205 protein-coding genes, 1 tRNA gene and 13 pseudogenes (2 of these 219 only partly in view) are annotated in these 225,581 nt (G+C 72.0%); 131 read left to right on the forward strand and 88 right to left on the reverse strand.

What is annotated here, in order from left to right:
• Positions 1–471 carry the start of an oxidoreductase gene (locus AB0L21_RS00515; protein ID WP_365698692.1) on the reverse strand. It extends 1,107 nt beyond the left edge of the window, so only the first 471 of its 1,578 coding nucleotides appear in the window; its start codon is at positions 469–471; the stop codon falls past the left edge of the window.
• A 186-nt stretch (positions 472–657) separates the two neighbouring features.
• On the opposite strand from AB0L21_RS00515, the gene hisD reads away from it, so the two are divergent.
• The 10 genes from hisD to AB0L21_RS00565 all read left to right on the forward strand — a co-directional run bounded on the left by hisD (position 658) and on the right by AB0L21_RS00565 (position 8,804).
• Positions 658–1,983 carry a histidinol dehydrogenase gene (gene hisD / locus AB0L21_RS00520; RefSeq protein ID WP_365781372.1) on the forward strand — a complete coding sequence of 442 codons (1,326 nt, stop codon included), beginning with the start codon at positions 658–660 and terminating at the stop codon, positions 1,981–1,983.
• A complete protein-coding gene (locus tag AB0L21_RS00525; protein ID WP_365698694.1) occupies positions 1,980–3,092 on the forward strand; it encodes a histidinol-phosphate transaminase in 1,113 nt (370 codons plus the stop codon). Before hisD ends, AB0L21_RS00525 begins: the two co-directional genes overlap by 4 nt.
• Positions 3,089–3,682 carry an imidazoleglycerol-phosphate dehydratase HisB gene (gene hisB, locus AB0L21_RS00530; protein WP_100825690.1) on the forward strand — a complete coding sequence of 198 codons (594 nt, stop codon included), beginning with the start codon at positions 3,089–3,091 and terminating at the stop codon, positions 3,680–3,682. Before AB0L21_RS00525 ends, hisB begins: the two co-directional genes overlap by 4 nt.
• Before the next feature lie 3 nt (positions 3,683–3,685).
• Entirely contained in the window at positions 3,686–3,850 is a 165-nt protein-coding gene (locus tag AB0L21_RS00535) for a hypothetical protein (protein WP_014672133.1), read from the forward strand.
• Complete coding sequence (hisH, locus tag AB0L21_RS00540; RefSeq protein WP_365698696.1) at positions 3,841–4,485, forward strand: imidazole glycerol phosphate synthase subunit HisH; 645 nt, start codon at positions 3,841–3,843, stop codon at positions 4,483–4,485. The genes AB0L21_RS00535 and hisH overlap by 10 nt, the downstream gene beginning before the upstream one ends.
• Before the next feature lie 3 nt (positions 4,486–4,488).
• Entirely contained in the window at positions 4,489–5,214 is a 726-nt protein-coding gene (gene priA, locus AB0L21_RS00545; protein ID WP_132783906.1) for a bifunctional 1-(5-phosphoribosyl)-5-((5-phosphoribosylamino)methylideneamino)imidazole-4-carboxamide isomerase/phosphoribosylanthranilate isomerase PriA, read from the forward strand.
• Positions 5,211–5,600, forward strand: coding sequence for a RidA family protein (locus tag AB0L21_RS00550; protein WP_365698697.1), 390 nt, complete (start codon positions 5,211–5,213; stop codon positions 5,598–5,600). Before priA ends, AB0L21_RS00550 begins: the two co-directional genes overlap by 4 nt.
• Before the next feature lie 24 nt (positions 5,601–5,624).
• Complete coding sequence (gene hisF / locus AB0L21_RS00555; RefSeq protein ID WP_365698698.1) at positions 5,625–6,380, forward strand: imidazole glycerol phosphate synthase subunit HisF; 756 nt, start codon at positions 5,625–5,627, stop codon at positions 6,378–6,380.
• 134 nt (positions 6,381–6,514) lie between these two features.
• Positions 6,515–7,102, forward strand: a complete 588-nt coding sequence (locus AB0L21_RS00560) for a helix-turn-helix domain-containing protein (protein ID WP_365781374.1) — start codon at positions 6,515–6,517, stop codon at positions 7,100–7,102.
• Between the two features lie 31 nt (positions 7,103–7,133).
• Positions 7,134–8,804 carry an MFS transporter gene (locus AB0L21_RS00565; protein WP_365781376.1) on the forward strand — a complete coding sequence of 557 codons (1,671 nt, stop codon included), beginning with the start codon at positions 7,134–7,136 and terminating at the stop codon, positions 8,802–8,804.
• 7 nt (positions 8,805–8,811) lie between these two features.
• Here the strand turns inward: AB0L21_RS00565 and AB0L21_RS00570 are convergent, their stop codons facing one another.
• Together AB0L21_RS00570 and AB0L21_RS00575 are read right to left on the reverse strand one after the other, a co-directional pair.
• Positions 8,812–9,210, reverse strand: a complete 399-nt coding sequence (locus AB0L21_RS00570) for a VOC family protein (protein ID WP_365698701.1) — start codon at positions 9,208–9,210, stop codon at positions 8,812–8,814.
• Positions 9,211–9,222: 12 nt separating this feature from the next.
• Positions 9,223–9,858, reverse strand: a complete 636-nt coding sequence (locus AB0L21_RS00575) for a TIGR03085 family metal-binding protein (protein ID WP_365698702.1) — start codon at positions 9,856–9,858, stop codon at positions 9,223–9,225.
• 140 nt (positions 9,859–9,998) lie between these two features.
• Here AB0L21_RS00575 and hisI point away from each other — a divergent pair, with 140 nt between their 5' ends.
• The 11 genes from hisI to lgt all read left to right on the forward strand — a co-directional run bounded on the left by hisI (position 9,999) and on the right by lgt (position 18,779).
• Positions 9,999–10,400 (forward strand): phosphoribosyl-AMP cyclohydrolase, encoded by a 402-nt coding sequence (hisI, locus tag AB0L21_RS00580; protein ID WP_365698703.1) that lies wholly within the window; start codon positions 9,999–10,001, stop codon positions 10,398–10,400.
• Between the two features lie 11 nt (positions 10,401–10,411).
• Positions 10,412–11,890, forward strand: a complete 1,479-nt coding sequence (locus AB0L21_RS00585) for an anthranilate synthase component I (protein WP_365781378.1) — start codon at positions 10,412–10,414, stop codon at positions 11,888–11,890.
• Positions 11,891–11,962: 72 nt separating this feature from the next.
• The gene (locus tag AB0L21_RS00590) at positions 11,963–12,601 is read left to right on the forward strand and encodes a TIGR02234 family membrane protein (protein WP_365698705.1); all 639 of its coding nucleotides are present in this window, start codon (positions 11,963–11,965) and stop codon (positions 12,599–12,601) included.
• Positions 12,602–12,747: 146 nt separating this feature from the next.
• The gene (locus AB0L21_RS00595; RefSeq protein WP_365781380.1) at positions 12,748–13,005 is read left to right on the forward strand and encodes an HGxxPAAW family protein; all 258 of its coding nucleotides are present in this window, start codon (positions 12,748–12,750) and stop codon (positions 13,003–13,005) included.
• Between the two features lie 129 nt (positions 13,006–13,134).
• Complete coding sequence (locus AB0L21_RS00600; RefSeq protein ID WP_365781382.1) at positions 13,135–13,566, forward strand: DUF2752 domain-containing protein; 432 nt, start codon at positions 13,135–13,137, stop codon at positions 13,564–13,566.
• 134 nt (positions 13,567–13,700) lie between these two features.
• Positions 13,701–14,510 carry an indole-3-glycerol phosphate synthase TrpC gene (gene trpC, locus AB0L21_RS00605; protein ID WP_365698708.1) on the forward strand — a complete coding sequence of 270 codons (810 nt, stop codon included), beginning with the start codon at positions 13,701–13,703 and terminating at the stop codon, positions 14,508–14,510.
• Between the two features lie 20 nt (positions 14,511–14,530).
• Positions 14,531–14,737, forward strand: a complete 207-nt coding sequence (locus AB0L21_RS00610; protein ID WP_365698709.1) for a hypothetical protein — start codon at positions 14,531–14,533, stop codon at positions 14,735–14,737.
• A 67-nt stretch (positions 14,738–14,804) separates the two neighbouring features.
• The gene (gene trpB / locus AB0L21_RS00615; protein ID WP_365698710.1) at positions 14,805–16,088 is read left to right on the forward strand and encodes a tryptophan synthase subunit beta; all 1,284 of its coding nucleotides are present in this window, start codon (positions 14,805–14,807) and stop codon (positions 16,086–16,088) included.
• A complete protein-coding gene (gene trpA, locus AB0L21_RS00620) occupies positions 16,085–16,903 on the forward strand; it encodes a tryptophan synthase subunit alpha (protein WP_365781384.1) in 819 nt (272 codons plus the stop codon). The genes trpB and trpA overlap by 4 nt, the downstream gene beginning before the upstream one ends.
• 111 nt (positions 16,904–17,014) lie before the next feature.
• A complete protein-coding gene (locus AB0L21_RS00625) occupies positions 17,015–17,788 on the forward strand; it encodes a thioredoxin domain-containing protein (RefSeq protein WP_365781387.1) in 774 nt (257 codons plus the stop codon).
• A gap of 82 nt (positions 17,789–17,870) precedes the next feature.
• The gene (gene lgt, locus AB0L21_RS00630; RefSeq protein ID WP_365781389.1) at positions 17,871–18,779 is read left to right on the forward strand and encodes a prolipoprotein diacylglyceryl transferase; all 909 of its coding nucleotides are present in this window, start codon (positions 17,871–17,873) and stop codon (positions 18,777–18,779) included.
• A 65-nt stretch (positions 18,780–18,844) separates the two neighbouring features.
• Here lgt and AB0L21_RS00635 read toward each other — a convergent pair whose 3' ends face one another.
• Genes AB0L21_RS00635 through AB0L21_RS00665 form a run of 7 tightly spaced genes read right to left on the reverse strand, consistent with a single transcriptional unit; the run spans position 18,845 to position 26,857 of the window.
• Positions 18,845–19,657, reverse strand: coding sequence for a CoA ester lyase (locus AB0L21_RS00635; RefSeq protein ID WP_365781392.1), 813 nt, complete (start codon positions 19,655–19,657; stop codon positions 18,845–18,847).
• Positions 19,654–20,841 (reverse strand): CoA transferase, encoded by a 1,188-nt coding sequence (locus AB0L21_RS00640; protein ID WP_365781646.1) that lies wholly within the window; start codon positions 20,839–20,841, stop codon positions 19,654–19,656. The genes AB0L21_RS00635 and AB0L21_RS00640 overlap by 4 nt, the downstream gene beginning before the upstream one ends.
• A gap of 41 nt (positions 20,842–20,882) precedes the next feature.
• Positions 20,883–21,776 (reverse strand): ribokinase, encoded by an 894-nt coding sequence (gene rbsK, locus AB0L21_RS00645; protein ID WP_365698715.1) that lies wholly within the window; start codon positions 21,774–21,776, stop codon positions 20,883–20,885.
• A complete protein-coding gene (locus tag AB0L21_RS00650) occupies positions 21,773–23,134 on the reverse strand; it encodes an ADP-ribosylglycohydrolase family protein (RefSeq protein WP_365781394.1) in 1,362 nt (453 codons plus the stop codon). Before AB0L21_RS00650 ends, rbsK begins: the two co-directional genes overlap by 4 nt.
• The gene (locus AB0L21_RS00655; protein WP_365698717.1) at positions 23,122–24,306 is read right to left on the reverse strand and encodes an ADP-ribosylglycohydrolase family protein; all 1,185 of its coding nucleotides are present in this window, start codon (positions 24,304–24,306) and stop codon (positions 23,122–23,124) included. Before AB0L21_RS00655 ends, AB0L21_RS00650 begins: the two co-directional genes overlap by 13 nt.
• An 8-nt stretch (positions 24,307–24,314) precedes the next feature.
• Entirely contained in the window at positions 24,315–25,433 is a 1,119-nt protein-coding gene (locus tag AB0L21_RS00660; protein WP_365781396.1) for an ADP-ribosylglycohydrolase family protein, read from the reverse strand.
• Positions 25,430–26,857: an ADP-ribosylglycohydrolase family protein gene (locus AB0L21_RS00665; RefSeq protein ID WP_365781398.1), complete on the reverse strand. Its 1,428-nt coding sequence runs from the start codon at positions 26,855–26,857 to the stop codon at positions 25,430–25,432. Before AB0L21_RS00665 ends, AB0L21_RS00660 begins: the two co-directional genes overlap by 4 nt.
• Before the next feature lie 262 nt (positions 26,858–27,119).
• Here AB0L21_RS00665 and AB0L21_RS00670 point away from each other — a divergent pair, with 262 nt between their 5' ends.
• From AB0L21_RS00670 to AB0L21_RS00685, 4 genes are all read left to right on the forward strand, one after another.
• Positions 27,120–27,851, forward strand: coding sequence for a VIT1/CCC1 transporter family protein (locus AB0L21_RS00670; RefSeq protein ID WP_365698720.1), 732 nt, complete (start codon positions 27,120–27,122; stop codon positions 27,849–27,851).
• 454 nt (positions 27,852–28,305) lie between these two features.
• Positions 28,306–32,904, forward strand: coding sequence for a glutamate synthase large subunit (gene gltB, locus AB0L21_RS00675; RefSeq protein ID WP_365781400.1), 4,599 nt, complete (start codon positions 28,306–28,308; stop codon positions 32,902–32,904).
• Positions 32,897–34,360 (forward strand): glutamate synthase subunit beta, encoded by a 1,464-nt coding sequence (locus AB0L21_RS00680; protein ID WP_365781402.1) that lies wholly within the window; start codon positions 32,897–32,899, stop codon positions 34,358–34,360. Before gltB ends, AB0L21_RS00680 begins: the two co-directional genes overlap by 8 nt.
• Positions 34,361–34,510: 150 nt before the next feature.
• The gene (locus tag AB0L21_RS00685; protein ID WP_365781404.1) at positions 34,511–35,236 is read left to right on the forward strand and encodes a VWA domain-containing protein; all 726 of its coding nucleotides are present in this window, start codon (positions 34,511–34,513) and stop codon (positions 35,234–35,236) included.
• A gap of 32 nt (positions 35,237–35,268) precedes the next feature.
• On the opposite strand, the gene AB0L21_RS00690 is transcribed toward AB0L21_RS00685, so the two are convergent.
• Both AB0L21_RS00690 and AB0L21_RS00695 read right to left on the reverse strand, forming a co-directional pair.
• On the reverse strand, positions 35,269–36,222 hold the full coding sequence (locus tag AB0L21_RS00690) for an acyl-CoA dehydrogenase family protein (protein ID WP_365781406.1): 954 nt from the start codon (positions 36,220–36,222) through the stop codon (positions 35,269–35,271).
• Complete coding sequence (locus tag AB0L21_RS00695; protein WP_365781408.1) at positions 36,222–37,361, reverse strand: acyl-CoA dehydrogenase family protein; 1,140 nt, start codon at positions 37,359–37,361, stop codon at positions 36,222–36,224. The genes AB0L21_RS00690 and AB0L21_RS00695 overlap by 1 nt, the downstream gene beginning before the upstream one ends.
• A 67-nt stretch (positions 37,362–37,428) precedes the next feature.
• Between AB0L21_RS00695 and AB0L21_RS00700 the strand changes: the two genes are divergently transcribed.
• From AB0L21_RS00700 to AB0L21_RS00710, 3 genes are read left to right on the forward strand one after another with little or no spacing between them, the layout of a single operon-like run.
• Positions 37,429–38,214 (forward strand): SDR family oxidoreductase, encoded by a 786-nt coding sequence (locus AB0L21_RS00700; RefSeq protein WP_365698725.1) that lies wholly within the window; start codon positions 37,429–37,431, stop codon positions 38,212–38,214.
• Positions 38,215–38,239: 25 nt separating this feature from the next.
• Positions 38,240–38,851 (forward strand): TetR/AcrR family transcriptional regulator, encoded by a 612-nt coding sequence (locus AB0L21_RS00705; protein WP_365781410.1) that lies wholly within the window; start codon positions 38,240–38,242, stop codon positions 38,849–38,851.
• A 25-nt stretch (positions 38,852–38,876) separates the two neighbouring features.
• Positions 38,877–40,034 (forward strand): acetyl-CoA C-acetyltransferase, encoded by a 1,158-nt coding sequence (locus tag AB0L21_RS00710; protein WP_365698726.1) that lies wholly within the window; start codon positions 38,877–38,879, stop codon positions 40,032–40,034.
• A gap of 363 nt (positions 40,035–40,397) precedes the next feature.
• Here the strand turns inward: AB0L21_RS00710 and AB0L21_RS00715 are convergent, their stop codons facing one another.
• Genes AB0L21_RS00715 through AB0L21_RS00730 form a run of 4 tightly spaced genes read right to left on the reverse strand, consistent with a single transcriptional unit; the run spans position 40,398 to position 43,833 of the window.
• Positions 40,398–41,456, reverse strand: coding sequence for a nitronate monooxygenase (locus tag AB0L21_RS00715; RefSeq protein WP_365781412.1), 1,059 nt, complete (start codon positions 41,454–41,456; stop codon positions 40,398–40,400).
• Positions 41,456–42,196, reverse strand: coding sequence for a CoA-transferase (locus AB0L21_RS00720; protein WP_365781414.1), 741 nt, complete (start codon positions 42,194–42,196; stop codon positions 41,456–41,458). Before AB0L21_RS00720 ends, AB0L21_RS00715 begins: the two co-directional genes overlap by 1 nt.
• A complete protein-coding gene (locus tag AB0L21_RS00725; protein WP_365698729.1) occupies positions 42,193–43,044 on the reverse strand; it encodes a CoA-transferase in 852 nt (283 codons plus the stop codon). Before AB0L21_RS00725 ends, AB0L21_RS00720 begins: the two co-directional genes overlap by 4 nt.
• Positions 43,045–43,833, reverse strand: coding sequence for an enoyl-CoA hydratase family protein (locus tag AB0L21_RS00730; protein WP_365781416.1), 789 nt, complete (start codon positions 43,831–43,833; stop codon positions 43,045–43,047).
• A 130-nt stretch (positions 43,834–43,963) separates the two neighbouring features.
• On the opposite strand from AB0L21_RS00730, the gene AB0L21_RS00735 reads away from it, so the two are divergent.
• The 3 genes from AB0L21_RS00735 (at position 43,964) to AB0L21_RS00745 (ending at position 46,613) form a co-directional block, all read left to right on the forward strand.
• A complete protein-coding gene (locus tag AB0L21_RS00735) occupies positions 43,964–44,734 on the forward strand; it encodes an SDR family oxidoreductase (RefSeq protein ID WP_365781418.1) in 771 nt (256 codons plus the stop codon).
• 1 nt (position 44,735) lies between these two features.
• A complete protein-coding gene (locus AB0L21_RS00740) occupies positions 44,736–45,641 on the forward strand; it encodes an SDR family oxidoreductase (protein ID WP_365698732.1) in 906 nt (301 codons plus the stop codon).
• 90 nt (positions 45,642–45,731) lie between these two features.
• A complete protein-coding gene (locus AB0L21_RS00745; protein ID WP_365781420.1) occupies positions 45,732–46,613 on the forward strand; it encodes a hypothetical protein in 882 nt (293 codons plus the stop codon).
• On the opposite strand, the gene AB0L21_RS00750 is transcribed toward AB0L21_RS00745, so the two are convergent.
• Together AB0L21_RS00750 and AB0L21_RS00755 are read right to left on the reverse strand one after the other, a co-directional pair.
• The gene (locus tag AB0L21_RS00750) at positions 46,540–47,421 is read right to left on the reverse strand and encodes a hypothetical protein (RefSeq protein ID WP_365698735.1); all 882 of its coding nucleotides are present in this window, start codon (positions 47,419–47,421) and stop codon (positions 46,540–46,542) included. The genes AB0L21_RS00745 and AB0L21_RS00750 overlap by 74 nt on opposite strands.
• 364 nt (positions 47,422–47,785) lie before the next feature.
• Positions 47,786–48,205, reverse strand: a pseudogene (locus AB0L21_RS00755) (hypothetical protein); the annotation flags it as partial.
• 103 nt (positions 48,206–48,308) lie between these two features.
• On the opposite strand from AB0L21_RS00755, the pseudogene AB0L21_RS00760 reads away from it, so the two are divergent.
• From AB0L21_RS00760 to AB0L21_RS00790, 7 genes and pseudogenes are all read left to right on the forward strand, one after another.
• A pseudogene (locus tag AB0L21_RS00760) lies at positions 48,309–48,422 on the forward strand (AraC family transcriptional regulator); the annotation flags it as partial.
• 34 nt (positions 48,423–48,456) lie between these two features.
• The gene (locus AB0L21_RS00765) at positions 48,457–48,807 is read left to right on the forward strand and encodes a chorismate mutase (protein ID WP_365698736.1); all 351 of its coding nucleotides are present in this window, start codon (positions 48,457–48,459) and stop codon (positions 48,805–48,807) included.
• A gap of 116 nt (positions 48,808–48,923) precedes the next feature.
• Positions 48,924–51,416 (forward strand): aminopeptidase N, encoded by a 2,493-nt coding sequence (pepN, locus tag AB0L21_RS00770; protein ID WP_365781422.1) that lies wholly within the window; start codon positions 48,924–48,926, stop codon positions 51,414–51,416.
• Positions 51,417–51,453: 37 nt separating this feature from the next.
• Positions 51,454–52,311: an NmrA family NAD(P)-binding protein gene (locus AB0L21_RS00775; RefSeq protein WP_365781648.1), complete on the forward strand. Its 858-nt coding sequence runs from the start codon at positions 51,454–51,456 to the stop codon at positions 52,309–52,311.
• On the forward strand, positions 52,308–53,675 hold the full coding sequence (locus AB0L21_RS00780; protein ID WP_365781424.1) for an aminotransferase class V-fold PLP-dependent enzyme: 1,368 nt from the start codon (positions 52,308–52,310) through the stop codon (positions 53,673–53,675). Before AB0L21_RS00775 ends, AB0L21_RS00780 begins: the two co-directional genes overlap by 4 nt.
• Positions 53,672–55,084 carry a SidA/IucD/PvdA family monooxygenase gene (locus AB0L21_RS00785; RefSeq protein ID WP_365781426.1) on the forward strand — a complete coding sequence of 471 codons (1,413 nt, stop codon included), beginning with the start codon at positions 53,672–53,674 and terminating at the stop codon, positions 55,082–55,084. Before AB0L21_RS00780 ends, AB0L21_RS00785 begins: the two co-directional genes overlap by 4 nt.
• 894 nt (positions 55,085–55,978) lie before the next feature.
• On the forward strand, positions 55,979–56,158 hold the full coding sequence (locus tag AB0L21_RS00790) for a hypothetical protein (RefSeq protein WP_365698739.1): 180 nt from the start codon (positions 55,979–55,981) through the stop codon (positions 56,156–56,158).
• Here AB0L21_RS00790 and AB0L21_RS00795 read toward each other — a convergent pair.
• Entirely contained in the window at positions 56,155–57,960 is a 1,806-nt protein-coding gene (locus tag AB0L21_RS00795) for a 5'-nucleotidase C-terminal domain-containing protein (protein WP_365698740.1), read from the reverse strand. The two genes, AB0L21_RS00790 and AB0L21_RS00795, sit on opposite strands and share 4 nt — an antisense overlap.
• A 232-nt stretch (positions 57,961–58,192) precedes the next feature.
• Here AB0L21_RS00795 and pyk point away from each other — a divergent pair, with 232 nt between their 5' ends.
• Positions 58,193–59,629 (forward strand): pyruvate kinase, encoded by a 1,437-nt coding sequence (pyk, locus tag AB0L21_RS00800; RefSeq protein ID WP_365781428.1) that lies wholly within the window; start codon positions 58,193–58,195, stop codon positions 59,627–59,629.
• Positions 59,630–59,642: 13 nt separating this feature from the next.
• Here pyk and AB0L21_RS00805 read toward each other — a convergent pair.
• A pseudogene (locus tag AB0L21_RS00805) lies at positions 59,643–60,102 on the reverse strand (hypothetical protein).
• Positions 60,103–60,307: 205 nt separating this feature from the next.
• Positions 60,308–60,394: transfer RNA gene (locus AB0L21_RS00810), tRNA-Leu, on the reverse strand.
• A gap of 99 nt (positions 60,395–60,493) precedes the next feature.
• Between AB0L21_RS00810 and AB0L21_RS00815 the strand changes: the two genes are divergently transcribed.
• On the forward strand, positions 60,494–61,153 hold the full coding sequence (locus AB0L21_RS00815; RefSeq protein WP_365698742.1) for a response regulator: 660 nt from the start codon (positions 60,494–60,496) through the stop codon (positions 61,151–61,153).
• A gap of 68 nt (positions 61,154–61,221) precedes the next feature.
• Here AB0L21_RS00815 and AB0L21_RS00820 read toward each other — a convergent pair whose 3' ends face one another.
• The 9 genes from AB0L21_RS00820 to AB0L21_RS00860 all read right to left on the reverse strand — a co-directional run bounded on the left by AB0L21_RS00820 (position 61,222) and on the right by AB0L21_RS00860 (position 71,253).
• A complete protein-coding gene (locus AB0L21_RS00820) occupies positions 61,222–61,938 on the reverse strand; it encodes an ABC transporter ATP-binding protein (RefSeq protein WP_208031676.1) in 717 nt (238 codons plus the stop codon).
• Positions 61,935–62,891 carry an ABC transporter ATP-binding protein gene (locus tag AB0L21_RS00825; protein WP_365781430.1) on the reverse strand — a complete coding sequence of 319 codons (957 nt, stop codon included), beginning with the start codon at positions 62,889–62,891 and terminating at the stop codon, positions 61,935–61,937. Before AB0L21_RS00825 ends, AB0L21_RS00820 begins: the two co-directional genes overlap by 4 nt.
• Before the next feature lie 5 nt (positions 62,892–62,896).
• Positions 62,897–64,723, reverse strand: a complete 1,827-nt coding sequence (locus AB0L21_RS00830) for a branched-chain amino acid ABC transporter permease (protein WP_365781432.1) — start codon at positions 64,721–64,723, stop codon at positions 62,897–62,899.
• A 5-nt stretch (positions 64,724–64,728) separates the two neighbouring features.
• Complete coding sequence (locus AB0L21_RS00835; RefSeq protein ID WP_365698745.1) at positions 64,729–65,658, reverse strand: branched-chain amino acid ABC transporter permease; 930 nt, start codon at positions 65,656–65,658, stop codon at positions 64,729–64,731.
• Positions 65,659–65,768: 110 nt separating this feature from the next.
• Positions 65,769–67,001 carry a branched-chain amino acid ABC transporter substrate-binding protein gene (locus AB0L21_RS00840; RefSeq protein WP_365781434.1) on the reverse strand — a complete coding sequence of 411 codons (1,233 nt, stop codon included), beginning with the start codon at positions 66,999–67,001 and terminating at the stop codon, positions 65,769–65,771.
• A gap of 290 nt (positions 67,002–67,291) precedes the next feature.
• Positions 67,292–67,927, reverse strand: a complete 636-nt coding sequence (locus AB0L21_RS00845; protein ID WP_365781436.1) for a Tat pathway signal sequence domain protein — start codon at positions 67,925–67,927, stop codon at positions 67,292–67,294.
• A complete protein-coding gene (locus AB0L21_RS00850; protein WP_365781438.1) occupies positions 67,924–68,334 on the reverse strand; it encodes a hypothetical protein in 411 nt (136 codons plus the stop codon). The genes AB0L21_RS00845 and AB0L21_RS00850 overlap by 4 nt, the downstream gene beginning before the upstream one ends.
• Before the next feature lie 66 nt (positions 68,335–68,400).
• Positions 68,401–68,892, reverse strand: coding sequence for a hotdog fold thioesterase (locus AB0L21_RS00855; RefSeq protein ID WP_365698749.1), 492 nt, complete (start codon positions 68,890–68,892; stop codon positions 68,401–68,403).
• A 48-nt stretch (positions 68,893–68,940) separates the two neighbouring features.
• Positions 68,941–71,253, reverse strand: a complete 2,313-nt coding sequence (locus AB0L21_RS00860) for an FdhF/YdeP family oxidoreductase (RefSeq protein ID WP_365781440.1) — start codon at positions 71,251–71,253, stop codon at positions 68,941–68,943.
• A gap of 279 nt (positions 71,254–71,532) precedes the next feature.
• Between AB0L21_RS00860 and polA the strand changes: the two genes are divergently transcribed.
• Positions 71,533–74,259, forward strand: coding sequence for a DNA polymerase I (polA, locus tag AB0L21_RS00865; protein WP_365698751.1), 2,727 nt, complete (start codon positions 71,533–71,535; stop codon positions 74,257–74,259).
• Positions 74,260–74,795: 536 nt separating this feature from the next.
• Positions 74,796–75,197, forward strand: coding sequence for a hypothetical protein (locus tag AB0L21_RS00870; protein WP_365698752.1), 402 nt, complete (start codon positions 74,796–74,798; stop codon positions 75,195–75,197).
• On the opposite strand, the gene AB0L21_RS00875 is transcribed toward AB0L21_RS00870, so the two are convergent.
• Entirely contained in the window at positions 75,115–75,975 is an 861-nt protein-coding gene (locus AB0L21_RS00875; protein WP_365781442.1) for a DUF4184 family protein, read from the reverse strand. The two genes, AB0L21_RS00870 and AB0L21_RS00875, sit on opposite strands and share 83 nt — an antisense overlap.
• Positions 75,976–76,291: 316 nt before the next feature.
• Between AB0L21_RS00875 and AB0L21_RS00880 the strand changes: the two genes are divergently transcribed.
• The 3 genes from AB0L21_RS00880 to AB0L21_RS00890 all read left to right on the forward strand — a co-directional run bounded on the left by AB0L21_RS00880 (position 76,292) and on the right by AB0L21_RS00890 (position 79,363).
• Positions 76,292–78,040 carry a lytic transglycosylase domain-containing protein gene (locus AB0L21_RS00880; protein ID WP_365781444.1) on the forward strand — a complete coding sequence of 583 codons (1,749 nt, stop codon included), beginning with the start codon at positions 76,292–76,294 and terminating at the stop codon, positions 78,038–78,040.
• Positions 78,041–78,208: 168 nt separating this feature from the next.
• On the forward strand, positions 78,209–78,343 hold the full coding sequence (locus AB0L21_RS00885; protein WP_365781446.1) for an SPW_0924 family protein: 135 nt from the start codon (positions 78,209–78,211) through the stop codon (positions 78,341–78,343).
• Between the two features lie 27 nt (positions 78,344–78,370).
• Entirely contained in the window at positions 78,371–79,363 is a 993-nt protein-coding gene (locus AB0L21_RS00890) for a DUF3068 domain-containing protein (protein WP_365781448.1), read from the forward strand.
• Here the strand turns inward: AB0L21_RS00890 and hrpB are convergent.
• Positions 79,353–81,878 carry an ATP-dependent helicase HrpB gene (gene hrpB, locus AB0L21_RS00895; RefSeq protein WP_365781450.1) on the reverse strand — a complete coding sequence of 842 codons (2,526 nt, stop codon included), beginning with the start codon at positions 81,876–81,878 and terminating at the stop codon, positions 79,353–79,355. The genes AB0L21_RS00890 and hrpB overlap by 11 nt on opposite strands.
• Before the next feature lie 93 nt (positions 81,879–81,971).
• Complete coding sequence (locus tag AB0L21_RS00900) at positions 81,972–82,856, reverse strand: class I SAM-dependent methyltransferase (RefSeq protein WP_365698758.1); 885 nt, start codon at positions 82,854–82,856, stop codon at positions 81,972–81,974.
• A gap of 321 nt (positions 82,857–83,177) precedes the next feature.
• Here AB0L21_RS00900 and rpsA point away from each other — a divergent pair, with 321 nt between their 5' ends.
• Positions 83,178–84,668 carry a 30S ribosomal protein S1 gene (rpsA, locus tag AB0L21_RS00905; RefSeq protein WP_014672073.1) on the forward strand — a complete coding sequence of 497 codons (1,491 nt, stop codon included), beginning with the start codon at positions 83,178–83,180 and terminating at the stop codon, positions 84,666–84,668.
• 271 nt (positions 84,669–84,939) lie between these two features.
• Here rpsA and AB0L21_RS00910 read toward each other — a convergent pair.
• Positions 84,940–85,184, reverse strand: a pseudogene (locus AB0L21_RS00910) (sheath polysaccharide-degrading enzyme); the annotation flags it as partial.
• Positions 85,185–85,319: 135 nt separating this feature from the next.
• On the opposite strand from AB0L21_RS00910, the gene AB0L21_RS00915 reads away from it, so the two are divergent.
• The 3 genes from AB0L21_RS00915 (at position 85,320) to AB0L21_RS00925 (ending at position 87,428) form a co-directional block, all read left to right on the forward strand.
• The gene (locus AB0L21_RS00915; RefSeq protein ID WP_365698759.1) at positions 85,320–86,258 is read left to right on the forward strand and encodes a PAC2 family protein; all 939 of its coding nucleotides are present in this window, start codon (positions 85,320–85,322) and stop codon (positions 86,256–86,258) included.
• 45 nt (positions 86,259–86,303) lie between these two features.
• On the forward strand, positions 86,304–86,957 hold the full coding sequence (gene coaE, locus AB0L21_RS00920; protein WP_365698760.1) for a dephospho-CoA kinase: 654 nt from the start codon (positions 86,304–86,306) through the stop codon (positions 86,955–86,957).
• A 90-nt stretch (positions 86,958–87,047) separates the two neighbouring features.
• Positions 87,048–87,428 (forward strand): tetratricopeptide repeat protein, encoded by a 381-nt coding sequence (locus tag AB0L21_RS00925; RefSeq protein ID WP_030642231.1) that lies wholly within the window; start codon positions 87,048–87,050, stop codon positions 87,426–87,428.
• A 139-nt stretch (positions 87,429–87,567) separates the two neighbouring features.
• On the opposite strand, the gene AB0L21_RS00930 is transcribed toward AB0L21_RS00925, so the two are convergent.
• The gene (locus AB0L21_RS00930) at positions 87,568–87,894 is read right to left on the reverse strand and encodes a DUF6343 family protein (RefSeq protein ID WP_365781452.1); all 327 of its coding nucleotides are present in this window, start codon (positions 87,892–87,894) and stop codon (positions 87,568–87,570) included.
• A 127-nt stretch (positions 87,895–88,021) separates the two neighbouring features.
• On the opposite strand from AB0L21_RS00930, the gene AB0L21_RS00935 reads away from it, so the two are divergent.
• The 3 genes and pseudogenes from AB0L21_RS00935 to AB0L21_RS00945 all read left to right on the forward strand — a co-directional run bounded on the left by AB0L21_RS00935 (position 88,022) and on the right by AB0L21_RS00945 (position 90,305).
• Complete coding sequence (locus tag AB0L21_RS00935; protein ID WP_365781650.1) at positions 88,022–88,933, forward strand: acyltransferase domain-containing protein; 912 nt, start codon at positions 88,022–88,024, stop codon at positions 88,931–88,933.
• Between the two features lie 74 nt (positions 88,934–89,007).
• Positions 89,008–89,688 (forward strand): class I SAM-dependent methyltransferase, encoded by a 681-nt coding sequence (locus AB0L21_RS00940; protein ID WP_365781653.1) that lies wholly within the window; start codon positions 89,008–89,010, stop codon positions 89,686–89,688.
• A gap of 159 nt (positions 89,689–89,847) precedes the next feature.
• Positions 89,848–90,305: pseudogene (locus AB0L21_RS00945) on the forward strand (DoxX family protein).
• A gap of 78 nt (positions 90,306–90,383) precedes the next feature.
• Here the strand turns inward: AB0L21_RS00945 and AB0L21_RS00950 are convergent.
• Complete coding sequence (locus AB0L21_RS00950; RefSeq protein WP_365698764.1) at positions 90,384–91,082, reverse strand: RNA-binding S4 domain-containing protein; 699 nt, start codon at positions 91,080–91,082, stop codon at positions 90,384–90,386.
• Positions 91,083–91,303: 221 nt separating this feature from the next.
• On the opposite strand from AB0L21_RS00950, the gene AB0L21_RS00955 reads away from it, so the two are divergent.
• Positions 91,304–91,999 carry a uracil-DNA glycosylase gene (locus AB0L21_RS00955; RefSeq protein WP_365698765.1) on the forward strand — a complete coding sequence of 232 codons (696 nt, stop codon included), beginning with the start codon at positions 91,304–91,306 and terminating at the stop codon, positions 91,997–91,999.
• Positions 92,000–92,021: 22 nt separating this feature from the next.
• Here the strand turns inward: AB0L21_RS00955 and AB0L21_RS00960 are convergent.
• Positions 92,022–92,180: pseudogene (locus AB0L21_RS00960) on the reverse strand (GntR family transcriptional regulator); the annotation flags it as partial.
• A gap of 14 nt (positions 92,181–92,194) precedes the next feature.
• Between AB0L21_RS00960 and AB0L21_RS00965 the strand changes: the two are divergent.
• Positions 92,195–92,653 (forward strand): annotated as a pseudogene (locus AB0L21_RS00965) (aspartate/glutamate racemase family protein); the annotation flags it as partial.
• Between the two features lie 61 nt (positions 92,654–92,714).
• Here AB0L21_RS00965 and AB0L21_RS00970 read toward each other — a convergent pair.
• Positions 92,715–93,170: a GNAT family N-acetyltransferase gene (locus AB0L21_RS00970; protein WP_365698766.1), complete on the reverse strand. Its 456-nt coding sequence runs from the start codon at positions 93,168–93,170 to the stop codon at positions 92,715–92,717.
• Positions 93,167–93,586, reverse strand: a complete 420-nt coding sequence (locus AB0L21_RS00975; RefSeq protein WP_365781454.1) for a RidA family protein — start codon at positions 93,584–93,586, stop codon at positions 93,167–93,169. Before AB0L21_RS00975 ends, AB0L21_RS00970 begins: the two co-directional genes overlap by 4 nt.
• A 163-nt stretch (positions 93,587–93,749) precedes the next feature.
• Between AB0L21_RS00975 and AB0L21_RS00980 the strand changes: the two genes are divergently transcribed.
• From AB0L21_RS00980 to AB0L21_RS01000, 5 genes and pseudogenes are all read left to right on the forward strand, one after another.
• Positions 93,750–94,517 carry a nucleotidyltransferase domain-containing protein gene (locus AB0L21_RS00980; protein ID WP_365698768.1) on the forward strand — a complete coding sequence of 256 codons (768 nt, stop codon included), beginning with the start codon at positions 93,750–93,752 and terminating at the stop codon, positions 94,515–94,517.
• A gap of 126 nt (positions 94,518–94,643) precedes the next feature.
• Complete coding sequence (locus AB0L21_RS00985) at positions 94,644–96,503, forward strand: FUSC family protein (protein WP_365781456.1); 1,860 nt, start codon at positions 94,644–94,646, stop codon at positions 96,501–96,503.
• Between the two features lie 254 nt (positions 96,504–96,757).
• Positions 96,758–97,260, forward strand: a pseudogene (locus AB0L21_RS00990) (amidohydrolase family protein); the annotation flags it as partial.
• A gap of 118 nt (positions 97,261–97,378) precedes the next feature.
• Positions 97,379–98,065 carry a DUF899 domain-containing protein gene (locus AB0L21_RS00995; RefSeq protein WP_365698770.1) on the forward strand — a complete coding sequence of 229 codons (687 nt, stop codon included), beginning with the start codon at positions 97,379–97,381 and terminating at the stop codon, positions 98,063–98,065.
• 194 nt (positions 98,066–98,259) lie between these two features.
• Positions 98,260–98,436 carry a hypothetical protein gene (locus AB0L21_RS01000; RefSeq protein WP_014672054.1) on the forward strand — a complete coding sequence of 59 codons (177 nt, stop codon included), beginning with the start codon at positions 98,260–98,262 and terminating at the stop codon, positions 98,434–98,436.
• A gap of 15 nt (positions 98,437–98,451) precedes the next feature.
• Here AB0L21_RS01000 and AB0L21_RS01005 read toward each other — a convergent pair whose 3' ends face one another.
• The 3 genes and pseudogenes from AB0L21_RS01005 to AB0L21_RS01015 form a co-directional block, all read right to left on the reverse strand.
• Entirely contained in the window at positions 98,452–100,512 is a 2,061-nt protein-coding gene (locus tag AB0L21_RS01005; protein ID WP_365781458.1) for an ABC transporter ATP-binding protein, read from the reverse strand.
• A gap of 245 nt (positions 100,513–100,757) precedes the next feature.
• The gene (locus AB0L21_RS01010; protein WP_365781460.1) at positions 100,758–101,207 is read right to left on the reverse strand and encodes a hypothetical protein; all 450 of its coding nucleotides are present in this window, start codon (positions 101,205–101,207) and stop codon (positions 100,758–100,760) included.
• A gap of 386 nt (positions 101,208–101,593) precedes the next feature.
• Positions 101,594–102,202 (reverse strand): annotated as a pseudogene (locus tag AB0L21_RS01015) (ATP-binding protein); the annotation flags it as partial.
• Positions 102,203–102,405: 203 nt separating this feature from the next.
• Here AB0L21_RS01015 and AB0L21_RS01020 point away from each other — a divergent pair.
• The 3 genes from AB0L21_RS01020 to AB0L21_RS01030 all read left to right on the forward strand — a co-directional run bounded on the left by AB0L21_RS01020 (position 102,406) and on the right by AB0L21_RS01030 (position 104,417).
• Positions 102,406–103,266 carry a helix-turn-helix transcriptional regulator gene (locus AB0L21_RS01020; RefSeq protein WP_365781462.1) on the forward strand — a complete coding sequence of 287 codons (861 nt, stop codon included), beginning with the start codon at positions 102,406–102,408 and terminating at the stop codon, positions 103,264–103,266.
• On the forward strand, positions 103,267–103,521 hold the full coding sequence (locus tag AB0L21_RS01025; RefSeq protein ID WP_030642274.1) for a DUF397 domain-containing protein: 255 nt from the start codon (positions 103,267–103,269) through the stop codon (positions 103,519–103,521). It begins immediately after the preceding gene.
• An 86-nt stretch (positions 103,522–103,607) separates the two neighbouring features.
• Positions 103,608–104,417, forward strand: coding sequence for an SAM-dependent methyltransferase (locus tag AB0L21_RS01030; protein WP_365698774.1), 810 nt, complete (start codon positions 103,608–103,610; stop codon positions 104,415–104,417).
• A 37-nt stretch (positions 104,418–104,454) separates the two neighbouring features.
• Here AB0L21_RS01030 and AB0L21_RS01035 read toward each other — a convergent pair whose 3' ends face one another.
• Positions 104,455–105,894 carry a PLP-dependent aminotransferase family protein gene (locus AB0L21_RS01035; RefSeq protein WP_365781464.1) on the reverse strand — a complete coding sequence of 480 codons (1,440 nt, stop codon included), beginning with the start codon at positions 105,892–105,894 and terminating at the stop codon, positions 104,455–104,457.
• Positions 105,895–105,940: 46 nt separating this feature from the next.
• On the opposite strand from AB0L21_RS01035, the gene AB0L21_RS01040 reads away from it, so the two are divergent.
• Entirely contained in the window at positions 105,941–106,471 is a 531-nt protein-coding gene (locus AB0L21_RS01040) for a carboxymuconolactone decarboxylase family protein (protein ID WP_365698775.1), read from the forward strand.
• Between the two features lie 82 nt (positions 106,472–106,553).
• Here the strand turns inward: AB0L21_RS01040 and AB0L21_RS01045 are convergent, their stop codons facing one another.
• The 4 genes from AB0L21_RS01045 to AB0L21_RS01060 form a co-directional block, all read right to left on the reverse strand.
• Entirely contained in the window at positions 106,554–108,041 is a 1,488-nt protein-coding gene (locus AB0L21_RS01045) for a glutamate synthase subunit beta (RefSeq protein ID WP_365698776.1), read from the reverse strand.
• 154 nt (positions 108,042–108,195) lie between these two features.
• A complete protein-coding gene (locus tag AB0L21_RS01050; protein ID WP_365698777.1) occupies positions 108,196–108,675 on the reverse strand; it encodes an anthrone oxygenase family protein in 480 nt (159 codons plus the stop codon).
• A gap of 495 nt (positions 108,676–109,170) precedes the next feature.
• A complete protein-coding gene (locus AB0L21_RS01055; protein WP_365781466.1) occupies positions 109,171–109,869 on the reverse strand; it encodes a DUF2293 domain-containing protein in 699 nt (232 codons plus the stop codon).
• 147 nt (positions 109,870–110,016) lie between these two features.
• On the reverse strand, positions 110,017–110,211 hold the full coding sequence (locus AB0L21_RS01060) for a hypothetical protein (protein WP_365781468.1): 195 nt from the start codon (positions 110,209–110,211) through the stop codon (positions 110,017–110,019).
• 111 nt (positions 110,212–110,322) lie between these two features.
• Between AB0L21_RS01060 and AB0L21_RS01065 the strand changes: the two genes are divergently transcribed.
• Positions 110,323–110,955 carry a uridine kinase gene (locus AB0L21_RS01065; RefSeq protein WP_365781470.1) on the forward strand — a complete coding sequence of 211 codons (633 nt, stop codon included), beginning with the start codon at positions 110,323–110,325 and terminating at the stop codon, positions 110,953–110,955.
• 81 nt (positions 110,956–111,036) lie between these two features.
• Positions 111,037–111,450 carry a PPOX class F420-dependent oxidoreductase gene (locus AB0L21_RS01070; protein ID WP_365781472.1) on the forward strand — a complete coding sequence of 138 codons (414 nt, stop codon included), beginning with the start codon at positions 111,037–111,039 and terminating at the stop codon, positions 111,448–111,450.
• 88 nt (positions 111,451–111,538) lie between these two features.
• Here the strand turns inward: AB0L21_RS01070 and AB0L21_RS01075 are convergent, their stop codons facing one another.
• Positions 111,539–112,666: a magnesium and cobalt transport protein CorA gene (locus AB0L21_RS01075; protein ID WP_365698781.1), complete on the reverse strand. Its 1,128-nt coding sequence runs from the start codon at positions 112,664–112,666 to the stop codon at positions 111,539–111,541.
• 177 nt (positions 112,667–112,843) lie between these two features.
• Here AB0L21_RS01075 and AB0L21_RS01080 point away from each other — a divergent pair, with 177 nt between their 5' ends.
• On the forward strand, positions 112,844–113,638 hold the full coding sequence (locus AB0L21_RS01080) for a methyltransferase (RefSeq protein ID WP_365781474.1): 795 nt from the start codon (positions 112,844–112,846) through the stop codon (positions 113,636–113,638).
• Positions 113,639–113,809: 171 nt separating this feature from the next.
• On the opposite strand, the gene AB0L21_RS01085 is transcribed toward AB0L21_RS01080, so the two are convergent.
• Together AB0L21_RS01085 and AB0L21_RS01090 are read right to left on the reverse strand one after the other, a co-directional pair.
• Positions 113,810–114,745 (reverse strand): PfkB family carbohydrate kinase, encoded by a 936-nt coding sequence (locus tag AB0L21_RS01085; protein ID WP_365781476.1) that lies wholly within the window; start codon positions 114,743–114,745, stop codon positions 113,810–113,812.
• Positions 114,730–115,638: a pseudouridine-5'-phosphate glycosidase gene (locus AB0L21_RS01090; RefSeq protein WP_365781478.1), complete on the reverse strand. Its 909-nt coding sequence runs from the start codon at positions 115,636–115,638 to the stop codon at positions 114,730–114,732. The genes AB0L21_RS01085 and AB0L21_RS01090 overlap by 16 nt, the downstream gene beginning before the upstream one ends.
• 99 nt (positions 115,639–115,737) lie before the next feature.
• On the opposite strand from AB0L21_RS01090, the gene AB0L21_RS01095 reads away from it, so the two are divergent.
• Complete coding sequence (locus AB0L21_RS01095; protein WP_365781479.1) at positions 115,738–116,169, forward strand: VOC family protein; 432 nt, start codon at positions 115,738–115,740, stop codon at positions 116,167–116,169.
• Positions 116,170–116,184: 15 nt separating this feature from the next.
• Here AB0L21_RS01095 and AB0L21_RS01100 read toward each other — a convergent pair whose 3' ends face one another.
• Both AB0L21_RS01100 and AB0L21_RS01105 read right to left on the reverse strand, forming a co-directional pair.
• Entirely contained in the window at positions 116,185–116,739 is a 555-nt protein-coding gene (locus AB0L21_RS01100) for a methylated-DNA--[protein]-cysteine S-methyltransferase (RefSeq protein WP_365698786.1), read from the reverse strand.
• A 41-nt stretch (positions 116,740–116,780) separates the two neighbouring features.
• Positions 116,781–117,653 carry a glycerophosphodiester phosphodiesterase family protein gene (locus AB0L21_RS01105; protein ID WP_365781481.1) on the reverse strand — a complete coding sequence of 291 codons (873 nt, stop codon included), beginning with the start codon at positions 117,651–117,653 and terminating at the stop codon, positions 116,781–116,783.
• A 277-nt stretch (positions 117,654–117,930) separates the two neighbouring features.
• On the opposite strand from AB0L21_RS01105, the gene AB0L21_RS01110 reads away from it, so the two are divergent.
• The 6 genes from AB0L21_RS01110 (at position 117,931) to AB0L21_RS01135 (ending at position 126,409) form a co-directional block, all read left to right on the forward strand.
• Positions 117,931–118,809 carry an MHYT domain-containing protein gene (locus AB0L21_RS01110; RefSeq protein ID WP_365698788.1) on the forward strand — a complete coding sequence of 293 codons (879 nt, stop codon included), beginning with the start codon at positions 117,931–117,933 and terminating at the stop codon, positions 118,807–118,809.
• Between the two features lie 40 nt (positions 118,810–118,849).
• Entirely contained in the window at positions 118,850–120,997 is a 2,148-nt protein-coding gene (uvrB, locus tag AB0L21_RS01115) for an excinuclease ABC subunit UvrB (protein ID WP_365698789.1), read from the forward strand.
• 172 nt (positions 120,998–121,169) lie between these two features.
• The gene (locus AB0L21_RS01120; RefSeq protein ID WP_365781483.1) at positions 121,170–121,748 is read left to right on the forward strand and encodes a TerD family protein; all 579 of its coding nucleotides are present in this window, start codon (positions 121,170–121,172) and stop codon (positions 121,746–121,748) included.
• Positions 121,749–121,811: 63 nt separating this feature from the next.
• Positions 121,812–123,839 (forward strand): TerD family protein, encoded by a 2,028-nt coding sequence (locus AB0L21_RS01125; RefSeq protein WP_365781485.1) that lies wholly within the window; start codon positions 121,812–121,814, stop codon positions 123,837–123,839.
• A gap of 225 nt (positions 123,840–124,064) precedes the next feature.
• On the forward strand, positions 124,065–125,066 hold the full coding sequence (locus AB0L21_RS01130) for a TerC family protein (protein ID WP_365698791.1): 1,002 nt from the start codon (positions 124,065–124,067) through the stop codon (positions 125,064–125,066).
• Positions 125,067–125,308: 242 nt separating this feature from the next.
• The gene (locus AB0L21_RS01135) at positions 125,309–126,409 is read left to right on the forward strand and encodes an ionic transporter y4hA (RefSeq protein ID WP_365781487.1); all 1,101 of its coding nucleotides are present in this window, start codon (positions 125,309–125,311) and stop codon (positions 126,407–126,409) included.
• A 27-nt stretch (positions 126,410–126,436) separates the two neighbouring features.
• On the opposite strand, the gene AB0L21_RS01140 is transcribed toward AB0L21_RS01135, so the two are convergent.
• The gene (locus AB0L21_RS01140) at positions 126,437–127,708 is read right to left on the reverse strand and encodes an MFS transporter (protein ID WP_365781656.1); all 1,272 of its coding nucleotides are present in this window, start codon (positions 127,706–127,708) and stop codon (positions 126,437–126,439) included.
• Positions 127,709–127,917: 209 nt separating this feature from the next.
• Here AB0L21_RS01140 and aroQ point away from each other — a divergent pair, with 209 nt between their 5' ends.
• Positions 127,918–128,391, forward strand: coding sequence for a type II 3-dehydroquinate dehydratase (gene aroQ / locus AB0L21_RS01145; RefSeq protein ID WP_365698794.1), 474 nt, complete (start codon positions 127,918–127,920; stop codon positions 128,389–128,391).
• 14 nt (positions 128,392–128,405) lie between these two features.
• Here the strand turns inward: aroQ and AB0L21_RS01150 are convergent, their stop codons facing one another.
• The 5 genes from AB0L21_RS01150 to AB0L21_RS01170 form a co-directional block, all read right to left on the reverse strand.
• On the reverse strand, positions 128,406–129,134 hold the full coding sequence (locus AB0L21_RS01150; protein WP_365698961.1) for an amino acid ABC transporter ATP-binding protein: 729 nt from the start codon (positions 129,132–129,134) through the stop codon (positions 128,406–128,408).
• Between the two features lie 68 nt (positions 129,135–129,202).
• The gene (locus AB0L21_RS01155) at positions 129,203–130,138 is read right to left on the reverse strand and encodes an amino acid ABC transporter permease (RefSeq protein WP_365781489.1); all 936 of its coding nucleotides are present in this window, start codon (positions 130,136–130,138) and stop codon (positions 129,203–129,205) included.
• A complete protein-coding gene (locus AB0L21_RS01160) occupies positions 130,135–131,019 on the reverse strand; it encodes an ABC transporter substrate-binding protein (protein WP_365781491.1) in 885 nt (294 codons plus the stop codon). The genes AB0L21_RS01155 and AB0L21_RS01160 overlap by 4 nt, the downstream gene beginning before the upstream one ends.
• 410 nt (positions 131,020–131,429) lie before the next feature.
• Positions 131,430–132,086, reverse strand: a complete 657-nt coding sequence (locus tag AB0L21_RS01165) for an MBL fold metallo-hydrolase (protein WP_365781493.1) — start codon at positions 132,084–132,086, stop codon at positions 131,430–131,432.
• Positions 132,087–132,153: 67 nt separating this feature from the next.
• Positions 132,154–132,840 carry a maleylpyruvate isomerase family mycothiol-dependent enzyme gene (locus AB0L21_RS01170; protein WP_365781495.1) on the reverse strand — a complete coding sequence of 229 codons (687 nt, stop codon included), beginning with the start codon at positions 132,838–132,840 and terminating at the stop codon, positions 132,154–132,156.
• A gap of 224 nt (positions 132,841–133,064) precedes the next feature.
• On the opposite strand from AB0L21_RS01170, the gene uvrA reads away from it, so the two are divergent.
• The gene (gene uvrA / locus AB0L21_RS01175) at positions 133,065–136,091 is read left to right on the forward strand and encodes an excinuclease ABC subunit UvrA (RefSeq protein ID WP_365698800.1); all 3,027 of its coding nucleotides are present in this window, start codon (positions 133,065–133,067) and stop codon (positions 136,089–136,091) included.
• Positions 136,092–136,247: 156 nt separating this feature from the next.
• Here uvrA and AB0L21_RS01180 read toward each other — a convergent pair whose 3' ends face one another.
• Together AB0L21_RS01180 and AB0L21_RS01185 are read right to left on the reverse strand one after the other, a co-directional pair.
• Entirely contained in the window at positions 136,248–137,168 is a 921-nt protein-coding gene (locus AB0L21_RS01180) for a carbohydrate kinase (RefSeq protein ID WP_365698801.1), read from the reverse strand.
• Positions 137,165–138,292: a LacI family DNA-binding transcriptional regulator gene (locus tag AB0L21_RS01185; protein ID WP_365781497.1), complete on the reverse strand. Its 1,128-nt coding sequence runs from the start codon at positions 138,290–138,292 to the stop codon at positions 137,165–137,167. Before AB0L21_RS01185 ends, AB0L21_RS01180 begins: the two co-directional genes overlap by 4 nt.
• Before the next feature lie 274 nt (positions 138,293–138,566).
• Here AB0L21_RS01185 and AB0L21_RS01190 point away from each other — a divergent pair, with 274 nt between their 5' ends.
• Complete coding sequence (locus tag AB0L21_RS01190; protein WP_365781499.1) at positions 138,567–138,995, forward strand: Rieske 2Fe-2S domain-containing protein; 429 nt, start codon at positions 138,567–138,569, stop codon at positions 138,993–138,995.
• A gap of 70 nt (positions 138,996–139,065) precedes the next feature.
• Here the strand turns inward: AB0L21_RS01190 and AB0L21_RS01195 are convergent, their stop codons facing one another.
• Complete coding sequence (locus AB0L21_RS01195; RefSeq protein ID WP_365781501.1) at positions 139,066–140,013, reverse strand: hypothetical protein; 948 nt, start codon at positions 140,011–140,013, stop codon at positions 139,066–139,068.
• A 642-nt stretch (positions 140,014–140,655) separates the two neighbouring features.
• Here AB0L21_RS01195 and uvrC point away from each other — a divergent pair.
• The 13 genes from uvrC (at position 140,656) to AB0L21_RS01260 (ending at position 157,252) form a co-directional block, all read left to right on the forward strand.
• Positions 140,656–142,809 carry an excinuclease ABC subunit UvrC gene (uvrC, locus tag AB0L21_RS01200; protein WP_365698805.1) on the forward strand — a complete coding sequence of 718 codons (2,154 nt, stop codon included), beginning with the start codon at positions 140,656–140,658 and terminating at the stop codon, positions 142,807–142,809.
• Complete coding sequence (gene rapZ, locus AB0L21_RS01205) at positions 142,806–143,888, forward strand: RNase adapter RapZ (protein ID WP_365698806.1); 1,083 nt, start codon at positions 142,806–142,808, stop codon at positions 143,886–143,888. Before uvrC ends, rapZ begins: the two co-directional genes overlap by 4 nt.
• Positions 143,885–144,952 carry a uridine diphosphate-N-acetylglucosamine-binding protein YvcK gene (yvcK, locus tag AB0L21_RS01210; protein ID WP_365781503.1) on the forward strand — a complete coding sequence of 356 codons (1,068 nt, stop codon included), beginning with the start codon at positions 143,885–143,887 and terminating at the stop codon, positions 144,950–144,952. Before rapZ ends, yvcK begins: the two co-directional genes overlap by 4 nt.
• Entirely contained in the window at positions 144,943–145,932 is a 990-nt protein-coding gene (gene whiA / locus AB0L21_RS01215) for a DNA-binding protein WhiA (RefSeq protein ID WP_030583311.1), read from the forward strand. The genes yvcK and whiA overlap by 10 nt, the downstream gene beginning before the upstream one ends.
• Before the next feature lie 152 nt (positions 145,933–146,084).
• Positions 146,085–149,039 carry a M14 family zinc carboxypeptidase gene (locus AB0L21_RS01220; RefSeq protein WP_365781505.1) on the forward strand — a complete coding sequence of 985 codons (2,955 nt, stop codon included), beginning with the start codon at positions 146,085–146,087 and terminating at the stop codon, positions 149,037–149,039.
• A gap of 298 nt (positions 149,040–149,337) precedes the next feature.
• Positions 149,338–150,345 carry a type I glyceraldehyde-3-phosphate dehydrogenase gene (gap, locus tag AB0L21_RS01225; protein WP_014672009.1) on the forward strand — a complete coding sequence of 336 codons (1,008 nt, stop codon included), beginning with the start codon at positions 149,338–149,340 and terminating at the stop codon, positions 150,343–150,345.
• A 136-nt stretch (positions 150,346–150,481) separates the two neighbouring features.
• Positions 150,482–151,693, forward strand: a complete 1,212-nt coding sequence (locus tag AB0L21_RS01230) for a phosphoglycerate kinase (protein ID WP_365698809.1) — start codon at positions 150,482–150,484, stop codon at positions 151,691–151,693.
• Between the two features lie 3 nt (positions 151,694–151,696).
• The gene (tpiA, locus tag AB0L21_RS01235; RefSeq protein WP_365698810.1) at positions 151,697–152,473 is read left to right on the forward strand and encodes a triose-phosphate isomerase; all 777 of its coding nucleotides are present in this window, start codon (positions 151,697–151,699) and stop codon (positions 152,471–152,473) included.
• A gap of 113 nt (positions 152,474–152,586) precedes the next feature.
• The gene (gene secG / locus AB0L21_RS01240; RefSeq protein ID WP_365698962.1) at positions 152,587–152,817 is read left to right on the forward strand and encodes a preprotein translocase subunit SecG; all 231 of its coding nucleotides are present in this window, start codon (positions 152,587–152,589) and stop codon (positions 152,815–152,817) included.
• A gap of 203 nt (positions 152,818–153,020) precedes the next feature.
• On the forward strand, positions 153,021–153,356 hold the full coding sequence (locus tag AB0L21_RS01245) for an RNA polymerase-binding protein RbpA (protein WP_003976875.1): 336 nt from the start codon (positions 153,021–153,023) through the stop codon (positions 153,354–153,356).
• A gap of 198 nt (positions 153,357–153,554) precedes the next feature.
• Positions 153,555–154,748, forward strand: a complete 1,194-nt coding sequence (locus AB0L21_RS01250; RefSeq protein WP_365781658.1) for an MFS transporter — start codon at positions 153,555–153,557, stop codon at positions 154,746–154,748.
• A gap of 52 nt (positions 154,749–154,800) precedes the next feature.
• Positions 154,801–156,453 (forward strand): glucose-6-phosphate isomerase, encoded by a 1,653-nt coding sequence (gene pgi / locus AB0L21_RS01255; RefSeq protein WP_365698811.1) that lies wholly within the window; start codon positions 154,801–154,803, stop codon positions 156,451–156,453.
• Between the two features lie 91 nt (positions 156,454–156,544).
• Positions 156,545–157,252, forward strand: a complete 708-nt coding sequence (locus tag AB0L21_RS01260) for a thioredoxin domain-containing protein (protein ID WP_365781660.1) — start codon at positions 156,545–156,547, stop codon at positions 157,250–157,252.
• 53 nt (positions 157,253–157,305) lie between these two features.
• Here AB0L21_RS01260 and AB0L21_RS01265 read toward each other — a convergent pair whose 3' ends face one another.
• From AB0L21_RS01265 to AB0L21_RS01275, 3 genes are read right to left on the reverse strand one after another with little or no spacing between them, the layout of a single operon-like run.
• Positions 157,306–159,588 (reverse strand): FtsX-like permease family protein, encoded by a 2,283-nt coding sequence (locus AB0L21_RS01265; protein WP_365781662.1) that lies wholly within the window; start codon positions 159,586–159,588, stop codon positions 157,306–157,308.
• A 20-nt stretch (positions 159,589–159,608) separates the two neighbouring features.
• Positions 159,609–160,361, reverse strand: a complete 753-nt coding sequence (locus tag AB0L21_RS01270; RefSeq protein WP_365698812.1) for an ABC transporter ATP-binding protein — start codon at positions 160,359–160,361, stop codon at positions 159,609–159,611.
• Entirely contained in the window at positions 160,358–160,873 is a 516-nt protein-coding gene (locus AB0L21_RS01275; RefSeq protein ID WP_132784004.1) for a PadR family transcriptional regulator, read from the reverse strand. Before AB0L21_RS01275 ends, AB0L21_RS01270 begins: the two co-directional genes overlap by 4 nt.
• Before the next feature lie 123 nt (positions 160,874–160,996).
• Here AB0L21_RS01275 and AB0L21_RS01280 point away from each other — a divergent pair, with 123 nt between their 5' ends.
• The 5 genes from AB0L21_RS01280 (at position 160,997) to AB0L21_RS01300 (ending at position 167,607) form a co-directional block, all read left to right on the forward strand.
• On the forward strand, positions 160,997–162,268 hold the full coding sequence (locus tag AB0L21_RS01280) for an ABC transporter substrate-binding protein (RefSeq protein ID WP_365781507.1): 1,272 nt from the start codon (positions 160,997–160,999) through the stop codon (positions 162,266–162,268).
• Positions 162,269–162,426: 158 nt separating this feature from the next.
• Positions 162,427–164,037 (forward strand): glycoside hydrolase family 13 protein, encoded by a 1,611-nt coding sequence (locus AB0L21_RS01285; RefSeq protein WP_365781509.1) that lies wholly within the window; start codon positions 162,427–162,429, stop codon positions 164,035–164,037.
• A 31-nt stretch (positions 164,038–164,068) separates the two neighbouring features.
• On the forward strand, positions 164,069–165,391 hold the full coding sequence (locus AB0L21_RS01290) for an ABC transporter substrate-binding protein (RefSeq protein ID WP_365781511.1): 1,323 nt from the start codon (positions 164,069–164,071) through the stop codon (positions 165,389–165,391).
• A gap of 10 nt (positions 165,392–165,401) precedes the next feature.
• Positions 165,402–166,757, forward strand: a complete 1,356-nt coding sequence (locus tag AB0L21_RS01295) for an ABC transporter permease subunit (protein ID WP_365781513.1) — start codon at positions 165,402–165,404, stop codon at positions 166,755–166,757.
• A 10-nt stretch (positions 166,758–166,767) separates the two neighbouring features.
• Positions 166,768–167,607, forward strand: a complete 840-nt coding sequence (locus tag AB0L21_RS01300) for a carbohydrate ABC transporter permease (RefSeq protein ID WP_365698817.1) — start codon at positions 166,768–166,770, stop codon at positions 167,605–167,607.
• Between the two features lie 47 nt (positions 167,608–167,654).
• On the opposite strand, the gene pgl is transcribed toward AB0L21_RS01300, so the two are convergent.
• The 5 genes from pgl to tkt are packed head-to-tail and all read right to left on the reverse strand — an operon-like array spanning position 167,655 to position 174,286.
• The gene (gene pgl, locus AB0L21_RS01305) at positions 167,655–168,437 is read right to left on the reverse strand and encodes a 6-phosphogluconolactonase (RefSeq protein WP_365698818.1); all 783 of its coding nucleotides are present in this window, start codon (positions 168,435–168,437) and stop codon (positions 167,655–167,657) included.
• Positions 168,434–169,510 carry a glucose-6-phosphate dehydrogenase assembly protein OpcA gene (opcA, locus tag AB0L21_RS01310; protein ID WP_365698819.1) on the reverse strand — a complete coding sequence of 359 codons (1,077 nt, stop codon included), beginning with the start codon at positions 169,508–169,510 and terminating at the stop codon, positions 168,434–168,436. Before opcA ends, pgl begins: the two co-directional genes overlap by 4 nt.
• Positions 169,507–171,045, reverse strand: a complete 1,539-nt coding sequence (gene zwf / locus AB0L21_RS01315; protein WP_365698820.1) for a glucose-6-phosphate dehydrogenase — start codon at positions 171,043–171,045, stop codon at positions 169,507–169,509. The genes opcA and zwf overlap by 4 nt, the downstream gene beginning before the upstream one ends.
• A 1-nt stretch (position 171,046) precedes the next feature.
• The gene (gene tal / locus AB0L21_RS01320; RefSeq protein WP_365698821.1) at positions 171,047–172,165 is read right to left on the reverse strand and encodes a transaldolase; all 1,119 of its coding nucleotides are present in this window, start codon (positions 172,163–172,165) and stop codon (positions 171,047–171,049) included.
• 33 nt (positions 172,166–172,198) lie between these two features.
• Entirely contained in the window at positions 172,199–174,286 is a 2,088-nt protein-coding gene (tkt, locus tag AB0L21_RS01325) for a transketolase (protein ID WP_365698822.1), read from the reverse strand.
• A 364-nt stretch (positions 174,287–174,650) separates the two neighbouring features.
• On the opposite strand from tkt, the gene AB0L21_RS01330 reads away from it, so the two are divergent.
• The 4 genes from AB0L21_RS01330 (at position 174,651) to AB0L21_RS01345 (ending at position 178,082) form a co-directional block, all read left to right on the forward strand.
• Positions 174,651–175,655 (forward strand): heme o synthase, encoded by a 1,005-nt coding sequence (locus tag AB0L21_RS01330; RefSeq protein WP_365698823.1) that lies wholly within the window; start codon positions 174,651–174,653, stop codon positions 175,653–175,655.
• Positions 175,656–175,724: 69 nt separating this feature from the next.
• Complete coding sequence (locus tag AB0L21_RS01335; protein WP_365698824.1) at positions 175,725–176,045, forward strand: hypothetical protein; 321 nt, start codon at positions 175,725–175,727, stop codon at positions 176,043–176,045.
• 174 nt (positions 176,046–176,219) lie between these two features.
• Positions 176,220–177,326, forward strand: coding sequence for an amidohydrolase family protein (locus AB0L21_RS01340; protein WP_365698825.1), 1,107 nt, complete (start codon positions 176,220–176,222; stop codon positions 177,324–177,326).
• A gap of 18 nt (positions 177,327–177,344) precedes the next feature.
• Entirely contained in the window at positions 177,345–178,082 is a 738-nt protein-coding gene (locus AB0L21_RS01345; RefSeq protein ID WP_365698826.1) for a nucleotidyltransferase, read from the forward strand.
• A gap of 1 nt (position 178,083) precedes the next feature.
• Here AB0L21_RS01345 and AB0L21_RS01350 read toward each other — a convergent pair whose 3' ends face one another.
• Genes AB0L21_RS01350 through AB0L21_RS01365 form a run of 4 tightly spaced genes read right to left on the reverse strand, consistent with a single transcriptional unit; the run spans position 178,084 to position 181,691 of the window.
• Positions 178,084–179,094, reverse strand: coding sequence for a COX15/CtaA family protein (locus AB0L21_RS01350; protein WP_365781515.1), 1,011 nt, complete (start codon positions 179,092–179,094; stop codon positions 178,084–178,086).
• 59 nt (positions 179,095–179,153) lie between these two features.
• Positions 179,154–179,870, reverse strand: a complete 717-nt coding sequence (locus tag AB0L21_RS01355) for an ABC transporter permease (RefSeq protein WP_365698966.1) — start codon at positions 179,868–179,870, stop codon at positions 179,154–179,156.
• Positions 179,871–179,920: 50 nt separating this feature from the next.
• Positions 179,921–180,844 (reverse strand): ABC transporter ATP-binding protein, encoded by a 924-nt coding sequence (locus AB0L21_RS01360; RefSeq protein WP_365698828.1) that lies wholly within the window; start codon positions 180,842–180,844, stop codon positions 179,921–179,923.
• 31 nt (positions 180,845–180,875) lie between these two features.
• Positions 180,876–181,691, reverse strand: a complete 816-nt coding sequence (locus AB0L21_RS01365; RefSeq protein WP_365698829.1) for an AAC(3) family N-acetyltransferase — start codon at positions 181,689–181,691, stop codon at positions 180,876–180,878.
• A 183-nt stretch (positions 181,692–181,874) separates the two neighbouring features.
• Between AB0L21_RS01365 and AB0L21_RS01370 the strand changes: the two genes are divergently transcribed.
• Genes AB0L21_RS01370 through AB0L21_RS01405 form a run of 8 tightly spaced genes read left to right on the forward strand, consistent with a single transcriptional unit; the run spans position 181,875 to position 188,427 of the window.
• A complete protein-coding gene (locus AB0L21_RS01370) occupies positions 181,875–182,609 on the forward strand; it encodes an ArsR family transcriptional regulator (RefSeq protein WP_365698830.1) in 735 nt (244 codons plus the stop codon).
• Positions 182,606–184,027, forward strand: a complete 1,422-nt coding sequence (gene sufB / locus AB0L21_RS01375; protein WP_208031589.1) for a Fe-S cluster assembly protein SufB — start codon at positions 182,606–182,608, stop codon at positions 184,025–184,027. Before AB0L21_RS01370 ends, sufB begins: the two co-directional genes overlap by 4 nt.
• Before the next feature lie 58 nt (positions 184,028–184,085).
• Positions 184,086–185,270, forward strand: coding sequence for a Fe-S cluster assembly protein SufD (gene sufD / locus AB0L21_RS01380; RefSeq protein WP_365698832.1), 1,185 nt, complete (start codon positions 184,086–184,088; stop codon positions 185,268–185,270).
• Complete coding sequence (locus tag AB0L21_RS01385) at positions 185,267–185,587, forward strand: Rieske 2Fe-2S domain-containing protein (RefSeq protein WP_199210104.1); 321 nt, start codon at positions 185,267–185,269, stop codon at positions 185,585–185,587. Before sufD ends, AB0L21_RS01385 begins: the two co-directional genes overlap by 4 nt.
• A 7-nt stretch (positions 185,588–185,594) precedes the next feature.
• Positions 185,595–186,359 (forward strand): Fe-S cluster assembly ATPase SufC, encoded by a 765-nt coding sequence (gene sufC, locus AB0L21_RS01390; protein WP_356116133.1) that lies wholly within the window; start codon positions 185,595–185,597, stop codon positions 186,357–186,359.
• Entirely contained in the window at positions 186,356–187,612 is a 1,257-nt protein-coding gene (locus tag AB0L21_RS01395; RefSeq protein ID WP_365698833.1) for a cysteine desulfurase, read from the forward strand. Before sufC ends, AB0L21_RS01395 begins: the two co-directional genes overlap by 4 nt.
• An 18-nt stretch (positions 187,613–187,630) precedes the next feature.
• Complete coding sequence (gene sufU, locus AB0L21_RS01400) at positions 187,631–188,098, forward strand: Fe-S cluster assembly sulfur transfer protein SufU (protein ID WP_365698834.1); 468 nt, start codon at positions 187,631–187,633, stop codon at positions 188,096–188,098.
• A complete protein-coding gene (locus AB0L21_RS01405) occupies positions 188,095–188,427 on the forward strand; it encodes a metal-sulfur cluster assembly factor (RefSeq protein ID WP_103812962.1) in 333 nt (110 codons plus the stop codon). The genes sufU and AB0L21_RS01405 overlap by 4 nt, the downstream gene beginning before the upstream one ends.
• A 68-nt stretch (positions 188,428–188,495) precedes the next feature.
• On the opposite strand, the gene AB0L21_RS01410 is transcribed toward AB0L21_RS01405, so the two are convergent.
• Positions 188,496–189,239, reverse strand: a complete 744-nt coding sequence (locus tag AB0L21_RS01410; RefSeq protein WP_365781518.1) for an AbfB domain-containing protein — start codon at positions 189,237–189,239, stop codon at positions 188,496–188,498.
• Between the two features lie 120 nt (positions 189,240–189,359).
• On the opposite strand from AB0L21_RS01410, the gene AB0L21_RS01415 reads away from it, so the two are divergent.
• The 3 genes from AB0L21_RS01415 (at position 189,360) to dapD (ending at position 191,270) form a co-directional block, all read left to right on the forward strand.
• Positions 189,360–189,683, forward strand: a complete 324-nt coding sequence (locus tag AB0L21_RS01415; RefSeq protein ID WP_365698836.1) for a multidrug efflux SMR transporter — start codon at positions 189,360–189,362, stop codon at positions 189,681–189,683.
• Entirely contained in the window at positions 189,683–190,219 is a 537-nt protein-coding gene (locus AB0L21_RS01420; RefSeq protein ID WP_365698837.1) for a TetR family transcriptional regulator, read from the forward strand. Before AB0L21_RS01415 ends, AB0L21_RS01420 begins: the two co-directional genes overlap by 1 nt.
• 64 nt (positions 190,220–190,283) lie before the next feature.
• Entirely contained in the window at positions 190,284–191,270 is a 987-nt protein-coding gene (gene dapD / locus AB0L21_RS01425) for a 2,3,4,5-tetrahydropyridine-2,6-dicarboxylate N-succinyltransferase (RefSeq protein WP_365781520.1), read from the forward strand.
• Positions 191,271–191,366: 96 nt separating this feature from the next.
• On the opposite strand, the gene dapA is transcribed toward dapD, so the two are convergent.
• Complete coding sequence (gene dapA, locus AB0L21_RS01430) at positions 191,367–192,266, reverse strand: 4-hydroxy-tetrahydrodipicolinate synthase (RefSeq protein ID WP_365698839.1); 900 nt, start codon at positions 192,264–192,266, stop codon at positions 191,367–191,369.
• Between the two features lie 168 nt (positions 192,267–192,434).
• Between dapA and AB0L21_RS01435 the strand changes: the two genes are divergently transcribed.
• Genes AB0L21_RS01435 through AB0L21_RS01450 form a run of 4 tightly spaced genes read left to right on the forward strand, consistent with a single transcriptional unit; the run spans position 192,435 to position 194,312 of the window.
• Positions 192,435–192,584, forward strand: coding sequence for a hypothetical protein (locus AB0L21_RS01435; RefSeq protein ID WP_365781522.1), 150 nt, complete (start codon positions 192,435–192,437; stop codon positions 192,582–192,584).
• The gene (locus AB0L21_RS01440; protein WP_365781524.1) at positions 192,581–193,276 is read left to right on the forward strand and encodes a hypothetical protein; all 696 of its coding nucleotides are present in this window, start codon (positions 192,581–192,583) and stop codon (positions 193,274–193,276) included. The genes AB0L21_RS01435 and AB0L21_RS01440 overlap by 4 nt, the downstream gene beginning before the upstream one ends.
• 53 nt (positions 193,277–193,329) lie before the next feature.
• Positions 193,330–193,749 carry a phage holin family protein gene (locus tag AB0L21_RS01445; RefSeq protein WP_365698842.1) on the forward strand — a complete coding sequence of 140 codons (420 nt, stop codon included), beginning with the start codon at positions 193,330–193,332 and terminating at the stop codon, positions 193,747–193,749.
• Entirely contained in the window at positions 193,746–194,312 is a 567-nt protein-coding gene (locus tag AB0L21_RS01450) for a DUF3618 domain-containing protein (RefSeq protein ID WP_365781526.1), read from the forward strand. The genes AB0L21_RS01445 and AB0L21_RS01450 overlap by 4 nt, the downstream gene beginning before the upstream one ends.
• Before the next feature lie 82 nt (positions 194,313–194,394).
• Here the strand turns inward: AB0L21_RS01450 and AB0L21_RS01455 are convergent, their stop codons facing one another.
• Positions 194,395–196,221: an endonuclease/exonuclease/phosphatase family protein gene (locus tag AB0L21_RS01455; protein ID WP_365781528.1), complete on the reverse strand. Its 1,827-nt coding sequence runs from the start codon at positions 196,219–196,221 to the stop codon at positions 194,395–194,397.
• A gap of 265 nt (positions 196,222–196,486) precedes the next feature.
• On the opposite strand from AB0L21_RS01455, the gene AB0L21_RS01460 reads away from it, so the two are divergent.
• From AB0L21_RS01460 to AB0L21_RS01470, 3 genes are all read left to right on the forward strand, one after another.
• Positions 196,487–197,914: a hypothetical protein gene (locus AB0L21_RS01460; RefSeq protein ID WP_365781530.1), complete on the forward strand. Its 1,428-nt coding sequence runs from the start codon at positions 196,487–196,489 to the stop codon at positions 197,912–197,914.
• A gap of 186 nt (positions 197,915–198,100) precedes the next feature.
• Positions 198,101–199,555: an alkaline phosphatase PhoX gene (locus AB0L21_RS01465; protein ID WP_365781533.1), complete on the forward strand. Its 1,455-nt coding sequence runs from the start codon at positions 198,101–198,103 to the stop codon at positions 199,553–199,555.
• A 336-nt stretch (positions 199,556–199,891) separates the two neighbouring features.
• Positions 199,892–200,464, forward strand: a complete 573-nt coding sequence (locus AB0L21_RS01470; RefSeq protein ID WP_365781535.1) for a helix-turn-helix domain-containing protein — start codon at positions 199,892–199,894, stop codon at positions 200,462–200,464.
• Positions 200,465–200,552: 88 nt separating this feature from the next.
• On the opposite strand, the gene AB0L21_RS01475 is transcribed toward AB0L21_RS01470, so the two are convergent.
• The 7 genes from AB0L21_RS01475 to AB0L21_RS01505 all read right to left on the reverse strand — a co-directional run bounded on the left by AB0L21_RS01475 (position 200,553) and on the right by AB0L21_RS01505 (position 207,910).
• Entirely contained in the window at positions 200,553–201,755 is a 1,203-nt protein-coding gene (locus tag AB0L21_RS01475; protein WP_365781537.1) for a TerD family protein, read from the reverse strand.
• Positions 201,756–201,843: 88 nt separating this feature from the next.
• Positions 201,844–202,833, reverse strand: a complete 990-nt coding sequence (locus tag AB0L21_RS01480) for a zinc-dependent alcohol dehydrogenase family protein (protein WP_365698849.1) — start codon at positions 202,831–202,833, stop codon at positions 201,844–201,846.
• Positions 202,830–203,657, reverse strand: coding sequence for a carbohydrate ABC transporter permease (locus AB0L21_RS01485; protein ID WP_365698850.1), 828 nt, complete (start codon positions 203,655–203,657; stop codon positions 202,830–202,832). Before AB0L21_RS01485 ends, AB0L21_RS01480 begins: the two co-directional genes overlap by 4 nt.
• On the reverse strand, positions 203,654–204,592 hold the full coding sequence (locus tag AB0L21_RS01490; RefSeq protein ID WP_365781539.1) for a sugar ABC transporter permease: 939 nt from the start codon (positions 204,590–204,592) through the stop codon (positions 203,654–203,656). The genes AB0L21_RS01485 and AB0L21_RS01490 overlap by 4 nt, the downstream gene beginning before the upstream one ends.
• Positions 204,589–205,959 carry a sugar ABC transporter substrate-binding protein gene (locus tag AB0L21_RS01495; protein WP_365781541.1) on the reverse strand — a complete coding sequence of 457 codons (1,371 nt, stop codon included), beginning with the start codon at positions 205,957–205,959 and terminating at the stop codon, positions 204,589–204,591. The genes AB0L21_RS01490 and AB0L21_RS01495 overlap by 4 nt, the downstream gene beginning before the upstream one ends.
• 86 nt (positions 205,960–206,045) lie before the next feature.
• Complete coding sequence (locus tag AB0L21_RS01500; protein ID WP_365698853.1) at positions 206,046–206,816, reverse strand: DeoR/GlpR family DNA-binding transcription regulator; 771 nt, start codon at positions 206,814–206,816, stop codon at positions 206,046–206,048.
• Between the two features lie 284 nt (positions 206,817–207,100).
• Positions 207,101–207,910, reverse strand: coding sequence for an NAD(P)-dependent oxidoreductase (locus AB0L21_RS01505; RefSeq protein ID WP_365698854.1), 810 nt, complete (start codon positions 207,908–207,910; stop codon positions 207,101–207,103).
• A gap of 212 nt (positions 207,911–208,122) precedes the next feature.
• Between AB0L21_RS01505 and AB0L21_RS01510 the strand changes: the two genes are divergently transcribed.
• Complete coding sequence (locus tag AB0L21_RS01510; protein ID WP_365698855.1) at positions 208,123–209,064, forward strand: 5-dehydro-4-deoxyglucarate dehydratase; 942 nt, start codon at positions 208,123–208,125, stop codon at positions 209,062–209,064.
• A gap of 64 nt (positions 209,065–209,128) precedes the next feature.
• Positions 209,129–210,292, forward strand: coding sequence for a hypothetical protein (locus AB0L21_RS01515; RefSeq protein WP_365781543.1), 1,164 nt, complete (start codon positions 209,129–209,131; stop codon positions 210,290–210,292).
• Here AB0L21_RS01515 and AB0L21_RS01520 read toward each other — a convergent pair.
• A complete protein-coding gene (locus AB0L21_RS01520; protein WP_365781545.1) occupies positions 210,229–211,461 on the reverse strand; it encodes an MFS transporter in 1,233 nt (410 codons plus the stop codon). The genes AB0L21_RS01515 and AB0L21_RS01520 overlap by 64 nt on opposite strands.
• 184 nt (positions 211,462–211,645) lie before the next feature.
• Between AB0L21_RS01520 and AB0L21_RS01525 the strand changes: the two are divergent.
• The 8 genes and pseudogenes from AB0L21_RS01525 to AB0L21_RS01560 form a co-directional block, all read left to right on the forward strand.
• Positions 211,646–211,828, forward strand: a pseudogene (locus tag AB0L21_RS01525) (hypothetical protein); the annotation flags it as partial.
• A gap of 2 nt (positions 211,829–211,830) precedes the next feature.
• On the forward strand, positions 211,831–212,418 hold the full coding sequence (locus AB0L21_RS01530; RefSeq protein WP_365698858.1) for a TIGR03086 family metal-binding protein: 588 nt from the start codon (positions 211,831–211,833) through the stop codon (positions 212,416–212,418).
• 114 nt (positions 212,419–212,532) lie between these two features.
• Positions 212,533–212,838 (forward strand): hypothetical protein, encoded by a 306-nt coding sequence (locus AB0L21_RS01535; RefSeq protein ID WP_365698859.1) that lies wholly within the window; start codon positions 212,533–212,535, stop codon positions 212,836–212,838.
• Between the two features lie 96 nt (positions 212,839–212,934).
• Complete coding sequence (locus AB0L21_RS01540) at positions 212,935–213,216, forward strand: hypothetical protein (protein WP_365698860.1); 282 nt, start codon at positions 212,935–212,937, stop codon at positions 213,214–213,216.
• A 47-nt stretch (positions 213,217–213,263) separates the two neighbouring features.
• Entirely contained in the window at positions 213,264–214,016 is a 753-nt protein-coding gene (locus AB0L21_RS01545) for an MBL fold metallo-hydrolase (RefSeq protein ID WP_365781547.1), read from the forward strand.
• 5 nt (positions 214,017–214,021) lie between these two features.
• Positions 214,022–214,498 (forward strand): annotated as a pseudogene (locus AB0L21_RS01550) (GntR family transcriptional regulator); the annotation flags it as partial.
• Between the two features lie 8 nt (positions 214,499–214,506).
• Positions 214,507–215,064, forward strand: a pseudogene (locus AB0L21_RS01555) (dihydrodipicolinate synthase family protein); the annotation flags it as partial.
• Between the two features lie 259 nt (positions 215,065–215,323).
• A complete protein-coding gene (locus AB0L21_RS01560; protein ID WP_365698862.1) occupies positions 215,324–216,121 on the forward strand; it encodes an HAD family acid phosphatase in 798 nt (265 codons plus the stop codon).
• A gap of 18 nt (positions 216,122–216,139) precedes the next feature.
• Here AB0L21_RS01560 and AB0L21_RS01565 read toward each other — a convergent pair.
• A pseudogene (locus AB0L21_RS01565) lies at positions 216,140–217,168 on the reverse strand (glycoside hydrolase family 43 protein); the annotation flags it as partial.
• Between the two features lie 307 nt (positions 217,169–217,475).
• Here AB0L21_RS01565 and AB0L21_RS01570 point away from each other — a divergent pair.
• Complete coding sequence (locus AB0L21_RS01570) at positions 217,476–218,873, forward strand: NCS2 family permease (protein ID WP_365698863.1); 1,398 nt, start codon at positions 217,476–217,478, stop codon at positions 218,871–218,873.
• Between the two features lie 4 nt (positions 218,874–218,877).
• On the opposite strand, the gene AB0L21_RS01575 is transcribed toward AB0L21_RS01570, so the two are convergent.
• The 3 genes from AB0L21_RS01575 to AB0L21_RS01585 form a co-directional block, all read right to left on the reverse strand.
• Positions 218,878–220,332 carry a penicillin-binding transpeptidase domain-containing protein gene (locus AB0L21_RS01575; RefSeq protein ID WP_365781549.1) on the reverse strand — a complete coding sequence of 485 codons (1,455 nt, stop codon included), beginning with the start codon at positions 220,330–220,332 and terminating at the stop codon, positions 218,878–218,880.
• A 97-nt stretch (positions 220,333–220,429) separates the two neighbouring features.
• Positions 220,430–220,903 carry a GNAT family N-acetyltransferase gene (locus AB0L21_RS01580; protein ID WP_365698865.1) on the reverse strand — a complete coding sequence of 158 codons (474 nt, stop codon included), beginning with the start codon at positions 220,901–220,903 and terminating at the stop codon, positions 220,430–220,432.
• Positions 220,904–220,948: 45 nt separating this feature from the next.
• Positions 220,949–221,722, reverse strand: a complete 774-nt coding sequence (locus AB0L21_RS01585; protein ID WP_365781551.1) for an IclR family transcriptional regulator — start codon at positions 221,720–221,722, stop codon at positions 220,949–220,951.
• 152 nt (positions 221,723–221,874) lie between these two features.
• Here AB0L21_RS01585 and AB0L21_RS01590 point away from each other — a divergent pair, with 152 nt between their 5' ends.
• The 4 genes from AB0L21_RS01590 to AB0L21_RS01605 form a co-directional block, all read left to right on the forward strand.
• Positions 221,875–223,404 (forward strand): aldehyde dehydrogenase (NADP(+)), encoded by a 1,530-nt coding sequence (locus AB0L21_RS01590; protein WP_365781553.1) that lies wholly within the window; start codon positions 221,875–221,877, stop codon positions 223,402–223,404.
• Between the two features lie 98 nt (positions 223,405–223,502).
• On the forward strand, positions 223,503–224,117 hold the full coding sequence (locus AB0L21_RS01595) for a DUF1349 domain-containing protein (protein WP_365781664.1): 615 nt from the start codon (positions 223,503–223,505) through the stop codon (positions 224,115–224,117).
• Positions 224,118–224,213: 96 nt separating this feature from the next.
• Entirely contained in the window at positions 224,214–224,933 is a 720-nt protein-coding gene (locus AB0L21_RS01600) for a DsbA family oxidoreductase (protein ID WP_365781555.1), read from the forward strand.
• 95 nt (positions 224,934–225,028) lie between these two features.
• Positions 225,029–225,581: the 5' portion of an aminotransferase class V-fold PLP-dependent enzyme gene (locus AB0L21_RS01605; RefSeq protein WP_365781557.1), read on the forward strand. It continues 509 nt past the right edge of the window; only the first 553 of its 1,062 coding nucleotides appear in the window; the start codon lies at positions 225,029–225,031; its stop codon lies off the right edge, out of view.

Here is a 225,581-nt window from a genome sequence, read left to right on the forward strand (position 1 = left end):
CAGCCGGACGCCGTTCTGGAACCGGCAGCGCGGCAGATGCAGATCGCCCTCCGTGTGCACCCGGGCGGCCTCCAGGCGCGGCACCGCGCAGTCCACCAGGCGCAGGGTCGTGAACCGGGCCTCCGGCAGCCGGACCTCCTCGTCGAAGCGGCAGCCGCGCAGCTCCACGTACGGCGTGACCTGGCCGCCCGCCAGATCCAGCGGGTCGGTGACGCGCACGCCGACGAGCTTCAGCGCGGACACCCGGCCGGCGAGCGCCGGCGGGCCGTCGAGAAGCAGCCAGCAGACGATGCGGGCCCGTACGGTCCGCTCCGGACCCCAGGGATGCCCGCCGTGCGGATCGTCCACCGCGAAGTCGCCGCTGCTCAGGTCGTACACGCTGCCGTTGCGGAAGGCCTGCCACATGCCCGCCTCGGTCGCGGTCAGGTCGTCCGGCAGGTCCCCCGTGCGGATGCCGGCCCCCTCGCTCACGTTCTCCTCTTCCGGTTCGCTGGTTTTCGTACAGCCGTTCATGCCCTCTGTGACCGCCGGGACACCACCCGTGAAGGTGATCTTCCGGGTTCCGGCCAGCCTATGTACCAGCCATTGGCCCACGGTCTGTATCAGCCATTGATACGCGCGGACGGCTCCCGACGGCGGTCTGAGAGAATTGGGACTGTGATTTCCCGAATCGATCTGCGCGGCGACGCCCTTCCCGAGGGCCCCGCCCTGCGCGACCTGCTGCCCCGAGCCGACTTCGACGTTCAGGCCGCCCTGGAGAAGGTGCGCCCGATCTGCGAGGCCGTGCATCATCGTGGCGACGCGGCGCTGATCGACTTCGCCGAGAAGTTCGACGGAGTACGGCTGGAAACCGTCCGTGTCCCGGCCCGGGCGCTCACCGACGCGCTCGCCGGTCTCGACCCGGCCGTGCGCGCCGCCCTGGAGGAGTCCATCCGCCGCGCCCGGCTGGTCCACCGCGAGCAGCGCCGTACGACCCGCACCACGCAGGTCGTGCCCGGCGGCTCGGTGACCGAGAAATGGGTTCCGGTCGAGCGCGTCGGGCTGTACGCGCCCGGAGGCCGCTCGGTCTACCCGTCCTCCGTGGTGATGAACGTGGTGCCCGCCCAGGAGGCCGGCGTCGAGTCCGTCGCGCTCGCCTCACCGGCCCAGGCCGAGTTCGGCGGCCTGCCGCACCCGACGATCCTCGCCGCCTGCGCCCTGCTCGGCGTGGACGAGGTGTACGCGGCCGGCGGCGCCACCGCCGTCGCGATGTTCGCGTACGGCACGGAGTCCTGCCCGCCCGCCAACATGGTCACCGGCCCGGGCAACATCTGGGTCGCCGCCGCCAAGCGCTACTTCACCGGCAAGATCGGCATCGACGCCGAGGCCGGCCCGACCGAGATCGCGATCCTCGCGGACGCCGGCGCCGACCCGGTGCACGTCGCCGCCGACCTGATCAGCCAGGCCGAGCACGACCCGCTGGCGGCGGCCGTCCTGGTCACCGACTCCGTCGAGCTGGCGGACGCGGTCGAGAAGGAGCTGGAGCCGCAGGTCGCGGCCACCAAGCACATCGAGGACCGGATCGTGCCCGCGCTGAAGGGCAAGCAGTCCGCCATCGTGCTGGTCGACGGCATCGACGAGGGCCTGCGGGTGGTCGACGCGTACGGCGCCGAGCACCTGGAGATCCAGACCGCCGACGCCGCGGCGGTGGCCGGCCGGGTCCGCAACGCCGGCGCGATCTTCATCGGCCCCTGGGCCCCCGTCTCGCTCGGCGACTACGCGGCGGGCTCCAACCACGTCCTGCCCACCGGCGGCTGCGCCTGCCACTCCTCGGGCCTGTCCGTCCAGTCCTTCCTGCGCGGCATCCACATCGTGGACTACACGAAGGACGCGCTCGCCGACGTCGCCCACCACGTGGTGACGCTGGCGGAGGCGGAGGACCTGCCGGCGCACGGCGCGGCGATCAAGGCCCGGTTCGGATGGAAGGTGCCTGAGAGCAAGTGAGCGACGTGCGGATCGACGATCTCCCCGTACGGGACGAGCTGCGCGGCAAGTCCCCCTACGGCGCGCCCCAGTTGGACGTCCCCGTACGGCTGAACACCAACGAGAACCCCTACCCGCTGCCCGAGCCGCTGGTCGAGCGGATCGCGGAGCGGGTGCGGGAGGCCGCTCGCGGCCTGAACCGCTACCCCGACCGGGACGCCGTTCAGCTGCGCACCGAGCTGGCCAAGTACCTCACCAGGACCGGCAAGTACCCCCTCGGCGTCGAGAACGTGTGGGCCGCCAACGGCTCCAACGAGGTCATCCAGCAGCTGCTGCAGACCTTCGGCGGACCGGGCCGTACGGCGATCGGCTTCGAGCCGTCGTACTCGATGCACGCGCTCATCGCGCGCGGGACCGGCACCGGCTGGATCTCCGGCCCGCGCGGCGAGGACTTCACCATCGACCTCGACGCGGCCCGGCGGGCCGTCGCCGAACACAAGCCGGACGTCGTCTTCATCACCACCCCCAACAACCCCACGGGCAACGCGGTCCCGCCGGAGACGGTCCTCGCGCTGTACGAGGCGGCGCAGGCGGCCAAGCCGTCCATGGTGATCGTGGACGAGGCGTACATCGAGTTCAGCCACGGCGACTCGCTGCTGCCGCTGCTTCAGGGCCGCCCGCACCTGGTGGTCTCCCGGACGATGTCCAAGGCGTTCGGCGCGGCCGGCCTGCGCCTCGGCTACCTGGCCGCACACCCGGCGGTCGTGGACGCCGTCCAGCTCGTCCGGCTGCCGTACCACCTGTCGGCGATCACCCAGGCGACCGCCCTGGCCGCGCTGGAGCACACCGACACGCTGCTCGGGTACGTCGAGCAGCTGAAGGCGGAGCGGGACCGGCTGGTCGCCGAACTGCGCGCGATCGGCTACGAGGTCACCGAGTCCGACGCGAACTTCGTGCAGTTCGGCCGGTTCGCCAGCGCCCACGAGGCCTGGCGGAAGATCCTCGACCGGGGCGTACTCGTCCGGGACAACGGCGTACCGGGATGGCTGCGGGTGTCCGCCGGCACCCCGGAGGAGAACGACGCGTTCCTCGACGCGGTCCGTGAGTTGAAGAAGGAGCAGGGTTCATGAGCCGCGTTGGACGCGTGGAGCGCACCACCAAGGAGACCTCGGTGCTGGTCGAGATCGACCTCGACGGCACCGGGAAGACCGACATCGCCACCGGCGTCGGCTTCTACGACCACATGCTCGACCAGCTCGGCCGGCACGGTCTGTTCGACCTGACCGTCAAGACCGACGGCGACCTGCACATCGACTCCCACCACACCATCGAGGACACCGCCCTCGCGCTCGGCGCCGCCTTCAAGCAGGCGCTCGGCGACAAGGTGGGCATCTACCGCTTCGGCAACTGCACGGTCCCGCTGGACGAGTCCCTCGCCCAGGTCACCGTCGATCTGTCCGGCCGCCCCTACCTCGTGCACACCGAGCCCGAGAACATGGCGCCGATGATCGGCGAGTACGACACGACGATGACCCGGCACATCCTGGAGTCCTTCGTCGCCCAGGCGCAGATCGCGCTGCACGTGCACGTGCCGTACGGGCGCAACGCGCACCACATCGTGGAGTGCCAGTTCAAGGCGCTGGCCCGGGCACTGCGTTACGCCTCCGAGCGCGACCCGCGCGCGGCCGGCATCCTCCCGTCGACGAAGGGCGCGCTGTAACCCATGACCGGTCTGTCGACCCTCCTGATCGTCGTCGGCCTCTTCCTGGTCGGCGGCATCATCTCCTTCGTCAAGCAGAAGATGCCCACCAGCCTGATCGTGCTGCTCTCGATCGGCGCGGGCCTGTGCCTGGTGGCGGGCGTCATGCGGCTGGAGGTGTGGAATTGAGCACCAAGAAGGTCGTCGTCTTCGACTACGGCTTCGGCAACGTCCGCTCCGCCGAGCGGGCCCTCGCGCGCGTGGGCGCCGACGTGGAGATCACGCGCGACTTCGACAAGGCCATGAACGCCGACGGCCTGCTCGTGCCGGGCGTCGGCGCCTTCGCCGCCTGCATGCGGGGCCTGCGTGCCGCCCGGGGCGACTGGGTCGTGGACCGCCGGCTGTCCGGCGGGCGCCCGGTCATGGGCATCTGCGTGGGCATGCAGATCCTCTTCGCGCGCGGCATCGAGCACGGCGTGGAGGCCGAGGGCCTGGACGAGTGGCCCGGCACGGTCGCGCCGCTCCAGGCCGACGTCGTGCCCCACATGGGCTGGAACACCGTGGACGCCCCGGCCGACTCCCAGCTGTTCGCCGGCCTGGACGCCGACGCGCGGTTCTACTTCGTGCACTCCTACGCCGTCCACGACTGGGCCCTTAAGACCCACAACCCGGTGATCGAGGCCCCCAAGGTCACCTGGTCGACGCACGGCAAGCCGTTCGTGGCCGCCGTGGAGAACGGCGCCCTGTGGGCCACCCAGTTCCACCCCGAGAAGTCCGGCGACGCCGGCGCCCAGCTCCTCACCAACTGGATCGGAACCCTGTAGACCATGGCCAAGCTCGAACTCCTCCCCGCCGTCGACGTCCGCGACGGCCAGGCCGTCCGCCTCGTGCACGGCGAGTCCGGGACCGAGACCTCCTACGGCTCCCCGCTGGAGGCCGCCCTCGCCTGGCAGCGGTCCGGCGCCGAGTGGCTGCACCTGGTCGACCTGGACGCCGCGTTCGGCACCGGTGACAACCGCGCGCTGATCGCCGAGGTCGCGGGGGCGATGGACATCAAGGTGGAGCTGTCCGGCGGCATCCGCGACGACGACACCCTCGCCGCCGCCCTCGCCACCGGCTGCACCCGGGTGAACCTCGGCACGGCCGCCCTGGAGACCCCCGAGTGGGTCGCCAAGGTCATCGCCGAGCACGGCGACAAGATCGCCGTCGGCCTCGACGTGCGCGGCACCACGCTGCGCGGCCGGGGCTGGACCCGTGACGGCGGCGACCTCTACGAGACGCTGGAGCGCCTGAACAAGGAGGGCTGCGCCCGCTACGTCGTCACCGACATCGCCAAGGACGGCACCCTTCAGGGTCCCAACCTGGAGCTGCTGAAGAACGTGTGTGCCGCCACGGACCGCCCGGTCGTGGCCTCCGGCGGCGTGTCGTCCCTGGACGACCTCCGCGCCATCGCCGAACTGGTACCCCTCGGTGTCGAGGGCGCCATCGTAGGGAAGGCGCTGTACGCGAAGGCGTTCACCCTGGAAGAGGCCTTGGAGGCTGTGTCGTCATGAGCGAAGCCGTGCGGCGCGTGCAGAGCGGAAGTCCCTGGGAAGAGAGTTTCGGATTCGCGCGCGCTGTCGCGGCCGGTGACCGGGTGCTGGTGGGGGGCACGACGTCCTTCAAGGGCACCGTGCTGTACGGGGAGGGCGACCCGTACGAACAGGCGAAGGTGGCCTTCACCAGCGCCCTGGAGGCGATCGGGGAGTTGGGGCTCGGCATCGAGTCCGTGATCCGTACGCGGATGTACCTGACCCATGTGCGGGACGTGGACGCCGTCGGGCGGGCCCACCAGGAGCTGTTCGACGCCGTCCGCCCGGTCTCGACCCTGCTGGTCGTGGAGGGCTTCGTCGACCCGCGCATCCTGGTCGAAGTAGAACTAGAAGCATTCAGAGGCTGAAGGCCTTTAAGGAGCCGTGGATTCATGACCCTGGCGGTCCGAGTCATCCCCTGCCTGGACGTGGACAACGGCCGGGTCGTCAAGGGCGTCAACTTCCAGAACCTGCGCGACGCCGGCGACCCCGTCGAGATGGCCAAGGTGTACGACGCCGAGGGCGCCGACGAGCTGACGTTCCTGGACATCACCGCCTCCTCCGGCAACCGGGAGACGACGTACGACGTGGTGCGCCGCACCGCCGAGCAGGTGTTCATCCCCCTGACCGTCGGCGGCGGCGTCCGCACCGCCGAGGACGTGGACAAGCTGCTGCGGGCGGGTGCGGACAAGGTGGGCGTCAACACGGCGGCCATCGCGCGCCCCGACCTGATCCGCGAGATCGCCGAGCGGTTCGGCCGGCAGGTGCTCGTCCTCTCGGTGGACGCGCGCCGCACCCCGGAGGGCACCTTCGAGGTCACCACCCACGGCGGCCGGCGCGGCACCGGCATCGACGCGGTGGAGTGGGCGCACCGGGCCGCCGAGCTGGGCGCGGGGGAGATCCTGCTGAACTCCATGGACGCGGACGGCACGAAGGACGGCTACGACCTGGAGATGATCGCGGCGGTCCGCAAGCACGTGACCGTCCCGGTGATCGCCTCCGGCGGCGCCGGCAAGCTGGCCGACTTCCCTCCGGCCATCGACGCGGGCGCGGACGCGGTCCTCGCGGCATCGGTGTTCCACTTCGGGGACCTGAGGATCGGCGAGGTGAAGGAGACGCTGAGGGGGGCGGGGCACCCGGTGAGGTAGCCGCCGCTCCCGAGGCCCCGGCCGGCTGGCCGGGGCCTTTTCACGGGCAGATGCGAAAGAGAAGTTGCGCAAGGGCCCGCCAAGTTGCGCAAGGAATATTGCGCAGTTTTTCTTTCCTGTCTACGGTTCGTGGCATGGCACGCGAGGAGAACCGCCGCATCACGGACATCGGGACGCTCAAGGCGCTCGCCCATCCGCTGCGCATGAAGCTGTACCGCCTGCTGTTCGTCGCGGAGGTCGCCACCGCCTCACAGCTGGCCGAGCAGGTGGACGAGGCCGTCTCCCTCGTCAGCTACCACCTGCGCAAGCTGGCCGAGCACGGTCTCGTCGAGGAGGCCGAGCCGCGCAGCGCGGACGCGCGGGAGCGCTGGTGGCAGCCGGCGTCCGACGGCGTCACCATCCGCGACGAGGACTTCCGGGACGCCCCCGAGAAGGCGGCGGCGCACCTGGCGGCCTCCCGGATGTTCCTGGACCAGCGCGCCGAGATGTACCGGCGGTACCTCGACGAACGCGCCCACTGGGGGCCCGAGTGGAACACGGCCGCCCACGACTCGGAGTCCCTGCTCCGGCTCACCGCCGGTGAACTCGCCGAGCTGAAGAAGGACCTGACCGACCTGCTCAAACGGTACGACGAGCGGGGGCGAGCACGCGAGGCCACCGGTGACACCGAGGGGCGCGAGCATGTCGCGCTGCACGTGTACGGCTTCCCGTTCCGCGTCTGACGCGTCTGACCTCTGAGAGGACAGCCCTCCCGTGACCGCCACGCTCATACCGCCGGCCACCGCGCAGGCCCACCGCGACCCCAACGTGCTGCGCTGGCTCGGGGCCTACACCTCCTCGATGCTCGGCGACAGCGTCTACTACCTCGCCCTGTCCTGGGCCGCCGTCCAGGCCGGAAGCCCCGCGCAGGCCGGGCTCGTGATGTCGGCCAGCGCGCTGCCGAGGGCCGTGCTGATGCTCGGCGGGGGAGTGGTCGCCGACCGGTTCGGGCCGCGCCGGGTCGTCATCGGCAGCGACGCCGTACGCTGTGCCGCCGTCCTCGCCGTGGCCGCCGTGCTGTTCCTCACCAGCCCCGGGCTGTGGCCGCTCGCCCTGCTGGCGATGGTCTTCGGCACCGTCGACGCCGTGTTCATGCCCGCCGTGGGCGCCCTGCCGGCCCGCCTCACCGAGAAGGGCCAGCTCGCCCGCGTCCAGGGCATGCGCGGCCTCGCCATCCGCCTCGCGAGCGTCGTGGGCGCCCCGCTCGGCGGACTCGCCGTGGCCCTCGGCGGCGCCCCGGCCGCGTTCACCCTCGCCGGGCTCCTCATCGCCCTGTCCCTGCCCTTGCTGATATCGGTGCGGGTGCGGGACCTACCCGACGAGGAGACCGAGAAGACCGAGCAGACCGAGAAGACCGAGCCGGGAGATGCCGGCGGCGACGGCAGCGGGGCCACTGCCATGGCCCCGACGGGTCCGCACGCCGCCGCCACCGTCTTGGATGCGGCGAGGCCTGACATGGGCGCCATCGCCAGGGGTCCGGCGGGGTCGCACGCCACCGCCACCGGCACGGACCTGGCCGGGCCCCACGCCGCCGTCACTGCTACGGACCACCTGGCCGGGCCCTACACCGCCACCGTCACGGACCTGGCCGGGGCGCACGCCGCCGCCACCGATCGGGTCGGGTCGCACGCCACCGCCACCGCCACCGCCACCGATCCGGTCGGGCCGCACGCCGCCGCCACCGATCCGGTCGGGCCGCATGGCGGTGTCACCGTCAGTGCCCCGGCCGCGTCCCGTGCCCGCGCCGCCGACCCGGTCGGCTCTCCTGTCCGTGCCACCGCATGGGGTGATCTGAAAGCCGGGCTGCGGTACATCCGGCGGCATCGGGTCCTCGCGCCGCTGATGGTCGCCATCGCCCTCGGTGACCTCGGCTTCGTCGGGCCGTTGAACGTCGGACTGACCCTGCTCGCCGACCGGCGCGGCTGGGGTGCCGCGGGCATGGGCTGGGTGCTCGCCGGCTTCGGGGCCGGCGCGGGGGCCGCCTCGCTGCTGCTGACCGTCCGGGGCCGGCTGCCGCGCGCCGGGCTGGTCGCCGGGTACGCGATCATCGCGGGCTGCGTGGCCATCGGCGCCCTCGCCTATGTGCCGGGCCTCGTCGCCGCCGTCGTCACGGCCGTGCTGGTCGGCCTGCTCACCGGGCTCAGCGGCGCGATGTGCGGTGCCCTGCTCCAGACCCAGGCCGACCCCGCCTACCTCGGCCGGGTCACCTCCGTCTCCAGCCTGGTCAGCCTCGGCCTCACCCCGCTGAGCATGCCGTTCGCCGCCGCCGCGATCGGGGCCTGGGGCCTCGGCCCGGTGTTCGTCGCCAGCGCGGTCGTCTGCGGGCTCGGCGGGGCCGTCGCCCTCGCCGTACCGGCCCTGCGCCGCGCCGAACTCCCCGGCTGACCGACGTTCACTGCTTGGGCTGAACCAGCTGCACCAGATTGCCCACCGTGTCGTCGAACACCGCCGCGAGCACCGGCCCCTGCTCCTGCGGCGCGTGCGTGAACCGGACGCCCAGGCCGCGCAGCCGTTCGTACTCCGCCTCCAGGTCGTCCACGGAGAAGACGATGCACGGCAGCCCCGCCTCGTACAGCGCCCTGCGGTACGGCTCCGCGATCGGGCCCTGGCCGGGTTCCAGCAGCAGCTGGAGATCCGGCTGGGCCCCCTCCCGTGCCCCGACCGTCACGAAGAGCGTGCCGTCGCCGAGGTCCATGTGCGTGCGGGTCTCGAAGCCGAGGACACCGGTGTAGAAGGCGTGCGCCGTCGCCACGTCGTCCACGTACACGCCGGTCATCGCCACCTTGATCACGGGCCGGCCCTCTCAGATGCCCAGCTGCTTGGTCTCGTGCAGCTTGGCGATCGCCTCCGTGTCGCCGTCCAGCTCCACCTCGGCCGCGCGCTGCCGGCCGTACGCGAACATCAGCAGCTCCGAGGGCTCACCGGTCACCGTGACCACCGGGGTGCCCCGGTGCGCCACCGCCGTCTGGCCGTTCGGGCGGCGCAGCACCAGCCCCGTCGGCACCCCGCGGCCCATCAGCCGCGCGGCGCGTTCGAGGCGGGACCACAGCGCGTCCTGGAAGACCGGGTCCAGCTCGCGCGGGCTCCAGTCCGGCTGGGCGCGGCGGACGTCCTCCGTGTGGACGTAGAACTCCACGATGTTGGCCGCCTCGTCGACCTGCTTGAGCTGGAAGGGTGAGAACCGCGGCGGGCCGGTACGGATCAGCTGGATCAGCTCCTCGTACGGCTTCGCCGTGTACTCGGCCATCACCTTCTCCAGACGCGGTGCGAGCTGCTTGATCAGCGTGCCCCCCGCCGCGTCCGGGCGGCGCTCGCGCACGATCACATGCGCGGCCAGGTCCCGGGTCCGCCAGCCCTCGCAGAGGGTCTCGGCGTCCGGCCCGACGGTTTCCAAGAGGTCGGCGAGGAGTAGCCGTTCACGCTTGGCGAAGGTCGACATGCTGTCAGCCTACGACCGCGTAACCGGTCCGCCCACCCGTCACCCGGCCACCACCCCGTCCATCGAGGCGCTTCGCGCCGCTGTGACCATTCCATGGACGCCCCGGCCCGCTGTCGGTCCCGCGCGGCACAATGTGACCCATGACCAGTACGACCGGTGCCCCCCGGCCCAGCAGCCTCGACCCGGAGATCGCCGCGCGGCTCAAGCGCAGCGCCGACGGGCTCGTCCCCGCCATCGCCCAGCAGTACGACACCGGTGAGGTGCTCATGCTCGGCTGGATGGACGACGAGGCGCTGCACCGGACGCTGACCACCGGCCGCTGCACCTACTGGTCGCGCAGCCGCCGGGAGTACTGGGTCAAGGGCGACACCTCCGGCCACGTCCAGTGGGTGAAGTCGGTGGCGCTGGACTGCGACGCCGACACCCTCCTCGTCAAGGTCGACCAGGTCGGCGCCGCCTGCCACACCGGCGCCCGCACCTGCTTCGACGAGGACGTGCTGCTCAAGGACGCCGGTTCCGGCGCACCCGGCTCCGGTCAGTAGGGTCAGCGGCCATGGAACTGGAGACCTTCCGCAAGCTGGCCACCGACCGGCGTGTCATCCCGGTCACGCGCAAGCTGCTCGCCGACGGCGACACCCCGGTCGCGCTCTACCGCAAGCTCGCCGCCGAGCGCCCCGGCACCTTCCTGCTGGAGTCCGCGGAGAACGGCCGTTCATGGTCCCGCTACTCCTTCGTCGGCGTCCGCAGCGCCGCCACGCTCACCACGCGCGACGGACAGGCCCACTGGCTCGGCACCCCGCCCGTCGGCGTCCCCACCGACGGTGACCCCCTCGCGGCCCTGCGCGCCACCCTCCAGGCCCTGCACACCCCGCACCAGGAGGGCCTGCCGCCCTTCACCGGGGGCATGGTCGGCTACCTGGGCTACGACATCGTCCGCCGTCTGGAGAAGATCGGCCCCGGCGAGCGCGACGACCTGAAGCTGCCCGAACTGACCATGCTGCTGACCAGCGACCTCGCGGTGATGGACCACTGGGAGGGCTCGGTCCTGCTGATCGCCAACGCGATCAACCACAACGACCTCGACACCGGCGTCGACGAGGCGTACGCGGACGCGGTCACCCGTCTCGACGCGATGGAGGCCGACCTCTCCCGCCCGGTCGCCCAGCCCCCGGCCCACCTGCCGCCCTCCGAGCTGCCCGAGTACACCGCCCGCTGGGGCGGCCCGGACTTCCAGCGGGCCGTCGAGGACGTCAAGGAGCGCATCCGCGCGGGCGAGGCCTTCCAGGTCGTGCCCTCCCAGCGCTTCGAGACTCCGTGCACGGCGAGCGCCCTGGACGTCTACCGGGTCCTGCGGGCCACCAACCCCTCGCCGTACATGTACCTCTTCCGCTTCGACGGGTTCGACGTCGTCGGCTCCTCCCCCGAAGCGCTGGTGAAGGTCGAGGACGGACGCGCGATGGTCCACCCCATCGCCGGCACCCGGCACCGCGGGGCCACCCCGCAGGAGGACCAGGCCCTCGCCGAGGAACTCCTGGCCGACCCCAAGGAACGCGCCGAGCACCTGATGCTGGTCGACCTCGGCCGCAACGACCTCGGCCGGGTCTGCGAGCCCGGCTCGGTCGAGGTGGTCGACTTCATGTCCGTCGAGCGCTACTCGCACGTGATGCACATCGTCTCGACCGTCACCGGCAGGGTCGCCCCCGGCCGCACGGCCTTCGACGTGCTCACCGCGTGCTTCCCGGCCGGCACCCTCTCCGGCGCCCCCAAGCCCCGCGCGATGCAGATCATCGACGAACTGGAGCCGTCCCGGCGCGGCCTGTACGGCGGCTGCGTCGGCTATCTGGACTTCGCCGGCGACTCCGACACCGCGATCGCCATCCGTACGGCCCTGCTGCGCGACGGCACGGCCTACGTCCAGGCCGGCGCCGGCGTCGTCGCCGACTCCGACCCGGTGGCGGAGGACCAGGAGTGCCGCAACAAGGCGGCGGCGGTGCTCCGCGCGGTGCACACCGCCAACCGGCTGGGCGCGTAGGGCACTCTTCTCGCACGTAGGGCGCTTCTCATACGAACCCCGGGTGACGGTTCGCCCGGGGTTCAGGCGATAGTGGAGTACGTGACTGCCGTACCTGACCCCCGTTCCCAAGCCGCCGCGTCCGCCCGGTCCGGCCGGCGGAGCCTCGCCGTGGCCCTCCTGTGCGGTGCGCTCGGCGCGGCCGTCGCGCTGCTGGCGACCCGGCAGCGCTGGGCGGAGGGCACCGCGACGGTGGCCGGCGGCGCGTTCCCGCTGACCGCCAAGGGCAGCGACGTCACGGGCGTCCCCGCGGCCCTCGCCATAGTGGGCCTCGCCGCGCTCGTCGCCGTCTTCGCCGTCCGCAGGGCCGGCCGGTTCCTCGTCTCCGGGCTGCTCGCGCTGTCCGGCGCGGGAATCGCCGCCGCGGCCCTCGTGTCCGCCTCCGACAGCTCCGCGCTGGACGAGCAGGCCGCCAAGGCGAGCGGCGACACCTCCGCCACGGTCGACGCGCTCACCCACACCGGCTGGCCCTACGTCGCGGCCTCCGGCGGCGTGCTGCTCCTGCTCGCCGGGCTGCTCGCCCTGCGCTACGGCCGTCTGTGGCCCGCGATGTCCGGCCGCTACGAGCGCGGCTCCGCCCGCCCGCGGCGCACGGCCCGGCCGGTCGACCCGGAGCGGCCCGAGGAGATCTGGAAGGCGCTGGACCGGGGCGAGGACCCCACGGGCGTCTGAACCGGAGGGTGCACCCGGCAGGTGCACGCGGAGTGTGGTGAAACAGACGCCACCCCCGCGTCGGGCACGCGCGCGCGTACGGGACAATGGACGGCGAGCGTCCGGCTCGGACAGTACGACACGTACACAGCAACGAGGAGCAAGTCATGGCGGGCAGCAGCCACGGTCACACCCCGGCCGCCTGGACCGGTGTCATCATCGCCTTCATCGGTTTCTGCGTCGCGGGCGCCTTCATGGTGATGGCCCAGCCCGTCGGCTTCTGGGCCGGCATGGCCCTCACGCTCCTCGGTGGTGTGGTCGGCGGCATCATGCGCGCGATGGGTCTGGGTCAGCCGAAGCAGGCTCGTCCGCTGCCGCACACCGCGCCCGCGGCCACGCGGGAGCCGGCTGCGGCGGAGAGCTGAGTCCCGGAACTCCGTCGAGGGGCGGTCCGGCATCCACAGCGATGCGGGCCGCCCTTTGCGTTCGCCCGCGGCACGGCCGCCTGCGGCTGCGAGCGGGCAGGCTGACGGGCGGCGGGAGAGAATGCCCGCGTGCATGCCTACAGCCGCCCGGAACCGCAGCTGGCCCCCTTCTGGCGGCGGGCCGCAGTCCCCGTGGGGCTGTTCGCGGTCGTCTGCGGGGCCTTCGCCTACGTCGGGGTCGTCGATCCGGGTGAACCCGGGCACTACCCCGTCTGTCCCCTGTACCGGCTCACCGGTCTGTACTGCCCGGGCTGCGGCGGGCTGCGCAGTGCGCATGCCTTCGTGCACGGTGATCTCCTCGCCGCCCTGCGCGACAACGCGCCGGCCGTGGCGGCCTACCTGGGCTTCGCCGTGCTGTGGAGCGTCTGGATGGTCCGCGCGGCGCGCGGCAGGCCGCTGCGGATCGACCTCGGACCGGCACAGCTGTGGGCGGCCGGCGTCCTGCTGCTGGTGTTCACCGTCGTTCGGAACCTGCCGTTCGGTGGCTGGCTCCACCCTTGATCGAACAGCGAAAGTCCAGGTAGTGGGACCGCCCTCCACCGGATGCGAGGCCTCGGCGCTCCTGCGGATACCATCGGTTTGACCACGGGTTTTCAGAACCTGAAGGAACCACCGTCTGGAAGGGGGCCGCTCGCGTGAGTGTGCTCGACGAGATCATCGACGGAGTCCGTGCCGACCTCGCGGAGCGGCAGGCACGCGTCACCCTCGACGAGCTCAAGGAGCGCGCGGCCAAGGCCCACGCCGCCAAGGACGGGGTGGCCGCGCTCAAGGGCGACGGCGTCAAGGTGATCTGCGAGGTGAAGCGGTCCAGCCCCTCGAAGGGCGCGCTGGCCGCGATCGCCGACCCGGCCGGACTCGCCGCGGACTACGAGGCGGGCGGTGCGGCCGTCATCTCGGTCCTCACCGAACAGCGCCGCTTCGGCGGCTCGCTCGCCGACCTGGAGGCGGTGCGCGCGCGGGTCGACATCCCCGTCCTGCGCAAGGACTTCATCGTCACGTCGTACCAGCTCTGGGAGGCCCGGGCGTACGGCGCCGACCTCGCGCTGCTGATCGTGGCCGCCCTGGAACAGCCGGCCCTGGAGTCGCTGATCGAGCGGGCGGTGTCCATCGGCCTGACCCCCCTCGTCGAGGTGCACGACGAGGACGAGGTCGAGCGGGCGGTGGACGCGGGCGCGAAGGTCATCGGCGTCAACGCGCGCAACCTGAAGACGCTGGAGGTGGACCGCGGCACGTTCGAGCGGGTCGCCCCGGAGATCCCGGACAGCATCGTGAAGGTCGCCGAGTCCGGCGTCCGCGGCCCGCACGACCTGATCGCGTACGCCAACGCCGGCGCCGACGCGGTGCTGGTCGGCGAGTCCCTGGTGACCGGCCGCGACCCGAAGGCGGCGGTGGCCGACCTGGTGGCGGCGGGCGAGCACCCGGCACTGCGGCACGGGCGCGGCTGATCCCGCTAGGCTTGGTGCCGATGACTCTCACCGTGACGACCGTGGACCGGCACGCGCGCCTGGCGCGCGGCTGCCGGCCGCGTGGCTGCCGCGCGCCCGCGCGGCGCGTACACGGCCGCCGCGTCCGGTACGTCATCGGCGACGAACCCGGGCAGGTCAACGGACGCCGATGGCAGCGCGCCCCGAAGGGGCGCGGGGAACTGCGCGAGCAACCACACGCGGCCTGAGGCCGTACGACTGGCCCCGCCCCCACGGCGACTCGTTTTCCCAGAACACTCACCGTGAGGTTTCCGCATGCCCAGCGAGTTCTTCATCCCTGACCCCACCGGCCAGGTGCCCAGCGCCGAGGGCTACTTCGGCGCTTTCGGCGGCAAGTTCATCCCGGAGGCCCTCGTCGCCGCCGTGGACGAGGTCGCCGTCGAGTACGACAAGGCCAAGAGCGACCCCGAGTTCGCCCGCGAGCTCGACGACCTGCTCGTCAACTACACCGGCCGCCCGTCGGCGCTCACCGAGGTGCCCCGTTTCGCCGAACACGCCGGTGGCGCCCGTGTGTTCCTCAAGCGCGAGGACCTCAACCACACCGGCTCCCACAAGATCAACAACGTGCTCGGGCAGGCCCTGCTGACCAAGCGCATGGGCAAGACCCGGGTCATCGCCGAGACCGGCGCCGGCCAGCACGGTGTCGCGACGGCCACCGCCTGCGCGCTGTTCGGCCTCGACTGCACCATCTACATGGGCGAGGTCGACACCAGACGCCAGGCCCTCAACGTGGCCCGCATGCGCATGCTCGGCGCCGAGGTCGTCGCCGTGAAGTCCGGCAGCCGCACCCTCAAGGACGCCATCAACGAGGCGTTCCGGGACTGGGTCGCCAACGTCGACCACACCCACTACCTCTTCGGCACGGTCGCCGGCCCGCACCCGTTCCCGGCCATGGTCCGCGACTTCCACCGGGTGATCGGCGTGGAGGCACGGCGTCAGCTCCTGGAGCGCGCCGGCCGTCTCCCCGACGCGGCCGTCGCCTGCGTCGGCGGCGGCTCCAACGCCATCGGCCTCTTCCACGCCTTCATCCCCGACGAGGGCGTCCGCCTCATCGGCTGCGAGCCGGCCGGCCACGGCGTCGAGACCGGCGAGCACGCGGCCACCCTCACCGCCGGCGAGCCCGGCATCCTGCACGGCTCCCGGTCGTACGTCCTGCAGGACGACGAGGGCCAGATCACCGAGCCGTACTCGATCTCGGCCGGCCTGGACTACCCGGGCGTCGGCCCGGAGCACTCCTACCTCCGCGACTCCGGCCGCGGCGAGTACCGCGCCATCACCGACGACGCCGCCATGCAGGCCCTGCGCCTGCTGTCGCGCACCGAGGGCATCATCCCGGCCATCGAGAGCGCCCACGCGCTGGCCGGCGCCCTGGAGGTCGGCAAGGAGCTGGGCAAGGACGGCCTGATCGTCGTCAACCTGTCCGGCCGCGGCGACAAGGACATGGACACCGCCGCCCGCTACTTCGGCCTCTACGACACCGACGCCGAGGTGGCCGCCGACGAAGCCGACACCGCCGAGATCGAGGGGGACGCCAAGTGAGCGGAAACATCCGGCTGCTGAACGACACCCTCGCCGCCGCCAGGGCCGAGGGCCGCTCCGCGCTCATCGCCTACCTCCCGGCCGGCTTCCCGACCGTGGACGGCGGCATCGAGGCGGTCAAGGCCGTCTTCGACGGGGGCGCCGACGTCGTCGAGGTCGGGCTGCCGCACAGCGACCCGGTGCTCGACGGCCCGGTCATCCAGACCGCCGACGACATCGCCCTGCGGGGCGGTGTGAAGATCGCCGACGTGATGCGCACGGTCCGGGAGGCCCACGAGGCCACCGGGAAGCCGGTGCTCGTCATGACGTACTGGAACCCCATCGACCGCTACGGCGTGGAGCGGTTCACCGCCGAGCTGGCCGAGGCGGGCGGCGCGGGCTGCATCCTGCCCGACCTGCCCGTGCAGGAGTCGGCGCTGTGGCGGGAGCACGCCGAGAAGCACGGCCTCGCGACGGTCTTCGTCGTGGCGCCGAGCAGCAAGGACGAGCGGCTCACCCGGATCACCGCGGCGGGCAGCGGCTTCGTCTACGCGGCCTCCCTCATGGGCGTCACCGGCACCCGGGAGTCCGTCGGCTCGCAGGCCCAGGACCTGGTCCGGCGCACCCGAGGCACCGGCACGGAGCTGCCCGTCTGCGTCGGGCTCGGCGTCTCCGACCGGGCCCAGGCCGCCGAGGTCGCCGGCTTCGCCGACGGCGTGATCGTCGGCTCGGCGTTCGTGAAGCGGATGCTGGACGCCCCGGACCACGCCTCCGGCATCGCGGCGGTCCGCGAGCTGGCCGGTGAGCTCGCGAAAGGCGTGCGCGGACAGGCGTGACGGACCGGCGTAACCGTCGGCGAATGTCCCGTATCGGATGATTCGGTCACTCGAACGGGTGGACCTCGGGCCGGGGAGGCGCGCTGCGCCTCCCCGGTTCGTTCTGGGGGTGTGAGCGAGAAGAACCGTGACGGAAAGCGCACCGCCCGGGAACGGCTGGCGGTCGAGCGCGAGAAGCAGAAGGCCGCGGAGAAGCGACGGCGCACGCTGATCGTGGGCGCGAGCGTCGTCTGCGTCCTGGGTCTGGCGGCGGTGATCGGCGTGGTCGCCGCGAACGCCGGCAAGCACAAGGGCAGCAGCGCGGGCCCGGCCGTGGCCCCGTCGGGCGCACAGGGCAAGGACGGCCTCGCCATCCCGGTCGGCAAGGACGGCGCCAAGTCGACGCTCACCGTCTGGGAGGACTTCCGCTGTCCGGCCTGCCAGGCCTTCGAGGTGGCGTACCGGCCGACCCTCCATGAACTGACCGACGCCGGCAAGCTCAGAATCGAGTACCACCTCGTCCGGCTGATCGACGGCAATCTCGGCGGCACCGGCTCGCTGCGCGCCGCCAACGCCGCGGCCTGCGCCCAGGACGCCGGGAAGTTCCGCGACTACCACGACGTGCTGTTCGCGAACCAGCCCAAGGAGACCGACGACGCCTTCGCGGACAACGGCAAGCTGATCGAGCTGGCCGGCAAGGTGAAGGGCCTGGACACGCCCGCCTTCCGCAAGTGCGTCCAGGACGGCACGCACGACAGCTGGGTGGACAGGTCCAACCAGGCGTTCCGGTCCGGCGGCTTCACCGGTACGCCCACGGTGCTGCTCGGCGGCAAGAACATCTACCAGGACCGGACGATGACCCCGGCCAAGCTCAAGCAACTGGTGGAGGCGGCCGACCGAGGGTAAGCGTTTCTCACGCCCCCGTTATGGACCCGTAGCCGGGCTGCTTGCCGTCACCACGGCCCGGCACGGTAGCGTCGGACATGCCATGAACCTTGCCTATATCCCCAGCCCGTCGCACGGGGTGCAGTACCTCGGCCCCATCCCGCTGCGCGCCTACGCCTTCTGCATCATCATCGGCGTCTTCGTTGCCGTCTGGTTCGGCAACAAGCGCTGGATCGCCCGCGGCGGGCAGTCCGGCACGGTCGCCGACATCGCCGTCTGGGCCGTGCCGTTTGGCCTGGTCGGCGGCCGGCTCTACCACGTGATCACGGACTACGAGCTGTACTTCAGCGAGGGCCGTGACTGGGTGGACGCCTTCAAGGTGTGGGAGGGCGGCCTGGGCATCTGGGGCGCCATCGCGCTCGGCGCGCTCGGCGCGTGGATCGGCGCGCGGCGCCGGGGCATCCCGATGCCCGCCTACGCCGACGCCGTCGCGCCCGGCATCGCGTTCGCGCAGGCCATCGGCCGCTGGGGCAACTGGTTCAACCAGGAGCTGTACGGCCGCGAGACCCACCTCCCCTGGGCGCTGCACATCACCTCGTCCGAGGGCGGCCGGGTGCCGGGGTACTACCACCCGACCTTCCTCTACGAGTCCCTGTGGTGCGTGGGCGTGGGCCTGCTGGTCATCTGGGCGGACCGCCGCTTCACGCTGGGGCATGGCCGGGCGTTCGCCCTGTACGTCGCCGCGTACTGCGTGGGCCGCGGCTGGATCGAGTACATGCGGGTGGACGACGCCCACCACATCCTGGGCCTCCGCCTGAACGACTGGACCGCGCTGCTCGTCTTCCTGCTGGCGGTGGCGTACATCGTGGTGTCGGCGAAGAAGCGGCCGGGACGGGAAGCCGTGGTCGAGCCGGGGGACTCCGACGGTCCGGCCGAGGGCGCGGAGGCCGGCGCCGGCGCCGACGCGGGCGCCGAGGGCGAGGAGAAGGCGGCGCCGGCCGAGAAGAGCTGACGGTTTCTGGTACGACACCGAGGGCGCCCGGAGTTCTTCCGGGCGCCCTCGGTGTGTGAGGAGGATCAGTTTCTGGCGGCCAGCGACAGCGTTCGCCGCGCCATCGCCACCACCGCCGCGTCGATGAAGCGGCCGTCGGGGAGGGCCTGGGCGCCCTCGTTCGCCGAGGCCGCTTTGATGACCGTCTCCGCGTGTTCGATCTCCGCCTCCGTGGGCAGGTAGGCCCGCTCGATCACCGGCAGCTGGCGGGGATGGATCGCCGCGCGGCCCAGGAACCCGAGTGCGCGGCCGTGGGCGCAGGAGGTGGCCAGGCCGTCCAGGTCACGGATGTCCGGATAGACGGTCTGGGACGGCGGGGCCAGGCCCGCCGCACGGGCGGCGACGATCACCCGGGAGCGCGGCCAGTCCAGGCCCGCGTCGGCCCGTACCCCGAGGTCGGCGCGGAGGTCGGCCTCGCCCAGGGCGATGCCCCGCAGGGCGGGGTGGGCGGTGGCGATGGCGTAGGCGTGCTCGATGCCGAGGGCCGACTCCAGGAGCGCGTAGAGCGGGACGGGCGTGGCCACGGCGACCTGCCGCACCTCGCCCGGCGCCGTCACCTTCGGCAGCCGCAGGCCGGACAGGCCCGGCAGGCCGGCCAGGGCGTGGAGGTCGGCGGCGGCCCAGGCACTGTCCAGGGCGTTGACGCGCACGTGCACCGGGACCGACTGCGTCTCCGCCAGGAGTTCCGCGGTGGCCGCGCGGGCGTACTCCTTGCGGTCCGGGGCGACCGCGTCCTCCAGGTCGATCACCACCACGTCGGCGCCCGCCGCCAGGGCCTTGGCCACGACATGCGGGCGGTCGCCGGGGACGTAGAGCCAGGTGAGCGGGAACCGGGTCACAGGGCGCCCTCCGCGCGCAGCGCCGCGATGCCGGCCGGGGTGAGGCCGAGTTCGGTGAGCACGGCGTCGGTGTCGGCGCCGTGCGGGCGGCCGGCCCAGCGGATCGCGCCGGGCGTGGCGGAGAGCCGGAAGAGGACGTTCTGCATGCGCAGCGGGCCCAGTTCCGGGTCGTCGACGGTGGTGACCGTGTCCAGGGCCTGGTACTGGGGGTCCGCCAGGACGTCCCGGACGTCCTGCACGGGGGCCACCGCGGCCTCCGCCTCCTCGAAGGCCGTGAGCACCTTGGCGCGGGTGCGGCCGGCGATCCAGGAGCCGACCGCCTCGTCCAGCACATCGGCGTGGGCGGCCCGGCCCGCGCCGGTGGCGAACCACGGTTCCTCGATCAGCTCCGGGCGGCCCACCAGCCGTAGCACCCGTTCGGCGACCGACTGGGCGGAGGTGGAGACGGCGACCCAGGTGCCGTCGGCGGTGCGGTAGGTGTTGCGCGGGGCGTTGTTCGCGGACCGGTTGCCGGTGCGTTCCTGGACGTAGCCGAGCTGGTCGTACCAGGTGGCGTGGGGTCCGAGGACCGACAGGATCGGTTCGATGATCGCCATGTCGACCGTCTGTCCCGCGCCGGTGCGTTCGCGTGCGGCCAGTGCCGTCAGCACGGCGTAGGCGGTCGCCAGGCCCGCGATCGAGTCGGCGAGACCGAAGGGCGGCAGCGTCGGGGGCGCGTCCGGTTCGCCGGTGACCGCGGCGAAGCCGCTCATCGCCTCGGCGAGGGTGCCGAAGCCGGGGCGGTGCGCGTAGGGGCCGAACTGGCCGAACGCGGTGACCCGGGCGAGGACCAGCCGGGGATTGGCCGCGGACAGCTCCGGCCAGCCGAGATCCCATTTCTCCAGGGTTCCGGGGCGGAAGTTCTCGATCATCACGTCGGCGGTGGCGGCGAGCCGCAGCAGGGTGGCCCGGCCGCCGGGTGTGGACAGGTCGAGGGTGATGGCCCGCTTGTTGCGGCCGAGCACCTTCCACCACAGGCCGACGCCGTCCTTGGCCGGGCCGTGGCCCCGTGACGGGTCGGGCCGCCGGGGATGCTCCACCTTGATCACCTCGGCGCCGAAGTCACCGAGCAGCGTGGCGGCCATCGGCCCGGCGAAGAGGGTCGCGAGGTCCAGCACCCGCAGGCCGTCCAGCGCCGGGGACATCGGTGCCGTCGTGGCAGCCGTACGTGTCGTGCTCGTCGTGTTCATGCGCTGTACTGGGCCTCGATCTCCGGGCGGTACGGCATCGACGCCGACGCGCCTTGCCGCTGGACGGAGATCGCCGCGGCGGCTGCCGCCCAGGACAGGGCTTCCCGTACCGGTTTCTCCTCGGCGAGGGCCACCGCGAGCGCGCCGACGAACGTGTCGCCCGCGCCCGTGGAGTCCACGGCGGTCACGCGGGGCGCGGGGACGACGAGCGGTTCGGCGCCCCGGGTCAGGTACAGGCAGCCCGTGGCGCCCAGGGTGACGACGACCTCCGGCACCAGGTCCAGCAGGGCGGCTGCCGCCTCGCGCGGGTCGGTGCGGCCGGTGAGGGTGACCGCCTCGTACTCGTTCGGCACCAACAGGTCGACGGCGGCCAGGAGTTCGGGCGGCAGCGGCTGGACGGGGGACGGGGTGAGGACCGTACGGACGCCATGCCGGCGGGCCGCCTCCGCGCCGGCGACGACCGCCGCCTGCGGGATCTCCAGTTGCAGCAGCAGGGCGTCGGCGGTGGCGATCACCCCCTCGTCGCCGGGGGAGAGGTGGTCGACGGTGCCGTTCGCGCCGGGGATGACGACGATCGCGTTGCCGCCCTCGTCGTCCACCACGATGTGCGCGGTGCCGGACGGGCCCTCGACCGTGCGCAGGAAGTCGGTGTCCACGCCGGAGTGTTCGAGGGTGTCGCGCAGCCGCGCGCCGAAGGCGTCGTTGCCGACCGCGCCGATCATCGAGACGGTGGCGCCGGCGCGGGCCGCGGCGATCGCCTGGTTGGCGCCCTTGCCGCCGGGGATCGTACGGAACTCCCGTCCCGTCACGGTCTCCCCGCGCTGCGGGGCCTTGGCGACATACGTGACGAGGTCCATGTTCGTGCTGCCGAGGACGGCGATGTGGGTCATGGTCGGGTCGCCTCCAGGTGGGTGAGGTGGGCGAGGGTGTCGAAGCCGGTGCCGTCGAAGTCCGCGACGCTGGTGGCGAGCCGGTTCTTCAGCGGGGCCCGCCAGCGGTCGGGGAGCGCGCCGGGAGAGCCGGCGAGGAGGCCGGCGATGCTCCCGGCGGTGGCGCCGTTGGAGTCGGTGTCCCAGCCACCCGACACGGCACGGCAGACCGAGCCGGTGAAGTCGCCGCCGGCGTGGGTGAGGGCGGCGACGGTCAGGGCGGTGTTGGGCAGGGCGTGGACCCAGTGGTGGGTGGGGCCGTAGACGGCGTGGAGTTCGTCCACGACGTCGTCGAAGTCGCCGGTGGTGGTGGCCAGCCGGACGGCGTGGTCGATCGCCTTCGCCAGGCGGGAGCGGGCCGGGACCACCGTGCGGCCGGTGCGCAGACAGGCGTGGACGTCGTGCGTGCCGGTGGCGGCCGTGGCGATGGTGGCGGCCGTGAACATCGCCGCGTAGACGCCGTTGGCGGTGTGGGTGAGGACCGCGTCGCGGTGGGCCTGTTCGGCGGCGGCGGCCGGGTCGCCGGGGTTGCTCCAGCCGTGCATGTCGGCGCGGATCAGCGCGCCGATCCACTCGCGGAACGGGTTGCGGTGGCGGGCCGTGTGCGGGGGTTCGATGCCGGCGAGGAGGTTGCGGTGGGCGACGCGCTCGGCGGTGAAGGTGCGGCCGGGCGGGAGTTCTTCCAGCCAGAGCCGGGCCACGTCGTCGGTGGTGAAGGTCCTCCCGTGGCGCTGGAGCAGGAGGAGGTTGAGCAGGGGGTAGTTGAGGTCGTCGTCCTCGGGCATGCCGTCGATGTTCTCGGCGAGCGAGGTGGCGGCCGAGCGGCGGTTCCAGGGGTGGGCGGCCAGGAGGTCCTCGGGGACTCCCCTGGCGGTGAACCAGGTGGTGAGGGGCCAGTTCCCGGTCGCCCGGGCGAGGGCGCGGATGCCGTCCAGCGGGAGTTTCTCGACCGGTTTACCGAGGAGACAGCCGATGGCCCGGCCGAGCCAGGCGGCCTCCAGCGCGCGAGGGTCCGGTGCGGTGGCGGACCGTCCGGTGGGCCAGTCGGGGCACTGGGACCTGATGCGGGCCAGGTTCGTCGGCTCGTCGTCGGCGAAGCGGCTGGGCAGATCGGCGAGTTCGTCCAGCAGGTCCTCCGCCAGCAGGCGCAGATAGCGGGACACCCGGTGCGGGGACGCGCCCGCGCGCTCCGGGGCGTCCGGGCCGCCCGCCGCCCGCCAGCGCGCCTCGATCGCCTTCGGCTCGCGCCCGTCCAGGCGGGCCTGGCGCAGCTCGTGGCCCAGCAGGTCCTCCGGCTGGACCCAGGTCAGTCGGAGCACGGCCGGCCTCCGAGCGCGGTGAACGCCTCCTCGTGGGCGCGCCGGCGGCGCACGTCCCGGTCGAAGATCTCGCGTGTGACCTCGGTGAGCGTCCGGGCCGGCGCCCACAGGTCCAGGCGGCTGGCGTCGGCGACGGTCTTCGCCCACTCCTCGGGGGCGGGCGAGCCGAGCGCGCCCGCGAGGGCACCGGCCATCGTGGCGATCGAGTCGCAGTCACGGCCGTAGTTGACCGAGCCGAGCACGGCCTGCCGGTAGTCGCCGCCGGAGACGACCAGCATGCCCAGCGCGACGGGGAGTTCCTCGATGGAGTGCAGCCGGGAGGGGCGGCGGGCGGCGAGGGAGGGGGCGCGGTAGTCCGGGCCGACGGTGTCGTACGGCGCCACCGCGGCGCGCAGCGGACCGAGCGCCGACTCGAAGTCCCGGTGCCCTGCGGCGACTTCGCAGACCTTCTCGATCGCGGTGCGGGTGCCGTCCTTGGCCAGGGCCAGGCAGGCGCTCACCACCGAGTCCGGGGTCGCGCCGGGGGCGGTCGCGGCGGCCACCGCCGCGGCGAACACACCGGCCGCCTCACGGCCGTACGACGACTGGTGCGCGCCCGCGATGTCCAGCGCCTCGGCGTAGGCGGCGGCCGGGTTGGCCGCGTTGACCAGGCCGACCGGGGCCATGTACATCGCGGCGCCGCAGTTGACGATGTTGCCGGTGCCCGCCTCCCGGGGGTCAGTGTGACCGTAGGCCAGCCGGGCCACCAGCCACTTCTCGGCCAGGAAGAGCCGGTGCAGCGGCAGGGCCTCGGCCTCCAGCTCGGGGATCCAGCGGGGGGTGGTCATCAGGTCCGGGACCAGGTGGTCGGCGATCGCGTACGCGTCGAGGTGGTCCCGGACACGGTCGTAGACGCGGATCAGCGCGTGCGTCATCAGGGTGTCGTCGGTGACGTGGCCGTCGCCCTTGTGGTACGGCGCGATGGGGCGGGCGGTGCGCCAGGCGTCACCGTGCCACGGGCCGACGATGCCGCGCACGCGACCGCCGTGCCGCTCGGCGATCTGGTCGGGGGAGTAGCCCTCGACCGGGCCGCCGAGGGCGTCGCCGACGGCGGCTCCCACCAGGGCGGCGGTGACGCGGTCGGCGAGACCGCTCGGGCCGGGGCCGCTGCTTTCTTCTTCTTTGGGCGTCATGCCCCGAATCATCCTCCTGGGCGGGCCGGTTGTGCGGCTTCCAGGAGTCCGGCGAGTTCCACCAGGTCGGTGCCGGTGAGACGGGGCAGGGTGCAGCCGGGCAGGATGCGGCAGGCGTCCCGCCAGGTGTCGGGGATCGCCGCGCCGCCGCCGAGGGCGCCGGTGAGCGCTCCGGCGAGGGCGGGGGCGGAGTCGGCGACCCGGGACAGGCAGGCGGCGGCCGGTACGGCCTCGGTGATCCGGCCCCGGGCGGCGGTGGCCAGGGCGAGCGCGACGGGGACGGTCTCGGCGGCGGCGATGCCGTAGCTGTAGACGTGGTCCACGATCTGGTGTTCCAGGAGGGGGACGAGGGCGAAGGCGGACTCGCCGTCCTCGGCCAGGGCGAGGGCGTGGCGGGTGTTGCGGCCGATCTCGGTGTCCGCCGGGAGTTCGGCGAGCGCGGCGGTCACGCAGGTGTCGGTGTCCGCGTCGGCGAGGGCGAGGGAGAGGGCCGCCGCCATGGCCCGCGCGCCGTGCACGCCGTCGCCGTCCTGGGTGTAGCGGGCGTCGAACTCGGCGAGTGCGGCGGCCTGTTGCGGATCGCCGGGGTGGGCCACGGCGAGGACGCAGGCGCGGACGCAGGCCGCGTCGTCGAAGTAGTGCGGGTTGTCGTGGCCGGTGGCGGGCGGGCGCAGGCCGGTGGCCAGGTTGCCGAGGCCGGCGCGGACGGAGATGCGGGCGCGCAGCGGCAGTACGGCGGACTCGATCTCCGGGGCGCGGTCCGCCGCGGCGGCGACCTCGCAGGCCACGGCGGTCCAGGTGAGGTCGATGGCGGCGCGCATACGGCGGGCTCGGCTGAGGTCGCCGAGGACGTCGTCGTCGCCGGCGCGCAGGACCGCCTCCGCGGCGAACGCCGCCCACTCGGCGTCGTCGGACGGGCCGAGGCGGAGGGGCTCGGGGGGTTGGTTGAGGGCGATCGGGACCGGGAGGGTGGTGGTGGCGTTCTGCTCGGCGAAGGTGTCCAGTTCCCGGGTGAGACGGCGGGTCCACTCGGGCATGCGGGCCGCGCGGTGCCGGGCGGCGGGCCAGCCGGCGGCGTCTCCCGCGGCGAGGCCGAGGAGGAGGCCCTCGATGCGGCGCGCTGTCATGACTGCCCCTCACCGTCCGGCTGCCCGGCCCCCACCAGAGGGCTCCGCCCGCTGTCCGCTGGCCCGGCGTCTCCGGCACCCACCAGCGAGCTCCGCCCCCTGGACCCCCGCGCCTGCGCCCACCCACCGCCCGACTCGGTCGGCTGGGTGGTGGAGGGAGGGGGTGGGAGGAGTCCGGTGGGCTGGGGGGCGGGCAGCGGAGGTGGCTGCACCGCACCCACCAGTGCCTCCGGTTCCCCGTCCGCCAGGCTTCCCGGTGGGGCCGTAGTCAGTGTTGCCGCTGTGAGCGCTGCCGGTTTCTCCGTTGCCGGTGTGTCCGCCGGGTTGCCGTCCGGCGTGCTTCCCGGCAGCACCGCGGCCCGTGTCGCCGCCACGGTCGTGGTGATCGGCCCCGGGGCCGACGTCCCGGCCTCTTCCGTGCTCCCTTCCGCCGCCGTCACCAGGAGTTCCGCGATCTCCAGTACGTGGTGGCCGGTGATGGACGGCAGGCAGCGGCCGCGGGCCGGGCCGATGGCCGCCGCCCAGGTCGGTGGGATGGCCGAGAGGCCCTGGGTCGCGCCGGAGAGGGCGCCCGCCACCGCCGCCGTCGTGTCCGCGTCGCGACCCATGTTGACGGCCGTCAGGACCGCCTCCCGGAAGTCGCCGTCGGCCGCCGCGTACGCGCCGAAGGCGAGGGCGACCGCTTCCGGGGCCAGGTCGGTCCAGGGGTAGCCGCCGATGACGACCGCGGAGCGGACCGCGCGTTCGCCGCGATGCGCCACCGCCACCGCGCGCCGCAGGGAGCGAGCCGTCCAGGAGTCGTCCGGGATCACCGCGAGGGCGGCGGCGATCACCACCGGAACCGCCGCGCCGGTCATCGCCGCCGCCACGCCCGCCGCGACCGCCTGGCCGCCGTAGATGCCCTCGCCCTCGTGGCTGACGGAGCCGTCGACGGCCACCAGCCGGGCCGCTTCGGCGGGGCGCCCGGCGGCGAAGACCCCGAAGGGCGCCGCCCGCATCGCCAGTCCGTCGCTCCAGGCGTGCCGGTGCTGGGCCGAGATGGGGGCGGCGAGGCCGCGGCGGAGGTTCTCCAGCGTGCCGCGCTCGCTGAAGCCCGCGCCGCGGAAGGGTCCCTCGGCCCGGTCGGCGATCCACTCGTGCCAGGCCGCCTCGACATGCTCCGGGGTGAGCGCCGAGCCGTGCCGGGCCAGCAGCAGACCGGAGAAGATCGCGTACTCGGTGTCGTCCGTGCCGTACGGCCGGTCGCTGACGTACCCGGTGATCCGGCCCCAGCGGGCGCGGATCTCGGAGGGCCTGAGGTTCTCCGCCGGTGCGCCGAGCGCGTCCCCGACGGCCAGGCCGAGCAGCGCCCCGCGGGCCCGCTCGCGGAGTCCGGCGGCGTCACCGGGCGCCGGGGCCGGGGGAGTGCAGGCGGTCGATGCCATGGGCGGCCTCCTTCGGCGGGTCGCACGGGACCCTGTGCGGATGTGTCCCACGGGAGGCGACCGCGTGAGCCGGGGCCGAGGCTCTGTCACCCGGTCGGCATCTGAGCTGTCATTCGCACATGTGAGCGTTCAGCGGAGAAGCCGCAGGTTAGCGGAGCCTTTCCTTGCTGGCGCGGGCGACATGATGAGCGTAAGTTCTGTATTGTCGAAAAGTAGAACTCGTCCAAAGTTAGCTTTGGCTTAGCTTCCCTGGGGGGCCCGGATGGCCATCATCGAAACCGAGGCCGCGCTGCACGAGGCGCACCGCGACAACCACACCCACCGGGATGTGAACGGCGGATGGCTGCGGCCCGCCGTCTTCGGCGCCATGGACGGTCTCGTCTCCAACCTCGCCCTGATGACGGGTGTGGCCGGCGGGTCCGTGAGCCAGCACACCATCATCATCACCGGTCTCGCGGGGCTCGCCGCCGGCGCCTTCTCCATGGCGGCCGGCGAGTACACCTCCGTCGCCTCCCAGCGCGAACTCGTCGAGGCGGAACTCGACGTCGAGCGCCGTGAGCTGCGCAGGCATCCGCAGGACGAGGAGGACGAGCTGGCCGCGCTGTACGTGGCCCGCGGGGTCGAGCCGGGACTGGCCCGGCAGGTCGCCCGGCAGCTGTCCGAGGATCCGGAGCAGGCACTGGAGATCCACGCCCGCGAGGAGCTGGGCATCGACCCCGGGGACCTGCCCTCGCCGCTGGTCGCCGCCGTCTCGTCCTTCGGCTCGTTCGCGCTCGGCGCCCTGCTGCCCGTCCTGCCGTACCTGCTCGGAGCGACCGCGCTGTGGCCCGCCGTCCTGCTGGCCCTCGCCGGACTCTTCGGGTGCGGTGCCGTCGTGGCCAAGGTGACCGCGCGCAGCTGGTGGTTCAGCGGTCTGCGGCAGCTCGCGCTCGGTGGTGCGGCGGCCGGTGTGACGTACGCCCTGGGCAGTCTGTTCGGAACGGCCGTAGGATAGCTGGACCGGTACCTATGCGACGGGCCGCATAAGTACCCGTTACTCGCTGGTTTCGAGTGCATGACCACCGGGCATGAGCCGTAAGCGCAGTGGGCAATGACGCCTGCCGCACCCCGTGGGGTGGGCGATGACGCTCGCCCCGGACCCCTTCGGGCCGCCGGGCGCCGATCCGACCGATCGTGTCCGCAACGGTCCCCCGCACACGTCGGCCGCCACCGCGCGGCCCCCGCCGCCACCGCACCGCACGCCGTCGTCGCACGGCACCGCGCCGCGACCGCGCGGCACCTCCGCCGCGACCGCGGCGTCCGCATGTTGGAACGGTGTTTCCGGTTCCCGAGAACCGCTCCATCATGTAACCTGCACGAAATTTTGATCTCATCGAAGATCTCACGCAGAGGGCCAACGTCGTCCCTCGGCACCTGCCACATGCCACATGACGACGACGGGAGAGCCGATGCGTACGCCGCGCCAGCCGTCCCAGCATTCCGCGAATGGCCAGAACTGGTCGTTCATGGATGCTCGCCCTGCTGCGCAGGGTATGTACGACCCCCGCAACGAACACGACGCGTGCGGCGTCGGTTTCGTCGCCACCCTCACCGGCGAGGCGTCCCACACCCTGGTCGAGCAGGCCCTCACCGTCCTGCGCAACCTGGAGCACCGTGGTGCCACCGGCTCCGAGCCCGACTCCGGCGACGGCGCGGGCATCCTCTCGCAGGTGCCGGACGCCTTCCTCCGCGAAGTGGCCGGTTTCGACCTTCCCGCCGCCGGCTCCTATGCCGTAGGCATCGCCTTCCTGCCGGAGGACGGCACCGAGGACGCCGTCTCACAGATCGAGACGATCGCCGCCGACGAGGGCCTGACCGTCCTCGGCTGGCGCGAGGTCCCGGTCGCCCCCGAGCTGCTGGGTGCCACCGCCCGCTCCACCATGCCGGTCTTCCGCCAGATCTTCGTGACCGACCGGGCCAGCGAGGGCATCGCGCTGGACCGCAAGGCCTTCGTGCTGCGCAAGCGCGCCGAGCGGGAGGCGGGGGTCTACTTCCCGTCCCTGTCCGCCCGGACGATCGTCTACAAGGGCATGCTGACCACCGGCCAGCTGGAGCCCTTCTTCCCGGACCTGTCCGACCGCCGCTTCGCCTCCGCGATCGCGCTCGTGCACTCCCGGTTCTCCACGAACACCTTCCCGTCGTGGCCGCTCGCGCACCCGTACCGCTTCGTCGCGCACAACGGTGAGATCAACACCGTCAAGGGCAACCGCAACTGGATGCGCGCCCGCGAGTCGCAGCTGGTCTCCGACCTGTTCGGCCCGGACGAGAAGGCCATCGAGCGGATCTTCCCGGTCTGTACGCCGGACGCCTCCGACTCCGCCTCCTTCGACGAGGTCCTGGAACTGCTGCACCTGGGCGGCCGTTCGCTGCCGCACTCCGTGCTGATGATGATCCCGGAGGCGTGGGAGAACCACGACTCCATGGACCCGGCCCGGCGCGCCTTCTACCAGTTCCACTCCACGATGATGGAGCCCTGGGACGGTCCGGCCTGCGTCACCTTCACCGACGGCACCCAGGTCGGCGCCGTGCTCGACCGCAACGGCCTGCGCCCCGGCCGCTACTGGGTCACCGACGACGGCCTCGTCGTCCTCGGCTCCGAGGTCGGCGTCCTCGACATCGACCCGGCCAAGGTCGTCCGCAAGGGCCGCCTCCAGCCCGGCAGGATGTTCCTGGTCGACACCGCCGAGCACCGCATCATCGAGGACGACGAGATCAAGGCGTCCCTCGCCGCGGAGAAGCCGTACGCCGAGTGGCTGGAGGCCGGCGAGATCGAGCTGTCCGACCTGCCCGAGCGCGAGCACATCGTCCACACCCACGCCTCGGTCACCCGCCGCCAGCAGACCTTCGGCTACACCGAGGAGGAACTGCGCGTCATCCTCGCCCCGATGGCTCGCACCGGCGCCGAGCCGATCGGCTCCATGGGCACGGACTCCCCGATCGCGGCCCTGTCCGAGCGTCCGCGGCTGCTCTTCGACTACTTCACCCAGCTGTTCGCGCAGGTCACCAATCCGCCGCTGGACGCGATCCGCGAGGAACTGGTCACCTCCCTGCGCTCCTCGCTGGGCCCGGAGGGCAACCTGCTGGAGCCGACGGCCGCCTCCTGCCGCTCGGTCACCCTGCCCTTCCCGGTGATCGACAACGACGAGCTGGCCAAGCTCATCCACATCAACGCCGACGGCGACATGCCCGGCTTCAAGGCGGCCACGCTGTCCGGCCTGTACCGGGTCTCCGGCGGCGGTGAGGCCCTGGCCGCCCGCATCGAGGAGATCTGCGCCGAGGCCGACGCGGCGATCGAGAACGGCGCCCGCCTGATCGTCCTGTCCGACCGGCATTCGGACGCCGAGCACGCGCCGATCCCGTCGCTGCTGCTCACCGCGGCCGTCCACCACCACCTCATCCGCACCAAGCAGCGCACCCAGGTGGGTCTGCTGGTCGAGGCCGGCGACGTCCGCGAGGTCCACCACGTCGCCCTGCTCATCGGCTACGGCGCCGCCGCCGTCAACCCGTACCTGGCCATGGAGTCCGTGGAGGACCTGCTGCGCGCGGGCACCTTCATCAACGGCATCGAGCCCGAGCAGGCCATCAAGAACCTGATCTACGCCCTCGGCAAGGGCGTCCTGAAGGTCATGTCCAAGATGGGCATCTCCACCGTCGCCTCCTACCGCGGCGCCCAGGTCTTCGAGGCCGTCGGCCTGGACGAGGCCTTCGTGGAGAAGTACTTCAGCGGCACCGCCACCAAGATCGGCGGTGTCGGCATCGACGTCATCGCCCAGGAGGTCGCCGCCCGCCACGCCAAGGCCTACCCGGCCTCCGGCATCGCCCCGGCGCACCGCGCGCTGGAGATCGGCGGCGAGTACCAGTGGCGCCGCGAGGGCGAGCCCCACCTGTTCGACCCGGAGACGGTCTTCCGCCTCCAGCACTCCACGCGCACCGGCCGGTACGACATCTTCAAGAAGTACACGGAGCGGGTGAACGAGCAGTCCGAGCGCCTGATGACGCTGCGCGGCCTGTTCGGCTTCAAGTCCGGCAGGGGCCCGATCCCGATCGACGAGGTCGAGCCGGCGAGCGAGATCGTCAAGCGGTTCTCGACAGGCGCCATGTCGTACGGCTCCATCTCCAAGGAGGCGCACGAGACCCTCGCCCTCGCCATGAACCAGCTGGGCGGCAAGTCCAACACCGGTGAGGGCGGCGAGGACCCCGAGCGCCTGTACGACCCGGCGCGGCGGTCCGCCATCAAGCAGGTCGCCTCCGGCCGCTTCGGCGTGACCTCCGAGTACCTGGTCAACGCGGACGACATCCAGATCAAGATGGCCCAGGGCGCCAAGCCCGGCGAGGGCGGCCAGCTGCCCGGCCACAAGGTCTACCCCTGGGTCGCCAAGACACGTCACTCGACACCGGGTGTCGGCCTGATCTCCCCGCCGCCGCACCACGACATCTACTCCATCGAGGACCTGGCCCAGCTGATCCACGACTTGAAGAACGCGAACCCGCAGGCGCGGATTCACGTCAAGCTGGTCTCCGAGGTCGGCGTCGGCACGGTCGCCGCGGGCGTCTCCAAGGCGCACGCGGACGTGGTGCTCATCTCCGGCCACGACGGCGGCACGGGTGCCTCCCCGCTGACCTCGCTGAAGCACGCGGGCGGCCCCTGGGAGCTGGGCCTCGCCGAGACCCAGCAGACCCTGCTCCTCAACGGCCTGCGCGACCGGATCGTCGTCCAGACCGACGGCCAGCTGAAGACCGGCCGTGACGTCGTCATCGCCGCGCTGCTCGGCGCCGAGGAGTTCGGTTTCGCGACCGCTCCGCTCGTCGTCTCCGGCTGCGTCATGATGCGCGTCTGCCACCTGGACACCTGCCCGGTCGGCATCGCCACTCAGAACCCGGTCCTGCGCGACCGGTTCGCCGGCAAGGCCGAGTACGTGGTGAACTTCTTCCAGTTCATCGCCGAGGAGGTCCGCGAGCTCCTCGCCGAGCTGGGCTTCCGCTCCATCGAGGAGGCCGTGGGCCACGCCGAGGTGCTGGACGTCGAGCGCGCGGTCGACCACTGGAAGGCGCAGGGCCTGGACCTGAAGCCGCTGTTCCACGTGCCGGACCTGCCCGAGGGCGCCGTCCGCCACCGGATCGTCGCCCAGGACCACGGCCTGGAGAAGGCCCTGGACAACGAGCTGATCAAGCTCGCCGCCGACGCGCTGGCCGCTTCGGACGCCACCGAGGCACAGCCGGTGCGCGCCCAGGTCGCCATCCGCAACATCAACCGCACGGTCGGCACCATGCTCGGCCACGAGGTGACGAAGAAGTTCGGTGGGGCCGGCCTGCCCGACGACACCATCGACATCACCTTCACCGGCTCGGCCGGCCAGTCCTTCGGCGCCTTCCTGCCGCGCGGTGTCACGCTCCGCCTGGAGGGCGACGCCAACGACTACGTCGGCAAGGGACTCTCCGGCGGCCGGATCATCGTCCGCCCGGACCGGGCGGCCGACCACCTCGCCGAGTACTCGACCATCGCGGGCAACACCATCGCCTACGGCGCCACCGGCGGCGAGCTGTTCCTGCGCGGCCGTACCGGTGAGCGGTTCTGCGTCCGCAACTCCGGCGCGCTGGTCGTCTCGGAGGGCGTGGGCGACCACGGCTGCGAGTACATGACCGGCGGTCACGCGGTGGTCCTCGGCCCGACGGGCCGCAACTTCGCGGCGGGCATGTCCGGCGGTATCGCCTACGTCATCGACCTCGACCGCGACAACGTCAACGCCGGCAACGCCCGGTCGGTCGAGGCGCTGGACGAGGCGGACAAGCAGTGGCTGCACGACGTGGTGCGCCGCCACGCCGAGGAGACCGGCTCGACGGTCGCCGAGAAGCTGCTCGCCGACTGGGACACGGCCGTGGAGCGGTTCAGCAAGATCATCCCCAGCACGTACAAGGCAGTGCTCGCCGCCAAGGACGCCGCCGAGCGAGCCGGTCTCACCGAGACCGAGATCACCGAGAAGATGATGGAGGCGGCGACCAATGGCTGACCCCAAGGGCTTCCTGAACCACGGCCGTGAGGTCGCCAAGACCCGCCCCGTCGACGAGCGGGTCAAGGACTGGAACGAGGTCTACGTCCCCGGCTCCCTGCTGCCGATCATCAGCAAGCAGGCCAGCCGCTGCATGGACTGCGGCATCCCGTTCTGCCACAACGGCTGTCCGCTGGGGAACCTGATCCCCGAGTGGAACGACTACGCCTACCGCGAGGACTGGGCGGCCGCCCAGGAGCGGCTGCACGCGACCAACAACTTCCCGGAGTTCACCGGTCGCCTCTGCCCGGCCCCCTGCGAGTCGGCGTGCGTGCTGGGCATCAACCAGCCGCCGGTCACCATCAAGAACGTCGAGGTCTCGATCATCGACAAGGCGTGGGAGACCGGGGACGTCGCCCCGCAGATCCCCGAGCGCCTGTCCGGCAAGACCGTCGCGGTCATCGGCTCCGGCCCGGCGGGTCTCGCCGCCGCCCAGCAGCTGACCCGGGCCGGCCACACGGTCGCCGTCTACGAGCGCGCGGACCGCGTCGGAGGCCTCCTCCGGTACGGCATCCCGGAGTTCAAGATGGAGAAGCGGCACATCAACCGCCGTATCGAGCAGATGCGCGCGGAGGGCACCCGCTTCCGCACCGGCATCGAGATCGGCCGCGACCTCAAGGCGACCGACCTGAAGAAGCGGTACGACGCCGTGGTCCTGGCCGTCGGTGCCACGACCGCCCGTGACCTGCCGGTGCCCGGCCGCGAACTCAAGGGCATCTACCAGGCCATGGAGTACCTGCCGCTGGCCAACAAGGTCCAGGAGGGCGACTACGTCACCCCGCCGGTCTCGGCCGAGGGCAAGCACGTCGTCGTCATCGGCGGCGGTGACACCGGCGCGGACTGCGTGGGCACCGCCCACCGGCAGGGCGCGGCCTCCGTCACCCAGCTGGAGATCATGCCCCGCCCGAACGACGAGCGGCACCCGACGAACCAGCCCTGGCCGACCTTCCCGATGCTCTACAAGGTCACCTCGGCCCACGAGGAGGGCGGCGAGCGGGTCTACTCCGTCTCCACCACCCACTTCGAGGGCGACGAGGACGGCAACGTGCAGTGGCTGCACCTCACCGAGGTGGAGTTCATCGACGGCAAGCTCACCGCGAAGCCGGGCACCGAGCGCAAGATCCCGGCCCAGCTGGTGACGCTGGCGATGGGCTTCACCGGCACGGACCGGGAGAACGGCCTGGTGGAGCAGTTCGGCCTGGACCTCGACGAACGCGGTAACATCGCCCGCGACGCCGACTTCCAGACCAACGTGCCGGGTGTGTTCGTCGCCGGTGACGCCGGCCGCGGCCAGTCCCTCATCGTGTGGGCGATCGCGGAGGGCCGCTCGGCCGCCCGCGGAGTCGACCGCTTCCTGACCGGAGCCAGCGATCTGCCGGCCCCGATCCGCCCGACGGACCGCGCCCTGGCGGTCTGACGCGCACACAACGGACCCCAGGTCCCGCACAGACGTCCCGTACAAAGGCGTACGGAACATGAACGGCGCCTGCCCGCCTGTCCCCGACCGGACGACTGGGCAGGCGTCGTCGCATGTACGCTCGGCGCCTGACCGGCCCAGGGGGAGATCATGGCCGCGCTCAGCCTGCGCAAGGTGGAGGAGACCGCGCCCGCGCTCGTCGACGCCTACCGGTCGGCGGGGGTGTCCCTGCGCAAGCACGGCCTGGACGGGCTGCGGGCGGCCGTCCATCTCGTGGTCGACCACTCGGGCTCGATGAGGCCGTACTACCAGGACGGCAGCGTGCAGGCGCTCGCGGACCGGGTGCTGGGCCTGTCCGCGCACCTGGACGACGACGGACGGGTGCCCGTCGTGTTCTTCTCCACCGACGTCGACGCGGTCACCGACATCGCCCTCGCCGGGCACGAGGGCCGCATCGAGCGGATCGTGTCCGGGCTCGGCCGCATGGGCAGGACCAGCTACCACCTGGCGATGGACGCCGTCATCGACCACTACCTGGACAGCGGCGCCACCGCCCCCGCCCTCGTCGTCTTCCAGACCGACGGCGGCCCGGTCAGCGGGCTCGCCGCCGAACGCCATCTGTGCAAGGCCGCGCGACTCCCGCTGTTCTGGCGGTTCGTCGGCTTCGGCGACCCGGGCAGCCGGCAGTTCGAGTTCCTGCGCAAGCTGGACGAACCGGCGGTCCCCGGCAAGCGGACCGTGGACAACGCCGGCTTCCTCCACGCCGGCCAGGACCCGCGCCGGGTCTCCGACACGGAACTGTACGACCGTCTCGTCGCTGAGTTCCCGAGGTGGCTCGCGGCCGCACACGCGGCGGGCGTCGTACGGCCGGACTGAGACACGACCCCGCGTCGATCCGCCGCCATGTCCTAGAGCCCGTCCGCGAGCACCAGGTCCCGGCACTCCTCAGGCGTCCCCCACGCCGAGCGCAGCGCCCGTGCCTTGGTCAGCCACAGGGACAGGTCGTACTCCGCCGTGTACCCGATCGCGCCGTGCAGGTGCAGCGCCGTACGGGCCGTCCGGTACGCCGCCTCGCACGCCGTGAGCTTGGCCGCGGCCACGTCCGCCGGGCGCAGGGACACCGCCGCGCCGAACAGCAGGGGGCGGGCGAACTCCAGGGCGGTCTTCGCGTCGGCCAGGCGGTGTCTGACGGCCTGGAAGGAGCCGACGGGGACGCCGAACTGGGTGCGCTGCTTCACGTGGACGACGGTCCGGTCGAGCAGGGCGAGGCCGACGCCGAGGGCCTGGGCGGCGGTGGCCAGGCGGAGCCAGGCGAACGCCCGGTCGTACGGCGCGGCGGGGGCGAGGAGTTCGCCGGCGGGGGCGAGCGGAGTCAGCCGGCGGGCCGGGTCCAGGGAGCGGCGCACGGGGCCGGGGGCCGCCGTGGACAGGTACAGGCCGTCGGGGGCCGGGGACAGGCGGAGGGACGCGGCGTCGCCGTCGAGGGCGTAGCCGGTGCGCGCCGCCACGGTCGCCACGTCCGTTCCGGCCGCGAGCCCGGGCAGGAAGCGCTCGGCCAGCGGGGGTTCGCCCAGGAGTACGGCCGCCGCGACCGTCTCCGCGAGCGGGCCGGGCACCGCGTGCCGGCCCAACTCCACGAACGCCACCGCCAGTTCCACCGGGCGCGGCCCCAGCCCCCCGTACTCCTGCGGTACCGCCAGACCGAACACCCCCACCTCGGCGATCCGCGACCAGAGCGCGCGCCCGCGCGCGTGGTCGCCCCGGCTCCAGTCCCGGACCGCCGCCGGGGTGTCCGCGGCGCTCAGCATCGCGTGCAGCGTGTCGGCGAGGGCGCGCTGGTCGGCGTCGAGGAGGAAGCGCATCAGCGGCGTCCCTTCGGCAGGCCGAGCAGCCGCTCGGCGACGATGTCCCGCTGGATCTCGTTCGTGCCCGCGTAGACCGGCCCCGCCAGGGAGAAGACGTACCCCTCCGACCAGGCCCCGTCCGCCAGTTCGCCCTCCGCGCCCAGCAGATCGAGCGCCGTCTCGTGCAGGGCGAGGTCCAGCTCGGACCAGAACACCTTGTTCATGCTGGACTCCGGGCCGAGCCGGGCGCCGTCCAGGACCCGGGAGGCGGCGGCGTAGGTGAACAACTGGTAGGCGCGGGCGGCGATCAGGGCATCGGCCACCCGGGCGCGGGCGTGCTCCGGCGAGCCCTGGGCCCGCCACAGGTCGCGCAGCCGGGCGGCGGAGGCGAGGAAGCGGCCCGGGGAGCGCAGGGTGAGCCCGCGTTCGTCGCCCGCCGCGGACATCGCGATCCGCCAGCCCTGGCCCGGCTCGCCGATCACGTCCTCGTCCGGGACGAACAAGCCGTCCAGGAACAGCTCCGCGAAGGCCGGCTTGCCGTCCAGGCGGCCGATCGGGCGGACGGTGACGCCGGGGGCCCGCAGGTCGAACATCAGGTACGTGAGCCCCTCGTACCGCCTCGGAGCATCGGGATCGCTGCGGAACAGGCCGAAGGCACGGTCCGCGAACGCGGCGCGCGAGGACCAGGTCTTCTGCCCGTGCAATCGCCAGCCGCCGTCCGTGCGCACCGCCCGTGAGGTGAGCGCGGCGAGGTCGGAACCCGCCTCCGGCTCGGACCAGGCCTGCGCCCAGACCACCTCACCGGTGGCCATCGGCGGCAGCACGCGCGCGCGTTGCTCCTCCGTGCCGTATGCGAAGAGGGTCGGCGCGAGCAGACTGACGCCGTTCTGGCCGACCCGGCCGGGCGCGCCCGCCGCCCAGTACTCCTCCTCGAACACCAGCCAGCGCAGCAGCCCGGAGTCCCGTCCGCCGAACCGCTCCGGCCACGACACCACCGACCAGCGGTCCGCGGCCAGTTCGGCCTCCCACGCGCGGTGGGCCGCGAAGCCCTCCTCCGTCTCCAGGGACGGCAACGGCGTACGCGGCACGTGCGCGGCCAGCCAGGACCGGGCCGCGGCGCGGAACTCCTCGTCGGCCTGGGAGTGGGTCAGGTCCACGGTCGCCGCCTTCCTTCCGCTGCCGCTCATCTTCCCTAACAAGTGTTTGGTAGGTTAGCGTGGCCCTATGACAGGCGTCGAGAGCCCGGCCTACACACCCGGGCACGGACTGCTGCGCGGGCGCACCGCCGTCATCACCGCGGCGGCCGGCACCGGCATCGGCGGAGCCACCGCGCGCCGCTTCCTGGAGGAGGGCGCCCGGGTGCTGATCAGCGACGCCCACCCGCGCCGGCTGAAGGAGCACGAGGCCGCGCTGGGCCGGGAGTTCCCCGGCGCGGTCGCCGCGGTGCCGTGCGACGTCACCGACGAGGCCCAGGTACGGGCCATGTTCGACGCGGCCGTCGCCACGCACGGACGGCTGGACGTGGTCGTCAACAACGCCGGACTCGGCGGCACTTCGGCCCTGGCCGACATGACCGACGACCAGTGGTCCCGGGTCCTGGACGTCACCCTGAACGGCACCTTCCGCTGCACCCGGGCCGCCCTGCGCGCCATGCGCGAAAGCGGCGGCGGCGTGATCGTCAACAACGCCTCCGTCGTCGGCTGGCGCGCCCAGGCCGGACAGGCCCACTACGCCGCCGCCAAGGCCGGTGTGATGGCACTGACCCGCTGCGCGGCGATCGAGGCCGCCGCGTACGGCGTGCGGGTCAACGCGGTCGCCCCCAGTCTCGCCATGCACCCCCACCTGGAGAAGGTCACCTCCGCCGAACTGCTCGCCGAGCTGACCCGACGGGAGGCCTTCGGGCGGTACGCGCAGCCGTGGGAGGTGGCCAACGTGATCGTCTTCCTCGCCTCCGGCTACTCCTCCTACCTGACCGGCGAGGTCGTCGCCGTCAGCAGCCAGCACCCCTGACGGGCGGGCAGACCACAATGGGTGCGTGCCGACCAAGAAGAAGCCCCAGGTGACCGCGGCAGCGGCCCGGCGCGGAGAGCTCCTGAGCACCGCCGCCGAGGTCTTCGCCGAGCACGGCTACAACGCCACCACCGTCCGCAGGATCGCCGACCACGCCGGGATGCTCGCGGGCAGCCTCTACTACCACTTCGACTCCAAGGAGTCGATGCTCGAGGAGATCCTGCGGACCTTCCTCGACGAACTCTGGGACGGCTACGACACCGTCCTCGCCTCCGGACTCGGGCCCCGCGAGACGCTTCAGGCGCTGGTCACCGAGTCCTTCCGGGAGATCGACCGGCACCGCGCGGCCGTCGCCATCTACCAGAAGGAGAGCAAACAGCTCGTCGCCCAGGACCGGTTCGCCTTCCTCGCCGAGTCCCAGCGCCGGTTCGAGACGGCCTGGCTCAGCACGCTGGAACGCGGGGTCGCCGAGCGGGTCTTCCGCGCGGACCTGGACGTCCGGCTCACCTACCGGTTCGTCCGCGACACCGTGTGGGTCGCCGCCTCCTGGTACCGGCCCGGCGGCAAGCACAGCCCCGAGGAGATCGCCCGCCAGTACCTGTCGATGGTCCTGGACGGGATCGCCGTACGCGAATAGCCCCTTTCCTACAGAGGGAGTTGCCATGGCCGAGGCCTACATCGTCGAAGCGGTCCGCACACCGGTCGGGCGGCGCGGGGGAGGACTCAGTACGGTCCACCCGGCCGACCTGGGCGCGCGGGTGCTCACCGCGCTGGTGGAGCGCTCCGGGATCGACCCGGCCGCCGTGGACGACGTGGTCTTCGGCTGTCTGGACACGGTCGGACCGCAGGCCGGCGACATCGCCCGCACCTGCTGGCTGGCCGCGGGCCTGCCCGAAGAGGTGCCTGGCGTCACCGTGGACCGGCAGTGCGGCTCCTCCCAGCAGGCCGTGCACTTCGCCGCGCAGGCCGTGCTCTCCGGCACCCAGGACCTGGTGGTCGCCGGCGGGGTGCAGAACATGTCCCAGGTCCCCATCGCCTTCGCCTCCCGGCAGGCCGCCGTCCCCCTCGGCCTGACCGAGGGCCCCTTCCTCGGCAGCACCGGCTGGCGCGCCCGCTACGGCGACCAGCCCGTCAACCAGTTCGCCGGCGCCGAGATGATCGCCGCCCAGTGGGGCATCGGCCGCGAGGAGCAGGAGGAGTTCGCCCTGCGCTCGCACCGGCGCGCGATCTGGGCGATCGACACCGGCCGCTTCTCCCGCGAGACCGTCCCCTGCGGCGAGGTCGCCGTGGACGAGGGCCCGCGCCGGGACACCTCCCTGGAGAAGATGGCCGCCCTGCGCCCCGTCCTGGACGGTGGCACGGTCACCGCGGCGTGCTCCTCCCAGGTCTCCGACGGGGCCGCGGCCCTGCTGCTCGCCTCCGAACGGGCCGTACGCGACCACGGACTGCGCCCGCGCGCCCGGGTCCACCACCTCTCCGCACGCGGCGAGGACCCCATCCGCATGCTCACCGCGCCCATCCCGGCCACCGCACACGCCCTGAAGAAGACCGGCCTGACCCTCGACGCCATCGACCTCGTGGAGATCAACGAGGCCTTCGCGCCGGTCGTCCTCGCCTGGCTGAAGGAGACCGGCGCCGACCCCGACAAGGTCAACGTCAACGGCGGCGCCATCGCCCTAGGCCACCCCCTCGGCGCGACCGGCGCCCGGCTGATGACGACCCTCCTGCACGAACTGGAGCGCACCGACGGCCGCTACGGCCTCCAGACCATGTGCGAGGGCGGCGGCCAGGCCAACGTGACGATCATCGAAAGGCTGTGACGCCGCGGTGGGACGACGGGCGGGTGCCGTTCGGCGAACGGCCGTGACTGAGCGGTGGGACGACGGTGGAGCACGGCAGGCCACGATCGCCGGACGGCTGTGGCTGGGGGGTGGGACGGCGGTGGTGCAGTGGCCGGGTGGTGATCGCCGGACGGCTGTGGCTGTGGGGTGGGACGGCGGTGGTGCAACGGCCGGTGGTGATCGCCGGACGGCTGTGGCTGTGGGGTGGGACGGCGGTGGGGCAGCGGCCGGGTGGTGATGGTCGAGCGGCTGTGGCTGTGGGGTGGCCCGGCGGTGGTGCAGCGGCCGGTGGTGATCGCCGGACGGCTGTGACCGTGGGGCGGAACGTCCGCCACGTGACCGTCACCGGTCCGCTCTCAGCTCTGCCAGTCCGGTCAGCACCTCCTCCGCCTCCTTCATGATCCGCTCCACCAGTTCCGCGCAGGACGGCAGGTCGTCGATCACCCCGGCGACCTGCCCCGCCGCCATCACCCCCAGATCCGTACGGCCGTCCACCATCGCCGACTTCAGCAGCATCGGCGTGTTCGCGGCCAGCAGCACCTGACTCCAGGACAGCTCCTTGCCGTGCCGCAGGGCGAGGCCGTCGCGGACCAGCTGCCGCCAGGTGAGCCCCGACAGCCGCCGGAAGCCGGCCGCCCGCCGCGCCGCGTGCGCGAAGCCGCGTATCCGGCCCGACCGCTCCAGCGCCGCCACCAGGTCGGTGCGCAGCATCCGGTGCGGCAGTCCGTCCACCGCCCGGGTCACCGTGACGTCCCGGACCGCCGCCGCCAGATACCTGGCCTTCACCGCGTCCGGCACCGTCGAGTCGGAGGTCAGCAGGAACCGCGTGCCCATCGCCACCCCGGCCGCCCCGTACGCCAGCGCCGCCACCAGCCCCCGCCCGTCGAAGAAGCCGCCCGCCGCCACGACCGGTATCCGCACCGCGTCCACCACCTGCGGCAGCAGCACGCTCGTCGCCACCTCGCCGGTGTGTCCGCCGCCCTCGCCGCCCTGCACGAGGACCGCGTCCGCGCCCCAGGCCGCCACCTTCTCGGCATGCCGCCGGGCGCCGACGGACGGGATCACCACCACGCCCGCCGCCTTCAGCTCGGCGATCAGCTCGGCGGACGGCGCCAGGGCGAAGGAGGCCACCCGGACGCCCTCCTCCAGCAGGATCCGCACCCGGTCCGGCGCGTCGCCCGCGTCGGCCCGGAGGTTCACCCCGAACGGCGCGCCGGTACGGGACCGTACCTCCCGTATCGCCTCCCGCAGGCGGTCCAGCGGCATCGTGGCGGAGGCCAGGATGCCGAGGGCGCCGGCGTTCGCCGCCGCCGAGACCAGGCGCGGCCCGGCCACCCACCCCATCCCGGTCTGCACGATCGGATGGCGGACCCCGACCAGCCGGGTGAGCGCGGTCTCCATCAGCTCCCCGTCCCTTCCGGCACCTCGCGCGCGCGTGCCCCCGCCGGGTCCAGCACCTCACGGATCAGCCGCACCTCCTCCGCCCCGGGCTCCCGGGTGAACGGCACGTCGTCCGGCACGGCCAGCGGGAACCCCGTCGCCTCCCGCACCCGCTCCACGCTCACCCCCGGATGCACCGAGACCAGCCGCATCGAGTGGTCGGGGGTGGCGAAGTCGAGGACGCCGAGGTCGGTGACGACCCGCGCGAGGTGATGGAAGCGGGCCGCGCCGCCCAACCCGGCCGCCCGGTCGTATCCCACCCCGCACACCATGTCCACCCGCTCCACGAACACCCGCGGGGAGTGCCTGGGCACCCAGTAACTCGTCGGATTGTTCAGCGTGTTGAGCGGCGCGCCGCGCACCCCGAGCAGCTGTCTGCGGGGGAGCGCCCAGTCGCCGACGCAGGAGATGTTCTGGTTGCCGTACCGGTCGAGCTGGCTCGCGCCCATCATCACGTGCCGCCGGCCGCCCGCCACCAGCTCCAGGTGCTGCCGGTAGGGCAGCCAGCCCTCCGGTGTGCCGTCCGGGCGGACCAGGAGGGCCTCGCCGTCGGTCAGCAGCAGGTCCGGCGCGAACGTGAGCCGGGCCAGCCGCGCGCCCAGCGACGGGATCAGCCCCATCGGGCTCGCCAGGACCTCCCCGGCGCCCCGCCAGGCCTCGGCACAGGCGATCACGCAGTACTCGGCGCGGGTGAGCCTCACCGCTCCTCCTCCTTCCGCCAGTCCCGGACCGCCGCCCGGTAGGCGGCCTCGTCCGCGCCGAGGAACCGTGCGGCGAACTCCGGCCAGGGCGTGGTCGCGTACCGCCGCTGGAACTCCTCGTCCCTGCCGTACTCCGGTGCGCAGGAGGTGAAGTGCGCGCCGTTCGGCGCCTCCACCACACCCGTCACCGACAACCGCTTGAGCAGCAGCGACTGCGGGACGGCCGCCTTGGTCAACTCGGCCGTGCCCACGATCTGTTCGCAGGAGACGTAGGCCGCGTCCGCCGCCTCGCAGAACAGGTCGTCGAAGTACGGGTCCGGGCCGAGATACTGCCCGTTGCCCAGCCGGTCGGCGCGGTTGACGTGCACCAGGGCCGCGTCCAGCCGCAGCGCGGGCACGGCCACCAGCGTCTCCCCGTCCGCGTACGGCGACGTCACCGTCCTGAGGTCCGGGTTGACCCGCATGACGTCCGAGCCGAGCCCCGCCCGTACCGGCAGGAAGGGCAGGCGCTGTGCCGCGGCCCGCAGCCCGCACTGGAACATCCCCTCGTCGACCTCCGTCAGCGTGAAGCCGCCGCGCTCGCGCGCCGCCCGGTAGTGCGGTTCCAGCGGGATGGAGTCCAGGGTGACGAAGGCGGTGACCAGCTTGCGGATCCGGCCGGCGGCGGCCAGCATGCCGACGTCCGGGCCGCCGTACGAGACGACCGTCAGATCGCCGATGTCCGACCGCAGCAGCGCCCGGACCAGCGCCATCGGCTTGCGGCGGGAGCCCCAGCCGCCGATGCCGAGGGTCATGCCGCTCGCCAGCCGGGAGACCACCTCCTCGGCGGTCATCGTCTTGTCGCCCATCTACACGCCCTTCTTCCCGGATTCCCAGGCGTTCCCGTGCGTCCCGGAGCCCCCGGACTTCCCGAACGCGGCGCGGACACGGTCGGCCAGGCCGCTGAGGTTGGCCTCGAACGTGAAGCCCTGCTCGAAGCGGTAGCTGCGGCGCACGTCGACCGGATCGATGCCGTTGATGGCCGACTTGGCCATCCGCAGCAGCCGTCCGTCCTTGGCGGCGATCTCCCGGGCCAGCTCCAGCGCCGCCCCCGCCAGCTCCGCGCGCGGCACCACCCGCCAGACCGAGCCGTGCCCGTGCAGCTCGGCGGCGCTCACCGTGCGCCCGGTGTAGTACAGCGCGCGCATCAGGTGCTGCGGGACCAGCCGGGCCAGATGGGTCGCCGCGCCCAGCGCACCCCGGTCCAGCTCGGGCAGCCCGAAGACGGCGTCCTCGCTCGCCACCACCGCGTCCGCGGTGCCCAGCAGACCGATCCCACCCCCCAGACAGAAGCCCTGCACCGCCGCGACGACCGGTGTCTCGCACTCGTAGACCGCGGCGAAGGCCTCCGCGCAGCCCTGGTTCGCGCCGATCAGCGCCTCCTGCCCGGTCGCCTGTATCTCCTTGATGTCCACGCCCGCGTTGAACCCGCGCCCCTGGGCGGCCAGGACCACGCACCGGATCTCCGGGTCCCGGCCGGCCGCGCGCACCGCGTCGGCCAGGTCGAACCAGCCGCGCACCGGCAGCGCGTTGACCGGCGGGTAGTCGACGGTCACTACGGAAATCCCCTTTTCCGGGGACGAACGGGAGACACCCATGGGCGCATCAGCTACCTTTCCACCAAACATTTGTTAGGTGCGAGGCTTCGAAGCTAGCAGTCGGCGCGGACAAGCGGGAGGCCCTGTGGACAACCGCCCTGTGGACAACGACCCTGTGGACAACGGCCCTGTGGAAAACCCACTGCGCGAGAGCACCGTGGTGGTCACGGGCGGCACCCGGGGAGTGGGCGCGGGGATCGCCCGGGCCTTCGCCGAGGCGGGCGCCCGGGTCCTGACCTGCGCCCGCAGACCGCCCGACCGGCCCTGCGAGGGGGTCGAGTTCGCACCCCTCGACCTGCGCGACCCGCCCGCCGTCCGGGCCTTCTTCGCCGCACTGCCCCGGCTGGATGTGCTCGTCAACAACGCCGGCGGCACCCCGTACCGGCACCTGGCCGACGCCGACGCCGAACGACACGCCAAGGTCATCGAGTTGAACCTGGTCACCCCGCTGACCGCGTCCCTCGCCGCCTACCACCACCTCAGGCGCGCCAGGGGCTCGATCGTGATGGTCGGCAGCGTCAGCGGGAACCGCCCCTCGCCCGGCTCCGCCGCCTACGGCGCGGCCAAGGCCGGGCTCGCGAACCTGGCCGCCTCCATGGCCGTGGAGTGGGCGCCGGAGATCCGCGTCAACACCCTCGTCGTCGGCATGGTCCACACCGACCTGGCACCGCTGCACTACGGCGGCCCCGACGGCATCGCCGCCGTCTCCCGGACCGTCCCGCTGGGCCGGCTGGCGCTCCCCGCCGACGTCGGCGCCGCCGCCGTCTTCCTCGCCTCCGACGCCGCCGCCTACATCAGCGGGGCGAGCCTGCACGTGCACGGCGGCGGGGAACGGCCGGCCTTCCTGGACGCCGCCGAACCCCGTGTCCCCGACGCGTCGGCCCAAGGGAAAGAGAGCTGAGATGAGTGGAATCTGCGCGGGCCGGGTCGTCGTCGTCACCGGTGCCGGCCGGGGGCTCGGCCGCGCCCACGCCCTGGCTTTCGCGGCCGAGGGCGCCCGGGTGGTCGTCAACGACCTGGGCGTCGCCGTCGACGGCGCCCCGGACGCCGAGCGGCCGGCGGACGCCGTCGTGGCCGAGATCCGGGCGGCGGGCGGTGACGCGGTCGCCCACGGCGCCGACATCGCCACCAGCGAGGGCGCGGCCGGCCTGATCCGCACGGCCGTCGAGACGTACGGCCGGCTCGACACGCTCGTCAGCAACGCCGGATTCCTGCGCGACCGCATGCTGGTCAACCTCGGCGAGGACGACTGGGACGCCGTGATCCGCGTCCATCTCAAGGGCCACTTCCTGCCGCTGAAACACGCCGCCGCGCACTGGCGGGCCGAGGCCAAGGCCGGGCGGATCCCGGTGGCCCGGGTCGTGCACACCAGCAGCGGGGCCGGCCTGCTGGGCTCGGTCGGGCAGGGCAACTACAGCGCCGCCAAGGCCGGGATCGTCGGGCTCACCCTGGTCGCGGCGGCCGAACTGGCCCGCTACGGCGTCCAGGTCAACGCCGTGGCACCGGCCGCCCGCACCCGCATGACGGAACGTACCTTCGCCACGGCCATGGCGGCCCCGGCCACGGGTTTCGACGCCATGGCACCCGCGAACGTCTCCCCGCTCGTCGTATGGCTCGGCTCGGCCGGGAGCGCGGGCGTGACCGGCCGCGTGTTCGAGACGGAGGGTGGCCGGATCACCGTCATGGAGGGCTGGCGCCCCGGCCCCACCGCCCACAAGGGTGCGCGCTGGACACCGGCGGAGGCGGGGGAGGCGGCCCGGAAGCTGCTGGCGCAGGCGGAGCCGCCGGGGCGGGTGTACGGCGCGTAGGGTCGCGCACGTACCTCTTACGAGGAGAGCGGGAGGCGGCTCGCCAGCTGAGCCGCGTGATGGCTTACGGGCCGGGCGGCGCGGCGGCTAGTGCAGGGCCGGGAGCACGGCTGGCCGTTGTGGGGCTGGGTCTGCCTCGCGGCGGGCGCGGTGACCGTGGCCGGGCTCGGCGTGTACGAGGCCCGGCGGCACCGGCCGGGTACGGTGCCGCTGCTGCCCGCGCGCGCGTTCGGGTTCCCCGCGTTCTCGGTGGGTGTGCTCGTCCAGCTGCTCTTCTCCCTCGGCATGCAGGGCTTCTTCCTGGTCTTCGCGGTCTGGCTGCAGGGCGGCGAGGGGTACACCCCGCTCCGGGCCGGGGTGGTCACCGTGGCGTTCTCGGCCGGCGGGTTCCTGACCGCGCCCGTCTCGGACGGGCTCGCCGTGAAGTTCGGGCGGCTGGTGCTCGGTGCCGGGGCGCTGCTGATGGCCGGTGGGTTCGGCTGGGTGTGGGCCGCGATCGACGACGCGCCGGCGGTGCACGCGGGCGCGTGGCCGCTGGTGCCGGGACTGGTGCTCGCCGGGGCCGGGCTCGGGTTCCTGGTGGTGCCTTTGGTGAACGTGGTGCTGTCGGCGGTGCCGGGGGAGCTGGTCGGGGGGCGCGTCCGGGATCTTCTCCACGGCTCAGCAGTTCGGGGGCGCGCTGGGGGCGGCGGTGATCGGAACGGTGTTCTTCGGGGCCGTGGGGGAGGGGCTCGGCGGGGCGCTCGCCGGGGCGATGCCGTGGGTGGTGGGGGTGTTCGTGGTGTGCGGGGTGCTGTCTGCGGCGCTTCCGCGGCGGGCGGTCTCGGACCACGCGGGCTGACACGCGACTCCCTGGGCAGACGACGCGGCGATGATGCGGCGATGAAGGGCGCTGACGCTACGTGTCGCACTCCAGTACCGTCCGGCACAACCCGCACCGCGCCCGTACCCGCCCCCGCACCGGCACCCTGATCCGCTGGTGGCAGGTCGGGCACGGGAAGGTCACCCCGAGGTGGCCGCCGCTGTCGGGGGCGAAGGAGTACGGGGCCGTGGGCGGGGCGCTGGAGGCGTGCCGGCGGTCGTGGGCGTATCGGCGGCGGCCCGCCCAGCCGGCCCCGGTCAGCGGCGGCTGCTGCTCGTCCTGGCGGGCCCGGGCCATCCCCTTGACGTAGGCGGTGTAGGCCTGCGGGCTGGTGAACCACACCGAAGGGTCCTCCTGGAAGAGCAGGGCCCGCTTGGCCAGGACGTAACCGAACTCCTCCGGGGTGAGATAGCCCAGCTTCTGCGACGAGACCCCGTCCTCCCGGTAGGCGTCCAGCAGCAGCCAGCCCGCGCCCAGATAGGTCGTCGCCGTGTCCGTCAGGATCTCGTTCTCCGCCGTGGTGGGGAAGACGAGATCCAGGCGGTGCAGGTAGACGTGCGCCACCTCGTGGGCGAGCGCGGCGCCGATGTCCCTGCGGTGGGTGCGGAACCGGTCGTTCAGCTCGACGAAGTACTCGGGGCCCGCCGCGAGTTCGACGTTCGCCGCGTGGGTCATCTCCCGGAAGCCGACGATCAGCCGCGCGTCCGGCAGCCGGAAGTGCCGCACGATCTCCCGGGCCACGCGCTGCGCGCCCAGATGCAGGTCGTCGGTGTCGCAGAAGGCCACGTCGGCCGGGGCCACGCTTCCCGAGAACGTCTCGATGGTGTCGCGGGACAGGCGCCGGTACAGCGCGGTGACGGCGGCCCGCACCGTCTCCAGGTGCGGGTAGCCGTGCTGGACCGGCCCGCCGTTCGCCACGTCGGCACCCCCTGAAGACGCGGAACTCCTTTCCACTGTAGGCGGGAGGGCAGTGCGCGAAGGACCCCGGTGGGCGGCCGGTCATGCGGGCGGGAGGCGGGGAAGGGTCCGGGTGGGGTGCCGGTCAGGTGGGCGGGAGGCGGGAAGGGCCTGGGTGGGGTGCCGGTCAGGCGGGCGGGAGGCGGGAAGGGTCCGGGTGGGGTGCCGGTCATGCGGGCGGGAGGCCGGAAGGCCCTCCGTTGGGCGGTCGGCACCCTGGGAGCAGGCGGGAAGGGGCCCAGCGGGTGCCACCCAGGCAGCAGGCCGGAAAGGCCCCGTTGGCGGCCGGCACCCTGGGAGTGGGAAGGGCCCCGGTGGGTGCCGGTCACACAGGCAGCAGCCGTGGTGCCGGCCGGTCCGGTGTGCCCCCGTCCAGCTCCAGCAGCCGCACCTCGTTCTCGCCCTCCCGCAGCACCGGCCCGGGCACGTACAGCGACCGCTGCGGACCCGTCGACCAGTAACGCCCCAGGCTGAAGCCGTTGACCCAGACGAAGCCCCGCGTCCGGCCCGGCAGCTCCAGCCGGGCGTCCCCGGCCCCGCTGACCGTGACCGTGCCCCGGTAGAGCCCCGGTGCCCCCTCCCCGGGCACCGTGCCGAAGAGCACCGTGGCCACCCCGTCGGCGAACGCGTCCAGATCCAGCCCACGCGCCCCGGGCCAGGGCCGCCAGCACCTGGTCGCCGTCGCGGCGAGGCCGGCACGGGCGCGGCGCAGCGCGACGAGGAGTTCGTGGACGGCGACGCCGGACTCCACCTCCAGCAGCGGGTTGCCGCGGCGGGCGGCCCGGGCGACGCGGGCGATGACCGCGCGGGGCCCGGCGGCGTCGCAGAGCGGAACGGGACGGGGGCGTCTCACCCCCGTCCCGTTCCGCGCCCAGCAGGGCCGGACCGTCCCCGGCGGCTGGAGCGACCGCGTCCCCGACCCCGGCGGTCCACCGATGATCCACTCCCCGGACACCCCGTAGGGCCCGGCCCCGGAAGCGCATAGGGTGAGCCCCCATGACCACCAGCAACACCGGCACCGGTGCCGACGACCCCCAGGTCCGCCAGGAACTGGAGCGGCTGCGCGACAGCATCGACAACATCGACGCGGCCGTCGTCCACATGCTCGCCGAGCGGTTCAAGTGCACCCAGCAGGTCGGCCGGCTCAAGGCGCTGCACCAGCTGCCGCCCGCCGACCCCGCCCGCGAGGCCCGGCAGATCGAACGGCTGCGCCGACTCGCCGAGAACGCCAAGCTCGACCCGGCGTTCGCCGAGAAATTCCTCAATTTCATCATCGCCGAGGTGATCCGGCACCACGAACGCATCGCCGAGGACACCCACAACGGACGGCCGGCGCCCAAGGACTGAGCAGGACCCTGAGCGGAGGCCCGGCCGGCCGGGCGGGCAAGGGGCGCGCAGGGGACAAAAGCCGTGTACCGATCCGCCTCTGTGCGCTGTCGGCCCCATCAGGCAGCATGTCCTGCATGTCCGTACTCACGCGCGACGAAGCGCAGCTCCGAGCACAGTTCCTCGACGTCCACCGGTACACGGTCGAACTGGACCTCACGACCGGTGGCGAGACCTTCGACTCCCGTACCGCCATCCGGTTCACGGCGCGGTCCGCCGGGGACACGTTCGTCGAGCTGAAGCCCGCCGAGCTGCGCAGTGTCACGCTGGACGGACAGCCGCTCGACCCGGAGTCCCTGTGCGAGGACCGGCTGCCGCTGAAGAACCTCACCGCCGGCGAGCACGAGCTGCGCGTCGACGCGGTCATGCGCTACTCCCGCACCGGCGAGGGCATGCACCGTTTCACCGATCCCAGCGACGGCGAGACGTACGTCTACACGCAGATGTTCATGGACGACGTCCAGCGCGTCTTCGCCGCCTTCGACCAGCCCGACCTGAAGGCCGTCTTCGAGGTCTCGGTCCGGGCACCCGAGGGCTGGAGCGTCCTCGCCAACGGCGTCACCGAGCACCGCGGCGACGGCCTCTGGCAGGCCGCGCCCACCCCGCCGGTCTCCACCTACCTGGTCGCCGTCGCCGCCGGCCCCTGGCACTCGGTACGCACCGAGCACCGCGGACTGCCCTTCGGCATCCACTGCCGCCGCTCGCTCGCGCCCCACCTCGACACCGACGCCGACGAGATCCTCGACGTCACGCGCGCGTGCTTCGACCGCTACCACGAGAAGTTCGAGGAGCCCTACCCCTTCGACTCCTACGACCAGGCGTTCGTCCCCGAGTTCAACGCGGGCGCCATGGAGAACCCGGGCCTGGTCACCTTCCGCGACGAGTTCGTCTACCGCTCCGCCGTCACCGACACCGAGCGGCAGACCCGCGCCATGGTCATCGCGCACGAGATGGCCCACATGTGGTTCGGCGACCTCGTCACCCTCAAGTGGTGGGACGACATCTGGCTGAACGAGTCCTTCGCCGAGTACATGGGCTACCAGACCACCGCCGAGGCCACCCGCTTCACCGACCCCTGGACCGAGTTCGGCGTCACCCGCAAGTCCTGGGGCTACGACGCCGACCAGCGGCCCACCACCCACCCGGTCGCCCCCGAGAACGTCGACGACACGGCCTCCGCCCTGCTCAACTTCGACGGCATCTCCTACGCCAAGGGCGCCTCCGCGCTGCGCCAGCTGGCCGCCTGGCTCGGCGAGAAGGACTTCCTCGCCGGTATCAACACCCACTTCGCGCGGCACAAGTTCGGCAACGCCACCCTCGCCGACTTCATCGACTCCCTCGCCTCGGCCACCGACCGCGACGTGCACGCCTGGGCCGACAGCTGGCTGCGCACCACTGGCGTCGACACGCTCACCCCGCAGATCGTCTCCTCCGGCGGCACCTGCGTGCTGACCGCCGACCGCGCGGGCAGCCGCCCGCACCGCCTCAGCGCCGGCCTGTACGACCACGACGTCGCCGAGGAGGGCCGGCTGGTGCTGCGCGAGCGCATCGGCCTCGACGTCCCGCAGGCCGCGCCGCAGCCCATCGGCAAGCGCCCCGCACTGGTCCTCCTCAACGACGGCGACCTCACCTACGCCAAGATCCGCTTCGACGCCGCTTCCTTCGAGACGCTCCGCACCAGCCTGTCCGGCCTGCCCGACCCGCTCACCCGCGCGGTCGTCTGGAACGCCCTCAGGGACGCCGTCCGCGACGGCGAACTCCCGCCCGCCGCCTACCTGGAGACGGCCCGCGCCCACCTGCCCCGCGAGACCGACCTGGCCGTCGCCGAGGGCGTCCTCGCCTTCTCCGCCGGCCAGCTCGCCGACCAGTACCTGACGCCGGAGGACCGCCCGGCCGCCCTGACCACCCTCACCTCGCTCTGCCGCGACCTGCTGCGACGCACCGAGGACGGCGACCACCCCGGCCTGCGGCTGATCGCCGTACGGCACCTGATCGACGTCGCCGCCCACCCGGAGACCATCGCCGCCTGGCTCGCCGACGGCACGGTGCCCGGCGGGCCGGAACTCGACCCCGAGCTGCGCTGGCGCATCCTCGCCCGGCTCGCCGTGCTCGGCGCCACCGACGAGGACGCCATCGCCGCCGAACTGGCGCGTGACCCGAGTGCCACCGGCCAGGAGGGCGCCGCCCGCTGCCGTGCCGCCCTGCCCGACCCGGAGGCCAAGCGCGCCGCCTGGGAGGCGATGTTCGCCGGCGACGACCTGTCCAACTACCTCTTCACGGCAACCGCCCAGGGCTTCTGGCAGCCCGAGCAGGCCGAGCTGGTACGGCAGTACGTGCCCCGCTTCTACACGGACGCGGTCGACGTCGCCGCCCGCCGCGGCCCCGCCATCGCCGTCGCCGCCGGCCGGTGGTGCTTCCCGGCCCACGCCGTCGACGCCGAGAACCTGCGGCTCGGCGAGGCCTGCCTGCGCGACGCCGACATCACCCCGGCCCTGCGCCGCACCCTCGCCGACCGCCTGGACGACCTGTCCCGCGCCCTGCGGGTACGGGCAGGACAGCGGGCGGAGTAGGTCCGGCGACGCAGGACGCGGCTGGTCCTCGCCGACCATGCGACGGACCGGCCGCCGCTCCCAGGCCCGGGCGGTCGGTGATCGACCGGGCACCGGAGGCACCACCGCGATCGTAGTGACCGGCGCGACCGGCACCGCCGGCCGTGCCATCGCCGACCGTCACCTCGCCCCGGGACAGCCCGTCCGGGCGCTGACCCGCGACCCGCCGCGGCCCGCGAGCACGGCGTGCGGCACGCCGTGCCGCTCTCCAGCGGCATCGTCCAGGACGGTGCCGACGAGACCCACCCCCTCCACGTCATGCACACCACCACCGAGCGGCAGATCCGCGACAGCGGGCTCGACCGGACGTCCGTGCGGCCGGGCGCCTTCGCCACCAACGCGCTCCAGTACGCCCCACACATCCGCGCGGGCGCGTCCTGCCCGACAGCGGCCACGAGGGCGCCGTGCACCGGCTCACCGGACCCGAGGCGACCAGCGTCGCCGGCCGGGTCGCGGCGATCGGCGAGGCCCACGGCGGGAAGCTGACCTTCGTCGAGACCGACCCGGCCGAGGCGGGCCCGCAGCTGTACCCGCACGTGCCGCCGCAGATGCTCGAACGACCGCTGCGGACGTTCACCGCCACCGTCGGCGTCCCCAGGAGATCACCGGCACCGTGGAGGCTCACCGGCACCCCGGCCCGCACCTTCGCCCAGTGGGCCAGGGACCACACCGACGACGTCCGGGCGTATCCCCGCACCGGCCCCAACGCCTCCTGGGCATACGGCAGTACACACTTTCGGGTTCCGTTCGCCCGGCTTTCGGGACACAGGGCTCCCTTCCGGTACAAGCTGGAACTCCACCCCAAGCCGGAAGCCCGGACCCGCGGCGGGGTGCGCGAGCGGAGGAGGGTTCATGAGCACGCCACCCCTGGCCTCGGGTCCCGCCGGCCCCGACGCCCTGCGGCCCCTCCTCGACACCGTGCTCGACGCCCTCACGGCCGGCCGCGACGAGCGCGGCGGACCGCTTCCCGCCGGCGGACCGGACGCCGTCGCCGCGCGCGTCGCCGACGCCCTCGGAGACGTCCTGCCCGAGGCCGGCGACCCGGACGCCCTGCGCGCCCTCGTGCACGCGCTGGCCGCGGGCTCCGCCGACCCCGCCGACCCGCTGTGCACAGCCCATCTGCACTGCCCGCCGCTCGCCGTGGCCACCGCCGCCGACCTCGCCGCCAGCGCCCTCAACCCCTCCCTGGACTCCTGGGACCAGGCCCCGGCCGCCTCCGCCCTGGAGGCCGCCGTCACCCGCACCCTCGCCCGCACGGCCGGGCTCGCCGACGCCCTCGTCACCACCGGCGGCACCGAGTCCAACCAGCTCGCCCTGCTGCTCGCCCGCGAGGCACACGGCGGCGGCGTGCGCCTCGTGTGCGGCGCGAACGCCCACCACTCGCTGCCGCGCGCCGCCTGGCTGCTCGGCCTGCCCGACCCGGTCGTCATCCCGGCCCCCAACGGCACCCTCGACCCGGCCGCCCTCGACGAGGCCCTCACCGCGCTCCCCGGCCCGCTGCTCGTCGCCGCCACCGCCGGCACCACCGACGCCGGCCTCATCGACCCGCTGCCCGAGATCGCCGGCCTGTGCACCGCCCACGGCACCCGGCTGCACATCGACGCAGCCTACGGCGGCGGCCTCCTGCTCAGCGACCGGCACCGCGACAGACTCGCCGGACTCGAAGCCGCCCACACCGTCACCCTCGACCTGCACAAACTCGGCTGGCAGCCGGTCGCCGCCGGACTCCTCGCCGTCGCCCGCCCACACGAACTCACCACACTCCACCAGCGCGCCGACTACCTGAACGCCGACGACGACACCGAGGCCGGACTCCCCGACCTGCTCGGCCGCTCCCCGCGCACCAGCCGCCGCCCCGACATCCTGAAGATCGCCGTCACCCTGAAGGCGCTGGGCCGCAGCGGTCTCGGCGCCCTGGTCGACCAGGTCTGCGCCCGGGCCCGCGAGTTCGCCGCACTGGTCCGCGAGCACCCCGGCTTCGAACTGTACGACCGGCCCGTCATCAGCACCGTCCTGTTCCGGCCGGCCGAGGCCGACGACGACACCGTGGCCACCGTACGCCGACGGCTGCTGCACGAGGGCCGGGCCGTCCTCGGCCGCGCCCGGCTCGACGGCCGGCTCTGGCTCAAGGCCACCGTCCTCAACCCCCACACCCGGCCGGACGACCTGGCCCACCTGCTCAAACTCGTCGAACTCGCCGAAAGAAGCCTCCCCGGATGACCCACCCCCCACGCCACGAACCCGACTCCCCACGCGACCTGGTAGGCGTCGGCATCGGCCCCTGCAACCTCTCCCTCGCCGCGCTCGCCCAGCCGCTCGCCGAACTCGACGCCGTCTTCTACGAACAGCGCCCCCACTTCGACTGGCACCCCGGCCTGCTCATCGACGGCGCCATCGTCCAAGTGCCCTTCCTCGCCGACCTGGTGACCCTCGCAGACCCCACCAGCCCCTGGAGCTTCCTCAACTACCTCAAGGCCCGCGAGCGGCTCTTCCCCTTCTACTTCGCCGAGCACTTCCACATCCAGCGCGCCGAGTACGACGCCTACGGCCGCTGGGTCGCCGGACAGCTGCCCGGGCTGCGCTTCCGCCACCAGGTCGACGCCGTCCGCTGGAACCCCGAACGCGACGTGTTCGAAGTCGACTTCACCCAGCTGGACGCGGCCGGCGAGGCCGAGGCCCTCGGCCGCACCCACGCCCGCAACGTCGTCCTCGGCATCGGCGCGGCCCCCTACGTGCCCGACCCCCTCAGACCCCTGGTGGACGCGCTCGGCGTGCCCGTCATCCACGCCGCCGACTACCTCGACCACCGCGACAGCATCCTCGCCGCCGGGCATGTCACCGTCGTCGGCTCCGGACAGTCCGGCGCCGAGGTCTTCCTGGACCTGCTCCGGCACCGCCCCGCCGGCCAGGAGAAGCTGCACTGGATCGGCCGCACCGAGGCGTTCGCGCCCATGGAGTACTCCAAGCTGGGCCTGGAACACTTCACACCCGACTACACACGTTACTTCCACGCCCTCGCCGAGCCCGTGCGTGACCGGCTGACCGCCGCCCAGTGGCAGCTGCACAAGGGCATCGACGCCGGCACCATCGCCGCCATCCACGACGAGCTGTACCGGCGCACCCTGCACGGCGGCTGGCCCGACGCCGTCCTCACCCCCGGCGTCCGCGTCCGCACCGCCGGCCGGATCGCCACCAGCAAGATCGAGCTGCACCTGGAGCACCTCCAGCAGGACAGCCGCTCCCGGCTCACCACCGACGCCGTCGTCCTCGCCACCGGCTACCGCGAACGCCCCCTCGATCGCATCCTCGCCGGACTCGACCCCTGCATCCGCCGCGACAGCAGCGGACGCCCCCGCGTCGACGAGGAGTTCCGCCTCGTGCTGGATTCCTCGGTCACCGGCTCGGTCTACGTCCAGAACGCCGAGCTGCACACGCACGGCGTCGGCGCCCCCGACCTCGGCCTCGCCGCCTGGCGCAGCGCCACCATCCTCAACTCGCTCACGGGGAAGGGGCCGTACCCGCTCCCGTCCCGGACGGCCTTCACCTCCTTCGGACTCGAAGGGCCCGCCGCCCGGGTGCCGCAGGGCAGGCAACCGCAGCGGCTCACTCCGCTCATCGAGGGAAGGTGAACGTCGCCCAGGTCAGGTGAGCCGCCCGCCCGGAACAAGCCCACCGGCAACGGCGCTGGCGCCTGCCATGACCATGACCTGGACCCCGCCCACCGCGCCGCCGGCCAGACCCTGAGACAGCCCCTGCGCCCGGCCGGAGGAGGTGAGGCGCTACGGCTCACCTTCAGCAACCGCCACGGCAAGGAGCCCGTCGAGATCGGCGGAGCCCACCTCGCCACCCGCACCACCGGCCACGGCATCGACCCCGCGACCGGCATCACGCTCACCTTCGCGGGCAACCCGACCGCCAGGGACCCCGTCGAACGGCCCGCCACCGCCGGACAGGAACTCACCGTCACCCTCTACCTGCCCGGCGACACCGGCCCGACCACCTACTCGGCAGGCAGTGCCCTACGACATGGGCCACGCCGCGCCCGGCGACCAGCTGTCCGCCGAGCGGCTGCGGGACGCCGAGGAGGTGCCGACCGGCCACTTCGGGATCGCTTCCCGGCCCAGCTCAGCCGACGCCTCACCCAGGGCTGGATCGTGGGCCGGGGCATCTCCGGCAACCGGCTGCTCACCGACGATCGGCGCACGCCTGCTCGCCCGCATCGACCACGACGTCCTCACCGTCCCCGGCGTCAGCCACGTCCTGGTCCACATCGGCCTCAACGACCTGGGCGTGCCCGGCTTCCGCGCCCACCCCGAACCCGCCGACAGCCCGACGGCGGCCGATCTCGTCGCCGGGCTCACCGCCCTGGCCGAACGCCTGCGCGCCGTCGGCCTGATCGTCATCGGCTCCACCCTCGGCCCGTACCGGGGCACGGTCTATGAGGGTTACGACACCGAGTCCGGCCAGGCAGCGCGGCGCGAGGTCAACGTCTGGCTGCTCGGGGCGCGCCCCCCTGCGACGCGGTGGTGGACGTCGCCGCCGCCGTCGCGGACCCGGCCGAACCGGCGCGGATCCGTACGGATTTCGACAGCGGCGACGGCCTGCACGTCAACGACGCCGGCGCGAAGGCGATCGCCGACGCCGTCGACCTGTCACTCCTGCGGCTCCAGAGGCCTGCGGCTCTGGGAGATCCGCGGCTCTAGAAGACGGGCTTGCCGTCGCGCACCAGCTTCCAGTCCGCCGACGCGAAGTCCTTCGGGTCCAGGACACCCTTCGCGGTCACCCACTCCGCGATCCGGGTGCGGATCTCCGTCGACTCCGACCACAGCTGCTTCGCGGTGGCGACGTGCGGGAAGGCACCGCCGCCGTTGGCCCGGTAGTTGTTCACGGCGAGGACGAACTGCCGGTCGTCGTCCAGCGCGGCCCCGTTGAAGGTCAGGTTCTTGATCCGCGACCCGGCCGGCTGGGCGATGTCGATGTCGTACGACAGACCCGAGACGTAGTCGTAGTTGTAGTCCGGGCGGCCACCGGCGTTGGTCAGCTTCTCCACGTCCACCGTGGCGTCGGCGGCGGTCTGGACGTAGTACTCCGCCGAGTACTCCAGGTAGGCCCGGACCTGGGCGCCCGTCAGCAGCTTGGCGACCAGCGTGTTGTCGTACACGTACAGGCTCGACAGGTCCCGGATGGTGACGTCGCCGGCCGGGATCTCGGAGGTCCGGGAGAACGGCGAGGCCTGGGCGATCACCGGCAGCGAGGCGTACTCGGTGCCCGCGAGCGCGGCCCTGACCACGTCCTCCTGGACCTTGGTGATCAGGTCGATGATCGGGGCGTCCTTGTAGCGGGCCTCGACGGTCGTCAGGGTCTCGGTCGCCCGGCCCACGACCTGGTTGACGTACGCGACGACCTTCTCGTGCTCGTCGGTGAGCAGCTTGGTGATCTCCGGGTCGTCGGCCACGGCGTTGGAGTTGCGCAGCGAGGCGGAGACCGACTCGACCTCCCAGCGGCCCTTGCTGAACACCAGCTCGATGTCGAAGACGGTCAGCCGTTCGGCGTAGCACAGCGGCTCGGACAGGACGACCGTCTTGCCGGTCTTCTCGTTGACGACCTTCAGCTCCGGGATCTCCACGTGCGCGTGGCCGACCAGGATCGCGTCGATGCCCGGCACCTGCTTAGCCACGTTGGCCGCCGCGTTCTCCACGTACGGCACCTGGTCGCCGTACGACGACGTGCCCGAGGTGCCCGAGTGCGCGGAGACGACGACCACGTCGGCGCCCATGGACCTCAGCTTCGGCACCCACTTGGCGGCCTGCTCCTCCAGTCCCGGGAACGCGAGCTTTCCCTGGACGTAGGCCTTGTCCCAGATCGCGATGCCCGGGTTGGTCAGGCCGAGGACGGCGACCTTGACCGGCTTGGCGCCCGGCACGTGGAAGGTCTTCATGAAGTACGGGGGGAAGGCGGGCTTCAGCGTCTTCGCGTCCACCGCGTTGGCGCCGAGCAGCGGGAAGTCGAGCTGGTCCTCGAACTTCCGCAGCGTCTCGATGCCGTAGTTGAACTCGTGGTTGCCGAGGGCCGCCGCGTCGTACCCGATCGCGTTCATCGCCTGCGCCATCGGGTGCACCGGGCCGCCCTTGGCGGTGATCGGGTCGACCTTGGCGTAGTAGTAGGTGAGCGGGGTGCCCTGGATGGTGTCACCGGCGTCCAGGAGCAGCGTGTTGCAGCGGCCCTTCTCCTCGCGCACCTGCTCGACCAGGGTGGAGATGCGGGCCAGGCCCATCGCGTTGCCCGCCTTGTCGGCGTACTCGGCGTCCTTGAAGTAGTCCCAGTTGAAGACGTGCCCGTGCAGGTCGGTGGTGCCCATGACGGTCAGGGAGTACCGCTTCACGGGGTGCCCGGGCTTCCCGGCCTCCGCCGCCTCGGCCGCCGGAGCCGCCGCCGCGCCGGCGATCGCCACTCCCGCTCCGGTGGCGGCGGACTTCTTCAGGAACTTCCGGCGGTTCAACGGCATGTCTCGGTCTCCTTGGCGGTGGTACAGCAACACGCGACTACAACAACGCGCGTAGATTCTGACCTGAGCATGACTTACGACAACAGGTCCGGAAGGTTGCGATCTGGTGACCATCGCTCATAGGAGCGGACCGCCGCACAATTCAACACTTGTCAATGACCCCTTGCCCAAAGTCTCTTGAGTGGGCTACGACGCCAATTCTCTACCCGCCGGTAAGCCATAGGCTCGACTCATGCGCCGAGCAAAGATCGTTTGTACATTGGGGCCCGCCACCGACTCGTACGACCAGATCAAGGCACTGGTCGAGGCCGGAATGGACGTCGCCCGGTTCAACCTCAGCCACGGCACCCACGCCGAGCACGAGGAGCGGTACCAGCGCGTGCGAAAGGCGGCCGACGAGACCGGCCGCAGCGTCGGAATCCTCGCCGACCTTCAGGGTCCGAAGATCCGGCTCGGCCGCTTCGCCGAAGGACCCGTACTCCTTGAACGCGACGACACCTTCACCATCACCGTGGAGGAAGGCGTCGACGGCGACCGCCACCAGTGCGGCACCACCCACGCCGGCCTCGCCGCCGACGTCGCCCCCGGCGAGCGCATCCTCGTGGACGACGGCAAGGTCTGCCTGGAGGTCACCGACGTCGACGGCCCCCGCGTGCGCACCCGGGTGGTCGAAGGCGGCGTCATCTCCGACCACAAGGGCCTGAACCTCCCCGGCGTGGCCGTCTCCGTCCCCGCCCTCTCCAAGAAGGACGAGGACGACCTGCGCTGGGCCCTGCGCACCGGCTTCGACGTGATCGCCCTCTCCTTCGTCCGCAGCGGCGACGACGTCGTGGACGTGCACCGGATCATGGCCGACGAGGGCCGCCGCCTCCCGGTGATCGCCAAGATCGAGAAGCCGCAGGCCGTCGCCGACCTCGACGGCATCGTGGCCGCCTTCGACGGGCTGATGGTCGCACGCGGCGACCTGGGCGTGGAGATGCCGCTGGAGCAGGTACCGATCGTCCAGAAGCGCGCCATCAAACTCGCCAAGCGCAACGCCAAGCCCGTGATCGTCGCCACCCAGATGCTCGACTCTATGATCGAGAACTCCCGGCCCACCCGCGCCGAGGCCTCCGACGTCGCCAACGCGGTCCTCGACGGCACGGACGCGGTCATGCTCTCCGGCGAGACCAGCGTCGGCAAGTACCCGGTCGAGACCGTACGCACCATGGCGAAGATCGTCGCGGCGGCCGAGGAGGACATGCTCGCGGGGGGACTGCCGCCGCTGACCGAGCGGAACAAACCCCGCACCCAGGGCGGCGCGGTCGCCCGGGCCGCCGCCGAGATGGGCGACTTCCTCGGCGCGAAGTTCCTGGTCGCGTTCACCCAGTCCGGCGACACCGCCCGCCGGCTCTCCCGCTACCGCTCCCCGATCCCCCTCCTGGCCTTCACCCCGGAGCCGGCCACCCGATCCCAGCTCAGCCTCACCTGGGGCGCGGAGACCTTCCTCGGCCCGCACGTGGACTCCACCGACGCCATGGTCGGCCAGGTGGACGAACTGCTCCTGAAGTACGGCCGCTGCCGGAAGGGCGACGTCGTGGTGATCACGGCCGGCTCCCCGCCCGGCGTCTCCGGCTCGACCAACATGGTCCGCGTCCACCACATCGGCGAGGACGACAGCCCGAAGTGACGGGCGGCCCCGCTCAGTGCTTGGGGCCGACGTGGGCGTCCATGAGGGCGACGGAGGCTTTGCGGGCTATGGAGACGGTCAGGGCCGCGCGGCTCTGGTTGAGCGTCTTCCACTCGACACCGACCTTGTCGAGGGCGTCGGTGAAGAGGCGGACGATGTCGACCGAGGTGTTGGTGAAGAAGTAGCGCGGATACTCGTACCGCTTGCGACCCCGGATGAAATCCCAGGGGTGGGCGTCGACGATGGCCTGCTGCCAGGGTTCGAGGACGATGGGGCGCTCGTGTTTCTTGCCGGGACCGTGCTGGGGGAAGAGGCAGTGCACGTGCTTCGAGTGAGTAGTGGCTGATGTGTCCGTCGCCGAGGTACAGCCCGAGCAGATAGCTGTACGCAATCTCGTCCAGCTTCCGTCCGTGGCACCGCGGACAGGAGGGATCCTGGCGGCCTGGGCATTCACCCCGCTTCGCCCGGTCCATATGCTTTCAGTAGCCGACCGTCCCCACGGGTACGTTCAGCTTGCGGGCCACGTCTGCATTCTTCGCATCGCCGCGCAGCAGAGTGAGCGCCTTTTGTCGTACCTCTGTGCCATGGAAGTTCATGCGGCCACTCTCAGTCACCGAAGGCGGCCGTATACGGCAGAAAGCGGAGGATCACGCGAACGTGATCCTCCGCTTGAGGCCGTGGTGCCCGGTGTGGGATTCGAACCCACATGCCCAAAGGGCACGGCATTTTGAGTGCCGCGAGTCTGACCAGTTCCTCCAACCGGGCAAGCTGGGAAGCCCTGGGAAGTGTACCGGTTCACCGCGCGTCCCCGCAGCTAGGTACCCTGCTGGGAGCAGTGCCCCTGCCCCGTACCAAGGAGCCTCAGTGACCGCCCCCGAGTCGCCCCAGCCCGTAGACGCGCCCGACGACGACAAGTCGCACGTGCCTCCGCTGACGACCCGTGTCGTCATCGCCGAGGACGAGGCCCTGATCCGGCTCGATCTCAAAGAGATGCTGGAGGAGGAGGGGTACACCGTCGTCGGTGAGGCCGGGGACGGTGAGCAGGCCGTAGAGCTGGCCCGCGAGCACAAGCCGGACCTGGTCATCCTGGACGTGAAGATGCCCAAGCTGGACGGCATCTCCGCGGCCGAGAAGATCGCCGAGGAGTCCATCGCGCCGGTCCTGATGCTCACCGCCTTCTCGCAGCGCGACCTCGTCGAGCGCGCCCGGGACGCCGGTGCCATGGCCTACCTGGTCAAGCCGTTCAGCAAGAGCGACGTCGTCCCGGCGATCGAGATGGCCGTCTCCCGGTTCACCGAGCTGAAGCAGCTGGAGAAGGAGGTCGCCGACCTCACCCAGCGGCTGGAGACCCGCAAGCTGGTCGACCGCGCGAAGTCGATCCTGCAGACGGAGTACGGTCTGACCGAGCCGGCCGCGTTCCGCTGGATCCAGAAGACGTCCATGGACCGCCGCATGTCGATGCAGCAGGTCGCGGAGGCGGTCATCGCGGACAACCAGGAGAAGAAGGCGGCCAAGAAGGACTGAGCACCGCTCGTACGACAGAGGCCCGCGCCCCGGAGAAGGGGGCGCGGGCCTCGTCGTACACGAACGGGTCAGTCCTCGCCGAGGTAGGCCTTGCGGACCGACTCGTCGTGCAGCAGGTCCTGCCCCGTGCCGGACAGGACGATGTTGCCGACCTCCATGACGTGTCCCTGGTCGGCGAGTGAGAGCGCCGCCTGGGCGTTCTGCTCGACCAGCAGGATCGTCGTCCCCTGCGCCTTCAGCTCGGCGATCGTCGCCATGATCTTCTGCATCATGATCGGTGACAGACCCATCGACGGCTCGTCCAGCATCAGCAGTTTCGGCTGGGACATCAGCGCCCTGCCCATGGCGAGCATCTGCTGCTCGCCGCCGGAGAGGGTGCCCGCGGCCTGCTTGCGCCGTTCCCCGAGGATGGGGAAGAGGTCGTAGGCGCGCTGGATGTCCTTCTCGATGCCCGGCTTGTCGTTGCGCAGGAACGCGCCGAGGCGCAGGTTGTCCTCGATGCTCATGCGGGGGAAGATGTGCCGCCCCTCGGGGGAGTGGGCGAGGCCCAGGGAGACCACCTGGTGGGCGGGGACCTTCTTCAGCGATCTGCCGTTGAACCTGATCTGTCCGCCGACCGGCTTGAGCAGTCCGGACAGGGTGCGCAGGGTGGTGGTCTTGCCGGCGCCGTTGGTGCCGATGAGGGTGACGACCTGACCGGCCTCGACCTTGAAGGAGATGCCCTTGACGGCTTCGATCTTGCCGTAGGCGACCCTCAGGTCCTCGACTTCGAGCAGTGCGGTCATCGGTCGTTCTCCTTGCCGGGCGCGGCGTCGGTCGTGGTTTCGGCGCGTGCGCCGGTGGCCTCGGCCGTGGTGTCGGCGTGCGCCTCGGCGTGCGCCTCGGCGGCCTCCACCTCGGCCACCTCTTCGGCGCCGGGCGCGTCCTCGAAGGGCTCGCCGAGGTAGGCCGCGACCACGCGCTCGTCGCCCTGGACGGTGGCGCTGTCGCCCTCGATCAGCTTCTCGCCCTGGACGAGCACGGCGACGCGGTCGCACAGGTTGAAGATGAAGCGCATGTCGTGCTCGATGACGAGGACGGCGATGCCCATGTCCCGGATGGCGAAGACGAGTTCCTCGGTGGCCCGGGTCTCCTGGGGGTTCATGCCGGCGGTCGGCTCGTCGAGGAGCAGCAGGCCGGGCTCGCTGGCGAGGGCGCGGGCGATCTCCAGCTTGCGCTGTTCGCCATAGGGGAGGTTGCGGGCGAGGTGTTCGGCCTTGTGGTCGAGGCCGACGAACGCCAGCAGTTCCATGGCCCGGTCCCTGGAGGCCTTCTCGGCCTTGTGGAAGCCGGGGCCGCGCAGTACGGCCGACCAGAAGCCCTCCTTGGTGCGGGTGTGCCGGCCGACGAGCACGTTCTCCAGGACCGTCATGTTGGCGAACAGGCGGATGTTCTGGAAGGTGCGTGCGATGCCGGCCGCGGTGACCTTGAAGGACTTGGGCGGCAGGACGTCGCCCTTGTAGCGGACCTCGCCCTCGGTGGGGACGTAGAGGCCGGTGAGGCAGTTGAAGAAGGTGGTCTTTCCGGCGCCGTTGGGGCCGATGAGGCCGACGATCTCGCCGGCGCCGACGGTGAGGTCGACGCCGCGTACGGCGGTCAGGCCGCCGAAGCGCATGGTGACGCCGCGGGCGTCGAGGACGGTCTCGCCGGGCGCGGCGGCGCCGGGGGTGGTGTCCTTCGTGGTGGTGTCGGTGGTCATGGTGGTCAGGCCCCCGCCTTCGTCAGGAGGGTGGGTGCTTCCGCCTCTTCGTGGAATTCGAGCTGGCGGCGCCGGTTGGGGATGAGGCCCTCGGGGCGGAACCGCATCAGCAGGATGAGTGCGAGACCGAAGGCGAAGAGCTGGTAGTTGCCGAGGAACTGGAGCTTGTTCGGGATCAGGAAGAGCAGGGCCGCGCCGATCAGCGGGCCGCTGATGGTGCCCATGCCGCCGAGGACGACCGCGGCGAGCAGGAAGGCGGAGTTGGGGGGGATGGGGCCGGCGAACAGGTACTGCTCGGGTGTCACGGTGTAGGTGACGTGGGCCTGGACGGTGCCGGCGAGTCCGGCGAGGGAGGCGCCGACGGCGAAGGCGATGAGCTTGACGCGGAAGCCGTTGATGCCCATGGCGAGCGCGGCGGTCTCGTCCTCGCGGATGGCGACCCAGGCGCGTCCGATGCGGGAGTTGCCGCTGCGGCGGAAGACCAGCACCACGACCGCGGTGATGATCAGCATCAGGAAGAAGTAGTTGGCGAACCGGCCGATGGTGAAGCCGCCCATGTCGTGCTGGGCGCCGAAGTCGAAGCCGAGGACGTCGAGGTTGGGGATCGAGGAGATGCCGTTGGAGCCGTTGGTGATGTCGGGTCCGGAGGTGCCGTCGAGGTTGTTGGCGGTGATGCGGAAGATCTCACCGAAGCCGAGGGTGACGATGGCGAGGTAGTCGCCGCGCAGCCGCAGCGTCGGGGCGCCGATGAGCACGCCGAAGACGAGGGAGGCGGCGGCGCCGACGAGTACGGCGGCCCAGAACGGGAAGTGCACGTCGAACGGCGAGCTGGGGGAGCCGGAGACCAGGGCCGCCGCGTAGGCGCCGACGCCGAGGAAGGCGACGTATCCGAGGTCGAGGAGGCCGGCGAGGCCGACGACGATGTTCAGGCCGAGGGCGACGGTGGCGAAGATCAGGATGTAGACGCCGAGGGTCGCGTACTGGTCGTTGGTCTGGGTGAAGGGGAACAGTGCCGCCGCGACGAAGGCGCCGCAGATGGTGATGTTCGTGTGCCGGGCGGCGATCTGTGAGGCGTGGGCGATCAGGCCGGCCTTGTTGAGGGCGGCGAAGCCGAGGCCCGCGGTGATCAGGAAGCCGATGAACAGCTCGTCGTACTCGGTGCCGATGCCGTAGGTGAAGACGACCAGGCCGAGTGCGAGCATCGCGACGATGATCAGGAGCTCGGCGTACGAGGGCAGGGTGGCCACGGGCCGGGGGGCGCCGGCGGCGAAGACCGCCTTGGTGGTCTCCCACTTGTACGCGGCACCGTGCTTGAACTTCTCCCAGCCGGTGTCGTCGGGGTCGATGGGCTCGGGTTCGGGCCGTTCGAAGGGCAGGGCGAGGGCGCCGGCCAGGGCGGCGAGGCTGGCGACGGCGACGAGGAAGCCGCCGGGCTCCAGGTTGACGAGTCCGCCGAGGTCGACGCTGATGGCGAGGACGGTGTACCAGCTGGTGGCGAAGGTGGCGAGGGTGGCGAACCGCAGGGCCGCGTCGGGGCCGGCGGGTGCCAGCCATCCCAGGCCGCGGATGCCGTAGGAGGCCAGTGCGAACAGGGTGGCGAGGAGCGCGCTGATGAGGACGAGGACCTGCAGGCCGCCCGGGTAGCCGTAGACGGTGAGGTTGCCGGGGAAGTCGGTGGTCCAGGTCCAGGCGAGGAAGGTGGAGACGATCGTCAGCGCGCTGCCGCCGAGGGCGAGGGCGCGGGCGGCCTTCTCGGGCAGGGGCAGCAGGCCGGTCGGGGTGTCGGCCTTGCGGGCGCCGGGGGTGTCGGGTGCGGTGGTCTGTGTGGTCATCGGTCTCACGCCCTGTCCGCGACGCGCTCGCCGAGCAGGCCCTGTGGCCTGAACAGCAGTACGAGGATGAGGAGTACGAAGGCCCAGACGTCGGCCCAGGACTGGCTGCCGAACTTGTCCATGCCCGGGATGTCGGCGATGTAGGCGGTGGCCAGGGTCTCGGCCACGCCGAGGACGACGCCGCCGATCATGGCTCCGTAGATGTTGCCGATGCCGCCGAGGACGGCCGCGGTGAACGCCTTCAGACCGAGGATGAAGCCCATCCGGAAGTTGATCTCGCCGTACTTCAGGCCGTAGGCGACGGCTCCGACCGCGGCGAACGCGGCGCCGAGCGCGAAGGCGATCACGATGATGCGGTCGGTGTTGACGCCCATCAGCTTGGCGGTGTCGGGGTCCTGCGCGGTGGCCTGCATGCCGCGGCCGGTGCGGGTCTTCATCACGAAGTAGGCGAGGACGGCCATGCTGATCGGGGCCGCGACGACGAGGAAGATGTCGCCGGTCTGGATGGTGACGCTGCCGATCTCGAAGGGGCCGCCGGAGATCTGCGGGAAGGTGCGCGCGGACTTCGCCTCGGGGTACCAGGCCCACACGGCCTGCTGGAGTGCCAGCGAGAGGCCGATGGCGGTGATCAGGGGCGCGAGACGCGGGGCGTTGCGCAGTGGCCGGTAGGCGAACCGTTCCGCTCCGACGGCGATGGCGACCGCGACGACGACGGCGCCGATGATCATCAGCGGCAGCGCGATCCACATGCTGGTGCCGCCGGGGAGCCAGAGCCAGACGGTGAGAGCGCCGAACGCTCCCGTCATGAATATCTCGCCGTGGGCGAAGTTGATGAGCTGGACGATGCCGTAGACCATTGTGTAGCCGATGGCGACCAGCCCGTACATGGATCCTAGTAGCAGGCCGTTGACCAGCTGCTGCGGCAGTTCGTTCACCGCATGTCCTCCGAGCGTTCGGAAAGTGCGAGGGATGTGGCCGGATGCGAGTCCGCGCGGGGCGCCAGTGGAACAGCGCCCCGCGCGGCTCGTGAGGGGTTCAGGCGGGATCAGCCGGTGTAGGTACCGGACTTGACGGGAACCCAGGCACCGTTCTTCACGGCGTACACGGTGAGCTGCTTGTTGGTGGCGTCACCGTACTCGTCGAAGGAGACCTTGCCGGTCACGCCGTCGAAGGCCACGCCCTGCATGGCCTCGGTGACCTTCGCGCGGGCGTCGGAGGGCAGCTTGCCGCCGTTGGCGTCGACGACCTTCTTCACGGCCTCGATGACCGCCCAGGCGGAGTCGTAGGCGTAACCGCCGTACGCCGAGTACTCCTCCTTGTAGCCCGCGGCCTTGTAGTCGGCGACGAACTGCTTGGCGGAGGGCAGGTCCTCGACCGGGGCGCCGACGGAGGTGGCCAGGTCGCCGGTGGCCTCGGAGCCCGCCAGCTTCATGAACGTGTCGTCCTTGATGCCGTCACCGCCGACCAGCGGGATCTTGGCGCCGGCGGCCTTGATCTGCTTGCTGAGCGGGCCGGCCTGCGGGTACTCGCCGCCGTAGTAGACGACCTCGGCACCGGAGTTCTTCACCTTGGTGGCGACCGCGGAGAAGTCCTTGGCGTCGGGGTTGATGTGCTCGGTGCCGACCACCTTGCCGCCGAGCTTCTTGAACTCCTCGGTGAAGGTGGCGGCGAGGCCGGAGCCGTAGGTCTTCTTGTCGTCGATGACGAAGACCTTCTTCTTCTTGGCGGTGTTGAAGACGTACTGGGCGGCGAACGGGCCCTGGATGGCGTCCGTGGTCGCGGTGCGGAAGTACGCCTTGTACGGACGGACCTTCTTGTTCTGCCAGTCCGGGCCCTGGGTGAGGGCCGGGCCGGTGTTGGCCGGGGAGACCTCGACCAGCTTGGCGTCGTCGAAGACCTTCTGCATCGACTCGGCGACCGAGGAGTTCAGCGGGCCGACGACACCGAGAACGTCCTGCTCGGAGACGAATTTCGAGGCGTTCTGCTGGCCGGCGGACGGCTGCGCCTGGTCGTCGAGGGCCTCGATCTTGAAGGTGACGCCCTTGACGAGCTTCTGCTTGTTGGCGTTCCGGACGGCGAGGTCCGCCGAGTTCTTGATACCGAGGCCCATGGCGGACAGGTCGCCGGTCAGGGGGGCGTCGACGCCGATGACGACGGTGCTGCCGCCGTTGTCGGAGTCGGAGCCCTTGTCGCCGCTGTCGCGCGAGCCGCAGGCGGTGAGGGTGAGCGCTCCCGCCGCCAGCGCGGCGGTGATGGCGATAAGCGAACGTTGACGCACGATCAGTCCTTTCCCCAGGCACAACCGCCTCCCCGTGGAAGCGGCCGAGTCGCGCGCCGCGCTGAATTGGAGAATCCGAAGGCGCGGTGACTGGCCGTGACTCTAAGCGTGTGTGGGGAACGTGGAGGAGTGTCTGACCGAGGCTGTGACGCTCTTGTTATGACACGACGTAATGCAGAGCGGTACTTGGTGGGGTGGAAGGTGGAATTCAGGTGGATTCGCACCGTCCGCATTGTGAGAACCCGCAGGACTCGCCTTGATCCATCCAGGCGTCTCAGCGGTTTTGGTGATTACCGAAAACTGTTGCTGCAGGCTACTTGCAGGGCGCGTGAGAGGTCCTGTGCGTAACGGGGGCCCAGGATGAAGCTCTGTGTCTGTATTGCGCGCGCATTACGCAGAGTTACGTCCAGGAAAGGGAGTCCGGCGTTCTTGGGTACTTTTTCGCATTCCGTCACATGCATCGTGATCGTGACCTTGCGGGCGGAACCCGACCTCGTCCGAAACGGAACGGGTGGCTCCGTACTCAGGGACAGCCCCGCGTACGGCTGGGTCACCCGGGTCACGGTGACCGGCGGCCCCGAGGTCACGCTCAGCAGCACGGCGAAGCTGAAGCTGCGTGGCGGGGCGCCCGCGGGAGTGGTCCGGCCGTCGAGGTAGGTCATGTCCACCACCTGGACGGGGTAGGGCACTTGCGCCTTGGTGCCGGCCGGGTGCGGGGGCGGCTGCTGCGGCCGGGTGGCGTACAGATAGCCGCCGCCCGCCAGGGCGACGGCCGTGGCGGCGAGGGCGACGGCGATCCGCCGGTGGCGGGCGTACCAGGCGGCCAGGGCCGCGCGTCTCCGGCCGGGCGGACGGGGGTTCTGCGGCCGCCGGCCGTCCCGTGCGCGCGTGCCCTCACCGGGCTCCAGGGGGCCGATGCCGCTCATGTCCAGGGACCTCCGCTCGGGGTCCCGTGACGGTAGCGCGCCGTACACGCCGTACGGGCCTGACGGGCCATCAACTGGTTAGCCGGGTCTGGCCCTTGGCGCTTCCGCACGGAGCGTCCCGCCGCCACGACGTCCCTCAGGATCTGGTACTGACCGTGGGACAGGCCCATCGACTGGTAGTCGCCGTAGGTGCCGTCGGCGAGCATCTTGCGGGCCCAGTACGTGACGAGCCTGGTGCACAGGTCGGCGTCCGAAGTCGGCTGCGCCGAGGGCGAGGCCGAGGCCGGGGCGGGGGAAGGAGCGGAGCCGTCCGGTCCGGTGCAGCCCGTCGTGCACAGCAGCGCCGGCAACGCCAGCCCGAACACCAGGAACCTCACCCCCGGCCGGGGGCCTCCTCGCCGTCCCATGTGCCGAAGCTAAGGGGAGGGAGGGCGAGGGGCAACGGTCCGGCAGAGGGCGCGGCGAAGCGGGGCTCAGCTCGCGGCGGACTCCGCGGGCGCTGCGTCGCCCGGCCGGACCTCGCGCAGCAGGCAGGTCAGCCGGGCGGTGCAGACGCGGCGGCCCTCCTCGTCGCTGATCACGATCTCGTACGTCGCCGTCGACCGCCCCCGGTGCACCGGCGTGGCCACGCCCGTCACCAGGCCGGAGCGGACCCCGCGGTGGTGCGTGCAGTTCAGGTCCACCCCGACGGCGATCTTCGAGGCGCCGCCGTGCAGCATGGAGCCGACCGAGCCCAGCGTCTCCGCCAGCACCGCGGAGGCGCCGCCGTGCAGCAGGCCGTACGGCTGGGTGTTGCCCTCCACCGGCATGGTCCCGACGACCTTGTCCGCCGAGGCCTCCAGGATCTGCACGCCCATCCGCGTGCCCAGATGCCCGGCCGAGAACAGGGCGGGCAGGTCCACGCCGAGCGCCGCGTACTCGTCGATGACCTCCTGCGGGAACTTCACTCGCTGCTGCTCACCCATGGGCCCGGCTCCGTTCGTCGTCCAGCTGTCTGCTCGCTGAGCAAACGCTCAGTCGGCCGCCGATTGTTCCAGACGGCTCCCGGCGGTGCCGGTGTGGTCCTCCAGTCGTACGACGACGGACTTGCTGGCCGGGGTGTTGCTGGTGTCGGCGGTGGCGTCCAGCGGCACCAGCACGTTCGTCTCGGGGTAGTACGCCGCCGCACACCCCCGGGCCGTCGGATACAGCACCACCCGGAAACCGGGCGCCCGCCGCTCCACCCCGTCCCTCCACTCGCTCACCAGATCGACGTACGACCCCTCGGCGACCCCGAGCGACCGCGCGTCCTCGGGATGCACCAGCACCACCCGGCGCCCGCCCGTGATGCCCCGGTACCGGTCGTCCAGGCCGTAGATCGTGGTGTTGTACTGGTCGTGCGAGCGCAGGGTCTGCAGCAGCAGCCGGCCCTCGGGCAGCGCCGGGTACTCCACCGGCGCCGCCGTGAAGTTCGCCTTGCCCGTGGCGGTCGGGAAGCGCCGCTCGTCGCGCGGGGCGTGCGGCAGCGCGAAGCCGCCGGGCCGGGACACGCGCGCGTTGAAGTCCTCGAAACCGGGGATCACGCGCGCGATGCGGTCACGGATCGTCGCGTAGTCCTTCGCGAACTCCTCCCACGGCACGACACTGCGCTCGCCGAGCACCCGGCGGGCGAGACCGCAGACGATGGCCGGCTCGGACCGCAGCTGCGGGCTCGCGGGCCTCAGCCGCCCGCGCGAGGCGTGCACCATGCCCATGGAGTCCTCGACCGTCACGAACTGCTCGCCGCTGTCCTGCACATCGCGCTCCGTCCGGCCCAGGGTGGGCAGGATCAGCGCCCGCGCGCCCGTGACCACGTGCGAGCGGTTCAGCTTGGTCGACACATGCACGGTCAGCCGCGCGCGGCGCATCGCGGCCTCGGTGACCTCCGTGTCCGGCGAGGCGGAGACGAAGTTGCCGCCCATGGCGAAGAACACCTTCGCCTCGCCGTCGCGCAGCGCCCGGATGGCCCGTACGACGTCGAAGCCGTGCTCGCGCGGCGGCGCGAACCCGAACTCCTTCTCCAGGGCGTCCAGGAACGCCGGCGCGGGCCGTTCGAAGATGCCCATGGTGCGGTCGCCCTGGACGTTGCTGTGCCCGCGCACCGGGCACACGCCCGCCCCCGGGCGGCCGATGTCGCCGCGCAGCAGCAGGAAGTTGACCACCTCGCGGATGGTCGGGACGGCGTGCTTGTGCTGGGTGAGGCCCATGGCCCAGCAGACGATGGTCCGCTGCGAGGCGAGGACCATCCCGAGGGCCCGCTCGATCTCCGCGCGCGTGAGGCCGGTCGCGGTCAGCGTCTCCTCCCAGTCGGCGGCACGCGCGGCCTCGGCGAACTCCTCGAAGCCGTGGGTGTGTTCGCGGACGAACTCCTCGTCGACAGCGCCGTCGGTCTCCAGGATCAGCTTGTTGAGGAGCCGGAAGAGGGCCTGGTCGCCGCCGATGCGGATCTGCAGGAACAGGTCGGTGAGGGCGGCGCCCTTGAGGAGTCCCTGCGGGGTCTGGGGGTTCTTGAAGCGCTCCAGGCCCGCCTCGGGCAGCGGATTGACGCTGATGACCTTCGCGCCGTTCGCCTTGGCCTTCTCCAGCGCGGAGAGCATGCGCGGATGGTTCGTGCCCGGGTTCTGGCCCGCGACGATGATCAGGTCGGCCTTGTACAGGTCCTCCAGCAGGACGCTGCCCTTGCCGATCCCGATGGTCTCGCTGAGCGCCGACCCGGACGACTCGTGGCACATGTTCGAGCAGTCCGGCAGGTTGTTCGTGCCCAGCTCGCGCGCGAAGAGCTGGTACAGGAACGCGGCCTCGTTGCTGGTGCGGCCGGAGGTGTAGAAGACGGCCTCGTCCGGGGAGCCGAGGGCGGCGATCTCCTCGGCGACGATGTCGAAGGCCCGCTCCCAGGAGACCGGCTCGTAATGCGTGCCGCCCTCGGGGAGGTACATGGGGTGCGTGAGCCGGCCCTGCTGTCCCAGCCAGTAGCCGCTGCGGCCGGACAGGTCCGCGACGGAGTGCGCGGCGAAGAACTCGGGCGTGACCCGGCGCAGCGTGGCCTCCTCGGCCACCGCCTTGGCGCCGTTCTCGCAGAACTCCGCCGTGTGCCGGTGGTCCGGCTCCGGCCAGGCGCAGCCCGGGCAGTCGAAGCCGTCCTTCTGGTTCACGCGCAGCAGCGTCAGCGCGGTGCGCTTCACACCCATCTGCCGCTGGGCGATGCGCAGCGTGTGCCCGATGGCCGGCAGCCCCGCCGCCGCGTGCTGGGGCTCCGCGACCTGCGGCGCGTCCTGGACCGGATCACCCTTGGGCGGCTTCGTCGCCATCGCACGCTCCCCTTCGACTGCGTGTGAGAAGTACGCCGACGATCCTCCCACGGCCCGCTGACAACGGTGCCGGGCGGGCCGGGCGGGAGGCGGCGGGGAGGCGGCGGCATTGCTTGCGTGGGCTCTGCGGCGCGTTGCGCCCGAGGGCTCCTCGTCGCGGTGAGTGACCATGGCCTGCGCAGGGCTCTTGTCGCCGTGAGTGACCGAGAGGCAGCCGATCGTCTCCCCGGGGCAACCGCCCGGCCCGCGCTGTCAGTGGCTCGTGGCAGGATCGGGGACGTGGCAGAGACAGCATCGAAGCAGACCGACAAGACCCCCGGCGGCACCCGTCCCCGGCTGATGCTCATGGACGGGCACTCGCTGGCCTACCGCGCGTTCTTCGCGCTGCCCGCGGAGAACTTCACGACCGCGACCGGCCAGCCGACGAACGCGATCTACGGCTTCGCGTCGATGCTGGCCAACACCCTGCGTGACGAGGCGCCCACGCACTTCGCGGTGGCCTTCGACGTCTCCCGCAAGACCTGGCGCTCCGAGCGGTTCACCGAGTACAAGGCGAACCGCTCCAAGACCCCCGACGAGTTCAAGGGCCAGGTCGAGCTGATCGGCGAACTGCTCGACGCGATGCACGCCCCGCGCTTCGCCGTCGACGGGTACGAGGCGGACGACGTCATCGCCACCCTCGCCACCCAGGCCGAGGCCGAGGGCTTCGAGGTGCTGATCGTCACCGGCGACCGCGACTCGTTCCAGCTGGTCACCGAGAACACCACCGTGCTCTACCCGACCAAGGGCGTCTCGGAGCTGACCCGGTTCACCCCGGAGAAGGTTTTCGAGAAGTACGGCTTGACGCCCGCCCAGTACCCGGACTTCGCGGCCCTGCGCGGCGACCCGTCCGACAACCTCCCCGGCATCCCCGGCGTCGGCGAGAAGACCGCCGCGAAGTGGATCAACCAGTTCGGCTCCTTCGCCGAGCTGGTCGAGCGGGTCGGGGAGGTCAAGGGCAAGGCCGGGCAGAACCTCCGCGACCACCTGGAGTCCGTCAAGCTCAACCGCGTTCTCACCGAGCTGGAACGCCAGGTGGAGCTGCCGAAGACGGTCGCCGACCTGGAGCGGGCCCCGTACGACCGCAAGGCCGTCGCGATGGTCCTGGACACCCTGGAGATCCGCAACCCGTCGCTGCGCGAACGGCTCTTCGCCGTCGACCCCGGCACGGAGGAGGCCGAGGCCACCCCGGTCACCACCGGCGGCGTCGAGATCGACGGCAGGATCCTGCGCACCGGCGAGCTGGCCCCCTGGCTCGCCGAGCACGGCGCCGGCCCCCTGGGCGTCGCCACCGTCGACACCTGGGCGCTGGGCGCCGGCTCCGTCGCCGAGGTCGCCCTCGCCGCGGCCGGGGGAGCGGCGGCCTGGTTCGACCCGGCCGAGCTGGACGAGGCCGACGAGAACGCCTTCGCCGCCTGGCTGGCCGACACGGCCCGCCCCAAGGTGTTCCACAACGCCAAGGGCGCCATGCGTGTCTTCGCCGAGCACGGCTGGAGCGTCGAGGGCGTGACCATGGACACCGCGCTCGCCGCCTACCTGGTCAAGCCCGGCCGCCGCTCCTTCGACCTGGACGCGCTGTCGATGGAGTACCTGCACCGCGAGCTGGCCCCCGCCGCGGCGGCCGACGGCCAGCTGGCCTTCGGCGCGGACGAGGGCGCCGAGGCCGAGGCCCTGATGGTCCAGGCCCGCGCCGTCCTGGACCTCGGCACGGCTTTCGAGGACCGCCTCCAGGAGGTCGGCGCGGCGGACCTGCTCCGCGACATGGAGCTGCCCACGTCCGCGCTGCTCGCCCGCATGGAGCGCCACGGCATCGCGGCGGACCGGCCGCACCTCGAAGCGATGGAGCAGATGTTCGCGGGCGCCGTGCAGCAGGCCGTGAAGGAGGCGCACGCGGCGGCCGGCCACGAGTTCAACCTGGGCTCGCCCAAGCAGCTCCAGGAGGTCCTCTTCGGCGAGCTGGCCCTGCCGAAGACGAAGAAGACCAAGACCGGCTACACCACGGACGCCGACGCCCTGGCCTGGCTCGCCACCCAGACCGACAACGAACTGCCGGTGATCATGCTCCGGCACCGCGAGCAGGCCAAGCTCCGGGTCACCGTCGAGGGCCTGATCAAGACCATCGCGGGCGACGGCCGTATCCACACCACCTTCAACCAGACGGTGGCCGCGACCGGGCGTCTGTCCTCCACCGACCCCAACCTGCAGAACATCCCCGTCCGCACGGACGAGGGCCGGGCGATCCGCCGGGGCTTCGTGGTCGGGGAGGGCTTCGAGTCCCTGATGACCGCGGACTACAGCCAGATCGAACTGCGCGTGATGGCCCACCTCTCCGAGGACGCGGGCCTGATCCAGGCGTTCACCTCCGGCGAGGACCTGCACACCACGGCCGCCTCCCAGGTGTTCGGCGTCGAGCCCGGCGCGGTCGACGCCGAGATGCGCCGCAAGATCAAGGCGATGTCGTACGGCCTCGCGTACGGCCTGTCGGCGTTCGGCCTCTCCCAGCAGCTGAACATCGAGGCGGCCGAGGCGCGGGCCCTGATGGACGCGTACTTCGAACGCTTCGGCGGGGTCCGGGACTATCTGCGCCGGGCGGTCGACGAGGCACGGGCGACGGGCTACACGGCGACGCTCTTCGGGCGCCGCCGCTACCTGCCCGACCTCAACAGCGACAACCGCCAGCGCCGCGAGGCGGCCGAGCGCATGGCCCTCAACGCGCCCATCCAGGGCACGGCGGCGGACATCGTGAAGATCGCCATGCTCAAGGTGGACAGCGCGCTGCGGGCGGCGGACCTGAAGTCCCGCATGCTCCTCCAGGTCCACGACGAGATCGTCCTGGAGATCGCCCCCGGCGAGCGGACGGCCGCGGAGGAGATCGTCCGCCGCGAAATGGCGGGCGCCGTACAGCTCAGGGCCCCGCTGGACGTCTCGGTGGGCGTGGGCCCGGACTGGGAATCGGCGGCCCACTAGCCCGCGGCACGTGGGGGGTGACCGAGGGAAGGCGGGCGTCGCGGCCAAGAGTGATCAACTTCTCCGCCGCAACGCCGATCACCCTCCACGGCGCAGCCCGGCGGTGCCGAACCCCCCGCACCCCCGGCCGCCTCACGTCCACCCGACACCCCGGCGGTGCCGAACCCCCCGCGGCCCTGCCGCAGCCCGGCGGTGCCGCACCCACCGCACTCCCGGCCGCCTCGTGTCCACCCGACACCCCGGCGGCCTCACCGCTATCCCACATCCCCGGCGGCCTCACCACCACCCGGCACCCCGGCGGCATCACCATCCACCCACACCCCGGCGGCCTCACCGCTACCCCACACCACCGAAGGCCTCAGCTCCACCCCGACACCCCGGCCGCCTCACCTCCACCCCAACACCCCGGCCGCCTCACCATCCACCCCACACCCCCCGGATTCGAACACCCGGCCGATCCCCCGGAGGGGTCCGTCACAACCCGAACGGCCCCCGCCAAAACGCCCCCCACCCCTCGCAGCCGCAACACTGCGGGCATGGGTATACGCATGCTTCACCGCCGGACGCCCGAGGCAGCAGCCGGGGTCTGGGCGGACACCGCCTCGACGCAGGCCGTGCCCGCCGCGCCGGTGCCGGCCCTCGCGGCCGACGCAAGCACCGCCCGCATCCCGGCCGATCTGGCCACGAGCGTCCGCAACGTCCCCAAGGACCTCCGGCGCAGGGTCGCCGGCCGCGCGGCCCGCACCCCCGACTGGCGTCAGTGGGCCGACCTGGCCCGCGGCTATGCCGCCCTCGTCCTCACCCTGATCCCGAGATCACGCCCCCGGCCCACGCTCACGGTCTTCGTCGCGTCCGTCACCGAGCGACCGGCCGGCCCCGGCCGGCACCGACCACCACGCCGGGATCCCCGGGACCAGCGGCCGGACGCCAGACCCTGACCCCGACGGCGTACAGCAGCAGCCCCAGGACCAGCCCGGCGCCCACTCCGAAGCACAGGGTGGGCACCAGCTCCCACGGCCCCGCGGCCGTACCCCGCCGCTCCCGCCACCGCGCCGTCCGCTGCGCCGCCGCGGCCAGCGCGCAGCCGCCGATCACCGTGAGCGCCCAGCACCGGCCCCGCACGGACAGCACCGGCACCCCCGCCGGCACCCCGTCCGGCGCCCGTCGCAGCGCGCGCAGCACGAACACGGCGATCGCCACGGCACCGGCGGCCGACGAGCCGTACTGCAGCCAGGTGAACAGGGGCATGCCCGCCGGACGGGCCCGCCCGATGGCCGGAATCAGCCGCGTGCCCCACCGGTCGTGATGCGTGAACGCGTCCCACACCACATGGGTGAGCGCGCCGAGCACCGCGGAGGCGTACCACCACCCCACCGGCGCGGCCCGTACGCGCGCGCGGGGCGCACCGGAGCGCAGCAGAGCGGCCGGCCGGCCCTGCCGGGCCCGTGGCAGCAGCGCGAGCAACGGCTCCCGCACCAGCAGCCACAACCCCGCCAGAGCCCAGGCGATGGGCACGTCGACCGTGACGACGCCGGCGAACGCGTGCGTGACCGCGCCGAACTCCATGCCGCCCGGCAGGACACCGGCCGCGTAATAGGGCATGTCGGGCGCGAAGGAGCCCGCGACGAGCACCGTCGGCACCAGCCGGCCCCGGCCGCTCCCGTCCCGGCGGACCGCGGGCAGCACGGCCGCGGCATGGCTGAGCGTGAACGGCAACAGAGCCCCCCGCAGTGGTCGGCGGCCCGGAACGCGGCGCCGGTGATCAGGTCAGCTCAGTATGCGTGAGCGCCGCCCTGGGCAGGCGCGGGCAACGACAGTTGGCCAACCGGTGAAATCCGGGCGTGAACCGGTGCAGGTTCCAAGCAAGTTGTCGTAGGGTCACCTGCGTCGCGGTGCCGGCGCACGGCCGTACACCCATCGCACGGAGGGAAAGGCGGAACAGGCGCAACCACGGCACCGGGTCAACCGTCACACCAGAGCGAGGCAGGCAGAAGGAGACGGACGCACGGCGTCCACGGGAGGGGTTCACTCTATGGCGGCGCATTTCGGCAGGCGGCTGCGCAAGGGAGCGGCGACCACCGCCGTGGCCGCGGCAGCGGTCGCGGCTCTCTCCGCGTCCCAGGCTCCGGGAGTGACCGACGAGGACAACGGCAGACAGGCGGCGGCCGGCGCCAGCGCCCCCGCCGCGGACGGGGCGGCCGACGGCGACGCCACCGGCAACTCGCCGTACTACACGGACCTGCCGCCCCTGAAGAGTCCCAACCCCAGCCCCTCGTCGAGCGCCGGCACCCCCGTCTCCCGTGGGGAGGCCGAGGCGGGCATCCCCGCGACGGTCCTCGACGCCTACAAGAAGGCCGAGGCGGAACTGCGTTCCGCCAAGCCCGGCTGCAACCTGCCCTGGCAACTGCTCGCCGCCATCGGCAAGGTGGAGTCGGGGCACGCCCGCGGCGGCCGGGTCGGCGCCGACGGCACCACCGTGGGCCGGATCCTGGGCCCGCAGCTCGACGGCAACGGTTTCGCCCTCATCCCGGACACCGACGACGGCGCGTACGACGGCAACAGCACCTACGACCAGGCCGTCGGGCCCATGCAGTTCATCCCGTCCACCTGGGCCTGGGCGGGCCGTGACGGCAACGGGGACGGCAAGAAGGACCCCAACAACGTCTACGACGCCGCCCTCGCCGCGGGCCACTACCTGTGCCGCAACGGCTGGGACATGTCCACCGAGAGCGGCCTGCACAGCGCGATCCTCAGCTACAACAACTCGCAGGACTACCTCAACCTGGTCCTGAACTGGCTGGAGTACTACCGCAAGGGCAGCCACTCCATCCCCGACGGCACCGGTGGCATCCCGGAGCACCGCAGCGACGACAACTCCGGCCGTACCGCGTCCCCGAAGCCCTCCGGCCCGCCGAGGTCCAAGCCGGACCCGGAGCCCCACAAGCCCGGCGGCGACGGCGGAAGCGACCACGGCGGGAACGAGAGCCCCGACCCCAAGCCGCCGACGTCGCCTGCCCCGCCGTCGCCGCCCACCCCGCCGACGGGTCCCCAGACGCCCACCGACCTGGTGGACCACCTGGTGGGCGTGGGCACCGGAAAGCTCACCGCCATGGCTGGCGACGCCTTCGCCGAGCCGGTCAGCGTCCGCGCCGAGACCAAGGTCGGCAAGTCCGTCGCCAGGGTCAGGATCCGGTTCACCATCACCGGTGACACCGACGCCACCTTCGCCGGCGGCGAGACCGTGGCCACGGTCGCCACCGACGCCAAGGGCATCGCGCTCGCCCCGGCGCTCCAGGCCGGCGAGAAGACCGGCGACTTCAAGGTCACCGCCGCCGTCGTGGGCCGCTCGGTCAAGGGCGTCGACTTCGCGGCGACCGTCACCCCGCGTGCCGCCGACACCCTGGCCCGCACCAGCGACACCCCGCTGAGCTGCACACCGGGCGGCGAGTTCGCCGACCAGGTCCAGGTGAAGGCCACGTACAAGGGTGCCGTCGCGGACAAGGTCGCGGCCACCGCCACACTGGTCAAGTCGGCGGACGACGCCACGGAGAACGACAAGGGTCCCTACTTCAAGGACGCCGACGGCAAGGCCGTGCGCACCCTCACCGGCCTGCAGACGGACGACAAGGGCCTGCTCACGCTGCCGAAGCTGTACGCCGACGACACCACCGGCACGTTCCTGCTCCGCATCACCACCACGGGTGGCGCCACGCTCACGGTCGAACTGAAGGTCGCCGCCGACTCCTCGGCGGGCCCGGCCCCGAGCGCGTCCTCCTCCTGACGCACAGCGGCGCGCAGGGCGCCCGGCCCGCTCCGGCGGGCGGGCGCCCTTCTTCGTGGGTGCACCGCTGTTCTCATCTCGCCCGCCCGTTGCTACGGTGCCGGACCTGACGGCCCATCAGAACCTGGTGGACCAGTCAGGACACCGACCGTCCGCCGGGAGGCCCGCATGCGCGCCCTGATCGCCGCCGCGACCGGTCTCGCCCTCGCGCTCGCCCTGGTCCTCGCGGTCAGCGCGCTGGGCTCGCCGTCGGGCCGGACGTCCCCCAAGCCGCTGCTGACGACGGTGCCCGCGCACCCGTAGCCGCGCCCGTCCGGAAGGGAGGCCGGAATGCGCCGCAAGGCAAGCCTGGTCCTGCTCGCCTGCGCCGTGTTCTGCGCGGCACTGGCCCCGCTGTTGCGCTGGTACGCCTTCCCGCGGCTGGCCCGGATCCCCGCCGGCCAGTACCAGGACATGGTCCTGGAGGCCCGGAACGCCACCCTCCTCGACTACGGCACCATGCGCGCGAAGAAGGTCCCCAAGGTCACCATCGTGCAGACCCTCAAAGGCGACGTGGAGGCCGCGAAGAAGATCGGGAGGACGGCGGGGCGGCCGGTCGTCGTCTGGGACAGCCTGTCCTACGTCCAGGGCCCCGACGGCAAGATGGTCTCCAAGGTGCCCGAGCGGTACATCTTCGACGCCCACAGCCAGGACCCCGTGCACGCCACCGGCGAGATGGTCGACGGCGACCCGGTGAAACGCGAGGGCATCGAGTTCAAATGGCCCTTCCTGACGCAGAAGAGGGACTACGAGTACTTCGACGCGCAGACCCGCACCACCAACCCGATCCACTACCGGGACACCCGGACCTTCCGCGGCCTGACGGTCTACTACTTCGAGCAGACCATCCCCTGGACCAAGGTCCCCATGCCGAAGACCATGCCCGTGCGGGGCATCACCCCGGAGTCGGTCGCCAGGACCGGCACCACCCGCTGGTACACCACAGTCCGCAGGTTCTGGGTCGAACCCGTCACCGGCGCACCCGTCTACGGCGAGGAGACCCACCGGGAGGAACTGCGCGGCGGCACCCTGCTCGGCGGTCGCGCCAAGGTCACCGCGTTCGCCGGGCACGTGAAGATGCGCGAGGACTACATCGACCACACGGTCGCCCTGGTCCGGCACAACCGCACCCTGGTCCTGGCCCTCACCTCCTACGTCCCCTGGGCCTCCCTCGGCCTCGGAGTGCTGCTCCTCGCCCTCTCCCTCTGGCTGGAGGCCCGCGCCCGCCGCCCGCAGGACCCCGCGCCTCCGCGGACCGAAGCGCCGGAACCGGTCAGCGCCTGAGCCGCGCGGTGGTGTACCGCGTGGGCTCGGCGGTCGCCGGGTCCTCCGGCCACGGATGCTTGGGATACCGGCCGCGCAGCTCCGCCCGGACCGCCCGGTAACCGTCCGCCCAGAAGGAGGCGAGGTCGGCCGTGACGGCGGCGGGCCGACCGGCGGGCGAGAGAAGATGCACGCGCAGCCGCACGCCCGCGACGGCCGGCGTCTCCCGCAGCCCGAACATCTCCTGGAGCTTGACGGCGAGGACCGGCCGCTCGGGGTCCCGGTAGTCGATCCGGATCCTGGACCCACTCGGTACGGCGATCCGCTCGGGCGCCAGCTCCTCCAGCCGGGCCGCCTCCCCGCTCGCCCAGGGCAGCAGCCGCGCGAGCGCCTGTCCGGCATCGATCCGGGCGAGATCGGCCCGCCGCCGGGCCCTGCTCAGCTCGGGTTCCAGCCACTCCTCCACGCGCGCGTGCAGCGCCGCGTCGGACACGTCCGGCCACGGCTCACCCAGGTGCGCCCGCAGGAACGCCAGCCGCTGCCGCAGCACCTCCGCCTCCGGCGACCAGCGGAGCAGCCCGAGCCCGTCCTGCCGGAGCCCGTCGAGGAGGGCGCCGCGTACGAGAGCCGGATCGGCGTCCTTCAGGGGCCGTACGGCCAGCTCGACCGCCCCCAGCCGTTCGACATGCCGGGCCACGACGTCCCCGTCGGCCCAGTGCACCTCGTCCCCTTCCGCCAGGAGCGCGCCGGCGGCGGCCCGCGCCACGTCCTCGTCCACGGCCGCTCCGAGCAGCACCCGCGCGTGGCCCCTGCCCGACGGCCGGTCGGCGACGGCCACGACGATCCAGGGAGCGCCGCGCAGCGCCGATCCCTCGGCCGGTTCCGCCCGCGTCCCGGACGCCATGAGGTACGACCCGCCGTCCAGCTTGGCGACCCGCTCGGGAAAGGCGAGCGCGGCGACGAGCCCGGCGAGCTTGTCGTCGCCGGCGCCCGGTCCGACCTGGACGGCGCCTTCTTGCCGACCGTCCCGAGCGGGCGGGTGGGAAAACTCCTGCGAGACGCCCCGCAGCCGCCGCACCTCCGCAGCCCACCGCGCGGCGTAGGCGTCACCCCCACGCCGGGCACGGCGCAACGCACCGGCGAGATCATCCCCGTAATCCCGAGGCGCTTCCTCGGAAAGCAGAGCGACGACCTCGGCCCCTTGGCCGGCCGTATCCAGCAAGGCCCGCCCCAGCCGGGGGTGCACCCCCAGCCGAGCCATCCGCACCCCGACCTCCGTGGCCCGCCCGGCGGAGTCCACCGCTCCCACGGCCGCCAGCACCTCCCGCGCCGCCGCCATCGCCCCGCCCGGCGGCGGATCCAGCAACGCCAGCCCAGAGGCGTCCGGATCGCCCCAGCAGGCCGCCTGAAGGGCGAACGCGGTCAGGTCGGCCACCTTGATCTCCGGCGCCGGAAAAGCGGGCAGACGACCGTCCTCGGCCTCCGCCCAGCACCGGTACACCGCACCCGGTGCCTCCCGCCCGGCCCGCCCCGCCCGCTGCCGCCCGGCCGCCCGCGACGCCCGTACGGTCGTCAGTCCGCTCAGCCCGCGCGCGTGATCCACCCGCGGCTCCCGCGCCAGCCCGGAGTCGACCACCACCCGCACCCCCGGCACGGTCAGCGACGACTCGGCCACGGACGTCGCCAGCACCACCCGGCGCCGCGCCCCGGGCACCAGCACCGCGTCCTGCACGGCGGCCGGCGCCCGCCCGTGCACCTGGAGCACGTCCACGTCACCGAGATCCCCCAGCAGGCCCGCCGCGCGCGCGATCTCGCCGACGCCGGGCAGGAAACACAGCACGTCCCCGGCCCGCTCGGCCAGCGCCCGCCGTACCACCGACGCCACATGGGCCAGCAGCGCCGGATCCACCCGCATCCCGTGCGGCGGCCGTACCGGACGCGCCGGGGGAGCCCACACGACCTCCACCGGATGTGCCACGCCCGCCGCCTCGACCACCGGCGCCCCGCCGAGCAGCCGCGCCCACCCCCCGGCGTCCGTGGTCGCCGACGCGGCCACCAGCCGCAGCTCCGGCCGCAGCGCCTGCCGCACGTCCCACAGGAACGCGGCCACCGTGTCCGCGTCCAGGTGCCGCTCGTGGCACTCGTCGAGGACGACGACGTCCACCCCGGCCAGCTCCTGGTCACGCTGGAGCCGCTGCAGCAGGACACCGGTCGTCACGACCTCCACGCGCGTGTGCCGCCCCACGGTCCGCTCGCCGCGCACCGTGAAGCCGACGCTCCCGCCCGGTTTCTCGCCCAGCAGCCACGCCATGCGCCGGGCCGCCGCCCGCGCCGCGATCCGCCGCGGCTCGGCCACCACGACCCGCCGCGCGGGACCGCCGCCGACCAGCCCCGCCAGCACCAGCGGCACCAGCGTCGTCTTGCCCGTGCCGGGCGGCGCCACGAGAACGGCGGTGCCATGCCCGTCCAGGGCCTCGGTCAGGGCAGGAAGGGCGCCGCCCACGGGGAGGGCGTCCAGGGCGTCGTAACGGATCACACCCCTAGTGTCGTACGCGGCCCGGAACGCCTCTCACGCGCGCGTGCGTCACGTGCCTCTCCTACGCGCGTGCGCCGGCCGGGGGACCCCCGTCTAGCTTCGCTCGCACACGAAGATCGCCGTGCCCGGGATCAGGTTCCCGCGCAGCGGCGACCAGCCGCCCCACTCCGAGGTGTTCCAGGCCGGCCACTCCGGCTCCACCAGGTCCACCAGCCGGAACCCGCAGGCCACGATGTCCCGCACCCGGTCGCCGAGCGTCCGGTGGTGCTCCACGTAGACCGCGCGGCCCTGCTCGTCCTGCTCCACGTACGGCGTGCGGTCGAAATAGGACGAGGACACCGACAGGCCCTCCGGACCCGGCTCGTCCGGGAACGCCCAGCGGATCGGATGCGTCACCGAGAACACGAACCGCCCGCCCGGCCGAAGCACCCGGTGCACCTCGCGCAGCACCAGCCGCGGGTCGGCCACGAACGGCAGCGCCCCGTACGCGGAGCACGCCAGGTCGAAGGAGCCGTCCGCGAAGGGCAGCGCGCCGGCGTCGGCGCAGACCAGGGGGAACGATCCGCCGATCCGCAGCGCGTGCTGCAACTGGCGGTGCGAGAGGTCCAGGGCCACCGGACGCGCGCCCTGGGCGGCCAGCCAGCGCGCGCACTGCGCCGCGCCCGCGCCGATCTCCAGGACCGCCTTGCCCTTCAGCTCCTGCGGCGGGCCGAGCAGCTCGGCCTCCACCTCGTCCAGGCCCTCCGGGCCCCACACGAAGCGGTCGTCGCCGAGGAACGTGCCGTGCTCGATCTGGTACTCGTCGGCGTTGCGGTCCCACCAGCCCCGGTTGGCCCGCGCGCTCTCCGTGACGTCCGCGTCACGTCGCGTGGCCTCCGGCTCGAACCCCTCGGACCCCTGCGGCTCGTGCGCTTCCGGCTCTTGGATGATCGGCTCCCTCGTCGTACTCTTCCGTCCAGCCCGCCGGGGGGTCCGCACGGAAGGGTTCCCCTGGGTCGTGTGGCCTGTTGGGACGTTTCTTCTGCCGGTTATGCGGCGATTGCCCCGGGTGTGCGCCTTCGCGCATTGACCCTGTCCGGCTGCCCCCGTATGCTACAAGTTGCGCTGCGGGCCTGCGCACCTCAGACGTAGCAGGCTGCGCTCGCATCTGTTGTATGTCCCCTCGGTTGTCGAGGCGCCACCGGGCACCCGGTGCTCAAAGTGGCGCTTCCTTGGCTGTCCGGCTTCTGCAGAGCGAAACGGGCTCCCGGCGTAAGCAGTACCTACGACTTCAATGTCCGTACCGGAGCCCTTTCCCACATGACGAGCAGCACCGAGACCACCGCCACCACCCCGCAGGTAGCGGTCAACGACATCGGTAACGAGGAAGCCTTCCTCGCAGCGATCGACGAGACGATCAAGTACTTCAACGACGGCGACATCGTCGACGGCGTCATCGTGAAGGTCGACCGGGACGAGGTCCTGCTCGACATCGGTTACAAGACCGAAGGTGTCATCCCGAGCCGCGAGCTCTCGATCAAGCACGACGTCGACCCGAACGAGGTCGTCGCCGTCGGCGACGAGATCGAGGCCCTGGTCCTCCAGAAGGAGGACAAGGAAGGCCGCCTGATCCTCTCGAAGAAGCGCGCCCAGTACGAGCGTGCCTGGGGCACCATCGAGAAGATCAAGGAAGAGGACGGCATCGTCACCGGTACCGTCATCGAGGTCGTCAAGGGTGGTCTCATCCTCGACATCGGCCTCCGTGGCTTCCTCCCGGCCTCCCTGGTCGAGATGCGCCGCGTCCGCGACCTCCAGCCGTACGTCGGCAAGGAGCTCGAGGCCAAGATCATCGAGCTGGACAAGAACCGCAACAACGTGGTCCTGTCCCGCCGTGCCTGGCTGGAGCAGACCCAGTCCGAGGTCCGCCAGACGTTCCTCACGACCCTCCAGAAGGGTCAGGTCCGCTCCGGTGTGGTCTCCTCGATCGTCAACTTCGGTGCCTTCGTGGACCTGGGTGGCGTCGACGGTCTGGTCCACGTCTCCGAGCTGTCCTGGAAGCACATCGACCACCCGTCCGAGGTCGTCGAGGTCGGCCAGGAGGTCACCGTCGAGGTCCTCGACGTCGACATGGACCGCGAGCGCGTCTCCCTGTCGCTGAAGGCGACCCAGGAAGACCCGTGGCAGCAGTTCGCCCGCACCCACCAGATCGGCCAGGTCGTGCCCGGCAAGGTCACGAAGCTGGTGCCGTTCGGTGCGTTCGTCCGCGTGGACGAGGGCATCGAGGGTCTGGTCCACATCTCCGAGCTGGCCGAGCGCCACGTGGAGATCCCGGAGCAGGTCGTCCAGGTCAACGACGAGATCTTCGTCAAGGTCATCGACATCGACCTGGAGCGTCGTCGGATCAGCCTCTCGCTGAAGCAGGCCAACGAGTCCTTCGGCGCCGACCCGACCGCCGTCGAGTTCGACCCGACCCTGTACGGCATGGCCGCGTCCTACGACGACCAGGGCAACTACATCTACCCCGAGGGCTTCGACCCGGAGACCAACGACTGGCTGCCGGGCTACGAGAAGCAGCGCGAGGAGTGGGAGCGCCAGTACGCCGAGGCGCAGTCCCGCTTCGAGCAGCACCAGCAGCAGGTCATCAAGTCCCGCGAGGCCGACGCCGCTGCCGCGGCCGAGGGTGGCGAGGCTGCGGCTCCGGCCGCGACCGGCGGTTCGTACTCCTCCGAGGGCGCGGACACCTCCGGTGCCCTGGCCTCGGACGAGGCGCTGGCCGCGCTGCGCGAGAAGCTGGCCGGTGGGCAGAGCTGAACGCTAGCCGCTGGGCTTAGCCGGTAGTCGGCTGAGGGGCCGTACCTTTCGAGGTGCGGCCCCTCGGTGTTTTCCGGGGCGGGCGGGCCGTGGTTTCGGCTGCGGGTCCGTTGTGGGGGCGCGCAGTTTCCCGCGCCCCTCACGGGGTCACCGCGATGTCGGTCAGACCTGGTGTCGTGCCCTCCATGTCGGCGTTCTCGCCGTCTCGCCGTCCACGTCGGGGCCGTCACGCCGTCCGTGCCGGAGGTGCGCAAGTGCACGCCCTCCGTCAGGCGCCGTCCGGATGGAGGCCATAGCCGCCGCCGGCGGTGAGGACGGCTCCGGGGGAGCCGGTGAGGGTGATGCGGGTGGAGGCCGTGGCCGGCGTCGTCGCCTTGAAGTTCCCGGTGTACGTGCCGTCCGCCAGGTGATCGTGTCGCCGGGCTCGGCGGCACCGAGCGCGGTCTTCAGCTGGGCCGCGGTCGTCACCCCGATCGTGACGGCGGCCGAGGCCGGGCCTGTGGCGGTCAGGAGCAGTCCGCCGGCGGTGGGGGTGGTGGTGAGCGGCGGCGCCAAGACGTCCCGCAGGAGATCGCTGATCAGCGGCGTGTCGCGGGAATTCCCCTGTTCCGGGGCGCGTTGTCCATGGGGACACGAGGAGGAGCGGTCACAGTGCTTGATCCGCAGGGTTTGTACGCATGGGAGCCGAAGGGCCTCGCCGTGGTGGACATGGCGCTCGCCCAGGAGTCGGCCGGCCTTGTCATGCTCTACCACTTCGACGGATACATCGACGCGGGCGAGACCGGCGACCAGATCGTCGACCGGCTGCTCGACTCACTGCCCCACCAGGTCGTGGCCCGGTTCGACCACGACCGGCTCGTGGACTACCGTGCCCGCCGACCCCTGCTGACCTTCAAACGGGACCGCTGGACGGGCTACGAGACCCCGGCCATCGAGGTGCGCCTCGTCCAGGACACCACCGGTGCCCCGTTCCTGCTGCTGTCCGGCCCCGAGCCCGACGTGGAGTGGGAGCGGTTCGCGGCGGCGGTGCGGCAGATCGTGGAGCGGCTCGGCGTCCGCCTGTCCGTGAACTTCCACGGCATCCCCATGGGCGTCCCGCACACCCGCCCCGTGGGCCTGACCCCGCACGGCAACCGCACCGACCTCGTCCCCGGCCACCGCAGCCCCTTCGAGGAGGCGCAGGTGCCCGGCAGCGCCGAGTCGCTGCTCGAATACCGTCTCATGGAGGCCGGGCACGACGTCCTGGGCGTCGCCGCGCACGTCCCGCACTACATCGCCCGTTCGCCGTACCCGGACGCCGCTCTGACCGTCCTGGAGGCCATCACGGCCGCCACCGGCCTGGTCCTGCCCGCTGTCGCGCACGCGCTGCGCACCGACGCGCACCGCACACAGACCGAGATCGACCGGCAGATCCAGGAGGGCGACGAGGAACTGACCGCGCTCGTCCAGGGCCTTGAGCACCAGTACGACGCCGCGGCGGGCGCCGAGACCCGGGGCAACATGCTCGCCGAGCCCGTGGAGATCCCGTCGGCCGACGAGATCGGGCGCGAGTTCGAGCGCTTCCTGGCGGAGCGCGAGGGCGACAACTGAGCTCCGCCGGTTCCGCCGGCACCGGCAGGGCCTAAGCTTCCGCTCATGCTGACAGTGGGCCTGACCGGCGGGATCGGCGCCGGCAAGAGCGAGGTGTCGCGGCTGCTCGTCGAGCACGGGGCCGTGCTGATCGACGCGGACCGCATCGCGCGCGAGGTCGTGGCACCCGGCACGCCCGGTCTCGCGGCCGTGGTCGACGCCTTCGGAGCGGACGTCCTCGCCGCCGACGGCAGCCTCGACCGGCCCCGGCTCGGCTCCATCGTCTTCGCCGACCCCGGGAAGCTCGCCCTCCTCAACTCGATCGTGCACCCCTTGGTGGGCGCCCGTTCCCGCGAGCTGGAGAGCGCCGCGGCCGCCGACGCCGTGGTGGTCCACGACGTGCCCCTGCTCACCGAGAACGGCCTCGCCCCGCTCTACGACGTCGTGATCGTCGTGGACGCGAGCCCCGCGACGCAGCTCGACCGGCTGGTACGGCTGCGGGGGATGACCGAGGAGGACGCACGCGCGCGCATGGCCGCGCAGGCGACCCGTGAGCAGCGCCGGGAGATCGCGGACATCGTGATCGACAACGACGTACCCCTGGACGCGCTGAGGAAGCGCGTCGCCGAGGTCTGGGACGACCTCGCACGCCGGGCACGGCAGGCCGGCGCGGCCCCGGAGGACACGGACGGAGCGAAGGGCGCGGACGGTACGGACTAGAAGGTACGGAACAGCCGATACGGCATGCCCGTACGGAATAGCGGTCCGGCTCGGGGCGTTGAAGCGCGCGAGTGAGGGAAGGACTCTGCCGTGCCCGAGACCAGCGGTTCCACCGGACGAACTCCGGAAACGCATGTCATCGATTTCCGTGCCGCCGAGCAACTGCTCAACGCGCGGGACCCGCGGGGCGCGGTGAAGCTGCTCGACGGAGTCATCGCCGCGCACCCCGAGAACACCGCCGCCCGGCTGCTCCGCGCCCGCGCCTTCTTCGCCGCGGCGCAACTGCGTCCCGCCGAACTCGAGTTCACCATCGTGCTGGAGCGCGAGCCGGACAACGCGTTCGCGCACTTCGCGCTGGCCCGCACCTACGAGCGCCAGGGCCGCCCCGAACAGGCCAAGCGCCACTTCCGGCTGGCGGCGGCGCTGGACCCCAACCCGCAGTACCTGAAGGCGGCACGCTTCGAGGAGTGACGGTGTGACGGTGGGGGGCCGGGCGGGCGAGTGACGGGGGACTGGGCGGGCGGCTGCGGCGGCATCCACCCCCCTCACCGCCCCGGCATCGAGCGGTCACGGACGGCGGTGACCGGAGGCGGTGACCAGTGCCGGCCGGTTACGGCTGGCGGTGCCGGGGTGGCCCCTGATACGGATGGCGGCGCCTCGGTGGCCGCGGATACGGCGGTCCGCCCTCCGGCGGCCGGTACGGCGGTACGTCCCGGCCCGGCTGGTAGTGCGGGCCCTGCCGGATGTGCCGGAGGATGACGGTCATGTCGACGGTGACCAGCAGCCACAGCACCCCGCAGGCCGCCGCCCAGCCCGGGCGCCCGGCCAGCGCGAACGCCGCCGTGCCGAAGACCGCCCAGCCCAGTCCCCACAGGCTCAGCCAGAACCGCGCCCGCAGTGCACTGCGCGCGGTCGCCGGTTCACTGCCCGTACGCATCGGATCACCACTCCTGACTGCAACGTACTCTTCGACGACGACGTGCCTCAACACTCGACGAGGCGACGGGAACCCTCGATGAGGGGGTGTGGTGACGCCGTCCGTCGAAGCCGAAGGGGGACCGCCCGTGCTGCCGGACGCCGACGACCTGCCCGAACTGCTTCTCGACCTGGCCGTGCCGCATGAGGACATCAACGCACTCGTCGCCCAGTGGCGCAGGCTGACCGGGGACCCGGGCACGCTCCGGCTCCTGGCGGACTGCGTCGAGGAACTGTTCCGCGAGCCGGATGACACCGGCCGCACGCCCGAGTTGCCCGACCTGTTCGCCTCGGCTCCGGCGGATCTGACGGACACCTTCGCCGCGCACGTCTTCCTCGCCGCGCTCCCACGCACCCAGGCCTACCACCGGGCCCGCGGCATCCCGGCCGAGATCTCCCGGCGCACCCTGGCCGACCTCGGCCGTCACCTCGCGGCGCACCGCAGACGGCACGGCAGGGCCGGGGTGCAGTCGCGGCGCTGGCTGGTCCGGCACTTCCGCGGCGAGCTGTACCAGCTGGGACGGCTGCAGTTCGAGCGCGCACGGCTCGGGGACCGCGACGCGCGGGTCACGGCGCCGGCCGGACTGGACGCGGCGCCCGGAACGCCCTGCCTCAACCTGCACATCCCCGACTTCCACGGCCCGCTGACCCCGTCCGCCTGCGACCGCTCCCTGGCGCTGGCCCGTGAGTTCTTCGCCCGGTACTTCTCCGAGGAGCGGCCGGTGGCGGTGCTGTGCCACTCCTGGCTGCTGGACCCGCAGTTGCGGCGGTACCTGCCCGCCGGCTCCAACATCGTGCGCTTCCAGGAGCGGTTCCGCATCGCCCGCGAGGAGAGCGAGCCGGCCGACACCGAGCCCGTCGAGTTCGTCTTCGGGGACCCGGACCTGCCGGTGGCCGCGCTGCCCCGCCGGACGTCCGTGGAGCGGGCGGTCGGAGACCATCTGCGGGCGGGCGGCCACTGGTACATCGGGCACGGATGGTTCCCGTTCCGGGCTGAATAGCTCGAAGGAGTGAACTGGGGGAGGGTGGGAACGGGCGTGCGGATGCGGGCCGTTGTCCGGGCATGAGGATCGAGATGCGTGAGGGCTACGAGGGCACGGGACCGGGTGCGATCACCCCGGACGGCTGCGCGGTCGAGTTGTACGCGCGACTGCCGGTGGGCGAGGAGCCGGACATCGTCGCCGCGGCGGTACCGGCCGGGGCGCACATCCTGGAACTCGGCAGCGGGGTGGGCCGGGTGACCCACCCGCTGCTGGAGCGCGGCTTCACGGTGACGGCGGTGGACGAGTCAGCCGACATGCTGGCCCGGGTCCGCGGAGCGCGCACCATACGCAGCTCCATCGAGGACCTCGACCTGGGTGAGAAGTTCGACGTGGTGATGCTCGCGTCGTTCCTGGTGCACGCCGGTGACGAGGAGGTGCGCAGGGGCATGCTGCACACCTGCGCCCGGCATGTGGCGGACGGCGGCTGTGTGCTGATCCAGCGGGAGGGCGCGAACCATCACACCGACGTGCCCAGGGAGCGGGTCGACCCGAGCGGATTCACCGTGCGGATCGCCTCGGTGGAACCGGCCGGGGAGGGGGTGAACTCGGTCCACGCGGAGTATGTCTTCCCGGACGCGGTCTGGACGCAGACGTTTCTCTCCAGACCCCTGACGAAGGAGCAGTTCGAGTCGGCGCTGGCGGAAGCGGGACTGGAGGTGGACACGTATCTGACCCCGGACGGGATGTGGGTGCGGGCGGTGCCCTCGGCGTAGCCGCCTCGGCTCCTGCACACGGTCCGTTCACGGACCGGGGGGAGAGGGGGGAGCGATGGCGAGCATTCTGGGCCGGTGAGGCACCGGCCGATGAGTTGTCGACCGCCGGCCGGTCTACCTCGGTGACAGCGATCGGGACCGCTTCACCAGGAGACCCTCATGTCCAAGACCACCGCCCCCGTCAGCTCCACGACGACGACGCCCGCCGCGGTCCCCGCTGGCGTGCTCACCGGCCGGGCGCGCGGTGCCAGGGGCGCCCTGCGCGTGGTGCAGGTGCTGCTCGCGCTGTTCTACGGCATCGCGAGCGCCCTGCCCAAGCTCATTGCGCACCCCACGGCCGTCGAGTCCTTCGACAGAATCGGCTGGGGCAGCGCGGCCATGTACACCATCGGCGCGCTCGAACTCGCCGGAGCGATCGCGCTGTTGGTCCCGGTGCTGCAGTCCGTGGCGGCGATTGCCCTCAGTGCGCTCATGGTGGGGGCGTTCACCGTCCAGGTCACCGCGTTCGACGCCAGAACGCGGCGACCCCGCTGATCCTGATCGCCCCCCTCGCCCTGATCGCCTGGACCCGCCGAGCGCACAACGGGGAGCTGCTGCGGATGCTGGGCCGACGGTGACGGCGGTGCCGTCGGCCGGGTAGGGGGCTTCGGCTGACTCGGCGGCTGACGGCCAGGAGCGGGCGCACTGCCGGCGGCTCAGCGCCCGCGCGGCCGTCCTCCCGAGCTGCCGGAGCCACCCGAGCCGCCGGAGGCGCCGCGGCCACCGGAGCCACCGCGGCCACCGGACGCGCCGGGTCCGCCACGGCCGCCTGACCCGCCGGACGCGCCGGGGCCGCCCAGTTCGGTCAGGCCGGGGAAGCCCGCGGGGATGCCCGGGCCGGCGAGGCCGCGGAGGCGTTCCAGTTCGCGGCGGTCCCGCTTGGTGGGGCGGCCGGTGCCGCGGTCGCGGAGGCCGGCGGGGGCGACGGCCTCGCGGGGCGGAGGCGGAGGGGAGTTGTCGATGTAGCACTGGGCGGCCACGGGTGCGCCCACCCGCTTGCGGATGAGACGCTTGACGATCACGATCCGTTCCCGGCCCTCGTGTCGCAGCCGCACCTCGTCGCCGACGCGCACGGAGTGGGCGGGCTTCACCCGCTCGCCGTTCACGTGCACATGCCCGCCCCGGCAGGCGGCGGCGCCGAGGGAGCGGGTCTTGATCAGACGGACGGCCCAGATCCAGCTGTCGATGCGGACGGCCTCACCGTTGCCGGGCCCGGCGGCCTCGGCCGCGGCCACCGCAGCGGCGATCTGGGGATCGAGCGGTTGGTCGGCGGGGGCGGGGGCGGTTGCGCCCGGTTCGCCGGTCCCCCCGACGGTCCCACGGTCCACGTTCTCGTCCGCGTCATCGCTAGCCATGCACCGACCTTAACGCCCCGGACCCGCGGACCCGGAAGCGTTTTCGTGGTGGCCACCGCGGGCCCGTGGAGCCCGCCGCGCCCCGGCTCACCAGCGGAGCTGGACCTGTACGGGTGGCGCCCCGGCGCTGATGGCGGCGGTGCGCCGGACGCCGGCCACGTTGCGGGTCCCGCCCCACCCGGCCTCACCGCGGTGGTCCCCCCAGGGCATACCGTGGCCGTATGGACGACAGCAGCGCGCTCGCCCGGCTCGACCGGCGCGTCGCCGACTGCCGGGCGTGCCCCCGGCTGGTCGGCTGGCGCGAGGAGGTGGCCCGTACCAAGCGGGCCGCGTTCGCCGACTGGACGTACTGGGGGCGGCCGGTGCCCGGGTTCGGGCCGGACGACGCGCGGCTGGTGATCATCGGGCTGGCGCCGGCCGCGCACGGCGGGAACCGCACCGGACGGATGTTCACCGGGGACCGTTCGGGAGACGTGCTGTACCAGGCGCTGTACGACGTGGGGCTGGCCTCGCAACCCACCTCGGTCAGCGCCGACGACGGGCTTGAGCTGTACGGCGTGCGGGTCACGGCGCCCGTGCACTGCGCGCCGCCGGCCAACAAGCCGACCCCGGGTGAGCGCGACACCTGCCGCCCCTGGCTGGTCCAGGAGCTGACGCTGCTCCGGCCGACCCTGCGGGCCGTGGTCGTGCTCGGCGCCTTCGGCTGGCAGGCCGCGCTGCCCGCGTTCGCGGAGGCGGGCTGGACCGTGCCCCGCCCCCGACCGGCCTTCGCCCACGGCACCCGCGTCGCGCTCGACGGCCTGGACCTCTTCGGCTGCTTCCATGTCAGCCAGCGCAACACCTTCACCGGCCGTCTCACCGCCGACATGCTCCGGGAGGTACTGCGCACGGCGGCGGAGGCGGCCGGTTTGCCGTAGAGCTCGCGGACGCGGGCGTGCCTCAGCCGGCGCCGGCCTCCCTGGCGTCTGCCGGGTCCGACCCGAACAGGTGCCGTACCGTCGAGCGGTAGTTGGCGCGGACGTGGCCGAGGGCGCGGGCGCGGGCGGGGTCGCCGGAAGCCATGGCGTCGTACAACTCGCGGTGCTCCGCGAGGAGTTGGGTCACTCCTCGTGGTGGACGCACCGGTCGTGGACATCACCGAGGCCGCGGCCCACCTGGCCTGCCTCCTCGGGCGTCGCTACGGCGTCGTCACCACCCTCGACCGGTCCTGCGGCCTGACCGAGGACAGCCTGGAGACGGCGGGCGTGGCCCGCAACTGCGCCGCCGTCGTCGGCACCGGCCGCGGCGTGCTCGACCTCGCGGAGGACCCGGCCCGTACGGAGTCGGCGTTCCTGACCGCGGCCGAACGCGCCCGGGAGGCCGGCGCCGAGGTCCTGGTCCTGGGCCGCGCCGGGATGACGGGGCTGCGACGGGCGGTGGGGGAGAAGCTCGGGCTGCCGGTGGTCGACGGCGTCGGGGCGGCGGTCAAACTCGCGGAGTCGCTGGTGGGGCCGGGACTGACGACGAGCCGGGCGGGCGGTTGTGCACGGCCGCTGCCCGAGGGAAGGGTGTGGGGGCGGCCGACGGGGTGAGTCGGAGTCCACGGCCCACCGGGGCCCGGCGGGGCGGGTGCCCGGGCACCGGACGTGACCGTCAAGGACGCCAGACGTACCGGACGTCCGGCTCCCGCTCCTCGTTCTCACTGCCGTCCGTGTACTCGGCGGCGACGAACCCGTGCCGCTCGTAGAAGCGGTGGGCGGGCTTGTTGACCTGGAAGGTCCACAGAGTCAGGCCCTGGGGGCTGCGTCGCTTGGCCAGCGCGACGAACCGGTCCCCGATGCCCCGCCCCCGCCACCGCGGGTCCAGGTACAGCTGGGACAGCGACTCCCCGTTCAGGACCATCAGGCCGACCACCCCGGCCCCGGCCGCCTCGGCCACCCAGGTCTCCCGCAGCGCCACCACGACATCCCGGATGTAGTCCCGGACCTCGTCGTCGGTGTGCGGCCTGACGACCGTCGGCAGCGCGGCGTCGAAGGAGCGCAGATAGACGTCGGCGACGGCGCGGGCGTCCGCCGCGACGGCGCGGCGGAGTACGACCGCTTCCGTCATCGGCCGTCTTCCGCCCGCTCCGGCACCACGGCGGTGGCCGTGATCTCCACCAGCTGACCGGTGTAGCCGAGGCAGGCGACGCCCAGCAGCGTGGAGGAGTGCGGGCCCGCGCTCAGTCCCGAGGCCTCCACCACCTCCCACACCGCGGACAGCACCGAGGGCTCGCTGCTCACGACGTACACCTCCGTCGACAACACGTGCTCCAAGTCGCTTCCGACGACGCGGAGTTGTTCCCGCAGGTTGGCGATCACCTGCTCGGCCTGCCGTACGGGGTCGCCGGGGCCGACGATCTCCCCCTGCTCGTCGAGCGGCACGGCCCCGGCGAGGAACGCGAGCTTCGTGCCGGCCTCGACGACGGAGGCGTGGGAGTAGGCGGGCGGAGGGAAGAGGGCGGGGGCGGTGACGCGGCGGATCACGGAAAATCGGCTCCTCGAACGGCAAGCGGCCGGTGGCGACTCTGCGATGATCGGACCTCCTCGGGCCTGCCCGCACCCGAATTACGCGGGCGGCCGGGCACCTTCACACCTGCTCGCCGGAATTTCAGAGCGGACTTCGGTGTGGCCGCGCCAGGCTGAGGGCATGCCGCAGTCCTCCGACGCCGAGTTCCTCGCCACCACCGCCGACCGCCTGGCCGCCCTGCCCACCGTGCGGGCCGTGGCCCTCGGCGGTTCCCGCGCCGAGGGCACCCACCACCCGGACAGCGACTGGGACCTGGCCGTCTACTACCGGGGCCCCTTCGACCCCGACGACCTGCGCGCCCTGAGCTGGCCGGGCGAGGTCTGCGACATCGGCGGCTGGGGCGGCGGCGTCTTCAACGGCGGAGCCTGGCTGACCATCGACGGACGCCGGGTCGACGTGCACTACCGGGACCTGGACGTCGTCGCTCACGAGCTGGCCGAGGCGGAGGAGGGCCGCTTCCGGGTGGAGCCACTGCTGTTCCACCTGGCGGGGATCCCCACCTACCTGATCGTCGCCGAACTGGCGCTCAACCAGGTCCTGCGCGGCGACCTCCCGCGCCCGGCCACCTACCCGCCCGCACTGCGCCGCACCGCCTTCGACCACTGGTCCGGCACCGCCCGCGCCACCCTCTCCTACGCCAAGGCCCACCACGCCCCCCACGCCCGCCTCACCGAAACCGCCGGCGCCCTGGCCACAGCCGCCACCCAGTCCGCCCACGCCGTCCTCGCCGCCCGCGGAGCATGGGTGACCAACGAGAAGCGACTCCTGGAGCGGGCCGGGCTGCGGGGGATCGACGCGGTCGTGGGTGCGCTGCGGGCCGAGCCCGGCGCCCTGGCCGATGCCGTGACCGCGGCCGAGGACCTCATCGCCGGGGCGTTGCGTTCATAAAGAAACCGGCGCCCCCGCACCTTTCACCTGCCGGAAACGTGAGCGCGCCGTTCGCGCGGGGAACGCGATCTACCGTGGAAGCACCCCACCGGCCACCGTCGTCCGAAGGCCCACCCCCGCCCTCGTATGAACAGGAGCCCCGTGTCGCGGCGCGCTGTACCCCTCTGGCTCGCTCATGCCTTCCGTGCTCAGCGCGGTCCCGTTCCCTGGAGTGCCGTGTGCCGGGGGGCGCTCGCCGCCGGCCCGTTGCTGCCGGCCGGGATGCTCGGCGGGCAGACGGCCTCCGGAGTGCTCGCCGCCATCGGGGCGATGCTCGCCGGCATCAACGACCGGCCCGGCAGCCGGCGCGCGTCCGTGAAGCGGCTCGGTGTCCCCGCGCTCGCCGGGGCGCTGGGGCTGTTCCTCGGCACGTACGCCGGGCAGGGCCTGGCCGCCGTACCGCTGACCCTGGCGCTCACCGCGCTGGGGCTGGTCGCCGGCGGCATCAGCGCGGTCGGGCCCGTCGCCTCCGCCGCCGGCACGCAACTGCTCGTCGCCGCGGCCATCGGCGCCGGGATGCCCGCGGCCGAGAGCGGATGGCAGCGGGCCCTGGCCTTCCTGGCCGGCGCCGGCTGGCTGCTGGCGCTGCGGCTCGCCCTGCCCACCCCCGGCTCGCTCGCCGGTGACTTCCGGTTCGACGGCGAGCGAGCAGCGGTCGCCGACGTGTACGACGCCATCGCCGCGCTCGTCGACGCCGCGGGCGGGGAGCACGCCACCGCCCGGCGGGCCGCGCTGACCGCCGCGCTCGACCACGCCCAGGACGCCCTCGCCGGACCCCGGCTGCGCCGGTACGCCGGTTCCGCCGCCGAGCGCCGGCTGCACGCACAGTTCGCGGCGGCCCTGCCCCTGGCCGAGGCCGCCACCGCCCTCTACTGGGCGGGAGAAACCGTGCCGGCGCGGGCGGCGGAGGGCCCCAGGCGGCTCGCCGCCGCCGTCCGTGGCAACACCGGCACCGGCCCGCTGCCCGCGCCGCACCGGTCGGACCCCGCCCTGCGCGCCCTGGACGACGCCCTGCTGCGCGCCGCCGACGCCTTCGACCAGGGCGAGGGCGCCCACCGCGGGCTGCTCGGCCGCCGCCGCGGCTTCCGGCACGCCCTGCGGGCCGCGCTGGGCACCGGCGGGCGCGAGTACGGGCTGCGCGTCGCCCTCTGCTTCGGCGCCAGCGCCGCCATCGCCCAGGCCCTGCACCACGCCCGCTGGTACGGGCAGCACGAGCACTGGTACTGGCTGCCCGCCACCGCCGTCTTCCTCGTCAAGCCCGACCTCGGCCCGCTCGCCTCACGGGTGCTGTGCCGGGCCGCCGGGACCGTGCTCGGCGCCCTGGTGTTCGCCGGCCTCGCCGCACTGCTGCCCCGCCCGGCCGGGCTGGTCGCGCTGGTGGCGGTCTGCGGCGCGGTCATACCGGTCGCCACCCGGCACTTCGCGGCGCTCACCGCCGTCGTCACCGTCCTCGTCCTCGCCCTGGTCATGGCCGGCGGGGAGCCGCAGGCCTCGGTCAGCCGGATCGGCGAGACCCTGCTGGCCTGCGCGCTCGTGCTGGTCGTGGGCCATCTGCCGATGCCGGGGGAGCGGGGCGGCGGGGTACGGGCCCGGCTCGCGGCGGCCGGCAGCGCCGCCGACGCCTATCTCCTGCACGTCCTCGGCGAGTCCGGAGACCGCGCCGAGCGGTGGGCGCTGCGCCGGGAGGCCTACCGGACCCTCGCCGAGGCCCGGACCGCCATCGCCCTGGCCGCCGCCGAACTGCCCGCCCTCGCCCGGCACACCGAGGGCACGGAGGCCGTCGCCGAGGTGCTGGAACGGCTCGTGGACACCACCACCGCCTGCGCCGTGCACCTCGACGAGACCGGCCGGCTCACCCCCCGGCACCTCCGCCGGCTCCGCGAGGCGCTGGGGGAGCTGGAGCGGCGGGGGATGCGGGTACCGGTGGACACGGCGGCTGCCGCTTAGCCGTACCCACATCGGAGCGTGGTCCGAGCCCGGTGTGTCCCGGCGTTCCGCCTGCCCGCCTCCGTCACCCGGTGGGCCAGATGGCGGCTGACCGGCACATGGCCGTATCAGCTCGCGGCGCCCGGAGCCGATCCGCGAGGAGCGGCGGTCGGCAGGTGTCAGCGGCGCCACGTCCCACAGCCGTACCGCGTCGCCCCGGTCCGGATGGTCGTACCCGGGGTGCCGGCCTCGGAGCCGGGCGGGCCGAGCAGGCGTTCGCCTGGCCGACTACCACTCCGGTACGGGCCCTGCGCGCGGCCGGCGTCCCCGTCGGCCTCGTCACGGACGGCGCCGCCTCCCACAACTCCCTCGGCGTACGGGAGGCGATGGCGCTGACGTCCCTGATGCAGAAGTCCACCGAGGGCGACCCCCGCCGGCTGACCTCCCGCAGGCACTGCACCACGCCACGCTGCAGAGCGCCCGCGCGCTCGGGCTCGGCGACCGGGTCGGCACGCTCGCGCCCGGCCGGCGCGCCGACATCGTCCTCGTGGACCTCACCGGCCCGCACACCCAGCCGGTGCACGACCTCGCCGCCACGCTGGTGCACAGCGCCCGCGCCGCCGACGTCCGCACGACCGTCGTCGACGGCCGCGTGCTGATGCGGGACCGCGAACTGCTCACCCTCGACGTACCGGCCGTCGTACGGGGACTGACGGACCGGCTGCCCGCGCTGACCGCACGCGAGCACGGGCGGCGCCTCCCGGAGTACGACACCTGAGCCCGCTCCTGGCCGAAAAGCCGTGCAGGACCTGGCCGAAAAATCCTCCGTTCGCCGCGATGAGTTCCGCTGCCGCCGGCGGTCACCACCCTGAACCGACCGTCGGACAGGAGGGCCCATGTCGCACCCGGAGATCGTCTCTCGTGAGCAGTGGCGCGCGGCGCGCGAGGAGTTGCTGCGCAAGGAAGAGGCGGTCAGACGGGCGCGCGAGGCACTGGGCGCCGAGCGGCGGCGGCTGCCCATGGTGGAGGTCGACCCGGAGTACGTCTTCGAGGGCGGCGACGGCAAGGCCACCCTTCTCGACCTCTTCGAGGGGCGGGCCCAGCTCGTCGTCCACCACTTCATGTTCGCCCCGGAGTGGGAGACCGGCTGCCCCTGCTGCGCGGCCTTCCTGGACCAGGTCGGCCATCTCGCCCACCTGCGCGCCCGGAACACCTCCTTCGCGGCCGTCTCCCGGGCACCGTTCACCCGGATCCTGCCGTTCAAGGCGCGGATGGGGTGGGCGGTGCCCTGGTACTCCTCGGCGCACAGCGGCGACGACGGCGACCGTGACCCCGGCCGCGACGTGGGCCGTGACTTCAACCGTGACTTCGAGGCCACCGTCGAGTCGGGCGGCGGGCTGGTCGAGCGCCCGGGCCTCAGCTGCTTCCTGCGCGACCACGACCGGGTCTTCCACACCTACTCCGTGTACGGCGACGGGCTGGACGGACTGGGCACCACCTCGGCCCTGCTCGACCTGACCGCACTCGGCCGCAGCCCGGCCGGAAGCGAGAGGCTGCGGCTGCATGACGAGTACGACTACTGATGCGAAGGTGTAGGTGTCGACACCAGGTGTGCGGTCGCTGATACGGAGCGTGCGGTTCGTGTCACAAGGTGAACGGATCCTCACGGTCCGCGCCGACCCGGTGTCGACAATGTCTCAGTCCCGTCACCGACCGAGGCCTTTCCCCTCTCCAGGGCGTTAACTCCTACACGTACGACGCTTCCTGGAGGTGCGAGATGGTGAACGGGCGAACGGTGCTCGAACGCTTTCCCGCCGGTGGTCCCCGGGGCTCCTGGCCCGCGGAGGAGTTCGCGCACGCGCGGCGACTCGAAGGCCTGCCCGCCGAGGTCGTCATGGACCTCGCGACGGACACCTTCCTGGTGATCGTCCGTGGTGGCGAGACGGTCGACTGAACCGGACCGGGCGACTCAGGCCGGCTTCGGGGCCGGCACCCGCACCGTGAACTGCCGCGCCTGGAGGGAGTACAACTCCGCGTAGACACCGCCCCTGGCCAGCAGCTCCTCCGGGGTGCCGGACTCGACCAGGCGCCCGTGTTCCAGCACGTGCACCAGGTCGGCGTGCCGGACGGAGGCCAGCCGGTGGGTGATCAGGACGACCGTCTGCCCGCCGCCCGCCAGCGCCCGGATCTTTTCGAACACCTCCAGCTCGGCCCGCGCGTCCAGCGCCGCCGTCGGCTCGTCCACGATCAGGATGCTCCCGCGCCGGTAGGCCGCCCGGGCGATGCCGAGCCGCTGCCACTGGCCGCCGGACAGCTCGTGTCCGCCGCTGAAGTTCCGGGCCAGCAGGGTGTCCAGGCCGCGCGGCAGATCCGCGACCACGTCCTCGGCGCCCGCCTCGGCGATCGACGCGGCCAGCCGTTCCTCGGTCATCGGCGCGGTGGAGCGGCCGACGGCCACGTTCACCCGGGCGGTGAACGGCCAGCGCTTGAAGTCCTGGGCCACCATCGCGATGCGCTCGGCGAGCAGTCGCCGGTCGGCCCGCGCCGCGTCGACGCCGTCCCACAGGATCCGGCCCCGGTCCGGTGTGTACAGCCCCGCGAGCAGCTTGACCAGCGTGGTCTTGCCCGAGCCGTTCTCGCCGACGAGCGCGATGATCCGGCCGAGGGGGAGAGTGAGGGTGACGTTGTCGAGGGCGGGGCGGGGGGTGGTGCCGGGCGTGCCGGTCGGATGCTCTCCGGTCGGGTGTTCTCCGGTCGGGTGGGGGACGGCTGCAGGTGGAGCGGCCGCATGTTTCTCGGTCGGGTGTTGCTCGGCCGGAGGCTCGTCGTGCGGGTAACTGAAGGTGACGTTCTCGAAGCGGATCTCCTTCGGGTCCTCCGGCAGCGGCTCCCCGCCGGCCGGGATGGCCCGCTCGGCCGCCGCGGCGTACAGCCGCTGCAGATCGCCCACGAACAGAGCCTCCTCGTGCAGCTGGTTGATCTCCAGCACCAGCGTGTCCAGGCTCGCCGCGCCCGTACGGATCGCGATCACCGCCGTACCGGCCACCGCGAGGGCCATCGCGCCGGCCAGCAGCAGCGCGCCCAGCGTGGCGTAGGTGGCCAGCGTCGCGAGGCCCGTCCAGCCCGCGGCGATCAGACCGGTCCGCGCCGCCAGCCGGGACAGCCGGGCCTGCTCCGTCTCCGCGGTCTCCGACATGGACCGGAAGTGGCGCAGCAGGAACGGGCCCACACCGTGCACACGGATCTCGGGAGCGGCGGTCGGCTCGGTGAGCAGGCTGCTGATCAGCTGACCGGCCCGCGCGTGCTGCACCCAGGTGTGGAAGGACTCGTAGCGGCGCCGGGCGTTGGTCAGCGCGCTCCAGGCGCTCGGCAGGGTCATGGTGACCAGCAGGGGCAGCAGCGCCGGATGCAGCACGGTGAGCACGCCCGCCGCCGCGACCAGCGAGATCGTCGCGTTGATCACCCGGGTGCTGTAGCTGATCATGTGCCGGGCGGACCGGGCGCCGTACTGGGCCGTGTCCAGCAGCTTGTGGAAGGCGTGGTCCTCGATCGCGGCCAGCTCGACGTTCGCCGCCCGCTCCAGGTACAGCTCGGTCGCCACCCGCTCCACCTTGGGTTCCAGCCGTCCGGTGGCGTAGACGGAGGCGGCCCGCAGCAGCGCGGCGACCAGGGTCACGACGGCCATCACGACGAGGGCGGGGGCGGCCGAGCGCAGCCGCTCCTCGATGTCGGGGCCGGTGAGCAGCTTGCCGAGCGCGTTGTTCACGGCCAGCAGGCTCACCGCCTGGGCCACGCCCCGCCCCGCCTCGGCGGCCAGCACCACCCGCGCGGCCCGCGTGTCCGCCTGCCGGGCCAGCCGGAGACTGGACGCCAGCATGCCGGGCAGGCGGGTCATCATCGCCCGGAAGGTCAGCGCGAGGAAGGCGTCCGCGTGCTGGTTCCAGCCCATGTCGTACCGCAACGGCCCGCCGAACAGCAGCCGTTCCGACGCCGACACCACCGGCTCGGCCGCCTCCCGCTTCTTCCTCACCGTGACCTCCCGACCCCGACGGAACGGCCACTATTCCGGCCGGGACACAGGCTCGGCAGGGCGCGAGCAGACGTACGAGGGGCGCGGAGGGAGCACGGTCCGCGTGAGCGGCGCGGTGGGCGGGCGCTGCGGGGCGTGTGCGACGTGACTGGGGGCTGGGCGGTGAGGGGGTGGCCGGGCTGGGGCGGCGGCGGTTGCGCCGGACGGGAATGGGTGCGCCAACGGCTGGGCCCGGGAGGCGACGGCTACGCCGAGACCGCCCGTGACCAGTCCGGAGCCGTTCCCGTCACCCGGCACAGGGCCAGGTACAGCGGGATCGGCGGGGTGTACGGAGCCGTGCCCTCCGGGCGGTGGATGAGCCGGGCGGTGCCGGTGCCCAGGGCACCGACGGCGTAGTGGGCCGGGGACGGCCAGGGCAGGGCGTAGTCGGAGTCCGACGGAACGATCCACCACCAGTGGGAGCCGTCGGCGTACACGCATCCCACCCGTGGCAGCCGGGGTACGACGAGCGGGCCGAGGCGGTCGGGCACGGCGACGGCGTCGCAGCCGAGCGGAGCCGTCATGCCGTCCGGCAGGGACAGACGGTGGGCCGGATCAGGGGCCGGGCGCCGGCGCTGCAGCCGTACCAGGGTGTCCAGGCCGATGGCGTGCTCCTGGTCGGCACCGCTGCCACCGGGCCGCCCGGCGCCGGTCACGGCCGCTCCCCGTCAAGGTGCGGCCCCGGCGCGCCGTGCGGGTGCCGCTCCGGTGCCACGGGATGCGTGCCCTGCGGCGCGAACGGCTCCGGCTGCGCAGCGTGCGGGTGCCACTCCGGTGCCCCGTGCCGGTGCTGCTCGGGCGGCCGGTGCAGCGGTTCCCCGGCGGGGAGATGCCGGTGGCGCTCCGGCTCTCCCGGCCCATGCGGCCCGGGCTCCCCCGGTCCCCGTAGCCCGGGCTCCCCCGGCCCGTACGGTTCAGGAGCCCGCCGTTGCTGCCCCGGTACGGCGTCCCGGCGCCCCTCCGGTGCCATGTCCGCATGCTGCCCCGGTGCCGTGCCCCGCTGCTCCTGCGGCGCCACCCGCCCACTCGTCCCCGTCGGCCGGTCGTCGTCGGAGTCGTCCGGGCGGCCCGGCTTGGGGCGGGCGCCCCAGCCCAGGTCGTCGCGCGGCTCGGCGGGGTCCGGGGCGCCGTCGTTCCGGGGCAGCTCGGCCCAGACCAGCAGCCCGGGGCCGTGCTCCTGGGCACCCCAGGCCCGGCACAGCGCGTCGACGAGAAGCAGCCCCCTCCCGTGCTCCTCGTCGGGTCGCTGCGGAGACGGGTGGGGTTCGCCAGGAGCACAGCCCTCGTCACGTACGGCTATGCGCACCATGTCGTCATGGTCGTGCAGCTCGCACACGACCCGGCCGCTCGCGGTGTGCACGATCGCGTTGGTGACCAGCTCGGACATGACCAGGGCGACGTTGTCACAGGTGTCCGCGCACACCGCCCAGCCGGACAGCCGAGCGTGCGTCAGGCGTCTGGCCTGGGCGACGGAACCCGGATGTGCGGCCAGCTCGAAGCGGAACCTGCGCTCGGCAGTGCCCCCCTGGGAGGGCGCTGCCTCCCCCACGTTCGAACCGGCTCGCGCGGGGGAACCCGCATCGGCACCGAGACCGGAACGGTCTGCGGCGGCGTCTGTTCCTAAAGGCGCGGACGGAATCACGCCTGCCACTATCTCCCTGCCATGGACACTTGGCAAGAGTCACTCTGAAAATTGCAGAGTGCTGTGTGACTCGGTCAGGGCTCGTGGCAGACTGCTCGCAACAGCACGTAGCGCGGCGCCAATTGGAGTCGTCGAAGGCCCCGCCCGGCCTTCGGACGAACCTTCGAATGGCGCCGTAGGGCTGTCAGGAAACTTTCGGTGGAGGTGGGAGCGTGAGCGAACCGCGGTCCGCGCCGACGGTGGGCCAGGTGGTCCTCGGCCGGCGCCTGCTGGACCTGCGGGAACGCGCCGGACTGAAGCGCGAGGAGGCCGCCCGCGTCCTCCGTGTCGCCCCCGCCACCGTCCGCCGCATGGAGATGGCCGAGGTCTCCCTCAAAATCCCGTACCTCCAACTGCTGCTGAAGGCCTACGGCGTCCCCGACGACGAGGCCGAGGTCTTCGTCCAGCTGGCCGAGGAGGCGAACAAGCCCGGCTGGTGGCAGCGGTTCCACGACATCCTGCCGGGCTGGTTCTCGATGTACGTCAGCCTGGAGGGCGCGGCCAGCCTCATCCGCTCCTACGAACCGCACTTCGTCCCCGGCCTGTTGCAGACCGAGGACTACGCGCGCGCGGTGCTGAAGTCCGGTGCCGTCGGCGAGACGAGCCCGGACGACATCGAGCGGCATGTCGCGCTGCGCATGCAACGCCAGCACCTGCTCACCCGCCCCGACGCCCCACGTTTCTGGGTGGTGATGGACGAGACCGCCCTGCGCCGCCCGGTGGGCGGCCCGGAGGTGATGCGCGCGCAGATCGACAAGTTGCTCCAGGCCACGAAGCTGCCCCATGTGACGCTCCAGGTCGCCCCGTTCGCCAACGGGCCGCACCCGGGGACGTACGGGCCCTTCGTGCTGTTCCGATTTGCCATGCCAGAACTGCCGGACATGGTCTACAGCGAGTACCTGACCGGCGCCGTCTACCTCGACGCGCGCACCGAGGTGGCGACCCACCTGGAGGTCATGGACCGCATGGCGGCGCAGGCCGCTACGGCACAACGCACGAAGGAGATCCTCCGGGATCTCCGCAAGGAGCTGTGAATGGATCGCATCAAGCCGCGCGGACGCGTCTACAACGGCATGCCCGCGCGGGAGTTGGGCAGCGAGGGGTGGCACAAGCCCTGGAGCGGCGGCAACGGCGGAAACTGCCTGGAGGCGATGAAGCTGGCCGACGGACGGATCGCCGTACGCCAGTCGACCGACCCGGACGGGCCGGCCCTGATCTACACCACGGACGAGATGACCGCGTTCATCGAGGGTGCCAAGGCGGGGGAGGCCGATTTCCTGCTGTCCTGACGCCGGCATGTGTTGTTTCTTACTCAACTTCCTTACTGTGATACCCAGTTGATCAATCATCGCGTCCGACGCTTACGGAGTGCCGCATGACAGGGCAGGACCCGACGGCCATCGAGATCGACACCAGCAAGCCGCATCCCGCGCGGATGTACGACTGGTATCTCGGCGGCAAGGACAACTACCCCGTCGACGAGGCGATGGGCCGGCAGATGCTGGCCCTCGACCCCCGGGTGCCGGTGATGGCCCGGGTCAACCGCGCGTTCATGCACCGCGCCACGCGCTGGCTGGCCCAGCAGGGCGTACGGCAGTTCCTGGACATCGGCACCGGCATACCCACGGAGCCGAACCTGCACCAGGTCGCCCAGCGGATCGCGCCCGACGCCCGGGTCGTCTACTGCGACAACGACCCGATCGTGCTGGCCCACGCGGCGGCCCTGCTGCACAGCACCCCGGAGGGCGTCACCGAGTATCTGCAGGCCGATGTCCGCGACCCGGACGCGATCATCGAGGGCGCCCGGCGCATCCTGGACCTGGACCGGCCGGTCGCCCTCTCCCTGGTCGCCCTGCTGCACTTCATCCCCGACGAGGACGGCGCGCACGCCCTCGTCTCCCGGCTGCTGTCCGCTCTGCCGTCCGGCAGCTACCTGATGATGACCCACGCCACGGCCGACTTCACCCCCGAGGAGTCGGCGGCGGCCGTCGGGAAGCTCAAGGCCGCCGGCGTCACCCTCGCCCTGCGCTCCCGCGAGGAGTTCGCCCGCTTCTTCACCGGCCTCCACCTGATCGACCCCGGCGTCGAGATCGTCCACAAGTGGCACCCCGAACTGGGGGAACCGGTCCCGGGCCAGGACGACGGCGTGATCCCGGGGTACGGGGCGGTGGCACGCAAGCCGTAGGCCGGCATCCCCGCCCCGGTTTCCCGGGTGACCTTCCTCACCCCGGCGGCAGCACACCGCACAGTGCCTCCAACGCGGCCCCGTAGGCGTGTTCGGCCGGGGCCGCGTATCCCACCACCAGGCCGTCGCCGGCATCCGTCGGACTGCGCGGATGCCGGAACGCGGCGAGACCGTCGAGGGCGACGCCCTGCCACGCCGCGGCCTTCAAAACCGACCGCTCCGTGCCGGGCGGAAGCCGCAGCACCGCGTGCAGCCCGGCCGCGATGCCCGTCACCCCGATGTGCGGGGCCTGGCCGGCCAGCGCGGCGACGAGCCGGTCACGCCGGTGCCGGTAGCGCTGCCGCATACGCCGCACATGACGGTCGTACGACCCACAGGCGACGAAGTCCGCGAGCGCGAGCTGGTCCAGCACGCTCGCCCACCCCTCCCGCTCGCCCTTCGCCGCCAGCACCGGCTGCACATACCGCTGCGGCAGGACCATCCAGCCCAGCCGCAGCGCCGGCGACAGGCTCTTGCTGACCGACCCGATGTGGATCACCCGCTCCGGATCGAGCCCCTGCAGCGCGCCGACGGGCCGGCGGTCGTACCGGAACTCGCCGTCGTAGTCGTCCTCCAGCACCACCGCCCCCCGCGCGCGTGCCCAGTCGACCACCGCGGCCCGGCGTTCCGGATGCAGCGGGCCACCGGTCGGGAACTGGTGCGCGGGCGTCAGCAGCACGGCCCGCTCCCGCCCGAGCGCCTCCACCCGCGCCCCGTGCTCGTCCAGCGGCAGCGGTACGGTGCGCACACCCGCCGCCGCGAGCAGTTCCCGGTGGAACCCCAGCCCGTACGCCTCCACGCCCAGCGGACCGCGCAGCACCCCGCCCGCACCCGGTCCGCCCTGGACACCGCGGCCGAAGAGAAGCCGCAGCGCGTGCGCGAAACCCGAGCAGATCACGATCCGGTCCGGCTCGGTACGCACCCCGCGCGCGCGAGCCAGATACTCCGTCAGCGTCTCGCGCAACTCGCGGCGCCCGGCGGGATCGCCCGGCCCGAACGCCTCGCTCGGCGCCGCCTGCAGCGCCCGGCGGTACGAGGCCGCCCACGCCGCACGCGGAAAGGCCGAGGCGTCCGGCGCCCCCTGCCGCAGGTCGTGCCCCGGCCCACGTGCGCGCAGAGGTGCCTTGACGGGCGTTCGCACGGTGTCACGCAGCGGCTCGGCCCGCTCCGCCACCCGCGTCCCGGAACCCTGCCGGGCGGTCAGCCAGCCCTCCGCGACCAGCTCGGCGTACGCGTCGGCCACCGTGTTGCGGGCCACCCCCAGGTCCGCGGCGAGCGACCGGTACGGCGGCAACCGGGTGCCCGGCGCCAGTCGCCCGCCGCGCACGGCCTCGCGCAGTGCCCTGGTCAGCGCCGCCCGCCGGCCCCCCGGCCCCGACAGATCCAGGTGCAGATCCACACCGATCCGCGCCGCGGAATTGACCCACGATTCCGTCATGGAAATGCACTCTACAGTCGGTCTTTTCGGCCCCTAGGTTGACGTCATGACGACGAACACGACCACCGCGACCGCCGCCACCGTCGACCTCCCTGACGACATCGCCACGGCCGAGGCCGCCCGCACCCGCCTGGACTTCGCGAAGGCCGCCCCGAAGGTGTTCCGGGCGATCGTCGGCCTGGACGCCGCCGCCCGCCAGGGCCTCGACCCGGCCCTGGTCGAACTGATCCAGATCCGCGCCTCCCATCTCAACCACTGCGCCTACTGCCTGCACATGCACACCAACGACGCCCGCAAGGCCGGCGAGAACGAGGACCGGCTCCACATGGTCGCCGTCTGGCGCGAGGCCCGGCACTTCTTCACCCCGAAGGAACAGGCCGCCCTCGCCCTGACGGAGGCGGTGACCCTGGTCGCCGACGGCGGCGTCCCCGACACCGTCTACGCGGAGGCCGCCGCCCACTTCGAGGACCAGGAACTGGCCCACGTCCTCTCCCTGATCCTCACGATCAACACGTGGAACCGCGTGGCCCTGGCCACGGGAAAGGTCGCGGGCACGGACGAACGCGCCGCCGCCTGAGAGCAGTTGCCGGCGACTCCCGGCCGCACCCGGTCCTGTCCGGATCCCTGACGGTTGCCTGTCCGCGCCCCTGACGGGTGTATCAGGCCACCATCGGCCGATCCGTGGGCCGGATCGGGGCCGGGAGCCGGGAACTCCCCGTCAGATAGCGGTCCACGGCCGCCGCGACCGCCCGTCCCTCCGCTATCGCCCACACGATGAGCGACTGCCCGCGCGCCGCGTCCCCCGCGGCGAACACCCCTGGGGCGTTGGTCGCGAAACCGTCGTCCCGGGCGATCGTGCCGCGCGGCTGCAACGCCAGCCCCAGCTGCTCGATCAGCCCGTCCCTCTGGTCCGGCCCGGAGAACCCGAGGGCGAGCAGCACCAGGTCGGCGGGGAGCGTCCGCCCGGTGCCCGGCACCGCAAGCCGCTGCTCGTCGACCTCCACCAGATGCAGTGACCGTACATTCCCCCTCTCGTCTCCCGTGAAGCGGAGCGTGGACGCCGCGAACAGCCGCGCGTCCGCGTCCGCCGCCGGTGCCGTACGCAGGTCCCGCGCCTCCTCGTGCGCGGCCGACAGCCGGTAGATCTTCGGGTACGTCGGCCACGGCTCGGTGTCCTCGTCGCGCTCCGCACCCGGCTGTGCGTAGATGTCCAGCTGGGTCACGGACGCGGCCCCCTCGCGCACCGCGGTGCCCAGACAGTCCGCCCCGGTGTCCCCACCGCCGACGATCACGACGTGCTTGCCGGCGGCCGACAGCGGCGATACCTCCAGATCTCCCTCACACACCCGATTGGCCAGCGGCAGATACTCCATCGCCTGGTGTATCCCGTTCAACGCGCGGCCCGGCACCGGAAGTTCCCGCCACGCCGTCGCACCCGTGGCGATCACCACCGCGTCGTACCGCGACCGCAGCTCGGCCGCCGGGACGTCCCGGCCGACCACCGTCGACGTACGGAACTTCGTCCCCTCGGCCCGCATCTGCTCGATCCGCCGCTCCAGATGCCGCTTCTCCATCTTGAACTCGGGGATGCCGTACCGCATCAGCCCGCCGATCCGGTCGTCCTTCTCGTACACCGCGACCGTGTGTCCCGCCCGGGTCAGCTGCTGTGCCGCGGCCAGCCCGGTGGGCCCGGAGCCGATGACGGCGACCGTCCTCCCGGACAGCCGCTCGGGCGGCCGGGGCGGGGTGAAACCCTCCTCCCACGCCCGGTCGGCGATCGCGCACTCGACGTTCTTGATGGTGACGGCCGGCTGGTTGATCGCCAGCACGCACCCCGCCTCGCACGGCGCCGGACACAGCCGCCCGGTGAACTCCGGGAAGTTGTTCGTGGCGTGCAGCCGGTCGCTCGCCGACCGCCAGTCCTCCCGTGCGACCAGGTCGTTCCACTCGGGGATGAGATTGCCCAGCGGGCAGGCCTGATGGCAGAACGGGATGCCACAGTCCATGCAGCGGTCGGCCTGCTTGCTGATGATGGGCAGCAGCGCGCCCGGGACGTACACCTCGTCCCAGTCCCGCACCCGCTGCTCGACGGGGCGCCGCGGCCACTCCTGGCGCGGCGTGGTCATGAACCCCTTGGGATCGGCCATGGCGTCTTCCTCGCGTACGGGCACCTGGGGCACCGGGTGTACGAAGGGCCGTGCGTCATCGGGCGGCACTCTTGCGGCCACGATACGTCTCCGCCGACGCCCGCGCAGAGTGGTGGACAGCGCTTTCTCCCGAGGCCTCGGCTGCCGGGGCGGCTCAGGCGAGGGCCACTATGTAGGCCAGGGCCGCCGCGGCAGAGGCGACGGTGCGGACGTGGTTCCAGAACGTCCACTCGCGCACATACGCCGGCCAGTACACGGCGGCCTCCGGCGCCCCCGGGGTAAGCCGGGCCAGCCGTTCGTTGCGGGGCACGTTCGCGACGATCGTCAGCCCGAACGAGCCGACCAGGTACAGCGCGCTGCCCAGCAGCAGCTCCACCGTCCCCTCCTCCGGCCACACCACGAACGTCACCACCGCGATCAGCGCGCTCAACGCCGCCGATCCGGCGAACACGGTCATGAACGCAGGCCGTACCGCCGCGAGGTTGATCGCGTTCATCGCCGCCACGCCCTGCGCGGGCGGCAGCGCCGCGAGCCCCCGCATCACGAAGGTCGAGAACCCGCAGAAGACACCGGCCACCAGCCCGGTCCCGAGAATGCCCACCACGACCAGCACGAAGAACGGCCCGCCGATCATCCCCACATCCCCCATTCCGTCCCACCCGGACCGTCGCCCGGCACCGACATCACCCTCGCTTGCCACCGCACCCCATGTACCTGAGGGCACGTCGTGGCCGCTCGCGCAGTTCCCACGCTCCTCCGCCCGCTGCGTGCGGCTGCGCGCAAGCATGCCGCTGGGGCGACGCCGACCCAGCAGGGGCAGTCGAACCCGCGCACCCGTGGGCGGCCACCCACCACAGCTGCGGGCAGTCGTGCCGCTGGGGCGGCACGGGCCGGCGCTGGGCCCCCTCTGGGGGGGACCCCGCCAGAGGGGGGCAAGCGGTACACCCCCAGCCGAGGCCCGCGGTGGCACACCGCCCAGCCGAGGCCCGGGGGCGTACACCCCCCAGCCGAGGCCTGCGGCCGCAGACGCACCGGCCGAGGCCCGCGGTGGCGCACACCCCGGCCGAGCCCTCGCACAGGCGCGCCCTGGCCAGCCACCCCCCTCCGTATGCACCCCCCACCGCATTCCTCAACCCACGTCCTCCTGCCCAACCCCCTGCCACCTCCGCAGCACGCTCTCCACGGCCCCCGCGATCCGGCGCCGCGCCTCATACCGCGGTACCCCGCTCATCAAGAGCTGGTCGTACGCCGTGTCCCCATGCCGTACGCCCGCCACGACCGCCGAGATCACCGCCCCCTCGGTCAGCGCCCGACCGGCCGCGCTGCGACCCACCCGCCCACTGCCCCGCACCGACGCGTGGGCCGCGATCGCCCGGGCCCGTTCGGCCGGACAACCGGGAAACAGCCGAAGGACCTCAGCCGCGAACGCCGCCGCGAACCGCTCGTCCTCCGCCGCCCTGCGCCGCGCGTCCCGTACCCGCCGCCGACGCCGGGCCTCCGCGTCCGCCAGACAGCGGGCCTCGGCCCGGGCCAGCGCGGTCTCCTCCACGAGCACGCCCTGGCGTTCGTAGCGGCTCTTGCGCCGGTTGAACCGCACGACCACCACTGACAGCGTGCTCTCCTCCCGCGACCTGCGGGTCAGGGCCGTGTCGCCGCGCGGCAGGAACACCAGGTGGCCGAGGTCGGCGCAGTCCAGGCAGCGCGGTGCGCCATCCTCCAGCACCAGCAGCGACAGCGGACCCCGCCGGCAGCCGGCACACCGCTTGCGCTTCAGCGGCTGGATGACGACAAGCCGACCGGGGGAGTGGGGAGTTGCGGGAAGCGCCATACGCGCTTCTTTCCCCGTCACCGCCCAGGCCTCCCACGTGCGCCTGCGCCGCTTTCCCGTCCGCCGGTTCCCTCCTCCGCCCCTCCTCCTGTGCCGCCTCCCGTCTTTCCCCGTACGTTTCTCCCCCCTTTCGTCCGTCCGCCGGAACTACCCCTCCTCCTCCCGGGAGTTGAACACCGACACCCGCGTACGGTGCCGCACCGGTTGCTCGATCTCGTCGACCACCGCCACCGCGAGATCCGCGTACGACAGCCACGGTTCAGGACCGTCGCCGGGCAGCCGCTCCCCGCCCGCCCCCCTTCTCGACGCCGCCCGCGCCTGGAGCGAAACCCACCTCCCCACCCACCTCCCCACCCACCTCCCCACCCTGCTCGCCGCCCGGCGCGCGGCCGGACACCCCACCTGACGCCGGCACCCGCGCCGCTCTTGTCCGCCACCCGGCATCATGGGCCTGTGCGACTGGAAGCGATCACCTGGGAGCGGCTGGCCGAGCGGCTCGCCGACCGGCTGGCCGGTGCGGAACCGGCCGACGGCGCGGCCTGGCAGCGCGTCGGCTTCGACGGGGCCCCGGCCGCCCGTCCGGGAGACCTCGCCGCGCGTGTCGGCGAGGCGCTGCGGGTGCGCGGCCGGCCCTCGCTCGTGATCGGCACCGAAGGCTTCCTGCGCCCCGCCTCGCTCCGCCTGGAGCACGGGCGGCGGGACACGGAGTCGTACTACAACGGATGGTTCGACACGGGCGCCCTGTGGCGGGAGGTTTTCGGGCCGCTCGACCCCGGAGGCAGCGGGCGGATCCTGCCCGACCTGTGGGATCCGGCCACGGACCGGGCCACCCGCAGCCCCTACGTCCAACTCCCGCCGGGCGGGATCCTGTTGCTCCACGGCCCCCTCCTGCTGCGCCACTGGTTCCCCTTCGATCTGACCGTGCACCTCCTCCTGACCCCGGGCGCCCTCCGCCGCCGTACACCCGAGGCCGACCACTGGACCCTCCCCGCCTTCGAGCGCTACGAGGCCGAGACCGACCCGGCCGGGACGGCGGAGGTCCTGGTACGAGCCGACGATCCGCGCCACCCCGCCTGGAACGGCTGATCCGGAAGCGCCGCCCGGAGATCCGGCCGGTGAGCCGCTCACCCCCTTTTATATGCGCACGCATATAACTAGAGTGGTGGCATGACGACCTCACCGGGCACTCCTGTCACCTTCGACGACTCCCTCCGCGCTCTGCTGGACGGCAGGAACTTCGCCAGCGTCGCCACCCTCGGCCCCGACGGTGCCCCGCAGAACTCCGTGGTCTGGATCAAACGCGAGGGCGACAGCGTGCTCTTCTCGTCCGTCGACCGCCGTCAGAAGGTGCGCAACCTCCGTCGCGACCCGCGTATCAGCCTCTCCGTCTTCGACCTGGCGAACCCCTATCACTCGGCCGAGATCCGGGGTGTCGCCGAGATCCTGGCGGACGAGGGCAAGCAACTGCCGCACGAGCTGTCGCACAAGTACCTCGGCATCGATCCGCCGGCCGAGAAGGACGACGAGACCCGTGTGATCGTCAGGATCGTCCCCCGGAAGGTCGTGTCCTTCTCGCCCTGACCGGCCGCAGCCGCCGAGCCCACGGTGGCCGTCGGGAACCGGCACCTCGCGGCCCGGTCCCCGAGCCCCGGTGCCCGCGGCCCCGCCGTCAGAGCCAGCCGTTGCGGCGGAAGCCCCGGTACACCGCCAGACACGCCCCCGCCGTCACGGCCATGATCAGCGGGTAGCCGAACCGCCAGTGCAGCTCCGGCATGTGCTCGAAGTTCATGCCGTACACCCCGCACACCATCGTCGGCACGGCGATCACCGCGGCCCAGGCCGTGATCTTCCGCATGTCCTCGTTCTGCGTCACCGTCACCTGCGCGAGATGCGCCTGCAGGATGGAGTTGAGCAGCTCGTCGAACGCGGCGATCTGTTCCTTGGCCCGGATCAAGTGGTCGAGCACATCCCGGAAGTAGGTCTGTATCTCCGGGGCGACGACCCGTATCGGCCGGGTCGCCAGGTCCTCCACCGGGCGGCCCAGTGGCACCACCGCCCGCTTCAGCTCCAGCAGTTCACGCTTCATCTGGTAGATGCGGCCGGCGTCCAGACGCGCCCCGTTCTCCGAGAACACATCCGTCTCGACCTGGTCGATGTCTGCCTGCACGGCGTCCGTGACGCTGAGGTAGTCGTCGACCACATGGTCGGCGATCGCGTGCAGCACCGCCGCAGGCCCCTTGGCCAACTGGTGCGGGTCCGCCTCCAACTCCTCGCGCAGCGGCCCCAATGAGCCGTGCCGGCCGTGCCGCACCGTGATCACGAAGTCCTCGCCGACGAACACCATGATCTCGCCGGTGTCCACCACCTCGCTGGTCGCCGTCAGCTGCTCGTGCTCCACATAACAGACGGTCTTGAACACCGCGAAGAGCGTGTCCCCGTAGTGCTCCAGTTTCGGCCGCTGGTGTGCCTCGACCGCGTCCTCCACCGCCAGCGGATGCAGGTCGAACAGCTCGGCGATGCCGGTGAACTCACGGTCCGTCGGCTCGTGCAGCCCGAGCCAGACGAAGCCCTCTCCGGTCTTGCGCACCAGCCGCACGGCATCCACCAGGTCGGCGCACCCGGGCACGCGCACGCCGTCCTGATACGTCACGCAGTTGACCACCGACGAGCCCAGCGGCGACCTGGCGGGATGGCTCAGGTCCACGCGCGGCCGGCGCCGGGCCAACCGTGCCACCTTGCGCAGGCCGCCGACCCTGCCCAGTCCCGTGACCTTCCGCAGATTCCCTGCCATGGACATCTGGATCTCCTCGTGTGGATCTCCTCACGCGACGCTTTCGCGCCGTGCCCGGCAAGTCTGCCAGTCCCTGGCAAAGTGCGGGCAAGCCTGTGGGAACAGGGAGTTCCGCTTTGTTCCCGCCTGTGGATGAAGGGGCGAGCGAGCCGGAGGGGCCGACTGACTGGGAGGATCGGGGGCATGGCGCGCTCCGACGGATACCTCCTGGACAACCGGCAGAAGGAAGCGGGCGAACGCTTCGACGCCTTCACCTCCCTCTTCGACCCCACGACCTTCCGGCACCTCGAAGGACTCGGCATCGGCCCCGGCTGGCGCTGCTGGGAAGTGGGGGCCGGTGGCCCCTCCGTCGTGTCCTGGCTCGCCGAGAAGGTGGGGCCGGCCGGTCAGGTCGTCGCCACCGACATCGACACCTCCCGGCTCACCGGCGCCGCCCGCCCGCCGGTGGAGATCCGCGTCCACGACGTGGGCGCCGAGGAGCCGCCGGGGGAGGGCTTCGACCTGGTCCACGCCCGGCTCGTCCTCGTGCACGTACCGGACCGGGAACGGGCGTTGCGGAGCATGATCAAGGCCCTGCGGCCCGGCGGACGACTGCTGATCGAAGACGCCGACCCCGCCCTCCAGCCCCTGACCTGCCCCGACGAGTACGGCCCCGAGCAGCGGCTCGCCAACCGGCTGCGCCAAGGCTTCCGCAAGCTGCTCGCCGACCACGGCGCCGACCTGTCCTACGGCCGTAAACTCCCGCGGCTGCTCCGCGAGGCGGGACTGCACGGGGTGCAGGCCGACGCGTACTTCCCCGTGGCCTCGCCCGCCTGCACCGCCCTGGAGGCCGCGACGGTCCGTCAGATCCGTGACCGGCTCGTCGCCGCCGGCCTGGCCACCGACGCGGAGATCGACCAGCATCTGGCCGACGTGGAGACCGGCACGATGGACCTGACCACCGCACCGATGATCTCGGCGTGGGGGCGCAAGGGGTAGCCGGCGGCAGCGGGGCACTCCGAGGTGTCGGACTTTTTCAGCGGTCGGCGGCTCCACGGGCCTGCCGGAGCCACCGCCGGCAAGACCCCCGACGCCTGGCGGGGGCCGGACTGAGCCACCGTTCCCAGGCCCCCGACACCGGGCAGAGGGAGCCAGGGAGCCCCCGGCCGCCTAACCCCCGTTCTCCGGATGCGGTGGTCTGCCGCCCACCCGCCCCACCGCCTCCGCACCTGCCCGGCAGCCCCGTGCCGCCGCTTCCTCCGGGGCCGCGCCCGCGAGCAGGGCGGCGAGGAACGCGCCGGTGAAGGCGTCACCCGCGCCCGTGGTGTCCCGGGGCTCCGCCGGCACGGCCGGAACCCGGGCCGGCGTGGCGCCGGAACGGGCCACGAGCGCTCCGTCCGCACCCGCCTTCGCCACCACCAGCGGCACGAGCCGGCTCAGCTTCGCCGCCGCGTCCGCCGGATCCGGCAGCCCGGTCAGCAGACATGCCTCGTCCCGGCTGGGCAGCAGCACGTCCAGCCCCTGCGTGAACGCCAGGAAGCGGTCCACCCCCAGCTCGACCAGGAAGCCGGCCGAGGCCGGGTCCAGGCTGACCGGCACACCACGCGCGCGTGCCGCCGCGAGTGCCGTCCCGGCGAGCGCCCGGCTCGACTCCGTGAACAGCAGATAGCCCGACAGATGCAGCCGGGCCACCCCGTCGAGCAGCGCGTCCGACCAGTCGGCGGGGCCGAGCCGCAGGGATGCCCCGCTGTCCGTCAGGAACGTCCGCTCGGCCGCCGCAGCCGCGTCGACGAGGCAGATCACGGTCCCGGTCGCTGCCTCCCGGTCCACCACGAGCCGGGGTCGCACCCCGGCCGCGACCAGCTCGCGCTCGTGCCACGCGGCGGCGTCCGCGCCCACCCGCCCCAGCAGCCGTACGTCCGCACAGCCCGCGTGAGCGGCCCAGCAGGCCACGTTGGCGCCCGCGCCGCCCGGCAGCCTCCGGATCACGGCGGCCGTGTCGGTGCCGGCCGCGAGCGGCCCCCGATGCCGGGCGATCACGTCCGTGACCACGTCGCCGACGACCAGCAGCGCGCCGTACCGGCCCGCGGTCACCCCCTGGCCCACGCCGAGGCGATCCGCGCCGCGAGCCGGACGTTGCCGCGCACCGCCGCCAGGTTGGCGCTCAGCGAGGCACCGTTCGTGTGCCGGACGAGGTGGTCCAGCAGGAACGGGGTCACCGCCTGCCCGGTGACACCCTGCTCCGCGCAGGCGCGCAGCGCGTCGGCGAGCACACGCGCGTGCAGCTCGGGATCGAGCTGTTCCGCCTCCGGGACGGGGCGGGCGACGATCAGCGCCGACTCGGGCGCGTCCAGCGCGTCCTGGGCGCGCATGACAGCGGCGACCTGCTCCGGGGTGTCCAGCGTCCAGTCGACCGGATGCCCCGAGTCCGACAGATAGAAGCCGGGGAACCGGTCCGTGCCGTACCCGGCGACGGCCACGCCCAGTGTCTCCAGCCGCTGCAGCGTCGCCGGTACGTCCAGGATCGACTTCACGCCCGCGCACACCACCGTGATCCGGGTCCGCGCCAGCAGCCCGAGGTCGGCCGACTCGTCCTGGGTCACGGTCCACTCCCGGTGCACCCCGCCCAGCCCGCCGGTGGCGAAGACCCGCACCCCCGCGAGGGAGGCCAGTTGCGCCGTCGCCGACACCGTGGTCGCCCCGCTCGCCCCCGCCGCCACGGCGAGCGGCAGGTCACGATGGCCCAGCTTGCGGATGCCGTCCTCGTTCGCGACCCGCTCCAGCTGGTCCTTGTCCAGGCCGATCCGGGGCCGCCCGTCGAGCACGGCGATGGTCGCCGGCACGGCACCCTCCCGCCGCACCGCTTCCTCCAGCTCCAGCGCCACCTGCAGGTTGCGCGGACGAGGCAGGCCGTGAGCGATGATCGTGGACTCCAGAGCCACCACCGGCCGCCGCGCGTCGATCGCCTCCCGGACTTCTTCCGACACCACCAGCACCACGTGCCCGCCTCCTGTCCGTCGGTCCTTCCTAGTCTCTGGCGGGCACCGGCCACGGATAAACGCTTGTGGCCTGTCGGGGAGACCACCAGCCTGGTGCACATGAGGAACAACACCACGCGCCTCGACCACGTCGTCCTGTGGGTGGCCGACCCGGTCGCCGCCGCCGTCTTCTACGAGACGGCCGTGGGCCTGGAGCCGGTCAGGGTCGCAGAGTTCGTGGAGGGGAAGGTGGCCTTCCCCTCCGTGCGCGTCAACGAGGACACCATCCTCGATCTGGCCCCGCACACCTTCGTCGAGCGGATGAGGATGCTGCCCGGTTCCGCCGGCAGCGCGGGCCACCCCGTCAACCACGTCTGCCTGTCGCTGCCGGCCGAGGCCTTCGACGCCCTGCGCGCCCGCCTGGAGGATCACGGCGTCCCCGTGTCGGGCATCGACCACGGCCTGTCCGGCGCCCGCGGCAACGCCACGCGCAGCTTCTACTTCCGTGACCCGGACGGCAACGTCTTCGAGGCCCGGCACTACGACGACTAGCCGCGCCCCGGCCGGTCAGAACAGCGGTTCCGGAAGCACACCCTCCAGGGCGAGCAGCTTCCGCTTGGTCTCCAGCCCGCCCCCGAAACCGCCGATGCCGCCACCGCTCTCCACGACCCGGTGGCACGGCACGACCACCGGCAGCGGATTGGCGCCCATCGCCGCGCCGACCGCCTGCGCCCCGCCGGGCTGCCCGACCCGGCCCGCCAGATCGCCGTATCCCACCACGGTGCCGTACGGCACACCGGAGGCCAGCTCGCGCAGGACCTGCCGGTTGAAACCGGAGATCAGCGACCAGTCCAACGGCAGATCGAAGTCGTGCCGCTCGCCCGCGAAGTACGCCCGCAGCTGGCGTATCGCCTCGGCCAGCAGCGGCGAGTCCGGATCCTCCACGGGCTCGCCACCCAGCCGTGCGGCCAGCCGCTCCAGCGCCCGGTCGCGCACCGCGTCCGAGGCGTGGAAGACGACGTTGACCAGGCCGTCGCGGGTCGCCGCCAGCATCAGCGGGCCGATGTCCGTGCCGACGACGGCCCACACGACCCGCTGCTCACCCTGCCCATGGCTGTCCATGCGCCTACGGTACGACCCGCCGCTGACAACGCCGGCCCGGCTCAGTCCGAACCCAGCGCCGCACGCACCACGTCGGGTTTGTTGGTGATGATCCCGTCGACCCCGTATCCGGCGACTTTGCGGGCGGTGGCCGCGTCGTCCACCGTCCAGGCGAAGAGTTCGAGCGGCCGGCCGTGCGGTCCGTCCACGGCGTGCACGGAGGCGACGTACCCCCGGGAGAGGGACCCGTACGAGGGATTGATCAGATCCGTGAAGGGCGCGAACCGATGCAGCTCCGCCACCGTGGGCGCACCGAGGTAGCCGGTGACGACCGCCGGCTTCAGCTCGTGCACGGTCCGCACGCTGTCGACGCTGAAGCTCTGCACGATCAGCCGCCCCAGGTGCCTGCCGTCCAGCCAGCCCTCGTTGCCGAGGAGCTTCAGCGTCTGCCGCTCGATGCCCGGGTACAGCTCCGGATTCTTGATCTCCAGGAGAAGTTTCTCGTGGTTGCGCTCGATCCGGCGCATGTACTCCTTCAGCGTCGGCACGCGCGCGCCCGCGTAGACGGGGGAGAACCAGCTGCCCGCGTCCAGCCGGGCGATCTCGGCGGCGGTGAAGTCCCGCACCTTCCACGGCGCCCGGCCGGGGAAGACCTCCTCGACGTTCGTGGTGCGCTGCAGGGTGTCGTCGTGCAGGACGACCAGCTCGCCGTCCCTGGTCCGCTGGACGTCGTTCTCGACCCAGGAGAAGCCCAGCTCGGCGGCCTTGTCGACGGCGGCCAGCGTGTTCTCGGGTGCGTAGGCGGAGGCGCCCCGGTGGGCGATCACCGTGGGCTGGCCGTGTTCGCCTGCCCGGGCATCGGACGTGGGGCTCAGCAGGGCGGTCACCGTCCCCAGGGCCGCGGCGACCGGGGCGGCGACTACGCGCGCGTACATGCGTACTCCTCGCGTCGAACGGATACCGACAGCAACAGACTGACAGCACTGAGTCAACGGCGCTCGGCGCACGACGGCCACACAGTGAATGGAGATGTCCAAGTCCGCTCACCGGTGCCGCACAACTGCGGCAAGGCCGTGTTTCTTTGCCGGAAAATCGTTCGACCATTCCGGTGGGGGTCATACTCTCTGCGACAACCCTGACCGCCCGTGCGGTCCTGGGACGGGGGCATATTCAGGTTTTCCGGGACACAAGAAGGCGGAAGGGCAGCCGCGGATGCAAGGCACGGTCGACGGATTCAGCTACGGGGCCGTCACCCCGTTGGTGGCCTACCTGATGGCGTGCCTCGGAGGCGCCCTCGGCCTGCGCTGCACCACACGGTCTCTGCTGGTCACACATGCACGGCGGCCCGCCTGGCTGGCCCTCGGCTCGGCGGCGATCGGCTCCGGCATTTGGACCATGCACTTCGTCGCCATGATGGGCTTCAGCATCAAGGAGACGCCGCTCCACTACGACAAGCCGATCACCTACGCGAGCCTCGGCCTCGCCATCGTCATGGTCGGCATCGGGATCTTCATCGTCGGCTACCGGGGCGCCACCGGCACCCCCCTCTTCACCGGCGGCACGATCACCGGTCTGGGCGTCGCCTCGATGCACTACCTCGGCATGGCGGGCGTCCGCTTCCACGGACGGTTCACCTACAACACGTTCACCGTCGCCGCCTCCGTCGTCATAGCGGTCGTGGCCGCCACCGCCGCCCTGTGGGCCGCCGGACAGGTGCGGGGCTTCCTGTGGAGCGTCGGTGCGAGCCTCGTCATGGGGCTGGCGGTCAGCGGCATGCACTACACCGGCATGGCCGCCCTGAGCGTCCACCTCGACGGCGCCTCCCACACCGCCGGGGGAGCGCCCGCCGCGTCCGTGCTGGCGCCGATGCTGGTCGGTCCGCTCGCCTTCCTGCTCCTCGCGGGCGTCGTCGTGATCTTCGACCCGCTGATGGTGATGGGCCGCCCCGACTGGAGGCCCGTCGAGCAGAAACCGGGCGTCCCGGCCGCCGCCGTCGCGTCCCACGCCGACCGCCGCCCCGCCGTTCAGGACGGACGCCGGCCGGTGCGCCGACCCGAGCACCACGCCTCCCGCACCCCGCAGAACCGCTGATCGGAGCCCGTTGTCAGTGCGGGGTCGTACGGTTGATGTCATGCGGCCCGTTTCCCACATCGAACGCACGGTGGCGCCCTTCGAGGTCGTCAGCTCCTACCAGCCCAGCGGCGACCAGCCGGCGGCCATCGCCGAGCTGGCCAAGCGCATCGAGGCCGGTGAGAAGGATGTCGTCCTCCTGGGCGCGACCGGCACCGGCAAGTCCGCCACCACCGCGTGGATGATCGAGCAGCTCCAGCGCCCCACCCTGGTGATGGCGCCGAACAAGACGCTGGCCGCCCAGCTGGCCAACGAGTTCCGCGAGCTGCTGCCGAACAACGCCGTCGAGTACTTCGTCTCGTACTACGACTACTACCAGCCCGAGGCCTACGTCCCGCAGTCGGACACCTACATCGAGAAGGACTCCTCGATCAACGAGGAGGTCGAGCGTCTGCGCCACTCGGCCACCAACTCGCTGCTCACCCGCCGCGACGTCGTCGTGGTCGCCTCGGTGTCCTGCATCTACGGCCTCGGTACTCCTCAGGAGTACGTGGACCGCATGGTCACCCTCAGGGTCGGCGACGAGATCGACCGGGACGAGCTGCTGCGCCGCTTCGTCGACATCCAGTACGCGCGCAACGACATGGCCTTCACCCGCGGTACCTTCCGGGTCCGCGGCGACACCATCGAGATCTTCCCGGTCTACGAGGAGCTGGCCGTCCGCATCGAGATGTTCGGCGACGAGATCGAGGCGCTGTCCACCCTGCACCCGGTCACCGGCGAGATCATCAGCGACGACCAGCAGCTCTACGTCTTTCCCGCCTCCCACTACGTCGCCGGCCCCGAGCGCATGGAACGGGCCATCAACGACATCGAGAAGGAGCTGGGGGAGCGCCTGGCCGAGCTGGAGAAGCAGGGCAAGCTCCTGGAGGCCCAGCGCCTGCGGATGCGCACCACGTACGACATCGAGATGCTCCGCCAGATCGGCACCTGCTCCGGCGTGGAGAACTACTCGATGCACTTCGACGGCCGCTTGCCGGGCTCCCCGCCCAACACGCTGCTGGACTACTTCCCGGACGACTTCCTGCTCGTCATCGACGAGTCGCACGTCACCGTCCCGCAGATCGGCGCGATGTACGAGGGCGACGCCTCCCGCAAGCGCACCCTCGTGGACCACGGCTTCCGCCTGCCCTCCGCCCTGGACAACCGCCCCCTGAAGTGGGAGGAGTTCCAGGAGCGCATCGGGCAGACCGTCTACCTGTCGGCCACCCCGGGTCCCTACGAGCTGTCGCGTTCGGACGGCTTCGTGGAGCAGATCATCCGCCCGACCGGCCTGGTCGACCCGGAGGTCGTGGTCAAGCCCACCGAGGGCCAGATCGACGACCTGGTGCACGAGATCCGCAAGCGCACCGAGAAGGACGAGCGGGTCCTCGTCACCACGCTGACCAAGAAGATGGCCGAGGACCTCACCGACTACTTCCTGGAACTCGGCATCCAGGTGCGCTATCTGCACAGCGACGTCGACACCCTGCGCCGCGTCGAGCTGCTGCGCGAACTGCGCGCCGGTGAGTACGACGTCCTGGTCGGCATCAACCTGCTCCGTGAGGGCCTCGACCTGCCCGAGGTGTCGCTGGTGGCGATCCTGGACGCCGACAAGGAGGGCTTCCTGCGCTCGGGCACCTCGCTGATCCAGACCATCGGCCGCGCGGCGCGCAACGTCTCCGGCCAGGTCCACATGTACGCCGACAAGATCACCCCGGCGATGGAGAAGGCCATCGAGGAGACCAACCGCCGCCGGGAGAAGCAGATCGCCTACAACAAGGCGAACGGCATCGACCCGCAGCCGCTGCGCAAGAAGATCAACGACATCGTCGCCCAGATCGCCCGCGAGGAGGTCGACACCGAACAGCTCCTCGGCTCCGGGTACCGCAAGACGAAGGACGGCAAGGGAGCGAAGGCGCCCGTTCCGTCGCTCGGCGACAAGGCGGCCAAGGGCGCGAAGGCAGGAAAGGCCGCCAGGACGGCCAAGGGCAAGGCGGTTCCCACGGACCGTCCGGCGGCCGAACTGGCGGAGCAGATCGAGGAGATGACCGAACGCATGCGTGCCGCCGCCGCGGAGCTGCAGTTCGAGATCGCGGCCCGGCTGCGCGACGAGGTCTCCGAGATGAAGAAGGAGCTGCGCCAGATGCGGGAGGCCGGCCTCGCCTGAGTCTTGGCCCGGTACCACCCCTCGGCCCGAACGCCAAGTGTTGCAACCCCGACACAAAGCGCGGGCCGGGGGTCGGCACTGTCCGTGGCCCTGCGTAGGGTTCTGAACAACCGCGCGGTGCGCAGCAACGGCTCGGCGCGGCAACAGGGGACCGTCGAGAGGGGATTCAGCCGTGTCCGTCAACTTGTCCAAGGGTCAGGCCATCAGCCTGGAGAAGAAGGACGGGGCCACCCTGACGGCGGTCCGCATGGGACTCGGCTGGCAGGCGGCCAAGCGGCGCGGCCTGTTCGGCTCCCGTACCCGCGAGATCGACCTGGACGCCTCGGCGGTCCTCTTCGCGGGTGCGGAACCCAAGGACGTCGTCTTCTTCCGCCACCTGGTCAGCGACGACGGTTCCGTGCGCCACACCGGTGACAACCTCGTCGGCGGTGCCGGCCAGGGCGGGGACGACGAGGCCATCCTGGTGGACCTCCAGCGCGTCCCGGTCCACATCGACCAGATCGTCTTCACGGTCAACTCCTTCACCGGCCAGACCTTCGAGGAGGTGCAGAACGCCTTCTGCCGGCTCGTGGACGAGACCAACGGCCAGGAACTGGCCCGCTACACCCTGGCGGGCGGCGGCGAGTACACCGCACAGATCATGGCCAAGGTGCACCGGGCAGGCTCCGGCTGGACGATGACGGCCATCGGCGCCCCGGCCAGGGGCCGTACCTTCCAGGACCTGATGCCGGCGATCCTGCCGCACCTCTAGCACCGGACCGCCCGCCCACCCGGCGCGGCACGCACGACCGAACGACCCAGGGGGGCGACGGCGATGGGGGCCGAGCTGGTGCGGGGGCAGAACCACCTGCTGTCCCAGGTCCGGCTGGAGATCCGGATCTCGGCCGGAGTGCCGGTCCTGGCCGGAGCCACACTCGGCGACGAGCACGGCACGGTGCACGGCCGCCAGTGGGTGGCCCACCCCGGCACCCCCGCCCTGCCCGGCGTGGAGGCGCCCAGGCAGGTGGCCGCCGAGCACCGCCTGGCCGTCGACCTGGCCGCCCTGCCCGAGGCCGTGCACCGCGTCGACGTGTTCCTCGCCCTGCCCGCCGGCACGGCAGGCCCGCTCGGCTTCGCTGCCGTCCCGGCCCCACACACCACGGTGAGCGGCCTCGACGGCACCGAACTGGCCTGTTACACCCTCACCGGCCTGGACACCGAGACGGCCGTGATCGCCCTGGAGCTGTACCGCAGGCAGGGCGCCTGGAAAGTGCGTGCGATGGGCCAGGGCTATGCGAGCGGTCTCCCCGCCCTCCTCGCCGACCAGGGGCTGCGCGACGCGGACGACCTCGCGACGGCCATCCAGGAGGCGGCGGCCCAGAGCCTGCCCGGCGCGGCACCCGTACCGCCGGCCGATCACGGCCCGCGGACCACCTCCGCTTCCGCACCGCAGGCCTCGCCCACCCATCAAGCGGTGTCCGCACCTCAGCCCACCACCACTGCACAGTCCACTACCGCTTCCCAGCCAGCGTCGGATTCTCAGCCCGCCACCGTGTCCCAGTCGTCCGCTTCCGGGCCGGGGGAACCACCACGTTCGCACGACTCACGGAGCCCTGACGAGGATGGCGGCCCCGATCCCCACCAGCCCGGCGGCCCGGTCGACTACACGCACCCGCGCCGCACCCGCGGCATTCCGTCCCCGCCCCCGGCCCTCCCGGTCGCCGACGGACAGCCCGCTCGGCCCGTTGCCGGAGACGCCGTGGGCTGGTCGATGGAGGAACGGCTGTACAACCAGGTCTGGGGCATGTTCGAGGACCTCGCCCGCACCACGGCCGCCTACCGGAGCGCCGTCGACTTCGCCGACTCCCGCCTGGAGAAGGAACTGGACCAGGCCCTCGCCGATCCCCGCACGCGGCTCGGCACGGCGGGCGATGCCGCTCGCGAGGCGGCCCGCGCTCGCCGGACCCAGCTGGCCGGCCAAGCACGGGCAGCCTTCGATCGTGACCTCGCCCAGCTCATCGCGGAGGCCGAGGTGGTCGAGCCCGCGCTCCCGCCCGCCTACGCCCGCTGGGACAGCCCCGTCTGGCACGCCTACCGCGTCCCTGCCGAGCCGCCGATGGCGCTGCGGCTCGGTGACCTCCACCTGCCCAAGAGCGCGCCCTTGCGCATCCCCCTGCTGGTGAGGCTCCCTCTGGAGAGGGGTTTGTGGATCGACAGCGGTACGTCTGCGGCCGGCGACGCTCACCTGCCGGACTCCGCCGAGCTGCGGCACCTGGCCATGTCCGTGGCCGTCGCCCTCGCGGCGCGCTTGCTCGCCGTACACCCGGCCGGGGAGTTCGCCGTGCAGGTCGTCGACCCTGCCGGTGCCGCGACCCACGCGCTGCTGCCGCTGACGCGGGCCGGGGTTCTCGCGGCGCCGCCCGCGACCGGGGCGGCGGGGGTCTCGCGGATGCTGGAGAGGCTCACCCGGCGGGTCGACCTGGTGCAGATGGCGGTGCGCGGCGGCGCGGCCGAATCGCTGCCGGCCGATGTGGACACCGCCCAGCAGCTCCTGATCGTCAACGACTTCCCGCACGGGTTCGACGACCGGTCGGTGACCCGGCTCCGCTATCTCGCCGACGAGGGTCCGGCCGTCGGCGTACACCTCCTGCTCGTCGCCGACCGTGAGGAGGCCGCCGCCTACGGCCCCTTGCTCGATCCGCTGTGGCGTTCGCTGTTGCGACTCACGCCCCTGCCCGACGACCATCTCTCCGATCCGTGGATCGGTCACGCCTGGACGTACGAACCCTCGCTGGCCCCGGCCGCCGACCGGATCGTGCACGATGTGCTCACCGAGGTGGCCAGAGCCCGCACCAAGCGATAGTAAAGGTGTCCTGACCAGGAAACTTGGTGCTTCTTTTACTTATCGCTTTACCTTTACTTGGTGATTGGGGTACAGTCTTCCGTACGGAGGGGAGTACTCCTTGACTGCGGCGCACCCGTCAGTACGGACCGGTCCGGTCCCGGGGCGTCGGCCCATCACGGGTGGAAGAGACCTCCGGCAGCGACAACGCTGATGTGTTTGCCGTCACGTAATGCCGGAGGTGCAGTGGAAGTCTCCATGACCCTATGGGTCCTCACCATCGCGGGTCTCGCCGCCCTGATCGCGGTCGACTTCTTCATCGGCCGCAAGCCGCATGAGGTGTCGATCAAGGAAGCGGGTATCTGGACAGCCGTCTGGATCGCCCTGGCCGGCCTCTTCGGTCTCGGTCTCCTCGTCTTCGGTGGCGGGCAGCCGGCCGGTGAGTTCTTCGCGGGCTTCATCACCGAGAAGTCGCTGAGCGTCGACAATCTCTTCGTCTTCGTGCTGATCATGGCGAAGTTCGCGGTTCCCGCGCAGTACCAGCAGCGCGTCCTCCTCGTCGGCGTCCTCATAGCCCTGGTCCTGCGGGCCGTCTTCATCGCCGCCGGGGCCGCGATCCTCGCCAGCTTCTCCTGGGTGTTCTACCTCTTCGGCGCCTTCCTGATCTGGACCGCCTGGAAGCTCATCCAGGAGGCCCGTACGGACGAGGCCGACGAGGAGTACGAGGAGAACAAGCTGCTGAAGGCCGCTGAGCGCAAGTTCGGCGTGGCCGACCGGTACCACGGCACCAAGCTGTGGATCCAGCAGAACGGCAAGCGCGTCATGACCCCGATGCTGGTCGTGATGCTCGCCATCGGCACCACGGACGTGCTGTTCGCCCTGGACTCCATTCCCGCGATCTTCGGCCTCACCCAGGACCCGTACATCGTTTTCACCGCCAACGCGTTCGCCCTCATGGGTCTGCGTCAGCTGTACTTCCTCATCGGCGGGCTGCTCAAGAAGCTGGTCCACCTCTCGTACGGGCTGTCGATCATCCTCGGCTTCATCGGCGTCAAGCTGGTGCTGCACGCCCTGCACGAGTCCGGCGTCCACGTGCCCGAGATCAGCATCCCGGTCTCGCTCGGCGTGATCTGCGCGGTCCTGGCCGTCACCACGGTCACCAGCCTGCTGGCCTCCAGGAAGCAGGCGGCCGTCGAGGCGGCGCACGCCGACGGCGAAGGCGCTCGCAAGAGCAGCGTCGATGTCTGACCGGGGCGCGGTGGAAGCCCGCGATCCCACATAGCCGCACAGCGAGTGGGGGCATTGGCCCTCGCAGGGCCCATGAGCCCTCGGCGGGGTCAAGCCCCCCGCGAGGCCTCATCGCCCTCGGCGGCGTCTCGTCGCGATGCGGAGGCCCGGTCCCACCGGCGCCGGGCCCCGCACCGGAAAGGATGAGAGGTATCCGGAAAGAACGGAATGCGAACCCTCTACGCCTCTGCGACCATCGCCGCATGATCACTCGGCTCCGGTCGCTCACCCGACAATGGACGATCCTCGTGCCGGTGCTCGCGGTCGTCCTGCTGGTCTTCGCCTGGGGCCGGGACCTGCCCGGCGCGGTCGTCGGCCTGGTGACCCTCGTGCTCGCCGGTGCCGTCCTGGCAGCCGTGCACCACGCCGAGGTGGTAGCCCACCGAGTCGGCGAGCCCTTCGGCTCCCTGGTGCTCGCCATCGCCGTCACGATCATCGAGGTGGCCTTGATCGTCACCCTCATGGCCGACGGCGGCGACAAGAGTGCCACCCTGGCCCGGGACACCGTCTTCGCCGCCGTGATGATCACCTGCAACGGCGTCGTCGGGATCTGTCTGCTCGTGGCATCCCTGCGGCACGGCACGGCCGTCTTCAACCCCGAGGGCACCGGCGCGGCGCTGGCGACCGTGGCGACACTGGCCACGCTCAGCCTGGTGCTGCCGACCTTCACCACGAGCAAGCCCGGACCCGAGTTCTCCACCGTCCAGCTGACCTTCGCCGCGCTGTCCTCACTGATCCTGTACGGGCTGTTCGTGGCCACCCAGACCGTGCGCCATCGCGACTACTTCCTGCCCATCACCCGGCAGGGCGAGGTCATCACCGCCGACGACCACGCCCGGCCCCCGTCCGCGCGCACCGCCTGGACCAGCCTCGGCCTGCTCGGGCTGGCGCTGATCGGCGTGGTCGGCCTGGCCAAAGGCGTGTCGCCCACGATCGAGTCGGGTGTGGCGGCGGCGGGCCTGCACCACGCTGTCGTCGGCGTGATCATCGCCCTGCTCGTCCTGCTGCCCGAGACCATCGCGGCGCTGCGCTCCGCTCGCCGCGACCGCGTACAGACCAGCCTCAACCTCGCGCTCGGCTCCGCGATGGCCAGCATCGGCCTGACCATCCCAGCCGTGGCGCTCGCGTCCGTGTGGCTGTCCGGGCCGCTCGTCCTCGGCCTCGGCGCGACCCACATGCTGCTGCTCGCGCTGACCGTGGTGGTCAGTTCCCTGACCGTCGTGCCGGGCCGGGCCACACCCCTCCAGGGGGGTGTCCACCTGGTGCTGTTCGCCGCCTACCTGGAACTGGCGATCAACCCGTAGCGGGCGGGGAAGTCCCCGATGCGTCCGTCAGCCCGTGACCGGCTCGACCGCCGGCACCAGCACCGGCCGCGTCTCCGGCAGCAATGCGAAACAGACCAGGCTGATCAGCGCGATGCCCGTCAGGTACGCCCCCACGCCCCAGGGGACCCGCCCGCCCTGCTCCGCGAGCGCCGTGGCCACGATCGGAGTGAGGGCGCCACCGAAGACCCCGCCGAGGTTGTAGCCCACGGCTGCGCCCGTGCAGCGCACCCGGGCCTCGTACAGTTCCGGCAGATACGCGGCGATCACCGCGAACATGGTGACGAAGGCGAGCAGGGCGCCCAGGATCGCGAGGAACATCAGCAGCGGCTCGCCGGTCGCCAGGAGGGCGACCATCGGGAGCATCCACAGGACGCAGGCCGCGCACCCTGTCAGACACAGCGGCCGGCGTCCGTACCGGTCGCCGAACAGCGCCACGACGGGCGTGAGCGCGCCCTTCACCAGCACCGCGCCCATGACGCACATCAGCATGACCGTACGGCTCACGCCGAGCCGTTCCGTCGCGTAGGCCAGCGACCAGGTCGTCACCGCGTAGAACACCGCGTAACCGACCGCGAGCGCTCCGGCCGTCAGCAGCACCAGCCGCCCGTGGTGCCGTACGACCTCCACGAGCGGCACACGCGCATGGTCGTCGATCTCCAGGAATCGGGGACTCTCCCGGAGGGAGGAGCGCAGCCACAGACCAGCCAGCGCGAGGACGCCGGCCGCCCAGAACGGCACGCGCCAGCCCCACCGGGCGAACTCCGCGTCGGACAGCACTGCCGACAGCGCGAGCATCACCCCGTTGGCCAGGACGAAGCCGAGCGCCGGCCCGATCTGGGGGAAGCTCGACCACAGGGCACGCCGTCCGGCGGGAGCGTGTTCGGCGGTCAGCAGCACCGCCCCGCCCCACTCACCGCCGAGCCCCAGACCCTGCAGGAAACGCAGCACGAGCAGCAGTGCGGGGGCGGCCACGCCGATGGTTCCGTAGGACGGCACACAGCCGACCGCGACTGTCGAGGCGCCGGTGAGCAGCAGCGAGACGACGAGCACCGGACGCCGTCCCCGCCGGTCCCCGAGGTGCCCGAAGATCACCGAGCCCAGCGGCCGGGCCACGAACCCCACCCCGAACGTCCCGAACGCCGCCAGCGTCCCGGCGACCGGCGAGAACGTCGGGAAGAACAGCGGCCCCAGGACCAGAGCCGCCGCGGTCCCGTAGACGAAGAAGTCGTAGAACTCGATCGCTGTCCCAGCGAGCGAGGCGGCGGCGAGCCGCGGCATGGACGGGGTGCTTACCGCGCGTACATCGTGCATGCCGCGTCAACTACCCCTAGTGATCAAGGGTTACGGGGGCGCGGGGAGGTGATGCGGGACCTGGGTGCGCGCCGTGGCGACCGGCGTGCGGGGCACGCTGTCCGCGCCGGCCGGCGTGATAGACCGGGTGCGAGCAGCGGTCGTAGACGCACCGCACCGAACGGACCGGAGGAACCGTGCCCCGCACCCTGGCCAACGCCCCGATCATGATCCTCAACGGGCCCAACCTGAACCTCCTCGGTCAGCGACAGCCCGAGATCTACGGCAACGAGACGCTGGCCGACGTGGAGGCGCTGTGTGCCAAGGCGGCGGCCGCGCACGGCGGCACGGTCGACTTCCGGCAGTCCAACCACGAGGGGGAGCTGGTCGACTGGATCCACGAGGCGCGGCTCGGTCACTGCGGGATCGTCATCAACCCCGGCGCCTACTCGCACACGTCGGTCGCCATCCTGGACGCGCTCAACACCTGTGACGGCATGCCCGTGCTGGAGGTGCACATCTCCAACATCCACCGGCGTGAATCGTTCCGGCACCACTCCTACGTCTCGCTGCGCGCCGACGGCGTGATCGCGGGATGCGGAGTGCAGGGCTATGTGTTCGGCGTGGAGCGGGTCGCGGCACTGGTCGGGGCGGCGCGAGCGGACGTGTGACCCGCGCGGGGGACTTACAGCCGGCCCGCCTCCACGATCCGCCGCAGGAAGCGCCGCGTGCGCTCCTGCTGCGGGTCGCCGAAGACCTGCTCGGCGGTGCCGCGCTCCAGCACGACCCCGCCGTCCAGGAAGCAGACCTGGTCGGCGACGTCCCGCGCGAAGCCCATCTCGTGCGTGGCCAGCACCATGGTCATGCCCTCGTCCTTCAGGCCACGCACCACCTCCAGTACCTCGCCCACCAGCTCTGGGTCGAGCGCGGCCGTGATCTCGTCCAGCAGCAACAGCCGGGGCCGCACCGCGAGGGCCCGTACGATCGCCACACGCTGCTGCTGACCGCCGCTGAGCCGGTCCGGGTAGGCATCGGCCTTGCCGGCCAGCCCGAGGCGCTCCAGCAGCTCCCTGGCCCGTTCCTCGGCCTCCTTGCGGGAGACCCCGTGCACCCGGCGCGGCGCGAGAGTGATGTTGTCCAGCACGGTCATGTGCGGGAACAGGTTGTACGCCTGGAAGACGACGCCGATCCGGCGCCGTACCGCGTCCTGGTCCACGCGCGGGTCGGTGATCTCCTCGCCGTCCAGCCAGATGGCGCCGTCGTCGATCTCCTCCAGGAGGTTGGCGCAGCGCAGCAGCGTGGACTTGCCCGAGCCGGAGGCGCCGATCAGCGCGGTCACCGTGTGCGGGGCGACCTCCAGACCGACGTCCCGCAGGACGACCGATCCGCCGAAGGTCTTGCGGACGGACTCCATCCGCAGCACCGGCGCGTTGCTCACGGGCGTGTTCTCGGGCGTGCTCACAGGGGCTCCTCCCCGGGCGCTCACAGGGACCCTCCCTGGGCCCGCCGCCGGTCCATCCGGGCCGTCACCCAGTCGGTGAACCGGGTCATCGGGATGGTCAGCGCGACGAACACCAGCCCCGCGACGATGTACGGCGTGTAGTTCAGACTGCGGCCCACGACGATGTCGGCCGCCCGTACGGCGTCCACCGCACCCCCGATGGACACCAGACCGGTGTCCTTCTGCAACGACACCAGGTCGTTGAGCAGCGGCGGCACCTGGCGGCGCACCGCCTGCGGCAGGACGACGTAGCGCAGGGCCTGCCGGTTGGTCAGGCCGAGCGAGCGCGCCGCTGCGCGCTGCGAGGGGTGGATCGACTCGATGCCGGCCCGGAACACCTCCGCCACGTACGCGGAGTAGGTCAGCGTCAGCGCCGTGCCGCCGAGCAGCACCGGATCGACCGTCACGCCCTGCAGCCGAAGCGCCGGCACACCCAGGACCACGATCATCAGGTTGATGATCAGCGGCAGACCGCGGAAGAAGTCGGTGTACGCCGCCGCCAGCACCCGCAGCGGGAAGAAGACCGGGCCGCGCAGGGTCCGCGCGACGGCGATCAGCATGCCCAGGACCAGGACGGCGGCACCGCAGATCAGCAGCAGGCGGACGTTCAGCCACAGTCCTTCGAGGACCTTCGGGAACGCCTCGCGCGCGTAGTGCGCGCTGAAGAACGTCTCCTTGGTGCGCGGCCAGCCCGGTGCGTTGACGACGACGAGATAGAGCAGGACGGCCGTGACGAGCGTCGAGAGGGCCGCGACGGCCGTGGCGCGGCGGGCACGCGCGCGTCTGTAGCGCTCGCGCGCCAGACGCCGCTCGGAGGGCGCGTAGCCGTCACCTGGGACACCGTCGCCGGTTCCGCCGGTCATGTCCCCCTTGTCGTCCGCCCCCTCCCGGGCCGACTCTCCCTCGGTGACCGTCACTTCAGCACCGGGGCGTCGACGGCGTCCGAGAGCCACTGCTTCTCGATCCCGGCCAGCGTGCCGTCCTTGCGGAGGGCGTCGACGGCGCCGCTCACGCACGAGGTCAGCGCACTGCCCTTGTCCAGCACGAGCCCGAACTGCTCGGGCGTGCCGCCCTGGTTCTCGAACTGGCCGACGATCTTGGCGTTCGTCACCTCGGCGGCCGTGATGTAGAACGCGGTCGGCAGGTCCGTGACGATGGCGTCGACCTGGCCGTTTTTCAGCGCGGACTTCGCCTGGTCGTTCTTGGCGTAGACGGCCGCGTCCTGTGCCGGCTTCACGACGTCGGTGATGTAGTCGAGGCTCGTGGTGCCGACCTGGGCGCCCAGCTTCAGTTTCTTGAGGTCCGCGATGCTCTTCGCCTGGGCGGCCTTGCCGCCCTTCAGGGCGATGACCGCCTGGCGCACGTCGTAGTAACCGGAGGAGAAGTCCACGGCCTTCTTGCGTTCGGCGCTGATCGATACCTGGTTGATGTCGAAGTCGAACGTCTTCACCCCGGGCGCGAACGCCTTGTTGAACGGCACGCTCTGCCAGACGACCGCGCTCTTGTCGTACCCCAGTTGCTCGGCGACGGCGTAGGCGACGGCTGACTCGAAGCCCTTGCCGTTGGCGGGCTTGTCGTCCTTGAACCAGGGCTCGTACGCCGGTTCGTCCGTCGCGATCGTCAGTTTCCCGGCGGTCCTGGTGGCGAGTTTGCCCTTGGCGCAGCTCTTCGCGGCCGACCCGGACGGGGCGGCCGACGCCTTCTCCTCGGGCTGCGGAGCGCAGCCGACGGCGGTGGCGAGCAGGGCTACGGTGACGGCGGCGACCGCGCGGCGCAGGGCGCGAGGGGCAGGATGCATGGCGGGAGACTGGCAGCGAACGCGGCGTCTGTCCATGTCACGGCGGTGGTTGTCCGCATGCTGGGAACGGGTGTTGCGGCCGTGTGAACGCGGCCGGCCGCAGCCCACGCGCGCGTGAGCCGAGCCTGGGCCGCCGGCCGAGGGCGGGGTTGGAGACCGGCGGCCCCTACCGCTCAGGAGCCGTCATCCTGCGCGGGGCTGCTACCAGTTGACTGCGGTGGACCGGTCTTCGGGAGTGCGCACGGGGGCCCGGTGCGTGCGAAAGGTTCACACGGGGCGCGCGGAGGGGTAGTGCACGCCGGGCGCGTGCACGGCGCGCGCTCGGCGCATGCGTAACTGTCCTGCGTGGGGCGCGCGTACGCCCTGTACGCCGAAGCGCACCCTGGGACGCGAGCCGGTCGGCGCCCCGCTCACCACCCGCGCGCGTGCCACTCCGGCAGATGCGGCCGTTCCGTGCCCAGCGTGGTGTCGTTGCCGTGCCCCGGATAGACCCACGTCTCGTCCGGCAGCACGTCGAAGAGCTTCGTCTCCACGTCGTGGATCAGGCTGGCGAACGCCTTCGGGTCCTTGCGCGTGTTGCCGACACCGCCGGGGAAGAGGCAGTCGCCGGTGAAGACGTGCGGGTGGCCGTGCGGGTCGTCGTAGACCAGCGCGATCGATCCGGGCGTGTGCCCGACCAGATGGCGCGCGGTGAGCTCCACGCGGCCCACCCTGATGACGTCGCCGTCGTCGACGAGGACGTCGGTGGGCACCGGGATGCCGGGGGCGTCTTCACGGCCGGCGTACGTGCGCGCGCCGGTGGCCGCGACGACCTCGGCGAGCGCCTGCCAGTGATCGCCGTGCTGGTGCGTGGTGACGACGGACGCGATGCCGTCGTCACCGATCATGCCGAGGAGCGTCTCCGCCTCGTTGGCGGCGTCGATCAGGAGCTGCTCGTCGGTGGCCCGGCAGCGCAGCAGGTAGGCGTTGTTGTCCATCGGCCCGACCGCGATCTTGGTGATCATCAGGTCTTTCAGCTCGTGCACATCCGCCGGTCCGCCGACCCTGACCTCTCCGGAGTACGTCATGACGGTCAGCCTATAGCGCGCGAGTCCCGGTGGACGGCCGCCCGGGTCGGCCCGCGGACGTTCCGTCCTACAGCGGAGGCAGTTTCGGCAGTGCCCCGCCCCCCGCCTCCAGCGCCGCCCCGTCACGGCGCCCGGCGAGCCAGCCGACCAGGTCCGCCGGCCGGCCGGTGACCGTGATCCCGGGCTCGTCCGCCGCGCGCCCGGTCGTCCACGCGCGCGTGCCGTCCGTGACGAGGGTCGCCGGGATCTCCGGGCGCCCCGAGAACCGCTCGGCGAGGAAGCCGGTCTCCCGCTCCAGGAACTCCGCGGGAAGATCCTCCAGCTCGTACCCGATCCCGAGGTCGACGTGGTGCAGCTCCACCTCCACCCACCGCCGGAACGGCACCCGGGACGCGGAGTCGGTGACTCCGTTGCGCAGTTCCACCGTGCGTGTCCAGTCCGCGGGCGCCTCGCCGGCCGCCTGGAAGCGGGCCGCGCTCTCCCGGACGTCGGCGATCTGAACCTCCACGGGCCGCGGGGCGTCCCGCTCGATGTCGATGTCCCGCGCCTCGGCGCTCGCGTACATGGGACGGCCCTGGAGCACGTTCACGAGCGCGTCCGCGTTGCGGGCGAGATGGGCCAGGACGTGCCCACGGCTCCAGCCCGGAAGCCGTGACGGCGCGGCGAGCGATGCGTTGTCCATGGTGGCGACCGCGGTGAGGAGCCGATCTGTCGCTTCCCGTACACAGGCCAGGTCATGAGCGTGATCCATCATGGCGCCGACCCTAGTCCGGCCACACCTTCGGGTGAAGGTGATGAACCCCGCCCGCAAATCGAATGCACGTGCTATATGGTCGAGGGCGGCGTCGGGCATGCTGGATGGCCGGGGGTTGTTATGCAACCGGGCAATCCGACCGGCGTTGTCAGTGGCTCCCCCTAGTCTGAAGAAGCACGGGGGCCCCGCCCCTGTCACTTCTCTCAAGAAAGGTGCGGACCGGCGTGGCCGACCGTCTCATCGTCCGTGGCGCGCGCGAGCACAACCTGAAGAATGTCTCGCTCGACCTGCCTCGTGACTCGCTCATCGTCTTCACGGGCCTGTCCGGGTCGGGCAAGTCCTCCCTGGCCTTCGACACGATCTTCGCGGAGGGCCAGCGCCGTTACGTGGAGTCGCTCTCCTCGTACGCACGGCAGTTCCTCGGCCAGATGGACAAGCCCGACGTCGACTTCATCGAGGGCCTCTCCCCGGCGGTCTCCATCGACCAGAAGTCGACCTCGCGCAACCCGCGCTCGACGGTCGGCACGATCACCGAGGTCTACGACTACCTGCGTCTGCTCTTCGCGCGCGTCGGCAAGCCGCACTGTCCCGAGTGCGGCCGCCCGATCTCGCGCCAGTCACCGCAGGCCATCGTGGACAAGGTCCTGGAGCTGCCGGAGGGGAGCCGCTTCCAGGTGCTGTCCCCCCTGGTGCGCGAGCGCAAGGGGGAGTTCGTCGACCTCTTCGCCGACCTCCAGACCAAGGGTTACTCCCGCGCGCGCGTGGACGGCCAGACCATCCAGCTGTCCGAGCCGCCGGTCCTGAAGAAGCAGGAGAAGCACACCATCGAGGTGGTCGTGGACCGCCTCACGGTGAAGGACTCCGCCAAGCGCCGCCTCACGGACTCCGTGGAGACCGCCCTCGGCCTGTCCGGCGGCATGGTCGTGCTCGACTTCGTGGATCTCCCCGAGGACGACCCCGAGCGCGAGCGCATGTACTCGGAGCACCTGTACTGCCCGTACGACGACCTGTCCTTCGAGGAGCTGGAGCCCCGCTCCTTCTCCTTCAACTCGCCCTTCGGCGCCTGCCCGGAGTGCACCGGCATCGGCACGCGCATGGAGGTCGACCCGGAGCTGATCGTCCCGGACGAGGACAAGTCCCTGGACGAGGGCGCCATCCACCCGTGGTCGCACGGGCACACGAAGGACTACTTCAGCCGCCTGATCGGCGCTCTCGCCGACGCCCTCGGCTTCCGCACGGACATCCCCTTCGCGGGGCTGCCCCAGCGCGCCAAGAAGGCCCTCCTCTATGGCCACAAGACCCAGATCGAGGTGCGTTACCGCAACCGGTACGGCCGTGAGCGGGTCTACACCACCCCCTTCGAGGGCGCGGTGCCGTTCGTCAAGCGCCGCCACAGCGAGGCCGAGAGCGACGCCAGCCGCGAGCGCTTCGAGGGCTACATGCGTGAGGTGCCCTGCCCCTCCTGCCAGGGCACGCGACTGAAGCCGATCGTCCTCGCGGTCACGATCATGGGGAAGTCGATCGCCGAGGTCTCCGGGATGTCGATCAGCGACTGCGCGGACTTCCTGGGCGAGCTGAAGCTGAACGCCCGCGACAAGAAGATCGCCGAGAGGGTCCTGAAGGAGGTCAACGAGCGGCTCCGCTTCCTGGTCGACGTCGGCCTGGACTACCTCTCGCTCAACCGCGCGGCCGGCACCCTCTCCGGCGGCGAGGCCCAGCGCATCCGCCTCGCCACCCAGATCGGCTCCGGCCTCGTCGGCGTGCTGTACGTCCTGGACGAGCCGTCCATCGGCCTGCACCAGCGGGACAACCACCGTCTGATCGAGACCCTGGTCCGTCTGCGCGACATGGGCAACACGCTCATCGTGGTCGAGCACGACGAGGACACCATCAAGGTCGCCGACTGGATCGTGGACATCGGCCCCGGCGCCGGTGAGCACGGCGGCAAGGTCGTGCACAGCGGCTCCCTGAAGGAGCTGCTCGCCAACACCGAGTCGCAGACCGGCGCGTACCTCTCGGGCCGCAAGTCGATCCCGCTCCCGGACGTACGGCGCCCCCGTGACCCCTCCCGGCAGCTCACCGTGCACGGCGCCCGTGAGAACAACCTGCAGGACATCGACGTGTCCTTCCCGCTGGGTGTCTTCACGGCCGTCACCGGCGTCTCCGGGTCCGGCAAGTCGACCCTGGTCAACGACATCCTGTACACGCACCTGGCCCGCGAGCTGAACGGCGCCCGGACCGTCCCCGGACGGCACACGCGCGTGGACGGCGACGACCTGGTCGACAAGGTCGTGCACGTCGACCAGTCACCGATCGGCCGGACCCCGCGGTCCAACCCGGCGACGTACACCGGTGTCTTCGACCACATCCGCAAGCTGTTCGCCGAGACCACCGAGGCGAAGGTCCGGGGCTACCAGCCCGGCCGCTTCTCCTTCAACGTCAAGGGCGGCCGCTGCGAGAACTGCGCGGGCGACGGCACGATCAAGATCGAGATGAACTTCCTCCCGGACGTCTACGTCCCGTGCGAGGTCTGCCACGGCGCCCGGTACAACCGGGAGACCCTGGAGGTCCACTACAAGGGCAAGTCCATCGCCGAGGTCCTGAACATGCCGATCGAGGAGGCCATGCACTTCTTCGAGGCGGTCCCGGCGATCTCCCGTCACCTGAGGACGCTGAACGACGTCGGCCTCGGTTACGTCCGCCTGGGCCAGTCCGCCACCACCCTCTCCGGTGGTGAGGCACAGCGCGTCAAACTCGCCAGCGAACTGCAGAAGCGGTCCACCGGACGCACGGTCTACGTCCTGGACGAGCCGACCACGGGTCTGCACTTCGAGGACATCAGCAAGCTGCTCACGGTCCTCGGCGGACTGGTCGACAAGGGCAACACGGTCATCGTCATCGAGCACAACCTCGACGTGATCAAGACCGCCGACTGGATCGTGGACATGGGACCGGAGGGCGGCGCCGGCGGTGGCCTGGTCGTCGCCGAGGGCACGCCGGAGGAGGTCGCCGGGGTTCCGGCGAGCCACACGGGCAAGTTCCTGCGCGAGATCCTCGGCGCCGACCGCATCAGCGACGCCGAGCCGGTGAAGGCACGGCGGGGCAGCACGACACGGAAGACGGCCGCGGCCAAGTCCTCGACGAGGAAGACGGTGACGGCCAAGGCCAACAACACCGCGACCGAGAAGGCGGCCGCGGCCACGAAGAAGGCGACGCCCGCGAAGAAGACGACGCGGGCCCGTAAGGCCTGACACGCTGACACGACGTCAGAAATCGGCGCCCCGCGGGAACTCCCCGCGGGGCGCCGTTCGTTCCACCATCAGCCAGCCCGGTCCAGCGGTCCGACAGGTCCCCGCACACCGCGGGCCCGGCCGTACCTTGTCAACAGCACAGGGAAAGCAGACCGCTCACAGCGCGGCCGAACCGCCCAGCTCCGCCGCGTACGGCGGCTCGGCCCCCGCCCGCGAGCAGGTGATCGCCGCCGCCCGTGCCGCGAAGCGCAGCAGCCGTGTCCAGCCCTCCGTCCCGAGGGCGGCGAGCGCTTCGGCGGACAGCGCGTCCCGGGCGGCCAGCCCGTGCAGCAAGGCCGCGTTCACCGTGTCACCGGCGCCGATGGTGTCCACGACATCGACCTTCTCACCCGGCACGGAATGCTCCCCACCGTCCCGGGTGAACACGGTCAGACCGTCGCCGCCCCGCGTGATCACCACGGCCGCCGGTCCCGCGGCCAGCCACTCGCTCGGGGTGCCGCCGAGCCACGCAGCGTCCTCCTCGGACAGCTTCAGCAGCGTCACCGAGGGCAGCCAGCTCTTGAAACGCGCCCGGTAGGCGTCCGCGTCCGGGATGAGTCCCGCCCGGATGTTGGGATCGAGAGCGGTGAACAGTCCCTGTCCGGCAGCGGTCCGCATCAGCTCCTCATAGGCGCTCGCCCCCGGTTCCAGGACGAGCGAGCAGGTACCGAAGGACACCGCGCGCGTACCGGCGGGGAGCACGGCGGGGGTGGTGAACAGACGGTCGGCGGTGCCGTCGACATAGAAGGAGTAGGCGGCCGAACCGGCGGCGTCGAGCGTGGCCACGGCGAGGGTCGTCGGTTCCGGCCCCCGCTGGACACCGGACACATCGACGCCGGCCCGCCGCAGCCCGTCGAGCAGGGCCTCGCCGAAGGCGTCGTCCGACGTCCGGGAGCAGAAGGCGGTGCGGGAGCCGAGCCGGCCCAGCGCCACGGCGGTGTTGTACGGGCCGCCGCCGAGCGCCGGCTTCAGGACCGCGAGGGCACCGGGGCCCTGCGGTACCAGGTCGATCAGTGCCTCACCGGCGACGACGATCACGAGGCGGTTCCCTTCTCGGCAAGCGTGGATGATGCGGTGGCCCCGGCAGCTCCGGTGCGGCTGACCGGCTCCTCCGGACAGCCGCAGGACGTGCGGTGGACGAACGCGCACGGCAGCCGGACCGTCCGCGCCGGCCGGTCCGGCTCGCCCAGACGGTCCAGGAGCACCCGGACGGCTTGGGCGCCCAACTCCCGGCTGGGCTGGGCGATGGCGGTCAGCCGGGGCGAGAACAGGTCGGCCCAGGCGAAGTCGTCGAAGCAGCACAGGGCGATGTCGTCCGGCACGGACCGGCCGTGCCGGCGCAGCGCGCGCAGCGCGCCGATGGTCATCGCGTTGTTTGCGGTGACGAGTGCGGTGGGCGGATCGGGCAGGGCGAGCAGGTCCGCCGTGGCCCGCTCGGCCCCGGCGGATGCGGAGTGGCCGGACACGAGGAGACGCTCGTCGTGTGCCAGACCGGCCGCGGCGAGGCCCTCCCGGTAGCCGGAGACGCGCTCACTGGTGGTACTGAGCCCGGGCAGGCCCGCGACCAGGGCGATCCGGCGGTGCCCCAGCCCGGCGAGGTGGGTCACGAGCAGGGCCGTCGGCGCGGCACTCTCGGCACAGACCTGGTCGAAGCACGGGGTGTCCGGCGAAGCGGCGGCACCGTCGCCCGGCGCGATGTCCTCCGTCGCGCGGGCGTCGACCAGCCGGTCCAGGAACACCGTCGGTACGGCGTGGCGGCGCAGATAGCCGACAAGGTCGCTCGGGTCGGCGGACGGGGCGACGATCATGCCGTCCACCCGGCGCTCATGGAGGAGCTGCGCGACCTTCCGCTCGTGCCGGGGGTCGTCGTGCGGATCCGCGATGAGCAGGCTGTAGCCCGCCTTCAGAGCAGCGGCCTCGACACCTTGCAGGATCTCCGTGAAGTACGGGTTGCTGATCGCCGACACCGCGAGGCCGATGGAGCGGGTGCGCGAGGTCACCAGGGAGCGGGCCAGGGTGTTCGGGGTGTAACCGAGGGCGTCCACGGCGTCGAGCACGGCCTGGCGGGTGTGGGGGAGCACCGGACGCGTGCCGTTGAGCACGTGGGAGACGGTCGCCACGGAGACCCCCGCGCTCCGGGCGACATCCGCCATGGTGGCCATCGCGCTTCCTTCCCTGAGCCGGCCGTTCGATCGGCCCAGACTCCGGTGTTCTCGGCTTCCGGCCGGACGCTATCCCATGACCCTGCCCCGCGTAAACGCTTACGCAAGCGTTTACGTCTCCTGGGTCTCCTCACTCCACGCCGCTCAACCAGCCTCCCAACCATTCGGGCGGACGCCGGGCCCCGCCCACGTCCAGCGCGCCCCCCGCTCCGAGAGCGTCCCCTCTGCCGGGGGTATCGTCACCCTGCACACCCCTTGACCAGTGGAGTCCCAGATGCCCGCCCGCTCCTCCGCGAGCCGCCGTACTGTCCTTCGAGGGGCCGCCGCGGCCCCGGTCGCCGGGCTCGGCCTGGCCGCGTGCTCGGCCCCGGACGGCAGTGCTTCTGCCGCGGACGCCCCCACCGCGCCGGTCGACCTCGGCGCCGAGAGCGAGGTGGCGAAGGGCGGGGCCAAGCTCTACCGGGATCACAACGTGGTGGTCAGCCGCGCCGAGGACGGCACCCTGAAGGCGTACAGCACGATCTGCACGCACGCCGGGTGCCCCATCAACAAGCTGCAGGGCACGACCCTGATCTGCCCCTGCCACGGCAGCGAGTTCGATGCCGTGACGGGCAAGGTGGTCCAGGCGCCGGCCACCGAGCCCCTGCCCGAGCTGTCGGTGAAGGCCGCCGAGGGCAGGATCGTCGCCGGTCCCGCGGACTGACCGGAGAGCCGCGGGACCGATGGAGCGGTGGGCGGAAGCCCGGCTCAGCGTGCGGAGCGTCGGGCTCTGCTCACTCCCAGTCCCAGGCGATCCCCAGGATGCCCGGCCGGATCCGGGGCTCGACCAGGTGGACGCAGTGGTGCGGACTGGACACGGACAGCTCCTGCCGGCCGCTGCGCGGGGCCGCGGCCGAGTGCTGGGTGAAGCGGTGGCAGCGCACCGGCAGCGCGGCCGTGTCGAAGCGCACCTGGAGGGCGTACTGGCCGCCGGGGAAGCCGAACCGCTGGAGGTACTCGCGTGACGTTCCGGCCGTGCCGTCCTCGATGCCGTACCGGAAGAGGAAGGTGTCGCCGGAACGCAGCCGGGTGCCGAAGAGCAGCTCCGCGACGAGGATGCCGGTGTCCTGGTCCCGGCGGAGGCGACCGGTGCGGCAGTTCTCCAGGGCGTGCACGGTGACACGGCGCGGGTCGCAGCCGGGGTCGCCGTGGTGGACGGCGACGAAGCGGTCGACGCCGTCGCGGTGGGCCCGCACGATGTGGTGGGCCTCGCGGCTCACCAGCTCGCGCCGGGCGCCGATCCGGACGCATTCGTGGTGCCCCACGGTGTGCAGCCCGCCGTCCAGGGACCAGCCGAGATCGGCGGCCAGCCGGTCCACGACGCCCGAGGCCTCGATCAGGGAGCGGTAGGAGCGGCCCGTCGGGCGGTCGGCCGTCGCCCGCTCGTCGGACTCCGCGAGCAGCCGGATCAGCGACTCGTCCGGCAGCTGGAGGATCTCCTCCAACGCCCGTACGGCGCGCAGCGACTCCGGGCGTTGCGGGCGGCGAGCACCCTGCTGCCAGTAACTCAGGCTGGTGACACCCACCTTGACCCCGTGGCGTGACAGATGGTGCTGCACGCGCTGGAGGGGCAGGCCGCGTGCGGCGATCGCGGCGCGCAGCGCCACATGGAAGGGGCCGCCGCGCAGGGCCGTGTCCAGTTCCGCGGTGGGGACGTCCGCGTGCTCTGTGGCATGCCGCATGCCGAGAGGCCTTTCTGTGAGGTGTCGCCACGGCTGGTCAGACCGCCTGTGCGGGTGTGCGGGGCCACCCCCGTGGGTGCCGCGGGCGCCCCTGGCTGGGAACGCCGCGCCTGCCCGTACGCCTGTGTGTACGGCCCCGAGTTCCCCCGCATTGAAGCGTGTTGACCAGAACCCGACAACACCTGGGACCCGGCCGTTCCGGACGACTGGCCGGACAGTGGTGTTCCGCGGCCGGCGGGCGGGGGCGGCGAGGGCTGTCGCACGCCTCGGTCAGGGCCCGGGCCGGAGGGGCGGCGCCAGGCGGGGCGTCACCGGCATGGCTGGAACGCGACTGGCGGCCGGGCCGAGGCGGCGCGGAGGGCGTCAGGAGGAGGGGCGTGGAGGACGTCAGGGAGGAGGGGCGCGTGTGGCCGCCTGCACCGGCCGGCGGGTCTTCCCGGTGCGCACCGTGCCCCCGCCTCGTACCGTCCCGCGCGAGCCGCGCGCCCCCTGTTCCAAGAGACCCGGTGAGCCTCGGAACGAGGGGTCCGGCCGGCCGCAGGCCGGAGGGGTGCGGCGAGGCCGCCGCGGGGACTCCGTCCGGGTGGGGGCGTTGTCCACAGGCCCGACGCGGTGTCGGTGCTGGCCAGTAGGGTGTGAGACATGGCCGACCCCTCCAGCTACCGCCCCAGGCCGGGAGACATCCCGGACTCCCCGGGGGTGTACAGGTTCCGTGACGAGCACCGCCGGGTGATCTACGTCGGAAAGGCGAAGAGCCTGCGCCAGCGCCTGGCGAACTACTTCCAGGACCTGGCGAACCTGCACCCGCGCACCCGGACGATGGTGACCACGGCAGCGTCCGTGGAGTGGACGGTGGTGTCCACGGAGGTCGAGGCGCTGCAGCTGGAGTACTCCTGGATCAAGGAGTACGACCCCCGGTTCAACGTCAAGTACCGGGACGACAAGAGCTACCCGTACCTCGCGGTCACGATGAACGAGCAGTTCCCGCGGGTTCAGGTGATGCGTGGTCAGAAGAAGAAGGGCGTCCGCTACTTCGGGCCGTACGGGCACGCGTGGGCCATCCGGGACACCGTGGATCTGCTGCTGCGGGTCTTCCCGGTGCGCACCTGTTCGGCCGGCGTCTTCAAGAACGCCGCCCGCACCGGCCGGCCCTGCCTGCTCGGCTACATCGGCAAGTGCTCCGCTCCCTGCGTCGGCCGGATCACCCCGGAGGACCACCAGGAGCTGGCCGAGGAGTTCTGCGACTTCATGGCCGGCCGTACCGGCACCTACCTCCGCCGTCTGGAGAAGCAGATGATGGAGGCGGCCGAGGAGATGGAGTACGAGCGGGCGGCCCGCCTGCGGGACGACATAGGGGCCCTGAAGAAGGCCATGGAGAAGAACGCGGTCGTGCTCGCCGACGCGACCGACGCCGACCTCATCGCCGTCGCCGAGGACGAGCTGGAGGCGGCCGTGCAGATCTTCCATGTGCGCGGCGGCCGGGTCCGCGGCCAGCGCGGCTGGGTGACCGACAAGGTCGAGGAGGTCACCACCGGCGCCCTGGTCGAGCACGCCCTGCAGCAGCTGTACGGGGAGGAGAGCGGGGACGCGGTCCCCAAGGAGGTGCTGGTCCCGGCCCTGCCCGAGCCGGTCGAGCCGGTCCAGGAGTGGCTGACCGGCCGCCGCGGGTCGAACGTGTCGCTGCGGATCCCGCAGCGCGGCGACAAGAAGGCGCTCATGGAGACCGTGCAGCGCAACGCCCAGCAGGCCCTCGCGCTGCACAAGACCAGGCGCGCCTCCGACCTGACCACGCGCTCGCGTGCGCTGGAGGAGATCGCCGAGGCGCTCGACCTGGACAGCGCCCCGCTGCGGATCGAGTGCTACGACATCTCGCATCTCCAAGGTGACGACGTGGTCGCCTCCATGGTCGTCTTCGAGGACGGCCTGCAGCGCAAGAGCGAGTACCGGCGGTTCCAGATCAAGGGCTTCGCCGGGCAGGACGACGTCCGCTCCATGCACGAGGTGATCACCCGCCGCTTCAAGCGCTACCTCGCCGAGAAGGAGCGGACGGGGGAGTGGACCGACGGCTCCGGCGCCGACGGCTCCCTCACCTCAGGCTCCGGCACCCATGGCCCTCTGGGCGAAGGCCCCGGCGCCGACGGCTCCCTCCCCGACGACGCCGCGCTCACCGGCACACAGGTGATCACCGATTCCCTCAAGGACGACGACGGCCGCCCCAAGAAGTTCGCCTACCCGCCCCAGCTGGTCGTGGTCGACGGCGGTCAGCCGCAGGTCGCGGCGGCCCGGCGCGCGCTGGACGAGCTGGGCATCGACGACATCGCCGTCTGCGGTCTCGCCAAGCGCCTGGAGGAGGTCTGGGTGCCCGGCGAGGACGACCCGGTGGTGCTGCCCCGCACCAGTGAGGGCCTCTATCTGCTCCAGCGCGTCCGCGACGAGGCCCACCGGTTCGCGATCACCTACCAGCGCACCAAGCGCGCCAAGCGCTTCCGCGCGGGCCCGCTGGACGACGTCCCCGGCCTCGGCGAGACCCGCAAACAGGCGCTCATCAAGCATTTCGGCTCGGTGAAAAAGCTCCGGTCCGCCACAATCGAGCAGATCCAGGAAGTGCCCGGGATAGGCCGGAAGACGGCCGAGACCATCGCCGTGGCTCTCGCCCAGGCGGCCCCGGCCGCACCCGCCGTGAACACGGCGACCGGAGAGATCATTGAGGACGAGGAACCCGATACGACGGGGGGTTCCTCGGGGGAGCCCGTGACCGCGGGCGTCCCGGACGAACGACGGGGGCAGGAGACATGACCGAGCACGACGCACAGCCCACAGCACAGCGAGATCAGGCGCACAGCGGCACGGGCGACGATGTCGTCCGGCCCGACACCGGCCGGCCCGCGAGCCGGCCCGAGACCGGCCAGGACACCACCCGGCCCGGCGCGGACCGGGACGCCGGACAGGACACCGGCCAGGACAACGGAGCACAGGTGAGTACGGGCAGCGAGACAGCCGGGGTCCCCGAGGCGGCCATCCCCGAGCTGGTGATCATCTCCGGCATGTCCGGGGCCGGCCGGTCCACGGCCGCGAAGTGTCTGGAGGACCTCGGCTGGTTCGTCGTCGACAACCTCCCGCCCGCCCTCATCCCCACCATGGTGGAGCTGGGGGCCCGTTCCCAGGGCAACGTGGCGCGGATCGCGGTCGTCGTGGACGTGCGCGGCCGGCGCTTCTTCGACAACCTGCGCGAGTCCCTCGCCGACCTGGACACCCGGGGCGTCACCCGGCGGATCGTCTTCCTGGAGTCCTCCGACGAGGCACTGGTCCGCCGCTTCGAGTCGGTGCGCCGCCCGCACCCGCTCCAGGGCGACGGGCGCATCGTGGACGGCATCGCCGCCGAGCGGGAGCTGCTGCGCGAGCTGCGCGGCGACGCCGACCTGGTGATCGACACCTCCAGCCTCAACGTGCACGAGCTGCGCGCCAAGATGGACGCCCAGTTCGCCGGGGAGGAGGAGCCCGAGCTGCGGGCCACCGTGATGTCCTTCGGCTTCAAGTACGGCCTCCCGGTCGACGCCGACCTGGTCGCGGACATGCGGTTCCTGCCCAACCCGCACTGGGTCCCGGAGCTGCGCCCCTACACCGGCCTCAACGAGGAGGTCGCCGCCTACGTCTTCAACCAGCCCGGCGCGAAGGAGTTCCTCGACCGGTACGCCGAACTGCTGCGGCTCATCGCGGCCGGCTACCGGCGCGAGGGCAAGCGGTATGTGACCATCGCCATCGGCTGTACCGGCGGCAAGCACCGCTCGGTCGCGATGTCGGAGAAGCTCGCCGCGCGCCTCGCGGCCGAGGGTGTGGAGACGGTGGTCGTACACCGGGACATGGGACGGGAATGACGGAACGTACACCGCGGCTGAGCAGGCTGCGCCGGATGGTGCCCGACGCGCGCGCCGGCCGCTCGGCCGAGGCCCGCGGGGGCCGGACCCGCCGGCGCGGCGCCCAGCCCAAGGTGGTGGCCCTCGGCGGCGGCATGGGCCTGTCCGCCTCGCTCGCCGCGCTGCGCCGGATCACCGGTGATCTCACCGCCGTCGTCACCGTGGCCGACGACGGCGGCTCCAGTGGCCGGCTCCGGGACGAGCTGGGCGTGCTGCCGCCCGGCGACCTGCGCAAGGCGCTGGCCGCGCTGTGCGGGGACGACGCCTGGGGCCAGACCTGGGCCCGGGTCATCCAGCACCGGTTCCAGTCCCAGGGCGAGCTGCACGAGCACGCGGTCGGCAATCTGCTGATCGTCGCCCTGTGGGAGCAGCTCGGCGATCATGTGCAGGCCCTGGACCTGGTCGGCAAGCTGCTCGGCGCGCACGGGCGTGTGCTGCCCATGTCGGCCGTGCCGCTGGAGCTGCAGGCCCTGGTCAAGGGGCATGACCCGGAGCGCCCGGACGACGTGGACACGGTGCGCGGGCAGGCGACCGTGGCCCTGACGCCCGGCGAGGTGCAGTCGGTGCATCTCGTGCCCAACGACCCGCCCGCGGTTCCCGAGGCCGTGGCGGCGGTCCTGGACGCGGACTGGGTGGTGCTCGGCCCCGGTTCCTGGTTCTCCTCGGTCATCCCGCACCTGCTCGTCCCCGAGCTGCTGGACGCCCTCACCGAGACCAAGGCACGCCGTGTGCTCTCGCTGAACCTGGCGCCGCAGCCGGGAGAAACCGAGGGCTTCTCCCCGCAGCGTCATTTGGAGGTTTTGGGGCGACACGCCCCTAAACTCGCCCTGGACGTGGTGCTGGCCGACGAGGCCGCCGTGCCCGACCGTGACTCGCTCACCGAGGCCGCCAAGCGGCTGGGAGCCGCGGTCGAGCTGGCCCCGGTGGCCCGGACCGACGGATCACCCCGGCACGATCCGGAGCTGTTGGCCGCCGCGTACGACCGTATTTTTCGGATGCATGGAAGGATCGGCCCATGGCGATGACGGCAGCGGTGAAGGACGAGATCTCCCGGCTCCCCGTCACCCGGACCTGCTGCAGGAAGGCGGAGGTCTCCGCCATTCTGCGGTTCGCCGGAGGCCTCCACCTGGTGAGCGGACGCATCGTGATCGAGGCGGAGCTGGACACCGCGATGGCGGCACGCCGGCTCAAGCGGGACATCCTGGAGATCTTCGGGCACAGCTCCGAGCTGATCGTGATGGCGCCCGGCGGGCTGCGCCGCGGCTCGCGGTATGTCGTCCGGGTCGTCGCGGGCGGTGACCAGCTGGCCCGGCAGACGGGTCTCGTGGACGGCAGAGGCCGTCCGATCCGCGGTCTGCCCCCGCAGGTGGTCTCGGGGGCCACCTGCGACGCGGAGGCGGCCTGGCGCGGGGCCTTCCTGGCGCACGGCTCGCTGACCGAGCCCGGCCGTTCCTCCTCCCTGGAGGTGACCTGCCCGGGCCCGGAGGCGGCGCTCGCGCTGGTCGGTGCCGCCCGCAGACTGTCGATCGCCGCGAAGGCCCGCGAGGTGCGCGGGGTGGACCGGGTCGTCGTCCGGGACGGTGACGCGATCGGCGCCCTGCTCACCCGGCTGGGCGCCCATGAGTCCGTGCTGGCCTGGGAGGAGCGCCGGATGCGCCGCGAGGTGCGGGCCACGGCCAACCGGCTCGCCAACTTCGACGACGCCAACCTGCGCCGCTCGGCCCGTGCCGCCGTGGCCGCCGGGGCCCGGGTCCAGCGCGCGCTGGAGATCCTGGGCGACGAGGTGCCCGAGCACCTGGCCGCCGCCGGGCGGCTGCGCATGGAGCACAAGCAGGCCTCCCTGGAGGAGCTGGGCGCGCTCGCCGATCCGCCGCTGACGAAGGACGCGGTCGCGGGCCGTATCCGCCGGCTGCTGGCGATGGCCGACAAGCGCGCCGCCGATCTGGGCATCCCGGGCACGGAGGCCAACCTCAGCGAGGAACTGGCGGACAACCTGGCCGGTTGACCGGACGACGCGTCAGTTCGCCGGTGCCGACGGCCGTTCGGGTGGTCGGCACCGGCTTTTGCGTGTCCATGTGGCGCTCTTGACTCGATCATGGAGTGACATGAGCCTGGCAACCTGTTCGTCGCTGTGGCGGACCACCGCTAGGGGGGTTCATGAGACACAGAGCGAGATCGATCCTCGCTGTCGGCGCGCTTCTGATCGGCGGAGCGAGCCTCGCACCCATTGCCCAGGCACAGAACGGAAGTCCGGCGCCGGCCGAGCCGGACGAGGTCAGGGTCTACCGCGCCGAGGTCACGAAGCAGCAGGTACCCCTGCTGCTCAAGGCCGGCCAGGACGGCCACGAACTCGGTGAGCGGGTGAGCGGAGGCGGTAAGGCCAAGGTCGAGGTCTACCTCACCGGCAAGCAGGCCGCGCAGCTGCGCGAGCAGGGTATCGGCCTCACCGAGCACGCGCTCTCGGCCAAGTCGGAGGCCAGGGTCGAGGACGCCGCCCAGGGCGTGTTCCGCCCGTACAGCGGAAGCGGCGGGCTCAAGGAGGAGATCCTCCGCACCGCCCAGGCCCACCCCGGCCTCACCAAGGTGGAGTCCATCGGCCGGACCCTGGGCGGCCAGGACATCCTCGCGCTCAAACTGACCAGGAACGCGAAGAAGTCGAAGGACGGGTCCAGGCCCGCCGTGCTGTACATGTCCAACCAGCACGCGCGCGAGTGGATCACGCCGGAGATGACCCGGCGTCTGATGCACTACTACCTGGACCGCTACACGACCGACCGGCGCGTCAAGAAGATCGTCGACTCGACGGAGCTGTGGTTCGTCCTCTCGGCCAACCCGGACGGCTACGACTACACCTTCAAGGACTCCGGCACCCGCCTGTGGCGCAAGAACCTGCGGGACGTCAACGGCGACGGTGTCATCAGCACGGGCGACGGCGTCGACCTCAACCGCAACTTCCCCTACAAGTGGGGCTACGACGACGAGGGTTCGTCCCCCAACCCCACCAGCCAGACCTACCGTGGCGCGAGCCCCGGCTCCGAGCCCGAGACCAAGGCACTCGACGCCTTCGAGAAGCGCGTCGGCTTCCGGTACGGCATCAACTACCACTCCGCCGCCGAACTCCTCCTCTACGGCGTCGGCTGGCAGGTGGCGACCCCGACCCCCGACGACGTCCTCTACAAGGCGCTCGCCGGCACCCCCGGCAACTCCGCCGTCCCGGGCTACCACCCCCAGGTCTCCTCGGAGCTGTACACCACCAACGGCGAGGCGGACGGCCACGCGTCGAACGTCAACGGGATGGCGATGTTCACCCCGGAGATGTCGACCTGCCAGACCGCGTCGGACCTCGACCCGGACGACGCCTGGAAGAGCCAGGACTGCCAGTCGGTGTTCAACTTCCCCGACGACGAGAAGCTGATCCAGCAGGAGTTCGCCAAGAACGTCCCGTTCGCGCTCTCCGTCGCCGAGACCGCCGTACACCCCGACAAGCCGGCCTCCTCGGTCGGTCTGAGCGCCGCCGACTTCACCCCGGCCACGTTCTCGGCGTCGTACTCCCGGGGCGCGGACCAGGAGGTCTCGGCTGTCGTCCGCAAGGCGGTCCGGAACAAGGAACTCAAGTACCGCGTCAACGGCGGCCGTACGCGGGCCCAGGCGTTGAAGCACTGGCGGGGCGGGCAGACCTACGGCGGTGAGGACAACCTCTACTTCGACGAGTACCGCGCCAAGGTGCGGGACGGCGCGCCGGGCGACAAGGTCGAGGTGTGGTTCACCGGCGAGACCGGGGGCGGGAAGAAGGTCTCCAGCGCCCACTTCACCTACACGATCGCGAAGCGGCCGACGGCCGACACCCTCGTGGTCGCCGAGGAGGGCACGGCCGCCGCGCAGGCGCGGACGTACGTGGACGCGCTGAAGGCCGCCGGGCACCGGGCACTCGTGTGGGACGTGGCCACGCAGGGCGCCCCGGACGCGCTCGGCGTGCTGAAGCACTTCCGGACGGTCGTGCACTACTCCGGCGCGAACGGCCCCGCCAACGCCACCCAGCTCCAGCTGCGCGCCTATCTCAACGAGGGCGGAAGGCTGATCGAGGCCGGCGAGCTGGCCGGCGGCAGCGTCGACCTCGGCGACGGCACCCTGTCGGACGACTTCAGCCAGTACTACCTGGGCGCCTACAGCCGTACGTCGACCAAGGGCGCCACCGGATTCACCGGCTCCGGCGCGCTCGAAGGCTTCACCGGCGCCCTCGGCGACGCGCCCGGCAACCCGCTCGACAAGGCCGGCACCTACGGCGTCACCTCCGACGAGCTGCCGGTCGCCTCGTATCCGCAGTTCAAGAGCGCGGGCGCGGGCAACTTCGCCGGCACGGTCAACCCGTACGGGCCGTACACGGGCGCCTCCATGGCAGCCGCCGTGCACACCGACGACGCCTACAAGCGCCTCACCCGCACCATCGACCTCACCCGTGTCGCCGCCGCCGACAAGCCGGCCCTGAGCACCCGGCTGCTGTGGGACACCGAGCCCGGCTACGACCACGCGGTGGTGGAGGCGCACACCGTCGGCGCGGACGACTGGACGACCCTGCCGGAGGCCCAAGGGGCCACGAAGGCGGCCGTACCGGACGAGTGCGGGGCCGGCTTCCTGATCGGCGAGCACCCGTGGCTGAAGCACTACCTGACGCTCACGGGCAACGCCTGCACCGCGACCGGCACCACGGGTGCGTGGCACAGCCTCACCGGCAGCTCCGGCGGCTGGCAGCAGGTGAGCTTCGACCTGAGCGCGTACGCCGGGAAGTCCGTCGAGGTCTCGATCAGCTACATCACCGACCCCGGCAGCGGCGGGCACGGTGTCCTCGCCGACGACGCCTCGCTGGTCGTCGGCGGCACGGCGAGGGAGACCGAGGGCTTCGAGACGTCCCTGGGTGCCTGGAAGGCGGCCGGGCCGCCCGCCGGCAGCCCGGCGGTGCTGAAGGACTGGACGCGAACCGGGACCCTGTTCCAGACGTACGGAGCTGTCACCACGGACGACACCGTGCTGCTCGGTTTCGGTCTGGAACAGGTGCCGTCGGCGGCCGGCCGGGCGGCTCTGCTGCGGAAGGCGTTCGACTCGCTCGACAGGTGAGCGGGACCCCCTCTCAACGGTGCGCGGAGGGAGTGCGCATCAAGTGAGCCGACCCGCTCACGAACGAGTGAAAACGGCGTCAGAAGTGCGCCGCGTTCCGTAATAAATACGGGTGAATCCGCTGCCGATCCGAGGCGGTCCGTACCCTACTGGCCGGTACGGACCGCCTGCCCGTGTATGGGCCACTCTCGATGTCACCTCGGGGCCCGCGGAGAGGTAGGGTCGGTGGTGGTCGGGGACATCCCAAACAGAGCTCGCCGGCACCGCATGGCCGGCGTACCAACGAGGAGATCGGTTCGTGACGATCCGCGTAGGCATCAACGGCTTCGGCCGCATCGGGCGTAACTACTTCCGCGCGCTGCTGGAGCAGGGGGCGGACATCGAGGTCGTGGCTGTCAACGACCTGGGTGACACCGCGACCACCGCCCACCTGCTCAAGTACGACACGATCCTGGGCCGCCTCAAGCAGGAGGTCTCCCACACCGCCGACACCATCACCGTCGACGGCCACACCATCAAGGTGCTGTCCGAGCGCAACCCGGCCGACATCCCGTGGGGCGAGCTGGGTGTCGACATCGTCATCGAGTCGACCGGCATCTTCACCAAGAAGGAAGACGCCGCGAAGCACATCGCCGGTGGCGCGAAGAAGGTCCTCATCTCGGCTCCGGCCAAGGACGAGGACATCACCATCGTGATGGGCGTCAACCAGGACAAGTACGACCCGGCGAACCACCACGTCATCTCCAACGCCTCCTGCACCACCAACTGTGTGGCGCCGATGGCGAAGGTCCTCGACGAGAACTTCGGCATCGTCAAGGGCCTGATGACCACGGTGCACGCGTACACGAACGACCAGCGCATCCTGGACTTCCCGCACAAGGACCTGCGCCGCGCCCGTGCCGCCGCCGAGAACATCATCCCGACCACCACCGGTGCCGCCAAGGCCACCGCCCTGGTCCTGCCGCAGCTCAAGGGCAAGCTGGACGGCATGGCCATGCGCGTCCCGGTCCCGACCGGCTCCGTCACCGACCTGGTCGTGGAACTGGGCCGCGAGGTCACCAAGGAAGAGGTCAACGCCGCCTTCCAGAAGGCCGCCGAGGGTGAGCTGAAGGGCCTCCTCGACTACACGGAGGACCCGATCGTCTCCTCCGACATCGTCAACGCCCCGGCCTCCTGCACCTTCGACTCCTCCCTGACCATGGTCCAGGAGGGCAAGAACGTGAAGGTCATCGGCTGGTACGACAACGAGTGGGGCTACTCCAACCGCCTCGTCGACCTCACGGTCTTCGTCGGCAACCAGCTCTGATCGCCGAAGCAGGACCCCGAAGTGGGAGCAGGGCCCGTGCAGCGCACCGCCGCGCTGTCCGGGCCCTGTCCCACGTACTGACCACGTCCTTTTACGATCAGGTGCACCACGAGCCCTCCTGTAGGAGTCCACTCCCATGAAGACGATCGACGAACTTCTCGCCGACGGCGTGAGCGGCAAGCGGGTCTTCGTCCGCGCCGACCTCAACGTGCCGCTGGCCGACGGGACGATCACCGACGACGGCCGCATCCGCGCCGTCCTGCCCACCGTCAAGGCCCTCGCGGACGCGGGCGCCAAGGTGGTCGTCGCCTCGCACCTGGGCCGCCCCAAGGGCGCCCCGGACCTCGCCTTCTCGCTGCTGCCCGCCGCCGAGCGCCTCGGTGAACTGCTCGGCGCCCCGGTCGCCTTCGCCCAGGACACCGTCGGTCCCGCCGCCCACGACGCCGTCGACGGCCTCCAGCCCGGCCAGGTCGCGGTCATCGAGAACCTGCGCTTCAACCCCGGCGAGACGTCCAAGGACGACACCGAGCGCGGTGAGTTCGCCGACCGGCTGGCCGCCCTCGCCGACGTCTACGTCGGTGACGGCTTCGGCGCCGTGCACCGTAAGCACGCCTCGGTCTACGACCTCCCGGCCCGGCTGCCGCACTACGCCGGCCACCTGATCGCCACCGAGGTCGGTGTTCTGAAGAAGCTCACCGAGGACGTCAAGCGCCCCTACGTCGTCGCGCTCGGCGGCGCCAAGGTCTCCGACAAGCTCGCCGTCATCGACCAGCTGCTCGGCAAGGCCGACCGGCTCCTCATCGGCGGCGGCATGGCCTACACCTTCCTCAAGGCCAAGGGCTACGAGGTCGGCATCTCCCTCCTCCAGGAGGACCAGGTCCCGGCCGTCACGGAGTACATGGAGCGCGCCGAGAAGCAGGGCGTCGAGCTGCTGCTCCCCGTCGACGTCGTGGTCTCCCGGACCTTCCCGGACCTGAAGACCAAGGCGCCCACCGAGAACACCGTGGTCGACGCGGACAAGATCCCCGCCGACCAGGAGGGCCTGGACATCGGCCCCAAGACCCGAGAGCTCTACGCCTCGAAGCTCGCCGACGCCGAGACCGTCTTCTGGAACGGTCCCATGGGCGTCTTCGAGCACCCCGACTACGCCGAGGGCACCAAGGCGGTCGCCCAGGCACTCGTCGACACGAACGGCTTCACCGTCGTCGGCGGCGGTGACTCCGCCGCGGCCGTGCGCACGCTCGGTTTCGACGAGAACGCATTCGGCCACATCTCGACCGGTGGCGGCGCCTCCCTCGAATACCTCGAGGGCAAGACGCTCCCCGGCCTCGCCGCACTGGAGGACTGACCCTTGAGCACGCGCACGCCGCTGATGGCGGGCAACTGGAAGATGAACCTCAACCACCTGGAGGCCATCGCACACGTCCAGAAGCTCGCGTTCGCCCTGGCCGACAAGGACTACGAGGCCGTCGAGGTCGCCGTCCTGCCGCCCTTCACCGACCTGCGTTCCGTGCAGACCCTGGTCGACGGCGACAAGCTCAAGATCAAGTACGGCGCCCAGGACATCTCCCAGCACGACTCCGGCGCCTACACGGGTGAGATCTCCGGCCCGATGCTGGCCAAGCTGAAGTGCACCTACGTGGTGATCGGCCACTCCGAGCGGCGCCAGTACCACAACGAGACCGACGAGCTGGTCAACGCCAAGGTCAAGGCCGCCTACAAGCACGGCCTCACCCCGATCCTGTGCGTCGGCGAGGAACTGGACGTCCGCGAGGCGGGCGACCACGTCAGCCACACCCTCACCCAGGTCGAGGGCGGTCTGAAGGACCTGCCGGCCGAGCAGGCCGAGACCATCGTGATCGCCTACGAGCCCGTGTGGGCCATCGGCACCGGCAAGGTCTGCGGTGCCGAGGACGCCCAGGAGGTCTGCGCCGCCATCCGCGCCAAGATCGCCGAGCTGTACTCCCAGGACGTGGCCGACAAGGTCCGCATCCAGTACGGCGGCTCCGTGAAGTCGGGCAACGTCGCAGAGATCATGGCCAAGGCCGACATCGACGGCGCCCTGGTCGGCGGCGCCTCGCTGGACGCCGACGAGTTCGTCAAGATCGTGCGCTTCCGCGACCAGTGATCATGTCCGTGAGTAGGCGGTAGCGGCGATACGTCGTACCCTTGCGGGGGCACAGCCAGGTGCTGTGCCCCCGTCGTCCATCCGAATCCGAGGAAGTTGGTCCAGCCGTGGTTTTGGGGTTCTCGATCGCCCTGATCGTCTTCAGCCTGCTGCTGATGCTGCTGGTGCTGATGCACAAGGGAAAGGGCGGCGGCCTCTCCGACATGTTCGGTGGCGGCATGCAGTCCTCCGTCGGCGGCTCCTCGGTCGCCGAGCGCAACCTCGACCGGATCACCATCGTGGTCGGCCTGCTGTGGTTCGCGTGCATCATCGTCCTCGGCATGCTGATGAAGACGAACAGCTGACACGCGAACAGTACATTCCGCACGTAAAGCCCCATGTTCGGTACGCGCTCCTGAGCGCGGCCTATCATGGGGCTTGCGTCTGGATGTGGGGGCCGGTAACTCCAATCACTGGACGCGCGTTGGGCCTTACGTAGACTGAGGCGCTCGCAGCGAAGCGAAACGCCGACTCGCTTCGCGGCACCATCACGCAGGGAGTTACGACCGTGGCAAGTGGCAACGCGATCCGAGGAAGCCGGGTCGGGGCGGGGCCGATGGGCGAGGCCGAGCGCGGCGAGTCCGCGCCGCGTCTGCGCATCTCCTTCTGGTGCTCCAACGGGCACGAGACGCAGCCCAGCTTCGCCAGCGACGCGCAGGTTCCCGAGACCTGGGACTGCCCGCGCTGCGGCTTCCCGGCCGGCCAGGACCGGGACAACCCGCCGGACCCGCCGCGCACCGAGCCGTACAAGACGCACCTCGCGTATGTACGGGAGCGGCGCAGCGACGCGGACGGCGAGGCCATCCTCGCCGAGGCGCTCGCCAAACTGCGAGGCGAGATCTAGGAGTTGTGACCGGCCGGGGGCCTGCGGGCGCCTGGCCGGAGCCGTTTCGCCCCGCTCGGGCCAGACCGATTGTCAGTGGTGCCTTCTACGGTGTGTGCATCGGCGCATCGTGAGGGGGCAGGCGTGGCTGCGGTCGGGACGGCGAGCAGGGGGACACCCGCCTGGCGCGGGGGATTCGGCCGGCTGTGGACCGCCGCCGTGGTCTCCCGGTTCGGCGACGCGTTGCGCACATCCGCGCTGCCGTTGCTCGCCGTGAGCCTCACCGACGAGCCCCTCGTCATCGCCTCCGTCACCGCGTGTGGCTATCTGCCCTGGCTGCTGTTCGGGCTGTTCGGCGGTGCTGTGGCGGACCGCGTCGACCAACGGCGGGCGATGTGGCTCGTGGACACGGCGCGGGGCCTGCTCGTCGCCGCTTTCGCCCTCGCCGTGAGCCTCGGGTACGCCTCCATACCCCTGCTGATCGCCCTCGCTTTCTCTCTCACCGCGCTCCAGACGCTCTTCGACAACGCCTCCACGGCCCTGTTGCCCTCCCTGGTGGACCGGGAAGCCCTGGGCAGCGCGAACGCCCGGCTGATGACCGGTCAGCAACTCGCGGGCGGACTGCTGGCGGGCCCGTTCGTGCCGCTGTTGCTGGCGGCCGGGGCGTTCATGCCGTTCGCGGCGGACGCGGGCACGTACCTGGTGGCCGCCGCGCTCGTGGCCTCCCTGCGGACACGGCCGCCGCAGCGGGAGCCGCGCCCGACCGGCAGCACCCTGCGCACGGAGATCGGGGCGGGCCTGCGCGCGCTGTGGCACGACAGGGTGCTCCGCGCGGTCTGCGTGGCCACGCTGCTGTGCAACATCGGCATGGGCGCCCTGATCGCCACGCTCGCGCTGCACGTCACCCGCTGGCTGCACGCGGGCGACACCGGCTACGTCGCCGCCATGACGGCGTACTCGGCCGGCAGCCTGGCCGGCGGTTTCGTCGCCCAGCGGATCGCGCGCCGCACCGGCAGGGTGCGGGCCCTGCTGCTGGGCGGCACGCTCCAGACGGGCGCGCTGCTGCTCATCGGCTCCGTGCGGCACGTGCCCGCCCTGGTCACCGGGATGCTGCTGCTCGGCACGATGAACATGGTGTGGAACATCAACCAGGTCACACTGATGCAGCAACGCAGCCCCGAGTCGATGGTGGGCCGCATCGCCGCCGCCTTCCGGACCTCCTCGACCTCCGGCGCCCCGCTCGGCGCGGTGCTCGGCGGGGCCGTGGCACGGGTGTACGGCCTCAACGCGCCCGCCCTGCTCGCGGCCGTCCTGTTCGCCTCGGCCGTCACCGCGCTGATACCGGGACGCAAGCCCGACGTATCCCTTGTCGCGCGTGAGGACAGCGTCTCCACCTCTCGTCCCGCGCGCTGATCAATTAGGTTGGAACAGCTGGGACAGGCACGAAAGAAGGCGGAAGTCGGACATGAACGCAGACGGCCGTACCAGGCTCAACCAGACGCCCGAATGGACCGCTCTCGCCAAGCACCGGGAGGAGCTGGCGGACACCCATCTGAGGGACCTGTTCGCCGCCGATCCCGCGCGCGGCACCGGGTACACGCTCCAGGTCGGCGACCTGTACATCGACTACTCGAAGCACCTGGTCACCGACGAGACCCTGCGCCTGCTGCGCGAGCTGGCCGCCGCGACGGACGTCTTCGCCCTCAGGGACGCCATGTTCCGCGGCGAGAAGATCAACGTCACCGAGAACCGGGCCGTGCTGCACACCGCGCTGCGCGCCCCGCGCGACGCGGTCGTCGAGGTCGACGGGGAGAACGTGGTCCCGGCCGTGCACGCCGTGCTCGACAAGATGGCCGGCTTCGCCGAGCGGGTCCGCTCCGGCGAGTGGACCGGTCACACCGGCAAGCGCATCAAGAACGTGATCAACGTCGGTATCGGCGGCTCGGACCTCGGTCCCGCGATGGCCTACGAGGTGCTGCGCTGCTTCACCGACCGCGACCTCACGGTCCGCTTCGTCTCCAACGTGGACGGCGCCGACCTGCACGAGGCCACCCGGGACCTCGACCCGGCGGAGACGCTGTTCATCATCGCCTCCAAGACCTTCACCACCATCGAGACCATCACCAACGCGACCTCCGCGCGCAAGTGGCTGCTGGCCGCGCTCGGTGACCAGGCCGCGGTGGCCAAGCACTTCGTCGCGCTGTCCACGAACGCCGAGAAGGTCGCCGAGTTCGGCATCGACACGGCCAACATGTTCGAGTTCTGGGACTGGGTCGGCGGCCGGTACTCGTACGACTCCGCGATCGGCCTGTCCCTGATGATCGCCATCGGCCCGGACCGCTTCCGCGAGATGCTCGACGGCTTCCGGATCGTCGACGACCACTTCCGCACCGCGCCGGCCGAGGACAACGTCCCGCTGCTGCTGGGCCTGCTGGGCATCTGGTACGACAACTTCCACGACGCCCAGTCGCACGCCGTGCTGCCGTACAGCCACTACCTCTCCAAGTTCACCGCCTATCTCCAGCAGCTGGACATGGAGTCCAACGGCAAGTACGTCGCCCGCGACGGCAAGCAGGTGGACTGGCAGACCGGGCCGGTCGTGTGGGGCACGCCCGGCACCAACGGGCAGCACGCCTACTACCAGTTGATCCACCAGGGCACCAAGCTGATCCCGGCCGACTTCATCGGCTTCGCCCGCCCGGTCGCCGAGCTGAGTGAGGAACTGAAGGCCCAGCACGACCTGTTGATGGCCAACTTCTTCGCCCAGACGCAGGCGCTCGCCTTCGGCAAGACCGCCGAGGAGGTCCGCGCGGAGGGCGTCCCCGAGGAGCTGGTCCCGCACAAGACCTTCCGGGGCAACCGGCCGACCACGACGATCCTCGCCCGTGAGCTGACCCCGTCGGTGCTCGGCCAGCTGGTCGCCCTCTACGAGCACAAGGTGTTCGTGCAGGGCGCGGTGTGGAACATCGACTCCTTCGACCAGTGGGGCGTGGAGCTGGGCAAGGTCCTCGCCAAGCGCGTCGAGCCCGCGCTCACCGAGGGCGCCGACGTGCCCGGCCTGGACGCGTCGACCAAGGCACTGGTCGCCAAGTACCGGGAGCTGCGCGGCCGGAGCTGACCCGCGCGAAAGCTGATGCCCTGCGCGCTCTGCCGCGCCCGGCCCCCAGGGTTCCGCTGAACCAGGGGAGGGAGCGCGCCTGGTGCGCAGGATGTTGGCCACGGCGGTCGCGATGGCCGTGGCGGGGGTGCCGGCGGTGGGCTGCGTCAGCAGACATCAGCCGGCCGAGTCGAAGAGCGGCCGGCCGGAGGCCCCGGCGAAGGCCGTACCGTACACCGGGCCGGCGGACGTGCCGGAGCGGCTGGGGAACGACGGCACGACCATCATGGTCGGGGACCCGGCCGCCCCGCTGACCGTGCACCTGTACGAGGATCCGCGGTGCCCGGTGTGCAGGGAGTTCGAGACCACCGGTGGTGCCCCGCAGTTGCGTGAGGCGACCATCCGGCGTGAGGCGAAGACCGAGTACACCCTCGCGTCCTTCCTGGACGGCCGGCTCGGCGGCGCGGGGTCCCGGAAGGCGGTCAACGCCCTGCGGGCCGCCCTGGACAGGGGGAAGTTCGCCGAATACCACGATGTGCTCTACGCCCACCAGCCCGCCGAGAGCGTCGACGGATTCACCGACGCCTACCTGGTCGAGCTGGCGGGGCGGGTCCCGGGGCTGCGCGGGCCGGACTTCGACTCGGCCGTCAAGACCATGAAGTACCGGACCTTCGTGACCAACTCCGAGGACGCGTACGAGCGGGCGGGCCGCAGGAACCCAAGGGTCCCGGCACCCCCACCGCCGAGATCAACGACGTACTCGTTCCGGTGCGGTACAACGGCCTGCTGTTCGACGGGACGGTCTTCGGCAGCCCGCTGAAGAAGATCCGCGAAGACCCCGGGAGCTGGCAGGCCGCGTCCCCCTGAGCAGGCTCAGGCCACCGCGCTCAGCGTGTCCGCGAGGCGGCGGCGGGCCGCGCGGGACGCGGGCAGGGTGGCCAGGGCCGCCGCCCCCACAACGGCGGCCGAGCCCACGACGAGAAGGAGGCCGGGGGAGGGGGACTGGGCGATTCCGGCGCCGATGCCGCTGGAGCCGCCCTGGGCGTCGATCAGCCGGCGGGCCAGTGGCAGCCCCAGCGCCGTACCGGCGACGACCGCCGCCAGGGCGGTACAGCTCGTCGCCGTGACGGTGATCGCGGTGATCTGCCGTGGCGACATGCCGATCGCCCGGAGCGCCAGCACGTCCCGCTCGCCCTCGCGGACGCTGCCGCCGATCGCGGTGAGCAGTTCCACCAGTCCGATCAGGGCCAGGACGGCGATCAGAGCGGCGACGACACCGCGCAGCGGGGACAGCCCGTCGGCGGGGTTCGTCACGGGATGCACCTCCAGGTGGCCGTGGCCGGCCGAGGCGAGCGCGGCGGCCACGCGGTGCGGGTCGGCGCCGGGGCGCAGCCGCAGCTCGTAGAAGGCCGGGGACACCTCCGGGTCGTTCTCGCGGAGGGTGTCCAGGGAGGTGGTGACGACCCGGCCGGCGTTGCGCGGTTCGAGGGTGCGGCCCACGATGTGCAGGATCTGCGGCCGGTCGCCGACCGTCATGCGCACCCAGTCGCCGACCCGCGCGTCCAGCAGGTCGAGCAGGCCCTGGCCGGCCACGGCCTCGTCCGGTCCGCGTGCGGCGCGGCCCTCGGCGAGGGCGTACGGGTAGGGCTCGGCGCGGGTGCCGACGCCGCGCAGGGCGATGGTCCCGGTCTGGCCGGGGACCAGCGCGGCCACCTCGACGCCCGGATAGGCGGCGGCGACCCGGGAGTCGTGGGCCAGCACGGCCCGTACCCCGGACGCGTCCAGGGCGCCGTCCGAGCGGACCGTGAGCGTCGTCGGCAGGCCCACCCGCTCGGGGCTGCTGTGGAAGCGGTCGATCGTGGTCCAGGCGCTGAGCGCCACCACGATGAGCAGCAGCGGCAGCGTCAGCCGGGCCACGGTGGCCAGTGACCGGCCGCGCCCGGCGAACGTCTTGTGGCAGCCGAGGACCAGCGCGGCCGGCAGCCGCAGCCCGAGCGCCCGCCGGGCCGCCCCGCTCAGCCGCCCGCCCGCCGGCGCGGCCGGGCGCGGCACCGGAACCGGCGGCACCCGCCCCGCCCGCCAGGCGGCGAGCCCCGTGGTCAGGCCGATGAACAGCACCGCGCCCGCCGGCACCGCGCACAGCGCGAGCGTGTGCCCGGGCAGTCCCTGCCACACGCCCAGCGCGTCCCCGAGCCGCCCCGGGACCCGGCTGCCCAGCCCCTCGGTGAGCGCCGCCCCGGTCACCGCGCCGAGCAGCGCGTACGCCAGGTGCTGGAGCAGGAAGATCCGTACGACCTGGCCGGGCGTGAAGCCGATCGCCTTCAGCACCGACAGGTCCCGCAGATGCCCGCGGATGCGGGTCGCGATGGCCCCGTGCACCGCGAACCCGGCGGCGATCAGGGCGCCCAGACCGAACAGCCCGAGCACCTGGCCGAGCAGCCGGTTGTCGCCCTGTGCCTCCGCGCGGGCCTGCTGCCAGGTGGAGACCTCGCCGACCGCACCGGCACCCAGCACGGTGACGGCGCGCTGGACGGCGTAGTCGGTGTCGGAAGGATCGCCGAGCCGCAGCCCGATGACCTGGCCGGCCGGGGCCCGCACGGCGGACGGCAGCGCCCACACCAGTCCGGGCTGTTCGCCGGGGCGGTACGGGGGTTCGGCGCTGTCCGCGATGCCCTCGACGGTGAGGGTGCGCGCCGTGCCGGGCAGCGTCAGGGTGTCGCCGGGCTCGGCCAGCAGGGCGCGGGCGAGGCTGCTCTCCAGCACGACGCCCTCCGGCGCGTCCGGGTCCAGCCAGTGTCCGGCGGTGAGCAGGGGCCGGCCGACGGAGGGCAGGTCCGGGGTGGCGCGCAGTTCGACGGAGGCGCGGGCGCCGCGGGCGGCGACGGTGGCGGCCTCGGCGCGGTAGGGGCCGGCGACGGAGGTGACGCCGTCCAGCCGGGCCAGCGCGCGGGCGTCGGCGGACGGTGCGGTGTGCAGCCAGACGTGGGCGCCGCGCGCCTCGGCGAAGGTCCGCTGCCAGGGGTTCGTGGCGTAGCCGAACAGGGCGGCGGCGAGCAGCAGCGAGGCGACGACGCCGGCGGTGGCCAGCACCAGGAACAGCGCCTCGCCGCGGTGGGTGCGCAGATCGGAGTGCGCCCAGCGCAGGGTGGCCCGCACGTCCCTCAGGTCCAGCACGGTCAGTCCCTCAGCTCCAGCACGCCCAAGATGCCGCTCCGCCGGGGCGGCGGCGCGCCGTCCAGCGTCGCGTCGTCGGCGATGCGGCCGTCGAAAAAGCTGATCACGCGGTCGGCGGCGCTGGCCAGCCGGGCGTCGTGGGTGACCAGCACGATGGTCTGGCCGCGCCCGTGGAAGCGGGACAGCAGCCGCATCACCTCGCGGGTGCCCTTGCTGTCCAGGCTGCCGGCCGGCTCGTCCGCGAGCAGCAGCGGCGGATGGTTGACCAGCGCCCGGGCGAGCGCGACCCGCTGCTGCTCGCCGCCGGACAGCTCGCCTGGCATGCTGCGCTCCTTGCCCTCCAGACCCAGCTCGGCGAGAAGTGCCTCCCGCTCGGCGCGGGCCTTCTTGGGCGGGACCCCGGCCAGCAGCGCGGGCAGCTCCACGTTGTCGGCGACCGACAGGTTCGACACCAGGTTGAAGAACTGGAAGACGATCCCGATGGCCTTCCTGCGCTCCACCGCCCAGCGGGCCTCGCTGAAGGAGTCCGTGCACCGGCCGTCGAGCCAGACGCTGCCCTCGTCCGGCCGCTGGAGCCCGCCGAGCAGGTGCAGCAGTGTGGACTTGCCCGCGCCGGACGGCCCGGTGATCGCGACGAACTCGCCCCGGGCCACGCTGAGGTCGACCCCGCGCACGGCGTGCGCGGGCGCGCCCTCGCCGTAGTGGGTCTTCACCAGCCCCTGGGCCCGCAGCACCGGAGCGTGGCCGTCACTCACTCCAGATCCTCCAGTTCCTCCTGGCACCGCTCCAGCCAGTCGAGGTCGGCCTGCAGGTGCAGCATCGCGCCCTCGATCAGCAGCTGGGCGATTCGGTTGTCCCGGCTCTCGGCCGCGGCCAGTTTCGACAGGTTGCGCATGGTGTTGAGGTACTGGCGCCGCTGCCGGTTGATGAGGGCGATCTGGTCGGCGAGACCGGTCTGCGGGGCGAGGGCGAGCTTCATGAAGAACTCGTCCCGCACCCGCGGCTCGTCCTCGGTCTCCTCGAACCAGGCGAGCAGCGCCTCGCGCCCGGCGTCGGTGAGGTGGTAGACCTTCTTGTTGGGCCGGCTGGACTGCTCGACGTCCTCGCCCTCGATCAGCCCGGACTTCTCCAGGCGGCCGAGGGTGACGTAGATCTGGCCGACGTTCGGCTGAGGGTACGCGGCGCCCAGCAGTTGCTCAAGGTCCTGCTTCAGCTCGTAGCCATGAGCCGGGCCGCGGGCGAGGAGTGCCAGGAGGGGCAGGCGCACTCGTGCTGTCCTCCTGTCTGCTTCATGTGCTCCAGGCCCTAGTATCGCGCATACCTAACGGGTATACATGGCCTCTGTCCCCGGGCGAGGGCGCCCGTGGTGCCGGTGTACAGGGAGGAACCTATGCGGTGGATACGCACCGCCGGTAGGGGCCTTCTCGTTCTCGTGGTGGTCATGGCCGGGTACGTCGCCTCGGGTGCCCGCGCCGACGAGGGCGCGGGAGGCGGTCGAGGCCCGCTCACGCTGGCCACCGCCGGTGACCTCACCGGTTATCTCGGCCCGCTGCTCCAGGGCTGGAACCGCACGCACCCCGGCGAGAAGGTCACCCTGGTCGAGCTGCCGGACTCCGCCGACGAGACGCACGCGCAGATGACGACCGACCTGCGCGGCGGCGACCGGGGCCGGTTCGACGTCCTCAACATCGACGTCGACTGGACCTCGGAGTTCGCGGCGGCCGGCTGGATCCGCCCGCTGCCCCGTGACCGCTTCCCGCTGGACAGCTTCCTGCCGCCGGTGGTGGACACGGCGACGTACGACGGACGGCTGTACGCGGTCCCGTACGTCACGAACGCCGGACTCCTCCTGTACCGCAAGGACGTCCTCGACGAGGAGGGGGTGTCCCCGCCGCGTACCTGGGCCGAACTGGAGCACGACGCGAGGACCATCGCGCCGAAGTACGGACTCGGCGGTTACGCGGGCCAGTTCCTGCCCTACGAGGGCCTGACGGTGAACGCGGCCGAGGCGGTGTACTCGGCCGGCGGCACGATCCTCGGCGGTGAGGGCACCCGCGTCACCGTCGACTCGGCCGCCGCCCGTGAGGGCCTCGGCTTCCTCGCCCGCGGCATCCGCGAGGGCTGGATTCCCAGGCAGGCGCTGACGTACAAGGAGGAGGAGTCCAAGCAGGCCTTCCAGGACGGCAGGCTGCTCTTCCTGCGCAACTGGCCCTACGCCTACGCCGTGGCCTCCGCCCCGGGTTCCAGGGTCGCCGGGAAGATCGGCGCCGTACCGCTGCCCGGGCCGGACGGGCCGGGGACCAGCGTCCTCGGCGGCTCCAACCTCGCGGTCAACACCCATGCCCGGCACCCGGACTCCGCCGCGCGTCTGATCGCCTACCTCACCAGCGCGCCCGTGCAGCGCCAGGTGCTCACGCGGGGCGCGCTGCCGCCCGTACGCGCCGGGCTCTACGAAGACCCCGCGCTCATCCGGCGGTTCCCCTATCTGCCGACCCTGCGCACCGCCGTGCTCACCGCCCGGCCGCGCCCCAAGAGCCCGCACTACGACCAGGTCAGCCTGGCCGTGCAGGCGGTCGTGCAGGACGCGCTCACCGGGCGGCAGACGCCCGGGCAGGCCGTGCGCCGGCTGGCGCGCGAACTCGACGCCATCGCCAGCCGATAGCCGGCTGCCCGGTTCCTCGCTAGTTACCTGTTAGGTAACGCGGACATCTCAACTGGCTTCCTAGTGTCCCAGTAAGTCCATATTTGCCGCCCCAACTCCCCGGTAACTCCCGTTCTTTTCGTTGACACCATCGCGACACGCCTACCTAACATGCATGCATGTTGAGTAAGTGCCACTGGTGGCGGGACGCCGTGATCTACCAGGTGTACGTCCGCAGCTTCCTGGACAGCACCGGTGACGGCATCGGCGATCTGGCCGGCGTCCGGGCCGGGCTGCCGTACCTGAAGAAGCTCGGCGTCGACGGGATCTGGCTGAGCCCCTTCTACCCCTCGCCGCAGCACGACCACGGCTACGACGTGGCCGACTACCGCGGTGTCGACCCGCTCTTCGGTGACCTCGCCGAGTTCGACCTGCTGATGACCGCGGCCCGGCGGCTCGGCGTCAAGGTGCTCCTCGACATCGTCCCCAACCACTGCTCCAGCGAGCACCCGTGGTTCCGCGAGGCACTGGACAGCGAGCCCGGCAGCCCGGCCCGCGCCCGCTTCCACTTCGCCGACGGCCGCGGCCCCGACGGCAGCGAGCCGCCCAACAACTGGCACTCCATGTTCGGCGGCCCCGCCTGGACCCGGGTCGACGACGGCCAGTGGTACCTGCACATGTTCACGCCCGAACAGCCCGACTGGAACTGGCGCAACCCCGAGATCCCCGACGAGTTCGACCGGATCCTGCGGTTCTGGCTCGACCGGGGCGTCGACGGCTTCCGCATCGACGTCGCCGCGGGCCTGTTCAAGCACCCCGGCCTGCCCGACTCCGACGACCCGGAGGCCGACGCCCGCACCCGCGACTCGGTCAACCCGCTCGCCTGGAACCAGCCCGAGGTGCACGAGGTGTGGCGCCGCTGGCGGTCCATCTGCGAGGAGTACGGCGCCCGGGACGGCCGCGAACGGCTGCTCGTCGGCGAGGTCTCCGTCCCCACCGCCCGCGAACACGCCCTGTACGTCCGCCCCGACGAGCTCCACCAGGCCTTCTTCTTCGACCTGCTCGGCGCCCCCTGGGACGCCGACGCCTTCCGCAAGGTCATCTCCGAGGCCATGCAGGACATCGCCGGCACCGGCTCCACGGTCACCTGGGTCCTCAACAACCACGACCAGGTCCGCACCGTCACCCGTTACGGCGAACCCGCCACCGAGGGCAGCGGCCTGGGCGCCGCCCGCGCCCGCGCCGCCGCGCTGCTGATGCTGGCGCTGCCCGGAGCCGCGTACATCTACCAGGGCGAGGAGCTGGGCCTGCCCGAGGTCGTCGACCTGCCCGACGACGTGCTCACCGACCCGATCTTCCGGCGCACCGGCAGCCGCGCCCGGATCCGCGACGGCTGCCGGGTGCCGCTGCCCTGGTCCGGGCAGGCCTCCCCGTTCGGCTTCACCTCCGGCGTGGAGGGCGTCAAGCCCTGGCTCCCGCAGCCGTCGTACTTCGCCGAGTACGCCACCGACCGCGCCCTCGCCGACACCCGATCCTTCTGGCACCTGTACCGGGACGGCCTCCACCTGCGCAAATCCCTGCCCCAGTTGGGCGAGGGCACGCTGCGCTGGCTGGACACCCCGCCGGACGTCCTCGCCTTCGTCCGCGGCGACGGCCTGGTCTGCGCCGTCAACTTCGGTACGGCCCCCGCGCCCGCACCCGTCTCCGGCACCCCCCTGCTCTCCAGCGGCCCCTGCCCGCCCGGCGTCCTGCCCGGCGCCACGGCGGCCTGGTGGCTGAACGACCTCTGATCACCCGTCCCTCATGAAAGGTCCGTCAACGATGATGCGACGCACGACCCTGCTCACCGGCTGTACCGCCCTCGCCCTCTCCCTCGGCGCCACCGCCTGTGGCGGCGGACCCGTCTCTGCGGGCGGCGGCGACAAGGCGCTCAGCGGCCAGACCGTCACCGTGGCCGGTGTCTGGTCCGGCAGCGAGCAGAAGAACTTCCAGAAGGTGCTGGACGCCTTCACCGAGAAGACCGGCGCGAAGACCCAGTTCGTGTCGACCGGCGACAACGTCTCCACGGTCGTCGGCAGCAAGATCGAGGGCGGCAACGCGCCCGACGTCGTGATGGTCCCGCAGGTCGGCGTCCTGCAGCAGTTCGCGAAGAAGGGCTGGCTCAAGCCCCTCTCGCCGACCGCCCGGCAGACCATCGACGCCGGCTACGCGCCCGTGTGGAAGAAGTACGGCAGCGTCGACGGCACCCTCTACGGCCTCTACTTCAAGGCCGCCCACAAGTCGACGGTCTGGTACAGCCCCGACGCCCTCACCCAGGCCGGGGTCAAGCCCCCGAAGACGTACGACGAGCTGCTCAAGGCCGGGCACACCGTCTCCGACTCCGGCCTCGCCGCGTTCGCGGTCGCCGGACAGGACGGCTGGACCCTCACCGACTGGTTCGAGAACATCTACCTCTCCCAGGCCGGTCCCGAGAAGTACGACGCCCTCGCCGCGCACAAGTTGCAGTGGACCGACCCCAGCGTGGTGAAGGCGCTCACCACCCTCGGCAAGCTCTTCAAGGACAAGCAGCTGATCGCGGGCGGCCAGAAGGGAGCCCTGAACACCGACTTCCCCGGCTCCGTCGAGAAGGTGTTCGGCCCCAAGCCCGAGGCCGGCATGGTCTACGAGGGCGACTTCGTCGCCGGCGTCGCCCACGACCAGTACGGCAAGACGATCGGCAAGGACGCGGACTTCTTCCCCTTCCCGGCGGTCGGCGGCGGCACGGCACCCGTCGTCAGCGGCGGTGACGCGGCCGTCGTCCTCAAGGACGGCAAGAACGCCAAGGCCGGCATGAAGCTCCTGGAGTACCTGGCCACCCCGGAGGCCGCGGCCGTGTGGGCGAAGGCGGGCGGCTTCCTGTCCCCGAACAAGAAGCTGAACCTCTCCGCGTACGGCGACGACGTCACCCGCGCCACCGCCAAGTCCCTCGTCGGCGCAGGGGACTCGGTCCGCTTCGACATGTCCGACCAGGCACCGGCGGCCTTCGGCGGCACCAAGGGCGCCGGCGAGTGGAAGCTCCTCCAGGACTTCCTGCGCGACCCGTCGGACCCGAAGGGCACGGCGGCCAGGCTCGAAGCCGCCGCGGCCAAGGCCTACCAGGGCTGAGCGGCACACCATGACCGCCACCACTGCCGTGAAACAGCAGGCGGGCCCGCGTCCCGCCGCCGGCCCGGCGCCCGCGCGCCGCGGCCGGCGGCGCGGCCGGCTGATCGCCCTGCTCTTCGTCCTCCCCGCGCTGCTCCTGCTCGGCGCGCTCGTCGTCTACCCGGTGCTGTTCTCCGTCGGCCGCAGCTTCTTCGACGCCTCCGGCACCCGGTTCGTCGGCGGCGACAACTACACCGAGATGTTCCGCGACCCGGCCACCCTGAAGGCCATCCGCAACACCACCATCTGGGTCGTCGTCGCCCCCGCCCTGCTCACCGGCCTCGGCCTGATCCTGGCCGTCCTGGTGGAGAAGGTCCGCTGGGCGACGGCCTTCAAGCTGCTCCTCTTCATGCCGATGGCCGTGTCCTTCCTCGCCGCCGGCATCATCTTCCGCCTCGCCTACGACGAGGACCCGGACAAGGGCGTGCTCAACGCGGCCGTCGTCTCCGTCCACGACGCCTTCACAGGCACATCGACCTACCCGACGGCCCGTGGCCGCACCGGACTGCTCACCCAGGACCGGGACGGCTCCTACCGTACGACCGCCTCGGCGGGCGGCACGGTGACGCTGCCGATGGTCGGCGTGCTGCCCAAGGACCTGCCTGGCAACGCCTCGCCCGCCCGTACGGCGGCGGCACGGAAGGCCGCGCCCGGCGAACTGCGCGGTGTCGTCTACCTGGACTTCACCCCCGGCGGGGGAGGCAGGCAGGGCAAGGTCGACGCCAAGGAGAGCGGCCTGCCCGGCATGAAGGTCGAGGCGGTACGCGACGGCAGGACGGTCGCGAGCGCGACCACCGCCGCCGACGGCTCCTTCCGCTTCTCCGGGCTGACGGCGGGCCCGTACACGGTGAAGCTGCCGGAGTCGAACTTCGCCCCGCCCTACCAGGGCATCTCCTGGCTCGGCCCGACCCTCGTCACCCCCGCGATCATCGGCGCCTACCTGTGGATCTGGACGGGTTTCGCGATGGTCCTGATCGGCGCGGGCCTCTCCACGCTCCCGCGTGACGCCCTGGAGGCCGCCCGGATGGACGGGGCCAACGAGTGGCAGATCTTCCGCCGGATCACCGTCCCGCTCCTCGCGCCCGTGCTCACCGTGGTCTTCGTGACCCTGGTGATCAACGTGATGAAGGTCTTCGACCTCGTCTACATCATCGCGCCCGGCCCGGTGCAGGAGGACGCCACCGTCCTCGCCACCCAGATGTGGCTGGTGTCCTTCGGCGGCGGCAACGACCAGGGCCTCGGCAGCGCCCTCGGCGTGCTCCTGCTGCTCCTGGTGATCCCCGCGATGGTCTTCAACGTCCGCCGTTTCCGCAACAGTCAGCGATGAGGAGTCAGCGATGAACGCAATCAGGCGCGGCCTGGGCAGCGGCCTGGTGCAGGCCTTCCTCGTGGTCGTCGGCCTGGTCTGGCTGACTCCCCTGGCCGGCCTGTTCCTGTCCTCCCTGCGCTCGGCCCAGGACACGGCGAAGGGCGGCTGGTGGACGGCGCTGGCCACTCCCGGCCAGCTGTCCTTCGACAACTACTCGGCGCTGCTGAAGAACGCGGGCATCACGCAGGCCTTCTGGAACACCGTGCTGATCTCGGTGCCGGCCACCACCCTGGTCGTCGTCATCGCGGCCCTCGCCGGATACGCCTTCGCCTGGCTGGACTTCCCGCTGCGGGAACCCCTCTTCCTGCTGGTGGTGGCCCTGTTGGTGGTGCCGGTGCAGATCGGTCTGCTGCCGGTCGCCAAACTCTTCGGCGCGCTGGGCCTGTTCGGCACGATCCCCGGTGTCGTCCTCTTCCACGTCGCCTACGGCCTCCCCTTCGCCGTCTTCCTGCTGCGCAACTACTTCGCGGACATCCCGAAGGAGATGCTGGAGGCGGCACGGATGGACGGCGGCAGCGAATGGCGCATCTTCACGCGTCTCGTCCTGCCGGTGGGCCGCCCGGCCATCGCCTCGCTCGCCATCTTCCAGTTCCTCTGGGTCTGGAACGACATGCTGGTCGCCCTGCTCTTCGCCGACAGCTCCGCCCAGCCCCTGACCGTGGAACTCCAGTCCCAGATCCGCCAGTTCGGCAGCAACATCGACGTCCTCGCCCCGGGCGCGTTCCTGTCGCTGATCGTGCCGGTCGTGGTCTTCTTCGCCTTCCAGCGGCACTTCGTGCAGGGCGTGATGGCGGGGTCGGTGAAATAGCGGCGGCGGGGGCCGAAGCCCCCCCCGCGGCTGCACAGGCACGAGCGTCACGGAGACGCCGGCGGATACAGCGACCTCGGCAGCTGGGAAGCCGCCGCCGAGTCCAGCAGCCACAGCGTGCGCGAGCGGCCGTACGCGCCCGCCGCCGGGGCCTGGATCTCGCCCGCGCCGGACAGGGCGATGGCCACCGCCTCCGCCTTGTCCTCGCCGGCCGCGAGGAGCCAGACCTCGCGGGCCGCGCGGATCGCCGGGAGGGTGAGGGAGATCCGGGTGGGCGGGGGCTTGGGCGCGCCGTGGACGCCGACCACCGTGCGCTCGGTCTCCCGGACCGCGGGCAGCTCGGGGAAGAGCGAGGCCACGTGGGTGTCCGGGCCGACGCCCAGCATGAGGACGTCGAAGGTGGGCACCGCGCCGTGGTTCTCCGGTCCGGCCGCCTTCGCCAGCTCCGCCGCGTACGCCTCCGCCGCCGCCTCCACGTCCGCGCCGTACGGGCCGTCGGAGGCGGGCATGGCGTGCACGCGCTCCGGGGCCACCGGTACGGAGTCCAGCAGCGCCTCGCGGGCCTGCGTGACATTGCGCTCGGGGTCGCCCTCGGGGAGGTAGCGCTCGTCGCCCCACCACAGGTCGAGGCGGCCCCAGTCGATGGCGTCCCGGGCGGGAGCCGCCGCCAGCGCGGCCAGCAGGCCGTTGCCGTTGCGGCCGCCCGTGAGGACCACGGACGCGGTGCCCCGGGAGGCCTGCGCGTCCACGATCTTCGTGATCAGGCGAGCCGCGGCGGCCTGCGCCATCAGTTCCTTGTCGTGGTGGACGACCAGCTGCGGAGTGCTCACTTCGCCGTCGCCTTCCTCGCCGGTGCCTTCTTCGCGGTCTTGGCCGCCGCCTTCTTCGCGGGGGCCTTGGCCGCTTCCCCGACCGGTTCCGGTTCGGCGACCGGCTCGGCCGCGGGCTCAGCCGGAGCCTCGGGCGCCTGCTGCGGAACGGTGTTCAGCCGCTCCACGCCGTAGCGCAGCGCCGACGCGTAGGTGTCGTCCGGGTCCAGCCGGCGCAGCTCCTCCGCGATCAGCTCGGCGGTGTCCCGCCGCTTCAGCGCCACCGCGCGGGCCGGCTGGCCCTCGATGGACAGCGTGGCCAGTGAGCCGTCGGCCCGGTCCAGCACGATCGGGCCCTGGCTGGTGTCCATGCGGACCGCCGTCAGACCGGGGCCGGACGACAGGGAACGCTTCACGGGCACGTCCAGCCGGTCCGCGAGCCACATCGCCAGCAGCTCACAGCTCGGATTGAACTCCTCGCCCTCCACCTCGACGGCCTTCACCTCGCAGGTGACCTGGTCGAGCGCCGCCGCGAGCATGGAACGCCACGGCGTGATCCTCGTCCAGGACAGGTCGGTGTCGCCGGGCGTGTAGGCCGCGGCGCGGGCCGACAGCTCCCGCACCGGCTGCTCGGCCGCGTAGGTGTCGGTGACCCGGCGCTGGGCGAGCGCGCCCAGCGGGTCCTTCGCCGGGTCGAGCGGGGCGTTCACCGGCCACCACACGACGACGGGTGCGTCCGGCAGCAGCAGCGGCAGGACCACCGAGTCGGCGTGGTCCGCGGCCTCGCCGTACAGACGCAGGACGACCGTCTCGCCGGTGCCCGCCTCCGCGCCCACCCGCACCTCGGCGTCCAGACGCGAGGACGTGCGGTCGCGCGGGGAGCGGGAGACCCGCTTGATGACCACGAGCGTGCGCGAGGGGTGCTCGCGCGAGGCGTCGTTGGCGGCCTTCAGGGCGTCGTAGGCGTTCTCCTCGTCGGTGACGATGACGAGGGTCAGCACCATGCCGACGGCGGGTGTGCCGATGGCGCGGCGGCCCTGCACGAGCGCCTTGTTGATCGCTCCGGCGGTGGTGTCGGTCAGGTCTATCTTCATGGCCGGCGCCAGCTCCGTCCGTCTCGTGCGAGCATCTCGTCCGCCTCCACGGGACCCCAGGTGCCCGACTTGTACTGCGCGGGCCTGCCGTGCGTGTCCCAGTACTCCTCGATCGGGTCGAGGATCTTCCAGGACAGCTCGACCTCCTCGGTGCGCGGGAAGAGGTTGGCGTCGCCGAGCAGCACGTCCAGGATCAGGCGTTCGTACGCCTCCGGGCTGGACTCCGTGAACGACTCGCCGTAGGCGAAGTCCATGGAGACGTCCCGGATCTCCATCGAGGTGCCCGGCACCTTGGAGCCGAAGCGGACGGTGACGCCCTCGTCGGGCTGGACGCGGATGACGATCGCGTTCTGGCCCAGCTCCTCGGTCGCCGTCGTGTCGAACGGCGAGTGCGGGGCCCGCTGGAAGACGACCGCGATCTCCGTCACCCGGCGGCCGAGGCGCTTGCCGGTGCGCAGGTAGAAGGGGACGCCCGCCCAGCGGCGGTTGTCGATCTCCAGCTTGACCGCGGCGTAGGTGTCGGTCTTCGACTTCGGGTCGATGCCCTCCTCTTCGAGGTAGCCGATGACCTTCTCACCGCCCTGCCAGCCCGCCGCGTACTGCCCGCGCACGGTGTCGGCGCCCAGGTCCTTCGGCAGCCGGACGGCGCCGAGCACCTTCTCCTTCTCCGCGGCCAGCGCGTCCGCGCCGAAGGAGGCGGGCTCCTCCATGGCCGTGAGGGCCATGAGCTGGAGCAGGTGGTTCTGGATGACGTCCCGGGCGGCGCCGATGCCGTCGTAGTAGCCGGCCCGGCCGCCGATGCCGATGTCCTCGGCCATGGTGATCTGGACGTGGTCCACGAAGGACCGGTTCCAGATCGGCTCGAACATCGTGTTGGCGAAGCGCAGCGCCAGGATGTTCTGGACGGTCTCCTTGCCGAGGTAGTGGTCGATCCGGAAGACCTGCTCCGGCTCGAACACCTCGTGCACGACCTTGTTCAGCTCCTCGGCCGACTTCAGGTCGTGCCCGAACGGCTTCTCGATGACCGCTCGCCGCCAGGAACCGCCGGTCTGGTCGGCCAGACCGTGCTTCTTCAGCTGCTGGATCACCACCGGGAAGGAGCGCGGCGGCACGGACAGGTAGAAGGCGAAGTTGCCGCCCGTGCCCTGTGCCTTGTCCAGCTCCTCGATGGTGGCGCGCAGCCGCTCGAATGCCTCGTCGTCGTCGAAGGTGCCCTGGACGAAGCGCATCCCCTGGATGAGCTGCTGCCAGACCTCCTCGCGGAACGGAGTGCGCGAGTGCTCCTTGACCGCGTCGTGGACGACCTCGGCGAAGTCCTCGTGCTCCCAGTCGCGGCGGGCGAAGCCCACCAGCGAGAAGCCCGGCGGCAGCAGACCCCGGTTGGCGAGGTCGTACACCGCGGGCATCAGCTTCTTGCGCGACAGGTCGCCCGTGACGCCGAAGATGACCAGGCCCGACGGTCCCGCGATACGCGGGAGCCGTCGGTCGGCCGGGTCACGAAGCGGATTCGCTCCGGAACCGGAAACGGGTGACAAATCAGCCCTCCGAAGGGGCGAGGCGCTCAAGCTCCGCCTGGGTGGACTTCAGCAGGTCGGTCCAGGACGCCTCGAACTTCTCGACGCCCTCGTCCTCCAGCACCTGCACGACGTCGTCGTACGAGATGCCGAGCTTCTCCAGCGCGTCGAGGTCGGCGCGCGCCTGCTCGTAGGTGCCGGCGATGGTGTCGCCGGTGATCTCACCATGGTCCTCGGTGGCCTCCAGCGTGGCCTCCGGCATGGTGTTGACCGTGTTCGGGGCGACCAGCTCGGTGACGTACAGGGTGTCCGGGTACGCCGGGTCCTTCACGCCGGTCGACGCCCACAGCGGACGCTGCTTGTTGGCGCCCGCGTTCTCCAGCGCGCTCCACCGGTCCGAGGAGAAGACCTCCTCGTACGCCTGGTAGGCCAGACGCGCGTTGGCGACGGCGGCCTTGCCGCGCAGCGCCTTGGCCTCGTCGGTGCCGATGCCGTCCAGCCGCTTGTCGATCTCGGTGTCCACGCGGGACACGAAGAAGGACGCCACCGAGTGGATCTTCGACAGGTCGAGACCCCGCTCCTTCGCCTTCTCCAGACCGGTCAGGTAGGCGTCCATGACCTTGCGGTAGCGCTCGAGGGAGAAGATCAGCGTGACGTTGACGCTGATGCCGAGGCCGATCGTCTCGGCGATCGCCGGCAGACCCGCCTGGGTGGCCGGGATCTTGATCAGGGTGTTGGGGCGGTCCACCAGCCAGGCCAGCTGCTTGGCCTCGGCGACGGTCGCCTTGGTGTTGTGCGCGAGGCGCGGGTCGACCTCGATGGAGACCCGGCCGTCCTGGCCGTTCGTCGCGTCGAAGACCGGCCGCAGGATGTCGGCGGCGTCCCGGACGTCCGCCGTCGTGATCATGCGGATGGCCTCTTCGACGGTGACCTTGCGGGCCGCGAGGTCCGACAGCTGCTGGTCGTAGCCGTCGCCCTGGGAGATCGCCTTCTGGAAGATCGTCGGGTTGGTGGTGACGCCCACGACGTGCTGCTGGTCGATCAGCTCGGCGAGGTTGCCGGACGTGATCCGCTTGCGCGACAGGTCGTCCAGCCAGATCGCGACGCCTTCCTCGGAGAGGCGCTTGAGTGCGTCTGTCATGGAATTACATCTCCTACGTGTCGTATATGAGCGTCAGCGCTGAGCGTCGGCGAGGGATTCCCGCGCCTTCGCGGCCACGTTCTCCGCGGTGAAGCCGAACTCCTTGAAGAGCACCTTGCCGTCGGCGGAAGCACCGAAGTGCTCCAGGGAAACGATGCGGCCGGCGTCCCCCACGTACTTGTGCCAGGTCAGACCGATGCCCGCCTCGACCGATACTCGGGCCTTCACGGACGGCGGCAGCACGGAGTCCCGGTACCCCTGGTCCTGCTGCTCGAACCACTCGACGGACGGCATCGAGACGACACGCGTGGGCACGCCCTCGGCCTGGAGCCGCTCACGCGCCTCCACGGCCACGTGCACCTCGGAACCGGTGGCGATCAGGATGACCTGCGGCTCGCCGCCTTCGGCCTCGAACAGCACGTAGCCGCCCTTGGCCGCGTCCTCGTTCGGCTCGTACACCGGCACGCCCTGGCGGGTGAGCGCGAGGCCGTGCGGCTGGCCCTTGCCGAACTCCTTGGTCCAGCGCCTCAGGATCTCGCGCCAGGCGATGGCGGTCTCGTTGGCGTCCGCCGGACGCACGATGTTCAGGCCCGGGATCGCGCGCAGCGAGGCCAGGTGCTCGACCGGCTGGTGGGTGGGGCCGTCCTCGCCGAGGCCGATGGAGTCGTGCGTCCACACGAACGTCACCGGCAGGTGCATCAGGGCCGACAGGCGCACCGCGTTGCGCATGTAGTCGGAGAAGACGAGGAAGGTACCGCCGTAGACACGCGTGTTGCCGTGCAGGGTGATGCCGTTCAGCTCCGCGCCCATGGAGTGCTCGCGGATGCCGAAGTGGATGGTGCGGCCGTACGGGTTGGCCTCGGGCAGCGGGTTGCCCTCGGGCAGGAACGAGCTGTCCTTGTCGATGGTGGTGTTGTTCGACCCGGCGAGGTCGGCGGAGCCGCCCCACAGCTCGGGGATCACCGCGCCGAGCGCCTGGAGCACCTTGCCGGACGCGGCACGCGTCGCGACACCCTTGCCGGGCTCGAAGACCGGGAGCTTCTCCTCCCAGCCGGTGGGCAGCTCGCCCTTGCTGATCCGGTCGAACTCGGCGGCCCGCTCCGGGTTGGCCTCCCGCCACTCCTGGAGGGACTTCTCCCACTCGGACTTCGCCTGGGCACCGCGCTCCAGCGCCTTGCGGGTGTGGGCGATGACCTCGTCGGCGACCTCGAACGACTTCTCCGGGTCGAAGCCGAGGACGCGCTTGGTGGCCGCGACCTCGTCCTCGCCCAGCGCCGAGCCGTGCGCGGCCTCGGTGTTCTGGGCGTTCGGGGCCGGCCAGGCGATGATGGAGCGCATCGCGATGAACGACGGCCGGTCCGTGACCTTCTTCGCCTCCTGGATCGCGGCGAAGATCGCCTGCGGGTCCAGGTCGCCGTTCTCCTTGGCCTCCACGCGCTGCACGTGCCAGCCGTAGGCCTCGTACCGCTTGACGGTGTCCTCGGAGACGGCCGTCTCGGTGTCGCCCTCGATCGAGATGTGGTTGTCGTCCCACAGCAGGATCAGGTTGCCGAGCTTCTGGTGGCCGGCCAGCGAGGACGCCTCGGCGGAGATGCCCTCCTGGAGGCAGCCGTCACCGGCGATGCAGTAGATGAAGTGGTCGAAGGGGGACTCGCCGGCCGGCGCCTCGGGGTCGAACAGACCGCGCTCGTAGCGGGCGGCCATCGCCATGCCCACCGCGTTGGCGACACCCTGGCCCAGCGGGCCCGTGGTGGTCTCGACGCCCTTGGTGTGCCCGTACTCCGGGTGACCGGGGGTCTTGGAACCCCACGTCCGGAACGACTTCAGATCGTCCAGCTCCAGGCCGAAGCCGGCCAGGTAGAGCTGGGTGTAGAGGGTCAGGGACGAGTGTCCGGCGGACAGCACGAAGCGGTCGCGGCCGACCCACTCCGGATCCGCCGGGTCGTGCCGCATCACCTTCTGGAAGAGGGTGTAGGCGGCCGGGGCCAGGCTCATCGCCGTACCGGGATGGCCGTTGCCGACCTTCTGTACGGCGTCTGCGGCCAGGACACGGGCGGTGTCCACGGCCCGCTGGTCCAGCTCGGTCCACTCAAGGTCTGTGGTGGTCGGCTTGGTGCTCACCCTGGGTCAGGGCTCCTCTCCACATGTCGGTCGCCGGTCGTCGGGGCATGCGCCCACCCGGCCGCCGGCGTGCTTGTCGCCCGCCGGCCGCTGTCGAGCCTACCCCCGTAAGGACGTGCGTTTTTTCGAGTGTTTCCAGACTGCCGGGAGTCCGCGCGATCCGCCTCCCGACTGGCCGGGAACGGCATTTGGCACATGAATACGGAGCCGGTCATCTGAGCGCTCAATCGAGTGCCGGGACCCCTCTTATGGGGCGTGCGTCAACACGACCCCCACCCCCGCGAAGGGCGGAGTATGGGCAACGTCTAAAGTGGCGTGGTACGCGCGAGCCTTTACCGGGACTTCATACGGGGGGCTTGCTGGGATGTCTCTGTCAGGGGTGTGCGTGACGGCCGTCGAATCCCGTCCTGGGGGCACCTCCCAGGCCCTTAAGGCACTGGGGGAGGGTGTGCTCGGGGGTGCGAGCCAAGGCCCGGTTCATCGGCCGTTCGGGGCCCGTGTCAAGGCGTTCGTGGCGCTGACCAAGCCGCGGATCATCGAGCTGCTGCTCATCACCACCGTTCCGGTGATGTTCCTGGCGCAGCAGGGCGTGCCCGACCTCAAGCTGGTCCTGCTCACCTGCGTCGGCGGCTATCTGTCGGCGGGCGGCGCCAACGCGCTGAACATGTACATCGACCGGGACATCGACGCCCTGATGGACCGCACCTCGCAGCGGCCCCTGGTGACCGGCATGGTCAGCCCTGCCGAGTGCCTGGTCTTCGGCATCACCCTCGCGGTCGTCTCGACGCTGCTGTTCGGCCTCACCGTCAACTGGCTGAGCGCCTGGCTCTCGCTCGGCGCGCTCCTCTTCTACGTCGTCGTCTACACGATGCTCCTCAAACGGCGTACGTCGCAGAACATCGTGTGGGGCGGCATCGCGGGCTGCATGCCCGTGCTCATCGGCTGGTCGGCCGTGACGAACTCGCTCTCCTGGGCGCCGGTCGTCCTCTTCCTGGTGATCTTCTTCTGGACCCCGCCGCACTACTGGCCGCTGTCCATGAAGGTGAAGGAGGACTACGCGCGCGTGGGCGTGCCGATGCTGCCGGTCATCGCCTCCAACAAGGTCGTGGCCCGGCAGATCGTCCTCTACAGCTGGGTCATGGTCGCCGTCTCCCTGCTCCTCACCCCCCTCGGCTACACCGGCTGGTTCTACACAGCGGTCGCGCTGGCCGCCGGCGGATGGTGGCTGTGGGAGGCGCACGCGCTGCAGAACCGGGCCAAGGCCGAGGTCACGGGCGGGAAGCTGAAGGAGATGCGGCTGTTCCACTGGTCGATCACCTATGTGTCGCTGCTGTTCGTGGCGATCGCGGTGGACCCGTTCCTGCGCTGAGGCCCGCCGGGCGCATGTCACAGCAGCCTGCTCTCGCCAGTCGATCTACTCGTCGGTAGCATCCTGGTCATGGCAGACACGCAGCAGGTTGACGCGAGGGCCGAGCGCAAGGTGGCCAGGCTCGCCCGGGAGATCAACGCCTTCTCCAAGGCCCACGGCGGTGCCGAGGGCCAGGTGGCCCACATCGGCGAACGCGGCGCCCGCATCGTCCTCGTCGGCGAGGACGGGGGCTGGGGCGACCTGGTGGCCCCCAGCACCGAGATCGCCCAGCGGGCGGTGGAGAAGGCCGGCATCACCGTCCACGAGTCCTTCGACGGCGAGTTCGCCGCCAAGGTGCGGACGGGCCCGTACGAGTGGAAGCGGATGGCCGGCATTCAGGTAGGCGGCTGAGCGGCGCCCCCGGAGGGGCGCGGGCCGTATCGACACGGGGCTTCGCCGCGTGGGCGCGGCCGGTCGCATACGGCCTGAAGTCGCCACATCACCCGCAGCTCCGGGCTCATCCGCGACCTCGGACCCCGTTCACCCGTTAGGCCGGTCAAAGCCAGCGCACGCGGGGAGACCGGGATGATCGATACGCCGTCCCTCGTGGACCAGTACTGCCACGGCGTACTGCGCACGGAACTGGGCCTCGGCACCTTCGAGGCCCAGCTGGCCCGCACGGAGGGACCCCCGGCCCCGGGCACCACCCTCTTCGACACCCAGACCGGCTTCGCCGTACGGCGCTGGTGCCCGCCCCTGCTCGGCCTCGAACCGCACTGCCCGCCCGCCCGCTACCTGGCCCGGCGCCGCGAACTGGGCGCCCTGGAGTCCGGCCGCAGGCTGCTGCGCGGCAGCGGTATCACGATGTACCTGGTCGACACGGGGCTGCCCGGCGACCTCACCGGCCCCGCCGAACTGGCCTCCGCGGCGGCGGCCCAGGCCCGCGAGATCGTCCGGCTCGAACCGCTCGCGGAGCAGGTCGCCGACACCTCCGGCACGGTCGAGTCCTTCCTCGCCAACCTCGCCGAGTCGGTGCACGGGGCCGCGGCCACCGCCGTCGCCTTCACCTCCGTCGCGGGCCTGAGGCACGGCCTGGCCCTCGCGCCGGAGCCGCCGGGGCCGGGGGAGGTGCGGGGCGCGGCGGGCCGCTGGCTGGCCGGACGGCGCGCCGGCGGCCCGCTCACCGACCCCGTCCTGCTGCGGCACCTGCTGTGGATCGCCGTCGCCTCCGGCCTGCCCCTGCAACTGCACGCGGGCCTCGGCGAGCCCGGCTCCCGCATCGACCGTACGGACCCGGTGCTGCTCACCGACTTCGTCCGGGCCACCGCCGGGCTCGGCACCGACCTCGTCCTGCTGCACGGCTATCCGTACCACCGCCACACCGCCCACCTGGCCGGTGTCTTCCCGCACGTCTACGCCGACTCGGGCGCCGCGCTCCTGCGCACCGGCGCCCGGGCGGCCGCGGTCCTCGCCGAGATCCTGGAACTGGCCCCCTTCGGCAAGATCCTCTTCTCCACCGGCGCACAGGGCCTGCCGGAACTCCATGTCGTCGGCGCCCGCCTCTTCCGGGAGGCGCTGGGCCGCGTGCTGGGCAACTGGGTCGCCGAGGGCGCCTGGTCCCTGGAGGACGCCCAGCGGGTGGCGAAGATGATCGCGGCGGACAACGCGCGACGGGTGTACGGGCTCGGGTGAGCCGTCCAGACTGAGCGGATGACGACCGCGTCCCTGCTCGACGGGTTCCTGCACGCCCTGCTGCCCCTGCGGCCCCGCGCCGTCTGGGCGCACGGCTCACTGGCCGGCGGCGACTACCAGGAGGGCCGCAGCGATCTCGACCTGATCGCCGTCCTGCCGGACCCGCCGACCCTGGGGACGGTACGACGGCTCGTGGCGCTGCACCGCAGACAGCGGAGGGAGCCCCTCGCGGCGAAGCTCCACTGCAGCTACCTCACCCCGGCCACCCTGCACGACGTGGACCGCTCGCACCTCACCTGGGCGCACGGACGGGTGACGCGCCGCCCGGTCACCCCCGTGACCCGGCGCGAGCTGCACGCCTTCGGCCGGGTGCTGCACGGGGAGCCACCGGCCGGGCTGCTCCCGCCGGTACCGGACCGCCAGCTGGCCGACTTCGTCGTACGCGACCAGCGCGACTTCTGGCGGCCGGCGGTGGACAAGGCCCGGCTGTGGCGGCAGGACATCTGGGTCGACCTGGGCCTGCTGACCTTCGCCCGGGCCACCGTGACCCTGCGCGAGGGCCGGCTGATCTCCAAGCGGGAGGCCCTGAGCGAGCTTGCCGCGCTGGGTGCTCCGGCGGAGGTCGTCGAGGACATCACCCGCCGCCGCTACGCCACCCCGGCCCCGGCGACCACCGACTGGCTCACCCGCCGGGCCGAGCTGACCCGCGGCTATCTGGGGCCGGCGATCGATGCCCTCGTCACCACGTACGGGTGACTCACGCGCGCGTGCCGACCGGCACCCCGGCCGACGGGCCCGGCAGGTCCAGGGCGGCTTCCGGGCGCTCGCGCAGCGACAGCAGGACGCGCAGGGTGGCGATCCAGATCAGGCACGAGCCGAGCATGTGCAGGGCGACCAGGACCTCGGGCAGGTGCGTGAAGTACTGCACGTAACCGATCACGCCCTGGGCCAGCAGTACGATGAACAGCTCACGCGTCCGGGCCAGGGGGCCCTTCGGCGCGTCGACCGCCTTCAGGACGAACCACAGGGCGAACGTCAGCGTCACCACGATCCAGGCGAGCACCGCGTGCAGCTTGGCGACCGTCTCCCAGTCGATCGGGATGCGGTCGACCTCGCTGGAGTCGCCGGCGTGCGGCCCGGCCCCCGTCACCACCGTGCCGACCGCGATGAGCAGCACGGACGCCAGTACCAGGAACCACACCAGCTGCCGCACCGCCTTGCCGACCAGCGGACGCGGAGCCTCGTCGCCCTCCCGCGCGCGCTGCCACATCACCGTGGCGATGGCGATCAGGGCGGTGGAGAGCAGGAAGTGCGCGGCGACGGTGTACGGGTTCAGGCCGACCAGGACGACGATGCCGCCGAGCACGGCGTTGCCCATGACCACCCAGAACTGGGCCCAGCCCAGCCGGGTCAGGCCGCGCCGCCACGGCTTCTGGGCCCGGGCCGCGATGATCGCCCAGCCGACGGCCGCGCACAGCACGTACGTCAGCATGCGGTTGCCGAACTCGATGACCCCGTGGAAGCCCATGGCCCGGGTGGTGGTCAGGGAGTCGTCGGTGCAGGTGGGCCAGGTCGGGCAGCCGAGGCCCGAGCCGGTCAGGCGGACGGCGCCGCCGGTCACGACGATGACCACCGACATCACGAGCGCGGCGAGCGCCGCCCGCCGGACGGTCCGGGGATCCGGTGTCCAGCGGTCGGCGATGAAGGCGAGCGGGTTGCGCAGGGCGGCTTCGGCGTCGGCGCGGTTCAGCTTTGGCACGCGCACCATCGTAGGCCGCCGCTTGTGCACGCGTTCACGAGGGTCCGCCCCGACGCGTGCGGCATGGGTCACTCCCAGCGGAAGAACTTCCCGGCCGCGGCGAGGCCGGCCACCGCCCAGACGGCGAGGATGCCCAGGTCGCCCCAGGGCATGCCGGCGCCGTGCTGGAGCACGTCCCGCAGGCCGTCCGACAGGGCGGAGATCGGCAGCAGGCCCAGGACCTGTTCACCCGTCGAGCCGAACTTCTCCAGCGGCACGATGACCCCGCCGCCGACGAGCAGCAGCAGGAAGACCAGGTTGGCGGCGGCCAGCGTCGCCTCCGCCTTCAGCGTGCCCGCCATCAGCAGGCCGAGCCCGGAGAAGGCGGCGGTGCCGACGACGAGCAGCAGCAGGACGGCGGCCGGGTTGCCGTGCGGGGACCAGCCCAGCGCGAAGGCGATGACGGTCAGCAGGACGACCTGGAGGACCTCCGTGACCAGCACGGACGCCGTCTTCGCGGTCATCAGGGCCCAGCGGGGCAGCGGCGAGGAGGCGAGCCGCTTCAGCACGCCGTAGCGGCGCTCGAAGCCGGTGGCGATGGCCTGGCCGGTGAACGCCGTCGACATCACGGCCAGGGCCAGGACGCCGGGGGCGAGGAAGCCGACCGCCGGGCCCTTGCCGGTGTCGACGATGTCGACCGAGCTGAAGAGCACCAGCAGCAGGGTCGGGATGACGACCGTCAGCAGCAGCTGCTCGCCGTTGCGCAGCAGCATCTTCGTCTCCAGCGCCGCCTGCGCCGCGATCATGCGGGGGAGCGGGGCGGCTCCGGGCTTCGGGGTGTACGTACCCGCCGTGGTCACGAGCGCAGCTCCTTGCCGGTCAGCTCAAGAAAGACGTCCTCCAGCGTGTGCCGCTCCACCGAGATGCGGTCGGGCATCACCCCGTGCTGGGCGCACCAGGACGTCACCGTGGCCAGCAGCTGGGGGTCGACCTTGCCGACGACCCGGTAGGAGCCCGGGGTCAGCTCGGCGGCCGTGCAGTCGGCCGGGAGCGCCTTGAGCAGGGAGCCGACGTCGAGGCCGGGGCGGCCGGAGAAGCGCAGGGTGTTCTCGGCGCCGCCCTTGCACAGCTCCTCCGGGGAGCCCTGGGCGATGACCCGGCCGCCGTCGATGATCGCGACGTCGTCGGCGAGCTGTTCGGCCTCGTCCATGTGGTGCGTGGTGAGGATCACCGAGACGCCGTCGGCGCGCAGGTCCCTGACCAGGTCCCAGGTGGCCCGGCGGGCCTGCGGGTCGAGTCCGGCGGTCGGCTCGTCCAGGAACACCAGCTCGGGGCGGCCCACGACGGCCATGGCGAGCGCGAGCCGCTGCTGCTGGCCGCCGGACAGCCGGCGGTAGCCGGTCCGGCCGCAGGAGCCGAGACCGAGGCGCTCGACGAGGGCGTCGACGTCCAGCGGGTGCGCGTGCAGCTTCGCCATGTGGCGCAGCATCTCCTCGGCCCGGGCCCCGGAGTACACGCCTCCGGACTGGAGCATCACGCCGATGCGGGGGCGCAGCTCGGCGGACTGCCGTACCGGGTCGAGGCCCAGGACGCGCACCGTGCCCGAATCCGGCTTCCGGTACCCCTCGCAGGTCTCGACCGTGGTCGTCTTCCCCGCCCCGTTGGGGCCGAGTACGGCGGTCACGCCCGGCTGGGCCACCAGGTCGAGGCCGTCCACCGCGGTCTTCGTGCCGTACCGCTTCACCAGGGCCTGGACCTGGACCACGGGCTCACTTCGCATGGGTCCAGAGTCTAGGTACGCCGTCCGGTGCTCAGGCGTGGGGGTGGCGGAAGTCCTCCTCACGGGGCCGGTGCAGGGGCAGCCACCGTTCGGCGTAGGACACGGCGTCCGCGACCGGGAACAGCCGGACGTCGGCCGCACCCACCTTTCCCCGCACGACCGGCCGGTCCCGCTCGAAGTCGTGCCCCAGTTCGTCGAACCGGTCGGAGGTGATCGATACCTCGGTCACCGTCTCCCAGCCGCCGCCGGGAGCGGGCCGGCCGACCTCGACGCGGGGCGCGGGTATCCGGTACTCGGCGAGGTGGAAGGCGGTGCAGGAGTCGTAGCCCGCGCCGAGCAGCAGGACCCGGGCGCCCAGCTTCTCCAGCCGGGCGAGGGGGCTCTGCTCGCCGAGCCGGCAGTCGGTGGCGTGGCCGTCGGTGATCTCCCGCGCGCGGGGGCCGACGGCCGCGAAGGAGGTCTGCGGGTGGGCGCTGCGCAGGGCGCCCGGCCAGGTGCGCACGGTCTCCGGGATCACGCCGACCCCGAGGGAGGGGGTGATCAGCGGGTCGTACGGCGGCATGGTGGCGCGGATCCGGTCCCACCACTCCTCGGGCACCGGCGGGTTGGACCAGACGGCCGGATCGGACTGGCCGCCCGTCTGGGTGGGGACGACGAGCGTGCCCGACGGACCGAGCGCGTCCAGGAGGCCCTGGACGACCGCGACCGCGCGTCCGTTGACCCAGCCGAGGGAGCTGAGCGAGGAGTGCACGAGGAGGGTCTCACCGGTTTGGACACCGAGCAGTCTCAGCTGTGCGGCGATGCCGTCCCGGGTGACAAGAGGGCCGGTCGGAGGCGGTGTGGGCATGGTTCGGGAGTCTTCCGGACGGGCGCGCGGGGCGCTACCGAATTGCAGCTGCCGGGGGCCCGGACGATCGATCGGGTGATCGTTTCCGCAGGTCGGATTAGGTATGCCTAAGTGACGCAGGGCACCGTCGGGTGATCCGGACGGCGCTTGTCAGGCTCCGCGGAATTACGCAACAATGGCGTTGTGAAAAACGTCGGCGAGGCTCGGGAGACCCCCACGGGGTCCCCTCAGGAGGAGCTAGCGACCGGTGAGCGTTCGACGCGCAACCGGGTCGCGCGCTCCATCCTGGACCACGGGCCGTCGACCGTCGCCGAACTCGCCGGCCGGCTGGGACTGACCCAGGCGGCCGTCCGGCGTCACCTGGACGCGCTGGTCGCCGACGACGTCGTGGAGGCCCGCGAGCAGCGGGTGTACGGCACGCGCACGCGTGGCCGCCCCGCGAAGGTCTTCGCGCTCACCGACTGCGGCCGGGACGCCTTCGACCAGTCGTACGACAAGCTCGCCGTGGACGCGCTCCGCTGGATCGCCGAGCAGGGGGGCGGCCCCGAGGCGGTCGCCGCCTTCGCCCGCGCCCGGATCGCCGCCCAGGCGAGCGCGTACCGCGCGGCGATCGAGGCCGCGACCCCGGACAAACGCGCCGAAGCGCTGGCCAAGGCCTTGAGCGCCGACGGGTACGCTGCTACGGCGCGCAGCGCACCGGTCGGCGAGCAGCTCTGCCAGCACCACTGCCCGGTCGCCCACGTCGCGGAACAGTTCCCGCAGCTGTGCGAGGCGGAGACGGAGATCTTCGCCGAGCTGCTGGGCACCCACGTCCAACGACTGGCGACCATCGCGCACGGCGACGGCGTCTGCACGACGTTCATCCCCAAGATTTCCACTGACGCACCTGCAAGCACGGCCGGGAGGAACCCCGCATGACTCTCCCCACGGAGACTGCCCACCCTGAGCTGGAGGGCCTGGGCAAGTACGAATACGGCTGGGCCGACTCCGACGTGGCCGGTGCCTCCGCCAGGCGCGGCCTCAACGAGGACGTCGTCCGCGACATCTCGGGCAAGAAGTCCGAGCCGGAGTGGATGACCAAGCTGCGCCTGAAGGGCCTGAAGCTCTTCGAGAAGAAGCCGATGCCGAACTGGGGCTCGGACCTCTCGGGCATCGACTTCGACAACATCAAGTACTTCGTGCGCTCCACGGAGAAGCAGGCGGAGTCCTGGGAGGACCTGCCCGAGGACATCAAGAACACCTACGACAAGCTGGGCATCCCGGAGGCCGAGAAGCAGCGCCTCGTCGCCGGTGTCGCCGCCCAGTACGAGTCGGAGGTCGTCTACCACCAGATCCGCGAGGACCTGGAGGAGCAGGGCGTCATCTTCCTCGACACCGACACCGCGCTGAAGGAGCACCCGGAGCTCTTCAAGGAGTACTTCGGCACGGTCATCCCGGCCGGCGACAACAAGTTCGCCGCGCTGAACACCGCCGTCTGGTCCGGCGGCTCCTTCATCTACGTCCCGCCGGGCGTCCACGTCGAGATCCCGCTCCAGGCCTACTTCCGCATCAACACGGAGAACATGGGCCAGTTCGAGCGGACCCTGATCATCGTCGACGAGGGTGCCTACGTCCACTACGTCGAGGGCTGCACCGCGCCGATCTACAAGTCGGACTCGCTGCACTCCGCGGTGGTCGAGATCATCGTCAAGAAGAACGCCCGCTGCCGCTACACGACCATCCAGAACTGGTCGAACAACGTCTACAACCTGGTCACCAAGCGCGCCGTGGCCTACGAGGGCGCGACCATGGAGTGGATCGACGGCAACATCGGCTCCAAGGTGACGATGAAGTACCCGGCCGTCTACCTGATGGGCGAGCACGCCAAGGGCGAGACCCTGTCCATCGCCTTCGCGGGCGAGGGCCAGCACCAGGACGCGGGCGCCAAGATGGTCCACATGGCGCCGAACACGTCGTCCAACATCGTGTCGAAGTCGGTCGCGCGCGGCGGCGGCCGTACGTCCTACCGCGGTCTGATCGAGATCGGCGAGGGCGCCGCCGGGTCGAAGTCGAACGTGCTCTGCGACGCGCTGCTGGTCGACACCATCTCCCGGTCGGACACGTACCCGTACGTCGACGTCCGCGAGGACGACGTGTCCATGGGCCACGAGGCCACCGTCTCCAAGGTCTCCGAGGACCAGCTCTTCTACCTGATGAGCCGCGGCCTCTCCGAGGACGAGGCCATGGCGATGATCGTGCGCGGCTTCGTCGAGCCGATCGCCAAGGAACTGCCGATGGAGTACGCGCTGGAGCTCAACCGGCTGATCGAGCTGCAGATGGAGGGCGCGGTCGGTTAATCACCGGTCCGCACCCCCCGTCAAGCCCACACGTAAGAAAGCGAGCATTACGACAGCCATGGCTGAGGCCCAGAACATCCCCGTGGGATCCACCACCGCGGGCTCGATCGCGGTCGCCGCGGAGTCGACCGTCGTCTCGCGCATGAGCGCGCCCCCGTCCTTCGACGTCGCGGACTTCCCGGTCCCGCACGGCCGCGAGGAGGAGTGGCGGTTCACCCCGCTGGAGCGTCTGCGCGGCCTGCACGACGGCACCGCCGTCGCGAACGGCGACGGCGTGAAGGTCGACGTCCAGGCCCCTGAGGGCGTCACCGTCGAGACCGTCGGCCGCGACGACGCGCGCCTCGGCAAGGCGGGCACCCCCGTGGACCGCGTCGCCGCCCAGGCGTACTCCGCCTTCGAGAAGGCCTCGGTCGTGACCGTCCCCAAGGAGACCGTCCTCACCGAGCCGATCCGCATCGCCGTGCACGGCCAGGGCGGCACCGCCTTCGGCCACCAGGTGATCGAGCTGGGCGCCTTCGCCGAGGCCGTCGTCGTCATCGACCACACCGGTGACGCGGTGCTCGCCGCCAACGTCGACTACATCCTCGGTGACGGTGCCAAGCTGACCGTCGTCTCCGTCCAGGACTGGGACGACAAGGCCGTCCACGTCGCCCAGCACAACGCGCTGGTCGGCCGGGACGCCTCCTTCAAGTCCGTGGTCGTGACCTTCGGCGGTGACGTGGTCCGCCTGCACCCGCGCGTGGAGTACGCCGGCCCCGGCGGCGAGGCCGAGCTGTTCGGCCTGTACTTCACCGACGCCGGGCAGCACCAGGAGCACCGCCTGCTGGTCACCCACAACACCCCGCACTGCAAGTCGAACGTCGTCTACAAGGGCGCGCTCCAGGGCGACGACGCGCACGCGGTCTGGATCGGTGACGTGCTCATCGAGGCCAGGGCCGAGGGCACGGACACCTACGAGATGAACCGCAACCTGGTCCTCACGGACGGCGCGCGCGTCGACTCGGTGCCGAACCTGGAGATCGAGACCGGCGAGATCGTCGGCGCCGGGCACGCCTCCGCCACCGGCCGCTTCGACGACGAGCAGCTCTTCTACCTGATGGCCCGCGGCATTCCGGAGCACGAGGCCCGCCGCCTCGTGGTCCGCGGCTTCTTCGCCGAGCTGGTCCAGCAGATCGGTGTCGCCGACATCGAGGAGCGCCTGCTGGCCAAGATCGAGGAAGAGCTGGAGGCTTCGGTCGCATGACGTCGTTCGTACGCGCCTGTGGGCTGAGCGAGCTGGAGGAGGACACCCCGAAGCGGGTGGAACTCGACGGCACGCCGGTCTCGGTCGTGAAGACCGAGGGCGAGGTGTTCGCGATCCACGACATCTGCTCCCACGCGAACGTCTCCCTCTCCGAGGGCGAGGTGGAGGACTGCCAGATCGAGTGCTGGCTGCACGGCTCCGCCTTCGACCTGCGCACCGGCAAGCCGTCCGGCCTCCCCGCGACGCGCCCCGTCCCCGTATACCCCGTAAAGATCGAAGGGGACGACGTTCTCGTCTCCCTCACCCAGGAGTCCTGAGGCACCCATGGCAACGCTTGAAATCCGAGACCTGCACGTCACCGTCGAGGCCGACAACGCCACGAAGGAGATCCTCAAGGGCGTCGACCTCACCGTGAAGCAGGGCGAGACGCACGCCATCATGGGCCCCAACGGCTCCGGCAAGTCGACCCTCGCCTACTCCCTCGCGGGTCACCCGAAGTACACGATCACCAGCGGCACCGTACTGCTCGACGGCGAGGACGTCCTGGAGATGTCCGTCGACGAGCGCGCCCGCGCGGGCCTGTTCCTGGCGATGCAGTACCCGGTCGAGGTCCCCGGCGTCTCGGTCTCCAACTTCCTGCGCACCTCCGCCACCGCCATCCGCGGCGAGGCCCCCAAGCTGCGCACCTGGGTGAAGGAGGTCAAGGAGGCCATGGAGCGCCTCAACATGGACCCGTCCTTCGCCGAGCGCAACGTCAACGAGGGCTTCTCCGGCGGTGAGAAGAAGCGCCACGAGATCCTTCAGCTGGAGCTGCTCAAGCCGAAGGTCGCGATCCTGGACGAGACCGACTCCGGCCTGGACGTCGACGCGCTCCGCATCGTCTCCGAGGGCGTCAACCGCGTCCGCGAGACCGGCGAGGTCGGCACCCTGCTGATCACGCACTACACGCGCATCCTGCGCTACATCAAGCCCGACTTCGTCCACGTCTTCTCCGCCGGCCGGATCGTGGAGTCCGGCGGCGCCGAGCTGGCCGACAAGCTGGAGGACGAGGGCTACGAGGCATACACGAAGGGTGGCGCATCCGCGTGACACAGCTGCCGGGCCTCCTCGACACCGAGGCGATCCGCAAGGACTTCCCCGTCCTGGACCGGCTGGTCCACGACGACAAGAAGCTCGTGTACCTGGACAACGCGGCGACCTCCCAGAAGCCGCGCCAGGTACTGGACGCCCTGAGCGAGTACTACGAGCGCTACAACGCCAACGTCCACCGCGGTGTGCATGTGCTCGCCGAGGAGGCCACGGCGCTGTACGAGGGCGCGCGCGACAAGGTCGCCGCGTTCATCAACGCGCCGAGCCGCGACGAGGTGATCTTCACCAAGAACGCCTCCGAGTCGCTGAACCTCGTGGCGAACATGCTGGGCTGGGCCGACGAGCCCTACCGGGTGGACCACGAGACCGAGATCGTCATCACGGAGATGGAGCACCACTCCAACATCGTGCCGTGGCAGCTGCTGGCGCAGCGCACGGGCGCGAAGCTGAAGTGGTTCGGCCTCACGGACGACGGCCGTCTCGACCTGTCGAACATCGACGAGATCATCACCGAGAAGACGAAGATCGTCTCCTTCGTGCTGGTGTCCAACATCCTGGGCACGGTCAACCCGGTCGAGACGATAATCCGCCGCGCCCAGGAGGTCGGCGCCCTCGTCTGCATCGACGCCTCCCAGGCCGCCCCGCACATGCCGCTGGACGTGCAGGCCCTGCAGGCCGACTTCGTGGCCTTCACCGGCCACAAGATGTGCGGCCCGACCGGCATCGGCGTCCTCTGGGGCCGCCAGGAACTGCTGGAGGACCTGCCTCCGTTCCTCGGCGGCGGCGAGATGATCGAGACGGTCTCGATGCACTCCTCGACGTACGCCCCCGCCCCGCACAAGTTCGAGGCGGGCACGCCCCCGATCGCCCAGGCGGTCGGCCTCGGCGCGGCGATCGACTACCTCCAGTCGATCGGCATGGACAAGATCCTCGCCCATGAGCACGCGCTGACGCAGTACGCGGTGCGGCGCCTGGCGGAGGTTCCCGACCTGAGGATCATCGGCCCGACGACGGCCGAGGACCGCGGGGCGGCGATCTCCTTCACCCTCGGGGACATCCACCCGCACGACGTGGGCCAGGTCCTGGACGAGCAGGGCATCGCGGTCCGCGTCGGCCACCACTGCGCCCGTCCGGTCTGCCTCCGCTACGGAATTCCCGCGACCACGCGAGCGTCGTTCTATCTGTACTCCTCGCCGGCCGAGATCGACGCTCTGGTCGACGGCCTGGAGCACGTACGGAACTTCTTCGGCTGAGAGGCGTGAGCTGAGACCGTGAAGCTGGACTCGATGTACCAGGACGTCATCCTGGACCACTACAAGAACCCGCACGGGCGTGGTCTCAGGGATGGCGACGCCGAGGTGCACCATGTGAACCCGACCTGCGGCGACGAGATCACCCTGCGCGTGAGGTACGACGGCACGAAGATCGAGGACGTCTCGTACGAGGGCCAGGGCTGCTCGATCAGCCAGGCGAGCGCCTCCGTGCTCAACGAGCTTCTCGTCGGCAAGGACCTGGCCGAGGCGCGGAAGATCCAGGAGACCTTCCTGGAGCTGATGCAGTCCAAGGGCAAGATCGAACCCGACGACGCGATGGAGGAGGTGCTGGAGGACGCGGTCGCGTTCGCCGGTGTCTCCAAGTACCCCGCGCGGGTCAAGTGCGCCCTCCTGAGCTGGATGGCGTGGAAGGACGCGACGGCCCAGGCGCTGGGTGGCGCCGACGCCGAAAGGAAGACGGCATGACCGACACCGCAGAGATGAAGCCGGTCTCGGAGGAAGAACTCCGCGAGGCCCTGATGGACGTGGTCGACCCCGAGCTGGGCATCGACGTCGTCAACCTCGGCCTGATCTACGGCATCCACATCGACGACTCCAACGTGGCCACGGTCGACATGACCCTGACCTCGGCGGCCTGCCCGCTGACGGACGTGATCGAGGACCAGGCCAAGTCCGCCACGGACGGCCTCGTCAACGAACTCCGCATCAACTGGGTCTGGATGCCGCCGTGGGGCCCCGACAAGATCACGGACGATGGCCGCGAGCAGCTTCGGGCGCTCGGGTTCAACGTCTGACACACAGCCTGTGACAGGGGCCGTGGCCATGTGCCACGGCCCCTTTCGCGTGCTCAGGTTCCGCGTGCTCAGGCGAGCCCGTCCACCAACCGGAACGCGGAGTCCGCGCGGTAGAGGTCCGTGTTCTGGTACGGGTCCAGTCTCAGCTGGAAGTTCTGGTGGCGGAGGAAGCGGCCGGGGTAGTTCAGCGACTCCAGTGTGACGGCGCCGGTGTGGGCGGAGGGGCGGGGGCAGAACGTGGCGTCCTGGGCGAAGAGGCGGGAGCCGTCGTCGGGTTCGTTGCGGAGCAGGAAGTCGCGGTGGCGCAGGTAGCCGCCGTCGGCCGTGGCGAAGGACCAGCAGCGGGTGTCGGCCAGGCCCTTGACGCGGGTGAAGGTGGCGGCGCGACGGGCCGGGGCCGAGGTGGCGGGGTCGAGCTTCACCCGGCCGTCACTGAGGTGCCAGTAGCGGTCGGGGTAGTTGACGGAGCGGACGGAGGTCCCGTGCTCCACCGGCTTCGGGGAACTCGCCGAGGGCGTGGGGGACGTGGCGGGCGTGTGCCGGGGGCGGGCGGGGGACGCGGGTGTCTCAGGGGAAGAGGGCGGCTGTGACGGTCTCTCCTCCTCGTTCTCAGCGGGAGCCGGTGGGGTGGACGGGGTGGCGAAGGAGAGCAGGCCGGGTCCGTCGTCCGGTGGGGTGATGGGCGCGGCGGGGGTTCTCCGTTCCGCCGGCTCGTCGTTCATGGTGATGGCGGTTACGCAGGCGGCCACGGTTGCCAGGGCCAGTGCGGCGGCCAGCCGGAGTCTTCGGGCGCGGGGGGTGTTTGCGGGCACGGGCCCGCACAGTAGTGGAGGCGGAAGCCGGCCGTGGGCCGTTTCAGTGAGCGGTTTCCATGAAGCTGAAACTTTCTTGGCGCGCACGGCCGCACGCCCTCGTTGTGTACGCTCGTACATATGGGGTATCTGCTGCTCTCCGGTGCCATCGCCGCCGAGGTCGCCGCCACGACGGCGATGAAGTACAGCGAGGGATTCAGCCGGCTCTGGCCCTCGCTCGTGACCGCTCTGGGGTATGTCGTCTCGTTCGCGCTGCTCGCCCAGACGCTGAAGACCGTGGGGATCGGTACGGCGTACGCGATCTGGTCCGGCGTCGGCACCGCGACCATCGCCGTCCTCGGTCTGCTGCTGTTCGGCGAGGGGCTGAGTCTGACCAAGGTCGCCGGGATCCTGCTGATCATCGGGGGAGTGGTGGTGCTGAACCTGGGCGGGGCGACGCACTGATGCCGCGCCGCTACGACCCCGGGCGCCGGCAGCGGATCATCGACGCGGCGATCCGCGTGGCCGGCCGGGACGGCATCGCAGGGCTGAGCCACCGTACGGTCGCCGCCGAGGCGGACGTACCGCTCGGCTCCACGACGTACCACTTCGCCACCCTCGAAGAGCTGCTGGTGGCCGCGCTGCGGCAGGCGAACGAGGGGTTCGGCCGGGTGCTGGCCGAGCTGCTGCCGGAGGGCGGCGGCGAGGGCGACCTCGCCGCGGATCTCGCCCGGGCGCTCGGGGAGTGGCTGGCGGGCGAGCGCACCGGCGTGGAGCTGGAGTACGAGCTGTACCTGGCGGCGCTGCGCCGCCCGGCGCTGCGTCCCGTCGCCGCGGAGTGGACCGAGCAGGCCGCCGCGCTGCTGGCCCGCCGCACGGACCCGGTCACGGCGCGGGCCCTGCTGGCGCTGATGGACGGCATCTGCCTCCAGGTGCTGCTGACGGGCGGTTCCTACGACGAGGAGTACGCGCGTGCCGCACTGGCTCGGCTGATCCCCTGAAACCGCGCCCGGCACGTGAGACGCGGTTCGCCCTCACCACCCCGCCCACGTTAGGTTTTCTTCCATGACCGAGTCTGCAACCCGTACCACCGGCGCTGTCGCCGCCGGCCTCGCCACGATCGCCTCCGACGGCACCGTTCTCGACACCTGGTTCCCGGCCCCCGAGCTGGTCGAGGAGCCGGGTCCGGCCGGCACCGAGCGGCTGACCGCCGAGCAGGCGGCCGAGCTGCTGGGCGGCGGCGCGACCGCGGCGACCGGACCGGACGCCCGCCGGGGCGTCGAGGTGGTCGCGGTCCGCACGGTCATCGCCTCGCTGGACGAGAAGCCGCTCGACGCCCACGACGTCTACCTGCGCCTGCACCTGCTCTCGCACCGCCTGGTCAAGCCCCACGGCCAGAACCTGGACGGCATCTTCGGCCACCTCGCCAACGTCGCCTGGACCTCGCTCGGCCCGGTGGCCGTGGACGACATCGAGAAGGTGCGCCTGAACGCCCGCGCCGAGGGCCTGCACCTCCAGGTGACCTCGATCGACAAGTTCCCGCGCATGACCGACTACGTCGCCCCGAAGGGCGTGCGCATCGCCGACGCCGACCGGGTCCGCCTCGGCGCGCACCTCGCGGCGGGCACCACGGTGATGCACGAGGGCTTCGTCAACTTCAACGCCGGCACCCTCGGCACCTCCATGGTCGAGGGCCGGATCTCCGCGGGTGTCGTCGTCGGCGACGGCTCGGACATCGGCGGCGGCGCCTCCACCATGGGCACCCTGTCCGGCGGCGGCAACGTGATCATCTCCATCGGCGAGCGGTGCCTGGTCGGCGCCGAGGCGGGCGTCGGCATCGCGCTCGGCGACGAGTGTGTGGTCGAGGCCGGCCTGTACGTCACCGCGGGCACCCGCGTCACCATGCCCGACGGCCAGATCGTCAAGGCCCGCGAGCTCAGCGGCGCCTCGAACATCCTGTTCCGCCGCAACTCCGTCACCGGCACGGTCGAGGCCCGCCCGAACAACGCGGTCTGGGGCGGCCTGAACGACATCCTGCACACCCACAACTGACGCACACGTCCGGCGGAGCGCCCTTCACCGTGGTGTGGAGGGCGCTTCGTCCTGCGGGTGGTGCCGCGATGTGCCGTCAGGGATCCGCCGGACGGATCAGCCGGCGGTGAGCGCCTCGTACACCGACAGCAGCCCGTCGGCCGTCTCCCGGCCTGCGGGCAGCAGCGGTGCGCGGACCGGGCCCGCGGGCAGGCCGAGGCGGGCGAGGAGGGCCTTCGCGGTGACCGTGCCGGGCAGGCCCGCGCCCATCATCGCCTCGGTCAACGGGGTCACGGCCAGCTGGAGTCCGGTCGCGCGGGCGGTGTCGCCGGCGTCGAACGCGGCCAGGATCGCGGCGATCCGGTCCGGTACGGCGTTCGCGACCGTGCTCACACAGCCCGCCGCGCCGACCGCGTACAGCGCCAGTACGTGCTCGTCGCAGCCCGCGTAGTACGCCAACTCCGTGCGCGCCAGTACCTTCTGGGTGCCGAGGAAGTCGTAGGAGCAGTCCTTGACGGCCACGATCCGCGGATGGTGCGCGAGGCGGATCATCGTGTCCGGCTCGATCCGGGTGCCCGTGCGGCCCGGGATGTCGTAGAGCATCACCGGCAGGTCGCTCGCGTCGGCGACCTGGAGGAAGTGGGCGGCCACGGCCTCCTGCGGGGGCCGGCTGTAGTACGGCGTCACCACCAGGACACCGTCGGCGCCCGCCTTCCCGGCCGCCAGCGCCAGCTCCACCGTGTGCCGGGTGTCGGACGTGCCCACGCCCGCGACCAGCGCGGCCCGGTCGCCGACCGCCTCCCGCACGGCCGCGACCAGCCGCGCCTTCTCCTCGTCGGTGGTGGTGGGGGACTCGCCGGTGGTGCCGTTGAGGACCAGGCCGTCGCAGCCCTCCGCCACCAGGTGCGCCGCCAGCCGCTGGGCGCCGTCCAGGTCGAGGGCGCCCTCCTCGGTGAACGGCGTGATCATGGCGCAGAGGGTGCGGCCGAAGGGCGCGGGTCTACGGGTATGCGTCATGGGAGTAGTGTCGGCAGCGCGTCGGTGAAGCTCTACTTAATTCTTCTACCAGGTATTGGTAAGGCTTTCTAACGGCTTGGGGTGTGCGGGCAGAGGCCCTATGTCCAACTCGGCACCTGATGGGTCACTATGGCCGGAGGGTCACCGACGTTTGTCATGGGAGGCGCCATGAAGCTCGGCAAGGCACTGGCCACCGGGGTCGCTCAGGAGCGGCCGCTCGTCCGGGAGGAGAAGCCGCAGGTCCCCGAGGAGACCGTCCGCGCGGACGCGGCCGAACCGGCCGGGCCGGCCCGCGAAGAGGTCCCGGCCGCCCGATGAGGCTGCGGCTCCCGGCGGAACGCCCGACGGAGCCGCCGACCGGCTACAAGATCGCCCACCCGGTGCTGTCCCAGGACGGCACCCGGGCCGGGTTCACCGGTGTGTCGCTCGGCGGCGCGCTGCCGTACGGCGTCCTGGACGACGCCTCCTGCGTCTACGGCTTCCGGCACCGCCCGCCCGCCCGCCGGTGCGACTGCGGTTTCCACTGCGTCCACGACCGGGCGGCGGCCGAGGCCCTGCTGTGCACCGCCGAGCACCGCGCGGCCGTCCTGCTGGAGGTCTCCGTCCTCGGCGCCTACATCCGCTTCGAACGCGGCTTCCGCTACGCCCGGCAGCGGGTGCGCACGGCCACGGCCGGGCCCTGCGGCTGCGGCGCCGCTGCCGTCGCGCTGGCCGACGCCGGCTGGGGCCGGCCGGGCTGGCGGGTCCTGGCACCCGTCTGCGCGGGCTGTGCGCGCGGGCGCGCGTCGGTCTCGCTCGCTGGGTTCGCCCGGCTGGCCGGGCACGGGCTCCGGATGATCGCGGGCGCCGGCGGTACGGCCCCCGCAGCCGCCGAGTTGACAGCGGACGGCGAGCTGGGCGTACCCGAACTCGTCGCGGAGGCGGCCCTGTTGCAGGCGCGCCTGGACTGGTTCCAGTCCCAACTCGCGCGTCTGGGCGAACGGGGGCCCGGCGGCGCCGGGCAGGGCTAACGACCTCCGGTCCGGGTACCCGGAGGTTCCGCACTGAGAGGAGGCGGAACACCGTGACCGTGACCCCGCACACCCGGCCCGCGGCCGACGGGCACCCCTCCACGGGTGAACTCGTGGGCCGGGCCACCGAACAGCTCTCCCGGCTGCTGCGGCAGGAGGTCGCCCTCGCCAAGGAGGAGCTGGCCGAGAAAGGACGCCGGGCGGGACGCGGCGGCGGCCTGCTGGGCGCCGCCGGCGCCGTCGGCTACGTCGGGCTGATCACCCTGGCCGGAGCGGCCACCGCCGCCCTCTCCCTGGCACTGCCCGTGTGGGCGGCGGCGCTGATCGTGGCCGCGGTGCTCTTCGCCGTCGCCGGCCTGCTGGCCGCGACCGGCCGCGCCCAGCTGCGCCGCGCCGCCCCGCCCACGCCCGAGAAGACCCTCGGCAGTGTCAGGGCGGACGTCGACGCGATCAGGGAAAGGGCACACCGATGACGCACAGGAACCCGCACGGCTCGGGCGCCAAGGGCCCCGACGAGCTGCGGCGGCAGATCGAACACACCCGGAGCCAGCTGGGCGACACCGTCGCCCAGCTGGTGGGCCGGGCGGATGTGAAGGGCCGGGCCCGGGCGCGCGCCGCCGACCTGAGGGACAAGGCCGGCGCCATGACCGTCCAGCTGCGCGCCGGCGCCGCCCAGGCGGGGCACGGCGTGCAGGACCGGGCGGCCAAGGCGGGCCACCTGGTGCAGGACCGGGCGGCCAAGGCGGGCCACCTGGTGCAGGACCGCGCCGCGCAGGTCGGCCACACCGCGCAGGATCGGATGAGCAAGGCCGGTCACCTGGTGCAGGAGCGGGCCGGGCACAGCGGGCACGCCCTGCGGGACCGGGCGGCCCACGCCGGTCACAGCATGGAGCACGACACGCGGGTGCCGCGCCCGGTGCGGTCCGCTGTGGGCGCCGCGCTGCGGCACCCCCGGCCGGCACTGATCGTCGTCGCGGCGGGCGCCGCCGTCGTCGGCGCGGCCGTGATCTGGCGCCGGATCGACCGCTGCCAGTGAGTCCCTGCCGGTGAGCCGCTGCCGGTGAGCACGGGACGGCGGGACCGGCCGGGCGCGAAGCCGGGCCGGTCCCGCCGCCGTGTCACGGACGGAACCGCAGCACCTGCGGGTCGTGGTCGCTGATCTGGTCGTTGAACTCCGAGTTGACGTGCACGCTGTCGTACTCGAAGTCGCAGCCGCGGCGGATCGCCGGGCTGATCAGGATCTGGTCCAGGACCTGCTGGTTGCCCTGGTAGTCATAGGTGTAACGCTCGCTCTTCGGCAGCGACTTGATCGCCGACCACAGCTCGCCGTCGCCCTCCAGGATCTGCGCGGTCTCGGAGAACTCGAAGTCGTTCATGTCGCCGAGCGCGATGACGTTCGCGTTCTTCTGCGCGGACAGGATGTCCTTGACGAACGCGTTCACCTCGGTCGCCTGGGCGTGCCGCTGGATCTCCGAACTGCGCACGGGCGGCTGGTACTGCGAGGTCAGGCCCTGGTCGCCGCCCTTGGAGTTGAGGTGGTTGGCGATCACGAAGACGGTCTTGCCGCGGAAGGCGAACTCGCCCGCGAGCGGCTTGCGGCTGTTGCTCCACGCGGCGTTCGCCGGGTCGATCCGGCCCGGGGAGACCGTCAGCTGCGCCTTGCCGTGCACCTTGGTGACGCCGACGGCGGTGGTCGAGTCGCCGCCCGCGCGGTCCACGAAGGACACCCGCTCCGAGTTGAACAGGAACACCTGGCGGATGTTGCCGCCGGGCTCGCCGCCGTCCTGGTCGTTGACCGGGTTGACCGAGCGCCAGTCGTACGCCGGGCCGCCCGCCGCGACGACCGCGTCGATCAGCTTGGTCACGGTCCGGTCCGCGTCGACCGTGCCGTCGTCCTTGGCGCCGTTGTTGTCCTGGATCTCCTCCAGGGACACGATGTCCGGCGACTGGAGGTTGTGCACGATCGCGGAGGCGTGCTTCTCGAAGGTGGCGTCCGACGGGTCGAGGTTCTCGACGTTGTAGGTCGCCACCGCCAGCTCGCGGCCCGCCTGCTTCTCGGTCGTCTCGCGCTCCAGGCCGGCGCTCCTCAGCGTGCCGAGCCGGCTCGCGACGAGGGTGTAGCCGCCGTACTGGTTGAAGTCCAGCGGGCCGGTGGTGGTGCCCTCCAGGGTGTCGCCGACGTTCGCCTTCGGGAAGTCGGCGGTCGAGCCCAGCGACTGGATCTGGAGCCGGCCGGTGTTCTGGGAGTCGTAGGAGCCGTAGACCGTGCCGCCGCGGGGGCTGCGGTGCTCCCATGGCTTCACCGTGACCCACAGCTCGCTGTACGGGTCGGTCGCGGTGACCACGCGGACGTCGGCGACCTGGACGTTCATGCCCTCCAGGGACTCGTAGTAGTCCAGGGCGTACTGCGACGGGTCCAGGGGGAGGCCGTTGACCGAGTTGGCCGCGGCGGTGTCGCCGGTGGGGGCGTACGCGTCCGGCACCGCGTCCTCGTCGACGACGACCGGCGCCGGGACCGCGTTGCCGGTGGAGACGGTGGTGATCACCGGCTTGGTGATCTCCGTCAGTGACTGGTTGCCGGAGGAGGTGCCGCCCGGGACGTACTCGGAGACCGTGCCGGTCACCTTCACCGCGTCACCGACGGCGACCTTCGGCGTGGAGCTGGTGAAGACGAACACGCCCTCGCTGGTGGCCGGGTTGTCGTCCGGCGTCGGGTCCTGGATCCAGAAGCCTCTGGAGGAGCCGTACGCGCGCGTGGCCGTGACGATGCCGGGCACGTCCGTCACCTTCTGCCCGGCGAAGGGGGATATCCGGGTCGTGCCCTGGATGTCGTGGACGCGCACCGAGTCGGCGTGCGCGGGCGAGGTGAGGGCGACGGTGGACGCCGCGCTGCAGACGGCGGCGACGGTGAGCGCGGCGAGGCGCGCGGAAGACCTGCTCGGCAAGGGATCCCTCCGGGGACGTGACGATGCGCCGGGACGAGGGTGGAACGGGAGCGTGTGGAGGTCGTAGCCCTCTGTGACACGCATAGAGCCGAGTGAACAGTTGTCCCCCCAACTTCTACGCGCGTCAATCTCCTGCCTGGCCCGGGGAGTTGTCAAGGTTTCGGCCATGGACGGCTGCTTACGGTGCGATGAACCGGGCGGCATGGGTGGAAATCCGTCTAGGCTGAGCGGCTGAGTCCGTTCACGGTCCGAGGAGAACCAGCCGATGTCAGACAGCTCCCCCCTGCCGCCCGTACGGCTGCACCCTGAAGCGGAGCTGGCGCGTGCCGCGCTGTCCACGCCGTTGCTCTCCCGGGCGGCCCGCCTCGCCCGCTGGGCCGGGCCCGGCACCCGCGTCGACGCCGGCGGCGGGCTGGTCGAGGAGCAGCTGCCGGCCGCTGTCGAACTGCTCGGACTGACCGGTGACGAGGCCGCCGCGTACGCCGGCGAGGCGTGGCGGATCGCCGTGGACGCCGGTCTGGTCGAGATCGTGGACGAGGAGGCCGGCACCGTCCGGGCCGGGGAGGATCTGAAGCTGCTCACCGGCGGCTCCCCGCGGGACGTGCTCACCGTGTGGCTGGCCGCGCTGGAGACCGTCATCGCCGACGCGACCGTCCCCGACCTGGACGACCTGGTCGCCGCGCTGGACGAGGGCGGCGAAGTCGATTTCTCGTCACTCGACTGGGACCCGGAGGCCGAGGCGGAGTTCCTCGACGGCGTCCTCGGCAACCTCTACCTGCTGACCGTCCGTGAGGACGGCCCCGGCGACGGAACCGTACCGCTGCCCGCCCTCGCCGCCTCCGTGATCGTGCCCGACGGCATGGGCGAGCCCACCAACGACGTCCTGGAGCAGGTCTCCGACGCGATGATGCGGCTGGACGGCCAGTTCCGGGCGCTGGAGCCGGTCGGACTCGTGGACTACCGGCCGGTGGACGAGGCCCTGATGGCCGACACCGACGAGGAAGCCGCCGCGACCGTGGACGACACCGACGTCGCCCGCTACGGCATGGTCCGTCTCACCCCGCTCGGCGTGTACGGGCTGCGGGCGCGGCTGCTGGAGGCCGGGTTCGAGGCGCCGGCCGTCGGTGACCTGGCCGACAAGGGCGCGGACGTCCTGCTCGACGGCACCGCCCGGTTCGGCCCGTTCGCAGCCCGGGCCGAGACCGAGCAGTGGCTGGCCCGCCGCGAACCGCTCGCGTCCGCACGCGAGTTGCTCGCGGCGGCCCGCGGCGCGGACGCAGGGGCCCCACTGCGCAGGCTTCGCTGCCAGCAGGCGCTGTCGCTGGTCGGCGCCGAGGCCGAACCCGCGCTGCGCGAGGTGCTGGACGACCCCGAACTCGGCGGGCTCGCCCGGGTGTGGCTGAGCGAGCGGGGTGCCGCCGGGGTGCCGGCGCCGTCCGAGGACATGGTGTTCTGGCTGACCGTCGACACGCTGGCCGCACAGCTGGCGGCGGAGGGCAACTCCGAGGAACTCCAGGCCCTCGTGGAGGGGCTGGCCGCCCAGCACAGCGGGTTCTTCACGGCGGCCTGGCGGGTGGAGCACCCCGCCACCGCCGAGGTGCTGGACGCGATGGGGCGGCTGCACCCGGACAAGAAGGTGGCCAAGCAGGCGCGGAAGGCCGCGTTCAAGGCACGCTCCCAGCAAGGGAGTTGAGGGCCCGGCCGGTCGCGGGCCGGGCCGGTGCTTTTGCTGGCGATGGGGTAGTGCGTACGGATTCTTGAACAAGGACCGGTGAAGTAGTCCGGCGTTCAACTCACGTTCACACATGGGCGGGAGCGTGTGCGCCGAACCGAGGCCCCCACCCTCCACGGCACTGCCACCGTCGTCACAGGAGACACCATGTCGCTCACCCGCAGGGACTTCGCCAGAAAATCCGCGATCACCGGTGCCGGGGTCGCCCTGGCGGGCAGCGTCGGCGCCCTCGCCACCGCGCCGAACGCCCTCGCCGCCACGGACACCGAGAGCGCCGAGGCCGTATCCGCGCACGGGGGCCACCACCGCGGTGTCGGCTACGGCCCGCTGATCGCCGACCCCGAGGGCATCCTCGCCCTGCCCGCCGGCTTCTCGTACAAGATCATCACGTACAGCGGCAGGACCAAGCTGGAGTCCGGCGAGTTCACCCCGTCCAACCACGACGGCACGGCCACCTTCGAGGGCCCCCGCGGCACCACCCTGCTCGTCAACAACCACGAGCTGGCCGGCGCCCGCGCCCAGTGGCCGCATCCCGTGCCGCTCACCGAGGGCCTGGTCTACGACCCGGCGGCGGCCGGCGGCTGCACCGTCGTCGAGGTCCGCCGCGGCGGCGAGGTCGCCGAATGGGTGGGCATCGCCGGCACCGCCACCAACTGCGCCGGCGGCAGCACGCCCTGGGGCACCTGGCTGACCTGCGAGGAGACCGAGGACAAGGCCGGCAAGAACGGCTTCACCAAGGACCACGGCTACGTCTTCGAGGTCGACCCCGAGGACCGCCGGGCCAACCGCGACCCCAAGCCCATCAAGGCCCTGGGCCGCTACGCCCACGAGGCCGTCGTGGTCGACGCCAAGCGCGGCCACCTCTACCTCACCGAGGACGCCTCCGGCCCCAACGGCCTGTTCTACCGCTGGACCCCGCCGGAGGGCTTCCGCCACGGCCGCGGCAAGCTGCGCACCCTCGCCGACGACGCGGGCGTGCTCCAGGCGTTCAAGTGCTTCGACTCCGGCGGCAAGTTCGTGGACGACCTGTCCCGTGCCACCAGGATCGGCACCGTGTACGGCGTCGACTGGGTGGATGTCCCCGACCGTGACGCCAAGACCGTCTCGGTGCGCAAGCAGTTCACCGACGGCCAGGTCACCCGCGCCCGCAAGCTGGAGGGCATGTGGTGGGGCGACGGCGGCGTCTACGTCGTCTCGTCCTACGCCCGCCAGGAGAGCCCGGTCCAGCACGACGGCCAGGTCTGGTTCTACGACCCCAAGCGCCGCACGCTGACGCTGAAGGTGCTGCTCGGCGTGAACCCGGACCCGGCGGAGGACGGCGCCTTCGACGGCCCCGACAACATCACCGTCTCCCCGTACGGCGGCCTGGTCATCGCCGAGGACGGCGAGGGCGTCCAGCACCTGTTCGGCGCCACCGACAGCGGCCGGACCTACCCGATCGCCCGCAACGAGCTGAACATCGGCACCGCTCAGGCGCCGGAGTACAGCGAGTTCACCGGCGTGACCTTCTCGCCCGACGGCAGGACCCTCTTCGCCAACATCCAGACACCCGGCATCATGCTCGCCATCACGGGCCCCTGGAAGCGCCAGAAGTGCGACTGAGCTCTGCTCGGTGACTGATGCGCGGAACTCGTTCCCGCGGCCCCCTCCGAGGGTGATCCTCGCACGGGTGGCCGGGGGAACGAGTTCCGCGTTCCAGGACGCCGCGTCACGCACCTGTTGGTGCGCGGGCCGCGGTCACGTCATCGGCGCGCGTCGGCCGGACAGGATCGTCGCGCTGAGCGGCATGAAGCTCAGGCCGAGGCCCAGGCCCATCAGCAACAGCGGACCGGGCAGCCCGGCCGCGCAGCCGTCCCCGGGATCCAGCCGGGCCGGCCGGTGCGGAGCGCGTGCTCGATAAGATACGGAGAGGGTCCCCGGTTCCCGAGGAGTGAGTGGATGACGCAGGGCAGGCCCATGCGCGCGGACGCCCGGCGCAACCACGAGCGGCTGCTGACGGTGGCGGCCGAGGCCTTCGCCGAGCATGGGGAGAACGCGTCGCTGGACGACATCGCCAAGCGGGCGGGCGTCGGCTCGGGCACGCTCTACCGGCACTTCCCGACCCGGCGGGCGCTGCTGGAGGCGGCGTACGTCGACCGGATCGAGGCGCTCGGGGCGCGCGCCGACGAGCTGGCGAAGGAACGGCCGCCGGGCGAGGCGCTCATGGAGTGGCTGTACGAGCTGGCGGTCCGCACCCTTCAGGCGCGGGGGATGAAGGCCCTGCTCAGCTCGGCGGTGACGGAGCACAGCAGCGCGGCGGCGCTGACCGCGTGCGGGACCGTGGTGAACAGTGCGGTGACCCGGCTCGTGGAGGCGGCGCAGGCGGAGGGCGCGCTGCGGGGGGACGTGGAGCCGATCGAGGTGCTGCGCCTGGCCCACGGAGTGGCTTCGGCGGCGGAGCTGGCGGGAGCGGGGGAGCGGGAGATCCGGCGGTACCTGGGGTTGCTGACGCAGGGGCTGCGGGCCGGCTGAGGTGGTGGGTCGCCCAGCCACAGCCGCGGCCGGGGGACTGCCGTCAGGACGACGGCGAGTCCCCGGCACAGCTCCGGCCCCTGCCGGACTACAGAGCCCGAGCCCCCGGCTCCACCATGTTCCGCACCGTGCGGGCCTTCACGAACTCGCCCATCGCCGTCATGTCCCACTCGCCGGAGAACTGGCGGATGAGCTTGGCCATCAGGACGCCGGTCCGGGGCTCCGCGCCGGTGAGGTCGAAGCGGACCAGCTCCTCGCCCGAGAAGGCGTCGACCAGACGGCAGTACGCCTTGGCGACCTCGGTGAACTTCTGGCCGGAGAACGAGTTCACGGTGAAGACCAGCCCGGTGACCTCCTGGGGCAGCCGGCCGAGGTCGACCGTGATGACCTCGTCGTCGCCCCCGCCCTCGCCGGTCAGGTTGTCCCCGGAGTGCCGGACAGCGCCGTTCAGGATCGTCAGCTTGCCGAAGTAGCAGCTGTCGATGTGGTTGCGCTGCGGGCCGTAGGCGATGACCGAGGCGTCCAGGTCGATGTCCTTGCCGCGGAACGCCGGCTCCCAGCCGAGGCCCATCCGCACCTGGGAGAGCAGCGGCCGGCCGCCCTTGATGAGGGAGACGGTCTGGTTCTTCTGCAGGCTGACCCGGCCCTTGTCCAGGTTGATCTTCCCGGCGCCGGGCGCGGGAGCGGACGGCGGGGTCACCGGCTGCGGCGGGGCGGCGGGGGCGGCGGCCGGCTGTGGCGGAGCCACGGGGGCGGCCGGCTGGGGCGGGGCGGTCGGCGCGGCCGGAGCCGCGGTCGGCTCCTCCACCGTCACGCCGAAGTCGGTCGCGATGCCCGCGAGCCCGTTGGCGTACCCCTGCCCGACGGCCCGCGCCTTCCACTGGCCGCCCCGGCGGTAGATCTCCACGATCACCAGCGCGGTCTCGCTGCCGAGCTGCGGCGGGGTGAACGTCGCCAGCACGGTGCCGCCGTCGGTGTCCCGGATCGTGGCCGTCGGCTCGATGCCCTGGAAGGTCTGGCCGGCCGCGTCCGGGCTGGCCGTGACGACGATCTTCTCGATCTCCGGCGGTACGGCGGCCGTGTCGACCGTGACCGCGTCCGGCGCCGTACCGCCACCCGACCGGTACGTCACGCCCGGCCCGTTCGGCTGGTTGTAGAAGATGAAGTCGTCGTCGGAGCGCACCTTGCCGTCGCCGGTGAGCAGCAGGCCCGACACGTCGAGCCGCACCGGGGCGGAGACGTCCACCGTCACGCGGGCGGCCGGGAGAGGGATGTTCGAGCCAGGGGTCATAACTGTCATACCGGGAGAACGAACGACACCGCTTTACCGTTCCCTTACCCACCCCCCGATCGGCTCAGGGCCCCGGCTCCGAGCCGGCTCAGGGCACCACCACGATCTTCCGCCCCACCCCCGCCGCGAACTGCTCCAGCGCCTGCGGGTACCGCTCCAGCGGGATCCGGTCGCTGATGAAGACGCCCGGGTCCAGCACGCCGTTCGCGAACAGCTCGGCCGCCCGCTCGAAGCTGTGCAGCACCGCCATGGAGCCGGTGATCGTGATCTCCTGGTTGTAGATCCGGTACGGGTCGATCGTCACCCGCGTCGCGTAGTCCGCCACCCCGAACTGGAGGAACGTGCCCGCCTTCGCGACCCGGTCCAGGCCGTCCTGGATCGCCGCCGCGTTGCCGGTCGCGTCGATCACCACGTCCCAGCCCTGCGGACGGTCCAGTTCGTCGGCGTTCGCCGCGGACGCCGAGACGCCGAGCAGGCGGGCCGTCTCCAGGCGGGCCGGGTTGACGTCGATCACGTCCACGCTCGCCGCGCCGGTCCGCTTGGCCAGCTCCAGCATCATCAGGCCCATGGTCCCGGAGCCGTAGATCAGGACGTGGGCGCCCAGGCGGGTGCGCAGGACGTCGTAACCGCGGACCGCGCAGGACAGGGGCTCCACCAGGGCCGCGTCCTCGGTGCGGACGTGGTCGGGCAGCTTCACGCAGTTGGCGACCGGGGCCACCGCGTACCGCGCGGCGCCGCCCGCCGTCGTCACGCCGATCGCCGCCCACCGTTCGCACAGGTTGTTGTGGCCCGTACGGCAGTACCGGCACTCGTGGCAGTAGAGGGAGGGGTCCACGGCCACCCGGTCGCCGACGGCCACCTCGGTGACCTGGGTGCCGACGCCGACGACCTCGCCCGCGAACTCGTGCCCGGGGACGATCGGCAGCTTGGGCGCGAACTCGCCCTGGAGGATGTGCAGGTCGGTGCCGCACAGACCGCAGGCCGCGACCTCGACGACCACCTCGCGGGGGCCCGGCGTCGGGTCGGGCACCTCGGTGACGACGGCGCGGCCCACGGACTCGATGACGGCGGCCTTCATTTCACGGCTCCCAACGACAGGCCCTGGACCAGCTTGTCCTGGGCGGCGAACCCCGCGGCGAGCACCGGCAGGGAGATGACGAGCGACGCGGCGCACACCTTGGCCAGGAACAGGCCCTGGCTGGTGATGAAGCCGGTCAGGAAGACGGGGGCGGTCTCGGCGACCACGCCCGTCAGGACTCGGGCGAAGAGCAGTTCGTTCCAGCTGAAGATGAAGCAGATCAGGGCGGTGGCGGCGATGCCGGGCAGGGCGATCGGGGCCACCACGCGCGCGAGGATGACCGGAAGCCGGGCGCCGTCCACCCGCGCCGCCTCGATGACCGCGACCGGCACCTCGGCGAGGAAGGACTGCATCATCCACACCGCGATCGGCAGGTTCATGGAGGTGTAGAGGACGACCAGGAGCCAGATGTTGTCGAGCATCCCGGCGTTCTTGGCGAAGAGGTAGACCGGCAGCAGGCCCGCCACGGCCGGCAGCATCTTCGTGGACAGGAAGAAGAACAGGACGTCGGTCCACTTCTTCACCGGCCGGATCGACAGCGCGTAGGCCGCCGGGAGGGCCAGCAGCAGGACCAGGAGCGTCGAGGCGACCGACGCCACCGCGGAGTTGACCAGCGCGGGCCACGGGCTCGCTCCGCCGCCGCTGCCGAAGAACTCACGGTAGCCGTCGAGTGTCAACGAGGCGGTGAAGGACGGCGGGTTGGTCGCCGCGTCCGTCTCGGAGTGGAAGGACGTCAGGGCCATCCACGCGATGGGCAGGAAGAAGACGATGCCGGCCAGCCAGGCCACCAGGCCGAGCCCACCCCGGCGCAGTACGGCGGTCATGCGCGGGACACCTCCTCGCGGAACAGGGACGACACCACGCGCAGGGCGAAGGTCGCGATGACGATGGAGCCGATGACCACCAGGACGCCGGCCGCCGAGGCCAGGCCGTTCTCGTGGGCCTGGTAGAAGCTCTGGTAGACGGTGTAGGGCAGGTTGGCGGTGCCCAGGCCGCCGGACGTGATCGTGAAGACCGCGTCGAAGTTCTGGACGATGTAGATGGACCCGAGCAGCGCGCCCAGTTCCAGGTAGCGGCGCAGGTGGGGCAGGGTCAGATGGCGGAAGATCTGCCAGTCGCTCGCGCCGTCGACCCGTGCTGCCTCGATCTGCTGCTGGTCCCGGCTCTGCAGCCCGGCCAGCAGGATCAGCATCATGAACGGCGTCCACTGCCACACCAGGGAGGCCTCGACCGCGAGCAGCGGGGTGTGGGAGACCCAGTCCGGCTGTGGGCCGCCCACATAGTGCAACAACCCATTGAACAGGCCGTATTCAGGGTTGTAGAGCACATGCTTCCAGAGCAGGGCGGCGGCCACCGGCACCACCAGGAAGGGGGCGATGAGCAGGGTGCGGACGATGCCCCGGCCGCGGAACCGCCGGTCCAGCAGCAGTGCCAGCGCCAGCCCGAGGACCAGGCTGGCCAGCACCACGGCCGCCGTGAGCAGCACGGTCGTCCACACCGAGTGGCGCAGGTCGGCGTCGGTGAGGACCTGGCGGTAGTTGTCCAGGCCGGTGAAGCGGCGGGCCTTCGGATAGAGGGCGTTCCAGTCGAAGAAGGAGATCACCAGCGTGGCCACGAAGGGCAACTGGGTCACCACGATCATGAAGACGAGGGCCGGCAGCAGCGGGGCGCGGGTGGCCCAGGCGCGCAGCCGGGCCGAGGGCTGCCTGACCGTTCGTGCGGGTGTGGCCGCGAGGGGGGCCGTGGTCGTCGCTGTCATCGTCCCTCGTACTCCTCGGAGATCTTTTCGGCGAGCGCTTGCGACTTCTTGAGGGCCGCGCCGACGGACTGGCGTCCGGCGATGGCCGCGCTGATCTCCTGGGAGACCTTGGTGCCGAGGTCGGTGAACTCGGGGATGCCGACGAACTGGATGCCGGGCGCGGGCCGCGGCTGCACGCCGGGGTCGTTCGGCCGGGCGCTCTCGATGGCCTGCTTGGTCATCTCCTGGAACGCGGCGGCCGACTCGCGGTAGTCGGCGTTGGTGTAGGTCGACGCCCGTTTGCCCGCCGGGACGTTGGACCAGCCGCTGGTCTCGCCGACCAGCCGCTCGTAGCCCTTGCCCGACGCCCAGGAGACGAACTTCCAGGCCTTGTCGGGATTGCGGGAGGCCTGCTGGATGCCCCAGGCCCAGGTGTAGAGCCAGCCGGAGGACTCGGTGCGCTCGACGGGGGCGGGGGCGTAGCCGAGCTTCCCCCTGACCGGGGAGCCGGCCGCCTCCAGCAGCCCGGCCGCGGAGGTGGCGTCGTACCACATGGCGACCTTGCCCTGGGTCATGTTGTTCAGGCATTCGGCGAAGCCTGACTGGGCGGCGCCGGACTCGCCGTGCTCGCGGACGAGGCCGACATAGAACTTCGTCGCCTTCTCGAAGGCCGGGGAGTCCAGCCGCGCCTTCCAGTCCTTGTCGAACCAGGTGCCGCCGAAGGTGTTCACGACCGTGGTCAGCGGTGCCATCAGCTCGCCCCAGCCGGGCAGCCCGCGCAGGCAGATCCCCCGCATGCCGGGCCGGGCGCCGTCCACCTTCGCGGCCAGGTCGGCGACCTGCCGCCAGGTGGGACGGCCGGGCATGGTCAGGCCCTTCGCCGCGAACACGTCCTTGCGGTACATGAGGAAGGACGACTCGCCGTAGAAGGGCTGTCCGTAGAGCTTGCCGTCGTCCCCGGTGAGGGACTGGCGCATCGGCTTCAGCACGTCCTGGTCGTCGTACGACGGGTCCTTCGCGGCGTACGAGTTCATCTCGTGCAGCCAGCCGTTGCGGGCGTAGATCGGTATCTCGTAGTTGGACAGGGTGGCCACGTCGTACTGGCCGGCCTGGTTGGCGAAGTCCTGGCTGATCTTGTCGCGGACGTCGTTCTCGGGCAGGACCGTGAAGTTGACCTTGATGCCGGTGTCCTTGGTGAAATGGGCGGCGGTCAGCTTCTGCAGCTCGGTCATCTGCGGGTTGTTGACCATCAGGACGTTGATGGAGTCGCCGCCGGAACCGGTCCCGCCGGCACCGGCCCAGCAGCCGGAGAGCAGCGGGGCGAGCAGCGTCCCTGCGGCGGCCAGGGCGAGCGTGGCTCGCGGCCTCCGTCGGCTCGGGGTGCGCATGGATCGCTCCTGAAAGAGGGGAAAGAGGGGTATAAGGGGCGCTCGGAGGTGAGGAACACCCCTGGAGGGGGGACGAGGGGGAGAAATCAGACCCTGATGACCTGCGGGCCCAGCAGGGAGTAGCGATGGGCCTCGGCGGCCGGCAACAGGGTGCTGGTCACGATCGCCTCCAGCGCGCCGACCTCAGCGAACCGGCAGAAGCTGACCGCGCCGAACTTGGTGTGCACGCCCGCGAAGACCGTGCGGCGGGCGGCTCGGACGGCCTGGGCCTTCACCTCGCTGACCGCCGGGTCGGGGGTGGTGAGGCCGTGTTCGCGGGAGATGCCGTTGGCCCCGATGTAGGCGAGGTCGATCACGAAGCCGGCCAGCATCTTCGTCGTCCAGTGGTCGACGGTGGCCAGCGTGCCCGGGCGGACCCGGCCGCCGAGGAGCAGCACGGAGACCTGGTCGGCCTCCGCGAGGGCGCCCGCGACCGGCAGGGACGCGGTGACCACGGTCAGCGGCCGGTCCCTGGGCAGCGCCTCGGCGATGAGCTGGGGGGTGAAGCCCTCGTCGACGAAGACGGTCTCGGCGTCCCCGAGCAGTTCGGCCGCCGCGGCGGCGATCCGGCGCTTCTCGGGCACATGGCTGGTGGCGCGGAAGGCGAGGGTCGTCTCGAACCCGGCGCTCTCCACCGGATAGGCGCCGCCATGGGTGCGGCGGACCAGGCCGTGGTCCTCCAGGGCGCGCAGATCGCGCCGGATGGTCTCCTTGGCCACGCCCAGGTCGGCGGCGAGCGCGGTGACGTCCACCGAGCCGGTGGCGCGGGCGGCCCGCACGATCTCGCGCTGGCGTTCTTCCGCCGTCCTGGTGGTCATGTCGTCACCCACTTCCCTGTGGAACTGCCCGTTCGGGCCCTGGGGGAAGTTCTACCGCCGGTGCGCGGCACTGACCAGGTCTGTTGCGGGCCCGATACTGCCCGCTTGTGCCCGCTTGGCGCGGGCCGTGCCCGTCGCGGACCTGCGCGGCTGCCCGGGGCGGAGTGGGATCGGGCACGGCGGATGCCCGGACACGGCGGCGGGCGGGCCCGTTCGGTGCCCGCCCGCGCGCGTGGACGATCGTTTCCGGCCGCCGGGAGCCGCTCGGGGGGCCGGCGGAGGGGTCAGTACGGCCAGATCGGCGGGTCGTTCACGAAGTGCCCGCCCAGGTGGCTGTGGGCCGGGTTCTCCGGGTCCAGCTCGCCCTGCTCGGCGATGAGCTTCTCGGCGTACGGCTCGGAGTCGTCCTGGGGTTCGTAGCCGAGCGCCCGCGCGCTGGTCAGGTCCCACCACAGGCGGGTGTTGGCGGAGGAGCCGTAGACGACCGTGTGGCCGACCTCCTCGGCGGTCAGGGCGGCGTGGAAGAGGCGGGCACCGTCGGCCGGGCTCATCCACACCGAGAGCATGCGGACACTGGTGGGCTCCGGGAAGCAGGAGCCGATGCGCACGGAGACGGTTTCCAGGCCGTGCTTGTCCCAGTAGAGCTGGGCCAGGTCCTCGCCGAAGGACTTGGACAGGCCGTAGAAGGTGTCCGGGCGGCGCGGGGTGTCGACGGGGATCAGCGGTTCGCCCGCGCGCGGGGCCGGGGTGAAGCCGACGGCGTGGTTGGAGGAGGCGAAGACGATCCGCGGCACGCCTTCGAGGCGGGCGGCCTCGTACAGGTTGTAGGTGCCCTCGATGTTCGACCTGAGGATCTTCTCGAAGGACGCCTCCAGGGAGATCCCCGCGAGGTGCAGGACCGCGTCCACGCCCCGCACCGCCTCGCGCAGCGCCTCCTTGTCGCCGAGGTCCGCGGTGATCGCGTCCGGCTCGCCCTCCACGGGGCGCACGTCGAACAGGCGCAGCGTGTAGCCGTACTCCGGCAGCAGGGATCGCATCAGGGTGCCGAGCCCGCCGGCGGCGCCGGTGAGCAGGATGGTGCGGGGAGCGGGCATCCTCGGTTCTCCTTGTGGCCGGTATTCACATACGTGGACACGCTAGAGAGTTCGCCGGGTACCGTCAAGTGTCGCGTGATGTCGGGGAATTCGCTCCCGGTCGTGCGAGTTTGCGTGCTTGACCTGCCACAAGAAGGCCCTTTAGCGTGGTCACGTTCAGAAATATGGACGTGGATCAGAAACATGCACCGGCGTGTCTCAAGGGAGAGTCCGTGACGCCAGCCCCTCTGACCGAACGGCTCAGCGATCCGCGCGGGCCGCTGTTCTTCCCCGTCACGGCCTACGGCCCCGGCGGCTCACTCGACCTGGACGTCTACCGCACCCATGTGCGCCGGGGTGTCGCGGCCGGTGCCGCCGCCGTCTTCGCCTGCTGCGGCACCGGGGAGTTCCACGCGCTGCTGCCGGAGGAGTTCGAGGCCTCGGTCCGGGTGGCCGTCGAGGCGGCCGAAGGGCGCGTCCCGGTCGTCGCGGGCGCCGGTTACGGCACCGCCCTCGCCGTCCGCTACGCGCGTCTCGCCGCCGGTGCGGGCGCCGACGGCCTCCTCGCCATGCCGCCGTACCTCGTGCTCGCCGGCCAGGAGGGCCTGCTGCGGCACTACCGGGAGGTCGCCGCCGCCACCGACCTGCCCGTCATCGTCTACCAGCGCGACAACGCCCTCTTCACCCCGGCGACCGTGGTCGAACTGGCCCGGACCGAGGGCGTCATCGGCCTCAAGGACGGCCTCGGCGACCTCGACCTCATGCAGCGGATCGTCAGCGCGGTCCGCACCGAGGTACCCGGCGACTTCCTGTACTTCAACGGCCTGCCCACCGCCGAGCAGACCCAGCTCGCCTACCGCGCCCTCGGCATCACCCTGTACTCCTCCGCCGTGTTCTGCTTCGCGCCGGAGATCGCCCTCGCCTTCCACCGCGCCCTGGAGACGGGCGACCTGACCACCGCCCACCGCCTCCTGGACGGCTTCTACCGCCCCTTCGTGGAACTGCGCGCCCAGGGCCGCGGATACGCCGTCTCCCTCGTCAAGGCCGGGGTACGGCTGCGCGGCCTGGACGTCGGCGAGGTCCGGCCCCCGCTGCACGAGCCGGCCGAGGACCATGTCAAACGACTCGCCCGGCTCATCGAACGCGGCTACGAGCTGCTGGAGGAGGACGCGTGAGCGAGCGCGGCCACGCCCTGCCGAAGGGACGCGTGTCCGGCCGGGCCCTGCCGAAGGAGGACGCGTGAAGGCGTCGGCGTTCGTCTATCCCTGGGACGTCAACGGGGACCCCGCCGCCCCGGAGCGGATCGCCGGACTCGGCGTGGAGCAGACGACCCTGGCCTCCGCCTACCACTCCACCCGCGCCCTCACCCCCCGCCACCCCCGCCACCGCATCGTCACCGCCGAGTACGCGGCCGTCCTGTACCCGCCCGGCGACCGGTGGGCGGGCCGTGGCCTGCGGCCCTACCCCGCCGGCCGCTGGGCCCCCGGCAACGCCTACGGCGAGGCCGCCGAAGCCCTGTCCGCGGCCGGCCTGGAGGTGCACACCTGGGTCGTCCTCGCCCACAACTCCCGCCTGGGCGCCGAACATCCGGACACCTCGGTGGTCAACGCCTACGGCGACCGCTACCCGTGGGCCCCCTGCGTCGCCCAGCCCGCCACGCGCGCGTACCTGGTCGACCTGGCCGCCGAGGCCGCCGTACGTCCCGGCGCGCACGGCACGGAACTGGAATCCCTCGGCTGGTACGGGCTCCAGCATCTGCACGCCCACGACAAGACCGCCGGCGTCGGCCTCGGGGACGCCGGGCAGTACCTGATGTCCCTGTGCTTCTGCCCGTCCTGCCGCACCGGCTACGGCGAGCGGGGACTGGACGCCGACGCGCTGGCCGGGGCCGTACGCGAGGCGCTGGAGCCGCTGTGGCGGGGCGCTGCGGACGACGAGGGCTGGCCGACGGTGGAGAAGCTGCTCGGCGAGGACACGGCCGCCACCACGCGCGCGTGGCGCGACACCACCGCCCGCACCCTCCAGGAGGAGGCCGTCACCGCCGTACGCGCCGCCGCGCCGGACGGCTTCCAGATCCTGCTGCACGCCGACCCGGTCTCCTACCACTGCGGCGCCAACGCGGGCGTCGACCCCGCCCACATCCTGTCCGTGGCCGACGGCGTGGTGGTGCCCTGCGCCGGCGGTACGGCCCTGCTGGCGCCCTTCGCCGGGCAGGCGCGGGAGTGCACGGTGCTGGCAGCCAACTTCACGGTCGTCGCGGGGATGGGCGGCAGCCCCGGCACGCTCGCGGCGGACACGGCACGCGCGCGTGCCGCAGGCGCGACGGAACTGCGGCTGTATCACGCCGGGTTGGCGTCGGACGGGGACCTGGCGGCGGTCCGGGAGGCGCTCGCTGTGCGCTGAGCCAGCGGCACCGCCGTCAGGAGCAGCGCCAGACCGTAGAGCGGCAACAGCAGCCCGGGACCGGCCAGTTCGACCAGGCCGGCCCCCAGGGCGAGACCGAGCACGTTCGGGGTGAAGAGCAGCGTGCCGGCGGTGGCCGTCGCCCGGCCGAGCAACGGGCCGGGGGTCTCCCGCTGCACCGCCGTGAGCGCGGCGACCAGCACACAGGGCAGGCCCAGACCGCAGGCCACGCTCGTGGCCAGGGCCACCGGGTCCCACGGCACGGCCCGCGCCACCACCGCGGCCCCGGTCAGCGCGATCCCGGCCGCCGCGAACCGCCGCCCGCCCAGCCGGCGCAGCGCCGGGCCGGCGAGCAGGCCCGCCGCCACCGAGCCGGCGCCCTGGGCGGCGTACAGCACGCCCGTGTAGGCGGGGGAGTGGCCGAGGCGGTCGACCACCGCGTACACCGTGGTGCCGCTCAGCGCCGTCAGCAGCATCGTCGTACCGCCCGCCCGGACCAGCGGGCGCAGCACGGGGTGGCCCCACAGGTGCCGGACCCCCTCCACCGTCTGCCTCCGCCAGCCGTCGCCCGACCGGACGGGCCGTTCCTCGCGCACCCGCAGCAGGCCGCACAGCCCGGCGGCGAACAGGAAGGTGACGGCGTCCAGGCAGGCCACGGCCGGGCCGCCGAAGGCCGCGTAGAGGCCCGCCCCGGTCAGCGGGGCGACGAGCTTCACGCCCTCGGTGAGCGTCATCCGCAGCCCGCCCACGTCACCGAGCAGGTCCGGGCCGACCGCCGCCGTCATCAGCGCCGACTCGGCGGCGTCATGGACGGCACCGGCCGCGCCGTACACCACCAGGACGGCGAACAGCAGCCACAGGCGGCCGGGGGAGTCGACGGCGAACAGGGCGGGCAGCAGCGCCGCGAGGCCCAGGTTCACCGTGACGAGCAGGGGCTTTCGGCGGAACCGGTCGGCGAGCGTGCCGAGCGCCGGGCCGGCCAGGGTGGGCGCCCACATCGCGAGCAGGCACAGGGCGGCCAGCCCGTCCGACCCGGTCAGCTCCTTCACCCACACGCCCGACGCCAGCCACAGCGAGGAGGTGCCGAAGGCGGACACCACCAGGCCGGTGAGACACAGCCCCGCGTTGCGGTCCCGCAGCACGCGGGTCACGGTCCAGGAAGTCGTCATGCCCGGTCATCGTGGGCCTAAGGCACAGGGCCGCGGATCGGGCAGGTGCCCTAGATGTGGCAGACGCCCGCTCTCGGCACCGTCCTCGCCCTGGGTCCCTCGTCCCGGAACCCCACCGGCGCCGCCTCGACGCGGGCGGGGGCACCGCCCGGTCGAGCGAAGCCGAGACCGGGTCAGGTGCCCGGGCCACCCGATCATCCCGTTCGCCCACGACTCGTGGTTCGGCCGCGCGCTGCGCGACCCGGTGATCGCCGTCCGGTGCCTCGGCGGCGGCCGCGCGCCGTGGGAGTTGCTGCGCCGCACCGATGAGTTCCCGGGAGCCGGCCGGTCAGCCCTTCGTACCAGGAGCGCGACCCTGAAGGAGTGAGCATGACCATGGTGGACCTCGGCCCGCAGACCAGGATCGTGGCCCGGCTCGCCGAGTCGGTGACCGACGAGCAGCTGACCGCCGCCACACCGTGCCCGGACCACGCGGTGCGCAACCTGCTGGGCCACCTGCTGACGCTGTCCGTGGCTTTCCGGGACGCCGCCCGCAAGGACCTCGGCGCGACGACCGACACCGACCCGAACGCCGTCGCCTGGGACATCGGCCCCGGCTGGCGCGAGGAGCTGCCCAAGGCGCTGGACGAGCTGGCCGACGCCTGGCGCGACCCGGCCGCCTGGACCGGCGACACGCGCGCCGGCGGGGTGGACCTGCCGGGCGCGGTCGCGGGCGCCGTCGTCGCCGACGAGCTGGTGATCCACGGCTGGGACCTGGCCCGCGCCACCGGCCAGGACTACGCCCCGGACCCGGCCGCCCTCGACTCGGCCCTCGACTTCCTGCGGGCCGCGGCCGACGACCCCGACCGCGGCAACGGCCTCTTCGGCCCGGTCGTCCCGGTTCCGGCGGAGGCACCCCCGCTGGACCGGGCGGTCGGTCTCAGCGGGCGGGACCCGGGGTGGCCGCACCGGGCCTGAGCCCGGGCGGCCGGACCCGGGGCCGGCCGGCGGTCGCCGGGCGGCGGAAGCGGCGCATCGGGCCTACGGTGACCCTGAGAGGGGGCGAGCCGAACGGGTACGGAGGGAGCCGCCATGCGGGAGCACTACGTGTGGGTGACGACGCGCCGCCTTCAGCCGGGCACGCTGGAGGACTTCGAGAGAGCGTGGCGCCCGGAGCCCGCACCGCAGGGCCTGCACCGGGCCTACGCGTACTGGTCCGAGGACGGACAGGAGATCACCGGAGTGTCGTTCTGGGACTCGCGGGAGGCCTGCGACGCATGGCGGGCCTCCGAGCCGGAGGCGCGGCGGCGGGCGGCCATGGCCCCGTACGTCGCCGAGGAGCGCGAAGGCTTCTACCGTGGCCGTGAACTCGGCCTGCCCAGCGCCACCAGCGGGTGAACGGGCCGCGCCGGCCATGACGCCGAGGCGCCGCGCGAGGCCGTCGGCGTGGCCGCCCGCGCGCTCGCCGGGGGCCACCGCGCCTACGGTGGAGACATGAGCGAGATCGTCGTCGTGTACGAGCTGGAGCAGCCCGTCGCCGCACGCGCCCCCGCGCACGGACCGCCCGACGCGGAACGGCTGCCCCGCAGGGTGCACGCGGCGCCCGCCGCCCCCGGCAGGCCCGGCGCCGCCGGCCCGCGCACCCTGTGCGGCAAGGACACCTTCGCGATGACGAAAGCCCGTCGGATACCTTCCCCGCGCCCCGGGGAGCCGTGGTACCCCGCCGCGTACGCGTCCCTGGTGTGCCCGGACTGCGACGCGGTGATGGAGATCTGACCGGTGCCGTGAGCCGAAGCGGGGAGCGAGCGTCGTACCCTCCTGCCATGCCGCTCACCCTCACCGTCCTCGGCACCTCCTCACCGCACCCGGGCCCCGACCGGCCCTGCTCCGGGTACCTGCTGTCGGGCGGGGGCGCCGAAGTGTGGGTGGACGCGGGGCCCGGCACCTTCGCCGCTTTGCAGCGGCACACGGATCCGGCGCGGCTCACCGCGATCTGGATCTCCCATCTGCACGCCGACCACAGCAGCGATCTGCTGTCCGCCGCCTACGCGTTCGCGTTCGGCGGGATGACCCCGCCCGCGCCCGTCCCGGTGTACGCGCCGGAGGGCTGCGCCCGCCGGCTGGCCGGCTTCTTCGGGCGGCCGGACGTCGACTTCCTGAAGAGCGTCTTCGACTTCCGGGACCTGTACGACGGTCATGACGTCCGGCACTGGAACCTCCGGCTGACCGCGCGCGCCGTCGCCCACGACACCGAGGCCTACGGGCTGCGCGCCGAATGCCAGGGGAGCGTGTTCGCGTACTCCGGGGACAGCGGACCCTGCGCCGCGCTCACCGAACTCGCCGCCCGCGCCGACCTGTTCCTGTGCGAGGCGGACATCGACGTCCATCGCGACGGCGAACAGGTGCACTTGACACCGGAGGACGCCGGCCGCGTCGCCCGGGAGGCGCGGGTGCGGGAGCTGCTCGTCACCCATGTCGGTCCCACCCTCAGCCGCGAGTCGGCCACCGCCCGGGCCGCCGCCGTCTCCGGCCGGCCCGCGTTCACCGCCGTCGAAGGCCACACCCACAGCGTCTGAGCGCGTTCGGGGTGTCCAAGACCCCGGTGCGCGAGGCGCTGAAGACCCTCGCCGGGACCGGCCTGGGGTGGTGATGAGCCGGTACAAGGGCGTCACGGTGCGCACGGTGGACGCGGACATGGCACGCGAGGTCTACGACGTACGGCTGCTGCTCGAACCCGAGGCCCTGCGCCGGACCGTCGCGCGAGGCGCCACCCTCGACGCCGCCCGGGACGCGCTGACCCGCGCCGACGCCGCCACCGACACCGCCCAACGCTCCCTGGCCGACCGGGAGTTCCACCGCGCCCTGTACCTGCCGTGCGGCAACCCGCTGCCCGGCCGGACGCTGGACGAGGTCCGCGACCAGGCGCGGGAGGCGGCCGAGCACCGGGAGATCCCGCGGCTCGCGCTGGACGGTGACACGGGACGGAGCCGCGAGCGCCCTACACGCCCACATCGCGTCCTCCGTGCGCCGTGCGTTCCCCGAGCCCCGCCCGGAGTAAGGCCCGACATCCCGGTGACCCCGTTCGCCGAGGACGGCTGCGTCGACCGGGAGGCCCACCGGGCCCTGCCGCGTCGCCTGCTCGACGGCGGGATCCGGACCCTCACCCCCAACGGCAACACCGGCGAGTTCTACGCCCTCACCCCCGAGGAGCGCCGTTTCGTCACCGAGTCGACCGTCGAGGAGGCCGGCGACCGGGCCGCCCTGCTCGTCGGCATCGGGCACGACCTGCCCACCGCCATCGCCTCCGCCCGGCACGCCCGCGACCTCGGCGCCGAGATGGTGATGGTCCACCAGCCGGTGCACCCGTACGTCTCGGCGGCCGGCTGGGTCGACTGCCACCGGGCCATCGCCGAGGCCGTCCCGGAGCCAGGCCCTGTCGTCAAACTCCCGTCTGCCGCGCGACGCCATGCACGACAGGACCTAGGCGTGGTGCCGTACCTGCGCGACGCCCAGCTGCCCGGCGCCCGGCTCGCCGAACTCGCCGGCCACTGCCCGAACGTCATCGGCGTCGAGTACGCCGTCCCGGACGCCGCCCGGTTCGCCGCCTTCGCCCGGGACGCGGGTTTCACCGTCCGCGACACCTGGCTCGGCCCCGGCGTCGACGCGGTGGCCCCCTACGGCGCGGTGATCCCCGTCCCCGCCAACCGCCCCCAACTCGGCCCGTGGGAGGCCGCGCTGCACACTCCGGCGGCTGCCTCGGCGACTGGTGCCCCGCGTACGGCGTCCGTATCGATCGGATAACAGGGCTCGCCCTGCCTGTGTGATGCGCGTAGACAGTCGGTGAGCTGGTACATCACTCCCATCCACCAGATCCGGAGAATCCATGCGGAAGTCCCTCAAGGCGGTCGCGGCCGGTGCCGCCTGTGTCGTCGCCGGTGCGGCGCTGTACGGCGCGGGCGCGGCCACCGCCGGTCAGTCGACGGCGAACTCCACCCACGAGCCGTACAACATCGGGCTCCTGGTGAAGGACATCGACACCTACTACGGCACCACCGCCGACAGCAACGGCGTCTACCAGGCGTCCCCGGACAGCCCGTACGCCAAGGACCTGGCGCGCATAGACGCCGACGCCAAGAGCTACATCGACAAGGCGGCCCGCAAGGCGCACCACAGGGGCGAGAAGCCGGCCGTCGTCTTCGACATCGACGACACGCTGCTGCTCAGCCTCGACTACGAGAAGCGGTACAACTACACGTACAACTCCAGCACCTGGAACGACTACGTGAACCGTGCCGACCGGCCCGCCGTCTTCGGCAGCCCGGAACTCGTGCGGTACGCCGCGTCCAAGGGCGTCGAGGTCTTCTACAACTCGGGCCTCAGCGAGGCCCAGCGCGCCGCCGCGGTGGAGAACCTGAAGAAGGCCGGCGCCGATGTGAACCTCGACGCCGGCCACATGTTCCTCAAGGACAAGGCCAACCCGCCGGCCTATCTGAAGGACTGCGCCACCCCGGGCACCTGGAACTGCACGACCGTGCAGTACAAGTCCGGGACGCGCGAGCACATCGAGGACGACCTGGGCTACGAGATCATCGCCAACTTCGGCGACCAGTACTCGGACCTGGACGGCGGTCACGCCGACCGCACGTACAAGCTGCCGAACCCGACGTACTTCGTCGGCTGAGCCCTATCCGTACGTCCTGAGCAGCCGCTCGTACTCGGCCTCCGTCACCGGCAGCACTGTGCCGTGGCGCGGGCCGGCGGGCAGCGCGAAGTCCGTGGACGGGGTCCACGTGCCGGAGGCGAGGTCGGTGGTCTCGAAGGGGACGTAGCCGCGCAGGCCGTACTCGTCGATGAACAGGTACCACTTCTTCTCGGTGTTGGACCTGAAGACGACCGGCCCCTCACCGCGCCGGACGGCACCGCTGCCGACGCAGTCGGCGACGAAGTCGTACGAGGTGTCGGTCAGGTCCCGCGACTTCTCCGCGGTGATGAACTTCGAGCAGGGCGAGCTGGAGGACGGGTCCCGCTCGTCCTTGGTGAAGCGGTAGTACGTCCCCTTGTCCCTGATGACGGTCGAGTCGATGACGGAGTAGCCGGGGTCGTCCCAGACCCTGGGCGCGCTGAAGGTGCGGAAGTCCCTGGTGGTGGCGTACAGCATGCGGTTGTACGTCGAGCCGGTGTGGTCGGGGTCGTCGGCGGCGTACAGCTTCGACGCCCAGAAGACGACGTACTCGTGCCGCCGGCTGTCCCAGTGGGCCTCCGGCGCCCAGGTGTTGCCCGCGTTGTCCGGTGCCAGCCTCACCAGCCGCCGGTCGGTCCAGTGGACCAGGTCGGTGGACTCCCACACCATGACGGACTTGCTGCCGTGCCGCTGGACGTGGTCCCAACTGCCACTGCTGTTGCGGTACATCCGCAGGTCGGTGGCGATGAGATAGAACCTGTCGCCCTTGGGGGAGCGGATCACGAACGGGTCGCGCAGCCCCTTCTCCCCGACGGTCGAGGTCAGCACCGGCTGCCCGCCGTTCAACTCCCGCCAGTGCAGCGGGTCGTTGCCCTGGCTGAGCGCGTAACGGATCTGCTCGCCGTCGGCTGTGCCCTCGCCGGTGAAGTAGACGAAGAGATAACCGGCGTACTGGGCGTGCGCGGTGTGCGCGGAGCCGGGCGGTGCGACCAGCAGGGCGAGGAGGAGGGCGAGGAGCGGGACCAGCAGCATTCTGAGGCGACGCATGACCGTCCTGTGTGAGCGTGAGGGTTTCTGTGGGGTGCTGTGCGCTCTCGGAGTGTCACCAGTGCGCCCCGTCACGTCAATCGGTGCGGACGGGAGCGGGGCGGCCGAAAGTTTCGGGTGGTCACCGCGCAGGTGCGGCCCCCGGCCACCCCGGTCATGACATCGCTGTCGTCTCCCGCGTCGCGCCCGCCCCGTACGGCGGGCCGAACTCGATGACGTAACACGGAGAAAACCTGAAACGGGTGCGACGGGGGAACAATCCAGCCAGCATCCGCAGACCGATCTTGATGTGACGAGGAGTGGGACCATGTCCGTCGACCGGTACTTCAGGATCTCCGAGCGGGGATCCACGCTCGGGCGCGAGATACGCGGCGGCTTCGCCACGTTCTTCACCATGGCCTACATCCTCGTCCTCAACCCGATCATCCTGGGCAGCGCCAAGGACAAGTTCGGCCACACCCTGGACACCGGCCAACTCGTCACCGCCACCGCCCTGGTGGCCTGTGTGATGACGGTCATCATGGGCGTCGGCGGCAATCTGCCGCTCGCCATCGCCGCCGGACTCGGCCTCAACGCCGTCGTCGCCTTCCAGCTCGCCCCGCTGATGAGCTGGGCGGACGCGATGGGCCTGGTCGTCCTCGAAGGCGTCGTCATCTGCGTGCTGGTGCTCACCGGACTCCGGGAAGCGATCATGAACGCGATCCCGCAGCAGCTGAAGCAGGCCATCGGCGTCGGCATCGGCCTGTTCATCGCCTTCATCGGCTTCGTGGACGCCGGGTTCGTCAGCCGTATGCCGGACGCCGCCCACACCACCGTCCCGGTCCAGCTCGGCGCCGTCGGCCGGCTCACCGGCTGGCCGGTGCTGGTCTTCTGCCTCGGTGTGCTCCTCACCATCGCGCTGCTCGCCCGCAAGGTGAAGGGCGCGATCCTCATCAGCATCGTGACGATGACGGTCGTCGCGATCGTCATCAACGCCGTCGCCGACATCAAGAGCTGGGGTCTGACCACGCCCGAGGTCCCCGACAAGGTCGTCGCCGCCCCGGACTTCGGGCTGGTCGGTCACTTCAGCCTGTTCGGCGGCTTCGCCGAGGCCGGTGTCCTCACCGCCGTCCTGCTGGTCTTCACCCTCATCCTGTCGGACTTCTTCGACGCCATGGGCACCATCGTCGGCATCACCGCGGAGGCCGGGCTGCTGGACGAGCAGGGCCAGGTGCCCGGCATCGGCCGCGTGCTGTTCATCGACGGCGCCGCGGCCGTCGCCGGCGGTGTCGGCTCCGCCTCCTCCAACACCGCCTACATCGAGTCGGCGGCCGGCGTCGGCGAGGGCGCCCGCACCGGCTTCGCCAACCTGGTCACCGGCGGTCTGTTCGGTCTCGCCCTCTTCCTCACCCCGCTGCTCACCATCGTGCCGCTCCAGGCGGCGGCGCCCGCGCTGATCGCCGTGGGCTTCCTGATGATGACCCACGTCAAGCACATCGACTGGGACCGCTACGAGATCGCCATCCCGGCGTTCCTCACCATCGCCGCGATGCCCTTCACGTACTCCATCACCGACGGGATCGGCGCCGGGTTCCTGGCCTACGTCGTCATCAAGACGGTGGTGGGGAAGGCACGGGAGGTCAACTGGCTGCTGTGGGCGGTCTCGGCGCTGTTCCTGGTGTACTTCGCGATCGACCCGGTGGAGCAGATCCTCGGGGTGAAGTGAGCGGCTACTTCAGGGCTGCCTGCATCATCGCCCTGGCCACCGGCGCCGCCAGGCCGTTGCCGCTCACTTCCGAGCGGGCCGCGTCCGACTGCTCCACCATCACCGCGACGGCGACCTCCTTGCCGTTGCTGTCGGACTTGCCGTAGGAGGTGAACCAGGCGTACGGCGTCTTGCTGTTGTTCTCGCCGTGCTGGGCGGTACCGGTCTTGCCGCCGACGGTCACCCCGTCGATCAGCGCGTTCGTGCCGGTGCCGTCCTTCACCACCGTCTGCATCGCCGACTGGAGCTGCTCGGCGGTGGTGGAGCTGATGATCTCCTCGCTGCCGGCGCTGTCGTCGTAGTCCTTCAGCACATCACCGCCACTGTCGGTGATCTGCGCGACCATATGCGGCGAGACCAGCTTGCCACCGTTGGCTATGGCCGCGGACACCATGGCCATCTGGAGCGGGGTCGCGGTGACGTCGAACTGGCCGATGCCGGACAGGGCGGTCTGGGCCTGGTCCATGCCCGACGGGTACACGCTGGTGTAGGCCCGCACCGGAACGTCCTGCGCGTCGTTGTCGAAGCCGAACTTCTCGGCCATGGCCTTCACCTTGTCCTGGCCGAGCTGGACGGCCATGTGGCCGAAGACGTTGTTGCACGAGTACCGCAGGGCGACGCGGAGGGAGGCGTTCTCGCAGGGCGCGGACTTGTTCTCGTTCTCCAGGTCGCGCACGGTGCCCGGCAGCCGGTACGGGTCGGGGCTGTCGGTCGGCTCGTCCACGTTCTTGTACAGACCGTCCTCCAGCGCGGCGGCCGCGACGACCAGCTTGAACGTCGAGCCCGGGGGCAGCGGCTGGCGCAGCGCGCGGTTGGTGAGCGGCTTGTCCCTGTCCGCGTTGAGCGTCTTCCAGGCCTTGCCGGCCGTGTTCGCGTCGGTGAGCGCGGAGGGGTCGTACGACGGCGTCGAGACCACGGCGAGGATCTTGCCGGTCTTCGGGTCGATCGCGACGGCCCCGCCCTTCTTGTCGCCGAGCGCGCGGTAGGCCGCCTTCTGCACCGCCGGGTCGATCGTCGTCAGCACGTCGCCCGGTTCGGCGCGCTCGCCGGTGACGGTGTCCATCACGGTCTTCAGCCGGTTGTCCGTGCCGTTGAGCAGGTCCTTGTAGACGCCCTCCAGCTGGGTGGGCGCGTAGGCCTGTGAGGCGTAGCCCGTCACGGCCGCGTACAGCTTGCCGTCCGTGTACGTCCGCTTGTACGCGAGGTCGCTTCCCTTCGTCCGCGTCGAGCCGGTGATCGCGTTCCCGGCCACGATGATGTTCCCGAGGGGCCGCGAGTAGGTCGCGATCGCGTTCCGCCGGTTGTCGTTGTCGTCCGCGAGGGCCTGGCCGTCGTAGAACTGCAGCCATGTGGCCCTGACCAGCAGGGCGAGCACGAGCAGCAGCGCGAAGACGGACGCCCGCCTGATCGTCTTGTTCATCCCGCTGGGAAGACGATCGACACGGGGGCAATCGTTCCCGTACGACCGTTTTTCTCATCCGGCGTTCATGTCGTCCCGCGTCCACCGCGGCCCGCGTTCAGGAAGCCTCCAGGATCAGCACGACCTCCTCGATCTCCCGGCCCCGCGCGTTCGCGTACCCCTGGACCCGGGCCGCCTCGCGGAAGCCGCACTTCTCCAGGACGCGCAGCGACGCGCGGTTGTCGGCCGCCGCGCGGGCGTACAGCGGCCGTTCGGGAACCTCGGCGAGCAGGGCCCGCAGCGCGGCCGTCGCCACGCCCCGGCCCCAGTACGCCCGGTCGATCCAGTACGTCACCTCGCGCTCGCCGGCCACGCCGTAGACGGCCGCGTTGCCCGCCACCTCCCCGTCGGCCAGGACCGTGCGCAGCACGTCGGGGGAGTTCCGCAGCCGCTGCCAGTAGTCCGCGAAGGCCTTCCGGTCGGACAGGTCCTCGGGACCGAACGCGGCCATCCGGACGGCCTCCGGGTCGGTCATCTGCCGGTAGAACACCGGCAGGTCGCTGTCCCGCACGTCCCGCAGCGCGATCTCCATGCGACCGAGCCTACGGCCCCGGCCGCAGGACCGCGGCCGACGAGGTCAGAGCCTGCGGGTGGCCAGCGTCAGCCGGTCCCGCGCGTCGAACAGCGCGTCTTTGATCATCTGTTCGTGGGCGGGGGTCAGCCGGGCCACCGGCACCGAGCAGCTGATGGCGTCCCGGGCGGGCGTGCGGTACGGGATGGCCACGCCGAAGCAGCGCAGACCCAGCGTGTTCTCCTCACGGTCGACCGCGAAGCCCTGCTCCCGGACCTGGTGCAGCTCCTCGATGAGCTTCTCCCGGTCGGTGATGGTGTGCTCGGTGAGCGCGGGCAGCGTCTCCGGCAGCAGCTTGCGCACCTGCTCGTCGGTGTAGCTGGCGAGGATCGCCTTGCCGAGGGAGGTGGAGTGGGCCGGGAGCCGGCGTCCGACGCGGGTGAAGGGCCGCAGATAGTGCTGGGACTGGCGGGTGGCCAGGTAGACCACGTTGGTGCCGTCGAGCCGGGCCAGGTGGATGGTCTCCGTGGTGTCGTCGGAGAGCCGGTCCAGGGTCGGGCGGGCGGCGGCCACCACCTCGTCGCCGTCGATGTACGACGTACCGACCAGCAGCGCCCGCACGCCGATGCCGTACCGCGTGCCCGTCGCGTCCGTCTCCACCCAGCCCAGCTCCACGAGCGTGCGCAGCAGCATGTACAGGCTGGACTTGGGATATCCCACGGCCTCCTGGACGGCCGCGAGGGAGTGCATACCGGGCCGGCCGGCGAAGTATTCGAGCAGCTCAACGGTCCGTACCGCGGACTTGACCTGCGCCCCGCCCCCTGTGTCGCCTGCCGTCATCGCCCTTGACCCCTTCGTTCGACGAGGACCTGAGTTATATAGTCTCCGAGCAGCATATTCATCATCAGAGACAGTGTTCAGTATATCGAACGCGGCTGATGGGTGAGCCTGGATCGTCGTAGACAATGCGGCCTTTACTGGAGGGACCCGCGGTGGCAGCAGCACCAGTCTGGAGTGTCGACCCGCGCACCGGGAAGCAGCGTGAACAGGTTGCGGTGGAGGCCACAGCCCAGGAGGTGGACGCGGCCGTCCGGGCGGCCGGCGCCGCGCGAGACTCCCTCACCGACCGCACGGTCCGCGCCGCGTTCCTGCGCTCGGCCGCCGCGGGTCTGGACGCGGCCAAGGACGGCCTCGTCGAGACCGCCGACGCCGAGACCGCGCTCGGCCCCGCCCGGCTGACAGGCGAACTCGCCCGCACCTGCTACCAGCTGCGGGCCTTCGCCGACATCGTCGACGAGGGCGCCTTCCTCGACGTCATCATCAACCACCCCGACGACACCGCCACCCCGCCCGTCCCGGACCTGCGCCGCTACAAGGTGCCGCTCGGCGTCGTCGCCGTCTACTCCGCCTCCAACTTCCCCTTCGCCTTCTCCGTCGCCGGCGGCGACACCGCGAGCGCGCTGGCCGCGGGCTGCCCGGTCGTCGTCAAGGCCCACCCCGACCACCCGGCCCTGTCCGAGCTGGTCGCCAAGGTGCTGCGCCGGGCCGCCGCCGAACACGGCATCCCCGAGGGCGTCGTCGGACTCGTGCACGGCTTCGAGGCGGGCGTCGAGCTGATCAAGCACCCGCTGGTCGCCGCGGCCGGCTTCACCGGTTCGGTCCGTGGCGGACGGGCGCTGTTCGACGCGGCCGCCGCGCGCCCGGCGCCGATCCCGTTCCACGGCGAACTCGGTTCGCTGAACCCGGTCCTGGTCACCGAGGCCGCCGCGGCCGAGCGGGCCGAGGAGATCGGCGGCGGGCTCGCCGGGTCGATGACCCTCGGCGTGGGCCAGTTCTGCGTCAAGCCCGGCCTGGTGCTGGTGCCGTCCGGCGCGGCCGGCGACCGGCTGGTCAAGTCCCTGACCGACGCCGTCAGCGACACCGACGCCGGGGTGCTGCTCGACCACCGCATGCGGGACAACTTCATCGCGGGGGTCGCCGAGCGCGCGCAGCTCCCGGACGTGGAGTCGCCGGTCACCCCGGGCGCGGGCGGCGAACACGCGGTCAGTGCCGGATTCCTCACGGTGCCGGCGGAGAAGCTGGCCGAGGAGGGGGCGTACGACCTGCTGCTGGAGGAGTGCTTCGGGCCGGTCACCGTGGTGGCCCGCTACGCGGACGAGGCCGAGGCCACGGCCGTGCTGTCGCGGCTGCCGGGCAACCTGACGGCGACCGTCCAGGTGTCCTCGGAGGAGGCCGCCGGGCGGGGGCGGGGGCCGGAGCTGCTGGCCGAGCTGACGCCGCTCGCGGGGCGTGTGCTGGTGAACGGGTGGCCGACGGGGGTCGCGGTGGCGCCCGCGCAGCATCATGGGGGGCCTTACCCGGCTACGACGTCCACGTCGACGTCCGTGGGCGGTACGGCCATCGAGCGGTGGTTGCGGCCGGTCGTTTATCAGAACGCGCCTGAGGCGTTGCTGCCGGACGAGCTCCGCGACGACAATCCGCTCGGGCTTCCCCGGCGGTTCAACGGGGTTCTGGAGCGGTAGCACCGTGGGGGCGTGGTGCGCTGGCGGGGCCGGTCCGTCGTGGTCGTTCGCGCAGTTCCCCGCGCCCCTGGGTGGGACCGGTGCCCGGCGAGGAAAGGCTGACGGACTTGGAACTGACCGGACTGCCCTTTCCGTTGAAGGCTTACGGGCCGGACGGGGACTGGTCGTACGAGGACGGTGTGCTCACCGGGCGGGCCGGGCCCCGGCAGGACCGGTTCGTGCCGCCCGGCGGTGACGAGCTCGAACCCGCTTCCGACGCACCCCGGTTGCTGGGGGCCGCGCCCGAAGGGGACTTCCAGCTGATCGCGCGGGTCTGCGTGGGGTTCCGTGACGCGTTCGACGCCGGGGTGTTGTACGTCCATGCCGGCGAGCGGGCCTGGGCCAAGCTCTGTCTGGAGTACTCCCCGGACGTGCCCACCGTCTGCACGGTGGTCACCCGGGGGCACTCGGACGACGCCAACTCCTTCACGGTGGACGGGGACTCGGTGTGGCTGCGGGTCAGCCGGACGGGGCGGGCCTTCGCCTTCCACGCCTCCCGGGACGGTACGCGCTGGACCTTCGTCCGGTTCTTCACCCTGGGTGAGGAGAAGGAGGCCGGTGCCGCGCTGGTCGGGTTCATGGCGCAGTCGCCGGTGGGGGAGGGCTGCGTGGTGACGTACGACCACATCGCGTTCAGGGCCGGCGCGCCGAGCGACCTGCGCGACGGCGGCTGAGGGCGGCGGCACCGGGAATGAAACGGGCTGCTTGAACGTTCATGTACCGGCTGGGGAGAGCCCCCGCGCCCGTACGACCTGGAGAGAGCCGAAGACATGCGCGTCGAGATCTGGAGCGACATCGCCTGCCCCTGGTGCTATGTGGGCAAGGCCCGCTTCGAGAAGGCGCTGGCTGCCTTCCCGCACCGCGACGCGGTCGAGGTGGTGCACCGCTCCTTCGAGCTGGACCCGGGCCGCGCCAAGGGCGACGTCCAGCCGGTGATCTCCATGCTGACCAGGAAGTACGGCATGAGCGAGGCGCAGGCCCAGGCCGGTGAGGACAACCTGGCCGCCCAGGCCGCCGCCGAGGGCCTGGACTACCGCACCCGGGGCCGCGACCACGGCAACACCTTCGACATGCACCGCCTGCTGCACTTCGCCAAGGAGCAGGGCCGGCAGGACCAGCTGATCCAGATCCTCTACCGGGCGAACTTCGCCGAGGAGCGGTCCGTCTTCACCGAGGGCGACGAACGCCTGGTGGAGCTGGCCGTCGAGGCAGGACTGGACGCCGACGCCGCCCGCTCGGTGCTCGCCGACCCGTCCCGCTACGCCGACGAGGTCCGCGCCGACGAGCGCGAGGCCGCCCAGCTCGGCGCGACCGGTGTGCCGTTCTTCGTCCTCGACCGGACGTACGGCGTCTCCGGCGCCCAGCCCGCCGAGGTCTTCACCCAGGCGCTGACCCAGGCCTGGGGCGAGCGCTCCCCGCTGAAGCTGGTCGACCAGGGTGACGCCCAGGCTTGTGGGCCGGACGGGTGCGCGGTGCCGCAGCAGGGCTGAAAGCGCAGGTAGGGGCGGTCGTATAAGCACCGCTAAGAGCAACCACGTAAAAGTTCGCAATGGACGGGTAGTTCCCTGGGCCGCACAGTGGACCCATGGAGACCACGGAGACGTTCGACCGCCTCGTCCGCGCCGAGTTCCGCCCGAAGAGCATCTATCTCAACACCGCGAGCAACGGCCTGCTGCCGGCCCGTACCGTCGCCGCCCTCCAGGAGGCGGCGCTGCTGCGGGCCGAGGGCCGGCCCCTGACCCCGCTGTACGAGGACGTGGAGGCGAGCCGGGCCTCGTTCGCCCGGCTCGCCGGCGTCCCGGCCGGCCGGGTCGCCGCGGGCGCCTCGGTCGCCGGGCACACCGGCGTGATCGCCGCCTCACTGCCGGCGGGCGCCGAAGTCCTCACCGCCGAGGACGACTTCACCTCCGTGCTCAACCCCTTCCACGTCCGCGGTGACCTCAAGGTCCGCACGGTCCCGCTGGAGCGGATCGCCGAGTCCGTCCGGCCGGGCACCGCGCTCGTCGCGGTCAGCGCCGCCCAGTCCGCCGACGGCCGGATCGCCGACCTGCCCGCCCTGCGCGAGGCGGCCCGCGCCCACGGCGCCCGCACCTACGTCGACTTCTCCCAGGCCGCCGGCTGGCTGCCGGTGGAGGCGG

Origin of the sequence: Streptomyces sp. NPDC052721, from assembly GCF_040678315.1 — a bacterium.
In the GTDB taxonomy this organism is placed as follows: Bacteria; Actinomycetota; Actinomycetes; order Streptomycetales; family Streptomycetaceae; genus Streptomyces.

What these genes read in the sequence shown, in the direction of transcription:
- AB0L21_RS01540 (WP_365698860.1), top strand. Translation starts at nt 212,935, where the DNA reads ATGAGCGAGATCGTCGTCGTGTACGAGCTGGAGCAGCCCGTCGCCGCA.
- AB0L21_RS01050 (WP_365698777.1), bottom strand. Translation starts at nt 108,675, where the DNA reads ATGATCGGCGGGCCGTTCTTCGTGCTGGTCGTGGTGGGCATTCTCGGG.
- AB0L21_RS01140 (WP_365781656.1), bottom strand. Translation starts at nt 127,708, where the DNA reads ATGCCGCGGCTCGCCGCCGCCTCGCTCGCTGGGACAGCGATCGAGTTC.
- AB0L21_RS01365 (WP_365698829.1), bottom strand. Translation starts at nt 181,691, where the DNA reads ATGCCCACACCGCCTCCGACCGGCCCTCTTGTCACCCGGGACGGCATC.
- AB0L21_RS01440 (WP_365781524.1), top strand. Translation starts at nt 192,581, where the DNA reads ATGAGGCTGCGGCTCCCGGCGGAACGCCCGACGGAGCCGCCGACCGGC.
- AB0L21_RS01490 (WP_365781539.1), bottom strand. Translation starts at nt 204,592, where the DNA reads ATGACAGCGACGACCACGGCCCCCCTCGCGGCCACACCCGCACGAACG.
- AB0L21_RS01160 (WP_365781491.1), bottom strand. Translation starts at nt 131,019, where the DNA reads ATGCATCCTGCCCCTCGCGCCCTGCGCCGCGCGGTCGCCGCCGTCACC.
- AB0L21_RS01335 (WP_365698824.1), top strand. Translation starts at nt 175,725, where the DNA reads ATGGCAGACACGCAGCAGGTTGACGCGAGGGCCGAGCGCAAGGTGGCC.
- AB0L21_RS01450 (WP_365781526.1), top strand. Translation starts at nt 193,746, where the DNA reads ATGACGCACAGGAACCCGCACGGCTCGGGCGCCAAGGGCCCCGACGAG.
- gltB (WP_365781400.1), top strand. Translation starts at nt 28,306, where the DNA reads ATGCGTACGCCGCGCCAGCCGTCCCAGCATTCCGCGAATGGCCAGAAC.
- AB0L21_RS01110 (WP_365698788.1), top strand. Translation starts at nt 117,931, where the DNA reads ATGCAAGGCACGGTCGACGGATTCAGCTACGGGGCCGTCACCCCGTTG.
- AB0L21_RS00890 (WP_365781448.1), top strand. Translation starts at nt 78,371, where the DNA reads ATGCGCCGCAAGGCAAGCCTGGTCCTGCTCGCCTGCGCCGTGTTCTGC.
- AB0L21_RS01170 (WP_365781495.1), bottom strand. Translation starts at nt 132,840, where the DNA reads ATGATGGATCACGCTCATGACCTGGCCTGTGTACGGGAAGCGACAGAT.
- AB0L21_RS01485 (WP_365698850.1), bottom strand. Translation starts at nt 203,657, where the DNA reads ATGACCGCCGTACTGCGCCGGGGTGGGCTCGGCCTGGTGGCCTGGCTG.
- AB0L21_RS00550 (WP_365698697.1), top strand. Translation starts at nt 5,211, where the DNA reads ATGAGCGAAGCCGTGCGGCGCGTGCAGAGCGGAAGTCCCTGGGAAGAG.
- AB0L21_RS01330 (WP_365698823.1), top strand. Translation starts at nt 174,651, where the DNA reads ATGTCTCTGTCAGGGGTGTGCGTGACGGCCGTCGAATCCCGTCCTGGG.
- AB0L21_RS01260 (WP_365781660.1), top strand. Translation starts at nt 156,545, where the DNA reads ATGTTGGCCACGGCGGTCGCGATGGCCGTGGCGGGGGTGCCGGCGGTG.
- AB0L21_RS01350 (WP_365781515.1), bottom strand. Translation starts at nt 179,094, where the DNA reads ATGGTGCGCGTGCCAAAGCTGAACCGCGCCGACGCCGAAGCCGCCCTG.
- AB0L21_RS01000 (WP_014672054.1), top strand. Translation starts at nt 98,260, where the DNA reads ATGGTGAACGGGCGAACGGTGCTCGAACGCTTTCCCGCCGGTGGTCCC.
- AB0L21_RS00655 (WP_365698717.1), bottom strand. Translation starts at nt 24,306, where the DNA reads ATGACGCCCAAAGAAGAAGAAAGCAGCGGCCCCGGCCCGAGCGGTCTC.
- AB0L21_RS01535 (WP_365698859.1), top strand. Translation starts at nt 212,533, where the DNA reads ATGCGGGAGCACTACGTGTGGGTGACGACGCGCCGCCTTCAGCCGGGC.
- AB0L21_RS01080 (WP_365781474.1), top strand. Translation starts at nt 112,844, where the DNA reads ATGGCGCGCTCCGACGGATACCTCCTGGACAACCGGCAGAAGGAAGCG.
- AB0L21_RS00715 (WP_365781412.1), bottom strand. Translation starts at nt 41,456, where the DNA reads ATGGAGACCGCGCTCACCCGGCTGGTCGGGGTCCGCCATCCGATCGTG.
- AB0L21_RS01345 (WP_365698826.1), top strand. Translation starts at nt 177,345, where the DNA reads ATGACGACCGCGTCCCTGCTCGACGGGTTCCTGCACGCCCTGCTGCCC.
- AB0L21_RS01095 (WP_365781479.1), top strand. Translation starts at nt 115,738, where the DNA reads ATGAGGAACAACACCACGCGCCTCGACCACGTCGTCCTGTGGGTGGCC.
- AB0L21_RS01405 (WP_103812962.1), top strand. Translation starts at nt 188,095, where the DNA reads ATGACCGACACCGCAGAGATGAAGCCGGTCTCGGAGGAAGAACTCCGC.
- AB0L21_RS00740 (WP_365698732.1), top strand. Translation starts at nt 44,736, where the DNA reads ATGAGTGGAATCTGCGCGGGCCGGGTCGTCGTCGTCACCGGTGCCGGC.
- AB0L21_RS00535 (WP_014672133.1), top strand. Translation starts at nt 3,686, where the DNA reads ATGACCGGTCTGTCGACCCTCCTGATCGTCGTCGGCCTCTTCCTGGTC.
- AB0L21_RS00980 (WP_365698768.1), top strand. Translation starts at nt 93,750, where the DNA reads ATGCCGCAGTCCTCCGACGCCGAGTTCCTCGCCACCACCGCCGACCGC.
- AB0L21_RS00870 (WP_365698752.1), top strand. Translation starts at nt 74,796, where the DNA reads ATGGGTATACGCATGCTTCACCGCCGGACGCCCGAGGCAGCAGCCGGG.
- AB0L21_RS00710 (WP_365698726.1), top strand. Translation starts at nt 38,877, where the DNA reads ATGGCCGAGGCCTACATCGTCGAAGCGGTCCGCACACCGGTCGGGCGG.
- lgt (WP_365781389.1), top strand. Translation starts at nt 17,871, where the DNA reads ATGAACCTTGCCTATATCCCCAGCCCGTCGCACGGGGTGCAGTACCTC.
- hisF (WP_365698698.1), top strand. Translation starts at nt 5,625, where the DNA reads ATGACCCTGGCGGTCCGAGTCATCCCCTGCCTGGACGTGGACAACGGC.
- AB0L21_RS01185 (WP_365781497.1), bottom strand. Translation starts at nt 138,292, where the DNA reads ATGGCCACCATGGCGGATGTCGCCCGGAGCGCGGGGGTCTCCGTGGCG.
- AB0L21_RS01300 (WP_365698817.1), top strand. Translation starts at nt 166,768, where the DNA reads ATGAACGCAATCAGGCGCGGCCTGGGCAGCGGCCTGGTGCAGGCCTTC.
- AB0L21_RS00825 (WP_365781430.1), bottom strand. Translation starts at nt 62,891, where the DNA reads ATGACCACCGACACCACCACGAAGGACACCACCCCCGGCGCCGCCGCG.
- AB0L21_RS01480 (WP_365698849.1), bottom strand. Translation starts at nt 202,833, where the DNA reads ATGAAGGCCGCCGTCATCGAGTCCGTGGGCCGCGCCGTCGTCACCGAG.
- AB0L21_RS00830 (WP_365781432.1), bottom strand. Translation starts at nt 64,723, where the DNA reads ATGACCACACAGACCACCGCACCCGACACCCCCGGCGCCCGCAAGGCC.
- AB0L21_RS00970 (WP_365698766.1), bottom strand. Translation starts at nt 93,170, where the DNA reads ATGACGGAAGCGGTCGTACTCCGCCGCGCCGTCGCGGCGGACGCCCGC.
- AB0L21_RS00660 (WP_365781396.1), bottom strand. Translation starts at nt 25,433, where the DNA reads ATGACAGCGCGCCGCATCGAGGGCCTCCTCCTCGGCCTCGCCGCGGGA.
- AB0L21_RS00995 (WP_365698770.1), top strand. Translation starts at nt 97,379, where the DNA reads ATGTCGCACCCGGAGATCGTCTCTCGTGAGCAGTGGCGCGCGGCGCGC.
- coaE (WP_365698760.1), top strand. Translation starts at nt 86,304, where the DNA reads ATGCTGACAGTGGGCCTGACCGGCGGGATCGGCGCCGGCAAGAGCGAG.
- AB0L21_RS00955 (WP_365698765.1), top strand. Translation starts at nt 91,304, where the DNA reads ATGGACGACAGCAGCGCGCTCGCCCGGCTCGACCGGCGCGTCGCCGAC.
- priA (WP_132783906.1), top strand. Translation starts at nt 4,489, where the DNA reads ATGGCCAAGCTCGAACTCCTCCCCGCCGTCGACGTCCGCGACGGCCAG.
- dapA (WP_365698839.1), bottom strand. Translation starts at nt 192,266, where the DNA reads ATGACGCATACCCGTAGACCCGCGCCCTTCGGCCGCACCCTCTGCGCC.
- AB0L21_RS00765 (WP_365698736.1), top strand. Translation starts at nt 48,457, where the DNA reads ATGACCACCAGCAACACCGGCACCGGTGCCGACGACCCCCAGGTCCGC.
- AB0L21_RS01040 (WP_365698775.1), top strand. Translation starts at nt 105,941, where the DNA reads ATGACGACGAACACGACCACCGCGACCGCCGCCACCGTCGACCTCCCT.
- AB0L21_RS00725 (WP_365698729.1), bottom strand. Translation starts at nt 43,044, where the DNA reads ATGGGCGACAAGACGATGACCGCCGAGGAGGTGGTCTCCCGGCTGGCG.
- uvrC (WP_365698805.1), top strand. Translation starts at nt 140,656, where the DNA reads ATGGCCGACCCCTCCAGCTACCGCCCCAGGCCGGGAGACATCCCGGAC.
- AB0L21_RS01530 (WP_365698858.1), top strand. Translation starts at nt 211,831, where the DNA reads ATGACCATGGTGGACCTCGGCCCGCAGACCAGGATCGTGGCCCGGCTC.
- AB0L21_RS01285 (WP_365781509.1), top strand. Translation starts at nt 162,427, where the DNA reads ATGTTGAGTAAGTGCCACTGGTGGCGGGACGCCGTGATCTACCAGGTG.
- AB0L21_RS00585 (WP_365781378.1), top strand. Translation starts at nt 10,412, where the DNA reads ATGGAACTGGAGACCTTCCGCAAGCTGGCCACCGACCGGCGTGTCATC.
- AB0L21_RS01165 (WP_365781493.1), bottom strand. Translation starts at nt 132,086, where the DNA reads ATGACGTACTCCGGAGAGGTCAGGGTCGGCGGACCGGCGGATGTGCAC.
- AB0L21_RS01460 (WP_365781530.1), top strand. Translation starts at nt 196,487, where the DNA reads ATGTCAGACAGCTCCCCCCTGCCGCCCGTACGGCTGCACCCTGAAGCG.
- AB0L21_RS00785 (WP_365781426.1), top strand. Translation starts at nt 53,672, where the DNA reads ATGACCCACCCCCCACGCCACGAACCCGACTCCCCACGCGACCTGGTA.
- AB0L21_RS00985 (WP_365781456.1), top strand. Translation starts at nt 94,644, where the DNA reads ATGAACAGGAGCCCCGTGTCGCGGCGCGCTGTACCCCTCTGGCTCGCT.
- AB0L21_RS00730 (WP_365781416.1), bottom strand. Translation starts at nt 43,833, where the DNA reads ATGGGTGTCTCCCGTTCGTCCCCGGAAAAGGGGATTTCCGTAGTGACC.
- AB0L21_RS01030 (WP_365698774.1), top strand. Translation starts at nt 103,608, where the DNA reads ATGACAGGGCAGGACCCGACGGCCATCGAGATCGACACCAGCAAGCCG.
- AB0L21_RS01340 (WP_365698825.1), top strand. Translation starts at nt 176,220, where the DNA reads ATGATCGATACGCCGTCCCTCGTGGACCAGTACTGCCACGGCGTACTG.
- AB0L21_RS00845 (WP_365781436.1), bottom strand. Translation starts at nt 67,927, where the DNA reads ATGAGCGGCATCGGCCCCCTGGAGCCCGGTGAGGGCACGCGCGCACGG.
- AB0L21_RS00850 (WP_365781438.1), bottom strand. Translation starts at nt 68,334, where the DNA reads ATGGGACGGCGAGGAGGCCCCCGGCCGGGGGTGAGGTTCCTGGTGTTC.
- AB0L21_RS01495 (WP_365781541.1), bottom strand. Translation starts at nt 205,959, where the DNA reads ATGCGCACCCCGAGCCGACGGAGGCCGCGAGCCACGCTCGCCCTGGCC.
- AB0L21_RS00780 (WP_365781424.1), top strand. Translation starts at nt 52,308, where the DNA reads ATGAGCACGCCACCCCTGGCCTCGGGTCCCGCCGGCCCCGACGCCCTG.
- AB0L21_RS01585 (WP_365781551.1), bottom strand. Translation starts at nt 221,722, where the DNA reads ATGACGGCAGGCGACACAGGGGGCGGGGCGCAGGTCAAGTCCGCGGTA.
- AB0L21_RS01600 (WP_365781555.1), top strand. Translation starts at nt 224,214, where the DNA reads ATGCGCGTCGAGATCTGGAGCGACATCGCCTGCCCCTGGTGCTATGTG.
- pgi (WP_365698811.1), top strand. Translation starts at nt 154,801, where the DNA reads ATGAACGCAGACGGCCGTACCAGGCTCAACCAGACGCCCGAATGGACC.
- AB0L21_RS00560 (WP_365781374.1), top strand. Translation starts at nt 6,515, where the DNA reads ATGGCACGCGAGGAGAACCGCCGCATCACGGACATCGGGACGCTCAAG.
- AB0L21_RS00860 (WP_365781440.1), bottom strand. Translation starts at nt 71,253, where the DNA reads ATGGCGACGAAGCCGCCCAAGGGTGATCCGGTCCAGGACGCGCCGCAG.
- AB0L21_RS00795 (WP_365698740.1), bottom strand. Translation starts at nt 57,960, where the DNA reads ATGCCGTTGAACCGCCGGAAGTTCCTGAAGAAGTCCGCCGCCACCGGA.
- opcA (WP_365698819.1), bottom strand. Translation starts at nt 169,510, where the DNA reads ATGAAGATAGACCTGACCGACACCACCGCCGGAGCGATCAACAAGGCG.
- AB0L21_RS01230 (WP_365698809.1), top strand. Translation starts at nt 150,482, where the DNA reads ATGAAGACGATCGACGAACTTCTCGCCGACGGCGTGAGCGGCAAGCGG.
- rapZ (WP_365698806.1), top strand. Translation starts at nt 142,806, where the DNA reads ATGACCGAGCACGACGCACAGCCCACAGCACAGCGAGATCAGGCGCAC.
- AB0L21_RS01150 (WP_365698961.1), bottom strand. Translation starts at nt 129,134, where the DNA reads ATGGAGTCCGTCCGCAAGACCTTCGGCGGATCGGTCGTCCTGCGGGAC.
- AB0L21_RS01355 (WP_365698966.1), bottom strand. Translation starts at nt 179,870, where the DNA reads ATGATCGCGGCGCAGGCGGCGCTGGAGACGAAGATGCTGCTGCGCAAC.
- uvrB (WP_365698789.1), top strand. Translation starts at nt 118,850, where the DNA reads ATGCGGCCCGTTTCCCACATCGAACGCACGGTGGCGCCCTTCGAGGTC.
- AB0L21_RS01570 (WP_365698863.1), top strand. Translation starts at nt 217,476, where the DNA reads ATGTCCGTCGACCGGTACTTCAGGATCTCCGAGCGGGGATCCACGCTC.
- AB0L21_RS00880 (WP_365781444.1), top strand. Translation starts at nt 76,292, where the DNA reads ATGGCGGCGCATTTCGGCAGGCGGCTGCGCAAGGGAGCGGCGACCACC.
- rpsA (WP_014672073.1), top strand. Translation starts at nt 83,178, where the DNA reads ATGACGAGCAGCACCGAGACCACCGCCACCACCCCGCAGGTAGCGGTC.
- AB0L21_RS00820 (WP_208031676.1), bottom strand. Translation starts at nt 61,938, where the DNA reads ATGACCGCACTGCTCGAAGTCGAGGACCTGAGGGTCGCCTACGGCAAG.
- AB0L21_RS01385 (WP_199210104.1), top strand. Translation starts at nt 185,267, where the DNA reads ATGACGTCGTTCGTACGCGCCTGTGGGCTGAGCGAGCTGGAGGAGGAC.
- sufD (WP_365698832.1), top strand. Translation starts at nt 184,086, where the DNA reads ATGGCTGAGGCCCAGAACATCCCCGTGGGATCCACCACCGCGGGCTCG.
- AB0L21_RS01580 (WP_365698865.1), bottom strand. Translation starts at nt 220,903, where the DNA reads ATGGAGATCGCGCTGCGGGACGTGCGGGACAGCGACCTGCCGGTGTTC.
- AB0L21_RS01505 (WP_365698854.1), bottom strand. Translation starts at nt 207,910, where the DNA reads ATGCCCGCTCCCCGCACCATCCTGCTCACCGGCGCCGCCGGCGGGCTC.
- AB0L21_RS01545 (WP_365781547.1), top strand. Translation starts at nt 213,264, where the DNA reads ATGCCGCTCACCCTCACCGTCCTCGGCACCTCCTCACCGCACCCGGGC.
- AB0L21_RS01190 (WP_365781499.1), top strand. Translation starts at nt 138,567, where the DNA reads ATGCCCGCCCGCTCCTCCGCGAGCCGCCGTACTGTCCTTCGAGGGGCC.
- AB0L21_RS01055 (WP_365781466.1), bottom strand. Translation starts at nt 109,869, where the DNA reads ATGGCGCTTCCCGCAACTCCCCACTCCCCCGGTCGGCTTGTCGTCATC.
- AB0L21_RS01290 (WP_365781511.1), top strand. Translation starts at nt 164,069, where the DNA reads ATGATGCGACGCACGACCCTGCTCACCGGCTGTACCGCCCTCGCCCTC.
- tal (WP_365698821.1), bottom strand. Translation starts at nt 172,165, where the DNA reads ATGACAGACGCACTCAAGCGCCTCTCCGAGGAAGGCGTCGCGATCTGG.
- AB0L21_RS01415 (WP_365698836.1), top strand. Translation starts at nt 189,360, where the DNA reads ATGGGGTATCTGCTGCTCTCCGGTGCCATCGCCGCCGAGGTCGCCGCC.
- AB0L21_RS01220 (WP_365781505.1), top strand. Translation starts at nt 146,085, where the DNA reads ATGAGACACAGAGCGAGATCGATCCTCGCTGTCGGCGCGCTTCTGATC.
- hisI (WP_365698703.1), top strand. Translation starts at nt 9,999, where the DNA reads ATGACCAGTACGACCGGTGCCCCCCGGCCCAGCAGCCTCGACCCGGAG.
- AB0L21_RS00885 (WP_365781446.1), top strand. Translation starts at nt 78,209, where the DNA reads ATGCGCGCCCTGATCGCCGCCGCGACCGGTCTCGCCCTCGCGCTCGCC.
- AB0L21_RS00670 (WP_365698720.1), top strand. Translation starts at nt 27,120, where the DNA reads ATGGCCATCATCGAAACCGAGGCCGCGCTGCACGAGGCGCACCGCGAC.
- AB0L21_RS00640 (WP_365781646.1), bottom strand. Translation starts at nt 20,841, where the DNA reads ATGTCCCCGGCGCTGGACGGCCTGCGGGTGCTGGACCTCGCGACCCTC.
- AB0L21_RS01025 (WP_030642274.1), top strand. Translation starts at nt 103,267, where the DNA reads ATGGATCGCATCAAGCCGCGCGGACGCGTCTACAACGGCATGCCCGCG.
- rbsK (WP_365698715.1), bottom strand. Translation starts at nt 21,776, where the DNA reads ATGACCCACATCGCCGTCCTCGGCAGCACGAACATGGACCTCGTCACG.
- AB0L21_RS01360 (WP_365698828.1), bottom strand. Translation starts at nt 180,844, where the DNA reads ATGCGAAGTGAGCCCGTGGTCCAGGTCCAGGCCCTGGTGAAGCGGTAC.
- AB0L21_RS00700 (WP_365698725.1), top strand. Translation starts at nt 37,429, where the DNA reads ATGACAGGCGTCGAGAGCCCGGCCTACACACCCGGGCACGGACTGCTG.
- yvcK (WP_365781503.1), top strand. Translation starts at nt 143,885, where the DNA reads ATGACGGAACGTACACCGCGGCTGAGCAGGCTGCGCCGGATGGTGCCC.
- AB0L21_RS00690 (WP_365781406.1), bottom strand. Translation starts at nt 36,222, where the DNA reads ATGCGCTTCCTCCTCGACGCCGACCAGCGCGCCCTCGCCGACACGCTG.
- dapD (WP_365781520.1), top strand. Translation starts at nt 190,284, where the DNA reads ATGACCGAGTCTGCAACCCGTACCACCGGCGCTGTCGCCGCCGGCCTC.
- AB0L21_RS00930 (WP_365781452.1), bottom strand. Translation starts at nt 87,894, where the DNA reads ATGCGTACGGGCAGTGAACCGGCGACCGCGCGCAGTGCACTGCGGGCG.
- AB0L21_RS01435 (WP_365781522.1), top strand. Translation starts at nt 192,435, where the DNA reads ATGAAGCTCGGCAAGGCACTGGCCACCGGGGTCGCTCAGGAGCGGCCG.
- AB0L21_RS00595 (WP_365781380.1), top strand. Translation starts at nt 12,748, where the DNA reads ATGGCGGGCAGCAGCCACGGTCACACCCCGGCCGCCTGGACCGGTGTC.
- AB0L21_RS01105 (WP_365781481.1), bottom strand. Translation starts at nt 117,653, where the DNA reads ATGTACGCGCGCGTAGTCGCCGCCCCGGTCGCCGCGGCCCTGGGGACG.
- AB0L21_RS01560 (WP_365698862.1), top strand. Translation starts at nt 215,324, where the DNA reads ATGCGGAAGTCCCTCAAGGCGGTCGCGGCCGGTGCCGCCTGTGTCGTC.
- AB0L21_RS01500 (WP_365698853.1), bottom strand. Translation starts at nt 206,816, where the DNA reads ATGACCACCAGGACGGCGGAAGAACGCCAGCGCGAGATCGTGCGGGCC.
- AB0L21_RS01070 (WP_365781472.1), top strand. Translation starts at nt 111,037, where the DNA reads ATGACGACCTCACCGGGCACTCCTGTCACCTTCGACGACTCCCTCCGC.
- AB0L21_RS00680 (WP_365781402.1), top strand. Translation starts at nt 32,897, where the DNA reads ATGGCTGACCCCAAGGGCTTCCTGAACCACGGCCGTGAGGTCGCCAAG.
- AB0L21_RS00685 (WP_365781404.1), top strand. Translation starts at nt 34,511, where the DNA reads ATGGCCGCGCTCAGCCTGCGCAAGGTGGAGGAGACCGCGCCCGCGCTC.
- AB0L21_RS01045 (WP_365698776.1), bottom strand. Translation starts at nt 108,041, where the DNA reads ATGGCCGATCCCAAGGGGTTCATGACCACGCCGCGCCAGGAGTGGCCG.
- AB0L21_RS01470 (WP_365781535.1), top strand. Translation starts at nt 199,892, where the DNA reads ATGACGCAGGGCAGGCCCATGCGCGCGGACGCCCGGCGCAACCACGAG.
- hisB (WP_100825690.1), top strand. Translation starts at nt 3,089, where the DNA reads ATGAGCCGCGTTGGACGCGTGGAGCGCACCACCAAGGAGACCTCGGTG.
- AB0L21_RS01135 (WP_365781487.1), top strand. Translation starts at nt 125,309, where the DNA reads ATGATCACTCGGCTCCGGTCGCTCACCCGACAATGGACGATCCTCGTG.
- AB0L21_RS01465 (WP_365781533.1), top strand. Translation starts at nt 198,101, where the DNA reads ATGTCGCTCACCCGCAGGGACTTCGCCAGAAAATCCGCGATCACCGGT.
- AB0L21_RS00950 (WP_365698764.1), bottom strand. Translation starts at nt 91,082, where the DNA reads ATGGCTAGCGATGACGCGGACGAGAACGTGGACCGTGGGACCGTCGGG.
- AB0L21_RS01195 (WP_365781501.1), bottom strand. Translation starts at nt 140,013, where the DNA reads ATGCGGCATGCCACAGAGCACGCGGACGTCCCCACCGCGGAACTGGAC.
- AB0L21_RS01035 (WP_365781464.1), bottom strand. Translation starts at nt 105,894, where the DNA reads ATGACGGAATCGTGGGTCAATTCCGCGGCGCGGATCGGTGTGGATCTG.
- AB0L21_RS01420 (WP_365698837.1), top strand. Translation starts at nt 189,683, where the DNA reads ATGCCGCGCCGCTACGACCCCGGGCGCCGGCAGCGGATCATCGACGCG.
- pepN (WP_365781422.1), top strand. Translation starts at nt 48,924, where the DNA reads ATGTCCGTACTCACGCGCGACGAAGCGCAGCTCCGAGCACAGTTCCTC.
- AB0L21_RS01475 (WP_365781537.1), bottom strand. Translation starts at nt 201,755, where the DNA reads ATGACCCCTGGCTCGAACATCCCTCTCCCGGCCGCCCGCGTGACGGTG.
- sufB (WP_208031589.1), top strand. Translation starts at nt 182,606, where the DNA reads ATGACTCTCCCCACGGAGACTGCCCACCCTGAGCTGGAGGGCCTGGGC.
- sufC (WP_356116133.1), top strand. Translation starts at nt 185,595, where the DNA reads ATGGCAACGCTTGAAATCCGAGACCTGCACGTCACCGTCGAGGCCGAC.
- AB0L21_RS00855 (WP_365698749.1), bottom strand. Translation starts at nt 68,892, where the DNA reads ATGGGTGAGCAGCAGCGAGTGAAGTTCCCGCAGGAGGTCATCGACGAG.
- AB0L21_RS00575 (WP_365698702.1), bottom strand. Translation starts at nt 9,858, where the DNA reads ATGTCGACCTTCGCCAAGCGTGAACGGCTACTCCTCGCCGACCTCTTG.
- AB0L21_RS01125 (WP_365781485.1), top strand. Translation starts at nt 121,812, where the DNA reads ATGGGGGCCGAGCTGGTGCGGGGGCAGAACCACCTGCTGTCCCAGGTC.
- whiA (WP_030583311.1), top strand. Translation starts at nt 144,943, where the DNA reads ATGGCGATGACGGCAGCGGTGAAGGACGAGATCTCCCGGCTCCCCGTC.
- AB0L21_RS01100 (WP_365698786.1), bottom strand. Translation starts at nt 116,739, where the DNA reads ATGGACAGCCATGGGCAGGGTGAGCAGCGGGTCGTGTGGGCCGTCGTC.
- AB0L21_RS01280 (WP_365781507.1), top strand. Translation starts at nt 160,997, where the DNA reads ATGCGGTGGATACGCACCGCCGGTAGGGGCCTTCTCGTTCTCGTGGTG.
- pyk (WP_365781428.1), top strand. Translation starts at nt 58,193, where the DNA reads ATGCGCCGAGCAAAGATCGTTTGTACATTGGGGCCCGCCACCGACTCG.
- AB0L21_RS00775 (WP_365781648.1), top strand. Translation starts at nt 51,454, where the DNA reads ATGCGACGGACCGGCCGCCGCTCCCAGGCCCGGGCGGTCGGTGATCGA.
- AB0L21_RS00665 (WP_365781398.1), bottom strand. Translation starts at nt 26,857, where the DNA reads ATGGCATCGACCGCCTGCACTCCCCCGGCCCCGGCGCCCGGTGACGCC.
- AB0L21_RS01575 (WP_365781549.1), bottom strand. Translation starts at nt 220,332, where the DNA reads ATGAACAAGACGATCAGGCGGGCGTCCGTCTTCGCGCTGCTGCTCGTG.
- AB0L21_RS00610 (WP_365698709.1), top strand. Translation starts at nt 14,531, where the DNA reads ATGACTCTCACCGTGACGACCGTGGACCGGCACGCGCGCCTGGCGCGC.
- AB0L21_RS01520 (WP_365781545.1), bottom strand. Translation starts at nt 211,461, where the DNA reads ATGACGACTTCCTGGACCGTGACCCGCGTGCTGCGGGACCGCAACGCG.
- AB0L21_RS01075 (WP_365698781.1), bottom strand. Translation starts at nt 112,666, where the DNA reads ATGTCCATGGCAGGGAATCTGCGGAAGGTCACGGGACTGGGCAGGGTC.
- AB0L21_RS01295 (WP_365781513.1), top strand. Translation starts at nt 165,402, where the DNA reads ATGACCGCCACCACTGCCGTGAAACAGCAGGCGGGCCCGCGTCCCGCC.
- AB0L21_RS00940 (WP_365781653.1), top strand. Translation starts at nt 89,008, where the DNA reads ATGCGTGAGGGCTACGAGGGCACGGGACCGGGTGCGATCACCCCGGAC.
- trpB (WP_365698710.1), top strand. Translation starts at nt 14,805, where the DNA reads ATGCCCAGCGAGTTCTTCATCCCTGACCCCACCGGCCAGGTGCCCAGC.